This is a genomic window from Agaribacillus sp. DX54 (genome assembly GCF_056858335.1).
Genome location: NZ_JBXEQE010000013.1, coordinates 1 through 175,297 on the forward strand (window position 1 = coordinate 1; position 175,297 = coordinate 175,297).

Annotated in this window: 136 protein-coding genes and 4 pseudogenes; 64 read left to right on the top strand and 76 right to left on the bottom strand. The window is 43.1% G+C overall.

What is annotated here, in order from left to right; genetic code table 11:
• Both AC04NP_RS14915 and AC04NP_RS14920 read left to right on the top strand, forming a co-directional pair.
• Positions 1–1,150 (top strand): thioesterase domain-containing protein (locus AC04NP_RS14915; protein ID WP_482860581.1); only part of this gene is annotated, 1,150 nt, incomplete at its 5' end.
• A gap of 56 nt (positions 1,151–1,206) precedes the next feature.
• Positions 1,207–2,184: a TauD/TfdA family dioxygenase gene (locus AC04NP_RS14920; RefSeq protein ID WP_482860582.1), complete on the top strand. Its 978-nt coding sequence runs from the start codon at positions 1,207–1,209 to the stop codon at positions 2,182–2,184.
• A gap of 8 nt (positions 2,185–2,192) precedes the next feature.
• On the opposite strand, the gene AC04NP_RS14925 is transcribed toward AC04NP_RS14920, so the two are convergent.
• Entirely contained in the window at positions 2,193–2,396 is a 204-nt protein-coding gene (locus AC04NP_RS14925) for a hypothetical protein (protein ID WP_482860583.1), read from the bottom strand.
• A 398-nt stretch (positions 2,397–2,794) separates the two neighbouring features.
• On the opposite strand from AC04NP_RS14925, the gene AC04NP_RS14930 reads away from it, so the two are divergent.
• The 6 genes from AC04NP_RS14930 (at position 2,795) to AC04NP_RS14955 (ending at position 9,611) form a co-directional block, all read left to right on the top strand.
• On the top strand, positions 2,795–5,158 hold the full coding sequence (locus AC04NP_RS14930; protein WP_482860584.1) for a TonB-dependent receptor: 2,364 nt from the start codon (positions 2,795–2,797) through the stop codon (positions 5,156–5,158).
• A gap of 10 nt (positions 5,159–5,168) precedes the next feature.
• Entirely contained in the window at positions 5,169–6,440 is a 1,272-nt protein-coding gene (locus tag AC04NP_RS14935; protein WP_482860585.1) for a hypothetical protein, read from the top strand.
• A gap of 126 nt (positions 6,441–6,566) precedes the next feature.
• Positions 6,567–6,905: a hypothetical protein gene (locus tag AC04NP_RS14940; RefSeq protein ID WP_482860586.1), complete on the top strand. Its 339-nt coding sequence runs from the start codon at positions 6,567–6,569 to the stop codon at positions 6,903–6,905.
• 2 nt (positions 6,906–6,907) lie between these two features.
• Positions 6,908–7,189: a hypothetical protein gene (locus AC04NP_RS14945; RefSeq protein WP_482860587.1), complete on the top strand. Its 282-nt coding sequence runs from the start codon at positions 6,908–6,910 to the stop codon at positions 7,187–7,189.
• A 10-nt stretch (positions 7,190–7,199) separates the two neighbouring features.
• Entirely contained in the window at positions 7,200–8,837 is a 1,638-nt protein-coding gene (locus AC04NP_RS14950; protein ID WP_482860588.1) for a PepSY-associated TM helix domain-containing protein, read from the top strand.
• Positions 8,838–9,419: 582 nt separating this feature from the next.
• On the top strand, positions 9,420–9,611 hold the full coding sequence (locus tag AC04NP_RS14955; RefSeq protein ID WP_482860589.1) for a recombinase family protein: 192 nt from the start codon (positions 9,420–9,422) through the stop codon (positions 9,609–9,611).
• Between the two features lie 163 nt (positions 9,612–9,774).
• On the opposite strand, the gene AC04NP_RS14960 is transcribed toward AC04NP_RS14955, so the two are convergent.
• Positions 9,775–10,065: an ATP-binding protein gene (locus tag AC04NP_RS14960; protein ID WP_482860590.1), complete on the bottom strand. Its 291-nt coding sequence runs from the start codon at positions 10,063–10,065 to the stop codon at positions 9,775–9,777.
• A gap of 13 nt (positions 10,066–10,078) precedes the next feature.
• The gene (locus AC04NP_RS14965; RefSeq protein WP_482860591.1) at positions 10,079–11,479 is read right to left on the bottom strand and encodes an IS21/IS408/IS1162 family transposase; all 1,401 of its coding nucleotides are present in this window, start codon (positions 11,477–11,479) and stop codon (positions 10,079–10,081) included.
• 571 nt (positions 11,480–12,050) lie between these two features.
• On the opposite strand from AC04NP_RS14965, the gene AC04NP_RS14970 reads away from it, so the two are divergent.
• The 10 genes and pseudogenes from AC04NP_RS14970 (at position 12,051) to AC04NP_RS15015 (ending at position 21,017) form a co-directional block, all read left to right on the top strand.
• Positions 12,051–12,467, top strand: coding sequence for a PA14 domain-containing protein (locus AC04NP_RS14970; RefSeq protein WP_482860592.1), 417 nt, complete (start codon positions 12,051–12,053; stop codon positions 12,465–12,467).
• Positions 12,468–12,473: 6 nt separating this feature from the next.
• Positions 12,474–14,357 (top strand): metallophosphoesterase, encoded by a 1,884-nt coding sequence (locus AC04NP_RS14975; protein WP_482860593.1) that lies wholly within the window; start codon positions 12,474–12,476, stop codon positions 14,355–14,357.
• A gap of 115 nt (positions 14,358–14,472) precedes the next feature.
• Positions 14,473–15,090, top strand: coding sequence for a T9SS type A sorting domain-containing protein (locus AC04NP_RS14980; protein ID WP_482860594.1), 618 nt, complete (start codon positions 14,473–14,475; stop codon positions 15,088–15,090).
• 262 nt (positions 15,091–15,352) lie between these two features.
• A complete protein-coding gene (locus AC04NP_RS14985) occupies positions 15,353–15,604 on the top strand; it encodes a hypothetical protein (protein ID WP_482860595.1) in 252 nt (83 codons plus the stop codon).
• 262 nt (positions 15,605–15,866) lie between these two features.
• A complete protein-coding gene (locus tag AC04NP_RS14990) occupies positions 15,867–16,445 on the top strand; it encodes an RNA polymerase sigma-70 factor (RefSeq protein WP_482860596.1) in 579 nt (192 codons plus the stop codon).
• 86 nt (positions 16,446–16,531) lie between these two features.
• Entirely contained in the window at positions 16,532–17,533 is a 1,002-nt protein-coding gene (locus tag AC04NP_RS14995; protein ID WP_482860597.1) for a FecR family protein, read from the top strand.
• A gap of 165 nt (positions 17,534–17,698) precedes the next feature.
• Positions 17,699–18,187 carry a hypothetical protein gene (locus AC04NP_RS15000; RefSeq protein ID WP_482860598.1) on the top strand — a complete coding sequence of 163 codons (489 nt, stop codon included), beginning with the start codon at positions 17,699–17,701 and terminating at the stop codon, positions 18,185–18,187.
• Complete coding sequence (locus AC04NP_RS15005; protein WP_482860599.1) at positions 18,141–20,474, top strand: SusC/RagA family TonB-linked outer membrane protein; 2,334 nt, start codon at positions 18,141–18,143, stop codon at positions 20,472–20,474. Before AC04NP_RS15000 ends, AC04NP_RS15005 begins: the two co-directional genes overlap by 47 nt.
• Positions 20,475–20,710: 236 nt before the next feature.
• Positions 20,711–20,872 (top strand): annotated as a pseudogene (locus AC04NP_RS15010) (hypothetical protein); the annotation flags it as partial.
• A 1-nt stretch (position 20,873) separates the two neighbouring features.
• Complete coding sequence (locus tag AC04NP_RS15015) at positions 20,874–21,017, top strand: hypothetical protein (protein WP_482860600.1); 144 nt, start codon at positions 20,874–20,876, stop codon at positions 21,015–21,017.
• 172 nt (positions 21,018–21,189) lie between these two features.
• On the opposite strand, the gene AC04NP_RS15020 is transcribed toward AC04NP_RS15015, so the two are convergent.
• Positions 21,190–21,444 (bottom strand): hypothetical protein, encoded by a 255-nt coding sequence (locus tag AC04NP_RS15020; RefSeq protein WP_482860601.1) that lies wholly within the window; start codon positions 21,442–21,444, stop codon positions 21,190–21,192.
• A 374-nt stretch (positions 21,445–21,818) separates the two neighbouring features.
• On the opposite strand from AC04NP_RS15020, the gene AC04NP_RS15025 reads away from it, so the two are divergent.
• Together AC04NP_RS15025 and AC04NP_RS15030 are read left to right on the top strand one after the other, a co-directional pair.
• Entirely contained in the window at positions 21,819–21,986 is a 168-nt protein-coding gene (locus AC04NP_RS15025; RefSeq protein ID WP_482860602.1) for a hypothetical protein, read from the top strand.
• Positions 21,987–22,010: 24 nt separating this feature from the next.
• A complete protein-coding gene (locus AC04NP_RS15030) occupies positions 22,011–22,316 on the top strand; it encodes a hypothetical protein (protein ID WP_482860603.1) in 306 nt (101 codons plus the stop codon).
• Between the two features lie 270 nt (positions 22,317–22,586).
• Here the strand turns inward: AC04NP_RS15030 and AC04NP_RS15035 are convergent, their stop codons facing one another.
• Positions 22,587–23,309: a hypothetical protein gene (locus tag AC04NP_RS15035; protein WP_482860604.1), complete on the bottom strand. Its 723-nt coding sequence runs from the start codon at positions 23,307–23,309 to the stop codon at positions 22,587–22,589.
• 340 nt (positions 23,310–23,649) lie between these two features.
• Between AC04NP_RS15035 and AC04NP_RS15040 the strand changes: the two genes are divergently transcribed.
• The 4 genes from AC04NP_RS15040 (at position 23,650) to AC04NP_RS15055 (ending at position 29,061) form a co-directional block, all read left to right on the top strand.
• On the top strand, positions 23,650–24,843 hold the full coding sequence (locus tag AC04NP_RS15040) for a serine hydrolase domain-containing protein (RefSeq protein ID WP_482860605.1): 1,194 nt from the start codon (positions 23,650–23,652) through the stop codon (positions 24,841–24,843).
• Between the two features lie 54 nt (positions 24,844–24,897).
• Positions 24,898–25,296 carry a hypothetical protein gene (locus AC04NP_RS15045; protein WP_482860606.1) on the top strand — a complete coding sequence of 133 codons (399 nt, stop codon included), beginning with the start codon at positions 24,898–24,900 and terminating at the stop codon, positions 25,294–25,296.
• Positions 25,297–25,498: 202 nt separating this feature from the next.
• Positions 25,499–27,802, top strand: a complete 2,304-nt coding sequence (locus AC04NP_RS15050) for a TonB-dependent receptor domain-containing protein (protein WP_482860607.1) — start codon at positions 25,499–25,501, stop codon at positions 27,800–27,802.
• Positions 27,803–27,813: 11 nt separating this feature from the next.
• Positions 27,814–29,061 (top strand): PepSY-associated TM helix domain-containing protein, encoded by a 1,248-nt coding sequence (locus AC04NP_RS15055; RefSeq protein WP_482860608.1) that lies wholly within the window; start codon positions 27,814–27,816, stop codon positions 29,059–29,061.
• Positions 29,062–29,205: 144 nt separating this feature from the next.
• Here AC04NP_RS15055 and AC04NP_RS15060 read toward each other — a convergent pair whose 3' ends face one another.
• The 5 genes from AC04NP_RS15060 to AC04NP_RS15080 form a co-directional block, all read right to left on the bottom strand.
• The gene (locus AC04NP_RS15060) at positions 29,206–30,468 is read right to left on the bottom strand and encodes a DUF3472 domain-containing protein (RefSeq protein WP_482860609.1); all 1,263 of its coding nucleotides are present in this window, start codon (positions 30,466–30,468) and stop codon (positions 29,206–29,208) included.
• Positions 30,469–30,662: 194 nt separating this feature from the next.
• Positions 30,663–33,908, bottom strand: a complete 3,246-nt coding sequence (locus tag AC04NP_RS15065; protein ID WP_482860611.1) for a VCBS repeat-containing protein — start codon at positions 33,906–33,908, stop codon at positions 30,663–30,665.
• Between the two features lie 194 nt (positions 33,909–34,102).
• Positions 34,103–35,758, bottom strand: a complete 1,656-nt coding sequence (locus AC04NP_RS15070) for a RagB/SusD family nutrient uptake outer membrane protein (RefSeq protein ID WP_482860612.1) — start codon at positions 35,756–35,758, stop codon at positions 34,103–34,105.
• Between the two features lie 20 nt (positions 35,759–35,778).
• A complete protein-coding gene (locus AC04NP_RS15075; protein ID WP_482860613.1) occupies positions 35,779–38,724 on the bottom strand; it encodes a SusC/RagA family TonB-linked outer membrane protein in 2,946 nt (981 codons plus the stop codon).
• A gap of 81 nt (positions 38,725–38,805) precedes the next feature.
• On the bottom strand, positions 38,806–40,170 hold the full coding sequence (locus AC04NP_RS15080; RefSeq protein ID WP_482860614.1) for a Gfo/Idh/MocA family protein: 1,365 nt from the start codon (positions 40,168–40,170) through the stop codon (positions 38,806–38,808).
• A gap of 322 nt (positions 40,171–40,492) precedes the next feature.
• On the opposite strand from AC04NP_RS15080, the gene AC04NP_RS15085 reads away from it, so the two are divergent.
• Positions 40,493–44,554, top strand: coding sequence for a two-component regulator propeller domain-containing protein (locus tag AC04NP_RS15085; RefSeq protein WP_482860615.1), 4,062 nt, complete (start codon positions 40,493–40,495; stop codon positions 44,552–44,554).
• A 38-nt stretch (positions 44,555–44,592) separates the two neighbouring features.
• Here AC04NP_RS15085 and lpxA read toward each other — a convergent pair whose 3' ends face one another.
• Both lpxA and AC04NP_RS15095 read right to left on the bottom strand, forming a co-directional pair.
• The gene (gene lpxA / locus AC04NP_RS15090; RefSeq protein WP_482860616.1) at positions 44,593–45,372 is read right to left on the bottom strand and encodes an acyl-ACP--UDP-N-acetylglucosamine O-acyltransferase; all 780 of its coding nucleotides are present in this window, start codon (positions 45,370–45,372) and stop codon (positions 44,593–44,595) included.
• A gap of 213 nt (positions 45,373–45,585) precedes the next feature.
• The gene (locus AC04NP_RS15095) at positions 45,586–46,146 is read right to left on the bottom strand and encodes a Crp/Fnr family transcriptional regulator (protein WP_482860617.1); all 561 of its coding nucleotides are present in this window, start codon (positions 46,144–46,146) and stop codon (positions 45,586–45,588) included.
• A gap of 318 nt (positions 46,147–46,464) precedes the next feature.
• On the opposite strand from AC04NP_RS15095, the gene AC04NP_RS15100 reads away from it, so the two are divergent.
• From AC04NP_RS15100 to AC04NP_RS15110, 3 genes are read left to right on the top strand one after another with little or no spacing between them, the layout of a single operon-like run.
• Positions 46,465–47,025, top strand: coding sequence for an RNA polymerase sigma factor (locus tag AC04NP_RS15100; protein WP_482860619.1), 561 nt, complete (start codon positions 46,465–46,467; stop codon positions 47,023–47,025).
• Positions 47,006–47,284 carry a hypothetical protein gene (locus AC04NP_RS15105; protein ID WP_482860620.1) on the top strand — a complete coding sequence of 93 codons (279 nt, stop codon included), beginning with the start codon at positions 47,006–47,008 and terminating at the stop codon, positions 47,282–47,284. The genes AC04NP_RS15100 and AC04NP_RS15105 overlap by 20 nt, the downstream gene beginning before the upstream one ends.
• Complete coding sequence (locus AC04NP_RS15110; RefSeq protein WP_482860621.1) at positions 47,271–47,978, top strand: ClpP family protease; 708 nt, start codon at positions 47,271–47,273, stop codon at positions 47,976–47,978. The genes AC04NP_RS15105 and AC04NP_RS15110 overlap by 14 nt, the downstream gene beginning before the upstream one ends.
• Before the next feature lie 78 nt (positions 47,979–48,056).
• Here the strand turns inward: AC04NP_RS15110 and AC04NP_RS15115 are convergent, their stop codons facing one another.
• The 4 genes from AC04NP_RS15115 to AC04NP_RS15130 all read right to left on the bottom strand — a co-directional run bounded on the left by AC04NP_RS15115 (position 48,057) and on the right by AC04NP_RS15130 (position 54,998).
• On the bottom strand, positions 48,057–49,556 hold the full coding sequence (locus AC04NP_RS15115; protein WP_482860622.1) for a RagB/SusD family nutrient uptake outer membrane protein: 1,500 nt from the start codon (positions 49,554–49,556) through the stop codon (positions 48,057–48,059).
• A gap of 21 nt (positions 49,557–49,577) precedes the next feature.
• Positions 49,578–53,045 carry a SusC/RagA family TonB-linked outer membrane protein gene (locus AC04NP_RS15120; protein WP_482860623.1) on the bottom strand — a complete coding sequence of 1,156 codons (3,468 nt, stop codon included), beginning with the start codon at positions 53,043–53,045 and terminating at the stop codon, positions 49,578–49,580.
• A 76-nt stretch (positions 53,046–53,121) separates the two neighbouring features.
• Positions 53,122–54,153: a FecR family protein gene (locus tag AC04NP_RS15125; RefSeq protein WP_482860624.1), complete on the bottom strand. Its 1,032-nt coding sequence runs from the start codon at positions 54,151–54,153 to the stop codon at positions 53,122–53,124.
• Between the two features lie 194 nt (positions 54,154–54,347).
• Positions 54,348–54,998 (bottom strand): RNA polymerase sigma factor, encoded by a 651-nt coding sequence (locus AC04NP_RS15130; protein WP_482860625.1) that lies wholly within the window; start codon positions 54,996–54,998, stop codon positions 54,348–54,350.
• A gap of 432 nt (positions 54,999–55,430) precedes the next feature.
• Here AC04NP_RS15130 and AC04NP_RS15135 point away from each other — a divergent pair, with 432 nt between their 5' ends.
• Both AC04NP_RS15135 and AC04NP_RS15140 read left to right on the top strand, forming a co-directional pair.
• Positions 55,431–55,799 (top strand): acetyltransferase domain-containing protein, encoded by a 369-nt coding sequence (locus AC04NP_RS15135; RefSeq protein ID WP_482860626.1) that lies wholly within the window; start codon positions 55,431–55,433, stop codon positions 55,797–55,799.
• A gap of 134 nt (positions 55,800–55,933) precedes the next feature.
• Positions 55,934–56,440 carry a YHS domain-containing (seleno)protein gene (locus AC04NP_RS15140; protein ID WP_482860627.1) on the top strand — a complete coding sequence of 169 codons (507 nt, stop codon included), beginning with the start codon at positions 55,934–55,936 and terminating at the stop codon, positions 56,438–56,440.
• 415 nt (positions 56,441–56,855) lie between these two features.
• Here the strand turns inward: AC04NP_RS15140 and AC04NP_RS15145 are convergent, their stop codons facing one another.
• Genes AC04NP_RS15145 through AC04NP_RS15155 form a run of 3 tightly spaced genes read right to left on the bottom strand, consistent with a single transcriptional unit; the run spans position 56,856 to position 60,829 of the window.
• On the bottom strand, positions 56,856–59,222 hold the full coding sequence (locus AC04NP_RS15145) for a discoidin domain-containing protein (RefSeq protein WP_482860628.1): 2,367 nt from the start codon (positions 59,220–59,222) through the stop codon (positions 56,856–56,858).
• A 4-nt stretch (positions 59,223–59,226) separates the two neighbouring features.
• Positions 59,227–59,739 (bottom strand): hypothetical protein, encoded by a 513-nt coding sequence (locus tag AC04NP_RS15150; protein ID WP_482860629.1) that lies wholly within the window; start codon positions 59,737–59,739, stop codon positions 59,227–59,229.
• Positions 59,705–60,829: a SusC/RagA family TonB-linked outer membrane protein gene (locus AC04NP_RS15155; RefSeq protein WP_482860630.1), complete on the bottom strand. Its 1,125-nt coding sequence runs from the start codon at positions 60,827–60,829 to the stop codon at positions 59,705–59,707. The genes AC04NP_RS15150 and AC04NP_RS15155 overlap by 35 nt, the downstream gene beginning before the upstream one ends.
• Before the next feature lie 147 nt (positions 60,830–60,976).
• Here AC04NP_RS15155 and AC04NP_RS15160 point away from each other — a divergent pair, with 147 nt between their 5' ends.
• Genes AC04NP_RS15160 through AC04NP_RS15170 form a run of 3 tightly spaced genes read left to right on the top strand, consistent with a single transcriptional unit; the run spans position 60,977 to position 65,956 of the window.
• Positions 60,977–61,999, top strand: a complete 1,023-nt coding sequence (locus AC04NP_RS15160) for a GntR family transcriptional regulator (RefSeq protein WP_482860631.1) — start codon at positions 60,977–60,979, stop codon at positions 61,997–61,999.
• A complete protein-coding gene (locus AC04NP_RS15165) occupies positions 61,999–64,281 on the top strand; it encodes an FAD-dependent oxidoreductase (RefSeq protein ID WP_482860632.1) in 2,283 nt (760 codons plus the stop codon). The genes AC04NP_RS15160 and AC04NP_RS15165 overlap by 1 nt, the downstream gene beginning before the upstream one ends.
• A gap of 16 nt (positions 64,282–64,297) precedes the next feature.
• On the top strand, positions 64,298–65,956 hold the full coding sequence (locus tag AC04NP_RS15170) for a sodium:solute symporter family protein (RefSeq protein WP_482860633.1): 1,659 nt from the start codon (positions 64,298–64,300) through the stop codon (positions 65,954–65,956).
• Positions 65,957–66,027: 71 nt separating this feature from the next.
• Here AC04NP_RS15170 and AC04NP_RS15175 read toward each other — a convergent pair whose 3' ends face one another.
• The 8 genes from AC04NP_RS15175 to AC04NP_RS15210 all read right to left on the bottom strand — a co-directional run bounded on the left by AC04NP_RS15175 (position 66,028) and on the right by AC04NP_RS15210 (position 73,690).
• Positions 66,028–66,417 carry a hypothetical protein gene (locus AC04NP_RS15175; RefSeq protein WP_482860634.1) on the bottom strand — a complete coding sequence of 130 codons (390 nt, stop codon included), beginning with the start codon at positions 66,415–66,417 and terminating at the stop codon, positions 66,028–66,030.
• Positions 66,418–66,469: 52 nt separating this feature from the next.
• Complete coding sequence (locus AC04NP_RS15180) at positions 66,470–66,724, bottom strand: hypothetical protein (RefSeq protein ID WP_482860635.1); 255 nt, start codon at positions 66,722–66,724, stop codon at positions 66,470–66,472.
• Between the two features lie 19 nt (positions 66,725–66,743).
• Positions 66,744–67,727, bottom strand: coding sequence for a DnaJ C-terminal domain-containing protein (locus tag AC04NP_RS15185; RefSeq protein WP_482860637.1), 984 nt, complete (start codon positions 67,725–67,727; stop codon positions 66,744–66,746).
• A gap of 299 nt (positions 67,728–68,026) precedes the next feature.
• Complete coding sequence (locus tag AC04NP_RS15190) at positions 68,027–68,473, bottom strand: Hsp20/alpha crystallin family protein (protein WP_482860638.1); 447 nt, start codon at positions 68,471–68,473, stop codon at positions 68,027–68,029.
• 440 nt (positions 68,474–68,913) lie between these two features.
• The gene (locus AC04NP_RS15195) at positions 68,914–69,651 is read right to left on the bottom strand and encodes a PKD domain-containing protein (protein ID WP_482860639.1); all 738 of its coding nucleotides are present in this window, start codon (positions 69,649–69,651) and stop codon (positions 68,914–68,916) included.
• A 187-nt stretch (positions 69,652–69,838) separates the two neighbouring features.
• Positions 69,839–72,433, bottom strand: coding sequence for an ABC transporter permease (locus AC04NP_RS15200; protein ID WP_482860640.1), 2,595 nt, complete (start codon positions 72,431–72,433; stop codon positions 69,839–69,841).
• Positions 72,433–72,759, bottom strand: a complete 327-nt coding sequence (locus AC04NP_RS15205; RefSeq protein ID WP_482860641.1) for a PadR family transcriptional regulator — start codon at positions 72,757–72,759, stop codon at positions 72,433–72,435. Before AC04NP_RS15205 ends, AC04NP_RS15200 begins: the two co-directional genes overlap by 1 nt.
• Before the next feature lie 763 nt (positions 72,760–73,522).
• Entirely contained in the window at positions 73,523–73,690 is a 168-nt protein-coding gene (locus AC04NP_RS15210) for a hypothetical protein (protein ID WP_482860642.1), read from the bottom strand.
• Between the two features lie 587 nt (positions 73,691–74,277).
• On the opposite strand from AC04NP_RS15210, the gene AC04NP_RS15215 reads away from it, so the two are divergent.
• Positions 74,278–75,726 (top strand): ArnT family glycosyltransferase, encoded by a 1,449-nt coding sequence (locus tag AC04NP_RS15215; RefSeq protein WP_482860643.1) that lies wholly within the window; start codon positions 74,278–74,280, stop codon positions 75,724–75,726.
• Here AC04NP_RS15215 and AC04NP_RS15220 read toward each other — a convergent pair whose 3' ends face one another.
• The 11 genes from AC04NP_RS15220 to AC04NP_RS15270 all read right to left on the bottom strand — a co-directional run bounded on the left by AC04NP_RS15220 (position 75,727) and on the right by AC04NP_RS15270 (position 89,944).
• Positions 75,727–77,892, bottom strand: a complete 2,166-nt coding sequence (locus AC04NP_RS15220; protein ID WP_482860644.1) for a DUF5916 domain-containing protein — start codon at positions 77,890–77,892, stop codon at positions 75,727–75,729.
• 300 nt (positions 77,893–78,192) lie between these two features.
• Complete coding sequence (locus AC04NP_RS15225) at positions 78,193–78,774, bottom strand: 3-keto-disaccharide hydrolase (RefSeq protein ID WP_482860721.1); 582 nt, start codon at positions 78,772–78,774, stop codon at positions 78,193–78,195.
• A gap of 30 nt (positions 78,775–78,804) precedes the next feature.
• Positions 78,805–79,569 (bottom strand): 3-keto-disaccharide hydrolase, encoded by a 765-nt coding sequence (locus AC04NP_RS15230; protein ID WP_482860645.1) that lies wholly within the window; start codon positions 79,567–79,569, stop codon positions 78,805–78,807.
• A gap of 13 nt (positions 79,570–79,582) precedes the next feature.
• Positions 79,583–80,938: a Gfo/Idh/MocA family protein gene (locus AC04NP_RS15235; RefSeq protein ID WP_482860722.1), complete on the bottom strand. Its 1,356-nt coding sequence runs from the start codon at positions 80,936–80,938 to the stop codon at positions 79,583–79,585.
• An 89-nt stretch (positions 80,939–81,027) separates the two neighbouring features.
• Positions 81,028–83,319, bottom strand: coding sequence for a LamG-like jellyroll fold domain-containing protein (locus AC04NP_RS15240; RefSeq protein ID WP_482860646.1), 2,292 nt, complete (start codon positions 83,317–83,319; stop codon positions 81,028–81,030).
• Positions 83,320–83,762: 443 nt separating this feature from the next.
• Positions 83,763–84,587: a DUF4097 family beta strand repeat-containing protein gene (locus tag AC04NP_RS15245; protein WP_482860647.1), complete on the bottom strand. Its 825-nt coding sequence runs from the start codon at positions 84,585–84,587 to the stop codon at positions 83,763–83,765.
• 22 nt (positions 84,588–84,609) lie between these two features.
• Entirely contained in the window at positions 84,610–85,473 is an 864-nt protein-coding gene (locus AC04NP_RS15250; RefSeq protein ID WP_482860648.1) for a DUF4097 family beta strand repeat-containing protein, read from the bottom strand.
• 12 nt (positions 85,474–85,485) lie between these two features.
• The gene (locus AC04NP_RS15255; protein WP_482860650.1) at positions 85,486–86,259 is read right to left on the bottom strand and encodes a HEAT repeat domain-containing protein; all 774 of its coding nucleotides are present in this window, start codon (positions 86,257–86,259) and stop codon (positions 85,486–85,488) included.
• Position 86,260: 1 nt separating this feature from the next.
• A complete protein-coding gene (locus AC04NP_RS15260) occupies positions 86,261–86,788 on the bottom strand; it encodes an RNA polymerase sigma factor (protein ID WP_482860651.1) in 528 nt (175 codons plus the stop codon).
• A gap of 162 nt (positions 86,789–86,950) precedes the next feature.
• A complete protein-coding gene (locus AC04NP_RS15265) occupies positions 86,951–89,608 on the bottom strand; it encodes an FtsX-like permease family protein (RefSeq protein ID WP_482860652.1) in 2,658 nt (885 codons plus the stop codon).
• A gap of 3 nt (positions 89,609–89,611) precedes the next feature.
• On the bottom strand, positions 89,612–89,944 hold the full coding sequence (locus tag AC04NP_RS15270) for a helix-turn-helix transcriptional regulator (protein WP_482860653.1): 333 nt from the start codon (positions 89,942–89,944) through the stop codon (positions 89,612–89,614).
• Between the two features lie 204 nt (positions 89,945–90,148).
• Here AC04NP_RS15270 and AC04NP_RS15275 point away from each other — a divergent pair, with 204 nt between their 5' ends.
• Both AC04NP_RS15275 and AC04NP_RS15280 read left to right on the top strand, forming a co-directional pair.
• Positions 90,149–90,301, top strand: coding sequence for a GNAT family N-acetyltransferase (locus tag AC04NP_RS15275; protein ID WP_482860654.1), 153 nt, complete (start codon positions 90,149–90,151; stop codon positions 90,299–90,301).
• A 15-nt stretch (positions 90,302–90,316) separates the two neighbouring features.
• Positions 90,317–90,646: pseudogene (locus tag AC04NP_RS15280) on the top strand (GNAT family N-acetyltransferase); the annotation flags it as partial.
• Here AC04NP_RS15280 and AC04NP_RS15285 read toward each other — a convergent pair.
• A complete protein-coding gene (locus AC04NP_RS15285) occupies positions 90,577–90,912 on the bottom strand; it encodes a hypothetical protein (protein ID WP_482860655.1) in 336 nt (111 codons plus the stop codon). The pseudogene AC04NP_RS15280 and the gene AC04NP_RS15285 overlap by 70 nt on opposite strands.
• A 106-nt stretch (positions 90,913–91,018) precedes the next feature.
• The gene (locus tag AC04NP_RS15290; protein ID WP_482860656.1) at positions 91,019–91,942 is read right to left on the bottom strand and encodes a DUF6268 family outer membrane beta-barrel protein; all 924 of its coding nucleotides are present in this window, start codon (positions 91,940–91,942) and stop codon (positions 91,019–91,021) included.
• Positions 91,943–92,045: 103 nt separating this feature from the next.
• Between AC04NP_RS15290 and AC04NP_RS15295 the strand changes: the two genes are divergently transcribed.
• The 3 genes from AC04NP_RS15295 to AC04NP_RS15305 all read left to right on the top strand — a co-directional run bounded on the left by AC04NP_RS15295 (position 92,046) and on the right by AC04NP_RS15305 (position 94,161).
• On the top strand, positions 92,046–93,410 hold the full coding sequence (locus tag AC04NP_RS15295; protein WP_482860657.1) for an NAD-dependent succinate-semialdehyde dehydrogenase: 1,365 nt from the start codon (positions 92,046–92,048) through the stop codon (positions 93,408–93,410).
• Positions 93,411–93,655: 245 nt separating this feature from the next.
• A complete protein-coding gene (locus tag AC04NP_RS15300; protein ID WP_482860658.1) occupies positions 93,656–93,910 on the top strand; it encodes a type II toxin-antitoxin system Phd/YefM family antitoxin in 255 nt (84 codons plus the stop codon).
• Complete coding sequence (locus AC04NP_RS15305; RefSeq protein ID WP_482860660.1) at positions 93,907–94,161, top strand: Txe/YoeB family addiction module toxin; 255 nt, start codon at positions 93,907–93,909, stop codon at positions 94,159–94,161. Before AC04NP_RS15300 ends, AC04NP_RS15305 begins: the two co-directional genes overlap by 4 nt.
• Positions 94,162–94,265: 104 nt before the next feature.
• Here the strand turns inward: AC04NP_RS15305 and AC04NP_RS15310 are convergent, their stop codons facing one another.
• A complete protein-coding gene (locus AC04NP_RS15310) occupies positions 94,266–95,129 on the bottom strand; it encodes a ThuA domain-containing protein (protein WP_482860661.1) in 864 nt (287 codons plus the stop codon).
• A 23-nt stretch (positions 95,130–95,152) separates the two neighbouring features.
• A complete protein-coding gene (locus tag AC04NP_RS15315; protein ID WP_482860662.1) occupies positions 95,153–97,135 on the bottom strand; it encodes a glycoside hydrolase family 3 protein in 1,983 nt (660 codons plus the stop codon).
• Positions 97,136–97,212: 77 nt separating this feature from the next.
• On the opposite strand from AC04NP_RS15315, the gene AC04NP_RS15320 reads away from it, so the two are divergent.
• The 6 genes from AC04NP_RS15320 (at position 97,213) to AC04NP_RS15345 (ending at position 102,091) form a co-directional block, all read left to right on the top strand.
• Complete coding sequence (locus AC04NP_RS15320; protein WP_482860663.1) at positions 97,213–97,977, top strand: NUDIX hydrolase; 765 nt, start codon at positions 97,213–97,215, stop codon at positions 97,975–97,977.
• Positions 97,978–98,074: 97 nt separating this feature from the next.
• Complete coding sequence (locus AC04NP_RS15325; protein ID WP_482860664.1) at positions 98,075–98,224, top strand: hypothetical protein; 150 nt, start codon at positions 98,075–98,077, stop codon at positions 98,222–98,224.
• A 20-nt stretch (positions 98,225–98,244) separates the two neighbouring features.
• Entirely contained in the window at positions 98,245–98,526 is a 282-nt protein-coding gene (locus AC04NP_RS15330) for a hypothetical protein (RefSeq protein WP_482860665.1), read from the top strand.
• A 161-nt stretch (positions 98,527–98,687) separates the two neighbouring features.
• On the top strand, positions 98,688–98,984 hold the full coding sequence (locus AC04NP_RS15335) for a type II toxin-antitoxin system HigB family toxin (RefSeq protein ID WP_482860666.1): 297 nt from the start codon (positions 98,688–98,690) through the stop codon (positions 98,982–98,984).
• The gene (locus AC04NP_RS15340; protein WP_482860667.1) at positions 98,981–99,361 is read left to right on the top strand and encodes a helix-turn-helix domain-containing protein; all 381 of its coding nucleotides are present in this window, start codon (positions 98,981–98,983) and stop codon (positions 99,359–99,361) included. The genes AC04NP_RS15335 and AC04NP_RS15340 overlap by 4 nt, the downstream gene beginning before the upstream one ends.
• A 489-nt stretch (positions 99,362–99,850) precedes the next feature.
• On the top strand, positions 99,851–102,091 hold the full coding sequence (locus AC04NP_RS15345) for a hypothetical protein (RefSeq protein ID WP_482860668.1): 2,241 nt from the start codon (positions 99,851–99,853) through the stop codon (positions 102,089–102,091).
• Positions 102,092–102,213: 122 nt separating this feature from the next.
• On the opposite strand, the gene AC04NP_RS15350 is transcribed toward AC04NP_RS15345, so the two are convergent.
• The 7 genes from AC04NP_RS15350 to AC04NP_RS15380 all read right to left on the bottom strand — a co-directional run bounded on the left by AC04NP_RS15350 (position 102,214) and on the right by AC04NP_RS15380 (position 113,896).
• The gene (locus tag AC04NP_RS15350) at positions 102,214–104,466 is read right to left on the bottom strand and encodes a ligand-binding sensor domain-containing protein (RefSeq protein ID WP_482860669.1); all 2,253 of its coding nucleotides are present in this window, start codon (positions 104,464–104,466) and stop codon (positions 102,214–102,216) included.
• A gap of 333 nt (positions 104,467–104,799) precedes the next feature.
• Positions 104,800–105,807, bottom strand: coding sequence for a polysaccharide deacetylase family protein (locus AC04NP_RS15355; protein WP_482860670.1), 1,008 nt, complete (start codon positions 105,805–105,807; stop codon positions 104,800–104,802).
• A 173-nt stretch (positions 105,808–105,980) separates the two neighbouring features.
• Complete coding sequence (locus tag AC04NP_RS15360; RefSeq protein WP_482860671.1) at positions 105,981–107,675, bottom strand: SusD/RagB family nutrient-binding outer membrane lipoprotein; 1,695 nt, start codon at positions 107,673–107,675, stop codon at positions 105,981–105,983.
• Between the two features lie 23 nt (positions 107,676–107,698).
• On the bottom strand, positions 107,699–111,361 hold the full coding sequence (locus tag AC04NP_RS15365; protein ID WP_482860672.1) for a SusC/RagA family TonB-linked outer membrane protein: 3,663 nt from the start codon (positions 111,359–111,361) through the stop codon (positions 107,699–107,701).
• A 54-nt stretch (positions 111,362–111,415) separates the two neighbouring features.
• Complete coding sequence (locus AC04NP_RS15370) at positions 111,416–112,444, bottom strand: FecR family protein (RefSeq protein ID WP_482860673.1); 1,029 nt, start codon at positions 112,442–112,444, stop codon at positions 111,416–111,418.
• Positions 112,445–112,616: 172 nt separating this feature from the next.
• The gene (locus AC04NP_RS15375) at positions 112,617–113,159 is read right to left on the bottom strand and encodes an RNA polymerase sigma factor (protein ID WP_482860674.1); all 543 of its coding nucleotides are present in this window, start codon (positions 113,157–113,159) and stop codon (positions 112,617–112,619) included.
• A gap of 194 nt (positions 113,160–113,353) precedes the next feature.
• Positions 113,354–113,896: a DUF1697 domain-containing protein gene (locus AC04NP_RS15380; RefSeq protein WP_482860675.1), complete on the bottom strand. Its 543-nt coding sequence runs from the start codon at positions 113,894–113,896 to the stop codon at positions 113,354–113,356.
• Between the two features lie 255 nt (positions 113,897–114,151).
• On the opposite strand from AC04NP_RS15380, the gene AC04NP_RS15385 reads away from it, so the two are divergent.
• On the top strand, positions 114,152–114,373 hold the full coding sequence (locus tag AC04NP_RS15385; protein WP_482860676.1) for a hypothetical protein: 222 nt from the start codon (positions 114,152–114,154) through the stop codon (positions 114,371–114,373).
• Between the two features lie 73 nt (positions 114,374–114,446).
• Here the strand turns inward: AC04NP_RS15385 and AC04NP_RS15390 are convergent, their stop codons facing one another.
• The 3 genes from AC04NP_RS15390 to AC04NP_RS15400 all read right to left on the bottom strand — a co-directional run bounded on the left by AC04NP_RS15390 (position 114,447) and on the right by AC04NP_RS15400 (position 118,510).
• Positions 114,447–117,053 (bottom strand): TonB-dependent receptor, encoded by a 2,607-nt coding sequence (locus tag AC04NP_RS15390; protein ID WP_482860677.1) that lies wholly within the window; start codon positions 117,051–117,053, stop codon positions 114,447–114,449.
• Positions 117,016–117,930, bottom strand: coding sequence for a FecR family protein (locus tag AC04NP_RS15395; RefSeq protein WP_482860678.1), 915 nt, complete (start codon positions 117,928–117,930; stop codon positions 117,016–117,018). The genes AC04NP_RS15390 and AC04NP_RS15395 overlap by 38 nt, the downstream gene beginning before the upstream one ends.
• Positions 117,931–117,994: 64 nt before the next feature.
• Complete coding sequence (locus AC04NP_RS15400) at positions 117,995–118,510, bottom strand: RNA polymerase sigma factor (protein WP_482860679.1); 516 nt, start codon at positions 118,508–118,510, stop codon at positions 117,995–117,997.
• A 154-nt stretch (positions 118,511–118,664) separates the two neighbouring features.
• Between AC04NP_RS15400 and AC04NP_RS15405 the strand changes: the two genes are divergently transcribed.
• Complete coding sequence (locus AC04NP_RS15405) at positions 118,665–119,405, top strand: hypothetical protein (protein WP_482860680.1); 741 nt, start codon at positions 118,665–118,667, stop codon at positions 119,403–119,405.
• 240 nt (positions 119,406–119,645) lie between these two features.
• Here the strand turns inward: AC04NP_RS15405 and AC04NP_RS15410 are convergent, their stop codons facing one another.
• Genes AC04NP_RS15410 through AC04NP_RS15425 form a run of 4 tightly spaced genes read right to left on the bottom strand, consistent with a single transcriptional unit; the run spans position 119,646 to position 123,906 of the window.
• The gene (locus AC04NP_RS15410) at positions 119,646–119,873 is read right to left on the bottom strand and encodes a hypothetical protein (RefSeq protein ID WP_482860681.1); all 228 of its coding nucleotides are present in this window, start codon (positions 119,871–119,873) and stop codon (positions 119,646–119,648) included.
• 7 nt (positions 119,874–119,880) lie between these two features.
• On the bottom strand, positions 119,881–120,891 hold the full coding sequence (locus AC04NP_RS15415; RefSeq protein WP_482860682.1) for an FAD binding domain-containing protein: 1,011 nt from the start codon (positions 120,889–120,891) through the stop codon (positions 119,881–119,883).
• A gap of 11 nt (positions 120,892–120,902) precedes the next feature.
• Positions 120,903–123,251: a xanthine dehydrogenase family protein molybdopterin-binding subunit gene (locus AC04NP_RS15420; protein ID WP_482860683.1), complete on the bottom strand. Its 2,349-nt coding sequence runs from the start codon at positions 123,249–123,251 to the stop codon at positions 120,903–120,905.
• A gap of 10 nt (positions 123,252–123,261) precedes the next feature.
• Entirely contained in the window at positions 123,262–123,906 is a 645-nt protein-coding gene (locus tag AC04NP_RS15425) for a 2Fe-2S iron-sulfur cluster-binding protein (protein WP_482860685.1), read from the bottom strand.
• 273 nt (positions 123,907–124,179) lie between these two features.
• On the opposite strand from AC04NP_RS15425, the gene AC04NP_RS15430 reads away from it, so the two are divergent.
• Together AC04NP_RS15430 and AC04NP_RS15435 are read left to right on the top strand one after the other, a co-directional pair.
• Positions 124,180–124,773, top strand: coding sequence for a hypothetical protein (locus AC04NP_RS15430; RefSeq protein ID WP_482860686.1), 594 nt, complete (start codon positions 124,180–124,182; stop codon positions 124,771–124,773).
• A 72-nt stretch (positions 124,774–124,845) separates the two neighbouring features.
• On the top strand, positions 124,846–125,019 hold the full coding sequence (locus AC04NP_RS15435; protein WP_482860687.1) for a hypothetical protein: 174 nt from the start codon (positions 124,846–124,848) through the stop codon (positions 125,017–125,019).
• A gap of 160 nt (positions 125,020–125,179) precedes the next feature.
• Here the strand turns inward: AC04NP_RS15435 and AC04NP_RS15440 are convergent, their stop codons facing one another.
• Positions 125,180–127,255, bottom strand: a complete 2,076-nt coding sequence (locus tag AC04NP_RS15440) for a S9 family peptidase (RefSeq protein WP_482860688.1) — start codon at positions 127,253–127,255, stop codon at positions 125,180–125,182.
• Positions 127,256–127,570: 315 nt separating this feature from the next.
• On the opposite strand from AC04NP_RS15440, the gene AC04NP_RS15445 reads away from it, so the two are divergent.
• The 3 genes from AC04NP_RS15445 to AC04NP_RS15455 all read left to right on the top strand — a co-directional run bounded on the left by AC04NP_RS15445 (position 127,571) and on the right by AC04NP_RS15455 (position 133,099).
• Positions 127,571–127,729, top strand: a complete 159-nt coding sequence (locus tag AC04NP_RS15445; RefSeq protein ID WP_482860689.1) for a hypothetical protein — start codon at positions 127,571–127,573, stop codon at positions 127,727–127,729.
• 50 nt (positions 127,730–127,779) lie between these two features.
• Positions 127,780–128,862, top strand: coding sequence for an anhydro-N-acetylmuramic acid kinase (locus AC04NP_RS15450; RefSeq protein ID WP_482860690.1), 1,083 nt, complete (start codon positions 127,780–127,782; stop codon positions 128,860–128,862).
• A gap of 562 nt (positions 128,863–129,424) precedes the next feature.
• Positions 129,425–133,099, top strand: a complete 3,675-nt coding sequence (locus AC04NP_RS15455) for a BamA/TamA family outer membrane protein (RefSeq protein WP_482860691.1) — start codon at positions 129,425–129,427, stop codon at positions 133,097–133,099.
• 91 nt (positions 133,100–133,190) lie between these two features.
• On the opposite strand, the gene AC04NP_RS15460 is transcribed toward AC04NP_RS15455, so the two are convergent.
• On the bottom strand, positions 133,191–135,098 hold the full coding sequence (locus AC04NP_RS15460) for a CBS domain-containing protein (RefSeq protein WP_482860692.1): 1,908 nt from the start codon (positions 135,096–135,098) through the stop codon (positions 133,191–133,193).
• Positions 135,099–135,409: 311 nt separating this feature from the next.
• Here AC04NP_RS15460 and AC04NP_RS15465 point away from each other — a divergent pair, with 311 nt between their 5' ends.
• The 4 genes from AC04NP_RS15465 (at position 135,410) to AC04NP_RS15480 (ending at position 139,160) form a co-directional block, all read left to right on the top strand.
• Positions 135,410–135,976, top strand: coding sequence for a DUF1549 domain-containing protein (locus tag AC04NP_RS15465; RefSeq protein WP_482860693.1), 567 nt, complete (start codon positions 135,410–135,412; stop codon positions 135,974–135,976).
• A gap of 21 nt (positions 135,977–135,997) precedes the next feature.
• A complete protein-coding gene (locus tag AC04NP_RS15470; RefSeq protein WP_482860694.1) occupies positions 135,998–137,377 on the top strand; it encodes a c-type cytochrome domain-containing protein in 1,380 nt (459 codons plus the stop codon).
• 73 nt (positions 137,378–137,450) lie between these two features.
• The gene (locus tag AC04NP_RS15475; protein WP_482860695.1) at positions 137,451–138,503 is read left to right on the top strand and encodes an NHL repeat-containing protein; all 1,053 of its coding nucleotides are present in this window, start codon (positions 137,451–137,453) and stop codon (positions 138,501–138,503) included.
• A 180-nt stretch (positions 138,504–138,683) separates the two neighbouring features.
• A complete protein-coding gene (locus AC04NP_RS15480) occupies positions 138,684–139,160 on the top strand; it encodes an RNA polymerase sigma factor (protein ID WP_482860723.1) in 477 nt (158 codons plus the stop codon).
• Between the two features lie 29 nt (positions 139,161–139,189).
• Here the strand turns inward: AC04NP_RS15480 and AC04NP_RS15485 are convergent, their stop codons facing one another.
• The 9 genes and pseudogenes from AC04NP_RS15485 to AC04NP_RS15525 form a co-directional block, all read right to left on the bottom strand.
• Positions 139,190–139,894, bottom strand: a complete 705-nt coding sequence (locus AC04NP_RS15485; protein ID WP_482860696.1) for a hypothetical protein — start codon at positions 139,892–139,894, stop codon at positions 139,190–139,192.
• A 54-nt stretch (positions 139,895–139,948) separates the two neighbouring features.
• Positions 139,949–140,206: pseudogene (locus AC04NP_RS15490) on the bottom strand (exo-rhamnogalacturonan lyase family protein); the annotation flags it as partial.
• A gap of 195 nt (positions 140,207–140,401) precedes the next feature.
• Positions 140,402–141,850: an exo-rhamnogalacturonan lyase family protein gene (locus AC04NP_RS15495; RefSeq protein ID WP_482860697.1), complete on the bottom strand. Its 1,449-nt coding sequence runs from the start codon at positions 141,848–141,850 to the stop codon at positions 140,402–140,404.
• Between the two features lie 87 nt (positions 141,851–141,937).
• Entirely contained in the window at positions 141,938–142,801 is an 864-nt protein-coding gene (locus AC04NP_RS15500; RefSeq protein WP_482860698.1) for an ROK family protein, read from the bottom strand.
• 35 nt (positions 142,802–142,836) lie between these two features.
• On the bottom strand, positions 142,837–143,490 hold the full coding sequence (locus AC04NP_RS15505) for a PIG-L deacetylase family protein (protein ID WP_482860699.1): 654 nt from the start codon (positions 143,488–143,490) through the stop codon (positions 142,837–142,839).
• A gap of 322 nt (positions 143,491–143,812) precedes the next feature.
• Positions 143,813–145,042: an FAD-dependent oxidoreductase gene (locus AC04NP_RS15510; RefSeq protein WP_482860700.1), complete on the bottom strand. Its 1,230-nt coding sequence runs from the start codon at positions 145,040–145,042 to the stop codon at positions 143,813–143,815.
• 254 nt (positions 145,043–145,296) lie between these two features.
• The gene (locus AC04NP_RS15515) at positions 145,297–146,586 is read right to left on the bottom strand and encodes a RagB/SusD family nutrient uptake outer membrane protein (RefSeq protein ID WP_482860701.1); all 1,290 of its coding nucleotides are present in this window, start codon (positions 146,584–146,586) and stop codon (positions 145,297–145,299) included.
• A gap of 2 nt (positions 146,587–146,588) precedes the next feature.
• Positions 146,589–148,493 (bottom strand): annotated as a pseudogene (locus AC04NP_RS15520) (SusC/RagA family TonB-linked outer membrane protein); the annotation flags it as partial.
• A 46-nt stretch (positions 148,494–148,539) separates the two neighbouring features.
• A complete protein-coding gene (locus AC04NP_RS15525) occupies positions 148,540–149,556 on the bottom strand; it encodes a FecR family protein (protein ID WP_482860702.1) in 1,017 nt (338 codons plus the stop codon).
• 260 nt (positions 149,557–149,816) lie between these two features.
• Here AC04NP_RS15525 and AC04NP_RS15530 point away from each other — a divergent pair, with 260 nt between their 5' ends.
• On the top strand, positions 149,817–153,083 hold the full coding sequence (locus AC04NP_RS15530) for a S41 family peptidase (protein ID WP_482860703.1): 3,267 nt from the start codon (positions 149,817–149,819) through the stop codon (positions 153,081–153,083).
• Positions 153,084–153,113: 30 nt separating this feature from the next.
• A complete protein-coding gene (locus AC04NP_RS15535; RefSeq protein ID WP_482860704.1) occupies positions 153,114–156,395 on the top strand; it encodes a S41 family peptidase in 3,282 nt (1,093 codons plus the stop codon).
• A gap of 35 nt (positions 156,396–156,430) precedes the next feature.
• Here AC04NP_RS15535 and AC04NP_RS15540 read toward each other — a convergent pair whose 3' ends face one another.
• Complete coding sequence (locus AC04NP_RS15540; protein ID WP_482860705.1) at positions 156,431–157,225, bottom strand: histidine phosphatase family protein; 795 nt, start codon at positions 157,223–157,225, stop codon at positions 156,431–156,433.
• A 495-nt stretch (positions 157,226–157,720) separates the two neighbouring features.
• Positions 157,721–158,092 carry a hypothetical protein gene (locus AC04NP_RS15545; RefSeq protein WP_482860706.1) on the bottom strand — a complete coding sequence of 124 codons (372 nt, stop codon included), beginning with the start codon at positions 158,090–158,092 and terminating at the stop codon, positions 157,721–157,723.
• Positions 158,093–158,100: 8 nt separating this feature from the next.
• Between AC04NP_RS15545 and AC04NP_RS15550 the strand changes: the two genes are divergently transcribed.
• On the top strand, positions 158,101–158,253 hold the full coding sequence (locus AC04NP_RS15550) for a hypothetical protein (RefSeq protein WP_482860707.1): 153 nt from the start codon (positions 158,101–158,103) through the stop codon (positions 158,251–158,253).
• Between the two features lie 156 nt (positions 158,254–158,409).
• Here the strand turns inward: AC04NP_RS15550 and AC04NP_RS15555 are convergent, their stop codons facing one another.
• Positions 158,410–159,330 carry a sulfotransferase domain-containing protein gene (locus tag AC04NP_RS15555; RefSeq protein WP_482860709.1) on the bottom strand — a complete coding sequence of 307 codons (921 nt, stop codon included), beginning with the start codon at positions 159,328–159,330 and terminating at the stop codon, positions 158,410–158,412.
• A 417-nt stretch (positions 159,331–159,747) separates the two neighbouring features.
• Here AC04NP_RS15555 and AC04NP_RS15560 point away from each other — a divergent pair, with 417 nt between their 5' ends.
• Positions 159,748–162,819, top strand: coding sequence for a tolB protein precursor (locus tag AC04NP_RS15560; RefSeq protein WP_482860710.1), 3,072 nt, complete (start codon positions 159,748–159,750; stop codon positions 162,817–162,819).
• A gap of 34 nt (positions 162,820–162,853) precedes the next feature.
• Here the strand turns inward: AC04NP_RS15560 and AC04NP_RS15565 are convergent, their stop codons facing one another.
• On the bottom strand, positions 162,854–163,447 hold the full coding sequence (locus tag AC04NP_RS15565; protein ID WP_482860711.1) for an HdeD family acid-resistance protein: 594 nt from the start codon (positions 163,445–163,447) through the stop codon (positions 162,854–162,856).
• Positions 163,448–163,974: 527 nt separating this feature from the next.
• On the opposite strand from AC04NP_RS15565, the gene AC04NP_RS15570 reads away from it, so the two are divergent.
• A complete protein-coding gene (locus AC04NP_RS15570; protein WP_482860712.1) occupies positions 163,975–164,607 on the top strand; it encodes a hypothetical protein in 633 nt (210 codons plus the stop codon).
• Between the two features lie 224 nt (positions 164,608–164,831).
• On the opposite strand, the gene deoD is transcribed toward AC04NP_RS15570, so the two are convergent.
• Both deoD and AC04NP_RS15580 read right to left on the bottom strand, forming a co-directional pair.
• Positions 164,832–165,533, bottom strand: a complete 702-nt coding sequence (gene deoD, locus AC04NP_RS15575; RefSeq protein ID WP_482860713.1) for a purine-nucleoside phosphorylase — start codon at positions 165,531–165,533, stop codon at positions 164,832–164,834.
• A gap of 29 nt (positions 165,534–165,562) precedes the next feature.
• A complete protein-coding gene (locus tag AC04NP_RS15580) occupies positions 165,563–167,827 on the bottom strand; it encodes an aconitate hydratase (protein ID WP_482860714.1) in 2,265 nt (754 codons plus the stop codon).
• 210 nt (positions 167,828–168,037) lie between these two features.
• Between AC04NP_RS15580 and AC04NP_RS15585 the strand changes: the two genes are divergently transcribed.
• Positions 168,038–168,514 carry an Lrp/AsnC family transcriptional regulator gene (locus AC04NP_RS15585; protein ID WP_482860715.1) on the top strand — a complete coding sequence of 159 codons (477 nt, stop codon included), beginning with the start codon at positions 168,038–168,040 and terminating at the stop codon, positions 168,512–168,514.
• Positions 168,515–168,691: 177 nt separating this feature from the next.
• On the top strand, positions 168,692–169,669 hold the full coding sequence (locus AC04NP_RS15590; RefSeq protein ID WP_482860716.1) for a sugar phosphate isomerase/epimerase family protein: 978 nt from the start codon (positions 168,692–168,694) through the stop codon (positions 169,667–169,669).
• A gap of 12 nt (positions 169,670–169,681) precedes the next feature.
• On the opposite strand, the gene AC04NP_RS15595 is transcribed toward AC04NP_RS15590, so the two are convergent.
• From AC04NP_RS15595 to AC04NP_RS15605, 3 genes are read right to left on the bottom strand one after another with little or no spacing between them, the layout of a single operon-like run.
• Complete coding sequence (locus tag AC04NP_RS15595; protein ID WP_482860717.1) at positions 169,682–170,143, bottom strand: DUF6265 family protein; 462 nt, start codon at positions 170,141–170,143, stop codon at positions 169,682–169,684.
• A 36-nt stretch (positions 170,144–170,179) separates the two neighbouring features.
• Entirely contained in the window at positions 170,180–170,878 is a 699-nt protein-coding gene (locus AC04NP_RS15600) for a sensor histidine kinase (RefSeq protein WP_482860718.1), read from the bottom strand.
• Positions 170,879–171,100, bottom strand: coding sequence for a hypothetical protein (locus tag AC04NP_RS15605; RefSeq protein ID WP_482860719.1), 222 nt, complete (start codon positions 171,098–171,100; stop codon positions 170,879–170,881).
• A gap of 1,674 nt (positions 171,101–172,774) precedes the next feature.
• On the opposite strand from AC04NP_RS15605, the gene AC04NP_RS15610 reads away from it, so the two are divergent.
• Positions 172,775–175,297, top strand: a 2,523-nt coding sequence (locus AC04NP_RS15610) for a PKD domain-containing protein (RefSeq protein WP_482860720.1), incomplete at its 3' end; no start/stop codon positions are given.

Sequence of the window (175,297 nt, forward strand, 5' to 3'; positions counted from 1 at the left end):
GATGCCCTTGACAGCCAATGGAAAGTTGGATCGGAAGGCATTACCGGAGCTGGATGGTTCAACCCTGTCCAGCAAAGAATACGCGGCCCCAAGAACGGAAACGGAAGCACAGCTAGCTGCGATCTGGCAGGGGCTGTTGGGTGTGGAAAAGGTGGGGATCCATGATAACTTCTTTGAACTGGGTGGCCATAGTTTGTTGCTAATTAAATTAATTGCTCAAATAAATAAAGTATTGAATACAGATATAAAATTAGCTTTGGTGTTCGAGTACCCCACAATTTTCCAGTTTGCAGCTAATATGTATGCCGAAAGTTTATTCAAAGATGATACTATGGTTTTATTACAGGGATCAGGAAATAAAAGGGCTATATATCTGGTACCAGAAGTATCAGGAACAATTACCGGTTATTTTGAATTGGCTAAATCACTAGGGAATAATCAACCCCTTTACGTATTTCAATGCCCAGGATTAGATGGAAAATCGAGGGTTTTGGAATCTATAGAAGAAATGGCCGCCATATTTATTACAGAAATGCAAAAAGTAGACCCGTATGGTCCTTATCGAATTGGAGGCTATTCCTTTGGATCAAAAGTAGCTTATGAAATGGCTTCGCAATTGAGACAGGAAGGATTTGAGGTAGATGAATTATTAATCTTTGATGGAAAAGTTGAATCTAAAGAAACTATAAAAGTAAAGGACGAAGACAAAGTGTTTAAAGATTTTTTAAAGTTCTTAAGCAAAGATTATGGTAAAGCTTCTGATTGGACTGATTTAGTGCTTGATGGTAAATCCATAGAAGAGCAAATTGAAGAAATATACAAAAAAGTAGGAACATTAAACGAAATGGAATTCAAAGGGAAATTAAAAGTAATGTTTAATAATTATCAATTACTGAGATCTTATAAACCCAAAAATGAAGAAAAATTAGAGGCAAAAATTATATTATTCAAAGCGATGTATGGAAGCAGGGAAATAAACGGTGAAAAAGTTATTAAGAATACTTATGAATCCGACTATGGGTGGAATAAGTACACCAATAAAGAAGTAATAGTACATTCAATTCCTGCCGATCACTGGACTATTTTAAATAAGAATTATACAAAACAGATCACCGAATTCTTGAATGAACAAAAGAAAATGAGCATATAAACTAATGATAAAACAATAACTAGAAATAACAAATAAACTATTTAAAAATAAAAATTATGGACACACAAAATATTGAGCAGTTATTAGGATTAAATATGCTTTATAACGTAGAAGACAAAAATATATCGCCTTTGGATTGGGCAAATGAAAACAAAGAAAAAGTGAAAGCTTTTGTTGAAAAAAATGGGGCGCTTCTTATACGCGGTTTTAAGAATGTTGAAGAAAATGACTTTGGTGCTATACTTTCGCTATTATTTGGTGGGGAACTTATAGATTATGCCTATAGATCTACCCCAAGGACTGAATTGAAAAATAAAGTATACACAGCAACTGAATATCATCATTCAGAATGGATTCCACAGCATAACGAAAAGGCCTACTCTAATAAATGGCCTTCCAGAATAGGTCTTGTATGTAAAGTAAAGGCTAAAAAGATGGGTAACACACCAATTTCTGATAGTAGAATTGCTTATAATGAAATCCCAGCGGAAATACGTGAAGAATTTGAAAGAAAGGATGTTATGTATGTTAGAAATTACTCTGACATTGATTTACCTTGGAAGGATGTTTTTCAAACTGAAAAAAAGGATGAAGTAGAGGCTTATTGTAAAGCAAATAATATTCAGACAGCATGGACTTCAAACGGGCTTAGAACGAAGCAGATAAATAAAGCTTCTCTTATTCATCCTTTTACAAAAGACAAATTATGGTTTAATCAAGCACATTTATTTCATGTAAGCAATTTAGATAGTGAATTAAGGGAAGGTCTAATAGCATTACTGGGAGAAGAGAATTTACCAAGAAATACGTATTATGGTGATGGCACTCCAATTGATCCGGAAGCCTTAAATATTATTAGAGAAGTTTATAAAAACACAAAAGTAAGTTTTGATTGGCAAGAGAATGATCTGTTATTGCTAGATAATATGTTATACACTCATGGGCGTGAACCATTTGAAGGAACAAGAAAAGTACTAGTTGGCATGGCACTAGAATACAGCCCTACTACCACCAGGGTAGCAAACCCCGATTGATCCCATCGCTAGGCGATCCGATTTTCCTCAAAAAAAATGGCCTCTACAGAATAAAAAGAGGCTTTTCGACCTTCTATACGCCCGTGCCCCTTCTCGAAGGTTTGCTCCTCGGCCATTGGGGCTATGAGTTTAATATGATCTTGTAAGTCTTCCAGTAGTACTGCCTGATTAGCCTTCACTTGGGCTATATAGATAGTAGATACCTTGCGCATTCTCTACCGCGCGGCGGCCGCCATTTCTAGGGTCTGACTTTGAGTGTGTAATGCATCAAAAGTGATACACTGACTAGCTAAATGGTCTTTCCCAGCCATAGCGGCTAGTAGCGTCCCAAAAAGCACAAAATGCCAATCATGCCGCTTGCCTCGGTTGTTGTTGCGTGGGTCTATCAAATTAGCTTGCAGATAGTGGTAGTAGGTCTTACATTCGTTTTTTAAGAGAATCTAGCATAGCATTTTATTTTGATGGTGGATCACCAAAATAACAGCTTTTTGCTAAACTCTCTTTTTTATGAAAAGGCCGCAATTTTTATTCAGATTAATTAAAAATAATTATTAGAATTTGTATATATGCAAAAACTTTTTTCGCTTAAAATAGTAACTGCTAAATAAAAATGGTGAAGTATCTTTTTTTATTATTTCCATTATCTGCTTTTTCTCAATCTTCCTATACCATTACTGGAATTATACAAGACGCTGCTGGCAACAAAGTACCTAATGCCAGTATTACTTTGGATATAGAAGGCAAGTATGCAGTTTCTGATGAAAACGGACAGTTTAAAATTCAAAACGTTCAAATGGGTATTTATCAAATTGAAATTAGGTCTATTGGATTTCAAACAGATACACGAACTATTGAACTATCAAAAGACTATGTTTTAAATATAACCCTGATAGACAAAATAGCAAATTTAGAAGAGGTTACAGTGTACGGTAAAACCGAAGCCAAAAAGCAAAGTGAAGAAGCCATTACCATTAGCTCTTTGGATATCAAAAATTTCCAAGACCAGGCCATAGGCACTGAAGAAGTTTTAAAAACGACAACCGGTCTGGTGATCAGGCAAAGTGGTGGGTTAGGTAGTGGTATAAGTATTAACTTAAACGGGCTTACGGGGAACGCAGTTCGTACCTATTACGATGGGATTCCGCTAGAGCTGTATGGAAATGGCTTACAATTAAATACAATACCGGTAGATGCCTTGGAGCGGGTTGATGTCTACAAAGGCGTAATGCCTATTGATGCGGGTACAGATGCTTTGGGGGGTGGTCTTAATCTGGTTCCTGTACAACAAAGCGACGATTACTTAAGAACATCCTATTCATTCGGGTCGTTCAATACGCATCGGTTTACCTTCAATGGGCTTAAAAATTTAAGTGACAGAACGTCATTGTCCACCATTTCTTATTTCAATTATTCGGACAATGATTATCGGATGAGAGATATTCCTAATCTAATAGAGATCGAATTACCGGATGGTTCGTCTTTTGTTGACGAGGAACGCATTGATGCCAGACGTTTTCACGACCAACATATTTCTGGATTTATAGAAGGTAAATTACGTATTAAAGACCTGAAATGGGCCGATCGTTTAGAACTCGCAGTAGCCTACTCTAAAATAGCCGATGAAATCCAGAACGCTGGATTTATTACGAATACTGCCATAGGAGAAGTGGAAAGAGAAATCGATGTATTTACTCAACGTATTGATTATCGCAAAACCTTTTTTAAGGACAGACTAAGGGCAAGATACTTCGGTGTGCTTTCTCATACGGTTGATAAAGTCAATGATAGCACTGCCAATGTGTACAATTGGCGAGGGGAAATTTTAAATCTGGCAAATCCAAGCGGATCTGAAATTTCCGGAGCGCCTACATTGCTGGAAAGGGAAAATTTAGGAACGGCACATCGGCTTACATTAACTTATAGAATAACGAATCATATAGACGTTAAGGTATCCGATTATTATCGATACACCAAACTGGAAGGGGAAGACCCTCTCGGAGAACGTATTGCTATTGATGGCGAACCAACTGACCCCAATACCTTGCCATCTACGCTTAACCGAAATATTTTTGGGGCCGGGTTGAACGCAAATTTTTTTGAAGATAAACTGAACGCCATCACGTTCTTTAAAAACTATTTTTATCAAGCGGAATCCATAGATATTTTTCGAGTAGGCGCTGATCAATTGGAATTTAGCGAGATACAAAATAATAGCAACGGTTATGGCTTTGCCTTAAAATATCAAGTACACCCCACGGTTTTTATCAGAACCAGTTTAGAACAGGCCGTACGCATACCTACCGAAGCGGAAATTTTTGGAAATCTTGCAGTAGTTGTGCCAAACTTAGACTTAGAGCCGGAGGAGAGTTTAAACTGGAATGTGGGGGCCCAGTTTGAAAAACGATTTAAAAACGATCGATCCCTTTTAGTAAATGTAAATGGCTTTATTCGAAATCAAGAAAATCTTATCCGCCCAGAAGAATTTGCTTTTGATCGTATACAATTTATAAATGAAGCAGTGGTAGATGGCAAGGGCATTGAGCTGGCCATTAAAGTCAGTCCACTGAAAAACCTATCGCTCCAAGGAAATTTTACCTCCCAAAATAACGAAATCGCTTCTGGTATTGATATTGGTAAACAAGTACCCAATATTCCGCTTACTTTCTATAACGTTGGGGCAAATTATAGGATAGAAGATCTTTTCAAACCGGGTAATAACTTACAACTTTCCTGGACCTATTTATTTACGGACAAATTTAGCATTAATACGGTATCGGATCTGGACATGGCAAATCCTGATTTCATTGTCCCTGAACAACATGTTCACAACGCCGGGGTAACCTATCTACTGAAACAGCAAGGATTGGCCTTTTCCTTCAATCTGCAAAATGTATTCAATGCCGAAATCTTTGACAATTTTAGAAGACCCAGACCGGGTATCAACTATGCCTTTAAAATAAATTATTCATTTTAAATCAATTATAATGTCATATAAAATGCGATTAAATTCAACACTTACTTTAGCTTATTTAATAAGCCTGTTTATGTTTTTTTCCGCCTGTTCAGATGATGATTCAAGTGTACCAATAGTAGAACCAGAAAATAAAAGAACTGGTTTTGTATCGCACGCATTTACCAGTTCTGGAAGTAGAGTATTAAAGTATTTTGAAGAACTCCCTACCGGCACGGTAGATTTATCGGATGGTACAGATTTTTTTAATCCCACAATTACATCAGTGCATAACGGTGCCCTCTTTACACGTCGTCCGGACGGATCACCGGGTTTTTCCAAAATGGTTATAAACGCTGAGGGGGAAATTATAGAGGAAAGTTTCATACCGCTCTCAATTGCAGGAATTTCAATAGCTGTTAGAGATTCGTTGACCGGCGTTTTTGAAGATCCGTCAAACCCGGATGTTATTAGAGTGTTCAACCCAACAACTTTTGAAGTTACAGGCTCTATCGATATGAGCGCAGGTTTCGTGCCAGGTGGTGTTCAGCAACTATATGGTGGATTTATATTCCGTGGAGACGATGTTTTTGCACCTATTTTCGCTGCTAATGGAAACTCCTTTACGGATCTGATTCTCCACCAAGCCAATTTGTCTACTAATACATTTGTAGGGGATACAAGAAGAGAGGGTAACGGATCGGGCGGTATTCAACCATCGAGTTCCAGGCGAGGTTTGGATGCAGCCGGCAATTTATACATACCTGATGGCGGGAATGTTACAGGAGCCGGTATACCCGCTCGTTTAAATAAAGTGCCGGCAGGTAGCAATCAAATAGATCCCACCTATGTTTTTGAGCCGACAGTAACCTTAAATCCGCAAAATTTGCTCTTACCCTTTTTTGCAAATTTTAGATTTTTAGAAAGTGGTAAAGCGATAGCTAGGGTAAACAGTGAGATACCGCAAGAAGCACTGGCTATTATTAACGATGCTGGAGGTTTTGCTAATTTAACACCTGAGCAAATTGTACAAATACAAATCATCCTTGTTGAAACCGAAACCGGGAGGTGGTGTGAAATAGATGTAGATGCAATGACCGTTACGCCTATAGATGGTATTCCCGGTACTAAACCGCTTGACCGCGCTACAGTCTTTGAGTATAATGGAGATGCTTATCTTCAAGTCAATACAGCGGCGGAAAATGCCTACTACCGATGGAACCCCACTACTGGTGCAGTCGCAAAAGCGTTTGTAATGACCGGAGTTAATAGTCCAATATTTTTCAATATTGCCAACGATTTTTAATGTAGGACAAGCTTAGATGTTGGTAGCGTCTTTCTGCCCTTGTTGGTGTCATTACCAACAAGGAACACCAGAAAAAGCTAAGCCCTCTTAACCTATGGCAGCAATTGATAAGATGAATATAAACGAATGATCAGTTTAGGAGTCATATTTCTTTTCGCCTCGGTCTACCTGCTTTTTGCCGCAGCAAAAAGAGTGGAATACCGTAAGGGGGCTTTTTCCCTTTATTGGGAAGCACGGCCCTTGCTCGCCAGAGGCTTGTCTTTACTCCTTACGGTTGTAGGTACTATGTTGCTTACCTACAAAATTGGGGTTACGAACGCATTGCTGGCTTTACTAGTAGTCTGGCCCATCATAGCTTCCTTGGTAGTGCTTTTTGCGCCTCTTCTTAAAATAGGGAAGGGCTATGTGATGGTTACGGCGCTACTACTTGTCTTTTTTGAATTAATCATTATACCCGTTTTTTGATTATGCCTGCGAACAAAAAGTATTTAATCAAATCCGGCTGGACCAAGACAAGCAAATTCTTGGCGGCTTTTTTGGGAAGCCTCATTGCCTTGACCTCAATGGTAATAGCATTTTCAAGCTGGCTGGATCCCAATGTAGTGCTGTGGACGGCAAGCTATTGGTCATTTATCATCTGGATATTCCTGATGCTTCTGGTGTACTGGATCAGAAAAGCCTGGGCGGCGTGGCTGATTTTATTGGGCATTACGCTGGTGTCTGCGCTATTCTTTTACCTGGGAAATTAACAATAAAGGCATGGTCAAGAACAAGAGAAGCTACAACGTGTTTTTTAATGTGCATACCGTTTCGGGTATTGTCATCACCATTGGGCTGTTCGTTATTTTTTTGGCGGGGGCATTTGCGCTGTTTAGAACGGAGATCGACAATTGGCAACACAATGAGCCTGATCGCCAGTTCAGGACCGTCATTGATTATGACCGTGTACTTGAGATGTTAAAACAGCAGGGTTATGAAACCAAGGGAAGATACTTTTCTTTTCGTTATCTTAAGGAAGGTGATTACATAGATGTATTTTCGAGTGGCCTAACGGATAAAAGCGACAGCACCCTTACTGCGGATAAGACGATTGGTACCGGAAACAGGGAACGTATATCCATACGGATTGATCCTGAAAGCTATATCCTACTAGAGCAACCCCCTGCCGGAGAAAAATTCTTAGGTACCTATATCTACGATCTGCATTATTTCCGCCAAATACCGATCGTAGGTCGCCAATTATCGGGATTGGTGGCTTTGTTCTTTGGGCTGTCGGTCATCACTGGCATTATCGTGCATTGGAAAAAGGTGATCCCTAATTTTTTCACTTTTCGCATCAAGGGCAGTATCAAAAACCTTTGGACGGATGCGCATGTGGCCTTGGGGGTTTTAGGGCTGCCCTTTCAGTTTATGTATGCCATTACCGGTGCTTACCTGGGCGTCGGAGGACTACTTTTGCTACCCATACTTTTTATTCAATTTGGGGGTGATGCTCAAAAGCTTCAGGAGACTGTGTACCCAAGCATAGAGATGGAAGCCTTTACCGGCCCCATGCAACGGCTAGACTCGATCAGTATAAATGAGCTGATCCACCCCGACTTGGAACTGCTGGATCCCGATCAAATAAGGTCCATCACAGTCAACATTCACAACTATCGGAAAAAACAGGGGAAATTAACCCTCAATATTCAATACACGGGGGAGACGCAATTTATGACGGGAGCAAGCAAGGCGATACGCCTGGCAGATGGACGGGTATTTCAGGACAAAACCCGGGATGACTATAGCCACACAGATGCCATCAGAGCCACACTTATCAAGCTGCACTATGCAACCTTCGGAGGCTTTTTTATGAAAATCACGTATTTTATCTTAACGATTATTACCTGCTACGTGATTCTATCGGGAGTGATGATCTGGCTCGTGGCCCGTGATAAGAAGACCTACGCCCACAAAGCCAAGTTCAACCGGAATGTAGGAGCTATTTTTATTGGGGCTTGCATGGGATTATTTCCTGCCATCGCACTCTTTTTCTGTTTGGTAAAGCTATTCCCTGGTAGTTTTGGAATGATGTCGAATATATTCTTACTGTTTTGGCTGGCCTACACTGTTTATAGCTACTTCATCAAAAGCCCATTCAGGATCAATAAGCATGCTTTGTGGCTAGCCGGAGTATTAGGTATTCTCATTCCTGTTCTCAATGGCATCCAAAGCGGGCTGTGGTTTTGGAAATCCCTGAGCATGGGCTATCCGGATTCCTTTTTTGTGGATGTCTCGTGGATTATAATGAGTGTCATTTCGCTATGGGCCGCCTGCATCGCTAAGCCTGTGGAAAAAAAAGGAAAATTGAATTTATCGGTGATAACACCAACAAAGGCAAAGAGGGAGATATTGTAAAAACACCACGGTCAATGTTAAAGGCTAAACCTTCCCAAAGCTGATTCGTCAACCTGGATAAAATTTCTGCCCTAGTTGGTGTTATTCCAACAAACAGAAAGAAATTTGCTTACACTTGACCATGCCGTTCCCTATTGAACATCCGTATCCCTACGGTGAAGTAGCCTTGATTTGACGCTAACCGGTCTGCTATCTTGCCGGAAAAAGTTATGGCCCATTTTCGTACTGAGCAAGAGCGGCCGCCGCGCGGTAGTCCTGAGAAAACTCAAAAATACGGGAGATTTAGCTCTCCCTCTCGCTTTGTGGTTGCCCCCAATATGTTATACAATCAATTGAATTAAACTATCTTACCTTAACGGTATCCAAAGAGTGTTTACGTTTGATTTGTTAAGAAGACCGGCAAAGTCGTTGAGATATGCTATTAGAGGAACCCACCAAAGTTAAGCACCTCCTTAACCGAGTAGACTTCGGTGAACCCTACATCGTTTACCAGCGCTATTTAGCTATGTTATTATTCTAAAAAAGATCAAACTAATAAAATTACACCTTAAATATTCAAATATCAATTTAGAGTAGAAGTGATTGAGGATCTTTTATTTTTTTGCCTCACTGGCTGAATTTGAGCGAGACATTATTTGTGAAAGGACAAGAGCTGGTCTCGAAGCAGCAAGGGCCCGAGGCAGGACAGGAGGGAGGCCTAAAGAGTTGTCCTTAGAAGCGCAGAAGACGGCCATGATGATTTTGATGGTAGATTGGTTTTCCCAACTTCAATAATTGTTAAATCAAATAACAATTCAGATTTAATTAACGTATTCAATTATCCCAATGGGGAAGGGTTGTACATTCATAAACCTGACTGGGACAATATCGATAACCAAGACGACTTTATAGATGCGTTGGTGGAGTGCCATTTTGATTTGAAGCGGAATAGAAGGACTCAGTTTATACGTTTGTCCGATTGGTTGAGTTGCTTTTTACCAAGACCGTTCTCAAAGGAGTAGTCATACAATGCCAGGTTGTATTGCCTGGGCAGCCCCGCCCTTTTTGTTCTTCGTTCCAGCTCTTTTTGTTTTCTGTAACTCATGTCGGATTCAATCAGGTTTTTAACAAGATCCAGGTAGCTGAGCTGCTTTTGCTCAGCCTCCGCTACCAGTTGGTCAAAATTAGTCGATAATGCTGATAATCTCAATTTTGCACAATAGGACTTGATCTGTTCTGTTTTTGTCATAACTTAATTGTATTTAGCGATTAAAAATATTTTCATAATCGTCCAGGTTACTTTTTTCAGGTGTCTGGGAGGCTTTTTCCAGGCTTTTTTTGTCCAGCAGCTTAATAGTGGTTTTGTCTTTTGGTGCTGGTGCACCCTGCTCCAGGAAAAAAACAGTATAGAACTGTTCAAAGTCAACCGCATTAAAGACCTGGTTTTTCAGGCAAAATGCCAGGGATTTATCGGCTACTTCAGCATTCCCACTCCTGACAGCCCTCAAAATAGCCTGTACCTGATCCCTGATATATCTGGGATAAGCTTCCCGTAGCTGATTGAGGTAGGCCCAAGCATTTATTTTATCGGTGAAATGTCCGCAGGTGTCCTGCATCAGCTTTTCAATAGACAGAGAATGGTCTCTTTTATGGTTGGTGTTGATGACTTTTTTTCCGGCCCCTTGCGGTATTTTATGCCTGCAGATATGTTCCCAGGTCAGGTTGTAGATAAACAGATAGCTATCCTGCTCTTTGATAAAGACAAAAGTATCAGCCCCATGGTACACTGCTGGGGGTACAGCATAAAAATTGCCCCTGTAATTGACTGTCCTGTCCTTTCTGACCAGATACTGCATTTCCTTGTCACGGTTATCCTCCATGGGTAATGGCTTATAGGTGTTTAGATAAGATTGCTCGGTATGGAAAGCTTCAAGCGGGCTTATTTTGGTCACATGATGTTTGAGGTAATTGGCTGTTCTACCCAGCCAGGCCAAAGCTTCATCGTTGAGGGTTCCCAAATCGGTGTAAGGGCGGTTGTACAAAAAATTCTTCTTGACATACTGTATAACACTTTCCACTTTTCCCTTGCTCTCAGGGTCAGCCTTCCTGCAGAAATGCAACTTGTACCCGCGTGCCCTCACATATTGGCAGAAGCCAGAGGTAAGTAGCAGGTGGCCCAGGTTTTCATCTACCAGCAGGGTACGGTCCTGATCATAAACCACTACTTCAGGGATGCCCCCGAAATAGCCAAATGCCTGCTCATGGACCTGGCAAACGGTCATTGTCGTAAAAGCCTTATCTGAAAAAAGGACAAACTTGTACCTGCTTCTGGACAGCACCATAGCAAAAAACCAAACTCTTTTCTTACCGCCCGAAGTAACCCGCATGTTGTATTGTCCAAAGTCTACCTGGGCCTGATAGCCAAACGGCAGCTCTTCTACAGGAAAATAGTCGCTCTGGGAAGGCACTACCGGCAGGTTGTGCTTGCCACGTACATACATGACAAAATTGTAGACAGTGCGCGTACTCACTTTGGGCAAGTCAGCATAGCGCTCTTTTAGCCAGTCAAACATTTGAGCGGTTGAAGTATCTGCAAAGGCTTCCTGTTTTGACTTTACAAAATCTTCATAAGGGGAAAGCTTTTTGTCAGAGATAAATCTCACAATCGAAGAACTAGTCTTAGAAAAAGTTAATCCAGGTCCTCAAAGAAAAAGCACTATAATTTATTCCCAATCCCTTTACTATGTTCAATAATGAATCAACAGACGAAGGACTAAGGATTTTCAATTTCCATGTATCGGTACAAGATTATTTTGGTGTCCTTGAAATAGGCAAGATCCTTGCAAATTGCAACTGTAACTTTCAAAATGCAAGGATGATATTGCTTCTCAAATGCTGTAGCACCTTATCAGATTTGACAAACATATTTTGTCAAGTTCCATTTGTAAAAATTCATAACTCTCAAAGAAGTATAGCTGTAGAACACTGTTTGACAAATTGAACCTGTTTCACAAAACGGTGGTTTTTCGAACAACTAAATTAGTGTGACGGTGTCACACTAATTTCATATATCAGATACAAAGCCAGGGTACTTATACGCAATAATTTTACTAATATTAAACATTATATCTATATATTTACTATTAGTAACATTAAAGTAACATTTTTGGAAAGTTGAGTTCACATTCAATGCTTTACTTTGTGGCATATGTAAATGATAAAAAGTATTAATTGATGGCAAACTGCTTAATTACCAAAATGATGGTGATCCCTTTGAACGCTATGAGGTTAATGCCTTCATTTTGTAATCGAAGCGTTCGCAAAACAAAATGCTCATCTGGGGCTATAGTTTATATGATGCGGAGTTTTTTCGTGTTCGGCACCGGGGAAGTCGCCTTAGTTAAGGAACCCGATCTCACCGCTGATGATGGAAGCAAGCTCTACATCAATGATGAAGTAGTGGTAGATCAGGATGGCAGCCGCGGAATGAGAGAAAAGGAAGGATCAATTCACTTAGAGGGAGGAAGGCATAAAATAGAGGTTCATTGGTATAAAAGTGGAGGAGGGCTTGGCCTCTATACTTTTTTCAATGGCCCTTGTATACCCAAACAGGTACTATCGTCTGATCGATTTTTAACATCTCAAAAATAACCGATTATGAGAATTGCAAGCTTCACAGTTTTACTTATTCTTATCATGAATGGACAGATTTCAATAGCACAGGATTCTTTTTTGGTGAATCCCTATTTGCAATATGCTACGAAAGATGCCATCTCAGTACTTTGGGAAACTACTAATCCTGCTACTACCATCGTTCGTTATGGAGAAGCCCTTTTGAATGCTAAAGAGCCGAATCTGGCTCTTGAAAAGAAATTGACTGGAACTCGCTTGTTTCATGAAGTAAGATTAGATAATCTTAAAGTTCATACCAAATATTTATACCAAGTTGTCAGTAAGTTTCCCGACGGTAAAAGTATAGAGAGTGAAGTGTATACATTTTCTACGGCTGTCGATGATGAGGACGCATTTTACTTTGCATTTATTGGAGATACGCAGGAGAATCCTACAACACCATGGGCCTGGGAAAAGATAGCAAAACAAATTTTTGGAAAACGTCCCAATTTTATTGTTCATGCTGGTGATTTGGTGGATGATGGTCATATAAAATTTCATTGGACGAATCGCTTTTTCAAAAAAGGACAGGAAACAATGAGCCGTTATCCCATGTTTACTACGCTAGGGAATCACGAAGGAGATTCCCCTTTGTATTATCAATATATGGCGAATCCCGCGCCCGAATACTATTATTCCATTACTTATGGGAATGCGCAATTCTTTTTTATTGACACCAACCGCGATGTGAGTGAAAGATCAGAGCAATATTTCTGGCTCGAGGGTGCACTAGCCAAGTCAAAGGCTACATGGAAGTTCGTAGTACATCATCATCCACCCTATTCTACAGAGGAAAATGACCATGGCGATAGTTGGATAGGCCAGTCGGAAAAGGGAACCCATGCCCGAGATCTTGTTCCACTTTATGAGACTTATGGTGTAGATTTTTGTCTGTTTGGTCATACCCACGTTTATGAAAGGACATGGCCTTTATTCAAAAATGCAATCAATATGAATAAGGGAGTGATATATATCAATTCTGGAGGTGCCGGCGGAGGATTAGAGGACTTTGATCCTATAAGGTCTTGGTTCACAAGAGAACTCCAACGAAAAACACACCACTACTGCACTTTTGCAGTTTATGATGATTATTTGTCATTCAATGCCATCAGTACCGACAATAATATCTTCGATAGCTTTCAGCTAACCAAGAAAAATAACAAAACAAGTTTTGTACAACCCCCTGCACCTATAATCAATGCGGAAAGCAAAATATTCATTAAGCAACTGCAGGTATCCATGAAAACAAGATATCCTGCCAACAAAACATACTATACCCTAGACGGCACCAATCCAACCCAGCAATCAGCAGTATATGAGTCACCACTGACTCTTTCAAAATCAACAGTTATTAAGGCTAGATCTTATGATGATAAGGGCAAAGCAAGTAGGGTGATAGTAAAAAATTTTGAAAGGAAAAATCCGCAACTTGCCACCAAATTACGTAATCCGAAAAGGGGAGTTAGTTATAAGTATTATAAAGGTAGTAATTGGAACATGCTCCCTGACTTCAGTCAGCTTACGCCAACTAAACACGGTAAGTTGATGACCATTACAGAAGATGTTACCGAAGAAGAAAATAACTATGGGTTGGTGTTCGAAGGGTATTTCAATGTTTCGGAGACTGGTGTATTTACGCTGTATACAGAGTCTGATGATGGTTCCAAAGTTTATGTGAATAAAAAATTAGTAGTCGACAATGATGGGAGTCATGCAATGCGCCTCCGAAAAGGAGAGGTAGCTTTAGAGAAGGGGTGGCATCACCTTAAAGTAGAATACTACCAAGGTGGAGGTGGGAAAGGGTTAAATTTTGGCCTTATAACTAATGGCTATAAAAGACCTTTTCATCCAAATGACTTATCACACTGATGCCTGGCACAACTATCGACGAAGGTAAAATTGTATATCGTTAAGTAGGTAAAGGTCTTTTAAAAAACCACGATAACTGAGTCATGGTTATTTTAAAAGATGTAATTGACAAACCTTGACCTTTTGTTCAAAAATCTATCTCCAGATAATTTATTGGTCATTTTCAGCCAACATTCACCTTAAATCGAAGGTTCATTTAAAAGATGGAATTAAAGTAGCGAAAAATACCCAAGGTTTGGACTGTACCAACTATTCGCTAACCCTGTTTGGATGGGCGAATAATACGAACGCAAGCAATGTCCAACTGGGAGCTTATGGCATGGAATACGGGACCGATGTCTCTGATGCGATCAATGAACTAGTAACTAATCGTAACTGGATGATCAATGATCACAAGAGTTCTGGTGGCAAATGTTTGCCATTTGAGATCGATCCCGAATTGGTCACTGGAACGATCACTCCGCCTAATACAGGAAACGTGCAGGTTTATCCAAACCCAGTAAAGGAACAGCTGAACATCGTCCTAGACTCGAATCATGGAAAGATACGGCAGATGGTCATCCGAATGGTTTCTGGCCAGGTGCTAATGAGAATGACGGTTTCGCAAGGCGACCTGGCTGATGAAGGAGTGCTTTCCGTGGACATATCGAACCTGGCAACAGGCCTCTACTTATTGGAAGTACAAGGAATCGGGATCAGCCCCGTTTTCAGGACCAAATTCTTTAAACAATAATTCTCTAGAAGTTGAGTAAACATCCCCCGATGAGCGGGGGGATCTATGAGGGAATGTAGTGACCACACTCCCTCAAAAAGTTCTTTAGTAGGTCACTGTTAACTAAGGCAATTGTGACTTCTTGACAAAGTGTGGTATCTTTAACAAACTAATTAAGAAATAAAGCTACAAAACAAAAATTAATTGGAGAATGGAGGCTTGTGAGCAGCACAATTGATGGAGAAGCGGTAGGCTGAGGTACAATGTTAGTGTAAATTATCCTTTGGAAGCGAATTTTTCGGGCGTCGTAACAAAAGGGTTCAACACCATAACTTTTGATAATACTGCGGATTGCCAGTTTATAAAGGAAAGTAAATTAAGTTATCTGGTCCAGGATGCCGAAACCATACTAATCAAAGAGTCTTCCAACCTGACTTTTAAGATTATAGATGATACTACCATAAATTTAATATTCGAATATGAGGATGAAGATTCCGATGGACAGATAGTTCAATTTGTTTATAAAAAAACATAAGAAAAAAACAGCTTTCTAATAACTAATAAAAAGGAAGTAGACAGAGTTTACTTTACACTTCCGCATAGTCTTATAATTTTTTGTTAGCCAATTTTATTGATTACAGTTATCAAAATGGCTTATTACTTTAAACACTCATTACTGAAATCTTAACATTAAGTTTTATGCGAATTGTCTCCTGAAAAATTATTTCAACGAGACCTATTTGATTTTTTTATTTCTTTTGATTTCCTTGGAATTTAAATTACTTGTAAATTGAAAGGTGGAAGAAAAGGATTTCAGAACATATGAGGACCATGAGTTGTTGAACCTGATGAAGTTGAACAATAAGGCCGCATTCGAAGAAATTTACAAACGCCACTGGTCAACGCTGCTCGTCTCTGCATATAATATTTTGAAAGACAAGGATGCTTGTAAAGACATTGTTCAGGATGTTTTTTCAGATTTATACCTTAGACGTGCCACTATTTGTATTTCTTCAATTTCTTCTTATCTAAAAGTTGCTGTCCGGAATCGGGTATTCAAATACCTTCAAAAAGGTAACCTTGCCCGGCACCACCTTGAAACAGTGGAAAAGGTCACATTCGTGTACACCACCGAGCAAATGATCAATTTCAATCAGCTTAAAGAGAAATATAAGAAAGGTTTGGAAGCACTTCCGGATAAATGCAGAGAAGTATTTCTTCTCTGCAGGAATGAAAATCTTTCTACGAAAGAAATAGCTTTCCGACTGAATATCTCACCAAAAACAGTGGAAAACCAAATTACAAAGGCCTTAAAATCTCTTCGGAAAAACATTATTGAAATAATGTCCTTTTTGATCTGCTATTTACTTCATTAAGTTTATCCAAAAAAATTTTTTTGTTGCTACCATAGGGGTTTCGGGTCTCTCAAAGAACCTGTATATAGAAATCCGTAAGAAAGTAAATGCCCATAGACAAAAACCATTTTGAAAGATTACTTAAAAAGTATGAAGCTGGTCTTTGTAGTAAAAATGAAAAACAGCTTCTGATAGAGTTTTATGAGGCGTATCAAAAAAAACAAAACTGGCAAAAGGAATTAGGTAATCAGAAGGTACTGGAAAGTGAATTGCTTGATAAAATCAACTTCAAGATTGCAAAAGCAGAAAATGTAAACATAACATACAATAAAAAAAGCGTACTCGTACCTATTTTGAGAATAGCAGCAGTTATTGTGATTGTGCTAATCGCATATTTTGCAGCCCATCAGCACTCGGGAGTTCCCAACAATGATAATGATCAGTCGGCCATGATCGAAAAAGTAACTCAAAGAGGCCAGAAATACACCGTAACCCTTAGTGATGGTACACAGATCAAACTCAATTCCGACAGTAAGCTGGTCTATCCTAAGCGATTTGATAACAAAAAAAGGGAAGTGTTTCTTGAAGGAGAAGCTTTTTTTGACGTCGTCAAGGATGAGAAAAGATCATTTATCATTAAATCTGCTGACCTCACCACTACCGTTTTAGGTACCTCCTTTAACGTGAAGGCATTTCCACAAGAGATATCTCAGGTCACAGTGGCCACCGGAAAGGTCCGGGTCACTTCTGGCAATAGCCAATCCACTATAAAAAGTCATCTGTTGACTCGCGGAGAACAGATCAATTACAACCCTTCATCGGGGCGAATACGGAAGAATGAGGTCGACATTGAACGATTTCTGGCCTGGAAAGATGGAATATTAAATTTTGAAGAAATGAAGCTTCATGAAGCTGCAAAAATTTTAGAGCGGTGGTACGGAGTGACAATCGCTTTCGATAATGAATCAATTCGCCATTGCAGAATTGTCAGAGGTACTTACAAGGATGAAAACTTGTTTAATGTACTAAAGAGTTTCCAGTACTTTCTTGGATTTGAGTACAAGGTGGTAGATGGAAATTATATTACAATATTCGGAAATGGATGCTAATCCTAATTAATTATAAAATATGAGACATAATACCTAGCAAAATATGAGTTTTAAAAATCGACGATTTCTAGGTAGATCCTCGGAAGAATAGCTCGACCACAGTTTGACGACCCTGACCGAGCTATAAAACGAAATAAACTAATTATTTACTTCAATAACAAAAGTATGAAAAATAATTTACTTGGACCTATTATGATCATATCTAAACACACTTTATATGCGATCATACTAATTTGTTTAGCCCAATCATTACTATTCGCAAATGAAATATCCGGGCAATCTATGCATAAAGTTCGTATAGCTCTTGATATGAAAAAGGCTTTCCTGCCAGAAGTATTTGATGAAATAGAAGATAAAACTGAATTCAAATTTACTTATGGTAATGATGTAAAGGCTATTAAGAAAAGGCTTACACTTAACTATGAGAAAGCAACGGTTGCGGAAGTCCTGAAGAATATTACACAAGAGGCAGGTGTAGAATTTTTGCAGATTAACCGGACCATTACTGTGAAAGGAAATCAGATAGTCACTAAACAGGAGAAAAACAGTTTCCGGAATGAAAACAATCCGGATAAAACCGTTACTGGCAAAGTAACAGATGAAAACGGTGAGAAATATATTTGTAAAAGACACGAATGTAGGTACAATTACTGATGTTGATGGATTATACAACCTTAGTGTTCCTGATAACGCTTCGATACTGGTATTTTCCTATGTGGGATATATTACAAAAGAAGTAGAAATAGGAGACCGTTCTGTTATTAATTTAACGCTAACTCCTGATCTTTCCACACTTTCAGAGATTGTAGTAATAGGTTATGGACAGCAGAAGAAAGTTAATGTGACGGGTGCTGTAGCCACCGTCGATACAAAGGAGCTTTTAAACCGGCCGACTACCAACGCTCTCGATGCATTACAAGGACAAATGGCAGGAGTAAATATTCAAAGGGTTAGTGGAGATCCGGGCAATGAGGCTTTGGATATCCAGGTTAGGGGTGCCACATCTATCAATAATACATCAGCTTTGATCGTAATAGATGGCGCTCCATCAGATAACATTACCCTGGCCAGGCTCAACCCGCAGGATATCGAGAGTATCTCGGTACTGAAAGATGCCTCTGCTGCTGCTATTTATGGAGCCAGGGCAGCCGGTGGTGTTGTTTTGGTAACCACCAAAAAAGGTAAAGAAGGAAAAATAAGGGTGGATGTGAACTCTTATTATGGCATACAAAACCCTATGGGTCTTCCGGAATTTTGGAGTGGTTTAGAGATCGCAAAAGGTGACAATGCAGCCAGAGTTCAGAATGGTGGTAATAATCGGTTCACCGATGAAGAAATCGAAAAATTCAGAACCCAGGCTGCCCCGGATCCACTTCAAAACGGATGGTTTTACTATGAGAACACTGATTGGGTCAGAGAAGCGCTAAACGAAAATATGGCCCAGCAAGAACATGCTGTTCAAATCAGTGGGGGTACAGAGAACACGACCTACCTTGCTTCATTTAGTTTTTTCAATCAAGAAGGTATTCTTGGGCATGCCGATGATGAATTTACAAGATATAACGTTAGAACCAATTTTGACTTTAAGATATCTGATAGGATAAAATTAGACACTCGATTATCTTTTGCACGTGGAGATAAAACATCTATTCCTTCCAGAGATGAGAGTATTTGGTTCTGGGTTTATGAGATGTCTCCCTGGATGCCGGTGTTCGCTCCTGAGAGTGGTACTGATGCTGTAAATGGGGCTGTCAGATATTCAGATAATGGCTGGTATGTAAACCCTGTTCAAAATCAATTAGAGGGAGGTTTCAGGGATGATAAATCCAATATATATACAGCCAATGCTACTTTAACATTTGACCTGTTGGAGGGATTAACTTTAACAGCAAGAGGGATCATTAACCAGACACAGGAAGACTTTACAACCTTCAACAGGACCTTTGGCAGTTGGGGCCGTGGCAGCTTTGTTGGATTCAGAAATGAACCGAACAATCTGACCGAAGGGCAAAGTGAAGAAAATTTTTCAAACCTTTATTCTACATTACGATATTCAAAGGTATTTGCCGAAAGGCATGATTTGACTGTTTTAGCTGGCGTCTCCAGAGAAGAAAATAAATTTTCGAGTTTTAACGCATCAAGAATAAATTTGATTGATAATGATTTACCGTCCCTAAATCTGGGTAGTACAGATAACATTCAAAATGGCGCCTCCTCTACATCGTGGGGATTGCTTTCTTATTTTGGAAGAATCAATTATAGCTTTGACGGAAAATACCTTTTTGAATTCAGCTTCAGACGAGATGGTTCATCAAGATTTGCCAGAGATGTTAGGTGGGGTAATTTCCCTTCAGCTTCAGTAGGGTGGAGGTTGTCTGAGGAAAATTTTATTAGAAACCTTGAAATATTTGATGATTTAAAGCTCAGGGCTTCTTGGGGACAATTAGGTAATCAAAATGTTGCTGACTTTGCTCATTTACCTTTATTGTCTGTAACTGGTCAATACCCCTTTGGTAGTGATGAAAGTCCTTCACTTGGTCAATCAGTAAACGAAGACGTACTCGCAGCTTCTACCCGTACTTGGGAAACTGTCGAAATTCAGAATGTGGGTGTAGATGCAGCTTTTTTTCAAGGAAGGTTGAATTTGACATTTGATGTATTTAAGAAAATAACATCAGATGTTTTAATAGCAGTTCCTCAACCTGGGGTACTTGGAATTCCTGCGCCACCATCTAATAATGCTGATTTTGAAAGCAAAGGTTGGGAATTGAGCCTTGGCTATACGGGAGATATTGGCGGTCTAAAGTACAGTGTTCGAGCCAGACTGGATGACAATACTAATGAAATTACAAGATGGGAGGGTAATGATGTCCCGACTAATGGGTCTAATAATATCGAAGGGCAGCCACTTGGGGTATACTATGGCTTGTCAACGATATAAATGCATTATTAGACTACCTGGCTGCAAGGCTCAGAAAGGCATATCCAAATTTCAGCCCTGATCAGGTTAAACCACAAACCTATTGAAGGAAGTCACCTATGGCTTCAAAAGAGGAAATCAATGGATCGAGCCAACATTGAAATACACGGCAAAAGAGCTTGCCAACTCTTCAGTAACGGCCTGGGGCTGATGTCTCAGGTGCCACTTTTTACAGTTTTCTTACTTATTCAGATGAATATTATCGTGCATCACAAGACGATAAGGACGACTTTGAGTCCCAGCTACCATTCAGAAGGGGTTTTGCGGATAAGCCTGGCACTGACGGAAATTTTTCAAGTGACAGGTCTTACTATTCAGGAGGTAAGGGATTAGATAGATCAAGTTTAAAGAGATTCTAGAATGGAAGAAATATTTGAGCAAGCAATTAGTTATCCTAATTATCCTAATTTAGATTATAGAGAGAGGTTTCATGAACTCGTTGGATTGGATGATTATAAAGAGATGCCTGCAGAAAAACCACGACAGAAATCGAGGAAAAGTTAAATGCAGATCTGAAATATTTGTTATATAATTTATATTATGTTAAATAAAAATTCCAAATCTTTCAGTTCCCTCCCGAACAACTTTCCACAAGTCCCCTAATCCACCCAAAACCAAAATTCACCTCTCCCCTCCTTAAACTCCCTCACCGTCATCCCATCTGAGCCGCTCCTGATCAATAATTATTGGTATTGATGTATCGCAGGATTTCACCAAACCGGCTGTCCGATTCGTTCGCCTGCTCTACATATTGCTTTTCAATGCTTCTAGCTAGGATATTCAGTAAAGAAGCCATAGCGCCGGAAATGATGGCATCGGAATAGGTATCTGTCGACAAGTATTCCTGGTGCATGGATTTGATGGTTTGGATGATGTATCCCCGCCAAAATTCCGGGCCGGCGGTGGCAGGTGGGCGGAAGGAAAACCTCATCTCTGAAGAGATTTAAATGAGCCCAGGCCAAGAACCGTGAAAATAAATTTATATTTAATTCTATGGGGCTTGCTTTAGGGGGCCTTTTGCATGGAAGATTTAAGAGATTACCTCAAAAAATATCTTGTCCTCCCAAAAATGTATTATCTTTAGAATTATAATATTTGTCAAAAATATACATCATTTTTGATCATAATTATACTTTAAGTCAAACTAATAGAAGGTGGTATATTTACTTTTCCCCAACCTTTCTCCGGGAAAGGATCATTTTTTAGGATAATTATTAAGTATATGAACCTGTCGCATCCGATCATTTACCTATAGTTGTAATGTTGAAACCTATCAAATAATGACCCACATAATTTTTTAAGAAAATGAAAAAAATTATCATTACACTCTTGGCTACGGTACTTACCTTTCAGCTTCAGAGACAGGAACCTCCCCAAAAAAAGGTGGATACCATGAAAGTGATTTCTTACAATATCTGGAATGGTTTTGATTGGGGTAAGGATCTGACGCGCAGGGACCAGTTGATTGCCTAGATTGCCTCCCACAAACCAGATGTAGTGGCGCTCCAGGAGCTTTGTGGTTATACCAGGCAAAAATTGCTGGAAGATGCGAAGGGTTGGGGGCACAACTATGCTGAAATTCTTAAAAACTCAGGATATCCTGTTGGTATCACCTCCAATAAGCCGATAAAGATCCAGGAAAAAATTTTGGAGGATTTGCACCATGGCGCATTGCATTGTCGTACCTGGGATATTGATTTTATGGTGGTGCATTTCTCACCTTTCAGTTATAAAAAACGAAGAGAGGAAACCAGGATAGTATTAGATAAACTTTCACAGGTAGCCAAAAGCCGGGACAAATAACGTAGTGTCTACGGGAATGCCAAAAGCACCTTGGTCAGGACTATCCAATGTGGAAATATTGCCCAGGTTTGGATCACTTTTTAAACTTACTGACAAGCAACCCAAGTATTGCATCTTCAAGTATAATTGTTAGGAAAGAAAAATTAGGATGGCTGAAGGTTGATGTCGAACTTAGGGATTACGCTCCAAAAACAATGGTAATATCAGAATATCGGAGATTAAGGTTGATGCAATCCGTAAAGATGATTAAGAAAGTAGAAATCACACTTGCTAAAGCCCAATCGCAACACCTAACATGAAACCCATGTTATGTCTCCACTTACCAAAAGGCACCCTTTTGCGGGTGATGGAAAGTATATTGACGGAATATACAGGTCCAAAAAGCAGGGTCTTTCTTGTATCCAACTGACAGGCACCTAAAATTTTCCCGTTGGCTATTAATGATGATTTGTCATAAGTTCTTTGTTCTGAAAGTGTTATGATATTTGAGTGATCATCCTTATCGAGCGTACTTCCCTCATACCCTAAAGTGTGTAAATAGCCAACGCCTGCCGTAAGCAGTATTTCAAAAGGATCTTTGTTTTTAAAAATGGAATAGCCGAAGTCTAACGATGCCGTTAACACCTGGTGCCGGTTTAGCGAAGTTGTTTCTTGTATGGCAAATCTTTCTCTATAACTGGTGTAGCCAACATCCAGGTTGAAAAGGAACCTTTTTTTTCTGAGCATTGCCAACGCCCCAAAGGTATAGTTTAAACGAGGGTTTGTATGTTCCTTTATTTGATTATAGTAAGGGCGTTGCAAACTGCACACGGTAATATAATCCAGGCTGTAAGAGGTTTGAAAATAAGGTACAATAAAGAAATGACTGTTCTTTTCTGTGGCCGGTTTTGAGGGGCTGACGTATACTTTTTTGGTAATTACTACGGGTTGCTTGATAATGTAGGCCGTATCATTTCTAATGATTACACTATCTCTCTCCTGCCCCGGGGCCATTTGACAAATGGTTATCAGAAAAAATAAACTGAACAGAATTTTTATCGACACTATTTCTTTTTTTCTATTTTGATTGTATCAGTTACTATCACAGTATCTTGAATGATTATCACAGTAGGCACCTTTTTCTTACTCAACTCCTTTGGCGGTAGCTGTTGGTTTTAATTTCACTTGATGCAGAAAATAGACGAGAGAGTACAGCCATATCTTTTTACGCTTCTGATAATGGAAACGATGCGTTAAACCCTGCGCTGGATGTGGTGTATGAGTGGTAGGTTACTTTATATTTTTTGGTATAAAATGGAATCAATATGTGAATTAATTCATATATTGATTCCATATGAAAAACCGGGCCCTCGTCATTGCAATCTTTTTGTTATTACATGCGGCCGGTTGTCAAACCGGCACCTCAGGTCAATACAACTATCTTCCCCCTGAGCGGATTGATGACGGACTCGATGTAGGCACTCCGGATGAGGTAAACATGAACGAAAAGTTGATAGCAAAGGCAGCAAACAGCATACAGGGAGGGCGGTTTAAAGAAGTGCATGCCATGCTGATTTTCAGGCACAATAAGCTGGTATTTGAAGGATATTTCGAAGGGCATCAATACCAATGGGACGGAGCGTATCATCATGGTAATCCGGTCAACTGGAAAAGGGATATGCCACATAGCATCATGTCTGCCACCAAAAGCATAACATCGGCCTGCATCGGTATTGCTGTGGATAAAGGTTTTATTGAAAGTGTTCAACAATCCATCTTTGATTATTTACCACAACATCGGCACCTGGGCACCGGTGGAAAAGAAAAAATCACCATCGAACATCTGCTAACCATGACCTCCGGACTGGAATGGCATGAGTGGTCAGCTCCTTATAGCAGTCAGGCAAATGATATTGTTGATTTGTGGCTTCCCTCCTGTCGTGATCCGGTTGCTTGTGTTTTGGAAAAACCTCTGGTAGATAAACTAGGCACAAGCTTTACCTATTCGGGGGGTGGAACAATAGTTTTGGGCGAAATCCTTAAAAACGCTGCACAAATGGATATTGAGGAATTTTCCGGAAAATATTTGTTTGAACCCCTGGCTATCGACTCTTTTAACTGGGACCTGAAATTTGAAAATGGTGTGATTGAAGCGGCAGGAGGTTTAAAGATCACACCGAGAGCGATGGTTAAAATAGGGGCGACATTTCTAAACAAGGGAGTTTGGAAGGGAAAGCAGATTATATCCGAACCCTGGGTGAATAAAAGTGCCACTGCATTCGGGGACAATCATGGGATTAATATCCCGGGTGAAGATTCAGGGAGAAACGGGTATTCCTATTCATGGTGGACAAAAACATTTTCAAAATCCGGAGAGAAGATACATATGTATGCTGCTTCAGGTTGGGGTGGGCAACATATCATGGTGCTGCCGGAACTAAATGCAGTGGTTGTTTTCACCGGTGGCAATTACGTGACGCGCAGGCCCCCATTTAAAATCCTGAGAAAATATTTGATACCTGCTTTTGGATACAGCTATAGAAAATGAAATCATCCGGGTATATTACTTGGTTTTTACGCTGCGCTGATATAAGTTTGCGTTATGTACATCATCAGGAACTTCATCATTTCCCTGATCATCCTAAGCGTATTAGGAAGTGCATTGGTTATGCCAATCGTTTATCTGGATTTCAACCTGAGAAAGGAATACATCGCCGAAATACTTTGTATCAACCGCGATAAACCCGTGACCGTTTGCGGAGGTAAATGTTATTTGGATCTGCAGTTGGAAAAAGCCGCCCGGCAGCAGGATAACGAATCAAATACACCAGGGAGGCTTTTAGAGATCTCATTTTTTTTACAGGAATGTACATCAGTAGGGCTTTCGAATTCAGCTTCTGAAGCCAAAATAACGTACCACTTGTTTTCAGAATTTCTGTTGCCCTCATCTTTTTGCCATGAAATTTTTCACCCTCCCAAGCTAAACCACCTATCCACCTGAATATCTTATAATGCTCTTTTTCAGAGTTTTATATGATTATATTCAATTTATACTTTAAAGTAGAAAAGCCATCAGGTCTTAAAGCTTTATTGCTTCGGCTTATTTAAAAATTCGGAAACCTGTGCCGCATTGGAATCGATATCATCAGGTGTGGGTACACCTGCGTTCCAGTGTAATTACACGTTTCCATAAAATCATGGTAATGAAACCCTATCTATTAAAATATTTGTTTTTAATGCAAGGCATTCTGTGTTCCATAATGCCTGCACTAGCTCAGCAAAAGGTAAACGGAGTCGTTTTTGACAAGCAAACCGGCGAACCTTTGGCAGGTGCCGAGGTGGTTACGCCTGGAATCACCTACGGGACTGTGACTAATTCCCTGGGTAAATTCACCCTTGACCTGCCGGACCATACATCCAAATTGGAAATCCGGTACATCGGTTATCAAACAGTGGAAATTTTTGACTTTAGTGAAGTAATCGAAGTAGGCCTGGAAGCGTCGACCAGTTCGCTGGAACAGGTAATCGTTTCTGCCAACCGGGAAAAAGAGCTGCGATCGGAAGTGCCGGCTGCTATATCGACAATTTCATCAAAAGTAATGGAAGAAACCGCACCTAATACATTAGATCAGGTACTCAATAAAATACCGGGTGTATTTGTCGCGGACCTGGCCAATGAACAACATATGACCAGTATCAGGCAGCCTATTTCCACCAAAGGACTATTCCTTTTTTTGGAAGACGGGCTACCCACCAGGCCTACCGGCGTATTTAACCACAATGCCATGAACGAGCTGAATCAGGGCGCCATTCGCAGCATTGAAATAATCCGTGGGCCCGCGTCATCTACCTACGGTGCAGAAGCGATTGGTGGTGTAATTAATGTAATTACGCAGGGCCCGTCACTTAATCTTAGCGGAAGAGTAGCCGTACGGGCGAACAGTAACGGACTTGCCAGAACGGACTTCAGGGTAGGCAATACCTTTGGAAAAACCGGGGTATTCGTTGGCGGTTATTATGCCAGAAGAAGGGATGGATTTTTCGAACATAGCGATATGGACAAGTATGCGGCCACGGTTAAAGTCACTCACGCACTTTCTTCAAAAACCGATCTGAATTTCTCCCTGACCTATGCCGACCTGGATACAGACATGACCGGAAGCCTGGACAGTACTGCATTTTTTGGACAAGACCTGACCAGCATCCAAACGTTTACCGAGCGAACAGTAAGTGCTTTGCGGATTCAATCCACCCTTAACCACGATTGGGCCCGTGCCGGCAGCACTACTGCCAGAATATTCTTCCGGGATAATGCCATTGGGCAAATTCCTTCTTTTCGCATACGAACGGACCGTAATACAGGCATTACCTCAGGAACAATAAACGAACGTACGTTCACAAGTGTTGGTGGAATCGTCCAACATACCTACCAGTTACCGGACATGAATGCGAAAATAATCGGCGGTATTTCGGCCGACCGCAGTCCTACGGATTTTTTTGAAGATTACATCCTCGTTACCCAAAATGAACAAGGGATCAATGTTGGATTTGTAGCGCCTGATTCAGCACTAACCAACAATGAGATCATACTGACAAACCTGGGTACTTATGCGACTTTTCAGATTTCTCCGGTAGAAAAACTAAGGCTCTCAGCTTCTTTGCGTTATGACCGTTTCAACTATAAGCACAGGAACTTCCTCCCCCCCTCCTCCTTTTCAGGCTCGCCAAATGCCACCAACACGTTTGATGCTTTTACCCCAAAAATCGGACTGACCTACGATTTTGGTAAAAACCGCGGGGTTTATGCCAATTTCGCACAGGGTTTCGTCCCTCCGCAGGTAGGCGAGCTGTACCGTGGTGTACAGATACCCGTGCTCGACCCCTCTGTCTATAATAACTATGAAGCCGGAGGCTGGTATTCTTTTACCATCGACGATCAGATCCAGGGTTACGCCAATGCCGCTTTTTACACAGTAAATGGCACCAATCAGATTATTAGCGTACAGTTGGATGACGGGACACACGAAAATCAAAATGCCGGTGAAACCCGCTCGCAAGGGATTGAATATATGCTCAACCTGACCTATGCCAGCCAAATTCAGTTCAGGTGGAGCGGCACTTTCGCGCGGCATGAGTTCATCGACTATGTAGAAAACGGCACAGAATTCAATGGCAATGAAATGGCGCAGGGCGCCAATGTGCAGTTCAACTGGGAGGTAACCTATCGCCCGGTTTTTGCCAAGGGCCTGCGCCTGTCTCTGGAGAATCAATACCTGGGCCCTTACTGGACAGATAACGGAAATACCCAGGAATATGAAGGTTTCAGCCTGTTGAACCTCAGAACAGGATACAGGTATAAAGGATTTGATTTGTCTGTCAGCATCCTGAATCTGACCGATGAACTCTGGTCGCCAAGGGTCAACACTTCAAGATTCGGTACTACTTTCATACCTGGCATTCCAAGAACCTATCAAATCGGCCTCGCCTACAATTTCAATAACAATTAATAGCCAATCAAATGGGAACTAAAGCACATAACTGGATATGGAAGTGGCACTTTATCGGAGGATTGGTATCGTTTCCCGTCATTTTCATCCTGGCATCGACAGGCATCATTTATCTTTTTAAGGACAATTATGAAAAACCTGTTTATCGATCCGTAAAGGAGGTTTCTGTCGGTGAACAGGAAATTTCTTACCAGGATCAATTAGAAACCGCCTCAAAGCAATGGGGCCGCAGGCCCACAGCCATGGTGGTACCTCACTATCCGGATCAGGCTACTGAGTTTGTGTGGGGAAGGTTTTCCAATAAATCAAGCCTTTATGTCAATCCTTATACAGGAGATGTCACCGGTAGCATTACCATCAAAGAGACAGATATGTACAAGGTGCGCAAGTTGCATGGAGAGCTACTTATGGGAAGTTTTGGCACCAAGCTGGTAGAGTTGGTCGGTAGCTGGATGATCGTACTGATCTTAACGGGGCTGTTTCTGTTCTGGCCAAGGAAATGGAAGGACGTCAAAAAATTGTGGACGATCAGAATTCATGGCCCGAGAAGGACGATGTACCGGGATATGCATATGGTCTCCGGGTTTTGGTTTTCGTTTATCCTACTGGTTATTCTGGCGGGAGGACTTCCCTGGACGGATGTATTCGGAGACATGTTTAAGTGGGTACAAAAACAAACCAACACCGGTTACCCTGCTACATGGCAGGCCAGAGGTTTAACCTCGAACGTTATTGAAGACGCGCCTGTTCCGCTGGACGTGATGGTAGCGAAAGCCCGGGAACTGGACCTTCCCGGCGAGGTAACTATTACCTTGCCGCAATCAGAAAAGGGAGTATTCAGTATATCCAACATGAACAGCAAGGATTTATCTTCACAAGTCATGATACACTTCGACCAGTATTCAGGTCATCAGTTGTTGGCACATCAATGGGAAGATGTGGGCGTATTGATGCGAGGGAGAATGTGGGCCATGGCTTTCCATCAGGGTGAATTTGGGCTTTGGAACTGGTTGCTTGTGATGGTTACAGCCATAGCATTGATGTCATTAAGCCTGTTTGCCATCGTTTCTTACTTTATGCGAAAAAAGCCAGGGTCATGGGGGTTGCCCAACAGCAACAGCTACAAGGTTACCACAGGAATTTATTTCCTGGTAGTTTCGCTCGGTGTCTTGCTTCCTGTGTTTGGGATTAGCATTTTGCTTATCTGGTTATATGAGCAAATAAGACGGGTTAGGTTGCGTAGACTTCAGGAAATATAGATGTTCAGCCCCCAATACTGAGAAGAAAAAGGCACGGGCAAGGTATTGGGGGCGTTAATAACAATGTCGTCAGATTAATCTGCCTTTTTTATATCAGTTAAAGTGTAGATAACAAATTTTCTGCCCACCAAGGAAGGAGGGTTGTCACTTGGCCTTTCCAGGCTGAGGGGTTTCCAGTTCAGAAAAATCTATATTCGGTGCAATATTATTGGCTGCCCTTCGATGATTACTATCCATGGCCGTAGTTTCATCGAAGAAGCCACAGTTTTTCATAAAGAAAACGTTTCCTTCCGCCCCACCCGAATAATCCAGACGTGCTCCTTTTCTTGCCGTAGCATCAGCCGTGAAGCTGGCTTTTGTCAGTTCATGCCAGTTGCCTTGCTTATCGTATGCCCATTGATTTGAATATTTTCCTGTTCTGGAGATAAATCCGGTTTCGGTTTTGAAGTTTTCCAGAAAGGAATGCAGCCGTGTGAGATAGGTATTGGTATAAGGTCTTCTGAAGCATGCAATCAGTTGCCATTTATTTTCTTCCGGCGCATAAAAGTAAGCTGTGAAATCCGTTGAATTGTTTTCAGAGGGTTCACCCTTCAATAAAAACCTGTAAGTGGTCCCCGCTTTCCAGTTAAAAACCTTATAGCTCTGCCCTCCCGACCCCTCATTTCCAAACTCCCCGGCGGTAACCCCCTGCCCCTTGTCCAGGAGTATAATTTTGTAGTCATCCGGAATTTCGTTGGGATCCTGGGTTTCATAAGGACTCCAAACGGAAAAAAGCACCCTTCTTTCAGATTCTGAGTTTACCTGCATACCAAAATACCCTTCCGAAAAGCCATTAGCCATGAAAAATGAGCCTGTTACATCTTCGTTCTCTTCTACGGTAATTTCATTGTAGAACCAAACAATTTCCTTGTTCAGGGGCGTTTCATAACTTAGATGCACCGATGGCCCCCTTCGTCCAAAATAAAAATCATCTTTTACGCAGGTGACTTCACCCTGTGTAGCCGGCCCTCCAATGAGCACTGCTTTCACATTACCTACACTGGATGAAGATTTCTTTACCCCTTGAATTTCAATGTAATGATAACCCGGCTTTTCTATATGGAACTCCCCTATTTCAACGTTTTCATAGGCTGTGTTAATTATTTGCTTTTCCTTGCTTTCTTTGCCCACCGTCACTTTGATCACGGATTTTCCGTCAGGGGACTTCATGTTCAATCCCACAAAGATTTTTCCTGCCGCACTGGTTTTGAACCAGGTTCGGATCACACTATCGAGGTCTGTCCAGTTGTGAACGCCGTCTGCAGAGATCATGTGTTCATTTTGTGCGAGATCACTCACTACCCAACTGTTACCTCCTGACGGAATGTGATAGGAGAAATCAAGTTTTTGATTGTTATCCTGCTTCATATTTCCCCGATTTAAAAACTCACCTGAACCGCACGAAGAGGTAATACCCCCCAAAAGAAAAAAGAAAAAAACGCTTGCTATTTTTAACCGGTGAATTGGCATCATCATGATATTTTTTTTAGTAACTGACCCGGTTTTTTACGGATCGCCGATTTACTGTTCCTCAATTGATTTTCCTTGCTTCTTTTAAAATTTCAATTTTCAGTAGAGAATAATTGATGTTTATCATTGTTGTTGCCGATAAATACTTTTTTCTTCAAACCCGATTGCAGCAAAAGTGCCCCTCTCACATCCTTATCAGCATAAAACCCGGTTTTTGTGTTGTCAACATATTCAAAAGTACCTCCTGAAATACCTTTGAGAAAGATACCGGTCCCGGCATCTGACCTGGTAGTCTCTACCTCCGGCTGATGGTTATTGCCGGCCATTAACAGATCATTTATGCCATCATTATCAAAATCCTCGTACAAAATAGTGTTTACAGGGGCAAGCTGGGCATGATTCGGAAAAGGTGAAAACGCAAATCGCCCCCGGCCTTCATTTACAAAAACCCCTGATCTAAATTCCGTGGCTTCATAATGAAGGGAGGACTCGATATTGGCTCCAAAAATTCCCTTGAGATCGGCATTGGCGAAATCAGCATATTTTTCAAACTTTTCTTTCAGAAAAGGCATTTGCTGGGATGTACACGATTTACCCCTCACCGGTACCTGCCTCGCCCGGTAGTATTTAGCCAAAACAATATCTTCTATACCATTGTCATCAAAATCGTGGGTGTAGATGTGAAAAGGTTTTTCTTCCGATGCGTGAAATTTATAATTCAATCCCAGGTTGCCTGCGATGAGGTCATGATCCCCGTCGCCGTCTATATCATCGATCAATAGTGCATTCCACCATCCTTTGGCTGAGGATAAGTCCTCATAATTTCCGATACCCGATAATCTGCCATTGTTGTTTGTTAAGATTTCAATGCCCATCCATTCACCGGCTATCACCAGATCCGGGTCACCGTCATTATCCATGTCCTTCCAATGTGCGGTCGTTATCATGCCAGCCCTTTCCAACTGCGGAGCGTATGTTGCTGTCTGGTCTGCAAAATTTCCCTTTTCGTTAACCAAAAGATAGCTTTTAGGCGGATAAGGGTATTTTCCCGGAATTACCCGGCCTCCAATAAACAGATCCATGTCCCCGTCCTGGTCATAGTCAGCGGCAGTAACTACGCCACCTGCCGTCCTGAGGTCGGGGAGTTGGGATGTTGACCGGAAAAAATCCCCTTTTCCATTATTGAGATAAAGCCTGTCCTGCAGTAAGGATGAGCCTTCCTCAAACTCATAACTGCCACTTACCACATATAAATCCGGATCGCCATCCTTGTCACAATCGAAAAAGCAGGCCGCAACATCCTCAAAGGCTTTGTCTTTTTCAAAATCTTCTATCACCACAGTCCTGAAAGTGCCATCGTCCCGGGCAATAAAGAGTTGTCCCGGAAAGTTATGCGCCCCGCCAATGAAAATGTCTGCAAGTCCGTCATTGTTAATATCTGCTTTGGCCAGCGCAGGACCCGTCTGGGAAAGTTTGTGCGGCAGGAGCAGTTGTTTTTCAAAATCATTGAATGGAAGTTCTCTGTGATACATATCGATGGGTTGCTGGTTGAAAAGAACGCCCTTATTGGACTTTGCCGCTGTAAAAATCCCTGTTTGATGATCTTTATAATCAATTGTCAAAGTCTGATTGGCCTTTACATTTTTTAAAATTTGATATTTCCCGTCAGGCCATATGATTTCTATACTATCCACCGCCTCCTCAATGCCAAGGCCAAAAGTCAATTTGTTCGGAACCGAAGATAGATAACCTCTTGTATTAATAAGCTCCCTGACCTGAGTTTTGTCAATACCCTCGTAAAGTTTTACCCTGGTTCCAACCCCGAAAATGTTTTTTTCACTTCCTCTGAATTGAAGTTGAAGATAGTTTTTCCCGGTTAACTCCCTGGCATTATTCCTTAAAATTGTGGCATTTTCATCAATGTTATTAACCACCAGATCAAGATCACCATCGTTATCCAAATCGGCATAAACCGCTCCATTGGAAAATGTGGGCTTTTCACTGGCCCACTCCAGGGTGGCATTGTCAAATGTCAGATTGCCTGTATTCCTGAAAAAATAGTTGGTTAGCTTTTGTTGTGGGAGTGTTTGCGTAAAATTGAAAAAATCCTTCTCGGTCAGGGAATTTTTATGGGCTTTGATGTACGCATCGATTTTGTTATTGGCGTCCCTGTCTACTACATCCCTGTAAATACCATTGGTAACATACATGTCATTGTAGCCATCCAGATCAAAATCTGCCAGCAGAACCGCCCAGCTCCAATCGGTCTTGGCAATACCCGAAAAGTAACCTATTTCACTAAAAGTGCCATTGCCATTGTTCAATTGCAGTACATTGTGCATGTACTGATGGTGGTGATCGTTTTTTACCATGTCATAAAACCTGTCAATAGGCATCATGGCCATGGTTGTTTTTGATCTGACATAATCCTCAGGATTCATATCCAGCACTACCAGATCGTTTAAACCGTCATTATTTATATCACCGATGTCACTTCCCATGCTGTAATAGGAAATGTGTTTAAAAAGTTCATTCCGGCCCTGGGAGAAGGTACCGTCATGGTTGTTTATGTAAGCAAAGTCCGGCCCGATAAAGTCATTGGAGACATATAAGTCCGGCCAACCGTCACCATTCAGGTCACCTACCTGCGGATGCAATCCAAAGCCAAGGTCAGGTAGAATTCCGGCCTCTGTCGATACATCGGTGAAGTGGCCCTCGCCATTGTTTCGGTAGAGTTTATCACTGCCTTTAAACAAAAGCGTTTTAGGATCCTGTTGCACATTTTGTAACCGGAGCACTTTTGAAGACAATTCAAAATTAGCCGGTGCATTGGCTATGTAGAGATCGAGATCGCCATCTTTGTCATAATCAAAAAAAGTAGCAGCGATGGATCGGTTGGGATCTGCCAGACCAAATGCTGACGCTCTCTCCGAAAATGTCAGATCACCGTTATTGATATACAGCATGTTGGCCAACCTCTTATCACCTTTGAACCAACCTGCCCGGCAAATATAGATGTCCAGAAAACCATCATTGTTGACATCTGCAATAGCCACACCAGTATCAAATCCGACTCTTTTGGTGATGCCAGCCCCCAACGTAATATCCTCGAACACAAAGTTTCCCTTATTTAGAAATAACTTGTTGTGATAAATATTGGAGGTAAAGAAAAGATCAACGCGTCCATCGTTATTAAAATCTGCTGCCGCAACACCGCCTCCGATGTAGATATATAAGTATTTATAGTAATGCAATTTTTCAGATTCCGGAATCTTGTTTTCAAAAGTAACATGCGTTATATCTGCCGGAATTTCGGTAAAGAGCTTATCTGAAGGCAAATCATCTATGCTTTTGTTGCAAGACACAAGGCTTACCAGGATCAAAACCGGTATTATGCTTAGATACGGAAAGCTTTCCAATGGAAAACAAGAATTGAACCTGGTAATCACAGTGTATATTTTAATGATGAATGTGGTTGGTTTTTATAATTAAAACAAAGGGTCTCCTTGGGGAGACCCTTTAAAGTATTACTTTAATCATTTTGTTGCAAGGAAGGTTGCAAAATGATCTGTTGCTCCGGAATAAATTCAACTACTCTCGGGTGATTCGGCGGTATTTCAGAGAGCGCATTGGTGCCATTTAAATGTGTTCCCGGATACCGGCGGTCCATGGTGCGTCCATTCCTGAATACGTCGAATTTACGATGGCCTTCGTAAGCCAGCTCCAGCCTGCGTTCCTCCAGAACAATATCCAGCACCGTTTTTCCCGAGGGGATATCACCCGGGGAATAGGTTGGAATGCCTGCTCTTAGCCGTATAATATTCACATTGTCAAGTGCCTCCTGATCCATACCTTTCTTGGCAAAGGCCTCGGCTTTTATCAGATACATCTCAGCCAAACGGGAAACTGTCGGGGACCACAGGTGCAAATTGTTTTGCTGCAGGGAAGCTTTGAGTATATAGAATTTCGGATAGCCGTTACGCTTTTGCAAATCAAACCCTTTGGTAACATCCTGTCTCCCGTTGGGTCCGTTGAAGAAGTATAAGGTCCTGCCATCCACTTCTTCGGACTCCACCGTGTAGGTAACACCATTATCTTCAAACGTTGTTTCCACGCCGGTTTCCGTGATTGTTCTGAATTCGTAGCGGTAATCGTCATTGACCCAGTATACCACGGGAATAGGCTCGCCATTTTCATCAAGCAGGTAGTCGGGGTCGATAAAGTTTCTTCTGGCGTCTTCTTCATTTTTATTGATCAGTTCGAGGTACGACCGCGAAGCATGCATCTCACCCCAGCCAACACCATCTATCGTGGCATAAAATGATCCAATCGTAAACCAGTTGTCACCAGGCGCCAAAAGATCAGATTCGGAATTTAATGTCACACTGAAAATAGCCTCTTCATTTTCCGTTGGGGCCAGCGTGTTCATTACAGAAAAACGATCTGTGGACAACAAGCTGTATGCACCCGAATTGATCACAAGGTCAGCATATGTTTCAGCATTATCATTGTCTTCCATATACAAGTAAACCCTTGCCAGTAGCGCCTGCGCCGCCTCTTTTGAGGCAAAAGAAGCTCCCTTGTTGATGGTCATCAAAGACTCGGCTTTTTGTAAATCACCGATGACCTGGTCGTACACTTCCTGAACGGTGTTTCTATCCGGCCTGTCATCGGTTTCTGAGGACAGTTTTACAGGAATAGAAAGGTTTGACGCTCCCTGGTTATAAGGCCGGCCGAACACATTTCCCATCTGAAAAAATACCAATGCCCTCAGGTAGTAATTCTCTCCGAGTAACTGGTCCGTTTCGGGCGAGTCCCCTTCCCGGATCTTTTCGATCATAAGGTTGCAGCCTACGATGATTTTATAGGAATTTCTCCAAAAACGGTCCACCCTGGAGTTTGTGGTAATGGCCTGGTAATTATATAGAAAGAAAAGATTGTCGGACGTACCGCCACTTAATGCCACATTGTCGCCGGGGTACTCAGATATTCTGTGCAAATCGTCGATCCATCCGTTGAAGCCTATATCACCTTTGAGTAAAGCGTAGTTTCCCAACGTAGCAGTTTCTATGGAACCTGGATCGGAGAATAACTCATCAACTGAAATCTGGTTGTACGGATCGCGGTCCAGGTCGCATGAGACAGCCAATAAAACAACGATTGGTAATATTGTTAACAGCTTTTTCATTTTGTATGATTCATTTTTCGTTAAAATGACAGATTAATTCCCAAAACATATCTCCTTGGGATCGGATAGCTTAAATCAGCCCTTCCCGATAATCCTCCTTGTTCGTCGTTAGGATCGCCGGTGATCGCAGGATCTACGCCCGAAAAATCGGTAATGGTCAAGAGGTTGTCACCGGACAAATAGATTTTGGCATTGCTGATTCCCAGGTTATTCAAAACATTTGCCGGTAAGGTGTAGGCAAGGGTGATATTCTGCATCCTGATATAACTTGCTTCCTCCAGGTAACGGGAAGAGGGCTTGTTAGAGTTGTTATTACCGCCTTCTACTGCTCTGGGATGTGTGGCATGATCACCCGGGTTGGTCCACCTGGACCATCCGTCGGCTAAAACCTGTTGGTTAAATGTGGGGTAAAAACCATCGGAATCAAACAGTTCCCTGGAGGCATTGTAAATATACCCTCCTTTTGAAAAATTAAAACTGGCATTCAATGACAGGTTTTTGTAACTCAACCCGGTATTAAAACCTCCTATGAAATCAGGCGTCGAGCTTTCAATTATCTGCAGCGTTGCTTCATTCCAGTTGTTGGTTTGGGTGATTTCCCCTGTATCCGGATCTACTACTTCCCACAACGGGTCACCGGTTTCAGGATCTACGCCCAGCCATTTGCGTGTATACCAGGAGTTGGAATCATCACCCACACTAAATATTTTTGATCCTCTGGGTATCTCCGTTTGGCCATCAAACAACTCCGTAATCTCATTTCTGTTGATACCGATGTTAAAGCCGGCAAACCAATTAAAAGTATTGCTCCGGATGATGTCAGCATTCAGGGTAACCTCAAATCCCGTATTTTTCAAACCACCGACATTTTCCCAAAAACCACTAAAGCCGGTGATATCGGGCAAATTAACAAAATAAAGCAGATCTGAAGTATTTTTGTTATAGTATTCGAAAGTAGCATTCACCCGGTCGAAAATTCTGGTGTCTATGGCAATATTGGTTTCAAATGATTTTTCCCAGCCAAGATCCGGGTTCCCGAATTGATCTAAAACAGCGGCAGGTATGGCATCATATTGTGTGTTTAACCGGTATGTTCCCTGGTAAGGGTACAGCGATGAAGGTCTGTTACCGACAGAACCATAGCTAACCCGCAGTTTAAGTTCGTTAACAGCGCTGCTATTGAAAAAATCCTCGTGATGAATATTCCATCCGGCGCCCAGGGCAAAGAAAATTCCATACCGGCTGTCAGGCCCGAAATTGGAGGCGCCGTCCCTCCGGATGGATGCTTTGGCGAAATATTTGTTGCTGTATGAATAATCTGTTGCCAGAAAAAATGATTGCAGTGCGTAATCATTTTGAAAACCACTGATCCCACCCGGTGTTGTGGTAATATTCAGGATTTCACCGCCTGCAATAAAGCCCTGCCCGGTTGCGCCGAGGTCTTCGTATTCATAATCATTATATTCAAAGCCCGCCAGTACCGATACCTGATGCGCTCCGAATTCACGGGAGTACTGTAACATCTGTGTGGCTAACCGGGTAAGTCTTCTCGCGGTAAAATCATTTAAACTACCCCGAGTGGCCTCTCCTGAAATGGATCTCGGGTCGGTATAAATCTTCCGGTCAAAATCGTACAAGGTGAAATTGTTGATAGACCTAAAAAGCAAATCCGGCAGTAATTGATACTCGAAATCAAAATTGCCACTCATGTTAAAGGTTTTGCTGGATGTGTAATTCCACTGAAGATCGTAAAAATAGTTACGCTGGTCCCTGCCTATCCAGGTGGGAGACTCCTGTGCATTGATCGCATTTCCGTCTTCATCGAAAGGCAGATCCCAGGGCAAATTAAGATATAATTCGTACCTGGGATGCTCTGCCTGACGATCCCTTTCATCAAAACTAAATGATAGTTTCGGCATGAGCTTTAGTTTATCTGTTATTTGATAATCCAGGTTCATACGAAGCGTATAACGATCCAAATCATTTCCTTTGATGGTTCCTGACTCAGTGTAGTACCCACCATTCATAAATAAACTCAGCTTCTCGGTTCCACTGGTAAACGAAATGTTATGATCCTGGACGATACCTGTTTGGGTGCCTCCTTCTATCCAATCATAATCCCTCGCCAACAGTTCCTCACTGAACCAGGGTTGAGAGTTATTGAAAAGCTCATGGTAATCATACAGTTGCTGAGCATTCATTACCTCAAAATTACCGTCATTGAATTCATTTACCCCAAATCTTGTGCTGAACGTGATCTCGCTCTTACCTGCCGTGCCTCGTTTTGTTGTTACGATAACTACCCCATTGGCGCCTCTGGAACCATAAAGAGAAGTTGCGGATGCATCCTTTAACACCGAAATAGATGCTACGTCATTCGGATTCAAAACAGGCGTGGTGTGTTGAATGACCCCATCCACAACCCAGAGCGGAACCACACTTCCGTTCAGAGAAGCTGCCCCTCTTATCAAAATTTCGGGAACTCCTCCGGGGGCACCGCTTGTCGGTGCGATCTGCACACCTGCAGCTTTTCCCTGTAGCATGGACGAAACATCGGGAGTGGTGATGTCGGTTAGTCTTTCGGCGCTTACGGTGGCCACCGAGGAGGTAATCTCTTCCCTGGTTTGGGTACTATAGGCCACCACCACAATCTCCTCCAGTTTAGCAATATCCTCAGAGAGTAATATATTGATAACGGTTTGGCCATTAACCGGAACTTCCCGGGATACATATCCCAGCGAACGAAACACTAAAACCGAACCGCCGGTCACACTTATCGTGTATTTGCCGTCGGCATCTGTGGCTACGCCATTGGTTGTGTTTTTTTGAATTACATTTACCCCCGGAAGCGGGGCGCCTGTTTCAGCATCTGTAACTATGCCTGTTATGTTGATTTGTTGAGCCTGCAATGAGTAAGCAGTTATCAACATAAGTGAAAATAATCCTTTTGTAAATAGTTGTTTCATTGATTTAATTTAGATTAATACTAGTTTGCGGCTGAGAGGTCGATAGCCTTTTTCATGTCTTCGGCTAGTTTCCATTATATCTCAAAAACTATCTTTTATCCACTCATACTGTTTTCTTGTTATCCATTTCCCCCTTGTAAAATCAGGGAAGTACTGGGGTTCGCCGTTGTTTTCAATTGACATTTCTGACAAGGGGGTAACAGCACTCCAGGCTGCGGCATCATATGCATCCATTGGTGGGGCAATGTTCTGTTTTGCGGATTCCACAAATGCGTTAAGTACAAAGAAGTCCATACCACCGTGACCTGCTCCTGTAGCAAGCGCGCCATATCTTTGCCATAATGGGTGGTCATATTGCTGCAACCACTTATCGGCTGTATCCCATTGATGAGGTTTTGATTTTCCCTCGATGTAAATCCTGTTGCCGTCCACTTCCCATAATCCATTGACTCCCTGCACCCGGAATCCCAATGAATAGGGTCTGGGCAAATTGCAATCGAGGGTAACAATGATGGTTTCTCCATGTGTTGTTTCAATAGTGGTAGTGATAACATCACCCTGTTTCCATTTTAATTGGGCATTAGGATGATCTGCCCCACCCTTAGAGTGGTTGATGATGTAATCATGTAAACCCAACGCTTTGGAGGCATGTGAAGTCAGCGAAACAAACCTATTGCCTCTGTTGATGTCAGCCATGGCAGCAACAGGGCCTAATCCGTGCGTTGGATAAACATCGGCATTTCGCAACAAAGAATGCCTGGTACGCCATCTGGATTCGGAGATGCCTTTTTCACCAAACTCTACCCCACTGCCATAGGCACTTTTACCATCATTTAACTTGACTCCTCTCAAGTCGTGCTGATAGCCACACCTGAAATGTAAGAGTTCCCCGAAAACACCCGCCCTTACCATGTTCAGTACGGCAAGGACATCCCTTCTATAATTCACGTTCTCCAAAATCATCAGGTGCGTCCCTGTTTGTTCATGCGTATTTACCAGATCCCAACATTCTTCCAGCGTGTTGGCAGCAGATACTTCCAGGCCTGTATATTTCCCTGCCAGCATGGCATCTTTGGCCATGCGTGTGTGCCATAGCCATGGGGTGGCTATGATGACAGCATCCACATCACTCAAAGCCAGCAGGTTTCTATAGTCGTATGCTCCGGCACTGAAAACGCTGGGCTTTTTGTGTCCTGATTCAGCAATTTTTTTTAGCCCGATCGAGATTCTCCCGGGGTCTATGTCGCAAATTGCCCTGATGACGACATCATCTCTCAGTAGCAGGTTATTCAGGTGATTCGTACCTCGAAGCCCCACGCCGATAATGCCGACTCTTAACTGGTCTGGTTTTCTACTGAATCCGTAGGTAAACATAGGTGATACCGAAATACCTGCACCTGCTATGGCTGTTTGTTTTATAAAATTTCTTCTGGTAGTGTCGCTCATTGGGAATAGTCAATGGATTTAAAAATGAACATCCTGTTATTTTTCATCAGTGATTAAAAATGACACATTCACTTTAAAAGAAGGTTGACGTTTTAAGCGATTATGTGGATTTTTTAAAGGAATTTCACCCGATGACAATTTTATACCCCTTTTTGCCGAATTTACATACCTTGACCGGTATGGGATCCCGATCATTAAGAATAAATTTTATTGATATCTTTGTAACCGGGCTGTTTTTAAAAAGCAGGTTTAGTTTTATGCGGATCTTTACCCATGAAGGGGCCATTGGGGTAACGGCATACAAAGATTTTAAATGAATTCCATGAAACATTCCGTACTGGTGGGTTGCTTCTTGTTTTATCCATTGTTATTGATCGGGCAGGATTCACCCAATTTTATGCACATTGTGCCCACGTACAATGGGAAAACCATTGCCCCATTTGTTAGTGTGGAAGGATTCCTCGGACAAATCTGGATGGCGCAGAGTTCAGGAGTTTATGTATACAATGGGTACAACTTTATATTAACTCCTACACACAAGGTTTTCCCGGGAACGAAACGCGGTGATGGCATCAAAAAAATGATGCTCGACCATAACAAAAATATTTGGTTTTTATCCTACCAGGGTATGGTTTCGAGGCGCAACACAGCCGGACGGTTTGAAGAAATAATACCACCATTAAAAACCGGGATTTCTACGATCCACACCACAGCAAACGGCATATGGCTCAGTACCAACAAGGGAACGATATATAGATATGGTGAGTCAAAAATCGACAGTGTTACAACTATCGACGGTGTCGACGCCAACCTTACGGAAATACAAAGCATTGCGTTAAGTAGCTCAAATGAATTGTATGTAAGTACCAATAATGGAAAAGTCTTTGTTTATGCTTTGAATACGGGGGAAATTGGTGAAGTCCGTGGTCCATTTACAGATTATCCGGGATCACTGGTTATCACATTTGACAAAAAAGGACATCTTTGGATAGGCACTGAAAATTTTGGCCTGTATGTATATGCCCCTGAAAGCAGGCAGTTTATAGAGGACTTAATTTTTAGTAGTAACCGTTACAATATTACCAACGAATTGTTTCTCGTCTTGTATTGTGATAGCCAGGGGGTAATCTGGGGAGGTACCGATGGAGGAGGTTTGTATAAGGTTAATCCTGATGATGGACAGATTCAACTGTTTACTCACCATGCTAATAATAGATTCTCTTTGAGCAGCAACACCATCATGGACATCAATGAAGATAGCCACAACAACATGTGGATACTGACAAATTATGGAAACATAAACATTTTGCCCAACCTCGATAGTAATGTGGCCTATCATGAAGGTTCCGCCAGTAATACCCCTTCAAGGGTACTGTCCGTTCACAAAGATTTGAATGGTGAGCTGTGGATCGGTACTGACGGTTCAGGGCTCACAAGAGTCATCACCAGCGCAGATGGCACCTCTACCGAAACTCAATATTTTGATCATGATGGCTTAAATAAAGGGTTTTATGTACAATCTATCGCCGAAGATGACCGGTCAAATATATGGTTCGGCACGTATAAAAATGGGCTGTGGCATTATGATTTGCAAAAGGACAAGTTTAAACACATCCCGATATTGAATTCAAAACAACAGGTGGCTACGGATGTCAGAACTATCTTCAGGGATTCAAAGCAGCGGTTGTGGGTCGGTTCCAATATTTCACTCAATGTGTATTCAAGTGATCGAAAAATGCTGGCATCGTTTGAAAACAATACGCATGGGTTGAAGGGACCAATATTGGAAAGTATGATCGAAGATGAAAAAGGTAACCTCTGGCTCGGCTATTTCAAGGGAGGACTGTTTGAGTTCAATGAAGACCCGGGCGTCCTTCAAAATTCATCTTTTACAAGACACACTTACTGCGACGAAAAGGCAGAATACAATAAGACTTACGGAATCAAGAGTATGGCGGCAGACGGTCACGGGACTTTATGGTTAATCGATTCCCAAAGCAAACTATCGAAATTCCACATCGCTGACAAAACATATGATTTGTCAGAGCTTTTAGACAATACCGTCGCACAATCCATACTTGTTGAGAACAAATACAACATTTGGATAAGTACCAACAACGGGCTGGTCCATTTAAATGATGAGGACTCCGTTATAAAAACCTATTATAAAACCGATGGATTCCAGGACGATTTTTTTCTTCCAAGAAGTGCTTTTAAAGATCAAAAAGGGCTTTTATATTTTGGAGGGGTCAAAGGTCTCAATTATTTTGACCCAAAAAAAATACATAAAAAAGAATCCTCGGCAAGGTTACATATCAACGACATTGAAATTTTAAACCGCCCTGCGCGTTCTTTGATTCCTGACCAAATCAGTTCGGGGGTCTATAATGCTGACGACCTAAAATTAAAGTTCGATCAGTCCTCATTTTCGTTCAGGTTTTCAGCCATCGATAACATTTTAAGTTCAAATTATTTTTATGCTTACAGGTTGAAAGGGTTTAATGACGAGTGGATACCTACACAAACCACACGTGTAGCGACCTATACCAACATTCCACCGGGCAGCTATACTTTTCAGGTGAGGGCGGGCTCCAAAAAGGGCATTTGGGATATTCCGGCAAAAAGTATTGTCATTGAAATAGCACAACCCTGGTGGAACAATCCGCTGGCACACCTGTTATACCTGTTTGTTTTAGGATTACTGGCATATGCAGTAAAAAGATGGTATTCCATAAGGAAAAAGTTATTTGCCGAAAAAATAAGTCACAAAAAGGAAAATGAACTCTATGAATTAAAGATGAATTTTTTTGCAAAGATGTCTCACGAAGTCCAGACCCCGATCACCCTTATTTTGGGACCTATAGAGGATATGTTGAAACGGGCTGAAAATGATGGCAACCTGTTGCTAAAACAACGGCTGGACATCATATCGAACAACGTCAAACGTCTTTCGAAAATCGCTCGTGAGCTTACCACGATCAGAAACAGGGAGCTGGGCAGGTTGAGGTTATTGGTGACCAAAAATAATCTGTATGAAGACCTTAAAAATATCGCCCTTTCTTTTAAGGAACAGGCACGTTTTAAACATATTGACTTTTTAAGCAATTGTCCCAAAAACCTCACAGAAGCCTGGTACGACCGGGACAAAATTGAGCATGTTATCTACAACCTGCTATCTAATGCCTTTAAGTTTACCCCGGAAGAAGGGTATATTCAGTTAAATGCCGTACCAGTAAACTCAAAAAACTCCATCAAAATCTCAATTACAGATTCCGGTCCGGGGATTGCCAAAGAAGAGCTCGAAAATATCTTTACACTGTTCTACCAATCCGACACTGGCAAGAGAACCAAGGGTACCGGTATCGGCCTTGCGCTCACCAAAGAACTGATTGACCTGCACCGGGGAAAAATAGAAGTAAACTCTACCTCCGACGAAGGAACAACAATTACGGTCACACTCCCTATTGGCGAAGATGCTTATGCCGAATCCGAACGAATCATGACGGGCCACAATGCTGTAGGTATGGCGGCAGTCGAACAGCAAGCGCCTGTTCAATCCGGGGTGCAGGAAGAACATAAGAAAACAGTGCTGGTGGTTGAAGACAATTATGAATTACAGGCTTTTCTCAAAAATCTGTTAAGTGACCGATACAACGTCATACTGGCTGAAAATGGGGAGGTAGGGTTTTATTATGCCAAAAGCAACGTACCGGATCTTATCCTTAGTGACATCATGATGCCCAAAATGGATGGTGTTGAAATGTGCAAACTCCTTCAAAAAGACCATTTGACCAAACATATCCCTGTTATACTATTAACTGCAAAGAACTCTACCAATTCTAAAATCTCCGGACTTAAATCGGGTGCCATTGAATATATTAACAAGCCTTTTAACACACACGAACTCTTGCTGAAGATTTATAACATCATTGCTTCAAGGGAGCATATTATTTCCAAATACAAAAAAGAAGTCATCGGTCGTCCGGAGGTGAAAATGGAAAAATCCCAGGAAGATGTATTTCTGGAGAATCTTGTATCTGCCATCAACAGCAGAATAGAAGATGCTAATTTCAAAATGGAAGAATTGGCGGATACACTCCATATGAGCTATTCTTCATTGTATCGCAGGTGCCAAGCACTTACCGGACACAGTTTAATCGATTTCGTTCGCCTGCTACGGCTTAAAAAAGCAGCAGTGGTCATTGCCAAATACGGCTATAACATTTCAGAGGCCGCCTTCATGGTTGGGTTTAATGATCCGAAATACTTCTCCAAATGTTTTAAAAAACAATTCGGAAGAACGCCCAATAGTTTCAAAAAGGAAGCGCATGAAATAGGTACTGTCAATTATCTGAGGAAACACAACCTGGAAGGTATCATTTAATCCATCAAATCCGATTTTTCTTTGCAGAAATATCCTTGTTAACCATCATACCCCCGTATTAAACCCCGTTTCGAATGGGCTATAAAAGATAAAATTCTATCCTTCTCCGCTGAAGGAGGTATTTCTGTCTCGATATGGTTTATGGCATTGGTGTTATTGTATCCCCGTTGAAACAAAATCCTGTACACATCCTGGATTTCACTGATTTTCCCGGAAGAAAATCCTCTTCGCCTGAGTCCGATAGCATTAACCCCGAAATAGGAAACCGGTTCTCTGGCCGCCTTGATATAGGGTGGGACATCCTTTCTGACCAAAGCCCCACCGGCAATCATGGCGTGACATCCGATTTTCACAAACTGATGCACCGCAGAAGTGCCTGAAATGATGGCCCAGTCGTCGACAACCACCTCCCCTGCCAATCCCACATAGGCGCCGATAATACAATGATCACCGACTACTGAATCATGGGCTATGTGGGCACAGTTCATCAGCAAACAATTACTTCCGACAATCGTTTTTCCCGCTGCGTTCGTTCCTTTATTAATAGTTACCCCTTCCCTGACTACGGTATTATCGCCAATTTCCGTAAACGTCTCCTCCCCTTCATATTTTAAATCTTGCGGAACACCCGAAATGACCGCCCCCGGGAAAACCTGACAGTTTTTACCGATCCGGGCCCCATCCATGATCGTCGCATTTGGCCCGATCCGGGTGCCTTCTCCAATCTCCACATCCTTATAAATCACGGAAAATGGTTCAATGACCACATTTTTTGCGATTTTGGCTTCGGGATGGACAAAGTTTAAGGATTGACTCATGTTTCTGCTACAAATTTCAACACCCCACACCAAAAATCTTTTGACCTATATCAAAAAAGAAATTATGATATGAAATATATGATAACAATAACTTAGCGCTGACATCCCATGGCTGTTGCACAACGTTTTCGACAAAATTCTTCGTGTCTTGGTGCCTGCTACATTAGTAATTCATAAATTATTGAATATCAAATATTTATGAATTAGTTATATCTAATTCCGGGCCCGGATACGGCTTAGCGTTTCCTGTGATATGCCCATCAACGAAGCAATATGCCCCAGCTTGGCCCTTTTCATAATTGGTGCGGCATGATCAAATAAGTATTGATATTTTTCACCGGCACTTAAAGGATTAAACTCCAGTGCAAATTTCTCCGTACAGGCAAGCATTTCCTGCAAATGCCGGGTACTGAATTTTTGAATCGCCGGGTACTGCATCAACGCCTGACTGGCTTCCTCTGAAATGCTGATCAATTCGGAGTTTTCATATGCCTGCAAATACTCTGAGGCCGGTTCATGATAAAAAAAGCTCTGAGAGGAGGTGACCCACTGGTTTTCGTAGTATATCCAAATGGTGAGTTCCTTGTTTTTGCGGACATGATAGCGCCTTATTAATCCCGATTTTATAAACCATAGTTTGTTGCAATACTGCCGTGGCTTTAGCAGGAATTCATTTTTTTGCAAATTTTCCGGTTTGGCCATTTCACCGAGCGCTTTCTCAGCCGCTTTGTCGAGTGTAGTATATCTGTTGATAAAATGAATTAACTGCTCCATCTGCCCACTAATATACAAATAAGTCCCCTACTCTTATTAATTATAAACTGATTCACCCATAAAAAATCCATTTTATCGCTTCTGCTGTTTTTATTCTTTTTCCTGTGTGGTTTCCATGCTTTTACACAAACCAACATTTGTGTTTCAAGCAAAGTCCCGGACAAGGAAAAAGGACACCAAGAGACACAAAGGATTTTGTCGAAAACGTTGTGCAACAGCTACGGACGTTGGCGCCAGAAGGGTTTCCGTAAAAAAATTAAAAAAAGACGGTGATAATTCCTTTTTTTATGCACTATAATAATAAAAGGTCAAAAGTATATGGCTTATGCTTCCAAAATAGTTGCAGAATCACTGCGAACCAACAGGGAGGTGGCGTTTGAAAGATTGTACGAAGAAGCCTTCCCTGCGGTAGCCAGTCTTGTACATAGCCTGGGCGGTTCGCAACTCGATGCCGAAGATGTTTTCCAGGATGCTCTGATCGTCCTCTATGAAAAAGTTACAGGACAACCGGAAGGCATCAAATCGTCGGTTGACAGTTACCTGCTGGGGATTGTAAAACATCTTTGGATCCGGAAGTTCCGAGAAGATCGCAGATTTATATCCATGAACCGGATAGAAGCAGAGATAAAGATTCCGGAAGATTTCTATCAGCCTGAGGAAGCCAACGTTCGATTGGCAGATTACCTGGCTATGGCCGGAAAAAAATGTATGACCTTGTTAGAGGCATTTTACTACAAAGGCAAGTCCCTGAAAGAAATTGCGACAGCATTTGGCTTCAGTGGCATCAGGTCGGCAACAGTGCAAAAGTTCAAATGCCTGGAAAAAGTCAGAAAACAGGTAAAAGATAAAAATCTTCACTATGAGAACGTCATTGCATGATCCCCAAATCATTGAAAAATACCTGTCAGGAATTCTTTCAGGCACAGAACTAACTGCATTTAGGGCCAGGCTGTCGACCGATCCACATTTTCAATTACAGGTGGAAAGTCAGAAAGAAGCCTATCAAACCATTAAATACTATGGGAGGGCTGAATTGAGAAAGGAATTAAAAAGGGTAAGAAAGCGTTTGTTCACACATCCTGACAAAGCCCGTTTCCGACTGAAAATAAATCGCATTTTTAATTATGGACCGAGATAAAAAATTACATTCATCTTCGCAACCACATTTTTCGACTTCTGCCCAGGTAGTACCCATGGTCATAGATGGGCACAGTCATTCCGGGAGAGCGTATGATATCTACAGTTTGTTGCTTAAAGAGCGCATTGTTTTTCTGGGCTCTCAGGTTACAGATCAGTCGGCTAATTTGATTGTGGCGCAGTTGCTGTTTTTGAATCGCGAAAGCGATAAAAAACCGATAAATCTGTACATTAACAGCCCTGGAGGCAGTGTTTATGCAGGCCTGGCTATTTATGATACCATGCAAATGTTAAAGGCCCCTGTGCACACGACTGCAGTGGGGGTTACAGCCAGTATGGGAACGGCCCTTCTGGCCTCAGGAGCCTCAGGCTACCGTTTTGCCTTGCCCCATGCTACGATCCACATGCATCCCACCGGTGGTGGCGCCAAGGGTTATACCGAAGATGTGGGAATTGCCTTCCGTGAACAGGAGCGTATACAGATGCAGCTTTTTCACCTTATTGGAAAACATACGGGGCACTCGTGGAAAGACATAGAAAGGGACTTTCTCAGGGATCGCTTTATGAATACCCTCGAGGCTCAAAAGTACGGCTTGATAGATGAAATCCTGGGAGATGTGGATGACATTGTCCTCGTCAATAAAGCCAAGACAAGGGTGCAACTGGCAATGCGCTATGCGGAACCGGATGAATAAAAGCTACACTAAAGCCCCCAACCCTCCTGATTATTTCAAAAAACAGATCCGGAGGCTTGGGGGCATAATTAATGATGATTATCTCAGATTCGGATTATTGTCCAGCTCCCTTTGCGGTACGGAAAAAAGTAAACTTTCTTCCTGATAAACCGCCCCAAAAACATTGGTATAGCCAAGTAGATCGACAAATTGTGAGGTATTATCGTCCATCACCTTTCTTGTTCTTATCATGTCATACCACATTTTGTTTTCAAAACATAACTCATGGTTCCGCTCTTTCCATACCGCTTCCCTGAATGCGGCTTGTGACAGTCCCGATAATTCACCTGAGGGTCCGAAAGCCCGGTTTCTGACGGCATTTAATGCCTCATAGGCTAAGCCGTTGGGTGAACCCTCGGCCTCATTTTGTGCTTCCGCATAGATCAGCAGTACTTCCGCATAACGAAAAATAGGCCAGTTCTTCTCAGATCTTGCCGTATTTAGTATGGCCTCTTCATCGAAGAACTTATAAATATAAAAGTTGCCTAAATTGATGGAATCCGGTACTTGTCCGGCGTCCCAGTCAGAGGGATGCCCCGGTAACCAGGTATAAAAAAACTGTCTTTCTTCTTTTCTCTTATCACCGTCTTCAAAACTGTTGTAAAATGAGGGAGTGGAGAACAAGCTGCCGAATTCATCGGTATAAATAGATACGCCACGGAAATTGGGCAATAGCCAGTTTGGAACCACTGTTTCTGCAATTCCCAGTGCATATTGAGTCATAAAGATATGTTCTACGGTATTATCCGAACCCGGATCTCTAAATTCATCATAGCCGGAGAAGAGGTCATAAACATTCAGATCGATGACCTCTTTGGCCTTGGCTGCAGCTAAGGCGTATTTATCTGACTCCTGTAAAGGATAACCAGCCATAGTCAGGTATACCTTGGCTAGCATGGCTTTAATAGCTCCGGCAGATACCCTTCCTTCAGGACTCATGGCGGGTAAGCCACTTCTTTCGGCTTCCAGCAAGTCCGGAACAATAACTTCATCATAAATGGATTTTACCGGGCTGGGCGCTGCCAAAATATCATCCAGCGACTCCGTGGGTTCGGTTACCATCGGAACATCACCGAAAATCCTTACCAAATGAAAATAATAGAAGGCTCTGAGAAACCGGGCTTCTCCCAGCAAAAGCTGTTTTCTGCTTTCATCCATATTGATATCCGGTATATACTTTATGGCCAGGTTAGCGGATCCAATGCCTCTGTAGCATGATCTCCACCAAACATTGCCATATTCCAGGTTGGAATCATGAGTAAGTTCCTGCAGATTGAAGTTGAAAATGTTCTGTCCGACTTCCGTCTCTGCCTTCCCGGTAATAAATTCAAGCATCATAAACGGGCTTGCCCCAAAGGTTCCGGATCCATCGGTAAACGAACGCATCCATGGGTAAATAGCATTAACAGCGGTTTCTGCATGTTCCGGCCTTGTGTAATAATTATCAGGGGAAAAATCAGTAAGCAATTCCTCCTCAAGAAAATCACCACATCCGGTTAAAAAGATGGTGGCGATATATAAAATCAATATTCTTTTCATTATCGGCTAATTTTGGATGTGTTAAAAAGTAACATTAAGACCTACCGTGAAGGTTCTGGGCTTGGGGTACTGGAAAAATTCTATGCCCTGTGAGAAAGCTTGTCCATAAGTGGAAAACTCCGGATCATAGCCTGTAAACTCAGTGATGACAAACAGGTTCTGGCCACTGAGGTACACTTGAAGGTTTTGCAAGCCTAATTTTTCGATCTTAGGAAGGGGGAAATTATAGAGTAATCTCACGTTTCTACCCCTTATAAATGAACCGTCTTCCAACCAGTGGGTATCGGAGTTGGTGTCATAACCGGCCCCTGGCCTCCTGACCTGGGCGATAGGCGTATTTTGGTTTTCCGGCGTCCAGGCATTCAGTACGGTGGCATAACTGTTGGCCAGAGTTTGGCGATCCTCTACAGAATGTTTAGTCATAAGAAAAACATCCACGCCCTGCACAAATTGCAGATCAAACATCAATTCAAATCCCTTGTAACGAAAAGTATTGGCGATGTTCATGGTCCATTCGGGATTATTATTACCAATAATGGTATGGTCATCCCCATTGATAACACCATCGTTATTTAAGTCTAGATACTTAAGATCACCTGGTAACTGGCCAAATTCAGCAGCCTGGGCCGCTTCATCAGTACCCCAGGTTCCCAGTCTTATTGGCCCCCAGAAAGAGCCAACCGGTTCACCCACTCGAAGTACATTTGTCTGACCTAAGAACCATGGCCCCGGAAAGATATCATCGTTTTGCTCTCCGAGTGCCAGTATTTCATTGCGGTTAAGGTAAAAGTTAGTGGCTGTTTCCCAATAAAATTCCCCGGTAAGATTTCTGGTGATCAATGAAAATTCAAATCCCCTGTTTTCTACCGATCCTATGTTTCTAAACACTGAAGAAAAACCTGTCGACCATGGCACCGGTGCAGACAATAATAAGTCTTTGGTCGTTTTAATATAATAATCAGCGGTAAGATCGACCCTGCCGTCAAATAATCCAAGGTCTATCCCAATGTCAAATTGTTCCGTTCTTTCCCATTTCAAGTCAGGGTTAGCCAAAGAGCTCTGAGGAGTGCCGGGAAACCGCTCTCCTCCAAAGATGGCAGTATTGGCACCTAACCGGGCAATTGATTCAAATTCGCCAATTTCTGTGTTTCCGACAATACCGTAGCTTGTCCTTAACTTAAGGTTGCTAATAGCACGCAAATTATCGAAAAAACCTTCATCGGAAATCCGCCAGGCAAATGCGCCGGAAGGAAAAAAGGAATACCTGTTGTTCCTACCAAACCTGGAAGAACCGTCATACCGGCCGGTTAAAGTAAAAAGATAACGCTCGTTAAAAGTATAATTGATTCGGGCAAAATAAGAATTCAAATTCCATTGTGAGACATCAGATGCGGGCGGTCTGGGATTAAATCCTATACCGAGGTTATTGAATTGATAAAAATCGTCAGTAAAACCTTCGGCACCTGCAAAAGAAAACTCTCTTTTAAATTCCTGCCAGCTCAAACCGGCCATAACCGTAATACTGTTCTTTTCATTAATCTCCTTATCGTAAGTCAGATAATTCTCATTTTGCCAGTACGTTGTTCGCCAGTTCCGGATCGATGCGATGCCTTGCTGGTTGGCAGAAAGTGAATTCAGCTCACGACCTGAATAAAAACGGCGTTTGTTATGCCATGAGTCAATACCGATACTTGTTCTCAAAGAAAGGTCATCGGTGAAATCGATCTGAAAATAGGCGTTACCTAAAACCTGCATCCTGGTCCACCGGTCTTCCTGGTTCATAAGAATGTTTACCGGGTTCTCCCCACCTTCGGTGCCCGGGAAATCTGCGTTACTTCCCCATGTACCGTCAGGATATCTCACGGGTATAATGGGTAAGGCCTCCGAGATCATTCGTAACGCAGAGAGACCTCCTACATTGGCGTCTATCCTGTTTTCTTCAAAAGAATTGAAACTCAGGTTTCCACCTATTTTCAACCATTCTTTAGTATTTGAGTCCAGTGTAAGCCTGCCGTTAAACCTTTCCAGGAAAGAAGTTTTGATAATGCCTTCTTGATTCATATAACCCAGAAACACACCGTAGGTATTGTTTTCACTACCACCCCTGATGCTCAGTTGGTGGTTATGGGTGATGGCTGTCCGGGTAGCTTCTTCCTGCCAGTCCGTGTCATACAAAGGGTTACCCTCTGCGTCAAATAGATTTGAAAGCGAAGGATCAGTAGGATCATTTTCCTGGTATTTTCCCTGTGCCCAGCCCTGAGGATCAAATTTTTCACTGTTTTCAAAGGCCATCCGGTCTATCAGCATGTATTCCTCCGCATTGAGTAAATCCATTTTCCCGGCTAACCTCCCAACACTCATGAAACCATTGTAACTGATCGTGGCGGCTTCTGCCCTCCCTCTTTTAGTGGTAACAAGAATAACTCCATTGGCTCCTCTGGCACCATAAATCGCAGTAGCCGATGCATCTTTAAGCACTTCGATAGACTCGATGTCATTTGGATTAAGAAACTCAATACCCCCTACACCAATGATTCCATCCACCACATATAAAGGATCATTGCTGGAGTTAATAGAATTATTACCCCTGATTCGAACCCTGGTGGCACTGCCCGGCCTTCCTGAATTCATGGCGACATCCACACCGGCCACTCTTCCGGCCAAAGCTTCGGTCACACTAGCCGCTGGTCTGTCAACCAAAACATCCGATTTCACAGAGCCTACCGAACCTGTTAAGTCACTCTTTTTCTGTGTTCCGTAACCGATCACCACCACCTCTGCCAGGCTGGTGATATCCGGCATCATGACAACATCGATTTGTGTTCTGCTGTCGATTTCAATTTCTTCGGTAAGATATCCAACAAAAGAAAAAACCAATGTAGTCACATCATCCGGGACCTCTAATTTATACTCGCCGTTGACGTCTGTCACTGTTCCAGTTGTTGTCCCTTTTACAAGTACACTCACGCCTGGCAATGCCTCTCCCACATCGGAGGTGACTTTACCGGAAATACTCCTCTCAATCAGACTCGGTAATTTGTCTTTTATGGCTGGTTCCTGCCCCGTTCCGGGGAGAAAATCTTTCTGCACATCATCCTGTAAAGGCGATGACTGAATCTTTTTTACGGTATCATCTGACGCCCCGGCCTTTTGAATAACATAGTATCCCTCTTTGATTTTCTTATAGCTCAGATTGAAAGCTTTAAGTACCTTTCTCAAGGTCTCATCAAGATCATCTCCTACTTCTACCTTTTGGTGGGTTGCTACCACTTTGTCTCTGACAAGCTTTTCCTCATAAGCAAACCTTACATCGAATTTCGTTGAAATCCTTTGCAGAATCAGTTGAAGCGACCTTTGATCCACTTCCTTTTGTTCCTGGCTAAATATCTTGCTGGAGGCCAAGATGTTCTGTCCATTACCCTGGAATAGTACAAGACAGAAAATTACGCTTAGCAAATTTCTACCGCATGTCGGTAACATTTTCATCATATTTTGTAATTTTAAGGTTGAACATTTTATATTATCCCGACAACTTAAAGGGCCGAATCTTTGATTGTCGGGTTTTTTATTTATTTGCAATTACAAGTGTGTCATTAATCATGGTCATTTTCAAATCCAAAGACTCAGATAGTAATGTCAGTAAAAAATCCGCATCCTCAACCGGTACTTCCGCTGTAAATGCCCGGTCATTTATTTCCGGATCTTTGACAACGACATTTAAACCATGATAATCCTTGAAAATTTGAACAATTTCCGAAACAGGTGTTCCTTTAAATACCAAAATCCGATCCTTCCAGGACGTATATTTTTTGGTATCATTTAATGATTTCTGTACCGTTTTCTTAGTGGACGGAGAGTATTTTACAATTTCTCCGGGTTGCATAAGAATTTCGGTAGTTTCATCCTGGTAGGGAATCCTTAAATTAACCTGCCCGTTTTCCAGTACCACTTTCACTTCCTCTCCGCGATCGTTTACATTAAAATCTGTTCCAAGCACCTCTACCTCGATATCATTTGTGTAAACAATAAATTTCCGATGGTTATTAAGATGTTTCACGGAGAAAAAAGCCTCACCCTTCAGCCATAACTCCCTTTCTTGCTCGCTATTCCAGTTCAACGAATAAGAAATCTTTGAATTAGGGCTCAAGGTTACATAAGAACCATCAGAAAGTTGTATGGTTTTAACTTCACTGTAAGTTGTTTCGAACTTGTTTTTACCCGTGTAAAGAGAAAACATGGAAAAGAATAGTACCGAAAGGGATACAACCACCATACTTATGACAGCCGCAGCAGTCCAATACTGGAATTTACGGCTAGGCCGCGGCAGAGCATGTTTCCGAACGGGTTCTTTGTACCGGTGATAAGACTTTTGCAATCTATCCCAAACTTCCTGATAGTCTTCCTGGGAAGAATGTCCAACTTTAAAGTTTAAGTCTTCCAGCATTTGCCGGGCCAATTTTGTCTCGGCGGCTTTTTCAGGGTGCATGGCAAGCCAATTTTTCCAGAACAGATCCGTATCCGGATCGGGATTTTTGACCCACCTTACAAAAAAGTCATCCATCATAAAGTCACTGGCCAAGTAATTTTGATATTTCATCAAGTATTTGTCAAGTACATTTTACCTTCACTTATTAAAAGAAAAGAGTTTTTAGAAAACTCCTTTTCTTGTGAAAAAATTACAATACACTCAAGTTATTATGATTTTTTTTGCGATTTATTCACTTATTATCCTAAAAAAATACAGATTTGACAATGTTTTTGGGGTTCTCCTATATGCCCAAAAACAGTAACCTATAAAAGACAAAAGACAAGCGCGGAAATATGTATTTCTAAGTGTTTTCGCAAGTTATCCAGGGCCTTGTAGATAAGGCTGCGTGTTGATTTAATGTTGTTGGAACCCATTAACTCAGCAATCTGTTGAAAAGAGTATCCCTCATAAAATCTTAAGTACACAGCTTCTTTCTGTCGCGATGGGAGTTTTTTCAGGGATTTGTTCAACTGATTAATACGCCAGTTGCGGGATTCTGATATGATTAGATTTTCTTCAAAAGATATGGTTACCTGGAAATGATAGTTATCAGGGATATCGCCAGTTAACAAAGCAGGATGAGATTCGGATAATTTACCAGCAAGAATGCGACGAAAGGAACGATACAGGTAAAATTTAACAGGATCGGCATTACTTTCATCCGGCGTGAATGAAGTGAGCGTGCTACGATATTTTCTGAGATTTATGAATAAGTCATGAATACTATCTTTCACCAACTCTTTGTCTACGGTAAACTTGGTACCATAATTATAAAGAGAATGGAAATATTCCTTATACAAATAAGCAAATGCCTTGTCATCTCCACCTTTGAATTGAATCCAGTTTGCAAGGTTATTTGAAGCCTTCTTTTTACTATTTTGATCCGAATTGATACCCACTTTTTGACGATTCAAATAAAAGTATTAAACTGATTACCTTTGAATTTTTTCAAATTAGGTTTTGATATTTTAAAATTCAAAATGTATGGCAGGTTTTCGGTATAAAAAGTTAAGATATACAATTATAAAATCAACCGGAAAAATCAAAAACACCAGCAAAAGACAATGCAAGGCAACTTTTACAAAAAAATCATAATTATACACTGGCATCACCTGTTTTCTGTGGTAAACCGCTTTATTCTTCAGACTGTATCAATCCGCAGTATTGTAGTATAAAATGTTCATTACGAGCGTATTTTAAAAATCGATCACATTTTTTAATGGTGCTAAAATTTTGATTTTTTATCCATTGTTTACCTCTTGTATACTTGATAATCCATCCTCTCCCTGTTGCCGGCCGTATCAATGACAAGAAATTTTACCCATTACGGGCAGCCAACAAAGTCAATGAATACCAACTTAACCCTAAAACCCCGCATAGCTTCGGTCGATATGCTGCGCGGCCTGGTAATGATCATCATGGCCCTGGACCATGTGCGTCATTTTTTTGGTCCTGAGGTTTACGAACCGGAAAATCTGGCGTTCACTTCAGGGCCTTTGTTTTTTACCCGCTGGATCACACACTATTGTGCGCCAGTGTTTCTGTTCCTGGCCGGAACAAGCGCATTTCTGTACCGTCAAAACACAAAGTGCGCTACCGGGCATCTAAGTAAGTTCCTGTTTACCAGAGGCGTTTGGATCATATTCATTGAAATTTTAGGATGGAACCTGATCGTGCAATGGATTCCCTACCAGGCGCTGTTTTTGCAGGTATAATGGGCCATTGGCTGGTCGATGGTTATATTGTCTGCGCTGGTATACCTCCCCACCCGCTGGATATTGGCCATTGGGTTGTTGCTTATTTTCGGTCATAACGCACTAGATGGCATCAGAGCAGAAAACCTGGGGTTTTGGGAACCTTTCTGGGCCTTCTTGCACCAGTTTCACAGCGTGATGCTCCTGGATGTCCCTGTTGTATTTTTTTATCCGATCATCCCCTGGGCAGCATGGCGATGGGACAAACACAAAAAGCTGCACATTATAATCTTTCAGGTGAGCAGGTGGCCATCTCAGGTTATGACGCGGTGAGTTACTTTAAGGGAAAGCCGGCAAAGGGCAAATCACAGCACGAATTTGTCTACAATGGTGTTACCTACCAGTTTGCCAATGAAAGTAATTTAAAATTATTTGAGACAGATCCTGAAAAGTATGGACCGCAGTATGGCGGCTGGTGTGCTTATGCTATGGGGAAAACCGGAGAGAAAGTAGAAATCAACCCCAAAACCTACAAAATTGTCGATGAGAAGCTTTATCTGTTTTACAATAAATTTCTGACCAATACCCTGGAAACCTGGAATGAAGACGAAAAAAATCTAAAAGAAAAAGCCGATAAAAACTGGGCTCAACTCATCCAATAGGTGTATGACAGGGAAATTAGGGGGCAGGTTCATATCAGAAATTACATTAGGATACTCATTAATCAATTTTGATAACAAAATTGAGGAAATACAAACCGCCCCCTCCCAAACAAAATACAGATGGTCAATCTACAAACTACGGGACCTGCCAGAAATCAGTTAGTGGGTCATCTAATTGATCCCGTAACCATCTTTATAGTATCATTCCGGCAAAATGTTTTCAAAACCCATACCACTCACCGGTCAGATACTTGTTTTTATAAACAGATTCACTTTAAACCATCAGGTTATTGAGATCAAATATACCCGCTAGCTCACCTTGCTTAAAAAAAATTATACCAACACATCGATTTAAGCGACAGGGTATCTCCATGAACATATCAATGTGTTGTGTCTATTAACCAGCGGATTTGGTCTATGGAAACAGGGTGGTCGGTTGAATTGATTTCTTTCCGAGACTAATTGTTGCCTCCTTTTTAAAATAACCCAAACCATAGCTGACCCTAAGGGTATCATGCTTTTTAACTTGCAAAACATCATCGTCTGATTCATTTCTGCCCTTTTTCACTTTGATGCTCCCTGTAAAATACTGAGAATATTCGCCCTCCTCATCAAGTATTACCGGGGTTGTGTCTCCGGATGCAGCAACTATTTCTAATTTGATCTGATCCCGCTTTTTTTCATCAAAATTAAGGGGAGCTTTCAGGCGCACAGTGATTGTTTTTTTATCATTTCTCACAAGTGTGATCTCTGTATCTTGGTGAGCTAAATAGGCCATACTAGTGTTGAAAGCTGTATTGAATTGCACCCATCCTTCTGTCCAGCCCAAATTGCCAATTTCCGGATGATTAGGATAATGATTTGTTTTGGGAGCTCCGTCAAATACAAATCTTACGTCTTCAAGCAGTCCTACACCTCCGTGGTGGTATGAATACCAACCCAAATCCACGCCTTCAATTTCTGAAGGGCCATCATAGGAAAAATGCCTGCCGGTGGGATTTCTGCCAAATGCATTATCAAAATGTGACCAGACCAGTCTGTTAAGCGCATTGTTTATGTTGGTGTCTTTAATAACAGTCATTGCCGCCAGAGCGCAAGCAGGAAAACCCAGCACATTCCCCGGTTCATTCCACCCTGCAGGCGCCCAATCGCCATCATCGGTGTATTTTCTGAAATCCCACAGATTATCTGAACGTGCAATCATCACAGCCGCCCAGTCTTTCACTTTTTGATACAGTCCCTCAGGGGCCCGGAGCAGATATTGTCGGTAGAAATAGGCAAATGCCCTCATGGTAATATGCTCTGACATTCTTTGTCCTTTCGTAGTCATGGGATCGTTCCAATCAAGGTTGGCGATCATCCACTCCATCTGGCGGCAGGCAGCATCAAAGTATTTGTCTGCATCTGCTTCATTTTGTTTTTTTGCCACTTCATACATCATCAGATTGGGCATGATAGTATGCCCCGGTGGCAATTCTCCTTTCGTAGTTCCCAGCTTGGTCTTTAAAGATAACAGGTTGTGTTCCGGACTTTTATCATACTGGCTGGTCGACCATCCGGCTACGTCAGCTTTAGCCCATTTTTTTTTAAGATAGGCATAGACCATGTCAAAGTTTTGCTGGGGTAGCCATTGCTGCAAGTAAGGATACGCATATAAAAAATGTGCAAGTTCCGCCTTTTGATGCTCATGTTCGAGTTGTTGCGTTATTTTTACATCTACATCCCAATGAATCAGCTTGACAATGTCCGGTGCATTGTCATCATACGGTTCCAGGATCCCCCATTTGCCTTTATATTTATTTGAAAAAGAATCATTGCTTTGGTAGGATAGCTTTCTTTCCATGCGTATAAACGCTTCCGGGTTGGACAGGAATTGGGCAATTAAACTTTGCAGGGCCCAGTTAAAAAAATCGCCGTCTCTCCATGCCCATGATAATTGTCTGATTTTGTCTGTGGTTCCTGTGTAGTGCCTAGCGCCTGCCATGAAGTCGATCATGTTTCTGTAGGTGACACGTTCCAGCCAAAAAGGACCAATCCTGAATGGATAGGAAGAAAAGGTATCGATTAACACCACATACTCATCACTGGATAAAGGATTGAAATCTGTAAAGTCTCCGGCTTCCTGGTGCACCTTGCCAAAATGAACCGCTTTTCCGGTAGTTTGATTCCTTATTAAAAAAGGGGTATTATCCGGCACTCCCGGCGTTGTAAATCTTTTTGGTTTGTTGAGGTTGTAGCCACTTTGATTCACCAGTATTTTTTTTACCTCAATAGCAGTACTGTCAATATACTGATCACCAAAGATTTCCAATTCCCTTACTGCAACGGCCCCTTTCCCCTCCAAAGCCAACCTTATGCGGTCCGTTAACAGGGTCCTTTCAAAGGTTACAACCACCTCTGTTTGTTGATTATCCGGATTTTGGAATTGATTTTCCCACCGGCCGTTAAGAAATGTTTGAACGGCCAGATGCTGAACGGGCTGTGTGTCACCACCTTCCATAAAAATCCTGACTTCCCTGATTTCCGTAGCACCCGGTAGCACAACGGTTAGCCATTTCAGGGGCTCTGGGCTTTCGTTGAACCAAACCGTTTCCCTATTTCCATCAATTGCCCGGCCGGCAAAATCATTGCTCTGATTACCACTCGAAGAAGCCACGCCTGTGAGCGCCAGGTTATTTTGACCGGATAAAGACTGGCTGCATAGCAGCATAATTCCCATGACAGGCACCCGGATAAATTTCCTTCTAATTGACCCGGTGATAATTTGAAGTATTAACATCATAGCACTAATTGATTATATAATTATGTCCTTCAACTATATCAAACTGATAGGCATGCCGTACCATTGAAAAAGAAACTTCACTGTTGCTAGTAGTATCTGTAATCTCAGGGCTATTCCAGTCCGGATTATTTATGCGGATAATACTCAGTTTTTCTCCATCTTTTCCATAAAGCGTGGTCTCTATATTGGTATTGACCGGGTAAATCCTGGCCTTCAACCGATGATCGGTTTCCTCCATGACAATCCCGGTTCCACCGACAAAAAGCGGAATTTTATACATTGGAATTTCAAAGCTTTCCAATGTAAGAGGGCCTGTATATTTCTTGCCAGTGTCATAGTCAATCCATGTTCCTGTCGGTAAATAGACATCCCGGGTATTAGTTATTGCGTAATCATCACCACACAATGGACAAGCCATCAGCGCATCACCGATCAACCATTGGTAACTCCGACGTGTTGTGTCAGCCAGACCGTAGACTATACTATCTTCGGGATAAGCCAGCGGCAAGGGTGTCATGGTATATGGAAAACCGGTATGATAAGTTTTTATGGCATTCATTAATCTTCAGATCCGTGTTAAAGCGGCCATTGTATCGTTTGAAATTGAAATTTGGAATATTGCCATCCTGATCCATGTAGGATATGGAGGCGGAGATTTGCGCCTTTTCGGATCCTCCTGTGACAGCGAGACGGTGATATTGTTGAAATCCGTCTTCAGAGAATACCTCGTCTACCCAGTCGGTATCCGGACTTTCATCAGAACCGCGGGTAGCGATGTAATTGGCAATGAATGCACCGTCGTAAGTGTCCGGAATTGCTTTGTTGAGATTTTCAATGTAACCAGGCCCATCGAGAAATTCAAGATTCTGAGTAATCCGCTGCACACCAAAATAGTTATTGTAGTTTAACTTCAAATCGCCGGTTTTACCCCTTTTGGTGGTCATGATGATAACACCATTAGCCCCCCTGGATCCATAGATAGCGGCAGCGTCTTTGAGGATGGAGATGCTCTCAATATCATTAGGGTCGACCCCATTCATGTTATCGGGAATACCATCTACCAAAATCAGCGGATCCCTCTTACTGGCAGACCCCAAAGTTGTCATCCCACGAATTCGAATGGCGGCACCGTCATCACCTGGCTGGCCACTGGTTTGGGTTGCCACTAAACCGGGAGCAAGTCCCGCAAGCGCCTGGGAAGTTTGAAAGACAGGCTGACGCGCAATTTCCTGCCCGTCTATTTCCTCTACGGAGCCGGTTACATTAATTTTTTGCTGGGTTCCGTAACCTATAACTACTACCTCCTGGAGCGTTTCCAGGTCAGGCTGCAACTGAACAGTCACGTTAGATTGGAGGGTTACATCCAATTCCTCGGTCAGATAGCCTGCATAAGAGAAAACGAGCACGGTTTCGTCCGGCGCCATTTCAATTTTGAAATTACCATTTACATCTGTAATGGTCCCGTTGGTTGTTCCTTTTGCAAGCACATTAACGCCCGGAAGGCCTTCATTCGTTTCGCTTTTAACAGTACCACTGACTGTTCTGTTTTGTGCAGAGAGGCCGGTGGACACCAAAATGAATAATACCAGGGGGTGAACTTTTTTCATCTCATAGTCTTTAAGTTTATTAATTAAATGCCAGCCAACAAACTGGACTAATCTAATCTAGTATGGTCTAGTATTATATAGTCTGTTCTGATTTGGTTTGTAAATATGAGTATTATAATTTATTATTGCAAATAAAAAGTGCGGACTATGGAACCATACCTATTTGACTTCGATATAGAAAAGCACCCTTCAAGACCAAAATACCTGCAGTTGGCAGACGGTTTGCTGGCCGATATAGAAACAGGCAAGTTAAAGCTGAACCAGCCTTTACCTTCAGTCAACAAGCTTTCTAAAGAGTTGAGCATCAGCAGGGAAACTGTGTTCAAGGCATTAAATTTTTTAAGTGAAAGAGGCGTCATCAAATCCGCCAACCGTCAGGGCTATTTTGTTATCAACACCGATGTAAAACGCAAGGCCAGGATCTTTTTCCTGTTAGATAAGTTTACAACGTTTAAAGAAAAAATGTATCTGAGTTTTCAAAAAGCCATTGGTGATCAGGGCGACGTGGAGATTTTTTTTCATCATCATAATCTCAGCGTTTTCCGCTCATTGATTATTGACAATCTTCCCCATTACACTCATTTTGTTGTACTGACTTTTTTAAGGGAAGATGTCAAAGACATTCTGAACCTAATCCCTGCCAACAAAAGGTTGATTATAGACAGCTATGAGCCCAATCTTAACGGTGATTATCCCATGATTTATCAGGATTTCTCCAGGGATATCTACAATGCGATGGAAAAAGCGGGTGATCGACTTAAAAAATATAAAAGGTTGATATTGGTGGCTCCCGGTACCCTTTTTCATTCGGCATTGGTGGTTCAGGGGTTCCAAAAGTTTGCAAGGGATAGTGGCTTTCCCACCAAAGTGGTGCAAAATGTGAATGACGACGATTTTCATGTGGGGGATGTTTATCTGACATTATCAGGGTATGACCAGGAGTTAGTGGAAGTGATCAAGTTAAGCCGTTCCAAGGCCTATACCATAGGCAAGGACATAGGTATCATTTCATACAACGATACACCAGTGAAGGAAGTCCTGGAAGGTGGCATTACCGTTATCAATACAAGCTGGGAGTACATGGGCAGTAAAGCTGCCGAAATGCTTCTCAATCAGGAAACAAAAACCATGGCTAACCCGACACAGCTCATTTTCAGAAACTCATTGTAATGCTAAAAAATCCGAATCATGGTCCCCGTACGTCAAAACTTGAAAAATTAGACAGCGATCTTGTCGTTATTGGAGGGGGCATTGCAGGGGTATGCTGTGCCATCACGGCAGCCCGCAGGGGTATTCAAGTTATACTGGTTCAGGACCGGCCGGTGCTGGGTGGAAACGCCTCCAGTGAGGTGAGGTTATGGATTCTTGGCGCTACTTCCCATATGGGCAATAACAACCGTTGGGCCCGTGAAGGGGGTGTTATCGACGAGCTATTGGTTGAAAACATGTACCGGAACCCTGAAGGCAATACCTTGATTTTTGATACAATACTTTTGGAGAAAGTATGGCAGGAGCCAAAAATTACGCTGTTGCTTAACACTGCGGTATATAACACGATCAAATCGGGACCAACGCGCATTGCCGGCATTAATGCATTTTGCAGTCAAAACTCCACAGAATATGAGATAACCGCCCCTTTGTTTTGTGACGCTTCAGGAGACGGCATTGTTGCCTTTCAGGCCGGCGCAGCTTTTCGTATGGGCGCAGAATCCTCCGGCGAGTTCAACGAAGCCTTTGCACCGACTGAAGACTACGGTGAGTTGCTGGGTCACACCATGTACTTTATGACCAAAGACGTGGGTAAACCGGTAAGCTTCACCCCGCCTGCTTATGCCCTTCGTGATATTACCGAAATTCCGAGATACAGGCAATTTTCCACCCATGAGCATGGCTGCCAGCTATGGTGGATAGAATACGGCGGAAGGCTGGACACGGTACATGACACAGAAACAATAAAATGGGAACTCTGGAAGGTAATTTATGGTGTATGGGACTATATAAAGAACTCCGGTAAATTCCCTGAGGCAAATACTATGACCTTGGAATGGGTTGGGCAAATTCCTGGAAAAAGGGAAAGCCGCAGGTTTGAAGGTCACTATATTATTACCCAATCTGACATTGTCGAACAAAAACATTTTGAAGATGCTGTAAGTTTTGGTGGATGGGCCATAGATCTGCATCCTGCCGACGGGGTTTTCAGTGAAAAACCGGGTTGTAATCAATGGCATAGCAAAGGAGTTTATGAAATACCCTATCGTTCTATGATTATCAAAGAGATTGACAACTTATTTCTTGCCGGCAGGATATTAAGTGCCAGCCACGTAGCCTTTGGCTCCACCAGGGTAATGGCAACCAGTGGGCATAACGCACAGGCTGTCGGCATGGCAGCCGCCCTGGCTATTCAAAACAATTGGTTGCCTGCTGACTTGCTTGAATCCCGTAGGACAAAAATTTTGCAACAAGCACTGCTGAGTACCGGTCAGTATATTCCACATGTAGCTTATCACAATACATCGGATTTGTTAAACGAACCCTGCACCATCCTGGCTACCGATTGCCTGATTCTTTCCGAACTTCCGTTTGACGGGGTGTGGCTTCCATTGAAATACAGTGCCGCGCAGTTGCTTCCACTCAGCAAGGGGGCTGTACCTGAGTTTGAAATCGCCATCAATGCATTGGAAGAAACCGGTTTTGAGGTAAGTTTAAGAAAAAGCAGTAAACCGTTTAACTACACCCCGGATGTCATCCTTTCCACTAAAGACTACAAAATTAAACCCGGCGAGCAAAGACTAACATTACATTTCGATACTATTATGGAGGAAGATTGTTATGTGTTCCTTTGTTTTCACCAAAACCCCGATATCTCCATTCAGACAAGCCAGAGCCGGGTTACCGGAATAGTAAGTGTTTTCAACAAGCAAAACAAGGCTGTGTCAAATTTTGGCCGTCAGGCACCTGACCCGGAACTGGGCTTTGAAAGTTTTGAATTCTGGACCCCTGAACGCAGGCCCGGTGGTTTTAATTTTGCGATGAAAATTGCTCCCGGGCTGGATTGTTTCGGCGAAAATCAATTAACCAATGGATTTTTCAGACCCTACCTGCGCCCTAACGCCTGGGTAGCGGGGCTGCAGCGCCAAAAATCAGAAATCCTGGTCAGGTGGGATATGCCCCAACAGCTACAAACCATCGTATTAAGCTTTGATACAGACTGGGATCATCCCATGGAATCTTCACTGCTGGGCCATGAAGAAAATGTGATGCCATTTGTTATAAATAATTATCAGATCTTTGACGAAAAGGGTAACATGATCCACGATCAACTTAACAATCACCAAACCCGCAATGAAATCATATTCGAGAACGTAATTACTACTCATACACTGAAATTCCGGTTCCAAAGACCATCCAAAAATGTGCCCGTTTCACTTTTTGGTTTAAACATTTACAAATAAGTTCGAATCTCAATCTATGTCTACCCTGGATTATATGGTTATTGTCCTTTTCACCACGATGATTCTTGTAGTGGGTGTGGCTTTTTCCGGCTCAGGCAAAAACATGAAATCTTACTTTGCTGCCGGCGGCTCCCTGCCCTGGTGGCTCAGTGGCCTGTCATTGTTTATGAGTTTTTTCTCAGCCGGTACTTTTGTGGTGTGGGGTTCCATCGCTTATGAACACGGATGGGTAAGCATCACCCTCCAATGGATGATGGCGCTGAGCGGTTTCATCATAGGGTATTTTATTGCGCCCAAATGGCGGCAAACCAATAGCCTGACAGTGGGTGAATTTCTGGGAAGAAAATTCAATCCCTCCCTAAAAAAGCTCTATGGTTACATTTTCCTCGTATTGAGTTTTGTTACTACAGGTGCATTCTTATATCCTGTTGCTAAAATATTTAATGTTTCTACGGGTTTTTCAATTGAGTGGTCCATCTTGATATTAGGACTCTTAATCATCATTTATACTGCGGCCGGTGGTCTTTGGGCAGTAATAATTACTGATGTGTTACAGTTTGTAATTCTCTTTGCGGCAGTAGTCATCGTTGTACCTCTTGCCCTCCAAAAGATCGGTGGCTTTGCCTTTTTGATTAACCAGTCGCCGGAAGGTTTTTTTGCCATCACCAGTGGCGAATACTCATTTGGGTTTTTGGTGGCTTTTACATTTTACAATACATTTTTTATTGGTGGCAACTGGGCATACGTTCAGCGTTACACCAGTGTCGCTACGCCGGGTGAAGCCAGAAAAGTGGGTTTGTTGTTTGGCAGCTTGTATCTGATAAGTCCGGTATTGTGGATGCTGCCACCGATGATTTTCAGGGTGGCAGACGGAAGTTTAACCGGCCTGGAAAATGAAGGTGCATTTTTGTTGATGTGTAAAGCTGTTTTACCTGAAGGTTTACTTGGCCTAATGTTAGGCGGAATGATCTTTGCCACAGCCAGTTCAGTCAATACGACACTGAATATGTCTGCGGCCGTGTTTACCAACGATATATACAGGAAAATCCAAAAACAGGCAAAACAATCAACCATTATGAAGATCGCGAGGCTTTCAACAGTGGTATTCGGCGTTATCACAATTGGTGTAGCCCTCGCCGTTCCGCACCTCGGGGGTATTGTGGAAGTAGTATTAACCGTGGGAGCTATCACAGGTGCCCCGTTATTCGGACCACCTATCTGGGCGTTATTCTCTGATCGCCAGACCCCGTTTTCGATCATTGCCACAACTTTGTTCAGCCTGGCAATCAATCTGTTTTTAAAATTCATCGCACCTCAACTGTTGAATTTATCCTTGAACAGGGCCTGGGAAATGCTGACAGGTGTTTTTATTCCGGTCATTATTTTAATGGCTTTCGAAGCATATTACCGCGCTTTCAAATCCCGGATGCATCCTTTTCCTGCCGTTGGTGAGATTCAGGATACACGACTGACAGAAACGGTTAAAGCTGATACACGAAATCAAAACATGTTTGCCATTAGGGTGTTGGCGGCTGGCCTTTTGTCGACGGGATTTTTAATAGGCGTGCTAGGGATATTGGGTACATCCGGACGTGTTTTCGTATTGGTAGTGGGAATGGCGATATTCCTGGCCGGAGGCTTTCTGATAGCCAAGGTAACTGACCATAGTACCTAGTATTTTCCGGAGAAATTCAAGGGCCAAGACATAGACAAAATTTGCTGCCTAACGCCTGAGAAAATTTCTGATCAACTCCATTTGCAGTTGGCAAACATCCGGTTGTCCGATGCACCATTGATAAGCACAAGTGTATAGGCCAGCTTTGAAAGCTTCCAGTCCCGGATCACCGTATGGCGCTCATCGTCTGCTACGTAAATGGTTCTGAAGTGTTCACGAATTGGCAGCCCGTTCATATCACAAATTTTCATAGCCCGCTCGACAGCAAGGTATATTTCTTCATCGCGTTGAAAGCCCATGTCGTACAATGAGGTAGCCGTAAGGTATAATTCATGATCGATGAGCGCTTCCTCAAAAGCTTGTATCAACCGGCTCTTGTCGTACCGGGAGAATTCTGTTATCTGGTTAATCATCATGGTATGATCCTGGCTAAATCTTTCAAAATTTACATTTTTACACATTTTTACGGACGGCCACACAGTTTTAACGCGTAACCGGTGGTCTTTCCGAAGGTCATTCTACTTCAATCCAATAGGAGGTTTTCCAGTTCTTATATTTCTTTTTAAGACTTTTGTACCGGAATGCCAGCACCACCATCAACAGTCCGTTAAACAGAAGAAATCCTGCCACCAAAAAGGCCAGCAACTCCGGATAGATAATTATCAGAATGGCCAACAAAATAAAATTAAGTCCCATGAGCAAAAACATCCACCATGGGGTTGTGAAAAAATTAGTAAATCTATCGTAGTAATCGGTTGTAGTAAACATGTGCTAATTATTTTTAAAGTTATCCCGCATATTGTTTTTGAAAGCTGTCCCTCAGCCTTTTTACCAGTTCTTTTTGCCGGTCGCTCAGTCGTTCCGGCATCTTTACATCCAGTTTTACGTAAAGGTCGCCGTAAACAGATTTGCCATACACCGGCATTCCCTTACCTCTCAACCTTAATTGCTTACCGTTTTGGGTGCCTTCGGGAATTGTAACGATCAACTTGCCTGAAAGCGTAACAATCTCCTGTTTTCCACCTAAAAGGGCCTTAAACATATCAACAGGAACAGACATGTAAAGATCGTCCCCTTTTCTTTCATAAGCCTGACTGGGTTGTACACTTATATTCAGATAAAGGTTACCGGATTTACCTGAAGTACCCTTGTGGCCCTTGCCTTTGACACGTAGCTTCAATCCTTCGTAAGCGCCTGATTTAACCTTTACCCGGATCTTTTCATCACCAAGATCAATGATGCGTTCGGTACCTTTGTAAGCCTCTTGCAACGAAATGGTGATGTCACCTGACAGGTCTTGTCCCGGAACATCACCACCGAAGCTATCGAAGCCCTGTCCAAATCCTCCTGATGACCGTCTTCCTCCACCTCCAAAAAATGCTTCGAAAAAGTCTGAAAACCCACTTCCTCCAAAAAACTCCGAAGGATCGCCTTCAAACTCATAATGGTACTGACCGCCTTCCGGCCTACCCCTGTAAAACCCTCCCCGTGATCCACCAAATGGTCCGCCTTGGTGCTGCGAGGGATCAAAACCTGCGTCTTTATATTGTTTCCAGTTAGCGCCTAACTGGTCATACAACTTCCTGTTTTCAGGTTTACTTAACACTTCGTATGCCTCGCTTATCTCTTTAAACTTCTCCTCTGCCGTTTTATCATCGGGGTTTTTGTCAGGATGATATTTCACCGCCAGCTTCCTGTAAGCCTTTTTTATATCCTCCTGGCTCGCCTTTTTATCGACTCCTAAAATTTGATAATAATCCTTATAGTCCATTACTGACCCACATTTGAAAAAATGTCAAATACACTTTTTCATTAAAAAATAATCATTCACCGTATCTACCAATCACCCCCTCAGACAGGCGTTTATCTCTACAAGCTACTTACCCGCTTGAAACGCATTTATAAAAGCCTTATAAATTACAACTGGTCAAACAACAATAGCTCATATCTTCCCATCTTTTTCCCCGGGTATATAATTGAAAGTAACTTTAACCTCTTGGCAACCTTTAAAACCTTACTTAAATGGTGAAAAGATTAATGAGAAGGGCCTCAATGCAGCCCTTCCCCAGCTTAATTGATGCTGATTTTCTTTACCGGTTTTGGTATTGCCTCATCTCTTTTGGGAATAGAAAGTGTCAAAATACCATTGTCATATTTTGCACTGATTTGTTCACCATTCGCTGATTCCGGCAAGGTAAAAGACCGTTGAAATGAGTGATAGGCAAACTCTCTTTTTGTGTACTTTTCGGCTTCCTCACTTTTTTCAGTCTTTTTTTCTGAAGATATGGTTAACTGATTATGATCCAGTTGCACATTGAAATCTTCTTTTTCCATACCCGGAGCTGCCACCTCGATCGTAAATCCATGCTCGTCTTCCTTTACATTTACCTTCGGAAGTGTAGAGTTGGTCGATGAATAATTGTTTCGCCTCCAATCGCCTAACTCAGTATTGAAGAAATCGTCAAACAGACTGCTGAATGACGGAAAAAAATTCGAATTTGCTCTGATAAGCGTCATAGTTTTAGCTGTTTAATCAGTGAAACATAAGTTAATTTTTCTCTCGATGTAATAGCATCAAATAACATTCCACTCACTTTTTGGGGGATTAAAGGCGACATTTTGTCAAAAAAATCCAGTTGGCCTTGCCAGAATGACACAATCAATAGGTTGTCTGTCACCCGCTAAATACCCCCGCCCCTGACAAACCATTAGCATAACAATTATTTTCTTGTTAAGTTAAGATCTCATCCAAAAAAGTCGGGCAATTACCAGCAAGCAGCCTGTGCTGGCTTGAGTAATTAAGTAATAAGAGACACCAAGAATTTTGTCCAAAACGTTGTGCAACACCCATGGGACGCTTGCGCCATGCTTGCTATAAACAAGCTGTGCAATAGCCACTGAACGCCAGCGCTATCAGAATAGACGAATCAGGTATGATCTCAGGAACTTTAGAACAATTATTTACCTATGACTATTTCCCATACAATTAATTCACCTTTATAATCCAGTACGCCATAGTTTGCTTTATCATCATCCGAAATAATCCCATCCCCGTTCAAATCCCCCAATCTGAAATCGCCCGGCTTTGGGTTGCCTGGCTGAAACGGGGCCCCGTCTATTTCCCCCTGATTTTGGAACACCCCCACTATAACAAAGTTGTCTTTGATATTGCTTAAACCATCTTTGGTGACCACCATAAAGTACTGATTGGTCTCCAAATCATTGAACACCACCTTACCATTTTCATCACTTGTAACCGTAAAATCCGGTTTTCCACCATCAAACGAGCTTTGACTGCTGTATAGATCGACCTTGGCACCTTCGACTACTGCCAGGGTTGAGTTTTCCTGTGTCCAGCTTGTACCATCAACGATAGTAAGTTCTGCTGACTTTACCACGGGCTCAACGGTGATGGTTTCTGTAGCGGCATCTACCACATCATCGGTCGTCAAATCTCCATCCGTATTTGTATCACTTCCCGAAAGTAGCGTAACGGTGTAGCTCCCGCCTTCCGTGTAGGTATGTACCGGTTCCGTCTCAGTAGAGAAGGTGCCATCGCCGAAACTCCATGCATAGATAGCAGCATTTTTGGAGCAGTTTGTAAAGGTTACAAGGTTTAGAGATTGAGTACAAATACTCGATTGGCTGAAATTAATAGATATTGTTATGGGGTATGATCCGCAAATTGTTATCAATCTTACTGATGTAATATTTCCGGTGCCAGAACATTTCCCGTGCCCGGCAATTTTTTTTATGTTATGCTCATGATGGAAACCAGTCCCTCCCCCCTTATTGTTTTCTTTTTCGCATAAGGCCATCTTATGATTGTGGAAAGACCGGAAGAATTTTCACACTGTCCTTTGGGAGAAGGGGTCTCATGGATCACTCATCTTTCAGACAGTCAGTGGGGTTGATCCTGGCAGCTTTTACCGTTTGCAATCCTACTGTAAACCAGGCGATCAGCAATGCAATCGATCCTGCACCCATAAAAAACCACCATTTCAGACCTATTCGGTAAGCAAAGCTTTCCAACCACCATGTAGCGATGAAATAGCTGAGAGGTAAGGCAATCAAGATCGCTAAAAGTACCATTTTGGTAAAGTCGCCGGATAAAAGATGAACAATTCTAAACTCACTGGAGCCTAAAATTTTTCTGATTCCTATCTCCTTGAGCCTTCTTTCAGTAGTGAAAGCTGCAAGGCCAAACAGGCCAAGACAAGAGATAAGAATGGCGATTCCAGTAAAATATTCAGCTAAAGTTGAGACACGTTGTTCAACAACATACAGCGCTTGATAGTCATCATCGAGGAAACGATAATCGAAGATGAATCCCTGATTATAGGTTTCATAAAAATTTCGAAGTCCCTCGAGTGTTTCTTTCTCCTTGCCTGCTTCTATTTTGACCATTATTTTATTTATGCCATGGGGTAATAGCACGAAAAACAGTGGCTTTAATTCCTCATGAAAGGACTCAAAATGAAAGTTTTTTGCTACACCTATAATTTCCTTCTTACCCATAAAAAGATTGACAGTGCTGCCAATAGGATTCTTAAGCCCCATAGCTTCTATAGCTGCTTCGTTAAAAATAATCTTTTCACTTTCGGCCCCAAAATCTCTTGAAAAAGATCGCCCTTCCTTGATCTCCACCCCAATCATTTCAATAAAATCATAACCTACACCGGCAATTTGAAAAGTGGTTTTATCGTCAGGGCTTCTGCCCTCCCATTCCATCCCTTGCATGGACCAATTGTGTTTAATCATACTATGCGAAGTCGCGGCGGCATTGATAACGCCTGGGATCTTTTTAGCTTCAGATAAAAAGGTATCGGTATTCGCTTTTAGCCTTCCTTCAATATCAAACCAGATTACATTTTCTCTATCATATCCAAAACTTTGTCGCTGGACGAACTCAATTTGTCTATGTACAACCCAAACACTGACAATAAGTATGATAGAAATCGTAAATTGAAAAACTACCAGTCCTTGTCTCGTCCAGAATTCCCAAACAGACGCATTTAATTTCCCTTTCAATATCCCGAGCGGTTTAAAACCCGACAGATACAATGCGGGGTAACTGCCGGCGATTACCCCCGAGCAAAATGCGATGAGAAGGGCTGATACAATCAGCTTTTGTTCCAAACCAAAGGTCAACTCCTTCCCTGTAATTTGATTAAAATGTGGCAAAAAAAGGATGACAACCAACATTGCCAAAATCAATGAGAAAAAAGCCATTAATATGGATTCTCCCATGTATTGAAAAATAAGAGTTTTTCGACCTGCTCCGACAACCTTTTTTATGCCAATTTCTTTTAATCTTCGTGATGCCCTTGCAGTAGATAAATTCATGAAATTGATACAAGCAATCAGCAAGATGGAAATAGCAATAAAAGAAAACAATCTAACGTATTCAATCCTTCCCCCGGTTTGAACACCATTTTCGTAGGTGCCGTGCAGATAATGATGCGAATAACGTTGTAGAAATGGCATACGACTGTTATTTTCGTCATGCTTGACCTTTTTTATAAAACCCCTGAGTTTATCGTTGAACTGCTGAATATCGGTTCCTTCTTTCAAGACCAGATAGACAAGTGGCCCTGCACTTCCCCAACTTGTGACCCAAGGTCTGGTTTCCTTTAAAATCTCAAATGATAAGACAAAATCAAATTGTGTAGAGGAATAGTGGGGTATTCCTTTAAAGACACCTGAAACCATGAATTCCTGCTCATGTTGAAATGCTACTACCTTGCCTATGATACCTTCTATGGTGTTAAATAGTTTCATTGCCAACTTCTCTGATATAACGATGGAATTTTTATCAGATAAAACTTCATTTTTATTGCCATAAATAAGTGGATAAGAAAAGATGTTGAAATAGTCTTTACCGACGTACTGTCCGGCCGCTTTTATATTTTTCTCTCCAACCGAAAGACTGAGTCTGCTAAACCCATACCAGGAAGACGGAGCAACGGCAGTGGAATATTCAACCTCGGGCATTTCTTCAATTAAGGCTTCGGCCATTGGGCCAGAAGTGGCAAATTCGGTACGAATACCTCCATCTGCCTCCCAATTTTCCATCACCTGATATAGCCATGCATCCTTTTCATGAAACTTATCGACATGAAGTTCGTGGTTAACCCATAAATAAATCAATAAAGCACAGGCTATTCCACAAGATAGCCCAACAAGGTTAATGAAAAATGAAGTTTTGTAACGTTTAAAGGTTCGGTAAGTCAGCAGGAAGTTATGACGAAACATAGCTGTAGGGCTGATGTATTGATCTCTGTTAAATGATTTAATAAACTCTGGTCTGAAATACAGAATGACATTCCAGGTAAACTTCCATTTGGCCCTGGCCGGAGATTGCTTATAGTACTTATCATAAAGCTCCATAAGATCCCCTTCGACCTCTTCGAGGTAGTCCTCGCGACAAAACCAGCGCAGGAATTCCAGGGCATATTTTGGTGGATGGGGTTTCATCAGCCAAAAGAAATTTTGGGAATTTGCTGGTAAATGCTGGTCCGAAGTGCATATTGGTGATCAAGCACTCTTTTTCCCAAAGCAGTGATGACGTAAAACTTCTTTCTCCTTCCCCCCCGCTCTTTGGTGATGCCACCATATCCGGACGTGACAAAACCTTTATGCTCCATGCGCTTGAGTGCCACATGAATCGCGCTGATATTGATCTTTTTGCCTAATTTCTCTTCCAGGTTTTCGAGTATCAAAACCCCATAGGCTTTGTCATGAAATGCGGCTACCATGAGTAGCACCAGTTCCTCAAATTCTCCCAATGAATGTTTAATCATGAGCTAGTAATTTATTTAACAATCGTGAATATAATTTATTTATTTCACTTTTGCTAAGTAAATTAAAATTTTTGCCGGTTAAAGGTAACCGGTAGCCTTCCTACCTATACAACCTGCGCAGAGTTCCTGATATTTTCCCGCCAAAAGACTGAATGCGAAGATCGCCCGAACCAGCACTTCCAACATGCACATTTTTAGCAACGTAGTCAAGCGTATACGCCCCCGGAATTATCCTGCATGGTTAGGTTACCCCTGACAGCATCTGCCCGGATGTCACAGTGAAGGATGCGAGGTCATCTGCCGGCAATCGAAAGGTAGTGTTGCCATTGCAGCCTCTGTAAAAAAGAAATTTGTAGTCTTTGGTACCTGTTTCAGTAAGCAGCAGTTCTTTGGACTAGCCATAAGACTGGTGTGGTGTGTATGTAAAGGTGTGTTTTATCTACTTATCTCCGTAAACAAAAATTACACGCAATAGGCGTCAGAATAGTTATTAGCTCCTTGGTAAATCAAATTGGTGGATAATGCTGGGGTTTTATAATAATGACGTCACGGCTTCAAAGATTTGTCTATAAAATTTCATGAAATGTGTTTATTTTCGTGGAAACCGTTACTACTGCAACTTTTATAACCGTACCGATGGTTAATTTTCAATCCTCATGAGTGACTATCCAAAATCCCTTAGGCATGTAGTGGCATGCATAAGTACAAAAAACTGAATACTGCTTTTGTGATAGTAACTCATCAACCCTGTAAATACATTGAGTTATGAGCTTAATGCCCTTAGTCTTTGCATAAACAGGTCAGCCTGCTTTTTGGTTTTTATGGCTTCACTTAAGGACGTGGTGGTACTTGTAGTTTTAACATTTAACTTACCACTACCGGAAAAACGGGCTTTGATCTCTTCAATCTTTTTTAACACATTTTTGTTCATAATCATCTATTTTTTGAACCAATTAAGCTGGTATTATTTTAAAAGTATATACAAATATAAGTTTTTAATTTTATTTTTTAACTTAAATATAAAATAATGATAGAGTTCACTGAGATTTATTTTTTCTCCCTTATTGATGGCGCGAGGAATTGTCGTGATATCAATTACCGTTTTTTAAATCACTGACAAATTGGCTTAGCGTCAAGTCGCTGGAAACATTGTTAAATTCATAACAGTTTTCAAGATTTATCCGAATATTCAGGGCCATTATGTAAATACAGCATTAAATAGTTATTTCATCTATGCTGGGGGAACTAAAATCTGGGAAGTAAGTATGGAGGAGTGACAAATATGCAAATATTTTGGATTTACTTCTTATCTACCGGCAACTTTCTTTAAATGCTTGGGGAGTTGAAAAATTCTTTATCAAAATTTTACATGAAAAACACAAATAGTAATTGATTATTTGCTTTTTTTGGGGAAAAATTTAATATGAAGTACCGGGCCCACTTATCCGGGTGATATTATTGAATCCATATGTTCAATATTTTTTCGTCCTTCTGTAAATTGTTATTGCCTCAATCCATATGTCATTGATAAACCAGGAAAAAATTATCCAATTATTTCTACTGCTCAAAAAAACAATTGTAAAGTCCAATCTCTGGCTTTTAGGTCTACTGATCATTAACGCCATTGTATTTGTTTGCATAGAATTCCTGGCAACCAGGCATGCAGGCAAGCTGCTGGATTTTGTAATTATAATAATTGCTGCAGGTGCGGCATTATATTTAGTATTCTCCAAAAACAGGCCCATAAAAATTAACAAAAAGTGGCCAAAATACATATTTCTGGGTGGTTTGGTGGTGAGGTTATTTCTTACGGTTCACGGTTTTTTTGACCGGCCCGAACCAACATCAGATTACAGAAGAAATGAAATATTAGCGAAGCAAATCTACTATGATCAGGACTATCTGGAAGTTTATGACCATATTGAATTCAGATCTTTCCGTCCTCCGGGTGCCCCACTGATCATTGCAACTTCCTATTTTTTCTTTGAGTCCGGGCACAACGCACATATCATGTATTCTATCATGTCCTTTTTGTTGTTGTACGTGACATTTTTAATCATGGCAAAGTCCTGGAATATTTTTTCTTTGCTTTATTTTGGTTTCATCGCTTTGTGTCCATCCATTGTATTTTTAGGCACTTTTGCCTCTTCACAATTACCCTTTTTTCTGGTGCTGAGTTTGACGATCCTCATCCTCGTCAATTTCAGGAACAGCTTCGTTCAACTTTTATTTTTAGGAATTCTGATGGGATTAGGATCACTCATCAGGCTTAATATGATCCTTTTTATGCCGGCGGTGTTTTTGTTTATTTTTGAAACGATGAACCATCAATTGTCCACAACGATTAAGCGTTTTGGGATGGTTTTACTATTTTGGGCGATGACTGTTGCACCGTGGACGATCAGAAACTACATAGTCCAAGGCGATTTCGTGCTGATTTCGACCAATGGTGGGGCTAATATGTTTGTGGCCAACGTCAGGCAGGATTATACAAGGGCGGGAGCCTATCAAGGTTACCCCGAGGGTATTAGTAAGGAATTTGCCAATGAAATTGAGTTTACGGACGGATTAAAGGCCAAAACATTTAATTTTATCAAAGAATATCCCATGGTCTATCTGAAAGGGTTCCCGTATAAGATGAAAAGGCTTTTAGGTATGGGCAATTGGTCAGTGGATTATTTCTTTGGATATTTGAAACACCCACCGCATGATATTTTTGCTAGTTTTATTAGAAAACTGGACTTTCTTCTCTCCTGGTTCATCTACTTGATTGGTTTCGTGTTTTTGTTCAAAGTGAAAGCCATGAAACCTACTGCCTTTTTTATACTTACCGGTTATCTGATATATGTATTGCTCGATCTGGCGCTTTTTGAGACGGGGCAGCGTTATCATTTTCCTTATCTCCTGTTTCCATGTTTTAGTGTGGTGTTGCACAAAATTCAGGAGTCCAATGCAGATGGAGTATGATTATATATTCCACCAGTAAGTCAGCTTAAGCACCAATGCCCTGTTTCTGACTTGTAGTGATTGAGGAAGATAATTATCTGTGTAGACGACAAACAGGTCGGAAGCAGGTTTGTAGCGCCACTGGAATCTTGCATTGATGTTCAGGTTATCTTGTTGCTCATTATATTGCACAAAGGTGGTCAGGAAAATTTTATTGGTAAAAGTCATGTCTATTCTTGGACCTACCAGCCAGAAATCCGCATTCTCATAGGGATCCGGCAGGCGAATGCTGTTGTAGGAAAAATCCAGGGTGAGATTACCAAAGGGCTGGATACGGTAGCCGGCTGCCCCACTAGCATTAAAACGGCTACCGTCAAAATATCCGCCCTGTGTAATCTCTAAAGAATAAGTAAATAAGTTACCTGGTGTGGACTCGTAAGCAAGACCTGCTGTATGCCACTGATAGGAGGTACCGGCAGGCAACTCCTCTCCTCCGGAGTTGGTCGGGTCGAAATCATCAATGAGTGTAATGAAATCATCTCTTATCCAAAAAGTTGCCTCACTCCGGTTAATAAAATTTATATTGTATTCTAAAAAGGACGTTCTGTCCAGAAAGTCGAAGGATTGATCGAAGAATAAAGTCGACCGGATGGCAGGCCCGTGGGTAATAACCCTGCGCGAGTCCGGAAAAAACCTGTAAGCTACCTCCGGATTTAACTTAATGTACCCTCTTCGGGGCACAAACCCCACTTCAGGGTTAAAATTTTCCCCCACCATCTCATGCTGCCATTCTACGTTGATATTTCTGGAGTTGTACTCCAGATTAACTCCATGGGCAAAATCATCCGATCTGGTATCTTCGCTGAATGTCTTATGCAGCAAAAATTTCCCTTTCCAAAGATTATCCGGAGAAGCAAGGTTGTATTCCAATGCTGCGAGGCGGTTGTACCTGGAAAAGGCGGTTGTATCGTTTTCAGGATCGTAATTTACCGCCTGCTTGTTGATGATCATAGCAGAGATGTTTGACCTTGAAAACACCTGTCTTTGCAAGGATATGACTGAAAAATTCTGTGCTGGTAAAGCCACACTATCTACTTTACCGGTTTGAATATCCATGACCCCGATGCGCCAATCCTTGTTGATTTTACCGCTCAGGCGCACTCCGGCATGTATGGGGCTTTCCAATCCTATTCTTCGGCTGAAAAAAGGGCGCATGGAGGTAAAGCCAAAATTGGCGAAAAGGTCACTATTCTCTATAAAAAACTGCCTTCTTTCGGGAAAAAACAGCTCAAAACGGCTCAAATTGGTAACCTGCCGGTCAACTTCAACCTGCGAGAAATCAGGATTGACTGTGAGGTCGAGGTTTAAACTGGTGGTAACGGCCAGTTTAGCATCCAGGCCCATATCGAAATCATGGGCTGTGCCCGATTGTGACTCAAAATCCTTTTGCGCTCCTGCTGAGAGGTAAGGTATTACTGACACGTTGGAGTTGACTTCAGGAGGCGGCTCATCCCACTGAAGAATTCCTGTGTAGGCCAATTGGGCGGTGGGAAACTGCCTGGGCACCGGTGCCCAACTGGACTTTTCATTTAATTTCAGGTCCAGCCTGCTGAAATTGATGCCCCATTGTGTTATGCCTTTTTTATACCGGATGGTTTTGAATGGTATGCTTGCCTCGAACACCCAGCGGTCATCATAATTCCTGACCATTGAAACCCATTTGTTATCCCAACTCAAATCAACCCTGCTGCCGTCATACATCAAACCATCCCACTGGGCCCCGGCAGCGTTTGAACCAAAGCTAAACCCATTGGTCTGATCATCGAATGGATCCATAAACAGCAGGAAATTGTCATTTTTCCCAAAGCTAAAATCCCTGCGCATAGACTCTACGGTAACCCTGCCTGAAAGGGTGTCAAAACAAATAACTCCAAGATAGATGTTAGTTGCATCGTAGGTCATTCTTACCTCTGTACGGCTCACCGACCGGCTTGTGTCCATCGGCAGTACCATGAAAAAATCCTTCGCTGCCTGCGCAGTTTGCCAGTCGGGCTCGTTTAGCTGTCCGTCTATCATGATGGGTTCCTTCGCTTTTTTGATATGAATAACATACGATCCATTGATTTTTTGCCCATACAGGGTCCAGCTAAACAGCCCAAAAGCCAATATCAATCCTGTTTTTTTCAAATTCTAATTTTTCCAGCGAACACTAAAGACAAAAGATAATTGGCTGCTATCTTTCACCCCCTGATGTAACGAACGAGGTCAACTAAGCAACAAAGTGAGCATTCCGGTTGTGCCTTAAATCGCCTTTGTAGCACAAGCAGCCGGTAGCTGTCGCAACGCAAGTAGGCACCTGAATGATCTTCTCATCGCATAGGACCTTCATGACTCTTCATGACTCTTCATGACTCTTTGTGCCTCCGTGCCTTTGTGGTGAAAAATGGTCAACCACAAAGGCACGGAGGCACAAAGAAGGTCTCCATTTTAATCCAATCTTTCAACCTTTATGTTCCTCCAATAGACTTTGATTCCTCCTCCGTCATGAATTTGCAGGGCAATGCTCCCTTCCGCCCTGCCTATTTTTTCATCGGTCAGGGAAACCATTTCGGTGCCGTTTAACCAGGTGGTGATTTTATCGTCCACCACCCTGATTTTCATTTTATTCCACTTGCCATATTTGAGGGCCTTATCCTTTTCCGGATCAGGTTTGATCAGCCAACCCCTGCCATAGGATTCGTAAATACCTCCGGTATTTTTACCTGGTGGGGCCACCTCGGCCTGCCAACCGGTAACCTTGGTACCTTCGATAGATGACCTGATAAATACACCGCTATTGCCATCTTTTTCTTGTTTAAACTCTACAGTCAGCTCAAAGTTTTTGAAGGACGCTTTGGTTCCAAGATATCCATAACCTGCGTCAGGGCCGCTTTCTGAGACCAGCAGTCCCTTTTTGACATACCATTTTTCAGTTCCATATATTTCCCAGCCTGTCAGGTCTTTGCCATTGAACAGATCTGTGGTTTGTGCAAATGATCCTGCAATGGTAAAAAGCCCTGCCAAAACCATTGCCAATAATTTTAATTTACCGGTCATCGACTAAAGGGGTTTGATTTTTATATTTTTATACCATATAAAACTTCCATGGTCCTGAATACCTATTAATCCCGTGCGGGCAAGTCCATAATCCGGATAATCGTCCCACTTGCCATCATTCCTCCTGGCATGCCAGTCTTCACTCCAGGGTACAAACTCAACTATTTTTTCCCCATTCAGCCAATGTTCCACCTTTTCAGGCGTAAAAAGGATGCGCGTGGTATTCCATTCTCCTGCGGGTTTAACAATTTTCTTTTCAGGGTCGGCCGGGTGCATGGCATAGTTCGCGCCCACCATTTGCCAGTCTTTGAGGGGCTGGGTAAAGCCGATATCATCTAAAACCTGGTACTCCGGGGCCGTTTCATAAGGAGCTTTGTATTTCTCACCCTCCTGCACATGGTAAAAAATGCCGCTATTGCCGCCTTCGCCAATCTTCCATTCCAGCCTTAACTCGAAGTTATCAAACTCCCTGGCACCATACACAATATCTCCCCCTATATCGCCCCCTGTGCCCAAAGACTTCAGGGCACCATCTTCTATGATCCAGTTTTCAGGCAACGTCTTCTGGTTGAAACCCCTCCAACCTTCAGTGGAAGTTCCGTCAAAAAGAGTTATCCACTCATGGTTGACAGGACTTGCAGGCTCTTCTTGCGTTCCGGCACTGGCATTTTCCTGCTGTGCCTGCTGTTTTCCACCGCAATTGGCGACCAGTACAGACAAAATGCCCCAGGCCAGTATTTGTAAGGAATTGATGATTTTTCTTTTCATGATATTTGGTGCGTTATTTTACTACTTTCATGTTTTGAGGATCCCAGTTAATAAAGCTGTTTTGACGATAGCTATCATTGCACAGCAAAGCCGGGGCAGCCGCTCTGAAACCAAATTCAGGATCTTCAACCACCTTGCCACCGGTTCGGATGGCCCTGAAAAAATTACCAAAGTGATCATAATGGGCCCCTTTATAATCGGTTTCGGCTTTATACACGATTTCTTCGGGTGGAAGCATTTGTTTTCTATCCGTGTAGCCTGTTTCGCTTTCAGCGGCTTTAGCCTTGGCGAAAGGGTCATCAGAAGATATGCTTTTATTTCTGTGAAGCACTACCTCACGCCATTTTATATCCATAGATCCTTCACTGCCCACCAGTTTGAGATAGGTAGAACCACTGGTGCCATCCACAAAATTACATCGCAGCGAAAGGTTGAATCCCGGATGGGCATCGGATTGCGGGTATTGGAAGATGCCAAGCAATACATCGGGCACTTCCCGGCCGTCTTTCCAGTAACGAAGCCCTCCCATGGCACTTACCTGATTGGGGCCCAGGGAATCGGTGACGAAATGCAGGCTGGAAAAGAGATGCACAAACAAGTCACCAGACATCCCTGTTCCGTAATCGGTATAATTTCTCCATCTGAAAAATCTCATGGCATCAAATGGACGTTTAGTAGTATTGGAAATATACTTTTTCCAATTAACTGTCTTCTCCGAAGCGTCTTCGGGAATGTGATACTGCCAAGCTCCGGTAGGAGAATGTCTGGCCCAGAAGCCTTCGACATAATTAAGGTCCCCGATGGCCCCCTCGGCTAACAGGGCTTTAGCTTTTTCATTACCCAGCGACGAGAGCCCCTGGCTACCGACCTGAAACACTTTTTCTGATTTTCGCCATGCCTGTATCAGTTCCAAACCCTCATCCACGGAATGTACCATGGGTTTTTCACAGTATACATGTTTGCCAGCATTCAGCGCATCAATAGAAATCTGCTTATGCCAATGATCGGGCGTGGCAATGATGACCGCATCAATATCTTTTCTTTTTAAAATCTCTTTGTAATCATCAGTGGTAAAAAGGTCCTGTCCCCACTTTTGCTTCGCTTGCCCAAGCCTTCCTTTATACAGGTCACAAACAGCCACTAATTTGATGCCTTCATGTCTTAACGCTGTATTGGTATCCTCCCCTCCCATGCCACCGGCACCAATTAAGGCTAAATTAAGCACTTCAGAGGTGTTGGTCACTTTGCCCCTTTTAAGGTAGCTGATGGTGGACTTTCCGGCAGCAAAGGAGCTGCCTACTGTAGAAGCAACGGCTGTAGAAATGCCAAGCTTTCTGATAAATTGTCTTCTGTTCGTACTTTTCACGATTTCCTGGAAATTAAAGATTATGAAAGGGTAATATCAGGGTGAAGGGTGCAACAAGTAGGGTAACAACAGGGGTATTAAGATATTTTTTTTCACAAATGTCGCAGTTGAGCGGATCCTGAAATATATTCGGTGAAATTTTTGGAGAAGGATTCATTGTAAAAATTAAAATAGGTCTTCCGGTAAGATTCGAAAGTGTGCCTCGCGAGGGCATGTTTTCCTTCTTTTAAATAGACATTGAGTTGATAATTCAGGGCCTGCTCATTTAAAGGATCCAGGGTAGTGAACGCCTTTGTTAACCTCAACATCAGCTTTTGATTGCTCAGGCACTCATCACTGTAAAAACATGGCGTCAACATTTCCAGAATTTCGTTACTGATTTCGCCTTTAAACAGGTCGAGCCATTCATAGTCCAGTTTGGGAAGCAAGGAACCGTTACCCACCATTTTCAGCAACTCAACCAGACGAGGTTCCGCCAAAGTATGAGGGGGCAACTGATTTTTGAAAGCCTGGTAAGAGGCAAGGTCACAAGAAGCGGCTGATTCGAACCGGATTTTCCATAGCTTATCTTCATAAACCAGGGTGACACCTGTGTCTTTTGCCAGAATCTCCCTTAGCCGTACCATCTGGGTACTTCGATTGTTTTTGGCACTTTCTGCGGAATAACCTGCCCATAGAATATCAGTCATCTCCCTCGTTTCAATACCTCCTTTTCTGACAGTGTAAATCAAAATAAGTAAAAACAGCTCTTTCCGCTGGGGGGAAAGCTGATTGGTAAGATCTACATCACGCTGATTTTTTAGTTGAAAATGATCAAATACCCTGATAAAATACGAAGGATCGCCTGATTTTTGTAAAACGGGCATTTTTGAATTGACTGCCTGTCCGGAAGCCTTAGCCTTTTTACCGTTTAGCTTCCACCATACCAATAGCAAAGGAAAAATGAATATGGCCATAGCGAATAGCCAATAATTATTGGTACTTTCAGCCTGTACATCCCCTCCCTCTTCGAAAACCAATCGGATTTCATCGTCACTCAGCGCCCTGGTCCATATTTTGAGGTTATCCATTCTCCCGACAAAAAATTCGTCCCAAAGATTGGTCCCGATAATCAGGGATTGTGAAGTGGGCCTGATACCTGACGCCGGAAGTGTGTTGGTACGTTGACCATTTACATAAAAATAAACAAACTGGTTGGTATCGTAAACAAACGAAATATGTGACCAGCTATCTTTTGGTATGGAATCGGATTCATTGATATGGTCCCGGATATCAGGTGTTGTAAATACAAGGTTACCGTTGAGAATTTTCGCTGAAAATGACTCCCCCACTCCTACAATGCTTTTATTATAAGAAAGTTCATAGGGGTATACCCAAACTGAAATGGTAACTTCGCTTTCTATATTGCCCAGTACGCTTCCAAAATCGATGTACTTTTCCTTTCCGGAGAATTCCCCGACCCAACCCCGCTCCGGGTCTTTAACATATGTGATGTTCGCATACCTGTAGGGCAGGGACTGCTCAGTGCTATTATCCGGATTTTGTTCGAAATTCAAATTCAGTCTCAATGCATCATCAAGCCTTCTTTTATGGGCCCTGAAAACTTTAATAGATGAGGCATTCTGCTCATTAAAATTAATCACATCGGGTGAAAACATGTAACCACGCTTGTAAGGCCTCACCCTGGTTACCTGGGTATGGATTTTTCCACTGCTTGTGAGTTGCGTGGTATCCCAGGATACCTGCGAAAGTTTTACGCCATCTTCAATGACTATGGCATTATAATAGACCTGGCTGTTAATGGAATCAATGATGGGTTTAACCGTTTCAGGGCGATGTGAAACAAAAATGTTCGGCAGGTTGCCGGTATTGTGGTACAGGTTTCGTAACTGATCTTTTAAATCCCGGACAGAAAGCCCGGGATCATCTTTAAACATTGTCAGATTGTTAGTACAGTGTCTATCACCACTTACAGGTTCTTTCAGATATTTGCTGGCGTTAAGAAAATTACCATCATAACTAAATATATAGAGTCGCCCTTTATGAAACTCAGGCCCAAATACCCGATCATCGGGTGGTCCTTCATAGATATAATTGCTCAATCTGCTGAGGTTATCCGGGTCAACACTGTTAAATATCAGAATCAACGGGTCGCTTTTGGAATCCAGAAAATGCGCAATCCAATCAATTTCTTTAGCGGAAAGCCTTGATTTGTTTAAAAAAAGTACCCTGTATCCTGTAAGAAGCTTTTGCCTGAGACTTCCTGGGGTTGAATCAGCCAGGAAACACTTTTCATCCAGATACTGCTGGCCGTAAGAATTCCATACGCAAAAGGTTAGTATCGCGGCCAGGGTAGTTTTCAACAAAGCGCTAATTCTGATCACCAACATTATGCTTAACTAAGTTACCTTTTTAAAGATACCGATTTGTCTTTGAAAATACAGTAACTTGCTTACTTATCTATGCTACTATACGACTTAATTCTTAATCTGGTAGCGTCTGTGGGTGTTGCACAACGTTTTCGACAAAATTCTTTGTGCCTCGGTGCTCTCATATAACTAAAGTTCCGTTATTTTCTGCGGATGGGAGTAACGCTGTCGGGAAACTACTTATATAAGTAATTTGTAAATTATTGAATATCAAATATTTATGAATTAGTTATTTTTGTTAGATGTTTGGTCAATTGTCTGACCCTGGGGAACTTTGTGGTGAAAAATGGTTAACCACCAAGGCACTAAGACACAAAGAGACACAGCCGTTTTCATCCGGTGTGTGGAAACCGAAGGTAGTATACCTAATTTCCAAGACAACCTCCGGTTCTGTTATTTTATTTCTTCCTTATAATTACATCTCCGCGATAGGTGTTAAACAGGTATTCTGCCCCCCCTGCACCTAAGTTACCAGTCAGCCATCCGCCCACCTGAATTTTTGTTCCTTTCGACGTTCCCGACTCAACAAGGGCCGACTGTGGCTTCATATCCATGTCGAAGTCTGTATAGATTTCTCCCTTCGTGGTTTTAATTTTGGCAAAGGCATTCACATGAGCCGGAAAGGTGATGTCTATATCTCCATGATAGGTACTGAAAGCCATGGGAGTATCGCTCGATACGCTTTGAAAGGTAACTTTGATCTCTCCATGGTGGGTGTTTGCCGTTACTGAACCTCCTATTCTGTTAAGCACAATGTCATCATGGTGGGCCTGCACCTCAATTTCACCAATTACATCATTTACTTCAACATATCCGTCATGGTGTGCGCTCAGGGAAAGTGAAAAACGATTGGGAACCTTTATCTCAAAATTACTTTCCTTGTTATCCACGTCCTGTATCCTTACGAAGTTATCCCTTTCCGTAATGTTAAATTCGGCCGCTGTATTAGGAATCCGTCTCAGTCCATCACGGGATTTCCTGTTTTTTTCATCTTCCTCCTTATCCTCATCTATGTTATGTATAACTGTAACGACCACTTCATTTCCGTTGTATCCATCAATCTTAATCGATCCTCGATGCAGGCCAACTTTCAGCTTACCAGGCTTTCCCGAATCACTTAATGGAATTTTAAACTCCTGTTTATCAATATTTTGTGATATTGCATTTAAATGAGCACTTCCTGTCAGGAGTACAGCTAGGATTGTTATATATATGCGCTTCATGATTTACTTTTCGCTTAAAATGTTATTGTTTCGCTTTTAGAAGATAAATATCGCCATGCCAGGTCTTGAACTTCTGTTCAGGTCCACCGCCACCAATTTGAATGGCAGTTCTGGCATTAACAACATATTTGGTACCTTTTTCAACATCATTTTTGACAAGGGCCATCGGTTGTGGGGTCCAGTCAAAATCCGTAAAAAATTCTCCATGGTGGCTTTTTAAGTACACGTTAGCTGCTAGTGCCGGCCGGAATTCAATGGTAATATCGCCATGATGTGTGGCATAAGAGCAGGCATCCGAGGGGTTTTGAACAAACGATGCCTTGATATCACCATGATGGGTTTTCAGTGCTGCCTTCCCACCTAAATTCTCAGCCAACAGATCGTTATGGTGGTTTTTTGCCATCAGGTTGCCATCAATATCTTTGATTTTTAATGGTTTTCTGTGCGTGGAAACCTGAAGATCCAATTGCTTCGGGAGTTGGAGCTCGATTTCGAACTCGTATTTGACTTTGACATGTTTGCGATCATGGTTGCCATTACAGCAGGAATTATAATGACCAAAACCATTTTCGTCGATCTCAAAATTGATATCAGGATGTTTCATGAAAAAATACATCTTATCTTCCACGGTGACGGAGTCAAAGGTTATGGAACCTTTTGCTTCCTCAAGCCGGTCATTGGAAATCGATTCCAGGCTACGCTTGATTTTGAGTGAAGCCACCTTGCCTTCCACACCTTTTACACTAACAGGACCATTCATGTTGTGCAGGTGTAAAGATTGCAAGGTGGATGTGTTGACGGTAAATATCTGTTCGTCAATGGCCTTTTGCCCACTTGCATGGAGGGCAAAGCAGGCCAACATTAATAATAGGAGTGGTGATTTCATTTACTTTGAGTTTTATATTTGACTTAGGGTTTCTTTTAAATGCATTTTTACTTCCAGATCCAACTGATCTGATTCGAGTAATTTTCTGATTTCCTCATCCGGTCCATTTTCCTGAAGTTTGATGATGACCTCTGCCAATGAAAGTTGAACAATGGCAGACTCCTGGTAGGTCAGGGCCTTAATGAGTAACATTCTTACTTTGGGCTTATCAGAAAAATGAAGCATCGCCTCAATAGCGCTCAGCCGGACATTGACATTAGGGTCACCGAGGATGGTCATGTAAAGGGCTTCATATACATATTCCTCCGGATCTGCCTCGGACTTGACAGTTTGCAGTACTTTCAGCTTTTCCGATGCAGGTTTTCCGGCTTCGAGGGAGGTAAAGAGCTCATTGGAGGCAGAGGGGCTATCGTTCTGGTTGCCCGATCCACCGCGATTAGCAACGAAGACCCCAGCCGCAAGACCAATGATAAATACAGCCGCCCATTTTAATATGGTAAACGAAATACCAAAAGTTCTGGCTTTACCGGAGGGCTGTTCGTCATTAAATTTATCGAGCATGGTAAAAAACCTGGTTCTTGCACCATCCGGTACCGGCGGCACCTCCAATTGTCCTAGTTCCATCCATACCTGGTATGCCTCCCTCAACGGTTGTTTACATCCCGGATTCTGAAAAACCAACGCTTCCAGATCTTTTGTCTCAAAGTCGCCGGTCCCCAGGCGCTCATTTAGCTTATCCAGCGCTTCCACACAATTTGTATCAATATGCTGATCTTTATCTTTCATATCATTTCAATTCTGCTCTCTTTATGATGTTTTGTAATTCCAATAATCCCCTCCTCACCCTTGCTTTTACCGCATTTTCGGAGACATTGGAGATCTTGGCAATTTCCTTGTACTTAAAGCCCCGGAACCTGCTGAGTACGATGGCTTCCCGCTGTTCCGGCACCAGTTTTTGCAGCGCTTTTTCAAGTAATAATTTGCGCTCTGCCAGTTGAATATGCTCTTCCTCGTTCATCCCATCGGTAAATGTTGTCTCCACACCGGTCAGGTCCTGCGCCTGTTTCATCGGATCGTTTTTCCTGTACCAATCTTTCAGTACATTTCTCGCAATGGCATACATCCAATAGATAAATTTTCCTTCATTTCTGAATGTATTTCGATATTTTAGCAACCTGTAAAAAACTGATTGTACCATATCTTCACTTTGTGCCGGATGATTGGTCATTCTGTAAAAAAAACCAAAAAGTCCCTTATGATGGCGATCAAACAGCAATCCCATCTGGCGAAAATCGCCGTTTTGAACCTGTTCCATTAAATAATTATCTTCCGGATTTTCCAATAGTTCTGACTATTCAACAGGGCAAACTTCAAGATCTTGAAATAGTTGCAGAAGATCGTAAATTTTTCTGTAAATGTTTTTCGATACAATGTAGTATGTAATTGACAGTTGACAATGGACAATTGTCAATTCAAATTATTCGTATCTCAGCGTATCAACCGGATCTTTCCTCGCGGCTTTGAAGGTTTGAAAACTCAATGAGAGTAGGGCGATAAAAAAGACCAGCACCACCGGTATGGCAAAGAACCACCAGCCAAGGGGCGCCTTGAAAGCATAATTATCAAGCCAGCTATTCAGTGATAGGTAAGCCGCAGGCAAGGCAAAAATGTTAGCGATAAGGATAAGCTTTAAAAAATCACCGGAGAGTAATGTCATCAGGCTTGTCACACTGGCGCCAAGTATTTTTCTGATACCGATTTCCTTGGTACGCTGCATGGCCATGAAGGCGGATAAACCAAACAGTCCCAGACATGCAATAAAGATCATCAAATAGGCACCAATCGTTAAAGTAGCACTCATTTTTATGTCTGCGTCATAGAGCCTTTGGAAACGGTCGTCGAGAAAGCTGTATTCAAAGGCTGTGCCTGGAAACAGGTCCCGGTAAGCTTTTTCAATAAATGAGACAGACTCATCTGTGGTTTCGCCATCGATTTTAATATACATCGACTCACCCCAATAAAACTTTTTACCGGAATACCCCATGACAACCGGGGCCACAGGACTGCGCAATGAAAACAAGAACGCATCTTTGACAACCCCGATGACCTTACCGGATTTGCCATAGTTAAACCCATTGATTCTTTTTCCGATGGGACCGTCTTCCGTTTTGTCCCAGCCAAAAGCCTTCACGGCGGTTTCGTTGACCAGATAAGCACCGTTGAAATCCGCAGCACTTCCGGAGTTGAACGACCTTCCTTTTACCACCTTTAAATCCAGCAGGTCAATGAAATCCTCATCAAAGTGTAACCTGGCTACAGTTCTGGATCGCATTTCTCCGTTTTCCCTTTCAATTTTATGCTCATCTATCATTGAATATCCAGGTATATAATCACAAGTGGCCGTACCATGGATGTGAGGGTTTTGACGGAGCCGGTTTTCAAAAGCACTAAAATTTTGGGCCATATTTCCGGGTATGGAAACAATGACCACATTTTCTTTATTGAATCCCAGCTCTTTGTTGTTAATAAATCGCATTTGCGCTGTTACCAGTAATGTAGCAAATACCATAACCACAGCAATGGAAAACTGCAATACAATCAAGGTCTTCCGGAAAATTACGTTTCCTGCCTTTGTACCCAATTTGGTCTTAAAAATATAAACCGGATTAAACCGGGATAAATAAAATGCCGGGTAAAACCCGGATAGTAATATCAGCAAAATGAATGATCCTGCTCCTATTAACAGAAAGCCTGGCTGCAAGAGGTTGCTTACGGTAAGCCGGTAGTCCATCAACTGGTTAAAAAAAGGGATCGCCAGCAACATCAATATAATTCCTGCAATGGAAGCCACTATGACCAGCAGTGTAGCCTCGGTAAGAAATTGTTTTTGCACCTGTCCGCTTTTGGCTCCCAATACTTTTCTTACACCAATTTCCTTGTACCGGTAAGATGAGGCTGCCATGGCAAGATTGGTGTAGTTGATACCCGAGCTAATCAGAAAAAAAAGGCCAATGACGAAAAAAGCATACAGATAAGAAGGGTTACCCCCTGATTTGATTTCATATTGCTTTTTGGAGTCGAAATGAATTTTTAATAGTGGCTGTAAGATCAACCCTGCCTTTGCACCGAATCTTTCCTGTACACTGATGATGTTTGCGTTGTTGTTAAAAAATTCTTCGGCCTTTACTATAAATTCAGGATAATCATGATTTTCGGGAAGTAGTGCGTAAGTGTAGGCATGGGAATCATCCCAAATATCATCACCGCCACCCGTGTGCCATGAGATCAGGGCATTGGGTTGCAGGTGATCATTAAAAGGCAGATCTTTCATGATGGCAGTCACTGTAAATTCATGATCATTGATTTTCACTGTTTTGCCAACGGGATTGCTGGCCCGGGATGCGGGTTTGCCAAATATTTTAGTGGATAATGTTTCAGAAAGCACGATGCTGAAACGTTTTTCCAGGGGATTTTTGTCCCCGGCGACCAATGGGTAAGTAAAGATTTTAAAAATATTCGAATCTGCCATGAATACCTGTTTTTCTTTAAAAACATTGTCCCCCGACTTGATGACGATAAATGGATAACCCATAAACTTCAATCTGGCCATTTCAATAATAGCTGCAAGATCGTGCGCCATTGCCAGTCCCAATGCGGGGGGACTGGCGGCAAACTCTGTATAGTCACCATCAATCTCCGTACTGACACTAATGCGATAAATCCGGTCCGCAAACTGATGATGACGGTCAAACGTCAGTTCACTGAAGTTGTAGGAAAACAAAATGAGTGAACTGCCTATGCCCAGGGCAAGCCCTAATACATTGACGATAAAATAGCGGGGCTCGCGCTGAATGTACCGGTAGGTGGTCTTGAAATAGTTGTTAAACATCATGCGATAATTGGTTTTTCGATATGAGGCGTGCTTTGTTTTAATTATGTAGGGCCTCATGAATGACAAGACATCCAAAATGTAGTAAAGACGGGCTACTGCAACTCCCCGATGGTCTTTGTGGCGGGCAAACAATTCATGCAAATCCCCCTGTAAATCTTCCAGTGCTTCGGGGCGGCAATACCAGCTTAGTAATCGGTCGGCCCACCGAGGTGGTTCAACGTTTTCAGATTCACGCATCTTCATGGATCAAATATTTTTGAATGCGGTTTCAGGTACAAGTTTCCAAAGCGCGGCCCGCTGGTCCCTTGCTTTCAACAAGGCCGCCTTACCCGCTGCGGAAATGGTAAACAACCTCTTTCTCCTGCCTCCCCTGACGCGCGTACTTGCCCCCATCCTGGAATCAGCCAATCCCTTTTTTTCCAACCTGTCAAGCGCAGAATGCACTACGCCAAATGCAACTTTTCTTCCGGTTATCCGGTTGATTTCATCAGTGATGGCAATGCTATAAGCCTCCTCCTGCAGCACTACGACAGTGAGCAGCACAAGCTCTTCAAACTCACCCAGATTGGTTCCTTTCATGTGAATAATTTTATTTCTTCACTAAATGTATTACATATAAAATGAAAAAAACAAGAATTTATTATATTTCTTAAGCAAATAAGTAAGATATTATTCCTTTCGCAGCTTTAGATGGCTTCCCCGGCAGGAAACTTAAAACTTTTCCGTTATCTTTATCACTCCTTATCTTTGTCATCCGGGATAGTGACCCATCACAAAACAAACATGGTAAGAGCAGTTAAACCACAAGATATTGAAGCAATAAGAACGATCTACAACTACTATGTAATGAATACCATCATTACTTTTAAAGAAACTCCGGTGACCACGGAAGAAATGGATAAAAGGATAAAATCTGTTAATTCAGGTTTTCCATGACTTGTCTATGAAAGGGATGGAGAGGTTTTAGGATATACCCACGCAAGCAATTGGAAATCGAGGTGCGCATACAAACTTTCGGTAGAAAGTACAGTATATCTTAAAGCTGGTGAATTGAAGAAAGGGTTAGGTTTTCAACTGTATTCTATGCTAATAAAGCAGCTTTCAACCCTGGGCTTTCACGCAGTGATAGCTGGTATTGCCCTCCCAAATGAAGCCAGTATTGCCCTCTTTGAGTCTGACTCCCAAGGCCTCCAGGTAATTATAACCAACTTCTATCTCATCGACTTCATGTTTTTTCCATCAAGGCCAATCACAGAAGTAGTAGATGACCTCCCAATATGATTGCGGGAACCTGCCACGCTTACAACATTTGGGTTTTGCAGAAATTCATTTTTTAACGCAGTGTAGATCTTTTCGTCATCCAGGGGCACGACCAGGGTTTGGGACTGGTTATACCCCCAATCACGTTGCTGGTGGTAATCGGCATTTTGAACGAAGGTAATACCAAAAACAATGGTAATAATGGAAAGAATAAACTGGAATACCAGAAAAACTTTTGTGAATTTGTTCTTTTTACCAAATTGCTGCTTTCCCCTGAAAATACTCACTGCATTGAATGATGAGATGTAAAACGCCGGTTAGGCACCGGAACCCAGTCCCGTAATGATGACCAACACCAGAAAAAACAGCCATGCATCGAGGTTATTATATTTATTAATTTTTTTTCTCCAAAACCAAATTGTAAACTAACTGCCCACGTATAAAAGGCCCGCCATTAAAGCTGATGTTTTGTTGCACACGATCATCACCGAAGTTAATAAGCGGCAGGGCAAAATCTACCCGGTCATTCCCGGCGTATTGCCTGTAGTCTCTGCCTAAAGCAATACCTGTGCGGATTTCGGCATGGAGGTTTCCAGCTATCCGGTAACGGCCAAAGAAACTTAAATCAATACTTCGTCTTTCGATATAGTCCTCTGCAAAGATGTCATTTCCCAAACGATACGTTGTCACCAAGCCAAAATAATGAAGGCCGGCCGTCAGGTCATCGTTTACCCGGTAGTTCACTTTGCCATAAATGGGTAACAAGCCTGCAATATTCCATTTTTCCGAAAGTTGCCAGTTCAGGTAAACCAGCGGCACCACAAACGGGCCAAAAAGTTCCTGGTTATAAGATACTCCAAATCGCATGGTAAGCGCTTTATGAAAACGTTTTTCATAAAGTGCCATTCCGCCGTACTGAAAATTTTCTCCATTCAAATTTTCAAAATCTCCCATCAGCCTGGGTACAAACAGCAAAATGAGCGCCTTATCTTCATTGAGGCGGTGGATTAGACCGGTTTGCATTATCACGCCATGCAGGTTAACCGATTGCGCCCTGTCTACAGGGACATTTTCATTGCCGTTTACCCTGAAATTCAAATAGCTGATCTCGCTGTACCAGGTATTGACGCCAGATAGTACCAGGGGTAATTTCATGTTCATATGCCAGATGTGCTCTTTACCCTTCTCAGTCAGATCACTTTCATATTCCCTGGGGAAGCTGTAATGCCCGGCGATGGTTAAAAGGTCGATACTGTTCTGGGCAAAATTTTGGATAAAGGGGAAAAGTGAAATTAGAAAAAAAACTAACCGTTTCATAGGTGTTTACTAAAAATAAAAGCGAAAATAAGTATAGATTGTTACTTTCCACTTTAATTTTCCCTTTATTTTCATTTTAATTCTTATTTTAATTTTCATTAAAATGATCAAAACCATCAATCCTGCTACCGAAGAGGTAATTAAAGAATACCACTTTCTCGATCATCGTCAAGTAACGCAACAGATAGAAAAAACACATGCAGCGCAATTGACCTGGCAAAAGACCGGGTTTGAAATACGCGCCGAAAAAATACGCAAAGCCGCAGAAGTACTGAAGCGCAATAAAGCCATTTACGCCAGATTGATGGCAGATGAGATGGGAAAGCCACTCGCTGACGGTGAAAGTGAAGTAGAAAAATGTGCGTGGGTGTGTGATTATTATGCCGAAAATGCCATGGAGTTTCTGAAAAATGAGATCATTTCGTCAGATGCTTTAAAAAGCATGGTGGTTTTTCAGCCCTTAGGAATAGTCTTAGCCATTATGCCCTGGAACTTTCCATTCTGGCAGGTTTTCCGTTTTGCCGCTCCTTCGTTGATGGCAGGAAATGGCGCGTTGCTGAAACATGCACCCAACGTGTTTGGCTGCGCAGAAGCGATAGCCCGAATATTTATCGAAGCAGGCTTCCCTGAGGGTCTTTTCCAAAATCTGATCATCGATACGGATATGGCTGCCCGTGTAATAGAAAATGACCATGTCAAGGCAGTTACACTAACTGGAAGTACCCGGGCGGGCCAGGCAGTGGCAGCAAAGGCCGGTGCCTGCCTCAAGAAAACGGTGCTGGAACTGGGTGGAAGTGATCCTTACATCGTTTTAGAAGATGCCAATATCGGGGAAGCAGCTAAAATATGTACTGCCAGTCGCCTCATCAATAATGGACAAAGTTGTATCAGCGCCAAAAGGTTTATCATACAAAAGGCTATCGGAGAACGATTCTTAAACATGCTTGTGACCGAAATGGAAGCCGCCAGTTATGGCAATCCGCTTGCTCCGGGTACGCAACTGGGCCCGATGGCAAGGGCAGATTTGAGGGATGCACTTCATCAACAGGTACAAAAGAGTATCGACATGGGCGCCAGGTGCCTTACAGGAGGAAAGATTCCGGAGGGAAAAGGTTATTTCTATCCGCCCACCGTACTGACAAATGTCCGGGAGGGTATGCCGGCCTACCACGAAGAAGTGTTCGGGCCGGTGGCCTGTGTTATTGAAGTGGACACTGAAGCGGAAGCCATTGCTATCGCCAATGACAGCAACTTTGGATTGGGGGCGGCCATCTTCACCAGTGATTTGGCTAAGGCCGAAAAGATGGCTTCTGAAAGCCTGGAAGCTGGCAGTTGCTTTGTAAATGCATTGGTCAAATCTGACCCAAGGCTTCCTTTCGGGGGAATTAAGGAAAGCGGATATGGCAGGGAGCTTTCTCACTTCGGGATCAGGGAATTTGTCAATATTAAAACTGTTTATATTGCATAAAACTTAGTAGTCCGAACTCGGTACCCTTTGTGTCTTTGTGCCTCCGTGGTTAACCATTTTTCACCACGGAGGCACAAAGACACAAAGAGGCACAGAGGTTTTAGTTGATGAGATGCTTCAAAGCACTCTGCAACAGTTATTAGATAGCCTTTAGACTCCCAATATCCTATTAAAGGGAAAAAAGTAGTGAAAAAATTTGTTTTTCACGAAATGAGTACATAAATTTGTACATAAGGAAAAAGGTTATGAAAACAACAAACGTGGCAGAATTGAGAAAAAACTTTAAAAGTAAGATGGATCAAATATATGAAGATCATGACATATTGATCATAAACAGACAAAACGATAAAGACATGGTGATGCTTTCATTAAGGGATTTTAATGCTTTAAAAGAGACTGCTTATCTTCTGTCCACCACTGAAAATGCAAAAAGATTGTTCGAATCTTTGGATCAACTAAAGAACAAAAACGTTGTTCAAAAGCATATTAACGACATATGAACATTCTTTTCACCCAGCACGCTTGGGAGGAATTTCACTACTGGCAGAAAACTGATAAAAAAACAATCCATAAAATAAATGAATTGATAAAGGCTATTTCCAGAACTCCATTTGAAGGCGTAGGGAAACCAGAACCCCTCAGAGGAAACCTACAAGGATTTTGGAGCAGGAGAATCAGCCAGGAGCACCGACTGGTGTATCGGATTGAAGATGGTGTGATTACTATCGTTCAGTGCAGGTTTCATTATTAAGTAAGCGGGATATTTGAGAGTAATTAAAGACTAAACCATTCATCGCATAGCTATGAGCCATGTGATGACTATAAGGGAACCATACTATGACTTCAGGTAGTTGATTACTTTTTACCGGCCCAAACAATCGCTCTCTTTAACATTTCCAGGTGCTCGCTTTCCTCAAAATAAGCACCGGCGTGGCCTAATGCAGAATAGAAAGTCCTTCCCCCACCGGGCAACTCTTTGTACCAGACGATAGGATGGAAATCCCCCATCCCAAAGTCCTTGTCTTCTGCTAAGAACCTGATGTAGCCACTAGGGTTAAAAGTCTTTTCATCGACTGTATACAGTACCTCAAACCCCTTGTCGGACGGATTATTGTAAAACGCATACCATTCATCAGTACGCTGCCAGGTTGCAGTCAGGCCATTGCATAGGTGAGCGTTAACAGAATCGCAATGCAGGTGCATTGTCGCCTCCTGAAGTTGGGGGTTCATAGTATGATGTGAAAAATCGGCACCCAGCAGCGTATTTTCATACCATGGCCAATGATGGGAATTATCTCCCGCGCCATGGATTCCCAGGAATCCGCCACCATTGTCCATGTATTGTTTGAAAGCATCCTTTTGCTCCTCCTTCAGCACCCTTCCGGTAACATTGTTCCAGATCACCAGATCAAATTTTTCCAGTTGTTCCCTGTTAAACACTGCGCCGTTCTCTGTAACAAAAATGGACCAATCATTATTCTTTGCCATTACCCGAAAGGCTTCCGTAGATGCCTCAATAGCCTCTCCATGGCGGAAACCATTGGTTTTATTGAACAGCAGGATTGAAAAGTCAGCCATTTCAGCGGGTAATTCCGGTGGCTTTGATTCGTAAAAGGGAAACCCATAAGTCACTTTGTAGATGAAAACACCCATGGCACCGGCTAAGACAATGATAATTCCCAGTAAGCTGAGCAGGAAAATCTTAAAAAATCTTTTCATAGGGAGCTTTATTTTCTTTTCAATCAAAAAAGTATCTCATCGGCAGCATGATAGGATAGTCCAAAACCGAATGGGAATAGCGGATTTTCAGAATCAAAGGGAACGTCTTCATGCTGCGCCTCCACTTCAGCCATGGCTGAAGGCAACTCAAATGGCAGTTTAGCGGTAGGATTAAACCTGCCGAAAACAATATCCAGGACGGCGTCATCATGGGCGCCAAATTCACCTAGTAAGCCAACCACACCGTCAGCAATTTCGGGAATAACGGCGGGTCTTTCGAGGTACATACAAATAACAGTTGGCTTTTTGCGGGTTATTTCCAATATGCGGCTCAGCTCAGGTTCCTGGAAATCCAGGTAGCCCTGGTGAAGAAAAGTCTCCATCATGCTCCCATCCCGGGGCTCCCAGGGAGTTTGCAATCGCAGGATCGCAAAGTCGGCATCATCCAGGCTGTCTACGACCTGAGCATATTGACCCGCTATTTCCTTACTCATGTTTTCAATGTAAACCTTAATGTTTTTTGAGAGTGGGAGCATCATGCTACTATCGGGCTTCATTTGATTTTTTAGCAATACGATCGACTTCCGCTGCGCCTCTTTGCCTTTATCCATAAACTCCCGGTTACCTACGATTCTTTCAGCCGCATCTACATCCACATAGGGGTTATCAAAAAGTCCCATTTGAAATTTAACCCTTAGCAGCCTTCTCACCGATTGATCGATACGCTCTTCTGAAATGCTGCCCGCTCGAACCAGTGCAATCAACTCCTCAACATTGCTGTTTCCGCCAAACTGGTCAATACCCGCATCAATAGCTTTTTTGATCCTTTCTTTCGGTGAAAGGTCATCCACCCCCCAACCCGGGCTTTCAAACATTTCAATGCCAAAAAAACCGAATCCTTCAATGATACCCCAATCAGAGCAAACCACGCCATTATACCCATATTCCTCTCTCAGTAAGTCATTGATGATTTCTTTATTAAAACTCATACCCACATTTTCGCTTGTCTGATCTACAGGAACTCCATAGTAAGGCATAATCATGGCCGTTCCGGCGTCAAAAGCGGCTTTGAACGGGATTAGGTGGTAGTCAAAGTTATCGCCCGGATAAGCCTGATCCATGCCATACCGGAAGTGGGCGTCGAGGCCACCGGCCTGGGGACCACCACCCGGCCAGTGCTTGGTCATGCAAGCCACAGACTGAGGGCCAAGTTGTGATCCCTGGAATCCGTAGATATAGGCGGCTGTCATTTTTGCCGATAGCGACGCATCCTCACCAAAGGTGCCGTTGATTCTGGCCCACCTCGGCTCAGTAGCCAGGTCAGCCATAGGATGCAAAGCCGTACGGATGCCAACTGCTGCTAACTCCTCTGCCGCAATCCTTCCAAATTCCGCTACCAGCAGTGAATCATCCGTTGCCGCCAGTCCGATGGGTTCAGGCCATTCTGAAAAACCACCACCCAATAGATCATCCCCAATAAAATTATTAATGCCATGTCTGGGATCCGAAGCAATCGTGATGGGAATCCCAAGCCTGTCTTGTTCGGCGATCTTCTGGATTTCGTTGTACCATTGTGCCAGATGTCTGGTGCCGGGTGTCCTGAAAAGGTTAAAGTGCCGCAGTTTTTTACGAATAATTAGATCATAGGTGGAAGCCATGTTAAATAGTGCAGGATTTGGTTTTCCGAGTATTTCCCCTTTGTTACCAATGCCAAGGGGTGGGTGCCACAGTAAACCCGTCTTTTCTTCCAGGGTCATTTGTGCAAGAAGGTCTTCCACCCGCTCTTCAAGAGGTTTACGGAAGTCTTCGTATGGATCTAACCGGCCATTGCCATTCAGATCCCGCATTTCCTCATGCCCGGCTTTCAAAGTTTGTTTCTCTGCCAGGGAAGTCTTCGCCCTGGAATTAATGATTGCATACCTGGTCTCAAAACCTGCCCACAAAATCAAAAACAACGCAATGATGCCGCCCAGTGAGAAACCCAGGATTTTTAGCGTCTTTTTCATCACAAAGTTTTTTGTTATTTTCAACAATATAAGTATTTTTTCTATTTTGTCAAAAAGACACATTAGGATATTATTGGATGATTGAAAAACAAATATCGGAGTACCTGAAAGATGCGGAGGAATTATATTTACCGGGAATATCCCTGGATGTAGTCATACTCGGCTACGCCGAAAATACGATCAGGGTATTGCTTTTAAAACTTAAAGAGTTGGATTACTGGGCATTGCCAGGTGGATTCATTTGCAAAGATGAGGATGTGGATTCGGCAACTCACAGGATTGTCAAGGCCAGAACCGGTCTTAACAAGCTGTATTTTAATCAATTCCACCTGTTTGGAAAAACCGGAAGAAACACCAGTATCCTGCTTGATTCGGATCATACTTCAAAGCTTAGCTCCGAAGCGGTAAGATGGTTGAAGCGGAGGTTTCTCACGGTAGGTTACTTTGCACTGGTTAAAACTGACAAAGTGGTGCCACAGCCGGATATTTTATCGGAAAGATGCGACTGGTTTCCCGTAGAACGGTTACCTGCCACTATTCTGGATCACACTGAGATCATCAGCACCGCCGTCGAACATGTGAGACGGCAGCTTAACTATTTTCCTGTGGGGCTTAATTTGCTTCCGGAAAAATTTACCATGTCGGAATTGCAAAAATTATACGAATGCATTTTGAATGAGAAGATGGACAGGGGCAATTTTCAGCGGAAAATTCTGAAGCTGGATATTCTTGTACGCCAGGAAAAACTTAAAACCGGGGGTGCTCATAAGGCGCCCTACCTTTACCGGTTTGACGTTGACAAATACAGGCATAAAGTCAAACATGGCATTGGATTTATCTGACCTGGTTGTAAACTTAAAAATTCCTTAACATTTTCAAGTTGCGTTTTTTATTGCTTATTCGCTTAATTATGGGCTAAAATTAACCCGCAAGAAAGCCATGCCTTCATTTAACGAACGCATTGTGGGTACTAACTTTCCAAATGACCAGGTCACCTATAACAATTCCGCAGCAACCATTTTAGGTGTCTCCGAAGGGTCTGGGTCTACACGTTCGGATTACAGGTTTAACTCTTTTTTGGCCGGTTGAATTATAATTTGAAATATCTTTTGAGTTTTACATTCAGAAGATATGGTTCCAGCTGGTTTGGAGAGAACTTCCGGTATGGCAACTTCTGGGCGATAGAGGCAGGTTGGAATATTGCTAACGAGCCATTTATGGATCATTTGGATTGGCTCAGTTTGGGCAAACTACGTGTCAGCTATGGAATTACGGGGAGCGACAATGTAGGTAATTTTCTCTACATAGGGGCCTGGGAAGGAATTTGGCATTCATGTAAAATGGGCGCAGGTTTCAGCAAAGTAAAGGTACTTACCGATCAAAATCTATAGCAATGAAGCCGGCATTGAAGCCAAAAGATTTTACCAACCAAAAATTAATTTCATCGTCGGCTTTTTAAGCTTTGTTTTTCTCCAGGTGCGGCTGCAATACCCCAAAAAATCAAATATGTTTTCAAAATGAAAACATATTTAGTACATTCGCGTTGTTATATATGAGAAATATTGTAGCAAAAAAAAAATTAAGAGAATTTTGGGAAAAGCATCCTGACAGTGAGGAAACTCTAAAAACCTGGTATAAGGTGGTAATGGCTGCACACTGGGAAAACAGTAATAGTGCAAAAAGACAATATGGTAACGCAAGTATCGTTGGCAACAATCGAATTGTATTTAACATATGCGGAAACAAGTACAGATTAATAGTTAAGTTCAACTATGAAATGCAATGGGGATGGATTCGTTTTATTGGGACCCATTCTGAGTATGACAAAACAGATGCATTAACGATATGAATATAGAAATTAAACCGATCAGGACAGAAAAGGATTACCGAGTGGCATTAGAAAAGCTGGAAGCTGTGTTCGATGCTCCTAAGGGTACTGCTGATAATGATTTGGCCGAGGTGCTTATTACTCTAATCGATAAGTATGAATCAGAAAAATATCCAATCGAAGCCCCCGATCCTATTGAGGCAATAAAAATCAGGATGGCCGAAATGGATTTGCACCAGAAAGATCTGATGGATATGATTGGAACCAAAAGCCGCGGTACCATTTCCAATATTTTAAATAAAAGACGGCCATTGACACTTCCGGTCATAAGGATTTTAGGGCCCAAGCTGGGTTTATCATTTGATATATTGGTAAAAGACTACCGGCTTAACTATTAGCGTCGCTCATTGTTGAAAACAAACAAAGAAAATTCTTAGTTTGGGCTCCTCCTGGTCATGTAGGTCGCCTATGGTACCTCTTATCAAGTAATTGGCACCTTCCGGTGAAATAGCCGGATTTTTTCTAATCCAATACAGGGAGGTAAACGCTCACCGCTCCGGCTTTCATATCAATCTGATCCAAATGCCCCATTTTACTTCTATCAGCATTGATAATATGGGCGTGAATAAAAGAATCATGATGTGTGAATATACCGGTATGATTTTGTGAATAAAATCCCAGGATGTCTGTACGTTCTTCAGTGATGGGATAAAATACCTTCGATTTTTTATGAATTTCAGGGGAGTGTTCTTTTATCTTTCCAGATTACGTGATATTTGGCCTTGGCGTGTTTTTATTTCAATGATATTATCGGCTTGGCAATAGCCTGAATTCTTTTTTTTGAGGTAATAACAGCAGTAGTTTCATCAATAACTTAACTGATTTTTATGCGACGTAAGATTTTTTACCTGCTGTTTTTAACACATATTTTCTATCTATCCTGCAGCACACCTCATACTGAAAGTTTACCCGATCCACAACCGGTTTACAGGGATACCACCTACCTGCAGGATCTCAGTATTAAATTTTATAAGCAAAACGATGACCTCGAATTATCGAGAGTTTTTATGGACCGCAATGGTGTCATCCAGGTGATGTCATCGGAAGGATTGCTGAGAACACATGCAGGCCGGTTTCTCCACCCGGGAGAATTGATTGCAGACCGGACCTACCGTCCTATCACGGACAAGGCGATAAAAAATATTTTGATATGCGAGGATCAATTTGTCTATCTGGATGACGAGGCTGTGTTGAGCAATGCCTGGGCGGGTAAACTGTTCGTCAAACATGGGTTGCGTGATGCCCGGCATTTTGCAGTGGGAAAAAGGTTTGACTTCCTGGTTAGCGATGGTCAATCATTGGAATACCTCTCAGACAATGAGGTCATATGGCGTGGTTCGATGTCCAGCGATAAGGTCTTAAATGTAAAGTGTGATTCGAATTCAGGAAATTTTTGGGTTTTGGGCTCAAAATCTTTATCCGTCTTCAGCCCTGAAGAGAAAAATCTCAGACGGGTTTTTGAAGGGGCCGGTTTCACAGCATTTACCATAACAAATGGTCAGGTTGTTATTGGAACTGGAAATGGCTATCAGACGGTTGATAAAACCTCAGGCAAACCAACAGGAGAAACTTTCACCCGCCTTCCATGGACGGAAATCACCGCTGTTGAGGAAATAAACGGGAATCTCTGGTTTGGTTCCTCCAAAGGTGCATTTATGCTGAAGCCCGATGGAAATTTTGACTACTATTTTGGAGAAAGATGGCTGCCTGGAAATCAGGTCAAACATATATCCCCGGGAACAGACGGCTCGGTGCTGATCCTCACTGACCAAGGGCTGGGTAAAATCATTTTTGAAGCAATGACTTTGTATGAAAAAGCGATGTATTTTGAAAAGCAGGTAAGGGACAGGCATATCAGACATGGATTCAATTCCGGCCTGACAGCGATGGAAAAGGGAAATGTTAACTCCGGGCGCTTGAAAGATTCTGACAATGACGGGCTGTGGACTTCCATGTATCTGGCCGGCCAGGTATTTCGGTACGCTGTGACCGGTTCGGCTGAGGCATTGCAAAACTGCAGGGAATCTCTGGACGCCATGGAAAGGCTGTACAGTATTAACCCTGTCCCTGGATTTCCTTCCAGGTCGTTTGAGCGCAGTGGGTACATTGAAAGGCTGTCAGACCCTGAACGATGGCAACACTCCAGTGACCCTGAGTGGGACTGGAAGGCAACCACGAGTAGCGATGAGGCCATTGGACATTTTTTCGCGTTCGGTGTGATCGCCGATCTGATAGATGATGCGGAACTTAAGAGCCGGGCTATAACACTGATCGATACCCTCGCCAATCATATTATCAGCCATGGTATGTACCTGGTTGATTATGATGGAAAACCTACCACCTGGGGCCGGTGGAATCCGGAATACGTCAATGCCAGACCGGTTATGGTAGGTGATCGCAAGCTCAATTCTTCCAATATCGTTGGGATGCTTCAGACCGCCTACCATTTCACAGGAAAAGAAAAATATAAGGAGCAAGCTTATGAGTTAATGACAAAACATGGTTACCTTGAAAACCTCATGAGACCTATGAGTGAAATTGGGACTGCTCCGGATGATGCCGACGACTGGAGCAAAATGTTATCGGCTTCGTGGAACCATTCGGATGACGAAATGTACTATGTGGGATATTGGGGGTTATACAATCACGCGTTTGATGATTCCCTGAAAAGCATGTATAAAGAAGCCATAATCGATCACTGGCAATATGAACGCCCTGAAAAAGAAGGGCTTTGGAACATCATGACCGCCATGACGGGCACCCCCGAATTTGATCTTGAGGAAGCCATCTGGTATTTGAAAGAGCATCCAATGGACCTGATCGACTGGGCTATTGCAAACAGTCACAGAAAAGATATCGAATTCATGGAGTCAAACTTCCGCCGGCAAACCATCAAAGAGGTGCTTCCACCTGATGAAAGACCGGTCCAACGCCATAACGGAAACATGTTTAACCTGGACAGGTTACATAGCAATGGCCTTTCGGAGCATAGCGCCGGGGATATTTGGTTATTGCCTTATTGGATGGGCAGGTATCTCGGTGTCATAAGTCCGCCTGTGGTGGATTAACTACAATTTAATGATATATCTTTCGGTAAAGGTATTAGGTTATTTATTCTGCTTAAATAGTCATAGTATGACTCGAAGTCATACTATGACTAGATATGTTTATAGCCCAAGACATTCATAATTTATTCTGCGGGTTTAATCAAATCCAGGTATCGCCCCATCCAATAGGGTAAAAGCCAATAAACCGGTTCGCGTTCCTGTGAAGGGAATCCTCCCACAGTAACATAGGGATTTCTGTCCCAGCGCATTGTTCTGTATTCACTGGGTGGACGCAGTTCGTGCACCTGTAAAACCTCCAGAACAGGCTCGCGTACCACACGGAGGTCCTCGCGCTTTCCATTATCGATTTGCCAGTCCACCAAATCCAACGGCGCGTCTTGGAGAAAGAAAATGGAGTGACCGAGCTCATCATACCCACCGGTGAGATAGTTGTAGGTGAAATTGACCAACGGACTTTTTACCTTCTTATACTGTTCAAACCATAGATCCAAATGCCTCCTGAAAGCGTATTTCAAATCAGGGTCTTGTTCATAGTTCAGCAGCGGAGGATAGATGTATAGGGCCAGATATATATCAAAGTATGTTTTCCAGGCCGGGTCGGTGTGGTGAAGCATATTGGCATTTTCCAGGTATCCCTCCTCCCGGATTAACTTTAAGAATGCTTCCTGATATCTTTCAAAACCTGTAATTTGATAAGCAAATTTCAAAAAAGACAATATCTCCAGTGAATTCAAGGCCTTTTCGGGTGACCATTCGGGGTCATGGTTCAAGCTTTGCGGAGACCATACGCCCCACTTGGTATGTTTTCCATCGACCCCTGTAAGGTAAAAATCATGGCGTAGCAGATGGTCCATTATCTGGCTGAAATGATGGGCAATCCGTTGTTTTTCTAAATCATCGGCTACGAGGGTATAGTACCAGTAATATCCAAATAAATGTCCGCAAAGTTCGTCGCTGCTGGTATCTCCTTTCCATAGCCACTCTCCGCTTTTTGACAAATGCCATCTTACTTCCACAGGCTTGTGACGGGGATTTTTGATCAGTTCTTCGGCTAATTCCTGTGGTGTATAGGTTTTATTGGGATCATGCATGCGGGACCAATGGGCCGGTATAATGGTGCGGGCGAAGAATCCATCCATTTCTGTCACTTCCCTGAGAAAATGGAGGAAATCAAAGGCCTTTTTTGCGCGTTCTTTTGCCTTTTTATCTTTTGTGACTGCATACCGCAGCGACTCCATGGCGAGATACATAGCGGTGTATTCCCCATCGTTGTCATCGTCATCGGGTACCAGGGTGGTTGTATCACCAGGCACCTCCAAACGAAACCTTCCTACAATCCAGGGCTCACGGACATGCCGTTGGATCAACCTCGTATAAAAATAATCCGCTTTTTGCTCAAGGGTCATTTTCCTTTGCTTGATAGCACTTACGCCGGCTGCGGTAGCAATCCATGCATTGCCCTTACTATCGAATGCGATATCCCGCACTTCGTCTGACATGAGCCACCGTTTGCTAAGCCTCACTGAATAATCCCGCGAACCAGGGATAAACCTGGTGATTCCGTATGCCGTTCCGACCCACATTTTACCTCCCGGAGCCTTTTTTATGACGTTCACATGGGCATTGGGAATACCGTCACCCGGCAATTTTTCATCGATCTTTTGATTTTTATTTCTGATGGCCACACCACCGAGCCCTCCTGCCCAAAGATTTCCATCTCGGTCGAAATCCAGGGCCCTGACATAGGCACTTATTAAATGTTCCTTGCCACGATAAACCGTTGATTTGTCGACTGTACAATGATAAAGCCCCACATCTGTACCAATCCACAACCCTCCGGCACCATCCGCAACTGCTGCCCTTATGCTCCTGGCAGTTTCAAAGTTCTGCTTTTCCCATAAATCTCCCCGGCGTAGCCATATGCCTTTTGGTCCCAAAACAAATACAACCTCACCGGAGACTACTATTTTCGCCACGGGTGGAACAGGTCCTTCTGTTTGGGCAACACCCCGGCTATTTCCTTTATAAACCCCATTCCATGTGGCTATCCAGATATTACCGTTTTCATCTTGCCTGATATCATAGGCCGGCCCCTGTTCAGCACCCTCAATCATCAACTTCCAGGCATGACTGTCATGTTTTTTAATATATACTCCATGCTTTGTAGCAAGCCATATGTTGTTCTCTTTGTCAGGACAAATGCTCCTGACGTCGTTGGCATCCGTGTTTACTGTATCTATAAGAAAACCTTCGTGATATTCCTGAACAAATGGCTCGTCGGAATACCCGTTTACATGGTCAGGAATTTTTCCGGCATCATGTGTGCATGATGTCGATAATGCCATTAGCAACAATGGCAGCAGTAGTTTTGTCATGTTCGTATTACTATTGTTGTTTCACCCAACTTACAGGGAAAGACTTATATTAATGGTTTTATGTGGCCCGCCGACACGATCTTTATGATGGTAACTGTAAATGGTATGTATGATGCCGATGGCAACACTTAAATTATACCGGCCATCGTCCTGATCATTAAAAACAATCAATGGTCTTTTTCATCCTTGCATCGTTGTTAGTCTTACGTAATCATCTCTTTTGATTCCGGTCTTCGCTTCACCGCCATAGAACAGCATATTCCTTTTGTTTTATTATTGACAGATACCGGTCATTTTTCATGGTTAAAAATGGTTCCGTAAAAGGCCTGGTCATTATTCCATTGCTTTGAATCTTTTCATGATCTCCTTCCAATTGGTAAAAATTATTCCTTCATCTTTAAAAAACCGAATCATATCTTCGTCTGCGAACATCTGAGCTTCCCAGACCCGTTGCTGCCAGGAACCGGTAATGCTTTTTAACTGGTCGGATTCAACAGATGGATGAAAAATAATTTCGGTGAGCCCCGGCTTCAAGGATCTTATAAGCTTTTTGAATACTTCCTTCTTTTCCTCATAAGTACTTGCTTTCGGAGCACTGGTAAAAAAATCAAGCTTAGGTAATGTATAGGTATCCATAAAGCTGATCATTTCTTCATTGATAGGATAGCCCTGCTGCCTGAAAGTCGCAACTACCATAGGGTCTGAAAGATCTATCGCATTGGCCGGAATACCATATTCCATGGCTATCTGCAAATAAACTTTAGCAAAATCAGGACGTGCATAAAGTGTTCCCATATGGGTATCGATGTGGTCGGGCCGGTATCCCATGGCGATGGATTTTTCAATTTGAGCCCTTACTTCTTTTTCGACCTCTTCTACTGTTGCATTTTGAGCCACATCGATCACCTTGCGCCATAACATGCCTTCCTCATCAATCAGGCCGGGCACTTCATCGGGAGGTGAAACTGATGTCCAGCGATAGGTTTTCCACTCACTGGTTAGAGTCAGGTGCAATCCTACATCCATATCAGGATGTACTTTAGCCCATTCGATCATGTCTTCAAACCACGGGCATGGGGGCATAGCGGCAGCGGATTGGATATGACCTTCTTCCAGATACTTTTTCGTGGCAATATTTGCTTCCTCGCACATGCCGGCATCATCAGCATGTAGCATGATGACCTTTTTGCCAGCAGGATATCCTAACCTTTCAGCCCAGTTTCCGGGTTCGCGTTTTATTTCGCCTGCCACCTGATTTTCTTCCAGGCGTTGTTTCCGGCTACAGTTAAACAGCAAACCCGGGATAGTGAGCCATATCCATAAGGTGAGTCTTAAATTCATAGTTTTTTTAGTTAATATACCCCAAAATCCTGGTTTTAGACTACTTATAGCTAAAAAAAATAAAGGCAAAAAACAATAATTTTAACGCGCCCGGGACCGGCAAAGAAAAGGCCACCCGGATTTAAAAGGTGGCCTTGTTAAGTTTAACACAAAAAAATGGGTACCCTTCTAGCTTACCACGGATATCCGGTTCCTTGTAACAGCCAGGTTTTTGACCATTGACTGTCATTTTCTCTGGGTCCTGAATAAGGAGTAATCTCCAGACTATTTAAAGCCTCACGATAATTGGCTTCGTTATTGTTAATCTCATCACTTCCATAATTAAACCGCACCGGGAGCACCGGTTGAATAGATGCCGGCCCGGGAGCGAGCGAGGGAAGCCCGGTTCTTCTCCAGTCGAACCATGCCTCGCTGGCAGAAGTCCAGCTAGCTACCCACTTTTGTTCCATAATTTGCTCCAGGGTACCATCAAAAGCTACGCCACCTTCTGCCATAAATGTATCATACTGATCTTCTACCCCCCAGTTTTCAAGAGAAAACCGAATGGCGGACTCATAATGGGCCTGCGCATCGCCAACAGACCATCCATTGAGTGCCGCCTCGGCCAGTGTGAAACTGATTTCTGCTGCCGAAATCAACCTCGCTTTTAGCAGGTCACCTCCACCCTGTCTGTAAATACCGGCAAGCTGGGATACATGTTGATTTTCAAGTACCTGCCCTGGTGTTGGGTTGAGGTTATATGATGAGGGCTGCATTAAACCCGGAGGAAGTCCAACAATTTCGTTATTATCTATTGTACTGCCAAAGGTATTGGGGTTATAGTGCCTGGTAAATACATGGCCGGCGGCTATTTCTTCGACATAGTTCAAATCCGTGAGGGAAGTAACCCCGGTCTGAATCTCTCCGTCTTTCCGGATGAATTCATCGACCTCCGTAGTAAGCGTAGGATCTGCCACCCACTGGCAATGTACAGTGGCAAACCAAACAGACATTCTTGGGTCGTTGGTTGCTCTGAGCTGATCAACAAGTGTCTGACATGGTTTTAGATTCCTGAAACTGGTACCATTATCTCCGGCGTATTCCGATGGCCAGATATCACTGCCTCCTCCGGTATATTCAAGGGTGGCGTCATCGGCCGGATTTTTAATGTATACACCGGAAGAAACTACCGCTTCCAGTCCTGACCTTGCAACAGCGGGATTCTTTTCTGAAATGCGCATATAGTACCTTATCAGTAATGAGTTGGCAAACTGTCTCCAGCTTTCGATGTTTCCCCCATAATAAAGATCACTTGCTTCCGAAATACCGTTGTCATCAGCTTCTGCAAATAAAGAAACCGCTTCCCGGAGATCATCTATCACACCCTCGTAAATTACCTCTTGATTGTCAAACTCGGGAAATTCATAATTAAGCCCCCCCTCATCTCCTTTCAAGGCATCTGTGTATGGGGCATTTCCCCAGAAATCCGTAATTGTACCGAAAATAAAGCCTTTCATGGTCATGGCAACCCCCTGGTGAAACTTCCAATCCAATGCTACCGCTCTGTCATACATGAGCGTATTATTTCTAAGCAAACCATACCAATCCGTCCATTCCTGTGCATTCCAATCATAGTTATTGTGTCCTTCGAACCAGCCATCCTTTTGAGTATGCTGCATGATCCCGGCTATATTTCCAAAGCCTAGATTTAAATAATTTTGTGCTGCGGGTCCTAAAACCGCAGGCATAATCATATTGGGGTTTGCAGTTTCCGGGTCGAGCCCATTGGGGTTCTGGTTGAGTTCGGTAAGCTGTTCATCACAAGCAGCCAGGGTCAATATCCCGAAGCATATTGTCAATATTTTTTTGATTCTCAATACAGTTTTCATGTTATATGCATTTAAGATTTCAACTAAAACTCAAAGTTCAATTTGAAGCCAACGGGCACAGTCCACGGCATGATGTTCTGACGTTCGAGCCCTTGCCTGAATTGCATCCTGGTATTTCCCTGTTCTCTTTGGTTGGCCTCAAAGGCCCTTTCAGGATCAATGCCAATTTTTGCCGCATTCCAAATCATAATGTTCCGGGTATATATGGCAAAAGTTGCATTTTGAAGTCCTGCAAATTTAGGCAGGCGATAAGCCAGGGAAAGCTCCCGTAATTTCACGAAAGAAGCATCAAACGTTATAACCTGGTTAAAATCCCAGGGAAACGTACTAGTGATAGGATAAATCGTAGCATCGCTGGGAGAAAGGTGCTCTGTATACACATCATCAGAAAAGTCATCCGGAGTATCGGCTCCGGCAACCTGAATGACGCCGGGAATATAGGCGCCGTCGTAGCCGGCTACCGCATTACCTTCGTCATCGTAAAAAAACCCTCCCGTCTCCTGTGTGTACCCGCCAACTCTTGGGAAGTTACCGTTCCTTGGAATAATATATTTTTCAGGATCCGATTTCAACAGATCCACCAGTTCTCCTTCTCCATACAAACCGCCAGGAATCAGATTATCGATTTGACGCTGTGATTTCCAGTCTGACTCGCCATAGCGATACGTGTAAGATTGAAATTCACCGCCCTGGCGCCAGTCAATGCTAGCGCTGAGTATGAAGTTCTTATAGTTAAATGAAGTCTGCACTCCCAAAATAAAGTCAGGGTTAAAGTTCCCTACTTTAATCCTGTTTTCCCTGTCGTTGGGCAATTCTTGCCAGCCTCCGTTGTTGCTCAAAACAGGCCAGCGGTAATAAGGGGAATTTGGATCCATTACCCTGGCATAACCTGCACTATAAAGATCCCCTATTTCATCACCGACAAAGGTAAATGCTCCCCCGTTATTGTCCTGCCACAGATCGATAAAATCCAATCCCTCCGTTAACTCTTTCAAAACAGTCTTGTTGTCGGTGTAGTTTAGGATCACATCCCATACGATCCCCCCCTCCTGCCGGATTGGTGTACCCCCCAACGATATCTCCCAACCGCTGCTTTCAATTAACCCCGCGTTAATGTCTTTACTATCAAACCCCGAAGACTCGGGAAGTGGAATTGAAACAATCTGGTTTTTATTTTCCATTCTATAATAGGTGCCGTTAAAACGAAGCCTGTTATTAAACATAGCATAGTCAATGCCGAACTCAACCGAAGTTGCAATTTCAGGCTTCAACCTCTGGCTCAATAAGCCTGGTGGAAGTGTGGTGGTGACCAGGTCATTATAATTACCGGTCTGAAGTGTCGGATCTATTCGATAGGGGTCGGTATCATTACCTACCTGGGCCCAACCCGCCCTGAATTTCAGCATAGAGATCAAAGCAGGCATGTCAAAGGTATAGTTGGCCAGCCAGCTAAGTGATGCAGACGGATAGAAATAGGAATTATTTTCTGACGGAAGTGTGCTCGACCAGTCATTTCTTCCTGTAATATCAAGGTAAAGCATGTCGTTATAGCCAATGGATGCCAGCCCATACAGGCTGTAAATTGCCCTTTCTTCAATATTATTGTCGACGCCAAGGTTTTCCCTGTTAATGTTTCCAACATTAAACAATCCCGGGACAACAAGGCCCACTCTCCGGTTCGTAGAGCCAATCCAGTTAGAGGATATATCCTGTGCCATATAGTTTCCACCAAAGGAAACATTGACATCAAACTTGTCGAACTTGTTGTTGTAGGTCACTAAAAAGTCGGAGTTGATCTCCTGGAAAATCTGATCGCTCAGGTAGTAACCACCGTTGGGCTGCCTGCTGTAGTCAAAGGGGATTTTAGTTTCCCTGTTTTCATTACTGCGATCAAGGTTAGTTCTGAGCATAACAGACCAGTTTGGAGTTATTTCCCAGTTTAATTTCAGGTTACCATATATACGGTCACGAGTGAATGCATTGGTAATCCCGTAAGCGATAAAGTAGGGGTTGTTACCCTCATTACTTGGCCGGTTTTGCTCAATATTTTCCTGACCCGGTACCCAGTAATCCCTCATATCCAAGACATTTACATGTGGCCAGATGTAAACGGCCTGCAGGGCATTGGCTCCACGGTTGCCAGTGTTCGGCCTGTCGTTAGAAAATGTTCTCCCAACATTTACATTCGAGCTAAAAGTTAAGCCTTTTATAATCTCATAATTCACCCGTGAAGAAAGGGTATGTCTGAACAGATCTGAATTAGGAATCATTCCTCTGTGTAACATGTTCGAGTATGAAACACGAAAATCTACTTTTTCTCCGCCTCCGGTAAGTGCAATGTTGTTGTTGGAAGTTATCCCGGTCTGCAGGAAATTCTTCATATTATCCGGATACGATCTCAGTTCTGTTGGTATAGGTGCGCCATTTTCATCCAGCGGGCTGTTCCACTGCACCGCCGTGTTACCTACATCCAATCTCGGTCCACCCCAATAGGCAGAACCTTCATCCAGCACCGGGTTGCGCTCTCCTGAGGCATACAGGTAATGAAAATCCAGGTATTTAACGGGCCTTTCAAACACATTGTTAGTGGAGATCGCCACACCTAATTTTCTTTTTCCGGAACCTGATTTGGTGGTAATAAGGATCACCCCGTTACCGGCCCTGGAACCATATAGTGCTGCGGCACTGGGGCCTTTGAGGACAGAGATACTTTCAATGTCATCAGGATTGATGTCTGAAATAGCATTGCCATAATCAACCTGATTTCGCGAACCGTTTTCCTGAATGTTGTTCATGGAGTTTGACATAGGAACACCATCCACCACAAATAATGGCTGGTTGTCGGTAGTCAATGAAGTCATTCCCCTGATAACAACAGATACCGTTGATCCCGGTCCGCTGGTTTGGTTAATGGTGACGCCCGGCACCCTCCCTGCGAGGGAATTCAGCACATTTTCCTGCGAGACCTCTGTCAGTTCCTTACCTTTCACCTGGCCCACGGCGTAACCGAGAGAACGTTGATCCCGCTCAATGCCCAGCGCAGTTACCACCACTTCTTCAAGCGAAGTAACGTCTGACACCATCTGAATATTAATAACGGTTTGGGTACCTATAGTGACCTCTTCCCTCAAATATCCAATAGAACTGAATACCAGAATACTCTTCTCACCCTGCACGTCCAAAGCGTAGTTACCTTCCGCATCGCTCACGGTACCATTGGTTGTTCCCTTTTCCAGGATACTCACACCAGGAATGCCTGAGTTGTCATCGGAAGAGGTAACCGTACCGGTAATCCGGATACTCCGGAAGCTTTTCATGTTGTCGATTCCGGATGGGTTGCCGGTCCTTTTTCTAACGATAACGTTATTGTTAACCGTTCTGAATTCCAGTGCTGACTGCTTTGAAATTTCAGTTAATACATCTTGTAAGTTTTTCCCATGCTCAATTTTAATTTTTTTGTTTAACTCTTTTTTTACTTCATCCTCGTAAATAAATACATATGGTGTGTTGTTTGAGATCTCGTCCATGATCTCAATGATCTTACCTTCTTTGGCGCCAATAAATAATTTAGGGCTTTCAAGGTCTGCCTGGCCAGACGATCCGGCGTACACCGCACCACTAACCATCAAAGCGGCCAAGACAATGGTTTGTCTCAACAATCGCTGAATTCTCGTTTTCGGTTTCATAATTTGCTACCTATTGGTTTTTCATAAAATTGTTTGTGAACCTGTATTTGATTTTTACTGTTTCAATTTCAAAACAACCGCAGAATCCCCCCTGACTACATATTTTGTCCCTGTGGCATAGGCTAACGCTTCAAGCACGGACTCCAGGTTTTCGTTATGATGCAGACCGGTCAGGGTCTTTTTGTAGATTTCGCTGTTGCTGATCACTAAATCAATTCCATACCAACGTTCAAGCATTTTTTCAACTTTGTTCATAGGGGTAGCGTCAAAGTGCAAAATTCCCTTTCTCCAGTTCAGCTCCCGGGCCGACTCTACTTCTAATATTTTAAAGACCTTTGTTTTCGGATTGTAAATGAGTTTCTGGTTTTTTCGAAGTGTTGCTGAGTTTTTACCGGTTTGATCGATTACCACCTTCACGCTTCCCGATTCAACTATCACCGAAAAGTCATCTTCGTCTTCGTAAGCCTGTACGTTGAACGATGTACCTAACACCTGAACCCGATAGTCCTTTACTTTTATCTTAAAAGGCCGGGTTTCATCCCGCTCAACATCAAAGTAAGCCTCTCCGGATATTTCAACTTCCCGCTTTTTTTCTCCAAATTGCTGCGGATAGGTGATACGGCTGACCGCATTCATATGTATAAAACTTCCGTCTTCCAGATTCATGCGAAACATTCTTCCCGTGGGTGTTGACCTGGTAATTAATTCCGAATCTTCGTATGCTCCGGCTATGTTACCACCTCTGCCAAGCCATGTTGTCTGAAAGACTACAAACCAACCTGCCACGATAAGCAGGGCCAACGAGGCCGCTATGGCCATAACACGGAAGCCGGCTCTGCGACGGGTGACTTTTTTATCAGAGGAAGTAAGCGGTTTTATTACCTTTGGCAGTGGTTCGTCGTCAGTCTGCAAGGCCTCACTTTCAGAGCGTTGTTTGGCAACTTCATTTTCAAACTGAGCCTGTAAATAAACTTCGTACCTGGCAAGGATACTTTCGTCATCCAACCCTTCCAATAATCTCTCAAATTCTTCCCTTGAAATTTGATTATTGATCAACTTCTCAAATAATTCTTCCGGATCCATGGCAATCAATTTGGTAAACAATCACCTTTATTACTGGCGGTTTTTAAAATAGGACTACCGGAGAAGTAATTTAATTTTCAAAAAATTATGGCACAGCCATCAATATAAAATACTGATTATCAGAAATTTAAATATTGAATAATTTTCAGTTCACAAATAATTAACAAGGGATTCAAAGCATCAGGGCAATTTCAAGTTGCTTGCGGATGATTTGTTTGGCTTTTACCAACTGGTTTTTAACGGTGTTTTTAGAGATTTTTAACTGAGAAGCAATTTCCTCGTATGACTTTCCTTCTTCGTAGTTGAGTCTGATAATTTCCTTTCTTTTATCGGAGAGTTGCTCAATGGCTCTTTTCACTTTAAACAATCGTTCCTCCTGTACATCCTCGCCCGATACTTTGTATTTCTCAAGGTTTTGCCAGTATCTTTCTTTTAGCAGTGAATTTTTTTTGATTTCTTTCAAATGATCAAATACACGATTTTTGATGATGGTAAAGAGATAGGAGGTGAAATTTAACTCGGGGTTTATACCGTGTCTTTTATTCCATACTTTAATAAATACGTCCTGAATAATATTTTCGGACTCAACGGAATCTTTCAGAATTGAATGGCAAAAACGGACAGCAGGCTCCCTGTAAATATGATACAATTCATTGAACGCCTCTCTGTCGCCGGCAGAAAGTCTTGTAAGTAATTCCTTGTTAAACTTTTGCATTTTTGTTCTGAAAGCGGTTCTGCGGAATAAGTTAATTCAAAAAAATCCGGAAACGATTATCTGAATATTATGCAATTATTAATTCTGTTCATCCCTAATAGACCGATAATATAAAAAAAAATATTCACTTAAATATTACAAATACAAGAGAAATTAATTACATAAAAAAGTAGATAACATGAAAACAGTTGATACTATTCCCCGGCCAAATCAACGAGTTTGTTAATGGTATTCCAGTTTCTGGTGGTGGCTGCTACCTTTAGTTTTTGTTCAAAGAAATTGTTGTTCATTTTGGTTTTACCATACCCCAGGGGAGAGAAAAAGTATATGTCCTTTCCATCCAATATAAACTCCTCGGGGCTGTAATTGATCTCCTCCAGCTTTTTAAGGCATTCCCGACTGGGGTGCTTCGCCAGGAATGTGACATATAACCTGGAAGTGTCTTCCTGGCGATCTTTGAGAAATGGATTATTCTCCAGCACCTGCACTAGTTCCTGACGCATTTTTACCAGAGTAACTACATCAAAGCCATATTTTTCCTGTATCTTTTTTTCTACCATTGCCGCCACACCAACCGGGCTGGATTCCATGCTTTCAAAAATGACATTGCCACTCTGGACGTAGGTGCGGATATTTTGAAAATGAAGTTCCTGAAGATGTGCCCTTAAATCGGCCATTTTAATTTTCTTCCGGCCACTCACGTTAATGCCTCTTAATAATGCTATATAGGTTTTCATCAGGCTTTGGTTTTGTTTTCGTTTTGAATATCGAACAAACTCCTGATTTTTAAAAGAAGAAACCATATTTTGGATATTTCCAGTTGGGTGTCAGGTGACACATTCCTGTGGTTTGGCTTATGAAATCACAGATTGCTCTTGATGAATCGTTTTGCTATCAGTATTTTGTCTTTTGGGATAAAAAGGGGTATTCTTTGGAAGATAATTATAAAAAAACAGATGATGAATAAATTGTAATTCTTCTATATTTGCCGTGTGGCAAAAATCTATGGTTTAGATCAGGCAGTTAAAATTATCATTCAAGATGTTGAATATTATCAATCTTTGGATCAAAAAGACAGAAGCAATATGAGGGTTTACAGGCAAAGGTTTCTAGATGGTAAATTAAATTTTGAAACCAAAATCAAAATGGTTAAAAAATACGGCGGGGAGGTATCAGGCTTCCAAGTATGCGGCAAGCCATTAAATTCTTGTTAAACAACCAGTTATAAACTGAACATTTTGCTACTACTATTTTGTCCTTTCGCGACATCTTTTGAGGCTGTCATAGCTAAAAGTCAATTCTAAACATAAAATTTGGGGTAACCCCCAGGGAGAATTGTTCAACCAGATCAGGTTGGCTGTTACGGTTCATGCGGTAGTAGGCGTTGACAATGTTTTTGCGGTTAAACAGATTCCACAGGGACGCCCCCAACTGGGCCTTCACATCGCGGGTAAGGGTGAAATTATATCTGGCAGAAAGGTCAACACGCAGGTAATCCCTGAGCCGCGTACTGTTGGGAAATTCATAATTAATATTGTTATCAACAATGCTATTTTCCTCATCAGGCTCGGTAAACGGCCTTCCGGTATGCCAGTTGAGCCCTGCGGATACATGCAGGTGCCGGTTCTGATAGCTGGTTCCGATGGTCAAGGTATGATTGATCTCGAGGTTGTTTGGAAAAGACGGAGGAATGAATTCATCAAATTGAAAGGTATTGTCTGCGAGTGAATAGCTGAGCCATGAATTAAACCTGTCAAACTTTTTGTTTATTAAAAAGTCTATCCCGGATGCCTCATAACTGCCGGGCGCCCTTAAAAATTGAAACTGGTTCTGAAAGCCCTGGCTGGAAGAGGTAATCCCCTCTACCTGTTTGACATAACCTTCTATGGTCAGTAACAGATCATTTTTGTTATAATGAATCCCGGCGGAAAGCTGCTTGCTTTCAATAACCGGGATATCGTCATCATTTGAAAGTACCCAGCGCCTTTTTTCCACGCCTAAAAAATCGGTTTGAAAATCAATGATCTGGGTGGTGGTCTGGCTTTTCATTTCCCCCAAAACCTCCAGTGAAAAATAGTCCAGAAATTTTTGGCTGATGGTCAACCGGGGTTCAATGATAACTTTCCCAAACTTCTGCCAAATGTTCCCGCGAATGCCCATACGAATATTGGTGGCACCGGAGGCAGAACTGTAATTGCTTTCGGCAAAAACTGCCTGCGTTCTCAGTACATTTTTTATTGATCTGCGAAAGGTGGGGTTGTTGATATCTTCCAGGTTGCTAATGCCTACTTCAAAAAACTGGTATCCTCCGGAAAGGCTGATGTTACGATGCAGGTCTAACGATGCGCTTAATTTTAGTCCGGTATCCAGCACCTCATTTTCCTGGATCAGGCGCTGGTTATTAGGGATATCGAAATTGATGGCACTCAATTCATACCAGGAAAGGTATAGTTGCGCCTGCGTACTGAGTTTATCATTCCATAGCCGCCGGTAGTTGATACCCGTCGCAAGGTTATGTTGTTCCAAACCACTGGTTCTGGATTCGGCAACATTGTTGATCAATTCATTCTCCTGGTATTCTATGTCATTGAAGACATTCAAAAAGCTGATCCTGAGTTTATCCCTGGGCGTGATATCATACAGAAACTTGAAACTCATATCGTAGAAATAAAAGTTTTCATCCACAGTCACCACCGTATCTGTCCCACTCGCAAACCCTGTTACCTCGGTGCCGATGAAAGCGCGTTCAAAATACTGGTCATAGGTAGGGGTTTCCAGTGCATCGGCGATAGATCTACGGCCTGATACATGAATGGCTGCTTTTTCAGATAAGGGTATCCGGGCAAAGGCATCTCCATTGATCAGGTTAACCCCGGCTCCTCCCGAGAATCCGGTTGTCAACTGATTCTCCGGGCGGATATCAATTGTACTCGATACGCCATCGCCCAGGAATGCTGTGGTACCGTTTTTGATAAGGGCTACTTTTTCGGTTAAATAAGGATTGAATGCAGAAATCAATCCAAAAAAATGACCCGACAGATACATTCTGATACCATCCCACAGCACAAGGTTCTGGTCGTTGGTTCCACCCCTGACATTGATATCAGATACGGTTTCATTAATACTTTGAATGCCCGGTAAAGCCTGAATGGTGTATAACACATCGGGATCGGTTAATCCGGGCAATATACCAACGGTTGCTGTATTGATATCAAATGAACCATCTGTTCTTTTATTGATCCCTTCCGTAATATAGTTCGTTACTACCACTTCCCGCAAAGCAGTTATATTTTGTGTCAGATAAACTGCTTTGCAGGGTACATCCACCAGTTCAGAGACCTGCATACCGGTGATTTCATAACCGAGAAATCGAATGATCACCGAATCGCCCTGCGATAGGTTGCTGATTTTAAAATAGCCCTTGTCATCGCTGACTGTCATTTCCCAGGTTGACATGATGGCAGCACCGGTTATGGCTTCGCCTGTTTCGCTGTCCCTGACAAATCCACATATCTCCCACACTGCTGAAACGGGTTTGCTAATGGCTACAAACCTGTTGTCTAATTGTTGGAAAAGTAAATCCGTGTTTTCCTGCAGGTATTGAAGTGAACTTTCAAGATCGAAGCCTGCAGATGGTGCAATAAGTGTGATACCTTCCACATTTTCATCAATGTAGGTGAAAGTAATTTCAAAGCGTTCCTCCAACAATTGCAGAATGTGTTCTAGGGGTTGCTTCTGGTTATCTTTTTGTGCTAAACCATTTAAACTTATCAGCATAAAAAAGCAAAGACCCGTCAGGGATCGATGCTTTAGCCCGGTACGGTCAACCGTTTTTATTGCGGCCTTAGTCAACCTGTTATTTACCTGATAAGATGACCTGTTTATTTTCTTCAAGCTGATAGTCGATGTTAACAGGAAGCGAAATAGCCTTCAATGCCAGTGTTATGTCGTTATGAATAAATGCACCCGTAAAACGTTGATCGATATCCACGTTTTTAATAATAACGGAAACATCATATTGCCTTTCAAATTCCTGTATGACATACTTAAGTGGCACACTTGAAAAGGAACTTTCCCCGGCCAGCCAGGAGGGTGAAACCTGCAAAGACAATGCTTCCGTAGTGACTTCCCCATTAATGATCCTGAGCATCTGATTGGGATTGAGCTTCACTACCTGCTGTGCGCTTTGCACCTGAACCAGGCCCTCATAGCAAATCACTTCGAAATAATTTTCCCGGTTTTTTACATTAAATTCAGTACCTAAAACACGCACCACACCTGATGATGTTTCCACATCAAACCTCGACCCTTTCGCCACTTTGAAAAAGCCTTCCCCATCCAAAGTCACTTTCCGCTTATCGTTCCACTTTTTCGTCGGGTACATTAACCGTGAATGGGCATTTAAAGTGACCAAGGAGGAATCCGGTAATACGATTTCTGTTTTTTCTGCCACCAGTGTTTCTATCGTTGTTAAAGCATCTCGTGTTAAAAATACATAAACTACTGATAGTAAAACAAATACTGCCGCAACTCTCAACAAGGGCTTCATCCATTTCATAGGTACAACCCTTCCTTCTTCAGCTTTTGAAGTCCTGGCCTGCTCCAGGCGGGATAACTCAGCGGCTACATCATACTCCGGCGCCTTAAATGCTGGCAGGGCCCTGGAAAGTCTGTCCAGTGATTTTTGTTGTTCAGACCCCTTAAAAGCGCGCTCATCCTCTTCTGTTAAAGTCCCTTCAAGCCATTTTTTAATGTAGTCTTCGTCTTTCATGTTTTCCGCATTTCAAATATATAACCGGTAAAATCCCGTTTTTCCTACCTTCATAAAAATTTAATCATATATCCCCGACCTTTTTTCTTAAAATATCCAATGCTGTGTATATTCTTTTTTCTACTGCCTTCCGTGATATACCCAGCATTTCAGCAATTTCTTTGTGTTTTTTCCCTTCAATCCGGTTGAGTAAAAAAGTTACCCGTTGTTGCTCAGTCAACGACTCCAATGCGTTTTGCAATTTATCCATGTATTCCTTTTCCTCCATCACATATTCAGGAGACTCACTGGTCTGACTTTTAGGTTTTTCCTGGCTGTATCTTAAAACTGTTTGCTTCTTCGACAGCTCGTTCAACATTTTATTATTGGCCACAGTGAATAAAAAAGAGCGTGCTTTTTCCTCCTCCACCTTATGGCAATTGTCCCAAAGTTTTAAAAAGGCTTCCTGCACCAGGTCGCCCGGATTGTTTTCAGCACCATATTTATAGTGCAGAAAGTTATGTAGGTCTTTTGCATGCCTTTTAAAAAGCTCATTGTATAACTTTTCATCACAGACACCTCCCTGAGTTTTTATTGCCATTCAATTACAAAAATTTCCACTAAAAATAAAAATAAATTCCAAACCGTGGTAGGAATTATTCCGGATCATCGGTTTTATGTACGAAAAGCGATAATGCTGATTTAAAAAATAAAGAAAAACAAATTTTAATCGTAACAAGATAAAATCATAAAAAATGAAACATTCAATTAAACTAACGGCGCTTATTGTAATAATATTCATGGCACTAAGTGTTTTATTGGGAAGCTGCAGTGATGACGATAGCAGCGATCCGAACGTTGCCAGCGTTCAACTGAAAATGAAAGCGACTGCCAGCAATTCCAGGGTTGTTGCCTCAGGCAGAACCACCAATGCAGAATTAACCCTGCGGGAGGTTTTGTTAGGGGTCACCGAACTTGAATTTGAATTGCTTGATGATGACGCAGCCCCGAATGAGGATGATGATGAAATCGAATTCGAAGGAAATTTTGTGGTAGACCTTATCAATGGTACCAGTACCCCTGACTTTGGAGTGGCTAACTTGTTGCCAGGTACTTATGAAGAAATTGAACTGGAACTGGAACCCATTCTGGAAGATGGAAATACGATCTTCGTACTTCTTGAATATTTGCCAGAGGGTGCAACGGAGCCCTATGTAATTGAATATTCAAACCGGGAAGATCTGGAAGTGGAGTTTGAACGTGACGCCGGTTTCAACCTGGACGGTGGTAGCCTGAGTCAGTTTCTTGTACTGCTTGATCTTGATAAACTTTTTTCCGGGGTCGATTTCAGCTCGGCTGATACGGATAATGACGGAACGATAAGGATCAATGCCAACTCAAACTCCTCCCTGGCTGCCCAGATCAAAAATAACCTTTACAAGTCATTGGATGCCGGAGAAGATGACGATGGGGATGATGACATCGACGACGATTAAAATATATAAATTCACCTTATCTCCAGTTTGCTTATTAAGAGGCCGTCTCAAAAGTAATTTGAACGGCCTCAGTTTTTTGTATTGGGGAATTTTCTCAGGTAGGTACCCGAATATGTTTACCCTTTTGAGACAGCCTCTTTGTCTTTATTGCATCCCATGGTCAAAATGGCCCCGGGATACTGAGATGGTGCAAACGTCCCGTGGGTGTCACGTTTTCAACAAAATGGGTGTGGCAAATAATCAATTCACCGGCTGCTCAAAACAGGTCCTGCCGGAGACGCACGTGGGAGGGTCTACCAGTCCGTTATCAGGACCGGCACCACCCGTGGATTTTATGCACCAGCAGATCGAATTGGCATCATCCAGTAAATACAAGGCATTTTCACCGCCTTCAAGGGTTCCATAAGGATTCTTGACCCTCAAAAACCGGCAAAACTTTATGTCTGAAGATTTAACTTTTTCCATCATAATATGATTAAGTCGTTTGTAGGATCGCTCTTTTAACAATGGCTTTGAACAAAGGAACCTTGTACGCATTTTTTGATAAAGGCGTGGCGCCTTTCATAGAGGCCTCTGCCGATTCTTCGGCTGATTGTTCGGTGATCTCCTTGCCTTTTAATGCGGCTGAAGCCGCATCAGAAACAATAGGTACGGGGGCTGCGGCACCTAAGGCGACCACAGCATTTTTGCAGTTCCGGCCCGACATTTGCAAAACTACTGCTACATCGGCAATGGCCCAGTCATAAGACTCCCTGGCACCTTGTTTGATGTAAAAACTTTTTGTTTTACTGCTTACCGGTGGAACAATTACGGCAGTAATTAATTCGTTGGATTCCAGAATGCATTCTTTACTACTGTCATCGCCCGGGCTTACAAAAAAGTCCTGCATCGGAACAGTTCTTTGCTTGCCGTTCGGGCCTGCGATTTCCACAGAGGCGCCAAAAGCGAGTAATGCAGTTGCTACGGATGAAGCGTGAACGCTGGAGCATGATCCGTTCTTCATAACAGCATGGAATTCATTCTCCCCATTGCGCGCGAAACACGTGCCGGAGCCTTTTCTCAAACACTGGTGGTCAAGAGAGCGGAAATACCAGCACCTCGTCCGCTGCGCAAGATTTCCGCCCAGACTAGCCATATTTCTGAGCTGGGGGGTGCCGGCATGTGCTACAGCCTGGTGAAGGGCCTTGTAATGCTCCTTAATGTCAGTGTTGGCTTCCATCTGGGCCAGGGTGACGTTGGCACCCAGTTTCAGGCCGCTTTTTTGAATATAGGAAATCGTGTCAAGTCCTGGTATATTCTTGATATTGATGACTTTCTGTGGCTCTACAAGACCTTCCTTCATCAGGTCGAGCAGATCGATACCACCTGATTTGAATACTGCTGGCTGATCAGGGGCTTTGGTCGTTAAAACTTCTGAAACTGTTGCGTTTACCTGCTCCAGGGCTTCATCAACGGTTTTGGCTTCAAACCAACTAAATTTATTCATGTCCTGGTAATTTAAGTTTTATTTAAGGCTTTCAATACCTTGTCAGGGGTAATGGGTAATTCATAGATACGAACGCCTATTGCATTATACACAGCGTTAGCAACTGCCACTGCTGTAGCAATGTTCGCCGGCTCTCCGATACCATAGGCATCGGTGGAGGATCTTCCTGCGTAGTCTTCTATGATGATAGGCTCGATTTCAGGAATTTCCATGGAACAAGGCAACTTATACTGGTCGAGGTTTCCGTTCATCTGGTGTCCGGTTTCATTATCCATGACCCGGTATTCATACAATGCATAAGAAACACCCTGTATCACCCCTCCATTTATTTGGCTTTCAATTTGTTTGATGTTCAGTGGCCTGCCACAACTATGGGCAGCGACAATTTTGTCTACCTTCACAAATCCTGTCTCCGTATCGACGCTTACCTCTGCAAATTGTACAGACCCGAGGTCGTCGTGGGCCAGGAATGAGCCCATCTTAAATCCACCGTAATCGTCAGACCGGCTGGCTGTGGTGGTCACCTGCTCTGTTCTCATTTCCTTCAATGCGTCTTTGATGGCGATTTTTTTGGTATTGTCTTCTTTTGAGACAATAAATCCATCTGCCACCGACAGTTTGGAAGGTTTGGTTTCCAGCTTTTCGGCGACCTGGTCAAAAAGCTGGAGTTTTAACTGGTAGGCGGCATTTCTGGCCGGTGGTGTAATGGAACCCGTAACAATACTTCCTCCTGAACCCGGGCCTGTGGGAAACAGTGTATCTCCGATACGGACCGTTATGTCATCTGCCTTCATTCCGAGCTCTTCGGCCACCACCTGGGCCAACACTGTTTTGGTGCCGGTTCCAATGTCCTGTACCCCGGATCGTACTTCGATGGCGCCGTCTTTGTAAGCCCTTATTTCCACCGTTGAATTCAGGTTCACAAAGCGCGGCCAGGTAGATTGTGCCACACCAAACCCTTTTTTCACCACACCAGGGTCTGATCCCGGTTTTTTCCTTCTGGACCAGTCAAATTTTTCGGCACCCTGCCGGCGCTCTACTTTTCTAACTTCACTTTTATCAATAACGTCTCTGAAGGCCAGTGGATCCATATTTAGTTTCTCCGCCAATTCATCAATTGCCTGTTCCAGGCCAAAAGCCCCCTGCACATTACCAGGCGCCCTCCAGGCAGCCCCTGGCCCGGCATGGGTAAAAACGTCATATTGCTCGGTTGTAAAGCTGGGACACTCGTACATAACTTGTGCTATTCTTCCTACACCTGCCCCTAGTCCCACACCTGCGGTGCCGTGGGATTTTTGCTGGATTGCGGTCAGGCTGCCATCTTTTTTGGCACCGATTTTCAAATAATGAATGGAGTTGGGACGGTTTCCGGAGGATATATGCTCTTCCTTTCTGTCGAGCATCATGCTTACAGGCCTCCCTGATTTTTTTGACAGGTATCCTGCCATCACCCCGAAATTACCCAAACTGTGTTTTGCGCCAAAACCACCCCCCATAAACTCTGTAATTACCCTCACCTTGCTTTTGGGAAGGTCAAACAGCTCTGCAAATTCATGCCTTACGTTATTGGTATTTTGCGTTGAAGCGTAAATGGTCACATCATCCGGCCTCCAATCCACCACCACTCCGTGCGTTTCAAGAGAGCAATGTGTGTGCACCTGAGTGCGGTAGGTATGTTCCACTATTACGTCGGCGTCCTTGAATCCCTTTTCCAAATCCCCTCTTGGCCCTCCAAAGAAGCTGGAGGTAGAAGGTCCTCTTACATTGCCAACAGTTTTCAATCCTCTTTGGCCACCGCCGCCGCCGCCACTATCTTCCTGCTCTACATTTGTTTTAAATACAATGGGTGCTTCGGGCCTTTGGGCTTCTTCAAGATCCACCACAAAGGGCAGATATTCATAGTCCACCTTTATGAGTTTCAGGGCTTCCTCGGCGATTTCGATGGTTATTGCAGCGACACCTGCAACAGGTTGCCCGGCAAATTTGACATCAGGGTATTCCGAACTATTTCCGTCGGTTTGTGGCTGGGCCATACCAACCAAATTTTTAAACACATGGACAGCATATACGCCGTCAAGCTTCTCAGCGGCGCTGGTATCTATTGACCGGATTTTTGCATGTGGATAACCGGAACGTAACATTCTTCCATATAACATACCCTGCAATTGGATATCCGAGGTATATTTGGCAAAACCAGTTACTTTAGCAAAGGCATCGGCTCTTTTGACACTTTTGCCAACTACCTTTAGATCTTCATTAACTGGCCATGCCGGTGGTTCATTGGCTGGTATCTCCCTTTCAATTTCACTGAGGTTATGACCGGGTATACCATATGGCAACTTAATTTTTTTGGTATCCATTTGTTTTGGTTTACATTTTTTTAGCAGCTTCCATGGTGGCTTTGAATACATGTGGATGGGTGCCACAACGGCAAACATTTCCCCTCACAGCGTGTTTAACATCCTCCATTGTCGGATTCGGATTTTTTTCCAACAAATGGGCGGTGCTCATGATCATACCCGGCGTACAATAACCGCATTGGGAGGCATCATGGTCTATGAAGCTTTGTTGTACCGGGTGTAACTCACCGTCTTTCATCAATCCCTCAACGGTGGTGACCTCTTTTTCTCCGACATCCAGCGCCAGGGTCATACAAGCGTTAACTGGTAATCCATCTACCCACACAGTACAGGCAGAACAAGCGCCCCGGTCGCAAACAACCTTGGTGCCAGTCAATTGCAAATGGTTTCGCAGGGCCTGAGCAAGTGTGGTTCTTGGTTCCACATTGACCTTACGCAAATGGCCATTCACTTTCAAACGGATGGTCATGGCCTCAGGACCGATCGTCTTATCGGCTAAAACGGGTGGTTGATTTAATCCCAGAACCCCCGTGCTGACCATGGCAGTTCCGGCTGTTGTCAAGCCAGCCCCTTTCAAAAATCCCCGCCGGCTAATACCTTGCCGTTTCTCATCTTCGGTTTTTTCGTAGGTTAGTTCTTGTTCGTTCTTTTTCATTTTATTTAGATTTTAGCCTAAAATCCTCTAATTAAAATTAGATAAAAGCAACTTTAATTAATAGGAATCGCAACGTTTTTTGAATTATACCATGATTTTTTTGGCAGAATTTGAAATTGAAACCGGTATTTCGAGGCAAGAGGCTTGTTGAAGGGGGCAAGTCGTATAATCTGGCACCTGGGCATTCATATGTAACAAATAAACATTTATCGAAACATTTTCTATCCGGTTGGTGATATATTTGGGATTTTTATTATTTGACCATTTTTAATCATGAAACTATCTAATATGATTTCAACTGCAGACTTTAACAAGGTTTACTTTACACTTGCTTTATTATTTTCGCTTTTGACAGTCCATGGACAAAGCTTAAACACCCAATGGCAGCAGGAATTAAACAATTCTCTGCAGCAGTTTAAAAATTGTGAAAACGTACCCGTCAATGGTATCAATCCCTGTAACAAATTTGTAGGCGGCATGCTTAAAACAGTATATAACATCAATGATTTTTATTCACAGGAATCAGGCAGATATATGCGGGTAAGCGAAATAGCGGAATTTCTGAAAGACAATCAACAGTGGCAATTGTTAGGCCACGCCTACGAGCAACAGGCGCTGGACCAGGCACAGAACCATGCCAACACCAAAAAAGCAGTGGTGGCAGTTTATTTAGACACTGACAATATCGGGCATGTTTCGCTGATTATTCCTGGCGAGCTCAAACCTTCGGGCTCCTGGGGTTTCAATGTACCCAATTCTGCCTCTTTCTTTTTAAGTCAGCCTGAAAATTCATATGTAGGTAAAGGATTATCCTATGCTTTCAAGCGAAACATGATCAAAGAGGTGCTGCTTTATGCCAGAAATTAAGGCTGGTTGTCTGAGGAAAACCAGCCGGCTCCAGGCTTCTGAAGGTAATGAAAACATGGATAGAAAATAGGAGTGAAAATTCCCACCGGGAAAGATGGGTTACGGATTTCGTTCATTACCTTCAGGGCTGAAGCGGAGACTTCAGAAAGGCCGGCAGACAGTTGCTCAATTTCTTTCAGCTTGTCAGACGCCATCATAAAGGTTTCAGCCGGTCATGGTTTGCAACCCATCGCTCCAAATGCCTGATGATTTCCTCCATGTCATCCTGGGTATAGTATTTCCCGTTTGAGCCCGGTTCAATAAGCCAAATTTTCCGGATATTTCATTCCAAGCTATCGAACCAAGAGGCCCTATTCTCTCATAGGCTGTTTCCAGATGACCGGTCTTTTCTACCCTATTGCCTTTCCTAATTCACTTTTTCTTCTTCCTCTTCTTTTGGCAATTTATCTTCGGCTACAGACTCCCAGGTATACTTTTCTCCCAATGCGTGTTCGGCAAACCAGTCCAGTTCCAGGTTTATCTTATGTAATCTATGCCTCAATTCCCTCCAGCCATGTGGTTCTCTCGGTGCAATATATAAATGGGCAGGCACCTTATGACTTTTCAATGCCCTATACATTTCCACTGATTGTGGCGGTGGAACCCGGACATCTTTGCCACCTACCAACACCAGGGTAGGTGTTTTGACTTTATGTATGTCTTTGAGCGGTGAGTGTTCCCAATACAGGTTTATGGGCGCATTTTCCTCCCATGGGGTTCCTCCGAACCAGGGGGTCCGGTATATTCTTACATCACTCTGTCCGTACATGGAGACCCAATTGGCAGCACCCGCACCGGAGCTTGCTGCCTTGAATCGGTCGGTATGGGTAATAATCTTATTCGTCATATGGCCACCGGCACTCCATCCCATTTTTATGAGTTTTTCCGGATCGGCCAGCCCCTGTTCAATCAGATAGTCCACTCCTTTCATTACATCGAGGTGCGAGTTTTTGAAATAACTCCCCACCATATCTCTCAGGAATTCATCACCATAGCCGGTACTCCCCCGGTAATTAGGCCTTAGTACCATATAACCCTTGCCGGTCAGCACCGGGTTATAGTGTGTAAAACTTCTTGAAATTCCAAATTTATCGGAAGAAGCCGGGCCACCATGGGTTTGAACCACCAGTGGGTATCTGGTACCTTTGGTATAATTGGCCGGGTAATAAAGCAGCCCTTCCACCGTCACCCCATCCTCACCGCGCCAGGAAACCTTCTCTTGTTTCGGTAACAGAAATTCTTTATCCAGGTAATCATAGACCTCTGTAAGCCTTTTGATATTTTTAAAATCCGTTCCTTTCATCAGGTAGAAATCTCCCGCATTTTTGGCATGGTTAATGGCCAGGATATGCTGGTCCAAACGATGGTTATAGTGCCATTGTGAAATAGCGTGATCACCTTTTGTAATTTGCGTTAACTTGCCATTAGAAGGCGAAAAGCTAAACAACTGTTCTTCAACACCCATGTTCATGAGCAGATAAACAGTTTTGCCATCACCGGACCACTTCGCTCTTGAAACTTCATAATCTGTCGCTTTCAGCGGCATTACAGCATTACCTCCACCGGTTGGTATCAAAAATAATTTACGGTTATAGTATTTTTCAAATTGCTCATTGGCGGCAACCGTGAACAGGATTTGGTTACCCAGGGGTGACAGGCTGGCTGAAGACTCCGATACATGGTTAAAGGTGAGCTGAACCGGATTTTTTCCTTCATGATTCATCAGCCAAACTTCATTGGTGGTGCTCTCATCATAAAGCGGGCTTATACCCCGGCGGATAACCAGGGACTTTCCATCTCTTGATAATTGGTAACTATTCACCGAATAGTCCCCGTCGGTTATTTTGGTGGCGACAGAGTCGGTGAGACCAATTCTCCACAGATGTGTATGTTTATAATTTTCATCCAGTGCGTACAGGTCATTTTTTACTTTGTCATTGTGTTTTTCCTCTTTTGATTTCGGATCGCTGGCCAGGAAATACAGGCTCTGCGCATCAGGCGACCATTGGACACTATTTACAGGCGTTTCGTGGTTGGTTAACTGCCTGGCCTCGCCTCCGATATTCCTTATCAGATATATCTGATTCTCTTTCGCCGGTTTACGTTGTGTAATAAATGAAATATACTTCCCGTCAGGGGACCATGCCGGACTGCTTTCTCCTTTCAATCCGTTGGTCAATTGTATCAGGTTACTTCCCGATACATCCTTTCTCCATATATGACCTATCTGCTTGTTTTCTTTCCAGTTACTCTCATACTTGACATAGACAAACATTTTTCCGTCAGGTGAAAGTCTGGGACTGGCTACGGCTGGAATATTTAAAAAATCAATGACCGACATGGCTTTTTGGGATTGTGCATAGGCCGGCATGATAACCAGGCAATACAGCAAGGTCAGTTGCCTGGTTTTTGTGTTTAGAAAAGCTGGTACTTTCAGTTTCATAATGTGCTTGTTTGTTTTTTTATAGTCTTTTTATCTTAATAAGCGGAGTGATCCTGAAATGACATCATTATTATTACATTTTATTCCAAAACAAACTTCCAAGCTGCAAATTGATAAAATTGGCAGGGTCGATAATCTGGCAAGGGGTTACGACTCGATACACTGAAGGGTTCCGATGTTTTTTTTGGATTTCCACCAGGTAAGTGACCCATCACCATCAAGCAGGTCATCAAAAAGTACCTGACAATTTGAAAAAGCATTAATAATTCCCGGCCTGACGGCTGTCTTTTAAAATGAAAACCCTATATTTCATTGATGATAAAAAATAGCCTCTCATACCAAAGCCAGTGGATTGAAATTGCCTGGAAAGGGTTGCCAGGTTATTTCCGCGCCCCTTATGATGGGTATTGCCGGACCCAGGGGGACTGGTTGAAAGTTTTTACGGCCTGTATCTATCCGGGAACCAGTAAATGACACCAAAAAGCTGCCGGTTTCCATTATTTTTACTTGAGAAAAAGGAATCGATGACTGAGCACACATACAGCGTAATAGGTCTGATGTCGGGCACTTCTCTCGACGGTCTTGACATGGCCCATTGCCTATTCACAAAGCAGGGAGAAAAGTGGCTGTTTTCCCTTGAAAAAAGCCACAGTATCGTATATCCGGATTCGCTCAGAGAGCGGTTAAAAAAAAGTGTTGACCTTTCTTCCGTTGAATTGCTTTTGTTAAACAATGAGTTTGGAAAATGGTCCGGAGAACATGTAAGGCAGTTTATATCCCACCATGGTATAAAAGTGGACTTCGTTGCCAGTCACGGACACACCGTTTTTCATCAACCTGAAAAAGGATTGACATACCAGATCGGTGCCGGCCAGGAATTGGCTAACAGTTGTGGTGAAAGGGTTGTCTGTGATTTCCGGTCGCTGGATGTGTCACTCGGCGGTCAGGGTGCTCCCCTTGTACCGGTCGGTGATCAAAGCTTGTTTGAGGAATACGACTTTTGTCTGAATCTGGGTGGAATAGGGAATGTTTCATTCGATAAAGATGGTGTAAGGGTCGCCTATGATATAGGCCCGGTCAACATGTTACTTAATCATTTAACTACCCGGATCGGAAAACCCTATGATAAGCACGGTGAAACAGCGAGGTCAGGAAGCCTTGATGAAAATTTGCTGAACCAACTCAATCATCTGGACTATTATCAGCTTCCTTTCCCAAAATCCCTGGGTTATGAATGGTTTTGTGATGAAGTAATTCCTCTTATCGATAAAAACCCCTCCGGTATTCCGGACAAACTTTGCACGGCAACGCACCACATTGCTTTCCAGATTTTCAAAGGTGTGACGGCATACTGTGAGGACCTTCCTGCAAGATTGCTTGCTACCGGGGGCGGGGCGAAAAATGATTTCCTCATTGAAAAGTTGCAGCAATTTGTGGCTGATCGTGTTAAGATTGTAATCCCCGAACCGAAGATCGTGGACTTCAAGGAAGCGATTGTTTTTGCTTTTATGGGGGTGAAAAGGGTTAGGAAGGAGATTAATTGTCTGAAATCGGTTACCGGGGCGTCGGCTGATTCTTCGGGTGGGGTGGTTTATTATCCGGGTTAGTGGGAGGCGGGTACGGATTACTGAAAGTATGGCGCAAGCGTCTCCTAGTTGTTGCATAACGTTTTCGACAAAATGCTTTGTGCCTCTTTGTGTCTTGGTGCCTTGGTGGTTAACCATTTTTCACCACGGAGGCACCAAGACACAGAGATTTTCACCTGTAAAGCCGGCACCAGTCATAGTATGACCTCGAGTCATACTATGACTAAAACGAAAATGAACGCGGCACCTATAATGCGTTATGCAACACCCACCTCTCGCCTGTGCCTCTCAACGCCGGATGAGCACAAGAACACTTACCCTATCCGATAGCCTTAATAATCAGAGGATGCGATGATTTCACAATCGCCGGCCCAAGGGTGTAAACCCTACAATAATTGTCAATTATCAATTGTCAACTGTCCATTTAACAACGCTTGAGATGGTACTGAAAAATACCCCGCTAACTTGTGAGTTCATCACAATGCTTTTCCAGGTGCCGGTATATATGACCTTCATCATTTTAAAAACAGCAGATTTATTTTAATTTTACTGGTTGAAGACACTGTAACTTAAACCTAAATTTATGGGATGTGTGAGAATGCTTTTGCTGGCGTCTTTTCTTTTTTTTGCCTTACAAAATACATGTGCCCAACATAGAAAAGGTGACGCTTACAGAGTGGTTTTGTTGGGAAATACGGCAGACTTATCCGCTGAAAATCCCTTTCGCAAAAACCTGCCCAAATTACTGGCCGCTACTGATACCCCCACAACCATCATTGTAAATGGTGATATTATAACAGGTACCAAAGACCCATCAGATGATTCCGTCACAGTGCAACGGCTGGTGTCGCTGGTAAAAGATCTCACACATGTGCAAATGATCGTCATACCCGGAGACCGTGATTGGGCCGACTCAGGACCGGAAGGCTGGAAACGCGTGAAACGATTGGAAAAATGGGTGTCTGGTGCGGCAATGCCCCGTGTAAAGTGGGCTATCAAAGACGGATGCCCGGGGCCAAAGGACATTGAGCTGGGTGAAAATATACTGTTAATAGCTATTCAAACCCAATGGTGGAATCACCCATACGACAAACCAAGGCCCGCTGACGGGGACTGTAAGATCACTACCGAAAATGATTTTCTGGAAGAATTAGAAGATCTCATCGACGAAAACTCCGGTAAGAATATCCTGATTGCCGGTCACTATCCGCTTCTTTCCTACGGAAATTATGGTGGCAGATGGCCTTTGTCAAAGTATTTATTGCCTTTGCCGATTATCGGGAGCTTTTATCCTGCCTTCCGCCGACACGTAGGCACTTCAAAAGATATCTCAAACGTTCGTTTTGACTCCTTTAGAAAAAAACTGGGAAGTATGCTGCTGGAAAGGAAATCCCTGATCTACTGCTCGGGCCACGAACATAACCTGCAGATACTCAGATATCAGGGAAACTACCTGGTAAACAGTGGAGCACCGGTAAATCCGGGATTTGCGGCTAAGGGAAGTCTGACACTTTATTCGGAATCGGTTCCGGGGCTTGTTGTACTGGATTATCACGATGATGGTCAGGTCTATGCCTCGGTGAGAGAGTTGGGTGAAAATAATGAATGGCAGCAAACCTCCGGGTTTAAGCTATTTCAGTCGGATTGTCAAGAGGTCACAGGAGATACGCCTACAAATACTTCTTACACCCCGTGTGCTCAGCCTGTTGTGTATGATAGCACAGAGAGTCAGCAGGCGGGCACTATGACTACAGTAAGAGCAGGAAAAGAATATGAAGCCGGAAAAATCAAAAAATTCTGGTTGGGGAGCCATTACCGGGATACCTGGACCACGCCGGTGCAAGTGCCTTATCTTAACCTGGATACTACTTTCAATGGATTAACACCTTATCAAAGAGGTGGTGGGCGACAGACTACCTCTCTTAAATTCAAGGCTGGCGATGGAATGGAGTACGTATTCAGGTCGGTCAACAAAGATCCGGTCCGGGCACTGAATTATGCGTTGCGGGAGACCATTGTGGCTGACGTGGTGAGGGACCAAACTACCACACAGCAACCATATGGTGCGTTGGCTGCAGACATGCTGTTAAACCGGATCGGTATTCTTCATGCCCACCCCAGGCTATACCTGCTGCCTGATGACAAAAAGCTGGGAACTTTCAGAGAAGACTATGCAAACCTTTTCGGTATGCTGGAGGACCGGCCCACCAATCCAAAGAAGGTTGAAAAGCCTTTTGCCGGTGCGGACAGGATTTTGAAAAGCTACCGGCTTTTCCGGGAGTTGTATGAAGACCATGATCATCGGGTTAACGATACTGAATACGCCCGTGCCAGGGTGTTTGATATATTAGTGGGTGACTGGGGTAAACATGAGGATAACTGGAAGTGGGCAGGATATAAAAAAAACAAATCGGTTATCTACCGGCCCATTCCCAGGGACCGGGATCACGTTTTTTCCCTTTGGGACGGTGTGCTCCCCTGGCTGGCCGACCGGGAATGGGCCAAGCCCAGTGGTGAAAATTTTAACTACAGAATAAAAGGGTTGCGAAGCCTGATGTGGCAGGCCCGTCACATGGACCGGTTACTGGCCGGCAGACTGGATAGAAATGACTGGAAAGAAGCTGCCGAATATGTCCAACAAAGAATAGATGACGAGGTTATAGATGCCTCGGTCAGGAATATGCCCCCGGAAATCTTCGACATTTCAGGCAGTGAAATTGCCGATAAGCTAAAGCAACGTGTAAAAGACCTGCCGAAATATGCTGATGATTATTATAAAATGCTGGCTAAAGAGGTGGATATTGTGGGTTCGAACAAAAGGGAATGCTTTGATGTGATCAGAAATGCAGATGGTACGGTGGAAGTCCAAATGTGCGATCTCGACAAAGCCGCTATGGAGCCAGACAGTTCCCGTCAATACTTTTACAGGAAATTTTTTCCGCAGGAAACCAGGGAAATTCGATTATATGGATTACGAAAAGCGGACGTTTTCAAGATCACAGGCAAAGCAGACCGCTCCATAAAAGTGCGCGTGATCGGTGGGCCGGGAGCAGATATCATCTATGACGACTCTGAGGTTGGTGGATGGGGTAAAAAAACACTGATTTACGAAAATGATGAAGATGCCTCACTTGATCTTGGGTCTGAAGCCAGGCAGGTAAACCACTGGAACCAGTACCTGTATAATTATGATCGAACCGCTTTTGCCTACGACACCTACCTGCCGCTGCCTTTAATCCTGTTTAATCTTGACAACGGATTAGGTATCGGTATGGGTGTAGAATTTACACGCCAGAAATTTGGCAAGCAGGACTATGCCAGCAAGCACAGCATCAGCGTGGGGGTTACCACAGAGCGGAACAATACATTCAGTTATGAGGGAAAGTGGCGCCACGTCATAAAAAAATGGGATCTGACCGCTAATGCCCTTCTTGCCAATCACTATTTTTTTACTTTCTTCTTTGGCATCGGCAATGACACTGAAAAAGATGATGATCTTTTTGATAGTGATTTTTACCGTACCCGCTACGACTCTTACCAGTTTACGGCCGGCCTTATGCATGATTTCTGGAAAAGGAGCAGCATAGGCTTTCAATTGCATTATGAAAACAATGCCGAACAAATAGAAAACAACACCATTGTTAGTGATATACCGGACGATCAGGCGTTATTGGGCACCAAAGATACCAACATCGCAGAGATTATTGCTACCCTCGACCTGGATTTCAGAAATCGACATCACCTGCCGCAAAGAGGAATCAGGGCATTCCTGCAACATCAAAATGGGTTTGTGACCAGTAATAGCAGCGACTATGGCCTGACCAATGGATTTTTGGAAACCTATCGCACATTGCACATGTTCAAGCCGGTAACATTCGGCTTTAAATTCGGGGGGTCAAAAAGTTATGGAGAAGTACCCTTTTACAAACTAAAATATCTCGGACAGAACAATGATTTGCGGGGTTATCTCAGAAACCGGTTCACAGGGGAATCCACCATTTTCTTTAACTCGGAACTGCGCCTGGAACTGTCGCAGTTTAAGACTTCCATCGTTCCAATGAAATTCGGTGTGAAAGGTTTCTTCGATACAGGAAGGGTGTATTCCGATTTTGATCTGACGAATACATGGCACCGGGGCTACGGGGCAGGCTTTTACCTGGTGCCGTTGCGGGAGAATTTTGCCATTAATCTCTCCGTAGCTTTTTCAGAAGAAGAGTCCGGACTGGTACTTTTCAGTATTGGAAAGTCTTTCAGATAATGTTCAGGCCCGGATTTCCGGCAGGGACATCATCCCGGTTGACAGCTCACAGCGGGATATCGGTTATCCGGACTACAGCTTAGACAATACCTTATTTTGACTCATTCAGGAAAAATTCAGCGACTTTCAGAAAATCCCTCTCGGTTACGATGCCAACCAGTTTATTGTCTTCATTGACCACCGGCAGACAGCCGATTTTCTTTTCCCGCATGAGTGCCGCTGCTTCCACAGTCGGGGTGTCAGGTTTAACGGTGTAAACATCTTTCACCATGATCTTCTTAACAGGAATTGCTTTCTTTCCTTTCTTGTCCTGTACCGAATAATGTTGACCCAATCTGCCCATCGTCACCAGTCCTACCAATTCCCCCCGGTCATTTTCAACCAACAGGTGCCTTATCTGCTTCCACATCATAATATTTGGCACCAGATCTACCAAATCTTCGTCCTGCACCGTATATAACCTTCTCGACATGATCTGGTCTATTCTTCTGTACCTGTTTACCCCCCCACCTGCTTCATTGATATGTACATCGTCCCAAAGATGTACCGGCTCGTTCTTCTTTTGCCTGTTCAAAATACCTGCTGTGGTGGCCACCAGACTGGCATCCAGGCTCTCATTCTTTTTCAACGTATGAAAAGAATCCACAATCCATTGCGAACCGGTATTACCTGTTTTTACCCTTTCTGCTATGATTTCAAGGTACCGGTCGATGTCCTGACCGGCGATTTTGGCCCTGGTCAACCCTTCCCTGGCAACAGGAAGTAATTCATTTAATATCAAATCTTCCGCAAAATAATTCTTACCCCCGATCCACCTGAACTTCGAAGCCAATCCAATTCTGGCGGCTTTAATGAAATTCGATTTAGCCTGATCAAATTCCAGTTCTTCCGCGATGTTTTTATGCACTTCCGGCAGCCCGTGCATCAGTCCTACCCAAAACGCAGCATTGGCTATTTCATCCACCACCGTAGGACCGGCAGGCAGATAACGATTCTCGATTCTGAGATGCGGCTTGCCCTCTGAAACGCCGTAACAGGCCCGGTTCCATTTATAAATGGTGCCATTGTACAGCGCCAAAGCTTTCAGGGCAGGAATCTTACCCTTTTTGAGCTGTTCGGCAGTATCTTCCAACTCCTCACTGATGACCAAGGGGCGGTGTATGGTAATGTCCTCTCTGACGATATCCAGCACATTGTTGCCTATCCAGGTATCGCCAAATACCACCCTTGATTTCGATTCACGTAACTCATTGACCTGGCCCCGCGTGTCCGTCGATTGGCTGAAGAGGGCAACGCGGGTTTCCCGCCACAGGCGTTTCCCCAAAAATATCGGAGAGTTTGTACAGGATGCCAAAACAGGCCCTGAAACTGCCTGTGCACAGTTGTAGGCATTTACAAAGTTACTCGCTCCTACCTGGTAATGAACCTGGAAGCTGGTATTGCAGCTTTCAAACATCACCGAGTTATTCCTGGTAATCAACTCATCCGTACCCTGAATTCTGAACTCCTGTGGCCCGCCACGCATGCGAAGGATGGAGTCGTTCAGCGCATAATATCTGACCCTGGGGGTCATGTTTTCAATGTCAAGATCACTGGAACGGATCGTCGGTACAATACCCACTAAAATGTATTGGCCATCCAGTTCATCGGCTTTATCTTCCAATACGCTCAAGTAAGCGGACAACCGATTTTCCATCAGGCTCAAACAGTCGCCTTCAAACTTCAAAGGATCCAGGTTGATCTCAAGGTTAAACTTTGATAACTCGGTGGTAAAGTGGTCATCACCGAGCTTGGTCAAAACCTCATCGGCAATTGGCGCCGGTCTCAGGGTTTTATCAACCAGGCACAATTCCTGTTCAGCACCTATTCTGGTCACACCTTCTTCGATCATGTTGTCAGCAATCATCTTTTCCAGTCCCTCAATATCTTTGAAGAGAAACTGCATATATCGCCTCACTTTGGCGGTATCATCGGCCGGAATTACGTTTAGATTTCCCATTCGTTAACTACATTCTTCCACATTGGCTTTAAGATAATCAGGATCGTTGTTTAGACAAAATCCCCCTTAATAATATTACGATCCCATAACTATTTAGGGAAATGTACCTATTTAAATCATGACTTTTATCATTTAAAGAAATGATTCTTGACACTATTTTCCAGGAAGGTAAACATCGCCCCTTTCAATTTATCAATCGATCGGCTTGGCAAACACTTCATAATACCTTTAGTGATTACCGGTATAGCCTGGGGGCATTTTAATGATTAATTGATTATATTAGGGGTTGGGTCGCTCTAATTTTCGCATCTATGAGTGTAGTAACTAACTACCTGCTGTCATACGTTTTTTTTCTGGTTTCACTGCTGGTTGGCTGTCTTCGAAAATGGCCGGAAGAGGGGCTGCAAGCGTATGAAAAATTACCTGACCGGATAGATTTTAACTTTCACATTAAACCCATACTATCGAACCGGTATTTTGCCTGCCATGGCCCGGATCAAAATACCGGGAAAGGCCTCATCCCATCCCCTAAGGCTGATAAGGAACGTTTGTTAAGGAGGGCGATGGATCTCACGGGTCTGCCTCCGACCATTGAAGAAATGGATAGTTTTCTGCATAACCCCGAGGCTGATGAAAAAGTGGTGGACCGGCTCTTAGCGAGTGACTCATATGGGGAAAGAATGGCGATGGATCGGATGGATCCGGCCCGATATGCGGACTCTCACGGCATGAATACTGACGGTTGGCGTATGATGTGGCTGTGTAGGGATAAGGTCATTAAAGCATTTTATGAAAATATGCCATATAATAAGTTTGTGACCTGGCAACTCGCCGGGGCGCTGCTCCCTAACCCCACCAAAGGGCAGGTTTTAACCTAATTGACTAATACGTTTTTTGATATGAATATTGAGATTTTTTTAGGACGCTTTCACCCTCTGATTGTTCATTTACCGATCGGATTTATTCTGTTGGCATTTTTGATGATGTTGTGGTCGAAAAAATCTGATAAAGGATCTTTTAACCAGGCAATCCGCTTCGCATTACTGCTCGGTGCTGTCAGCGCCGTGCTGGCTGCTTTCCTGGGCTGGTTGCTGGCTGCAGATGGAGGATATGATGAAAATACCCTCTTCTGGCATCGCTGGCTCGAGGTTGGGGTAGCCATTCTGACAACCATTGCCTGGCTACTTCACACAGGGATCATCCAATCAAATCCCTGGCCCTTATCGGCCGCCTTGTGGGGCTCGGTGTTGTTAATCGCTTTTACCGGGCATTTCGGAGGTGTACTCACCCACGGCAGTAATTACCTGGTGCAATATGCCCCCACCTTCGTTCAACAGATGTTCTCGGCAGATAATAGCGGAGAAACCGAAATCGTGCTGCCCTCACAGCCTGACTCGATCGCCGTATTTCAGCACCTGATCGAACCTAGCCTGAATAGCAAATGCGCTGGTTGCCATAGTGAAACCAAGAAAAAAGGAGGTTTGGTGCTGACCAGTCAGGAGGGTATTTTGGAAGGTGGCGAGGAAGGAGAAGTGCTGGTGGCCGGAAATGCTTATGAAAGTGCGTTGTTCGAACGGGTAATTCTCCCTAAAAACAGCAAAAAATTCATGCCTCCCAAAGGTGAACCCCTTACTTTTGCCGAGATAAAACTATTGGAATGGTGGATTGATGCAGGCGCTTCTTTCGATGAACAACTGACTGCCAACCCACTGCCACATGACATGAAAGCCCTGTTGCTAAGTAATTTTCAGGTCGATGTTTCCCGAAAGCCCCATTACGAAAGGGTCCAGGTTACACAGGCGTCCGAGGCAGCCCTGGACAAGTTGTCTGCGGCGGGCTTCAAAGCCATATCACTGTCTGCTGACAATCACTTTTTGGAAGTTAAACTGGTTGAAAGTTCAATTAGCCTGGATCAATTTAAATCCTTGTTAGAGGTACAGGAACAGGTTACCTGGCTGGATCTGGCGGGAAAAGGTATTACCGACCCAATGCTTCAGGTAATTGCCCGGCTTCCCAATCTTACCAGACTGAAGATAGAACAGAATGCCATTACGGATAAAGGTGTTCAGGCGCTTGAAAAATTATCGCACCTTGAATATCTGAACCTATATGCTACTGAGATTACTGACAAATCCTTAGCCAGCATTAAAGAAATCAAGACCCTTACCCATTTATATCTCTGGCAAACCCATGTAAGTGGGGAAGCTATTGACGCCTTAAGTCAGGAACGCCCGGCGCTTGTCATTGACAAAGGTTTTGAATTCAATAATATCAACTGACATATATAATTATTTTTATTAAATCTGACTTTTAAATTTAAAGCAAACATCTCATTCTAAACTACTGAAGCTTATGACGCGGCAAACAAAAAGAAGAAATTTTATCAAAAACACCTCTTTCCTGGCGGCAGGTATGAGTGTTTCCCAATATTCGTTTAACATCAATACCGGAAAAAAACCCAAAGGTCATATAGTCGGCCACGGTGATTTCAAATACCGTGTGGACAAAACCTGGAGTCAACAGGACCCGCTGAATGTTCCGGTAAAAGATTGCCACGAAATGGTGCAGGATAGCCAGGGAAGACTTATATTGCTTACCAATCACCAGCAAAACAATGTGATATTTTACGACCGTTCGGGTAAGGTGTTGAAGACCTGGGGTAGTGAATTTCCAGGAGCGCATGGATTAACACTTTCACAGGAAGGTGGGGAAGAATTTCTTTTCATTACTGATACGGACATAAGCCGGGTTGTCAAAACCACGTTGCAGGGGAAAATTTTGTTACAACTCGATTACCCCAAGGAGGCTGGCGTTTATACAGGCCCCGAGAAGTTCAAGCCAACGGAAGTGGCCGTAGCCCCCAATGGAGATTTTTACGTTGCCGATGGGTATGGCGAAAACTATATCATTCAATACAATCACAGCGGGGAATACATCCGGCATTTTGGAGGCAAAGGGAATGCCCAAGACCAATTTGACTGTTGCCACGGTATCACCTTTGACACCAGAAACCCCGATAACCCTACCCTGCTGATTACTTCGCGCTCCAAACAGGAGTTTAAACGCTTTACCATGGAGGGCAGGTACCTGGAGACGATCAAATTGCCAGGCTGTTGGATATGTCGCCCCGTGATTAAAAACGACGTTTTGTATTTCGCTGTTATCGTAACCCAATCCTGGTCAGCCTATGATGGCATGCTGGCTGTTCTGGACAAAAACAATAAGGTTGTCTCCTTTCCCGGTGGATCGGCTCCGGAATATGAAAACGGCGAGCTAAAGGAAGGAAAATACGATGGTAAAACGTTTTTAAATCCCCATGACGTATGTATCGATAACGACGAAAACATTTATGTGCCCCAATGGTATTCCGGTAAAACCTTACCTGTACGGCTGGAGCGGGTGTAACTCCCCTTCCGCTTAACGCCAAAAATGAAATGGCAGGGAACGAATTATCGGCGTAAAGCGTTGTCATTCTTCCGCCTGTTTCTTATATTAAGAAATAATGAATCGTTCCTTAAAAAGTCTACCTGACCTTCAACTTTGGATTGAATTTAAGAGAGGTAACAGACAAGCATTCAAGCTTATATATTATATTACCATCAGCATCTCTTCAACTATGGCCTGAAAGTTTCAGGCCATGCAGACATCGCGGAGGACTGTATTCAGGATTTATTTCTGAAATTGTGGAAAAACAGGGAAAACCTGGGGAATGTGCATTCGATTAAGTCTTATCTTTTTAAGTCCTTTCGCCGGATTTTGATAGATTTGATTAAATCGGATAAAAAAATCAGTGATATTATCGATTTGCCCGCCGAATATGACGTACATCTGAATATCGAAGAAATGCTCATTAAAAATGAGGTGTCCCGGCAGCAACTGTCAAGATTGGAAAAGGCGCTGAATAACCTGTCCAAGCGGCAAAAGGAAATTATTTACTTATGCTTTTACAAGGGCATGAGCTACAAAGAAATAACCGAAGTCATTCCTATCAAGTATCAAACCGTGCGGAACTGTATGCATGAAGCGATCAAAGTACTTCGAAAGCATGTGAGTTATCATTGAGTGGGTGGTAGCTACCCAGCCCCCTCCTCCTACCGTTTCTTCGACACCCTATGCCCCTCTCCCTCCTGCTGTTCCCTCCTCAACCAATACAAAAGATAAGGAACATTATAGGCATGGGTCCATCCGAACACCCTGAGTCCTTGTGAAATGTCCCAGATGGCATGATCCATGTCGGTACCCTCATGATAGTCGGTTTCAGCAGGCAAATGGCTCACGCTTTCCAGGGCCTGCTCCATCTCGTGTTGATCTTTCAGGCTATGGAGCGGCTTTTCCAGCTTCTCAGTCTTAAGAAATTCCGCCCGGCCCAGAGCCTCCCTGAAAAAGCTGGGCTCACCGGTCAGTTCATAACCGACCAGCAAACTGTGGATAGTGGATAAATAGGACTCATATTTATGATTCCAGGGAGGTACGTCCCTGACAGACCGGGCATGTCTCACCAGGGCACGGTGAACCTTGGGGTCGTCGGTGAGCTGCAGGTATTTGCGTAGTGCATGCGAGGCGTAAACCTGGGAGTAGCCATAACGGTCGATTACCAGACTGGTGCACTGATCCGGTCCTCCCTGCAGGTTCAACATTCGGTGCACCCGGTCTTTTAGATCTTCAAAATAGCATTCATCCTTCGTAGCATCCCATACTTCCACCATGTTCCATACTGACAAATAAAGCCTCCTGCCCGTTAAACCATGATCTCCCCAAATTCTCCCGGAATAGGTATCAGCGGTTAGTTTTGCCACTTCCAAGCCGCGGTGGTTACCTGTGAGATAATAGGAAGCCAGCCAGCCCTGCACCTAAACATGGGCGCTTAGCAAGGCAATCCAGTGCTGAGTGGCATGGCGCCTTCCGATTCCCAGGTAAGGAGTAGGTGGTGGTTGCTCCTTCGATTTCCAAAAATCCAGGGCGGGATTAGTATCTCCGTAATACCGGGCAGCTTTCGGCCAATGAATGTTGTCCACATCCATGGTGTGACGGCTCATCGCTTCTGCTGCCAGGTAGTATTTTCGCTCCCCTGTACGCATGAAGTGCATCCAAAGCATAAAATCCTGGGCTGGCTCATTGTTTGCTCAGATTTTCCATTCCTGATTGAAGTAGTGTGTCATAAAATCTCCATAGTCAAACATACCGTACCATGGCTCCCACTGCTGGTTAAACAACATCCAATCCATTTTATAGTCCAATCCCCTTTCATATTCAGCATAGCTTCCCAACCGTGGAGAAAATGAACCATAAACGCGGGAATCGGCTTACCATTGAGGACTCACATGCGCCACCGGGGGATTTAAAAAGTAATTAAGGGTTCGCTCAACTTCTCCGGTGCCTTCGGCGGCCGTATGAAAGTCATAGGCCAACTCGGTGGTTTTGGCCAACCCCTGTGCAAAATTATCCAGCATTTGACCTTCGGTTTTGTTTGACCACCGGGCAAAGCTCATGGGTTCAACAGAAGGTGTCCAAATGTAGGCATACACACGACTACTGTCTCCGTCGATTTTTATCTCTTTGGGATATTCTTCCAGAAAGTATCGCATGCCAACGCCAATCCCCCATTTTTCATCGGAAATATCTATCCAGCCCATAGCCTTTTCAAAGGACTTCATGGTTTTGGCACCGGTGGTAATACTGGCTTGAAAACCTTGAATACGCTTTGCAGATGATGATTGGGGTAGCGGGGGTATGCGGTTGGGTTTGGGGCCTGTTTGCATGACCGAAATATGGTCACCTGGCTGAACGGGGGTTTCATGAATTCGTTGGGCACCCTGTTCCCACCATGCACCTTCCCGGTAACCGGTTTTGAAATCAGCATTTCCGGACAGCCGGTAGCTCAAACACAGGCCGGTTCCTGCAATGCGATCGTTGGGTTGCATCCAGCCAGGGTCATCTTCCCTATCCTCAGGTATAATTTTCTCTGATTGCGTGGCTATTAATGCATGCTCCCCTTCTTCCGGCTTATGTTTATCGGGAATACCAGTGTAAGTCAGGGTATGCAAAACCCTGATGTAAGACTTGCCCGCATAGGCATGGATTCGTATGACAAAGGGTGAAGGGTTATTATCCACTCTGGTATAATGGTACACCCCTTCCATCCTTAGAATAGCGTGGAGCGGCCCCGATCCCTTTTCTTTTACCGTATGTGTGATCACAGCCCTGGACGGATCAATGCCGGCATCATCCAGGATATCCAGGAAAGAACCCCTTCCGTTCGGTCCTTCGGCAATAACATCCTCTTCGCTAAAGCCATCTCCATCGAGATCAAACATGACCTGATTCAAAAAACCTCCTTCACCTTTTTTCACTGTTAACCGTAATGGCCCGGTATTTATTTCGGCATAACCATTTGTACGCTGACTATTTATAATTACCACGCTTTCTCCTTCGACAGGCGCCCTGCTCACATCTTCGCCGTACTCAAGTATATAATCGGATGAACGCGCTGCAAAAAAGAATACCCAAATCCACTTGACACTACCATCCAACGGCTCCCAGGAAGTTACTTCCGTTATCTGGGAGGGAATCTCCTCACCGTTTTTATTCAATAGCCGTACATGGTCCGGAGAAAACAATACACCCCGCGGGAAAGGAACCCCCAATGTCAAAGGTGCCCCAAACGCCACATTTTCTACTTTTACCGGAATGCGATCAGCCGCATAACTTGCGAAGCTGACAACAAAAAGGAGACCAATTATTCTTATTTTCAATGGTATCATATAAGCCTGCTAAAAAGGATGCGATTCAACGTTATGCTCTTTTAAATTAAGACAGGCAGGAATGCAAATTGTACCGAATTATGGGTTGGTTTTAATTGACAACTGCCAACAAAGCGTAGCCGCACCGAAGACCGCAATATGAGGTGTTTCGGAAACCTCGATGGTAAGCCGGTCAACGACAGGGCTGTAGGCGAAGGTTTTCAGCTTTTGATGAAGCGCGCTTTGATAAAAAGAATAGGCTTTGCTTACCGAGCCGCCCAGAATGATTATCTCGGGATCAACAGCGTACAAGATAGCGATGATGGCACTTCCCAGATGGGCCCCGTACGAGGCAAAAATTTTCAGGGCACGTTCATCGCCATCGCTGGCCTGCCGAAACAATTGATCTCCTCCAATTCGGTACTCATGGGTAAAATACTGGCCGCTACAATAGTACTCATAGTTATGATCCCTGTAGGGTATCATGCCAAACTCTCCGGCACCGCAATTGTGGCCTTCATAAAGTTTCCCGTTGACAATAATTCCCGCCGCCATACCGGTGCCGGTAATCAGTCCCACAATTTGTCGATAGGCTTTTCCATGTCCGAAATGCTTTTCCCCGATGGCAAAGCAGTTGGCATCGTTGTTAATATAAACCGGGGTTTTGAAATAATCCTGCAATTTCTGCTTGAGATGTACTTCCTTCCACGACGGAATATTTTGCACATCATATACGATACCGTTTTTGGTATCCACAACGCCGGGCACCCCAACGCCTATCCCTGCCACGTCGCTTTCATAAATCCGGTCGATGACGTCGATCACCTCCTTTAAAACCTCTGCTTCAGCGCCTTGTGAAGTAATACTCCGGCTTGCCAGCTTAGCCATTCGATGATCAGATATTAATCCGGCCCTAACATTAGTGCCACCTAGGTCGACACCTATCATCGACTTATGATTCATAACTCCCCATTTCTTTTTTTCTAAGGCTAATGGTCTCACGATTGATCAGAGGCTTCGACCAAAATCCGAGACGCATAATGTAGCCCCATGCCGTTTATTTTCTTTTCAATCGTGTCGTCAATGGCCACGACGATATCGGGGCTAAAGGGATTAGGTTTCTGAAAATGATCCTGCATGTACAAAAACAATGGTTTTTTTTTCAAAGGGGGTGTATCGGGCGTAACATTGGGTACAATGACGAGGTAGGCGGCATCCTGCACAACTTTTCCGGCATTTCGGTGATCAGGATGATAGTCGTTGGGCCTCAGGCCTAGTACAATGTCTGCATCCCACTCCCGGATTTTTCTGATCACCTGATGTCGTACCTGCAAAGTAGGCAGGAGTTCGGCATCGTGATTATCAAGCACATCATATTCGACGCCCAGACGCCGGCCGGCTTCTTTTGCTTCAGCACGCCGGCGTTTGCCAAGGGCACCTCCCCCCTCACGCTGATGGCCCGCATCGCCGTTGGTCAGTGACAAAAACTTTACCGCATGCCCCATTTCCGCAAATTTAGCAGCAGTTCCCCCGAATTTACTGTCACAATCATCGGGATGGGCCCCAATGGCGATGATCCGGAGCTGGCGATTTTGGGAGTTTCCAACCAATACAAAAAAAAGTGCCAGAACAAACAAGACTATTCTTCTCATGATAATTAAGCATTTAGATTTAACACAGCATAAGTTAATAATAATATCAGGTATTATTATCTAAGACATGTTAAACACAGCTTTGTACCTGATATACTGCCAGAATCCTGAATCGGGCTAATGTCCCGGGATAACCATTGCCATAACATGCTTACAATATGACAATAACTTTCAGGATTTGTGTTCTGTAATGGCTTTTATGGATAGTACATCAATGCTCATACTAACATTGTGCTATCGATATATTTTTCGGGAGCGTATAGGGATCATACTCGTTCATATTCAGATGATTATTGGACGGCACAATTTGTCGACAAATGGCTTAAACCGGGGGCTGTTGGTTGTAAAGATCAAACCTTTTAAGAGAGAATTCATCAGGAACGGACGATTCTCCGGCAATAGCAGCGGCGGCTAATTCACCCAGTGCCGGGCCGTGTTTGAAACCATGGCCGGAGCCACCTCCCAATAACCACACGTTGGCAGCTTCGGGATGCTGGTCCATGATAAAATGCTCATCAGGCGTATTGCTGTATTGGCAAACCCTGGATTCAACCAGCGGGACATGCTTCAGCACGGGAAAACGGAAAGCCAGGTAATTACGGGCTTTTTCAAGCTCATCACCTGACACTATCCGGTCTTCACAGGTTGGATCGAAGATTTTACCCTTGCCATGAGCAGCAATCTTAAAACCGCGATTTTGGGTTTGCGGAAATCCATAATACATATGTTCACGATCCAGGTCAAGCCAGGGAGGCAGGTGGTCTTCGAAAGAGGAAACAAGACCGGATGGCATACCAAAGTAAAAAACCTCCTGACGACTGACGATTATTTTATTACCAAGCAATTCGGGAAAAATTCCCGGCATCCAGGGACCGCAGGCGAAAACATAGGCGTCGCCCACCAGTTTTTCATTTTTTAATAAAAGGTTATTTAACCGGCCGTTGCTAATAACCCCGGGCAAGGCCTCATTTTGCACATAGGTACCCCCTTCCGCGATAAATCTTTTTGTTACACTTATACAAGCCTCTCTGGCCAATAAGTAGCCCGCTTTTTTTTCCAATACCAAGCCACTTAGATCCGATACATGCAGCGCCGGATAGCGCTTCCCGGCTTCGGTTGGCGTTAATCTTTCATAAGACAGTTTCAGTGCATCGAGCGCTTGCAGTGACGCTTCCACAAAGCCACCGTCATACGAATCATTAATAAACCACAAGGCGCCACTGGGGAAAAACAATTGTTTGTCCAGACTTTTTTCATTTTCAAGCCATAATTCCAGGGAGCGGGCTGCTAAGCGGGTGTATAGGTTACCAATGCCATAAACACAACGCAACAGCCTGGTTTCACCACCAGAACTGGAGCTGGCATTGCCAGGGCCCCATAAGTCAACATTTATGACTTTGAAACCTTTTCTCAAAAGCCATAAAGAGGTCCAACCCCCAAAGGCCCCTGCCCCCACCACGACAATGGTGGCTTTGGTTGTTAAGCCCGGGGCAATATTTGCCACCGGTTTATGCTGGTTTCTTGCTTTAGTTATTTCAGATTTGGCATTCATCCATGTAAATTAATCAAATAATGCCCAAATATACATTCATCCCTGAGTGACCGTGAAACCCAATTTCCCTTTGTCATCAATGGGCCCCGTCGGATCCCAGCCTAAAATGACATTACGATGAAGTATTAGAGGTATTTAACCACCATTGAAAAAAATTAATAAATGGGCTTTTATGGCAAAAGGGGTTAAACGTAACCAGCCCATACCGTCACGTACAGGCTGGCAATAAAACAGATATTTTGACGCTCACCGTATCAATATCCCGGATTCTGGATAAAAGTTTCCGGGTTGAGGTCAATTTCCCTTTGTGGAATGGCAAAGAGCAGATTGGCCTCTTTTCCTTGCGCCTGCATGATGCGCATCGCCACACCGAACCGCTTCAAATCGGCCCAACGGTGATTTTCGAAGGCCAGTTCTACCCGTCTTTCCTGCAATAACTTCTCTTCGAAAGTTCCGGGAGTGTTGGCGTCAACAGGGTCAAGTCCGGCACGGTTTCGTATTTGGTTCATCAAGTCATAGGCCTCATCACTTTCACCAATCGCTTCAGCAAGCATCAGGAGCACGTCTGCATAGCGGAGCACTATGAAATTATTTGGGGCGTCATCTTCATTAAAAGCGTTGACAGTACCGTATTTGATAATAAACCTGGCATCATTGGCAGAACTGGTGAGCAATACGCCCTGCTCATCCACATAAATGGTATCCATAGAAGTGAGCAGGCGGCTGTCATTGGGCTCATAGGCCGCCAGCATATCACGTGTGGGCCTGTTACGAAAATCACCGACACTTATCGGAAGTTCCGGTAGCGGCGAAAATTGATTGGTAAACAAATTGCCTGTTCCAAAGCCCCCTCCCTGAAACTGAACTTCGAAGATGGACTCATTGTTATTTTCATGCTCAACGCCCAACAGATCCGCATAATTCTGAAGCAGACTGTAACCGTAATCACTGATTATTCTTCTTAAAACGGTTTCTGCGGCACTATTTTCCCCTATGGTAAGATATACCTTTGACAACAGGGTAGCGGCAGCACCGCGGGTGGCCTTTCCAACATTGGAAGCATCATAGGTCACAGGCAGCAACGATTCGGCTTCTGCCAGATCCTGTGCAATCCGGTTGTAGATGACATCGGCTGATACCTGTACATGGCTTTTTCCTTCCTCTACCGATCTGGTTTCAGTCAGTATCAGAGGAACATTGCCAAACGACACTGCCAAATGATAGTACATAAGTGACCTGAGAAACAACACCTCACCTCTCAACTGATCCTTTAAGGCCTGATCCATCGGGATGGGCTCTATGCGTTCAAGCACAATATTGCACCTTGAGATACACAGGTAGGAATCAACATAGGCATTGGTGACGATCTCACTGGTGGAAATTTCATCAAAATCCTCAATAACAGCCCGCTCCCGGGCAAGGCCCGTGGTACCGGGGCCCTGGTCTGTATTGTCTGACCGCATTTCCTGCATAATCCAGTAGCTTTCGTTGTAGGTGCCGTTGAGTAGCAACGCGCTGTAGGCGGCGTTGACTGCCACTTCCATGTCAGCGGCTGTTCGATAAAAGTTCTGAACTGGTTTAAGTCATCCTGAACGGCATCGATGATGGCCAAAGGGTTGCTGGCAGAAGAAAAACCGGCCTCTGTTCCTTCCGGAGTCAGCAGAAAGCTCTGGTTGTCACGCTGGTTGGGTGTACCATCGTCATTATAGGGGCGCACAGTCGGGGAATGAACCAGCGCTGAATAGACGATCCCGGGCGGCCTGGCAAAGTAGGGCGATCCGGCCGGGAGACGGTCGATATTGTTAAAAGATGGATTTAAGTTCAATCCTACCTTCAGCCGTGGCCAGATATCCGCCTCCAGATTGACTCTGAAGCTGTATCTTTCAAACCCTGACCCTTCAATGATACCGTCCTGATCGAAATAACCGCCTGCCACATAGTAACCGACTTTTTCAGAACCTCCGGATACAGAAAGGTTATAACTTTGTTGCACAGCAGTATTAAAAATCAAATCCTGCCAGTCTGTGTCAGTTCCGTCAGGATGAAGGAAATCATCGGCAATCCGGTATTCGGCACGGGGTGACAGGCCGGTATCCAAGGCCTTTTGATTCCGTGTGGTGTTGGAATCGTTTATATCCGCGCCAGGTACATTTTGCAAATAATTATTATTTCTGGAATCAAGCACATACGATCTCAGCTCAACTGCATTCATCAGATCGATTTTGTTGGCAACGGACTGCACGCCGACAAAAGCATCAAAACCTACGGTCGGCGCCCTGTCTTCTTTTTTCCCTCTTTTGGTTGTGATAAGAATGACCCCATTCGATCCCCTGGATCCATAAATAGCTGCTGCGGAAGCGTCTTTCAGCACTTCGATGGACTCGATATCATTGGGGTTGAGGGTCGACATAGGGTTAGATGGCGGAGGTCTGAAGGCAGCCCTTCGCCTGGCAAGGTCACCCTGGACACCGATATCCACGTTTTTGGAAACAGGAAAGCCATCCACCACATAAAGCGGCTCATTGCCAGCAGTGATAGAACCCAAACCCCTGACCCTCACTGTAAACCCTGCACCGGGCTCACCGCTGGGTTCCTGGACCTGCACACCTGCCAACTGGCCCTGGATGGCATTTTCAAAACTGGTTAAAGGAATATCTTTGATATCCTTTGCCGATACAGAGGCCACTGAGCCTGTTATGTCCCTTCTCTGTTGTGTGCCGTATCCGATCACCACGATTTCAGTCAGGGCCGTAACATTTACCTCCAGGCTGATGTCGATCTTCGTGGCGGCCCCTACTACCACCTCCTGGCTTAGATATCCGATAAAAGAAAATATCAAGGTCGTGCCAGGTGCTACATCAATGGTATAATTCCCCTGGTCGTCCGTTATCGTTCCACTCAACGTACCCTTTATCAGCACGGAAACACCTGGCAGGGGATTGCCGCTTTCCTTGTCAATTACTGTCCCGCTTACCATGGCATCCCGATCACCTTTCACCCGATTTCCTTTCCCGTTTCCCCACAGTTTTTCCAGGATGCTATTCTCCCTGTGCTGCCCTTCATCAAACAATGATCTGGACTTCAGTTTTCGAGGTAATTTTTTAAAATAATCCTCATCTCTCCGGATAACATAAAAATTCTCCCCCAGTTTTTTGAATGTCAACCCACTGGAATCCAGCAGATCGCGTAAAGCGCTTTCTAACGAATCATAGTTTTTATCTTCGCCGGATACCTCGATACTTTTCACCAGTTCACTGTTATACATAATAGAAACCCGGTATCTTGTTTCTATCTCCTGTAATACATCTTTCAAGTATTTGGTCTTGTTAACTTCCCGGTTAGTAATTGTTTGCCGATCATTTTCAGAGGAAGCCAAAAACTGTGGGAAACAAGACAAATACTGAAAGCATAACAAAGCCATTATGCCCAACATTTGTAAAAGTTTTTGCATAACTTAGAGGTTTAAGTGATGAATATGTTGTCAACTATTTTGATAGTTACTTAGCACTAATCTTCACCTGCTTCTTTTGGCGAACGATAGACAGTCCGAATGACTCGGACAAACCATTGATCAGCAGGTTAATATTATTGCTCGGGGCAGAACCGGAGACGCTCTTTTCCAGCAAAGCAGGCTCCGAAACTTCTACTTTCAGGCCATAAATCTCCTCCAGCAGCAATACCACCTCTTCCAGCTTGGTGTCTTCAAACATCAGCTTTTTACATTTCCATGAGGTGTATAACTCGGTATTTACCTTTTTTCTCACATAGGTTGCAGCGGTATCTCTAAACTCGACCAGTTCTCCGGGGAGCATGACAATTGCTTCTTTGAGCGATGAATTATTGATGTTTAATCTGATCTTTCCGGTGTTAAGCACTACCCTGGTGCGGCTTTTTCGCTTTGTCACATTAAACTCGGTCCCCAAAACTTCCACCAGGGGCCCGTCGTCACTTTTGACATAAAACTTTTGATGATTGCCGGTCTTCACTACTGAAAAGTACGCTTCTCCATCCAACCAAACTTCCCGGTCCACTTTATCGTCCCAGGGGGTGAGATATCTCAGGCTGGAGTTGCTGTTGAGTGTCACCACCGAGTTGTCAGGAAGGGTAATGCTGGCGGTTTCACCATAATTTGTACGGTGTACTATCTCACGATTGTGAAAAAAGCGTTGATACATAAGGCCAGCTATGATTAACAATACCACCGCTGCCGCATATTTATACCAGGGCCTTTGCGGTGGGCCAGGGAGCTGAACAGGGTTTTCTTTTTCTTCAAATTCAAGGGCTTTTTCAAGTCTTTGCCATGACTTGTCTACCCGCATTCTGCTAACCTCCGCTTCACAGATCCTGAAACCATTTAATATCGATACGGCCTCGGCAATCTCTTCTTTTTTCTCTGGGTTTTTCAGCACCCAGGCTTCCCAGAATTCAATATCTTCATCTTTTTTTTTAAAAACCCAATTTTGAAAAGAGTTGTCTGAAGCAAAATCTTCTGCCGTAAATACTGAATAGTCCATGTAGATAACCAGGGTTTTTGATAATCGAGCTACATCATAAAGACGGCTGCATCCTTTTCTTGTACTGATTTTTTACCCGGTATTTAAAAATGTGAATATCAGTATGATTTTGTCAAGCTGGTTTTCAAGGTTATGAATAGTACCGGGCAAAGATTCTTTATCCGGTCTGTTAAATAAACATCTTGGTAATAGCGACAGTTTCAAGCACTTTTATTATTTTTAGGAGACTAACCAATACTAGGCTCAAACATTTTAACCAGATGAAAACAACTAGTCTAATCCTATTCGCAATGCTCTTGTCACTGGAGATCTTCTCACAAACCGATGCCAGGATGTTCCGGCATCCTGATGTTTCGCAGACCCAGGTTTGCTTTGTTTTTGCAGGTGATATCTGGGTTGCTCCGAAAGAAGGCGGCAACGCCTCCCGTCTGAGCTCTCCGAAAGGCGCAGAGTCATTTCCCAGATTTTCCCCTGACGGATCCATGATTACATTCTCAGGAAACTATGGAGGAAATGTAGATGTATATACGATTCCCGCAGCCGGCGGCGTTCCTTCCCGGCTTACCTATCATGGTATGCCTGATCGCGTGCTGGATTGGCACCCTGACGGGGACAAGGTATTGTTTGCTTCCTCCAGGGAAAGCGGCAAACAACGTTTCAGCCAGTTTTATACAGTATCCGTTAAAGGTGGAATGGCTGAAAAGCTTCCGCTTGCGTATGGCGAATTTGCTTCTTACGCCCCCGATGGCAATCGTCTGGCTTTTACAGACAGGTCAAGGGTATTCAGAACCTGGAAAAGGTACAGGGGGGGCGCGGCGCCCGATATCCTGATATTCGATCTTAAAGAGCTCACCAGTAAAAATATTACTACTAACACAGCCAACGACGAGGCACCGATGTGGCACGGGAATAAAATCTACTACTTATCCGACCAGGGGCCTTCAAAGCGGTACAATATCTGGGTACACGACCTGGCCGGCAACACGTCCAAACAACTGACGAGGTTTTCCAAGTTTGATATTCATTTTCCTTCTATCGGGCCAAGCGACCTGGTTTTTGAAGCAGGGGGCAAACTCTATTTAATGAATTTAGAGAACAACCAATATAAGGAGCTAAAAATCAATGTAGTTACAGATAACATATCCATGATTTCTCAGACAGAAAAGGCTGCGAATTACATTTACAGCGCGTGGATTTCCCCTGATGGTAATCGCGTGGCGCTGGAGGCCAGGGGAGATCTTTTTTCCGTGCCTGCCGAAAAAGGGTTCATAAAAAACATGACCAATTCAAGCAGCTCTGCGGAAAGATATCCGTCGTGGTCTCCGGATGGCAAAAAGATTGCCTATTGGAGCGATGAGTCAGGTGAATACGAGCTGTATCTTTATGACAGGGAAAACGATCAGAAGAAAAAACTGACCAGCTATGGGGATGGGTTCCGGTATACCCCCTATTGGTCACCGGACAGTAAAAAGATAGCATTTGTAGAGCAAACACAGGAGATCAAGGTTTTTAACCTCGATGATGGTTCCACCACTGACATCGACAAAGGCCTGTGGATGATGCACGGCAGTCTTGAAAACTTCCGGGTCACCTGGTCTCCCGATAGTCGCTGGATGGCGTACTCCAGGGGGCTACCCAACCGGCACAGCGCCATTTTCCTGTACGATTTTAATAGCAAAGTGCGCCACCAGGCCACCCATGGGTTTTACAGCGATTTCTCCCCTGCCTTTGGCCCTGATGGGAAATACCTGTATTTTTTAACCAACAGAAATTTTTCTCCTGTTTACAGCAGCATGGATAATACCTTCATCTATCCCAATTCCACGCATGTCGCGGCTGTTTCCCTGCGCAAAGATGTGCCTTCGCCTATTGCACCGGAAAATGATGAGGTAGAAGCCAGGGAAGAAGACAAAGCTGAAGAGGAGAATAACGGTTCGGAAAAAAATGGTAAAAAGAAAAAAAACGGTGATAAAAAGGAAAAAGAAAAAGAGCGCAAACCCGTAGAAATCGCCCTGGCGAACTTTGAGCATCGTGTTGTCGTCCTCCCCCCTTCGCCGGGTAATTATACCAATGTGCAGGCGGTCGAGGGCAAAGTCATCTACCATCAGCTTCCCAATTCAGGTGCCACAGACAAAAACCGGCCTGTGAAGTACTTCGACCTGAAAGAGCGGGAAGAAAAAACCATTATCGACAATGCCAATTTCTATTTGCTTTCAGCGAACGGCAAAAAGATGCTGGTGGGCCAGAAAAAAGATTTAGCCGTCATTGAAGTCAAGGAAAAACAAAAGATAGATAAAAAAATACCAATACAGGATATGGAAGTGACCGTGAATCCGGAAGAGGAATGGAAGCAGATTTTCAACGACACCTGGCGGTTCCAGCGGGATTATTTCTATGACAAAAACATGCACGGTGTTGACTGGGGGGATATGCGTACGAGGTATGGGGCACTCATTGATCAGTCTGTGACACGCTGGGACGTCAACTATGTCCTCGGAGAGCTGATCGCTGAGTTAAATGCTTCACATACCTACCGTTTTGGCGGGGATACCGAACGAGCCAGTAACCGGAGTGTGGGCTATCTGGGTGTCGACTGGGAAATTGACAAGGGTCATTACCGGATTAAGCACATCGTAGACGGCGCTCCGTGGGATACCGAGGTAAGGTCACCCCTGGCCCTGCCGGGGGTCGATGTTAAAGTCGGAGACTATGTGATCGCGGTGAACGGGGTGACTATGGATATTAACAAGGACCCGGCGGCAGCATTCGAGGGGTTGGCAGAAAAAACAGTTGCCCTGACCGTGAACAGTACTCCTGTCAAAAAGGGCGCCAGGACTGTGGTGGTTAAGCCGTTGAAGACAGAAACCCGCCTGAGGCATCTGGCATGGATCAACCAAAACAGAAAGGTGGTTGATGAAGCTACTAATGGCAGGGTTGGTTATGTATATGTACCCAGCACCGGTGTGGATGGTCAAAATGAGCTAATCAGGCAATTTTTGGGACAACTGGAAAAAGAAGGGCTGATTATTGACGAACGTTTTAACAATGGCGGGCAGATCCCTGACCGGTTTGTGGAAATGCTCAACCGCAAGCCCCTTGCCTATTGGGCCGTGCGCGACGGGCAGGACTGGCCATGGCCTCCTTTCGGACATTTTGGGCCCAAGGCAATGCTCATCAACGGATGGGCCGGCTCAGGAGGGGATGCTTTCCCGGATTATTTCAGAAAACTTGGCATCGGCCCACTGATCGGCGCCAGGACCTGGGGTGGCCTTATTGGCATTTCCGGTGCTCCCCGGCTGGTTGACGGCGGTGTAGTTACTGTCCCTACATTTAGCATGTATGATCCCAATGGAGAGTGGTTTAAGGAGGGGCACGGGGTAGACCCGGATATAGAAGTGCCGGAAGATCCCGGTAAGCTGGCACAGGGAATTGACACGCAATTACAACGGGCCATTGATTACATGAATGAGCAACTAAGAAATAATCCATATGTAAAACCTGATCACCAACCTTACAGAACCAGGTAGGAGCAGGTAGCTAACCCCAAAGATCATCAAATGAAAACCTTATATAGTTTCCTTATAATTCTGCTGCTCCCGGTATTGGAATCCAAGGCACAAATTGACGCCAGGCTGTTGCGGTTTCCCGATGTTTCACAGACGCATATCACTTTTGTTTACGGGGGTGACATCTGGACAGTAGAAAAGACCGGAGGAACCGCTGTCCGGATAACTTCTACGCCCGGGGAAGAGTCCCGTCCAAAGTTTTCCCCTGATGGGAATACCATTGCCTACAGCGCGAATTATCATGGTAATACCGATGTCTATACCATCCCTGCCACCGGTGGAATTCCATACAGGATCACCTTCCATTCATGGCCGGACAGGATGGTAAACTGGCATCCTGATGGCAATTCATTACTCATCGCATCGGCGAGGGAAAGTGGCAGGCAGCGATTCAGCCAGTTTTATAAGATCAACAGGCAGGGTGGCATAGCAGAAAAGCTGCCAATTCCCTACGGCGAACTGGCGTCATATGCCCCGGACGGTAACCACTTAGCGTATGTTACGCGAATCACCGAAAATTATCCATTTAAACGATATCGCGGAGGGCTGGCATCCGATGTCCTGGTTTTTGACCTGAAAAATAAAACCGCTGAAAACATCACTCAGAACCCCGCAACGGATGGTAAGCCGGAATGGCACGGTAACAGTATTTACTTTATCTCCGATCAGGGAAAGCAAAAACGAAGAAATGTCTGGATCCATGACCTCGATACAAAATCCAACAAACAAGTAACTTTTTTTGAGGAATTTGACATCAACCATTTCTCTTTGGGGCCATCGGAAGCGGTGTTTGAGGCTGGTGGAAAACTGTATTTGCTGAATCTCCGGGACCATCAGTATCGTGAGGTGAAAATCAATGTCGTCAGTGATTTAGCATCCCTGTTGCCTAAAACCGTCAACGTTGGAAAGAGAATCATGGACTACCATCCCGCTCATGATGCGAAGAGAATAGTTTTCGAAGCCAGGGGTGAAATCTTTAGTGTTCCGGCAGAAAACGGTTACATCGTCAACCTGACCAAGAGCAGTGGCGCACTGGACCGTCATCCGGCCTGGTCGCCTGACGGCAAGTACATCGCTTACTGGAGTGATCAAAGCGGTGAAAATGAAATCTACCTGACCACGGCCAAAGCCGACCAACCTGTGCAAAAGCTTACTAACCTGAACGGTGGCTTCGGTTACCGCCTGTTCTGGTCACCGGATAGTAAAAAGTTGGTTTTTATCAATGAAAAACAGGAAATCCGGATGCTTGACATCAACAGCAGGCAACTTACTTTAATTGATAAAACCGTGTGGAGAAATCAAGGCGGTTTAAGAGGGTTTCAGGTGGATTGGTCAGGAGATAGCCAATGGATAGCCTACTCCAAAGCGTTGGAAAACCAGCAGCTTGCCATATTCCTTTACAACACCGGGAACAAGCAATCCCATCAGGTTACCTCGGGTTATTACAATGATTACGATCCTGTCTTTGATACGGAAGGTAAATACCTGTTTTTACGCACTGAAAGGGCATTTTCTCCGCAATACAGCAACTTAGATGCTACATGGATTTATGCCAATACCACCCGGTTGGCGGCCATTCCTTTAAATGAAGAAGTGGCATCGCCGTTATCTGCCGAAAATGACCAGTTGGAAGATAAAAAAGAGGAGCAAGATAAACCTGGGGACGATAAAAAGGACAAGAAGGAAGGTAAAGAAGCTGGCGACAAAAAGGTGAAGGACTTTAAAATAACCATAAACGGCATGGAATCCAGACTTGTAGTGCTGCCCCCTGAAGCTGGAAATTATGGCGGATTAAGTACCGTAAAAGGCAAACTCATTTTTCATCAGTATCCAAATACAGGGGCCAAAGACAAGGACTCTCCTGTTAAATATTATGATCTGGAAAAAAGAGAGGAAAAAACGATCATCAAACATGCCAACAACTATAAGCTGTCAGGCGATCGTAAAACAATGATGGTCAATGCACGTGGCAAATACGGGCTGATTAAAGTCGCTCCGGATCAAAAGATCGAAACCCCGTTAAGGACAGCAGAACTCGAAATGACAGTCGACCCGCGGGAGGAATGGACACAGATTTTCAATGACACCTGGCGGCGGTACCGGGATCTGTTTTACGACCCCAACATGCACGGCGTGGACTGGCCGGCTATGAAGCACCGATATGGGGCATTGGTGAATGACGCCTTGACCCGGTGGGATTTAAATAACATCCTGGTGGAGCTGATTTCAGAATTAAGTGCAGGACATACCTATGCCGGTGGTGGCGATATGGAACGTACGGAATTCCGTCCTACCGGCTTCCTGGGCATTGACTGGGCGCTGCAAAACGGAAGGTATCAAATTGGCAGGATTGTGAAACCCGCACCCTGGGACAGCGAAGTCAGGTCCCCGCTGGACCAGCCTGGGATCAGGGCCAAAGCAGGTGATTACATTGTCGCGGTAAATGGGGTAGAACCGGATGTGTCAAAAGATCCTTATGCTGCTTTTGAAGGGTTGTCCGGCAAAACCATAGAATTGTCGATAAGCCAATCTCCCAACGGGGAAAAGCCACAGAAAGTAGTCATAAAAGCGCTAACCTATCAGCAAGAAAGCAGGTTGAGACACCTTGAATGGATTGAAAATAACAGAAAAACGGTGGAACGCTTGTCGAATGGCCAGGTGGGTTACATGTATATGCCCAACACCGGTATCGAGGGACAAACCGAGTTGTATCGCCAGTTTTTTGCTCAAATCGATAAAAAAGGATTTGTCATTGACGAACGGTTTAATTCAGGCGGGCAGTTATCGGACAGGTTTATGGAGATGCTGCACAGACCCACCCTGTTTAATCTGCATTGGAGAAATTCAAAAGACCACCAATGGCCACTCAACGGAAATGCCGGGCCAAAGGTGATGCTCATCAATGGCTGGAGTGGCTCTGGCGGGGATGCGTTCCCATGGGCCTTCCAGGAGTTAAAGGCAGGGCCGATTATCGGTGAAAGGACCGTTGGTATTCTGGTTGGGCCGGCAACCGGGCATACGATGATCGATGGAGGTTACATAACCGTGCCTGACGCCCGGCTTTATAGAAATTCGGGCGAATGGTTTGCGGAAGGTTACGGAATAGTGCCTGACATTGAAGTCTGGGATGATCCGGCATTACTGGCCAATGGGCGGGATCCGCAACTGGAAAGAGGTGTGGAGGAGGTGCTGAAAATGTTGGAGGATAGGCCTAATGAGCTTACACCGAAGCCTGATTATGAGGATAGGACAGCTTTTGGTATTAAATATTGAGGAGACAGGAATGGTGTGCAGAATCCGAACACTCATCATTTCAATAGTCCATCATTGTCATCTGCGGGTCTTTCCTTAGCCAGGATATTCACTGCCAAATATTTACTCCCCCCTTTTCTCACCTGCTGCCAACCATTTTGTTGAAGGTATTTCATAACATATCTGTTGTGCAGCCCATGGGCCACCAGTATGGCCTGCCCATCTTTCTTTGCCGCTTCGGCTAAATAGAGCGCGTTTTCCATAGCGCGGGACTTCGCTTGGTCGAAAGTCTCAATATCCTTGTTATTCAAACCCATAAGCCAAAGTATTCTGGAAGTGCCCAGCCAAAACATCAGGGGCATTTTCAGGTTAACAAATTTCATCACTTTTCTTTCAAACTCCCTGAATCGCGCGTCTTCAATCAGCTCAAAATCGTTGCCAAATAAAAGCTGCGCAGTGTGGCTCGAGCGAGGCAGGGAACTGTGGTATACTTTTTTTGTAGTTACACCTTTGAGGCAATGTATCTTATTGTCAAATGGAAGCACCCCCACCGTATCATACGCGAGGGCAAATTGCTCTGCCTGCTTTCTACCTTTCCAGCCTTTTTTGTTCACATCGGGTTCACCATGCCGGATCAGAATAATCTCGTACGACTCATTTCCATCTTCCGGATAAAGTTGAAGACACCCGCGCCTATCCGCGTTTTTGTTCCGCGTGTCCTGATTTTTATAATACGTCTCGATCTCCTCAAGTTTGGATGGCTGAGCCAGCGTGTGACAACCGCTTAACAAGGCTATTAAAATGATAGTAATGTATTTTGAAATTGACGGTGGGCAATTGATAATTGACAATTGACAGTTTACAATTGTCAATTGGTAGTTGGCAGTTGTTAAGTTTGCATGTTTGAAAAAAGGTATGTTATAAAAGTTGACCAAGTTAAATTCTGTTTAATACGATAAAAACAATGTGTTGTTAATTCTAATCTATTTATTTAACCCTATCTAAAACAATAATCCACCAAAAAGTTCTAAAATCTCATATCTAAACAACCCCAATTGTCAACTGTCAATTGTCAATTGCTAAAAGTTTTGTTTGGTGGTCAAATATAACTAAAAACTAACAATCGGGGTTTGATGTGGGAAGTCTTTTTACGAGACAAATGGTGGCATAAATCTTGAAAGTCAGGTAGGAGGAAAGGGAGGATACACAGGGACAGGAAGGGCTCGTAAGCAAAAGGCAATTGGAGTTAAATGAGAAAGACAGGGCACCCCGGCTTCCCTCAAATGCCGGGGTAGACCCATCTTGAAATAACTCCGGTTAACGGAGTTGATTGGCACTGAAAATGATCAATTTTTACTATGGGTTAGCGTGATTGCTGCCTTTTTGCCCTTCCAGTCTACCGGATCTTTGTTGCTAGATACAGCTAAAGGCGATTCCGGGGAAGCATATTCATAGGTAAACAACTGGCCTTGTACGGATTGGCCGTCGATAATGACACATACCGGGCGACTGCCGGCATTTTCAGGTACCTTTACTTTCAGTACTGCCACCTGATTAAATCGAATAGCTTCTGGGTGCAATTTATCATCGAACAACAGCCTGTTTTGTTCGATGAAAACGCCAGACACCCCACGCTGTACATGGGATGTTGCTTTTGCCTTATTGCTACGTGACAGTGTTGGCGCAACGGTCCACGTATTTAATCCGTGAATGTTCAACCTATGATATGAAAACTACGCTTGTTTACATTTTACTACCTATGCTGTGTCTCATGGCCAGTTTGTTGTCCCACGCCCAGGACACCTCTGAACCGGATGCTTATCAACAACAAACCGGTATTTTTTTTTATGGTGGAATCGGCCCGGCCATCGGTTCATAAGTTTAACCTGCTGTCGCTGAATATCGGCATCAAAACACACTTTTAGGTCGATGCCTGAAGCCGGTTTACCGTTTTGTCAGTTTATCAACAGGTTTTCAAAACGCCGGTACCCCGAAAGCACTGAGCCAGTCGCGATTCCTGCATCGGTATTTAGATTCAGGAATGCACGGGTACAGACATTGTTGCCCCTTGTTTTTTATAGCCAAAAAAACGCAGTATTCCGTCAAATTGATCATTAAGCTGTTCTATGGTATCCTCACGTAGCTTTTCTCTGTAGTCACCGGCAACCCCTTTCCGTACATGGGCAAATTTATTTTCTTTCCTGACCCTGTTTTGTTCATATTCTGTCAAAAGCTCTTCACTTAACCGGTCACTGATTTTTAATCCTGACTTATTTGCCAAGCCCGCTAACCAACGCCTGTAGCCTGAAACCATATCTTCATATCTGACGATTCCAACATTGTCGTATTTAGCAATGAGATTATTTCTGTACCTGTCAAAAACAGCGTGCACTTTATCACTTTCGCTTAAAACGTATTCATCGATACTAATGCTTCTGGCCCATTCCCTGACCTCCAGAAACTCTTCTCTTTTATCACTCTTTTCCGGAGGTACAGGATGGCTTAATGCGGTTGAATAATAATTGGAAACCAATATATCCCTGGGATCTCTTACAGATAAAACCACGTTATATTTTTCCAGATTATCTATCCCTTCAATCATACCTCCAAAAACACTGTACAGATACCCCCGAGGTTTAAAAATGTGCTTATACTGCTCCATTTCCTTTATTGAAAGCGAGTCTAAATACGGCATTTTTGTCAAAAAGGCATAATCATGAATCGCCACCGGGGTCAAACCATGTTCATTTGACATTTTTGTCAAAACTCCCTTAACGTATTGTGTCGCTGCTTTATTGATGCTGAAGTGGATGATACTCTTTGCTTCGGAATTGTTGCGGTGTTTCTTTTTTAATAAATCTATTTCTACTTTAAATTTTTTTTTGAACGCTCTATCTTTTTGTACTCTTTTAATAATTGGAATTTTTTTTACTAACTTTTCGATATTGTTTTTCATGTTTTTTTGATTGGACGAAGATTTTAAAAAATTAAACATATAGCTATTCTTCCGGATGAATTCCGGCACGCTAATCTTACATAAAGAGAAGATGTGATTTCAAATTAAATTGGTTAAAAGACCCTATATCCGCTTAATTAAAAAGTAATGATTTAAAAAAGGAAAAATAGCAATTTATAGGATAATTACGAACAACCCGGGATAAAATTGTACTGCTTCAGCGAAGTGTTTGGAAAGGTAACCGACCCAACCTTCAAATCTTAACAATCCTGCAGGATTGGATTATATCGACATTCAACGGAAATCGATGCGCAAAGTCAGCAAGAACATTGACCTTAATCCTTGATAACCAGGGGCCTGATTTCCAATTTTGCCTTTGGAAAAAACAAATGGTTACAAAAACATTTTTAAAAGGTCATGAATGGTACAGAGATTGTGAGGTGTTATATCATCTGGATCTTTATCATCACCATTTTTCCCCTATCAGCTAACGGACAATATTTCGGGAGAAACAAGGTACAGTATAAGTCACTCGATTTTAGCGTGTTGCAGACACCCAACTTTGAGATTTACCATTATATCGATGATGATTCACTCCTCAACCATCTTGCCGCGCGATGTGAACAATGGTATCATCTTCATCAGCAATCTTTAAAAGACACCATCCAATTTAAAAATCCCATTATATTCTACCGAAACCACGGTGATTTTCAACAGACCACGACTATCAGCAGCCTGATCGGAGTGGGTACCGGTGGCGTGACAGAATCTTTAAAAAACAGGGTGGTGATGCCCTTGCTGATGTCTGCCCGGCAAACTGACCATGTATTGGGACATGAGCTTGTCCATGCTTTTCAATATAACATGCTCATAAGAGACGACTCCGCAACCGCTTCTTCTATCCGAAATATACCACTTTGGATGATTGAAGGGCTCGCAGAATACTTGTCCATTGGCAGGATCGATGCCCATACCGCTATGTGGATGAGAGATGCTGTGATCAACGATGACATTCCTACCTTAAAAGAATTGACGTTCAGACCCGGGGCGTATTTTCCGTATCGCTATGGCCAGGCTTTTTGGGCTTTTTTAACCGGAGTGTGGGGGGATTCGGTCATTACACCTATGTTGAAAAGAACAGCCAAACTGGGCCTGGATAACGCCTTGATTTCCATGTTTAGCCTAAATGCCGATACAATGTCTGCGATCTGGCAGGAATCGCTGATGAACATATATAAACCATTCCAAAGTGAAAACAATGCCCCAATAGCCGGAACCAGAATCATCTCGGAAGAAAATGCAGGAACAATCAACATATCACCGGCTATTAGCCCCGACGGAAAGTATCTCATGTTCCTATCTGAAAGAGATGTGCTTAACATCGATCTTTTTTTGGCAGATGCCGGTACCGGAAAAATTTTAAAAAAAATCTCCAGTGCCACACGGGCAAGTCATATTGATGCCCTTGATTTCATCGAGTCAGCAGGGGTCTGGTCTCCGGACGGGAATCAATTTGCTTATGTGGTATACAGTCAGGGAGTCAATAAGCTGGTGATCCTGGATGTATTTAAAAATAAAATAGTAAACCAAATCAAGTTATCAGGCTTGCCCTCCTTTGGTGACCCTTCCTGGTCACCCGATGGCAATAGCATCGTGGTCACTGGCCTGGTTCAGGGCCAAAGTGATCTTTACCGCTATGACCTGAAGCAAAAAAGTGTACAAAAGCTAACTGATGACTACTATTCCGACATCCAACCGTCCTGGTCGCCCGATGGAAATTTTATCGTATTTGCCAGCGACCGTTTAAGTCATCGATTTGGAAAAACCAATGGTAAATACACATTTAACCTCTCTTACCTCGACATGTCTACCGGGCAGGTGATTGATCTGGATTTATTTTACGGCGCCAACAACCTGAATCCGGTGTTTAGCCCCGACAGTCGTTCCATATACTTTTTATCAGACAGGGATGGGTTTCGTAATCTTTACCGGTATGACCTTAAGAATCAGCATGTTTATCAGACCACCAACTATTTTACAGGAATCAGTGGGATAACTACCTTTTCCCCGGCCATCAGTCTGGCCATGAAAAATGAATGCATTGCCTACACCCATTATTTCAAAAAAGGATATACGATTTACAGAGCTCCTCTAAAAGATTTTCACGAGAAGAAAGTCAACCCGGAAAGTATCAATTTTCTCGCAGCCACGCTCCCGCCGGTTCAGCCCTCCCCGGCCAATTTGGTGGATGAGCATCTTTCGAAAATCGATACCCTTTACCCGGTACCGGTTGATTCTTTTAAAGTTTTTCCCTACAGGCCCAAATTTAAACTGGATTACATTTCAAACCTTGGCATTGGAATCTCCACAAGCCGTTATGGAACAGGTATAGCCGGGGGAGTCAACATGCTTTTTAGTGATATGATTGGTAATAACCAGTTGCTAACCGGCCTTGCACTTAATGGTATGATCTATGATTTTGCAGGCATGGCCGCCTATCTAAACCAGAAAAACAGGATTAACTGGGGCGTTGCCATCTCCCACATTCCCTTCAGATCAAGCCGCCTGGGATTAAAAGCGGACACTATTCAGTACAATGACACCACACTGGTTGTCGACAATCTTTATCTTGATGAATTACGGACTTTCGAGGATCAGATAAGCGTGTTTACCTTCCTCCCGTTATCTCTAACCAACCGTTTCGAACTGGGATCCACCTTTTCCCGTTACAGCTACCGTCTGGACCGGATAAATAATTACTACCTGGATGATATTTTAATCGGAGAAAGCCGGGATGAAAAATTACCGGCCCCATCGGGTTTCAGTGTCTGGAGCGGAAGTTTGGCGTTTGTTAAAGACAATTCAAAATTTGGTATTGCCTCGCCACTGCAGGGAAACAGGATCAGGCTTGAAGTTAGTAAATTTCTGGGGGATTTGGATTTTCACACGTTTCTTGTCGATTTTCGGAAATATCAATATGTAAAACCCCTATCACTGGCATTCAGAGCTTATCACTTTGCCCGGCATGGACATCATGCGGAAAATGACAGACTTTCTGAATTGTTCATTGGTTTTCCTACACTGATCAGGGGATATGATAATGTGATATTTACCAACCGGCTGAATGGCGGTATTGACAATGGTTTTACAGTAAACGATCTTTTTGGAAGCAGGATTCTTGTAGGCAATTTTGAAGTAAGGCTTCCTCTAAGCGGACCAAAGCGGCTGACATTATTTGAGTCTTCCATGCTCTTTACGGAAGTAACCTGGTTCTTCGATGCCGGTGTGGCCTGGGACTCAGGGAGAAAACTTTTTAGTAGCTCCTCCGGAACCGACACCCCGGAAGCTACCCCGGTATATAGCATGGGCTGGTCACTGCGAATTAATCTATTCGGCCAAATGGTGCTGGAACCCTATTATGCTATTCCTTTTCAACGTGAGGACATAAAGACCGGTACCTTCGGGTTGAATTTTTGGCCGGGATGGTAAAGTGCTATGGTTCAAATACAGCACGTGGCTATTTCTATTGAGAATGGGTATAATGAAACGTTTCGGTAGTGGTTTGCTCAATGTTTTTACTTATACCCCTCATCACAAATGAAATTACGATTGAAAAGACGCCTTCTACAATCGCAAAAAAACCGAGTACCAGTGCTAATGCCTGATAATCCATCTTGCTAAAAATCAATATCCCACCAAATATCACTCCAATGATGCCATTTACAAAATACAGAATTCTTTTCGGCACAAACGCCTTTAGTTTAATCGCAGATATTAGTTGGGCGAAACCGGTAAAAACAGCCCATAAAGCTACCAAAACAACGAATGTATCAATGGTAAGGCGGGGATTGAATAAGATAATAAGGCCAATAATAAAGTTGAGGTTACCTTCATAAATCCAAAATCGCCACAATGTATTTTTCTTTCTGTAATAAATACCCCCCAGTATAAAAAACATGCCTAAAAATACTGCCAGGATACCAAAATAGTTAATCAGTATTAATAAGGTGATTTCCGGCAAAAAAATGGCAGCAATACCAAATACGATAGCAGCAATACCATTGATTGTAAGCAGCCACCAGTTTTTAAAAAGATCGGATCCTTTTGCTTGAATCATAGGTTAAATGGCCGTTTTAATAGTTTTGAATTGTGCGATAATATGTTGTGATTGCCCTTCAAAACCAATGACACGCATCATTTAACGGTCTGACTTTCATCAGTATTCCGGTTTTCGCCTTTCGTAATTTAAGAGGAGGTCAATCAGGTGAGTCAGGAGCGTCCTTACTGAATGAAATCAAAAATTCGTACATGCGTATTGAATGTAAGAATTTCGATGTGAAAACGTAATGATCTGTTTATACTATTAGGCCTAAAAAATCTAGAATGAATCCGTCTAATAACCATCAACATTCCACTTACCAGCCTAGCGGAGATTCTTCACCATTATCTTTTCTCATTTGTATTATATTGTCAATTTCCGTGATACCACTATCAGGCATAGCTTATTCGCTTATAATCTGGCATATACCGATTGTATATTTCAACTTTTTTGTAACTGGGGGGTTTGGCGTTGTTTTGGGGCTTTTGGTATACCCTGTTGTAAGATGGGGACACGTAAGATCAAGAAAAATGGAACATTTCTTTATGATTCTAATATTTCTAACCGGATTTTATGTATCCTGGGCAGCGCATATGACCTTAGCTTATAATGCTGCCGGAGAGGGTAATTTGATTGCACATACCCGCTTTAGCTGGGGAGATTTTACAGCCATATTAGGTAACCCGGCAAATCTTTTTTTTAATATTGTAGCATTATCAAAATACGGATTGTGGTCTATCGGACCTTTACCCATAAACGGTTTTGTTTTATGGTTTGTCTGGATCCTTGAAGCCTTTGTTATTGGAATGGTTATGTGGAAAGTTAACCGTAAATGGAGCTTATTCCCCTATTCGGAAATAGACCGAAACTGGAGCAAAAAGATGTTATTGAAAAAGAAAATGACCTTACACCGTGGTATTTCAAAATTTATCGACGGTTTACATATAAACAACCTCGCGCCCCTGTTAGAAGCTCCCTTGACCAGCAGCCACAACATGGAATATACCGAACTTGCCCTATATGATTCCCCAGGCGATCAGACCGCTTATTTATCTTTTTTTAATAAGACCCTGGGAAGAGATAACAAGGGCAACAAAAAAGTGGAGTATCACCGCATTGGAGATTTTTACACCATCTCAAAGCAACAAAAAGAAGCATTGATCAACCACTTCGGATAACATCATTAAACAGATAACCTGAGTAACCGTGATCACGCCACACCGTGCGTTTAAATCCTGATAATAATTTTGCATCGGTACCATATCGTATTCAAAATCGCATAATCATAGTCTGGAAATTAGCTGCCGGGACAGAACAATAGCAAAAAAGATATTTTAGGCACATTCTTTAAACAACAACTTCAGTGTATCAGAAGGCGGTCAAACCGGGAAAGTCAGCGCAATCAGGCAATTTTCAAGGCAATTTGAACCATATCGGTAAAAGCGCTTTCCCGGTCGAGGGTTGAAGCGGACGCCTTTGTCAGAATATTATCGCTTACTGTGAGCAAAGACAAAGCGGAAACACCGAACCTCGACGCCATAGTATACAATATCGCTGTTTCCATTTCCACACACAAGATGTTGTGGTCCATCCATACCTGATAACGTTTGGGGTCATCGGGGTGATAAAACAGGTCGGTGCTGAAAACGTTCCCAACGGTCGTTTCAGCACCCATCTCACGGGCCGCATTTCGGGCCGATTCCAACAAAGCATAATCGGCCAATGGGGCAAAATCAAAGCCATTGAAAGCAGACCGGTTGATGTTGGAATCAGTTGATGCGCCCATAGCCATAATAACATGGCCCAATTCGAGCCCTGGTTGAATACAGCCACAGGTCCCCATCCGGATGACTTTTTTAACCTGATAGTCAACCATCAACTCATGCAGGTAAATGGCCGTACTGGGCATGCCCATACCTGTTCCCATTACGGAAATTTTTTTCCCTTCAAACGAACCTGTAAAGCCGTGCATATTCCGCACCTCATTAAAACAACTCGAGTCAGTCAGCATAGTTTCAGCAATATGCCTGGCGCGTTTGGGATCACCTGAAATAAGTACTGTCTCGGCTATGTCGCCAGGCTTTGCTTCAATGTGAAGGCTCATAGGGTTAATTTTTGGTGCTATTCAGCGCTTCAGGCATTCTGCTTTTTGATCAAATTCAAAGCCGATCCTGCCCTGAACCATTCAATCTGCCCCTCATTATAAGTATGGTTGGCTATAATGGTATCTTCAGTACCATCAGCGTGTTTTGCCAGGATAGTCAAAGGTTTACCGGCGCTGAATGCCTTTAAGTCAACAAAATCAAAAGTATCATCCTCCTGAATTTTAGCATAATCAGACTCATTGGCAAACGTCAATGCAAGCATACCCTGTTTTTTAAGATTGGTTTCATGGATTCTGGCAAAAGACCTGACCAGCACCGCTACCACTCCCAGGTGCCTGGGTTGCATGGCAGCATGCTCACGTGATGAACCTTCCCCATAATTTTGGTCGCCAACTACCAAAGTCGGAACGCCTGCCGCCTTATACGCTCTCTGGGTATCAGGCACCGGGCCATATTCACCTGTCAACTGATTTTTGACATGATCGGTTTTATCGTTAAATGCATTGACCGCCCCAGTCAGGGTATTATTTGAAATATTATCCAAATGACCTCTGAATCTCAACCAGGGCCCTGCCATGGAAATATGATCCGTGGTGCATTTACCTTTCGCTTTGATCAATAACCTGGCACCTTGAATATTTTCTCCGTTCCATGGAGCAAACGGAGAAAGCAGTTGCAATCTTTTTGACGCAGGATTCACAGATACCTCTACCGAAGAGCCATCTGCCGAAGGCGCTTTGAACCCCGGATCTGCTACATCGAATCCTTTCTCAGGCAATTCATCCCCTGTCGGTGGATCCAGCATCACCTCTTCGCCTTTATCATTGATTAATTTATCCTTCATCGGGTTAAATCCCAGATTTCCGGATATGGCTATTGCTGCCACCATCTCGGGGGAGGCTACAAAGGCATGGGTATTAGGGTTGCCATCGTTACGTTTGGCAAAATTCCTGTTAAACGAATGAATAATGGAGTTTTTTTCTTCCTTATCTGCTCCCGTTCTTTCCCATTGCCCAATACACGGGCCGCAGGCATTGGTAAATATTTTAGCATCCAACTGCTCAAATGTATCTATGTAACCATCCCTTTCGATAGTAAACCTTACTTGTTCAGAACCGGGATTGATACCAAATTCGGCTTTTGTTTTCAAGCCCTTGTTTAACGCCTGTTCCGCGATTGAAGCCGCCCTTGAAATATCTTCGTAGGAAGAATTGGTACAGGATCCGATCAATCCCCATTCTATTTTTTCAGGCCAGCCATTTTCCTTTAGTGTACTGGCCATTTTTGAAACCGGTGTCGCCAAATCCGGTGTAAAAGGTCCATTGATATGCGGCTCAAGCTCAGATAAATTAATCTCAATGACCTGATCAAAGTATTTTTCAGGGTTGGCATATACCTCATCGTCCCCTGTCAAGTGTTCTTTGACAGCCTTGGCTAGATCAGCCACTTTTTCCCTGCCGGTGGCCCTCAAATATCTTTCCATAGACTCATCATAACCAAAAGTAGAGGTAGTTGCACCAATTTCAGCCCCCATGTTGCATATGGTTCCTTTTCCGGTGCATGACATGCTTTTTGCCCCTTCTCCGAAATATTCCAGAATCGCTCCGGTACCCCCCTTAACGGTAAGAATACCAGCTACCTTCAATATAACGTCTTTGGAGGCGGTCCATCCGTTGAGCTTACCAGTCAGTTTTACACCTATCAGTTTAGGAAATTTCAATTCCCATGGCATTCCGGCCATTACATCTACTGCATCGGCACCGCCGACACCAATTGCCAGCATACCCAATCCACCGGCATTGACAGTATGGGAATCCGTTCCGATCATCATGCCGCCAGGGAAAGCATAGTTTTCCAAAACCACCTGATGAATGATCCCCGCCCCTGGTTTCCAGAAACCAATGCCATACTTGTCAGATACCGTTTCGAGGAAGTTAAACACCTCATTGCTGGTATTCAGGGCATTTTGAAGGTCGGTCGCCGCCCCGATTTTTGCCTGAATCAAATGATCGCAGTGAACCGTGGTAGGTACCGCAGTTTTAGGCTTTCCGGCCTGCATAAATTGCAATAACGCCATTTGCGCGGTAGCATCCTGCAGGGCGATTCTGTCCGGATCAAAATCTACATAAGCCTTACCCCGCTCATAAACCTGGTCAGGATCACTTTGAGAAAGGTGTGAATATAATATTTTTTCCGCCAGGGTAAGGGGTTTTCCTGTTAATGCTCTTGCTTTATTTACACGATCGCCTATGGTTTCATAGACTGCTTTAATCATTTCAATATCGAAGGCCATATTTTATTTATTAATGTTACTAAAATGAGTTCCAAAGGTAATTATTTTCAATTATTAAGGTCAATTACTTTCAATATTTTGTAATCAATGACAAAATTATAATGATTTATTCTTTTTTATATAAAAAATATATAACTATTTGTAATTTTATATAATAATTTAATGATCAATGGGGTTTCTTTATAAATATTATACAATATCCATATTAACATGAATCCATTATATCAAATTGATAGTACCGATAGTGCTATTTTGTCTTATCTGGTAGAAGATGGTAAAATGCCTTACACAGAAATGGCAAAAAAAATCAAGGTGTCGCACGGTACGATCCACCAACGCGTAAAGAAACTGGAAAAGATGGGCATCATTCAAAAAACCTCTGTGGTGATAGATTATAACAAACTGGGATATAAATTCACCTGTTATCTGGGAGTGCTGGTAAACAGCGGGTTAAACATAGACAAGGTTTGCCATGAACTAAAAAAAATCCCTCAAATTACCGTAGCCAATATTACGAGTGGCAAGTTTAACATCACCTGCAAAATCCGGGCCCTTGATACGGAACATGCCAAACACATTATCCAAGAGATTCACTCGATCGAAGGGGTCATTCGTACAGAAACTACGGTCTCTTTTGAAGAGTTTATCAATAGCAAGGATCAGTTGATTCAGGAAATCGTAAAGTAGTTTTAAAATTGACATTTGACAATTTATAATTGACAATTGTTTTTTTAAGGTGTATTTGTTGGCTGTTAATTGGGCATTGATGATTGTCAATTATTCATTGTTAATGGCTAACTGATTTTAAAGAATTCGTTTTTTTTCATAGATTGAAAGGAAATTTTTTAATCTAATCACAAATCCATGAAAAATTCAAGACGAAAATTTGTGCAATCCGGTGCAGTGGCGGCCATAGGCAGCTTGGTGGCAGGGTGTAATGTACAACCAACTGAAGATCAGACGGCTGATACAAATAACAACCCCTCCCCTTCTATCAGAAATAACCCCATAGGTGTTTCTACTTACTCTTTTTGGCAATTTAATGGTCCTAAGGAAAGTGTGCCTATTGAAAGCTGCATTGAACAAGCAGCAGCCATGGGGTTCGATGGCATTGAATTGTTACTGGTACAAATGACCTCAGAGGAAAACAGCTACCTGCAAAAGCTAAAAAAACGTGCGTTCCACAGCGGTTTGGACCTTTGTGGGTTTTCTACACATCAGGGATATGTGAACCCGGACAAGGGTTACAGGGACGAAAACATTAAAAAAACAATCCACCAAATTGAATTGGCCTACAAACTCGGCATTCCGACTATGAGAATAAACACAGGACGCTGGGGAACTACCAAGTCGTTTGACGAATTGATGGAAAATCGTGGTATCGAACCTGAGATTGAAGGTTATACTGCAGAAGATGGGTTTAAATGGGTGATCGACTCCATAGAGCAATGCCTTGCAAAAGCCGAAGAATGTGGTGTAGTACTGGGTCTTGAAAACCACTGGGGGCTGGGCAGAACTGCTGCTGGTGTCAAACGGATTATCGATGAGATCAACTCACCCTGGCTGAAAGTCACCCTGGATACCGGTAACTTCCTGGAAAACCCATATCAGCAACTGGAAGCGCTGGCACCGGATACATTCCTTATGCAGGCCAAGACTTATTACGGTGAGGGCAAATGGTATACGCTGGATCTCGATTATGCCCGGATCGGTGAAATTATGAGAAAACAAAACTACAAAGGTTATGTATCCCTGGAATTCGAAGGGAAAGAAGATCCGAACACCGCGATACCCAAAAGTCTGGAATTGCTTAGAAAATCTTTTTACTATGAAATCGGTTAAACATTAAACCACTTACTTTACCCTCAGGAAGTCAAATACCATAGATTTACCATTTCCCGAAATTTTTGCTGTAAGTTTGTCCCCTTCTAAATGATAACTTATCTGCTTGGGAAAGTCATGGTCCGGGTTTGAAGAGACAAAACCCGAAGCTTCCTGTTTTTTTATTTCAAAATATACAGGTGCCGGATTGTGAGCAACCTCTGCTATATAAAACAGACCATCATTTTTGACGACAATTTCCAACCTTTCCATAAATACCGTGTCCTCCCCTTTCAAAGTGACCCCTATTCCACTAAATTCCTTTGTCGATATCTTTTCCCATTTTTCGTAGGCATCCTCCCCGGGTTTTGTATTGGTTCTTTTCCAGGTGCCAATAAGCCACTCCATTGCTTTCAGGTTTTTCTTTTCCTGTTGAGGAAAAACCTGAAAATTAAAAAGTGATAAGGCAAAACATAACATGGATACGACTATCATAGATCATTTTTTCGGTGGTCAGTAAGCTTTAGTGCATCAATGTGCTAAAATAGTAAAATAAAATGTACATCCCTTGCCATAGTCAGATTCGACCCAAATATTTCCATCATGCATCTCTACGATCTTTTTACAATGGGCCAGGCCAATACCTGTACCATCATATTCCCCTTTGGTATGCAGCCTTTTGAAAATTACAAATATGTCCTCTCTATGCTTTTCAGGAATTCCAATACTGTTATCACTGAATGAAAACCTCCGGTATTTTCCTTCTTGTCCGGAAGTTATTTTAACCTTTGGCGACACATTTTTTTTCCGAAATTTAATCGCATTGCTTAAAAGATTCTGAAAAAGTTGCATCATTTCCAACCTGTAAACCGGTATAGTGGGTAATTCCCCGACTTCGATCACCGCGTTGTTTTCCCGGATCGCAGCATCGAGGGATTGAATTACTTCGTGCATCAAGATGTCGCAGTCTGCCCTTTCAAGCGGTTTGTCTTTTGTGCCAAGCTTCGAGTAGTTTAACAAGGCTTTGATAAGATTCCGCATGCGATCTGCAGCCTGGGTAATGAAGGCGAGGTATTGATCACCGTTTTTTCCAAGTTTATTACCATACTCCAGTTCCAACAAACTAATAACACTGGTAATAGTACGCAATGGCTCCTGCAGGTCATGAGAAGCCATGTAATTGAACTGCTCAAGTTCCTGGTTCCTGGCATTTAACGCATTGTTGATCAACTATAGTTTTTCCTGTGATATCTTCAGTTTTTGTGTCTGGTTGATGATAGACATGGTTTTGGCTTTCAGATCGTTAATAGTATATAAACCTGATTGAACAACAATATAGACAAAAGTTGCACCGAAAAAAAATACTACTCCGGTAAGCAGGTTAAGAATATCGTTAAAACCTCTCCATACGATAAAAGCTGTCGCCAGATAGCCCAGGAAAAAAAATACCATTAAATAAAACAATATGCGCCAGTTTTAACGATATTTCATGTTCTCCAATAACTTAAAGATCTGCCTTGTCCCAAAAAGGGCCAGTAACATGATAACCCCTCCGGCAAGGATGAGTGTAATGGTAAAAATGATATCTATACTCATATTTTCAATTTAGCCTTAAAAGTAGCAAAATTCTTACAACTAATTGATTGTCAGGAAATTTCAGTAATTCCTGGGATTATCTATGAACGGGTTAATGAACCGTCAAAGAAAGCACCATCAGAATATAAGCGGAGGAGGAAATTATTTCCCGGTGCAAGTATAAGTTAAAAAAATTCAGAAAAAAATGCAACCAAATTGTTGCGTGTATATTTTAAATCGATTGCCGGTCTCACCAGACATGAAATTTTTCACTTACTTGGTATTGGGGGTATGGCGTTGTCCATGACACAAAAAGGACGTGAACGCTTTTACTCCGCCGGAGCGTTATAGTCATAGTATGAATCAAGTCGATGGCTCTAATGAGTTCGCTTTAAGGCCTATTCACGCAAAAATCAAGCGTCGCCGTATCAGGTATAGTCATACTATGACTTCAGCGATTCAAATATAAGTGGAAAAATAGAATCGTTTTTCAAAAAAGATATTATTTAATATTAAGTCAAAATAATACAATTTTAGGTTTGGCTTAAAAAAATTACGAAGATTTTCATTCTCTTAAAAATAATATAAATTAGTAATTATGTACAATTTTTTGTGCGCTAAGAAATCTTGGTCGAAATTCTTTGATTAATTTTACATTAGTATTATACAAATTTTTCTACATCGTATTGTATCTACTGGTTTTCTATCGACTGATGTTGAAAATTATACGCCGGCTTGATTCATAACTCACTAATTATGAAATAAATAAAAGTGTGAAAATATTCCACACATTGGGAAATTGTGGTTTGAGAATGGTTTTCAATAACTATGAAGTTAAAATTTAGTTATCTTATCTAATAACCTAATTATTACCCTTTTAAGATGTAAGATCGGTGTAATAAAAATCGCTCACGGCCACATTAAAAAGTGTAGAATTTGTACCCATACCGTTACCATCTGTTCTTTAATTATTGCTGTTTGCCCTGTTGCCTACCCGTAAGTATCGTAAAAAGGTCAATCATTTGATGATGGCAATATGACAGATTGACCCCTAGTAAACCACCAAAATCGATTGAATTTCCCCCATTATGTTACACTAAAAGTTTGAACAAATAAATTTTTCCGATTGCTTATTTGGTTAATTTATTATTACTTTGGATCGTTGATTTTGACGTCGTTCGAACAACTCAACCCAAAGTCGGAATTAGATCATTCCAAAGTTAGCCTATATTTTGTTGAAAGCTTGGCTAAGTTATTTTTGGTCAGCATGTTTAATGACAATAGTATGCAAAAGGATACGCCTTTAGCATCTAAGAATCCACGGGTTTGGATTCATTAAATTCAATTAAATTAATGTTAACAATCCGGAACTTAAAGTCGCCATGTTCCGGGCTTTTTAAACAAGAAGTCGCCAATTGTTTTGTTTAAAATCAGAAAGGATTGTTTTCAAAACTATCATATCTTTTTCCTTCTCAGAAGGTAGTTGGGAACCTTCTGTGGAATATTTGAGATCGGTGGTGGCTTCAGGTTCAAGTATGAAGAATTACAACCATGATGAAAAAAATTACGCTAACTACACTTTTCTTACTCTTCTTATGTTTCATTTCCACCGGAAAGGTATACTATACCTCCCCGAAAGGCACGGAAACCGATTTAAGTAAGGTTACCAGGGATAATCCCGCCGACTGGAGAGCCATTACCCAGGGAGAAATGGCCCGGCAATTACAATGTGGGGATAGTGTGCTGTTGAGATGGGACCAGGGTATCTATACGGAAGGTACCAGAATTTATGCTACGGGATGCAGCGATACGTATGAAGGGGCTATCCACTACATGAGTGAGCCCGGTGGTTTTGCTGTTTTCAGAATAGAAAAATACCCTCAAAATAATTTCAGGCACATAGACAGAAAGTTGAATCCAAATGGAATTGTTATAGGAGGGGAAGTCCACTGGAAAACTTCAGACCGCAATGATCCGGTTGGAGGTTGGAATACCAGAGATGCCAATCACTCCGATATTGGCCGGTTCGTATGGGTCAGGGAGATTGTTATGCAGGGTAACTTTGGGAAAAACTCTCCACAAAGGGATCTGAGTACCATTAAAAATATGTCCTATGGATCTACCGGTGAAAGAGCGCCCGGTACCATAGCCGGAGGTCAAAATTATGATAATATGACTGGTTTCATAAGTATACAGGCTTATGGGGGCAGAATCATCAACTGTGTTTTCTGGAATCTCGGGCACAGCGGCATTGGGGTGAACTCCAGGTTGAGACAGGGAAATGCCACATTTTATGGTAATGTGATCACCAATACCGGCCACAGCAGCCCTGAAAGGGATCGTTTCCACAGTGTTTATCAGCAATGGGGTTCTTTCAATCAAGGAAGGCTCATCCATAAACACAGCATTTTCCAGTTTTCTGCCGAGGAACAATTACAATTCTGGGCACAGAGTGGCGTGGATGAAAGGACAGGGGAAAGTAAGGTAGACCATGTCGACTTAATTGAGAATGTTTTAATTAACGGCGGAACACTCAGCGGTAAGCGGCATCCCGGAAGAGTTTCACCCAACTCAAAAATTGGCGGATATACTTTTGATACTGACATCAGGATCATCGGTAATATCAGTTGGCATGACAAAGGAGGCGAGAGCTGGCAAAGTGGTTTCTCACTGAATAGTAATAATGACAGGAGAAATCTATATGTTAAAAACAATTATTTTGTCGGAAACGGGGCTGTTTTCAGAAATGTAGCCAGTATAAAAGAGGTTTCAGGCAACACATTTGTTGCTTTAAACGGAACACAACTGGATTTTCAGGTGGCTTCTCATCTGGAAAAAAGAATGCTGCCTCATGCTGTAAAATGGAACAACAACGCTTTTTACGGTGGTGGCAATGTGCACTACTCAAGATGGATACGTGATCATGTCCGGCAGTCTTATGATAAAATAAGCTTCAATGACTGGCAAAAGAAAGGTTTTGACAAAAGCAGCATCTATGACCGGGAGTACCCCAACGACATGATCAGGTACTTCCCCAATGAATACCTTAAACATTATGACAGTGATTGGAGAGGCCATGTTGTCATTATGAATTTTTCAAGACAGGGTGAAAAATACATTGACATCAGCAAGTTCGGGCTGAACAACGGAGACAAATTCAGAATCATAGACGTACAGAATGTAGCAGGTGATCTTACTGGAAACTATTTGTATGAAGGTATTTACAATGCCTCTGATGCACAAGTGGCGGTTGACATGATCGATCATAACAACAGCAATGTGGTCAAAGACCCTACCGGAGAAATGGTAGGACCTTTCGGTACCGACAGAAGATTTGCCACTTATCTGGTTATCAGGACTGAGAAGGGTGCTCAAAAGCCTAACCAAACGCCGGTAGCCAAAGCCGGTGAAGACCTGAAGATTACATTACCAAATAACAAAGTTACCATTGACGGCTCGAAAAGTGAGGATCCCGACGGAACTATTGTTTCTTATTCATGTGAGAAGGTTGAAGGCCCGGAGAGTTATAAGGTCAACGGTGGTAATACAAACAAACCAGAGATCAGTGAATTAACCGAGGGTGTTTATACATTCAAATTAACAGTTACTGACAACAATGGTGCCTCCGCAGAAGATCAGGTGACAGTAACTGTCGCGCCAAAACCCCGGGAGAACCAGACTCCTACAGCCTCGGCAGGCGGAGATCAAACGCTAACCCTTCCTGAAAACAGCCTTATGTTGAATGGTTCGGAAAGCTTTGATGATGATGGGGAGATCGTCGGTTATCAATGGGAGCAAACCTCCGGTCCATCCCCTATCGACATGGAAGGAATAAATAGCGGACAACTGAGTCTCTCTGCCCTCAAGCAAGGTTCTTATGAATTCAGGTTGACAGTAACCGACAATGAGGGGAAAAGTGCGAGCGACGAAGTGCAACTGGTCGTTAAACCCAAAAAACAGCCACAACAAAATCAGCATGAAGACATCGTTACGGCTCCTCCGCAATCAGGGCTCCGGTTGGTTAGCTTTACCTTGATTAATGCTGATACTGATCAGCCAATAGCTAACTATGAC

Excerpts from the sequence above, each read along its gene's own strand:
- AC04NP_RS15470 (WP_482860694.1), top strand. The coding sequence starts at position 135,998 with ATGAATATTGAGATTTTTTTAGGACGCTTTCACCCTCTGATTGTTCAT.
- AC04NP_RS15125 (WP_482860624.1), bottom strand. The coding sequence starts at position 54,153 with ATGAAATATCAAAATTACTTGGCCAGTGACTTTATGATGGATGACTTT.
- AC04NP_RS15165 (WP_482860632.1), top strand. The coding sequence starts at position 61,999 with ATGCTAAAAAATCCGAATCATGGTCCCCGTACGTCAAAACTTGAAAAA.
- AC04NP_RS15225 (WP_482860721.1), bottom strand. The coding sequence starts at position 78,774 with ATGGTTTTGGCAGGGCTTTTTACCATTGCAGGATCATTTGCACAAACC.
- AC04NP_RS15070 (WP_482860612.1), bottom strand. The coding sequence starts at position 35,758 with ATGAAAAAGCTGTTAACAATATTACCAATCGTTGTTTTATTGGCTGTC.
- AC04NP_RS15180 (WP_482860635.1), bottom strand. The coding sequence starts at position 66,724 with ATGTTTACTACAACCGATTACTACGATAGATTTACTAATTTTTTCACA.
- AC04NP_RS14930 (WP_482860584.1), top strand. The coding sequence starts at position 2,795 with ATGGTGAAGTATCTTTTTTTATTATTTCCATTATCTGCTTTTTCTCAA.
- AC04NP_RS15440 (WP_482860688.1), bottom strand. The coding sequence starts at position 127,255 with ATGAAACTGAAAGTACCAGCTTTTCTAAACACAAAAACCAGGCAACTG.
- AC04NP_RS15255 (WP_482860650.1), bottom strand. The coding sequence starts at position 86,259 with ATGAAAGATAAAGATCAGCATATTGATACAAATTGTGTGGAAGCGCTG.
- AC04NP_RS15115 (WP_482860622.1), bottom strand. The coding sequence starts at position 49,556 with ATGAAAAGAATATTGATTTTATATATCGCCACCATCTTTTTAACCGGA.
- AC04NP_RS15310 (WP_482860661.1), bottom strand. The coding sequence starts at position 95,129 with ATGAAAAGATTTTTTAAGATTTTCCTGCTCAGCTTACTGGGAATTATC.
- AC04NP_RS14920 (WP_482860582.1), top strand. The coding sequence starts at position 1,207 with ATGGACACACAAAATATTGAGCAGTTATTAGGATTAAATATGCTTTAT.
- AC04NP_RS15395 (WP_482860678.1), bottom strand. The coding sequence starts at position 117,930 with ATGAAAGACGAAGACTACATTAAAAAATGGCTTGAAGGGACTTTAACA.
- AC04NP_RS15595 (WP_482860717.1), bottom strand. The coding sequence starts at position 170,143 with ATGATAGTCGTATCCATGTTATGTTTTGCCTTATCACTTTTTAATTTT.
- AC04NP_RS14995 (WP_482860597.1), top strand. The coding sequence starts at position 16,532 with ATGCCCATAGACAAAAACCATTTTGAAAGATTACTTAAAAAGTATGAA.
- AC04NP_RS15260 (WP_482860651.1), bottom strand. The coding sequence starts at position 86,788 with ATGGAACAGGTTCAAAACGGCGATTTTCGCCAGATGGGATTGCTGTTT.
- AC04NP_RS15185 (WP_482860637.1), bottom strand. The coding sequence starts at position 67,727 with ATGGACTATAAGGATTATTATCAAATTTTAGGAGTCGATAAAAAGGCG.
- AC04NP_RS15450 (WP_482860690.1), top strand. The coding sequence starts at position 127,780 with ATGACTGAGCACACATACAGCGTAATAGGTCTGATGTCGGGCACTTCT.
- AC04NP_RS14950 (WP_482860588.1), top strand. The coding sequence starts at position 7,200 with ATGGTCAAGAACAAGAGAAGCTACAACGTGTTTTTTAATGTGCATACC.
- AC04NP_RS15275 (WP_482860654.1), top strand. The coding sequence starts at position 90,149 with ATGGTAAGAGCAGTTAAACCACAAGATATTGAAGCAATAAGAACGATC.
- AC04NP_RS15305 (WP_482860660.1), top strand. The coding sequence starts at position 93,907 with ATGAACATTCTTTTCACCCAGCACGCTTGGGAGGAATTTCACTACTGG.
- AC04NP_RS14935 (WP_482860585.1), top strand. The coding sequence starts at position 5,169 with ATGTCATATAAAATGCGATTAAATTCAACACTTACTTTAGCTTATTTA.
- AC04NP_RS15150 (WP_482860629.1), bottom strand. The coding sequence starts at position 59,739 with ATGACACCCTTGCCGCTGGCTTATCCCGAAGATAGTATAGTCTACGGT.
- lpxA (WP_482860616.1), bottom strand. The coding sequence starts at position 45,372 with ATGAGTCAATCCTTAAACTTTGTCCATCCCGAAGCCAAAATCGCAAAA.
- AC04NP_RS15200 (WP_482860640.1), bottom strand. The coding sequence starts at position 72,433 with ATGAAACCCCATCCACCAAAATATGCCCTGGAATTCCTGCGCTGGTTT.
- AC04NP_RS15430 (WP_482860686.1), top strand. The coding sequence starts at position 124,180 with ATGAAACTATCTAATATGATTTCAACTGCAGACTTTAACAAGGTTTAC.
- AC04NP_RS15505 (WP_482860699.1), bottom strand. The coding sequence starts at position 143,490 with ATGAGAAGAATAGTCTTGTTTGTTCTGGCACTTTTTTTTGTATTGGTT.
- AC04NP_RS15265 (WP_482860652.1), bottom strand. The coding sequence starts at position 89,608 with ATGAAGATGCGTGAATCTGAAAACGTTGAACCACCTCGGTGGGCCGAC.
- AC04NP_RS15605 (WP_482860719.1), bottom strand. The coding sequence starts at position 171,100 with ATGGTATTTTTTTTCCTGGGCTATCTGGCGACAGCTTTTATCGTATGG.
- AC04NP_RS15100 (WP_482860619.1), top strand. The coding sequence starts at position 46,465 with ATGGCTTATGCTTCCAAAATAGTTGCAGAATCACTGCGAACCAACAGG.
- AC04NP_RS15040 (WP_482860605.1), top strand. The coding sequence starts at position 23,650 with ATGAAAAACCGGGCCCTCGTCATTGCAATCTTTTTGTTATTACATGCG.
- AC04NP_RS15230 (WP_482860645.1), bottom strand. The coding sequence starts at position 79,569 with ATGAAAAGAAAAATCATCAATTCCTTACAAATACTGGCCTGGGGCATT.
- AC04NP_RS15550 (WP_482860707.1), top strand. The coding sequence starts at position 158,101 with ATGAAAACTACGCTTGTTTACATTTTACTACCTATGCTGTGTCTCATG.
- AC04NP_RS15445 (WP_482860689.1), top strand. The coding sequence starts at position 127,571 with ATGATAAAAAATAGCCTCTCATACCAAAGCCAGTGGATTGAAATTGCC.
- AC04NP_RS14940 (WP_482860586.1), top strand. The coding sequence starts at position 6,567 with ATGATCAGTTTAGGAGTCATATTTCTTTTCGCCTCGGTCTACCTGCTT.
- AC04NP_RS15060 (WP_482860609.1), bottom strand. The coding sequence starts at position 30,468 with ATGAAGCAGGATAACAATCAAAAACTTGATTTCTCCTATCACATTCCG.
- AC04NP_RS15465 (WP_482860693.1), top strand. The coding sequence starts at position 135,410 with ATGAGTGTAGTAACTAACTACCTGCTGTCATACGTTTTTTTTCTGGTT.
- AC04NP_RS15425 (WP_482860685.1), bottom strand. The coding sequence starts at position 123,906 with ATGAAAAAGAACGAACAAGAACTAACCTACGAAAAAACCGAAGATGAG.
- AC04NP_RS15175 (WP_482860634.1), bottom strand. The coding sequence starts at position 66,417 with ATGTGTAAAAATGTAAATTTTGAAAGATTTAGCCAGGATCATACCATG.
- AC04NP_RS15475 (WP_482860695.1), top strand. The coding sequence starts at position 137,451 with ATGACGCGGCAAACAAAAAGAAGAAATTTTATCAAAAACACCTCTTTC.
- AC04NP_RS15585 (WP_482860715.1), top strand. The coding sequence starts at position 168,038 with ATGAATCCATTATATCAAATTGATAGTACCGATAGTGCTATTTTGTCT.
- AC04NP_RS15135 (WP_482860626.1), top strand. The coding sequence starts at position 55,431 with ATGAATACCAACTTAACCCTAAAACCCCGCATAGCTTCGGTCGATATG.
- AC04NP_RS15345 (WP_482860668.1), top strand. The coding sequence starts at position 99,851 with ATGCGACGTAAGATTTTTTACCTGCTGTTTTTAACACATATTTTCTAT.
- AC04NP_RS15290 (WP_482860656.1), bottom strand. The coding sequence starts at position 91,942 with ATGAAACGGTTAGTTTTTTTTCTAATTTCACTTTTCCCCTTTATCCAA.
- AC04NP_RS15590 (WP_482860716.1), top strand. The coding sequence starts at position 168,692 with ATGAAAAATTCAAGACGAAAATTTGTGCAATCCGGTGCAGTGGCGGCC.
- AC04NP_RS15340 (WP_482860667.1), top strand. The coding sequence starts at position 98,981 with ATGAATATAGAAATTAAACCGATCAGGACAGAAAAGGATTACCGAGTG.
- AC04NP_RS15460 (WP_482860692.1), bottom strand. The coding sequence starts at position 135,098 with ATGGGAAATCTAAACGTAATTCCGGCCGATGATACCGCCAAAGTGAGG.
- AC04NP_RS15415 (WP_482860682.1), bottom strand. The coding sequence starts at position 120,891 with ATGAATAAATTTAGTTGGTTTGAAGCCAAAACCGTTGATGAAGCCCTG.
- AC04NP_RS15080 (WP_482860614.1), bottom strand. The coding sequence starts at position 40,170 with ATGAGCGACACTACCAGAAGAAATTTTATAAAACAAACAGCCATAGCA.
- AC04NP_RS14970 (WP_482860592.1), top strand. The coding sequence starts at position 12,051 with ATGGCAAACTGCTTAATTACCAAAATGATGGTGATCCCTTTGAACGCT.
- AC04NP_RS15295 (WP_482860657.1), top strand. The coding sequence starts at position 92,046 with ATGATCAAAACCATCAATCCTGCTACCGAAGAGGTAATTAAAGAATAC.
- AC04NP_RS15050 (WP_482860607.1), top strand. The coding sequence starts at position 25,499 with ATGAAACCCTATCTATTAAAATATTTGTTTTTAATGCAAGGCATTCTG.
- AC04NP_RS15565 (WP_482860711.1), bottom strand. The coding sequence starts at position 163,447 with ATGATTCAAGCAAAAGGATCCGATCTTTTTAAAAACTGGTGGCTGCTT.
- AC04NP_RS15375 (WP_482860674.1), bottom strand. The coding sequence starts at position 113,159 with ATGCAAAAGTTTAACAAGGAATTACTTACAAGACTTTCTGCCGGCGAC.
- AC04NP_RS15455 (WP_482860691.1), top strand. The coding sequence starts at position 129,425 with ATGGGATGTGTGAGAATGCTTTTGCTGGCGTCTTTTCTTTTTTTTGCC.
- AC04NP_RS15380 (WP_482860675.1), bottom strand. The coding sequence starts at position 113,896 with ATGAAAACCTATATAGCATTATTAAGAGGCATTAACGTGAGTGGCCGG.
- AC04NP_RS15420 (WP_482860683.1), bottom strand. The coding sequence starts at position 123,251 with ATGGATACCAAAAAAATTAAGTTGCCATATGGTATACCCGGTCATAAC.
- deoD (WP_482860713.1), bottom strand. The coding sequence starts at position 165,533 with ATGAGCCTTCACATTGAAGCAAAGCCTGGCGACATAGCCGAGACAGTA.
- AC04NP_RS15025 (WP_482860602.1), top strand. The coding sequence starts at position 21,819 with ATGAAAAAAATTATCATTACACTCTTGGCTACGGTACTTACCTTTCAG.
- AC04NP_RS15580 (WP_482860714.1), bottom strand. The coding sequence starts at position 167,827 with ATGGCCTTCGATATTGAAATGATTAAAGCAGTCTATGAAACCATAGGC.
- AC04NP_RS15405 (WP_482860680.1), top strand. The coding sequence starts at position 118,665 with ATGAAACATTCAATTAAACTAACGGCGCTTATTGTAATAATATTCATG.
- AC04NP_RS15035 (WP_482860604.1), bottom strand. The coding sequence starts at position 23,309 with ATGGCCCCGGGGCAGGAGAGAGATAGTGTAATCATTAGAAATGATACG.
- AC04NP_RS15210 (WP_482860642.1), bottom strand. The coding sequence starts at position 73,690 with ATGAACAAAAATGTGTTAAAAAAGATTGAAGAGATCAAAGCCCGTTTT.
- AC04NP_RS15570 (WP_482860712.1), top strand. The coding sequence starts at position 163,975 with ATGATTCTAATATTTCTAACCGGATTTTATGTATCCTGGGCAGCGCAT.
- AC04NP_RS15325 (WP_482860664.1), top strand. The coding sequence starts at position 98,075 with ATGCCTTCATTTAACGAACGCATTGTGGGTACTAACTTTCCAAATGAC.
- AC04NP_RS15500 (WP_482860698.1), bottom strand. The coding sequence starts at position 142,801 with ATGAATCATAAGTCGATGATAGGTGTCGACCTAGGTGGCACTAATGTT.
- AC04NP_RS15190 (WP_482860638.1), bottom strand. The coding sequence starts at position 68,473 with ATGACGCTTATCAGAGCAAATTCGAATTTTTTTCCGTCATTCAGCAGT.
- AC04NP_RS15355 (WP_482860670.1), bottom strand. The coding sequence starts at position 105,807 with ATGAATTTAAGACTCACCTTATGGATATGGCTCACTATCCCGGGTTTG.
- AC04NP_RS15020 (WP_482860601.1), bottom strand. The coding sequence starts at position 21,444 with ATGAGGTTTTCCTTCCGCCCACCTGCCACCGCCGGCCCGGAATTTTGG.
- AC04NP_RS15155 (WP_482860630.1), bottom strand. The coding sequence starts at position 60,829 with ATGAAAAAAGTTCACCCCCTGGTATTATTCATTTTGGTGTCCACCGGC.
- AC04NP_RS15400 (WP_482860679.1), bottom strand. The coding sequence starts at position 118,510 with ATGGCAATAAAAACTCAGGGAGGTGTCTGTGATGAAAAGTTATACAAT.
- AC04NP_RS15095 (WP_482860617.1), bottom strand. The coding sequence starts at position 46,146 with ATGGAGCAGTTAATTCATTTTATCAACAGATATACTACACTCGACAAA.
- AC04NP_RS14945 (WP_482860587.1), top strand. The coding sequence starts at position 6,908 with ATGCCTGCGAACAAAAAGTATTTAATCAAATCCGGCTGGACCAAGACA.
- AC04NP_RS15360 (WP_482860671.1), bottom strand. The coding sequence starts at position 107,675 with ATGAAAACTGTATTGAGAATCAAAAAAATATTGACAATATGCTTCGGG.
- AC04NP_RS15110 (WP_482860621.1), top strand. The coding sequence starts at position 47,271 with ATGGACCGAGATAAAAAATTACATTCATCTTCGCAACCACATTTTTCG.
- AC04NP_RS15075 (WP_482860613.1), bottom strand. The coding sequence starts at position 38,724 with ATGAAACAACTATTTACAAAAGGATTATTTTCACTTATGTTGATAACT.
- AC04NP_RS15160 (WP_482860631.1), top strand. The coding sequence starts at position 60,977 with ATGGAACCATACCTATTTGACTTCGATATAGAAAAGCACCCTTCAAGA.
- AC04NP_RS15410 (WP_482860681.1), bottom strand. The coding sequence starts at position 119,873 with ATGATGGAAAAAGTTAAATCTTCAGACATAAAGTTTTGCCGGTTTTTG.
- AC04NP_RS15300 (WP_482860658.1), top strand. The coding sequence starts at position 93,656 with ATGAAAACAACAAACGTGGCAGAATTGAGAAAAAACTTTAAAAGTAAG.
- AC04NP_RS15555 (WP_482860709.1), bottom strand. The coding sequence starts at position 159,330 with ATGAAAAACAATATCGAAAAGTTAGTAAAAAAAATTCCAATTATTAAA.
- AC04NP_RS15120 (WP_482860623.1), bottom strand. The coding sequence starts at position 53,045 with ATGATGAAAATGTTACCGACATGCGGTAGAAATTTGCTAAGCGTAATT.
- AC04NP_RS15105 (WP_482860620.1), top strand. The coding sequence starts at position 47,006 with ATGAGAACGTCATTGCATGATCCCCAAATCATTGAAAAATACCTGTCA.
- AC04NP_RS15245 (WP_482860647.1), bottom strand. The coding sequence starts at position 84,587 with ATGAAGCGCATATATATAACAATCCTAGCTGTACTCCTGACAGGAAGT.
- AC04NP_RS15270 (WP_482860653.1), bottom strand. The coding sequence starts at position 89,944 with ATGAAAGGAACCAATCTGGGTGAGTTTGAAGAGCTTGTGCTGCTCACT.
- AC04NP_RS15215 (WP_482860643.1), top strand. The coding sequence starts at position 74,278 with ATGTCATTGATAAACCAGGAAAAAATTATCCAATTATTTCTACTGCTC.
- AC04NP_RS15145 (WP_482860628.1), bottom strand. The coding sequence starts at position 59,222 with ATGATGTTAATACTTCAAATTATCACCGGGTCAATTAGAAGGAAATTT.
- AC04NP_RS15315 (WP_482860662.1), bottom strand. The coding sequence starts at position 97,135 with ATGAAAAAGACGCTAAAAATCCTGGGTTTCTCACTGGGCGGCATCATT.
- AC04NP_RS15515 (WP_482860701.1), bottom strand. The coding sequence starts at position 146,586 with ATGGAAGTGGCAGTCAACGCCGCCTACAGCGCGTTGCTACTCAACGGC.
- AC04NP_RS15530 (WP_482860703.1), top strand. The coding sequence starts at position 149,817 with ATGAAAACAACTAGTCTAATCCTATTCGCAATGCTCTTGTCACTGGAG.
- AC04NP_RS14960 (WP_482860590.1), bottom strand. The coding sequence starts at position 10,065 with ATGACAAAAACAGAACAGATCAAGTCCTATTGTGCAAAATTGAGATTA.
- AC04NP_RS15350 (WP_482860669.1), bottom strand. The coding sequence starts at position 104,466 with ATGACAAAACTACTGCTGCCATTGTTGCTAATGGCATTATCGACATCA.
- AC04NP_RS15000 (WP_482860598.1), top strand. The coding sequence starts at position 17,699 with ATGAAAAATAATTTACTTGGACCTATTATGATCATATCTAAACACACT.
- AC04NP_RS15370 (WP_482860673.1), bottom strand. The coding sequence starts at position 112,444 with ATGGATCCGGAAGAATTATTTGAGAAGTTGATCAATAATCAAATTTCA.
- AC04NP_RS15510 (WP_482860700.1), bottom strand. The coding sequence starts at position 145,042 with ATGAATGCCAAATCTGAAATAACTAAAGCAAGAAACCAGCATAAACCG.
- AC04NP_RS15045 (WP_482860606.1), top strand. The coding sequence starts at position 24,898 with ATGTACATCATCAGGAACTTCATCATTTCCCTGATCATCCTAAGCGTA.
- AC04NP_RS15320 (WP_482860663.1), top strand. The coding sequence starts at position 97,213 with ATGATTGAAAAACAAATATCGGAGTACCTGAAAGATGCGGAGGAATTA.
- AC04NP_RS14925 (WP_482860583.1), bottom strand. The coding sequence starts at position 2,396 with ATGCGCAAGGTATCTACTATCTATATAGCCCAAGTGAAGGCTAATCAG.
- AC04NP_RS15560 (WP_482860710.1), top strand. The coding sequence starts at position 159,748 with ATGAATGGTACAGAGATTGTGAGGTGTTATATCATCTGGATCTTTATC.
- AC04NP_RS14975 (WP_482860593.1), top strand. The coding sequence starts at position 12,474 with ATGAGAATTGCAAGCTTCACAGTTTTACTTATTCTTATCATGAATGGA.
- AC04NP_RS15335 (WP_482860666.1), top strand. The coding sequence starts at position 98,688 with ATGAGAAATATTGTAGCAAAAAAAAAATTAAGAGAATTTTGGGAAAAG.
- AC04NP_RS15085 (WP_482860615.1), top strand. The coding sequence starts at position 40,493 with ATGAAACATTCCGTACTGGTGGGTTGCTTCTTGTTTTATCCATTGTTA.
- AC04NP_RS15205 (WP_482860641.1), bottom strand. The coding sequence starts at position 72,759 with ATGATTAAACATTCATTGGGAGAATTTGAGGAACTGGTGCTACTCATG.
- AC04NP_RS15015 (WP_482860600.1), top strand. The coding sequence starts at position 20,874 with ATGGAAGAAATATTTGAGCAAGCAATTAGTTATCCTAATTATCCTAAT.
- AC04NP_RS15170 (WP_482860633.1), top strand. The coding sequence starts at position 64,298 with ATGTCTACCCTGGATTATATGGTTATTGTCCTTTTCACCACGATGATT.
- AC04NP_RS15365 (WP_482860672.1), bottom strand. The coding sequence starts at position 111,361 with ATGAAACCGAAAACGAGAATTCAGCGATTGTTGAGACAAACCATTGTC.
- AC04NP_RS15055 (WP_482860608.1), top strand. The coding sequence starts at position 27,814 with ATGGGAACTAAAGCACATAACTGGATATGGAAGTGGCACTTTATCGGA.
- AC04NP_RS15525 (WP_482860702.1), bottom strand. The coding sequence starts at position 149,556 with ATGGACTATTCAGTATTTACGGCAGAAGATTTTGCTTCAGACAACTCT.
- AC04NP_RS15535 (WP_482860704.1), top strand. The coding sequence starts at position 153,114 with ATGAAAACCTTATATAGTTTCCTTATAATTCTGCTGCTCCCGGTATTG.
- AC04NP_RS15250 (WP_482860648.1), bottom strand. The coding sequence starts at position 85,473 with ATGAAATCACCACTCCTATTATTAATGTTGGCCTGCTTTGCCCTCCAT.